Source organism: Pseudomonas sp. Irchel s3b6 (assembly GCF_900187415.1).
GTDB lineage: Bacteria > Pseudomonadota > Gammaproteobacteria > Pseudomonadales > Pseudomonadaceae > Aquipseudomonas.
The window spans coordinates 1-224249 of the sequence record NZ_FYDM01000009.1; the positions used below are offsets into that span (position 1 = coordinate 1).

Annotated in this window: 216 protein-coding genes, 1 other RNA gene and 1 riboswitch (1 of these 218 running past the window's edge); of the genes, 122 read left to right on the forward strand and 95 right to left on the reverse strand. The window is 61.1% G+C overall.

The window, feature by feature from the left end; translation table 11 throughout:
* The first annotated feature begins 215 nt into the window (after nt 1–215).
* Complete coding sequence (locus CKW07_RS15945; protein WP_095145802.1) at nt 216–2138, forward strand: acetyl-CoA hydrolase/transferase C-terminal domain-containing protein; 1923 nt, start codon at nt 216–218, stop codon at nt 2136–2138.
* A 94-nt stretch (nt 2139–2232) separates the two neighbouring features.
* Here CKW07_RS15945 and CKW07_RS15950 read toward each other — a convergent pair whose 3' ends face one another.
* Nucleotides 2233–2805 (reverse strand): xanthine phosphoribosyltransferase, encoded by a 573-nt coding sequence (locus CKW07_RS15950; protein WP_095081958.1) that lies wholly within the window; start codon nt 2803–2805, stop codon nt 2233–2235.
* A 211-nt stretch (nt 2806–3016) separates the two neighbouring features.
* Complete coding sequence (gene rep / locus CKW07_RS15955) at nt 3017–5026, reverse strand: DNA helicase Rep (protein WP_095145803.1); 2010 nt, start codon at nt 5024–5026, stop codon at nt 3017–3019.
* 265 nt (nt 5027–5291) lie between these two features.
* Here rep and CKW07_RS15960 point away from each other — a divergent pair, with 265 nt between their 5' ends.
* On the forward strand, nt 5292–6965 hold the full coding sequence (locus tag CKW07_RS15960; RefSeq protein ID WP_095145805.1) for a bifunctional diguanylate cyclase/phosphodiesterase: 1674 nt from the start codon (nt 5292–5294) through the stop codon (nt 6963–6965).
* Between the two features lie 60 nt (nt 6966–7025).
* On the opposite strand, the gene CKW07_RS15965 is transcribed toward CKW07_RS15960, so the two are convergent.
* Nucleotides 7026–8423 carry a NorM family multidrug efflux MATE transporter gene (locus CKW07_RS15965; RefSeq protein WP_095146164.1) on the reverse strand — a complete coding sequence of 466 codons (1398 nt, stop codon included), beginning with the start codon at nt 8421–8423 and terminating at the stop codon, nt 7026–7028.
* A gap of 158 nt (nt 8424–8581) precedes the next feature.
* On the opposite strand from CKW07_RS15965, the gene CKW07_RS15970 reads away from it, so the two are divergent.
* The gene (locus CKW07_RS15970) at nt 8582–9502 is read left to right on the forward strand and encodes a LysR substrate-binding domain-containing protein (protein ID WP_095145806.1); all 921 of its coding nucleotides are present in this window, start codon (nt 8582–8584) and stop codon (nt 9500–9502) included.
* A 13-nt stretch (nt 9503–9515) separates the two neighbouring features.
* On the opposite strand, the gene CKW07_RS15975 is transcribed toward CKW07_RS15970, so the two are convergent.
* Nucleotides 9516–11009, reverse strand: a complete 1494-nt coding sequence (locus CKW07_RS15975; protein WP_095145808.1) for a YifB family Mg chelatase-like AAA ATPase — start codon at nt 11007–11009, stop codon at nt 9516–9518.
* Between the two features lie 244 nt (nt 11010–11253).
* Nucleotides 11254–11514: an accessory factor UbiK family protein gene (locus CKW07_RS15980; protein ID WP_095081948.1), complete on the reverse strand. Its 261-nt coding sequence runs from the start codon at nt 11512–11514 to the stop codon at nt 11254–11256.
* Between the two features lie 415 nt (nt 11515–11929).
* Here CKW07_RS15980 and glnK point away from each other — a divergent pair, with 415 nt between their 5' ends.
* The 5 genes from glnK (at nt 11930) to CKW07_RS16005 (ending at nt 16039) form a co-directional block, all read left to right on the forward strand.
* A complete protein-coding gene (glnK, locus tag CKW07_RS15985; protein ID WP_002555808.1) occupies nt 11930–12268 on the forward strand; it encodes a P-II family nitrogen regulator in 339 nt (112 codons plus the stop codon).
* A gap of 34 nt (nt 12269–12302) precedes the next feature.
* On the forward strand, nt 12303–13640 hold the full coding sequence (locus tag CKW07_RS15990) for an ammonium transporter (RefSeq protein ID WP_095145810.1): 1338 nt from the start codon (nt 12303–12305) through the stop codon (nt 13638–13640).
* Between the two features lie 212 nt (nt 13641–13852).
* Entirely contained in the window at nt 13853–14278 is a 426-nt protein-coding gene (locus CKW07_RS15995; RefSeq protein ID WP_095145812.1) for a secondary thiamine-phosphate synthase enzyme YjbQ, read from the forward strand.
* A gap of 102 nt (nt 14279–14380) precedes the next feature.
* Nucleotides 14381–14707: a transcriptional regulator SutA gene (gene sutA, locus CKW07_RS16000; protein ID WP_095145814.1), complete on the forward strand. Its 327-nt coding sequence runs from the start codon at nt 14381–14383 to the stop codon at nt 14705–14707.
* A 291-nt stretch (nt 14708–14998) separates the two neighbouring features.
* Nucleotides 14999–16039 carry an RHS repeat-associated core domain-containing protein gene (locus tag CKW07_RS16005; protein WP_095145815.1) on the forward strand — a complete coding sequence of 347 codons (1041 nt, stop codon included), beginning with the start codon at nt 14999–15001 and terminating at the stop codon, nt 16037–16039.
* A 234-nt stretch (nt 16040–16273) separates the two neighbouring features.
* Here CKW07_RS16005 and CKW07_RS16010 read toward each other — a convergent pair whose 3' ends face one another.
* The 6 genes from CKW07_RS16010 to CKW07_RS16035 are packed head-to-tail and all read right to left on the reverse strand — an operon-like array spanning nt 16274 to nt 20896.
* A complete protein-coding gene (locus CKW07_RS16010) occupies nt 16274–16984 on the reverse strand; it encodes an HAD family hydrolase (protein ID WP_095145817.1) in 711 nt (236 codons plus the stop codon).
* Nucleotides 16981–17880, reverse strand: a complete 900-nt coding sequence (xerC, locus tag CKW07_RS16015; RefSeq protein ID WP_095145819.1) for a tyrosine recombinase XerC — start codon at nt 17878–17880, stop codon at nt 16981–16983. Before xerC ends, CKW07_RS16010 begins: the two co-directional genes overlap by 4 nt.
* 2 nt (nt 17881–17882) lie before the next feature.
* Nucleotides 17883–18602, reverse strand: a complete 720-nt coding sequence (locus CKW07_RS16020; RefSeq protein ID WP_095145821.1) for a DUF484 family protein — start codon at nt 18600–18602, stop codon at nt 17883–17885.
* Nucleotides 18603–18615: 13 nt separating this feature from the next.
* A complete protein-coding gene (dapF, locus tag CKW07_RS16025) occupies nt 18616–19446 on the reverse strand; it encodes a diaminopimelate epimerase (RefSeq protein ID WP_095145823.1) in 831 nt (276 codons plus the stop codon).
* 4 nt (nt 19447–19450) lie between these two features.
* On the reverse strand, nt 19451–20698 hold the full coding sequence (gene lysA / locus CKW07_RS16030; protein ID WP_095145825.1) for a diaminopimelate decarboxylase: 1248 nt from the start codon (nt 20696–20698) through the stop codon (nt 19451–19453).
* 9 nt (nt 20699–20707) lie between these two features.
* Nucleotides 20708–20896, reverse strand: a complete 189-nt coding sequence (locus tag CKW07_RS16035; protein WP_095145827.1) for a lipoprotein — start codon at nt 20894–20896, stop codon at nt 20708–20710.
* A 240-nt stretch (nt 20897–21136) separates the two neighbouring features.
* Between CKW07_RS16035 and cyaY the strand changes: the two genes are divergently transcribed.
* The 3 genes from cyaY to rnk all read left to right on the forward strand — a co-directional run bounded on the left by cyaY (nt 21137) and on the right by rnk (nt 22254).
* Nucleotides 21137–21469, forward strand: coding sequence for an iron donor protein CyaY (gene cyaY, locus CKW07_RS16040; protein ID WP_095081928.1), 333 nt, complete (start codon nt 21137–21139; stop codon nt 21467–21469).
* A gap of 4 nt (nt 21470–21473) precedes the next feature.
* Nucleotides 21474–21692 carry a DUF1289 domain-containing protein gene (locus CKW07_RS16045; RefSeq protein WP_095145828.1) on the forward strand — a complete coding sequence of 73 codons (219 nt, stop codon included), beginning with the start codon at nt 21474–21476 and terminating at the stop codon, nt 21690–21692.
* 151 nt (nt 21693–21843) lie between these two features.
* Complete coding sequence (gene rnk / locus CKW07_RS16050; RefSeq protein ID WP_095081924.1) at nt 21844–22254, forward strand: nucleoside diphosphate kinase regulator; 411 nt, start codon at nt 21844–21846, stop codon at nt 22252–22254.
* Between the two features lie 7 nt (nt 22255–22261).
* On the opposite strand, the gene CKW07_RS16055 is transcribed toward rnk, so the two are convergent.
* From CKW07_RS16055 to CKW07_RS16065, 3 genes are all read right to left on the reverse strand, one after another.
* Nucleotides 22262–25111, reverse strand: coding sequence for a class I adenylate cyclase (locus CKW07_RS16055; RefSeq protein WP_095145830.1), 2850 nt, complete (start codon nt 25109–25111; stop codon nt 22262–22264).
* Nucleotides 25112–25294: 183 nt separating this feature from the next.
* Nucleotides 25295–25540, reverse strand: coding sequence for a TIGR02647 family protein (locus CKW07_RS16060; RefSeq protein WP_095145831.1), 246 nt, complete (start codon nt 25538–25540; stop codon nt 25295–25297).
* A gap of 178 nt (nt 25541–25718) precedes the next feature.
* Entirely contained in the window at nt 25719–26018 is a 300-nt protein-coding gene (locus CKW07_RS16065) for a hypothetical protein (RefSeq protein ID WP_095145833.1), read from the reverse strand.
* A 126-nt stretch (nt 26019–26144) separates the two neighbouring features.
* Here CKW07_RS16065 and CKW07_RS16070 point away from each other — a divergent pair, with 126 nt between their 5' ends.
* Nucleotides 26145–26804 (forward strand): glutathione S-transferase family protein, encoded by a 660-nt coding sequence (locus CKW07_RS16070; protein WP_095145835.1) that lies wholly within the window; start codon nt 26145–26147, stop codon nt 26802–26804.
* A 66-nt stretch (nt 26805–26870) separates the two neighbouring features.
* On the opposite strand, the gene argH is transcribed toward CKW07_RS16070, so the two are convergent.
* Nucleotides 26871–28265 (reverse strand): argininosuccinate lyase, encoded by a 1395-nt coding sequence (argH, locus tag CKW07_RS16075; RefSeq protein ID WP_095145837.1) that lies wholly within the window; start codon nt 28263–28265, stop codon nt 26871–26873.
* A gap of 477 nt (nt 28266–28742) precedes the next feature.
* Here argH and CKW07_RS16080 point away from each other — a divergent pair, with 477 nt between their 5' ends.
* The 7 genes from CKW07_RS16080 (at nt 28743) to rsd (ending at nt 35137) form a co-directional block, all read left to right on the forward strand.
* Nucleotides 28743–29489, forward strand: a complete 747-nt coding sequence (locus CKW07_RS16080) for a LytTR family DNA-binding domain-containing protein (protein ID WP_095145838.1) — start codon at nt 28743–28745, stop codon at nt 29487–29489.
* Between the two features lie 137 nt (nt 29490–29626).
* Complete coding sequence (gene hemC / locus CKW07_RS16085; RefSeq protein WP_095145849.1) at nt 29627–30568, forward strand: hydroxymethylbilane synthase; 942 nt, start codon at nt 29627–29629, stop codon at nt 30566–30568.
* On the forward strand, nt 30565–31329 hold the full coding sequence (locus CKW07_RS16090) for a uroporphyrinogen-III synthase (protein WP_095145851.1): 765 nt from the start codon (nt 30565–30567) through the stop codon (nt 31327–31329). Before hemC ends, CKW07_RS16090 begins: the two co-directional genes overlap by 4 nt.
* A 16-nt stretch (nt 31330–31345) precedes the next feature.
* A complete protein-coding gene (locus CKW07_RS16095) occupies nt 31346–32485 on the forward strand; it encodes a uroporphyrinogen-III C-methyltransferase (RefSeq protein WP_095145853.1) in 1140 nt (379 codons plus the stop codon).
* Nucleotides 32482–33720: a heme biosynthesis protein HemY gene (locus CKW07_RS16100; protein ID WP_095145855.1), complete on the forward strand. Its 1239-nt coding sequence runs from the start codon at nt 32482–32484 to the stop codon at nt 33718–33720. The genes CKW07_RS16095 and CKW07_RS16100 overlap by 4 nt, the downstream gene beginning before the upstream one ends.
* 228 nt (nt 33721–33948) lie before the next feature.
* The gene (locus CKW07_RS16105) at nt 33949–34500 is read left to right on the forward strand and encodes a disulfide bond formation protein B (RefSeq protein ID WP_095145857.1); all 552 of its coding nucleotides are present in this window, start codon (nt 33949–33951) and stop codon (nt 34498–34500) included.
* A gap of 178 nt (nt 34501–34678) precedes the next feature.
* A complete protein-coding gene (gene rsd / locus CKW07_RS16110; RefSeq protein ID WP_095145859.1) occupies nt 34679–35137 on the forward strand; it encodes a sigma D regulator in 459 nt (152 codons plus the stop codon).
* A 66-nt stretch (nt 35138–35203) separates the two neighbouring features.
* Here the strand turns inward: rsd and CKW07_RS16115 are convergent, their stop codons facing one another.
* On the reverse strand, nt 35204–35869 hold the full coding sequence (locus CKW07_RS16115; protein ID WP_095145861.1) for an FKBP-type peptidyl-prolyl cis-trans isomerase: 666 nt from the start codon (nt 35867–35869) through the stop codon (nt 35204–35206).
* A gap of 192 nt (nt 35870–36061) precedes the next feature.
* Here CKW07_RS16115 and CKW07_RS16120 point away from each other — a divergent pair, with 192 nt between their 5' ends.
* The gene (locus tag CKW07_RS16120; RefSeq protein ID WP_095145862.1) at nt 36062–37021 is read left to right on the forward strand and encodes an AlgP family protein; all 960 of its coding nucleotides are present in this window, start codon (nt 36062–36064) and stop codon (nt 37019–37021) included.
* Here CKW07_RS16120 and CKW07_RS16125 read toward each other — a convergent pair.
* Nucleotides 37018–37482, reverse strand: coding sequence for a TIGR02444 family protein (locus tag CKW07_RS16125; RefSeq protein WP_095145864.1), 465 nt, complete (start codon nt 37480–37482; stop codon nt 37018–37020). The two genes, CKW07_RS16120 and CKW07_RS16125, sit on opposite strands and share 4 nt — an antisense overlap.
* A 50-nt stretch (nt 37483–37532) precedes the next feature.
* On the opposite strand from CKW07_RS16125, the gene CKW07_RS16130 reads away from it, so the two are divergent.
* From CKW07_RS16130 to CKW07_RS16150, 5 genes are all read left to right on the forward strand, one after another.
* On the forward strand, nt 37533–39443 hold the full coding sequence (locus tag CKW07_RS16130; RefSeq protein ID WP_095145866.1) for an ATP-binding cassette domain-containing protein: 1911 nt from the start codon (nt 37533–37535) through the stop codon (nt 39441–39443).
* Complete coding sequence (locus tag CKW07_RS16135; protein WP_095145868.1) at nt 39443–40024, forward strand: mechanosensitive ion channel family protein; 582 nt, start codon at nt 39443–39445, stop codon at nt 40022–40024. Before CKW07_RS16130 ends, CKW07_RS16135 begins: the two co-directional genes overlap by 1 nt.
* Before the next feature lie 115 nt (nt 40025–40139).
* A complete protein-coding gene (locus tag CKW07_RS16140) occupies nt 40140–40772 on the forward strand; it encodes a LysE family transporter (RefSeq protein WP_095145870.1) in 633 nt (210 codons plus the stop codon).
* A gap of 148 nt (nt 40773–40920) precedes the next feature.
* Nucleotides 40921–42819 carry an FTR1 family protein gene (locus tag CKW07_RS16145; protein WP_095145872.1) on the forward strand — a complete coding sequence of 633 codons (1899 nt, stop codon included), beginning with the start codon at nt 40921–40923 and terminating at the stop codon, nt 42817–42819.
* Between the two features lie 130 nt (nt 42820–42949).
* A complete protein-coding gene (locus CKW07_RS16150) occupies nt 42950–43405 on the forward strand; it encodes a YaiI/YqxD family protein (RefSeq protein WP_095145874.1) in 456 nt (151 codons plus the stop codon).
* Nucleotides 43406–43549: 144 nt separating this feature from the next.
* On the opposite strand, the gene elbB is transcribed toward CKW07_RS16150, so the two are convergent.
* Entirely contained in the window at nt 43550–44218 is a 669-nt protein-coding gene (elbB, locus tag CKW07_RS16155; RefSeq protein WP_095145876.1) for an isoprenoid biosynthesis glyoxalase ElbB, read from the reverse strand.
* 115 nt (nt 44219–44333) lie between these two features.
* Between elbB and CKW07_RS16160 the strand changes: the two genes are divergently transcribed.
* Nucleotides 44334–45569, forward strand: coding sequence for a sterol desaturase family protein (locus tag CKW07_RS16160; RefSeq protein ID WP_095145878.1), 1236 nt, complete (start codon nt 44334–44336; stop codon nt 45567–45569).
* Here CKW07_RS16160 and CKW07_RS16165 read toward each other — a convergent pair.
* On the reverse strand, nt 45550–46182 hold the full coding sequence (locus CKW07_RS16165) for a DedA family protein (RefSeq protein WP_095081876.1): 633 nt from the start codon (nt 46180–46182) through the stop codon (nt 45550–45552). The two genes, CKW07_RS16160 and CKW07_RS16165, sit on opposite strands and share 20 nt — an antisense overlap.
* 207 nt (nt 46183–46389) lie before the next feature.
* Here CKW07_RS16165 and hemB point away from each other — a divergent pair, with 207 nt between their 5' ends.
* Nucleotides 46390–47403, forward strand: coding sequence for a porphobilinogen synthase (gene hemB / locus CKW07_RS16170; protein ID WP_095145880.1), 1014 nt, complete (start codon nt 46390–46392; stop codon nt 47401–47403).
* 18 nt (nt 47404–47421) lie between these two features.
* Nucleotides 47422–49647: a polyphosphate kinase 1 gene (gene ppk1 / locus CKW07_RS16175; RefSeq protein WP_095145882.1), complete on the forward strand. Its 2226-nt coding sequence runs from the start codon at nt 47422–47424 to the stop codon at nt 49645–49647.
* Nucleotides 49648–49702: 55 nt separating this feature from the next.
* Here ppk1 and ppx read toward each other — a convergent pair whose 3' ends face one another.
* Nucleotides 49703–51205, reverse strand: coding sequence for an exopolyphosphatase (gene ppx, locus CKW07_RS16180; RefSeq protein ID WP_095145884.1), 1503 nt, complete (start codon nt 51203–51205; stop codon nt 49703–49705).
* A gap of 243 nt (nt 51206–51448) precedes the next feature.
* Between ppx and trxA the strand changes: the two genes are divergently transcribed.
* The 5 genes from trxA to CKW07_RS16205 all read left to right on the forward strand — a co-directional run bounded on the left by trxA (nt 51449) and on the right by CKW07_RS16205 (nt 56795).
* On the forward strand, nt 51449–51778 hold the full coding sequence (trxA, locus tag CKW07_RS16185) for a thioredoxin TrxA (protein ID WP_003206727.1): 330 nt from the start codon (nt 51449–51451) through the stop codon (nt 51776–51778).
* Nucleotides 51779–52025: 247 nt separating this feature from the next.
* Entirely contained in the window at nt 52026–53285 is a 1260-nt protein-coding gene (gene rho, locus CKW07_RS16190; RefSeq protein ID WP_095145886.1) for a transcription termination factor Rho, read from the forward strand.
* A 143-nt stretch (nt 53286–53428) separates the two neighbouring features.
* On the forward strand, nt 53429–54895 hold the full coding sequence (ubiD, locus tag CKW07_RS16195; RefSeq protein ID WP_095081871.1) for a 4-hydroxy-3-polyprenylbenzoate decarboxylase: 1467 nt from the start codon (nt 53429–53431) through the stop codon (nt 54893–54895).
* Nucleotides 54895–55863, forward strand: coding sequence for a CDP-6-deoxy-delta-3,4-glucoseen reductase (locus CKW07_RS16200; RefSeq protein ID WP_095145888.1), 969 nt, complete (start codon nt 54895–54897; stop codon nt 55861–55863). The genes ubiD and CKW07_RS16200 overlap by 1 nt, the downstream gene beginning before the upstream one ends.
* A gap of 263 nt (nt 55864–56126) precedes the next feature.
* Nucleotides 56127–56795, forward strand: coding sequence for a gamma-glutamylcyclotransferase (locus CKW07_RS16205; RefSeq protein WP_095145890.1), 669 nt, complete (start codon nt 56127–56129; stop codon nt 56793–56795).
* Here CKW07_RS16205 and glpT read toward each other — a convergent pair.
* The gene (glpT, locus tag CKW07_RS16210; protein WP_095145891.1) at nt 56771–58120 is read right to left on the reverse strand and encodes a glycerol-3-phosphate transporter; all 1350 of its coding nucleotides are present in this window, start codon (nt 58118–58120) and stop codon (nt 56771–56773) included. The two genes, CKW07_RS16205 and glpT, sit on opposite strands and share 25 nt — an antisense overlap.
* 326 nt (nt 58121–58446) lie before the next feature.
* Here glpT and CKW07_RS16215 point away from each other — a divergent pair, with 326 nt between their 5' ends.
* Nucleotides 58447–59061: an energy transducer TonB gene (locus CKW07_RS16215; RefSeq protein ID WP_095145893.1), complete on the forward strand. Its 615-nt coding sequence runs from the start codon at nt 58447–58449 to the stop codon at nt 59059–59061.
* Nucleotides 59062–59119: 58 nt separating this feature from the next.
* On the opposite strand, the gene CKW07_RS16220 is transcribed toward CKW07_RS16215, so the two are convergent.
* The gene (locus CKW07_RS16220; RefSeq protein WP_095145894.1) at nt 59120–60097 is read right to left on the reverse strand and encodes an NADPH:quinone oxidoreductase family protein; all 978 of its coding nucleotides are present in this window, start codon (nt 60095–60097) and stop codon (nt 59120–59122) included.
* Nucleotides 60098–60255: 158 nt separating this feature from the next.
* On the opposite strand from CKW07_RS16220, the gene CKW07_RS16225 reads away from it, so the two are divergent.
* On the forward strand, nt 60256–60663 hold the full coding sequence (locus tag CKW07_RS16225) for a flagellar basal body-associated protein FliL (RefSeq protein WP_095145896.1): 408 nt from the start codon (nt 60256–60258) through the stop codon (nt 60661–60663).
* Between the two features lie 46 nt (nt 60664–60709).
* Here the strand turns inward: CKW07_RS16225 and CKW07_RS16230 are convergent, their stop codons facing one another.
* Complete coding sequence (locus CKW07_RS16230) at nt 60710–61162, reverse strand: EVE domain-containing protein (RefSeq protein WP_095145898.1); 453 nt, start codon at nt 61160–61162, stop codon at nt 60710–60712.
* A 197-nt stretch (nt 61163–61359) separates the two neighbouring features.
* Between CKW07_RS16230 and CKW07_RS25475 the strand changes: the two genes are divergently transcribed.
* Nucleotides 61360–61506, forward strand: coding sequence for a hypothetical protein (locus CKW07_RS25475; protein WP_095145900.1), 147 nt, complete (start codon nt 61360–61362; stop codon nt 61504–61506).
* A 3-nt stretch (nt 61507–61509) separates the two neighbouring features.
* Here the strand turns inward: CKW07_RS25475 and CKW07_RS16240 are convergent, their stop codons facing one another.
* The 4 genes from CKW07_RS16240 to CKW07_RS16255 all read right to left on the reverse strand — a co-directional run bounded on the left by CKW07_RS16240 (nt 61510) and on the right by CKW07_RS16255 (nt 62968).
* On the reverse strand, nt 61510–62148 hold the full coding sequence (locus CKW07_RS16240) for a 5-formyltetrahydrofolate cyclo-ligase (RefSeq protein WP_095146165.1): 639 nt from the start codon (nt 62146–62148) through the stop codon (nt 61510–61512).
* Between the two features lie 87 nt (nt 62149–62235).
* Nucleotides 62236–62414: non-coding RNA, 6S RNA (gene ssrS / locus CKW07_RS16245), on the reverse strand.
* A 30-nt stretch (nt 62415–62444) separates the two neighbouring features.
* A complete protein-coding gene (locus tag CKW07_RS16250) occupies nt 62445–62762 on the reverse strand; it encodes a cell division protein ZapA (protein ID WP_095081860.1) in 318 nt (105 codons plus the stop codon).
* A complete protein-coding gene (locus CKW07_RS16255) occupies nt 62759–62968 on the reverse strand; it encodes a TIGR02449 family protein (RefSeq protein ID WP_007982902.1) in 210 nt (69 codons plus the stop codon). The genes CKW07_RS16250 and CKW07_RS16255 overlap by 4 nt, the downstream gene beginning before the upstream one ends.
* A gap of 127 nt (nt 62969–63095) precedes the next feature.
* Here CKW07_RS16255 and CKW07_RS16260 point away from each other — a divergent pair, with 127 nt between their 5' ends.
* The 8 genes from CKW07_RS16260 (at nt 63096) to gcvH (ending at nt 72090) form a co-directional block, all read left to right on the forward strand.
* Nucleotides 63096–63650, forward strand: a complete 555-nt coding sequence (locus CKW07_RS16260; protein ID WP_095145902.1) for a YecA family protein — start codon at nt 63096–63098, stop codon at nt 63648–63650.
* Between the two features lie 28 nt (nt 63651–63678).
* The gene (pepP, locus tag CKW07_RS16265; protein ID WP_095145904.1) at nt 63679–65013 is read left to right on the forward strand and encodes a Xaa-Pro aminopeptidase; all 1335 of its coding nucleotides are present in this window, start codon (nt 63679–63681) and stop codon (nt 65011–65013) included.
* On the forward strand, nt 65010–66197 hold the full coding sequence (gene ubiH / locus CKW07_RS16270) for a 2-octaprenyl-6-methoxyphenyl hydroxylase (protein WP_095145906.1): 1188 nt from the start codon (nt 65010–65012) through the stop codon (nt 66195–66197). Before pepP ends, ubiH begins: the two co-directional genes overlap by 4 nt.
* A 55-nt stretch (nt 66198–66252) precedes the next feature.
* Nucleotides 66253–67470: a 2-octaprenyl-3-methyl-6-methoxy-1,4-benzoquinol hydroxylase gene (locus CKW07_RS16275; RefSeq protein ID WP_176465330.1), complete on the forward strand. Its 1218-nt coding sequence runs from the start codon at nt 66253–66255 to the stop codon at nt 67468–67470.
* A gap of 131 nt (nt 67471–67601) precedes the next feature.
* Nucleotides 67602–68603 (forward strand): extracellular solute-binding protein, encoded by a 1002-nt coding sequence (locus CKW07_RS16280; protein WP_095145909.1) that lies wholly within the window; start codon nt 67602–67604, stop codon nt 68601–68603.
* A 199-nt stretch (nt 68604–68802) separates the two neighbouring features.
* Nucleotides 68803–70419, forward strand: a complete 1617-nt coding sequence (locus tag CKW07_RS16285; RefSeq protein ID WP_095145911.1) for an iron ABC transporter permease — start codon at nt 68803–68805, stop codon at nt 70417–70419.
* A gap of 155 nt (nt 70420–70574) precedes the next feature.
* Nucleotides 70575–71657: a glycine cleavage system aminomethyltransferase GcvT gene (gene gcvT / locus CKW07_RS16290; RefSeq protein ID WP_095145913.1), complete on the forward strand. Its 1083-nt coding sequence runs from the start codon at nt 70575–70577 to the stop codon at nt 71655–71657.
* Between the two features lie 49 nt (nt 71658–71706).
* The gene (gene gcvH / locus CKW07_RS16295) at nt 71707–72090 is read left to right on the forward strand and encodes a glycine cleavage system protein GcvH (protein WP_095145915.1); all 384 of its coding nucleotides are present in this window, start codon (nt 71707–71709) and stop codon (nt 72088–72090) included.
* Between the two features lie 112 nt (nt 72091–72202).
* On the opposite strand, the gene CKW07_RS16300 is transcribed toward gcvH, so the two are convergent.
* The 3 genes from CKW07_RS16300 to CKW07_RS16310 all read right to left on the reverse strand — a co-directional run bounded on the left by CKW07_RS16300 (nt 72203) and on the right by CKW07_RS16310 (nt 75310).
* The gene (locus CKW07_RS16300) at nt 72203–72904 is read right to left on the reverse strand and encodes a hypothetical protein (RefSeq protein WP_095145917.1); all 702 of its coding nucleotides are present in this window, start codon (nt 72902–72904) and stop codon (nt 72203–72205) included.
* Nucleotides 72905–73110: 206 nt separating this feature from the next.
* Complete coding sequence (locus CKW07_RS16305; RefSeq protein ID WP_095145919.1) at nt 73111–73797, reverse strand: hypothetical protein; 687 nt, start codon at nt 73795–73797, stop codon at nt 73111–73113.
* A 370-nt stretch (nt 73798–74167) separates the two neighbouring features.
* The gene (locus CKW07_RS16310) at nt 74168–75310 is read right to left on the reverse strand and encodes a DegT/DnrJ/EryC1/StrS aminotransferase family protein (RefSeq protein WP_095145921.1); all 1143 of its coding nucleotides are present in this window, start codon (nt 75308–75310) and stop codon (nt 74168–74170) included.
* Between the two features lie 154 nt (nt 75311–75464).
* On the opposite strand from CKW07_RS16310, the gene gcvP reads away from it, so the two are divergent.
* The gene (gcvP, locus tag CKW07_RS16315) at nt 75465–78338 is read left to right on the forward strand and encodes an aminomethyl-transferring glycine dehydrogenase (protein WP_095145923.1); all 2874 of its coding nucleotides are present in this window, start codon (nt 75465–75467) and stop codon (nt 78336–78338) included.
* 127 nt (nt 78339–78465) lie between these two features.
* Here the strand turns inward: gcvP and CKW07_RS16320 are convergent, their stop codons facing one another.
* From CKW07_RS16320 to CKW07_RS16340, 5 genes are all read right to left on the reverse strand, one after another.
* On the reverse strand, nt 78466–78783 hold the full coding sequence (locus CKW07_RS16320) for a DUF2388 domain-containing protein (RefSeq protein ID WP_095145925.1): 318 nt from the start codon (nt 78781–78783) through the stop codon (nt 78466–78468).
* 66 nt (nt 78784–78849) lie between these two features.
* Nucleotides 78850–79299 carry an NfeD family protein gene (locus CKW07_RS16325; RefSeq protein WP_095145927.1) on the reverse strand — a complete coding sequence of 150 codons (450 nt, stop codon included), beginning with the start codon at nt 79297–79299 and terminating at the stop codon, nt 78850–78852.
* 10 nt (nt 79300–79309) lie between these two features.
* Complete coding sequence (locus tag CKW07_RS16330) at nt 79310–80230, reverse strand: SPFH domain-containing protein (protein ID WP_095145929.1); 921 nt, start codon at nt 80228–80230, stop codon at nt 79310–79312.
* A gap of 70 nt (nt 80231–80300) precedes the next feature.
* Nucleotides 80301–82082, reverse strand: a complete 1782-nt coding sequence (locus CKW07_RS16335; RefSeq protein ID WP_095145931.1) for a GspE/PulE family protein — start codon at nt 82080–82082, stop codon at nt 80301–80303.
* Nucleotides 82083–82223: 141 nt separating this feature from the next.
* Nucleotides 82224–82562: a hypothetical protein gene (locus CKW07_RS16340; RefSeq protein ID WP_095081840.1), complete on the reverse strand. Its 339-nt coding sequence runs from the start codon at nt 82560–82562 to the stop codon at nt 82224–82226.
* Between the two features lie 125 nt (nt 82563–82687).
* Between CKW07_RS16340 and CKW07_RS16345 the strand changes: the two genes are divergently transcribed.
* Entirely contained in the window at nt 82688–83158 is a 471-nt protein-coding gene (locus CKW07_RS16345) for an Lrp/AsnC family transcriptional regulator (protein ID WP_095145933.1), read from the forward strand.
* Between the two features lie 52 nt (nt 83159–83210).
* On the opposite strand, the gene CKW07_RS16350 is transcribed toward CKW07_RS16345, so the two are convergent.
* Nucleotides 83211–84578 (reverse strand): inorganic triphosphatase, encoded by a 1368-nt coding sequence (locus CKW07_RS16350; protein WP_095145935.1) that lies wholly within the window; start codon nt 84576–84578, stop codon nt 83211–83213.
* Nucleotides 84579–84734: 156 nt separating this feature from the next.
* Here CKW07_RS16350 and argE point away from each other — a divergent pair, with 156 nt between their 5' ends.
* The 10 genes from argE to CKW07_RS16400 all read left to right on the forward strand — a co-directional run bounded on the left by argE (nt 84735) and on the right by CKW07_RS16400 (nt 95139).
* Nucleotides 84735–85883, forward strand: coding sequence for an acetylornithine deacetylase (gene argE / locus CKW07_RS16355; RefSeq protein ID WP_095145937.1), 1149 nt, complete (start codon nt 84735–84737; stop codon nt 85881–85883).
* A 134-nt stretch (nt 85884–86017) separates the two neighbouring features.
* Nucleotides 86018–87316 carry an amino-acid N-acetyltransferase gene (gene argA, locus CKW07_RS16360; protein WP_095145939.1) on the forward strand — a complete coding sequence of 433 codons (1299 nt, stop codon included), beginning with the start codon at nt 86018–86020 and terminating at the stop codon, nt 87314–87316.
* Between the two features lie 496 nt (nt 87317–87812).
* Nucleotides 87813–89186: an OprD family porin gene (locus CKW07_RS16365; RefSeq protein ID WP_095145941.1), complete on the forward strand. Its 1374-nt coding sequence runs from the start codon at nt 87813–87815 to the stop codon at nt 89184–89186.
* Nucleotides 89187–89469: 283 nt separating this feature from the next.
* Nucleotides 89470–90108 (forward strand): peroxiredoxin, encoded by a 639-nt coding sequence (locus CKW07_RS16370; RefSeq protein ID WP_095145943.1) that lies wholly within the window; start codon nt 89470–89472, stop codon nt 90106–90108.
* 356 nt (nt 90109–90464) lie between these two features.
* On the forward strand, nt 90465–91058 hold the full coding sequence (gene ssuE / locus CKW07_RS16375) for an NADPH-dependent FMN reductase (RefSeq protein WP_095145945.1): 594 nt from the start codon (nt 90465–90467) through the stop codon (nt 91056–91058).
* 91 nt (nt 91059–91149) lie between these two features.
* The gene (locus CKW07_RS16380; protein WP_095145947.1) at nt 91150–92115 is read left to right on the forward strand and encodes a sulfonate ABC transporter substrate-binding protein; all 966 of its coding nucleotides are present in this window, start codon (nt 91150–91152) and stop codon (nt 92113–92115) included.
* A 25-nt stretch (nt 92116–92140) separates the two neighbouring features.
* Nucleotides 92141–93289: an FMNH2-dependent alkanesulfonate monooxygenase gene (ssuD, locus tag CKW07_RS16385; protein WP_095145948.1), complete on the forward strand. Its 1149-nt coding sequence runs from the start codon at nt 92141–92143 to the stop codon at nt 93287–93289.
* 8 nt (nt 93290–93297) lie between these two features.
* Nucleotides 93298–94086 carry an aliphatic sulfonate ABC transporter permease SsuC gene (gene ssuC / locus CKW07_RS16390; RefSeq protein WP_095145949.1) on the forward strand — a complete coding sequence of 263 codons (789 nt, stop codon included), beginning with the start codon at nt 93298–93300 and terminating at the stop codon, nt 94084–94086.
* Complete coding sequence (ssuB, locus tag CKW07_RS16395; protein ID WP_095081826.1) at nt 94083–94889, forward strand: aliphatic sulfonates ABC transporter ATP-binding protein; 807 nt, start codon at nt 94083–94085, stop codon at nt 94887–94889. The genes ssuC and ssuB overlap by 4 nt, the downstream gene beginning before the upstream one ends.
* A gap of 34 nt (nt 94890–94923) precedes the next feature.
* Nucleotides 94924–95139, forward strand: coding sequence for a molybdopterin-binding protein (locus CKW07_RS16400; RefSeq protein WP_003213899.1), 216 nt, complete (start codon nt 94924–94926; stop codon nt 95137–95139).
* 197 nt (nt 95140–95336) lie between these two features.
* Here the strand turns inward: CKW07_RS16400 and CKW07_RS16405 are convergent, their stop codons facing one another.
* The 3 genes from CKW07_RS16405 to CKW07_RS16415 all read right to left on the reverse strand — a co-directional run bounded on the left by CKW07_RS16405 (nt 95337) and on the right by CKW07_RS16415 (nt 98399).
* Nucleotides 95337–95975 (reverse strand): TetR/AcrR family transcriptional regulator, encoded by a 639-nt coding sequence (locus CKW07_RS16405; RefSeq protein WP_095145951.1) that lies wholly within the window; start codon nt 95973–95975, stop codon nt 95337–95339.
* A 90-nt stretch (nt 95976–96065) separates the two neighbouring features.
* A complete protein-coding gene (locus CKW07_RS16410) occupies nt 96066–96818 on the reverse strand; it encodes a carbonic anhydrase (RefSeq protein WP_095145953.1) in 753 nt (250 codons plus the stop codon).
* Between the two features lie 204 nt (nt 96819–97022).
* Nucleotides 97023–98399 carry a glutamine synthetase family protein gene (locus CKW07_RS16415; protein ID WP_095081821.1) on the reverse strand — a complete coding sequence of 459 codons (1377 nt, stop codon included), beginning with the start codon at nt 98397–98399 and terminating at the stop codon, nt 97023–97025.
* Nucleotides 98400–98677: 278 nt separating this feature from the next.
* Here CKW07_RS16415 and CKW07_RS16420 point away from each other — a divergent pair, with 278 nt between their 5' ends.
* From CKW07_RS16420 to CKW07_RS16455, 8 genes are all read left to right on the forward strand, one after another.
* Nucleotides 98678–99469, forward strand: coding sequence for a gamma-glutamyl-gamma-aminobutyrate hydrolase family protein (locus tag CKW07_RS16420; RefSeq protein ID WP_095145955.1), 792 nt, complete (start codon nt 98678–98680; stop codon nt 99467–99469).
* Nucleotides 99470–99507: 38 nt separating this feature from the next.
* Nucleotides 99508–100866 carry a glutamine synthetase family protein gene (locus CKW07_RS16425; protein WP_095145956.1) on the forward strand — a complete coding sequence of 453 codons (1359 nt, stop codon included), beginning with the start codon at nt 99508–99510 and terminating at the stop codon, nt 100864–100866.
* 53 nt (nt 100867–100919) lie between these two features.
* Complete coding sequence (locus CKW07_RS16430) at nt 100920–102284, forward strand: aspartate aminotransferase family protein (RefSeq protein WP_095145957.1); 1365 nt, start codon at nt 100920–100922, stop codon at nt 102282–102284.
* Between the two features lie 172 nt (nt 102285–102456).
* Nucleotides 102457–103569 (forward strand): polyamine ABC transporter substrate-binding protein, encoded by a 1113-nt coding sequence (locus CKW07_RS16435; protein WP_095145959.1) that lies wholly within the window; start codon nt 102457–102459, stop codon nt 103567–103569.
* A 187-nt stretch (nt 103570–103756) separates the two neighbouring features.
* Nucleotides 103757–104851, forward strand: a complete 1095-nt coding sequence (locus CKW07_RS16440) for a polyamine ABC transporter substrate-binding protein (RefSeq protein ID WP_095145961.1) — start codon at nt 103757–103759, stop codon at nt 104849–104851.
* 74 nt (nt 104852–104925) lie between these two features.
* Entirely contained in the window at nt 104926–106068 is a 1143-nt protein-coding gene (locus tag CKW07_RS16445; RefSeq protein WP_095145963.1) for an ABC transporter ATP-binding protein, read from the forward strand.
* Nucleotides 106065–106985, forward strand: coding sequence for an ABC transporter permease subunit (locus CKW07_RS16450; protein ID WP_095145965.1), 921 nt, complete (start codon nt 106065–106067; stop codon nt 106983–106985). The genes CKW07_RS16445 and CKW07_RS16450 overlap by 4 nt, the downstream gene beginning before the upstream one ends.
* Nucleotides 106982–107872, forward strand: coding sequence for an ABC transporter permease subunit (locus CKW07_RS16455; RefSeq protein WP_095081811.1), 891 nt, complete (start codon nt 106982–106984; stop codon nt 107870–107872). The genes CKW07_RS16450 and CKW07_RS16455 overlap by 4 nt, the downstream gene beginning before the upstream one ends.
* 101 nt (nt 107873–107973) lie before the next feature.
* Here CKW07_RS16455 and CKW07_RS16460 read toward each other — a convergent pair whose 3' ends face one another.
* Together CKW07_RS16460 and CKW07_RS16465 are read right to left on the reverse strand one after the other, a co-directional pair.
* Nucleotides 107974–110385, reverse strand: a complete 2412-nt coding sequence (locus tag CKW07_RS16460; protein WP_095145967.1) for a penicillin acylase family protein — start codon at nt 110383–110385, stop codon at nt 107974–107976.
* Between the two features lie 103 nt (nt 110386–110488).
* Nucleotides 110489–111067: a DUF6436 domain-containing protein gene (locus CKW07_RS16465; protein WP_095145969.1), complete on the reverse strand. Its 579-nt coding sequence runs from the start codon at nt 111065–111067 to the stop codon at nt 110489–110491.
* A 109-nt stretch (nt 111068–111176) separates the two neighbouring features.
* Here CKW07_RS16465 and CKW07_RS16470 point away from each other — a divergent pair, with 109 nt between their 5' ends.
* Complete coding sequence (locus CKW07_RS16470; RefSeq protein WP_095145970.1) at nt 111177–112124, forward strand: alpha/beta hydrolase; 948 nt, start codon at nt 111177–111179, stop codon at nt 112122–112124.
* A gap of 44 nt (nt 112125–112168) precedes the next feature.
* Here the strand turns inward: CKW07_RS16470 and CKW07_RS16475 are convergent, their stop codons facing one another.
* Nucleotides 112169–112921 (reverse strand): DUF2059 domain-containing protein, encoded by a 753-nt coding sequence (locus tag CKW07_RS16475; RefSeq protein ID WP_095145971.1) that lies wholly within the window; start codon nt 112919–112921, stop codon nt 112169–112171.
* 132 nt (nt 112922–113053) lie between these two features.
* Between CKW07_RS16475 and CKW07_RS16480 the strand changes: the two genes are divergently transcribed.
* Nucleotides 113054–113686 (forward strand): 2OG-Fe(II) oxygenase, encoded by a 633-nt coding sequence (locus CKW07_RS16480; protein ID WP_095145972.1) that lies wholly within the window; start codon nt 113054–113056, stop codon nt 113684–113686.
* 2 nt (nt 113687–113688) lie between these two features.
* Nucleotides 113689–114174 carry a DUF523 domain-containing protein gene (locus CKW07_RS16485; RefSeq protein WP_095145979.1) on the forward strand — a complete coding sequence of 162 codons (486 nt, stop codon included), beginning with the start codon at nt 113689–113691 and terminating at the stop codon, nt 114172–114174.
* Between the two features lie 37 nt (nt 114175–114211).
* Here CKW07_RS16485 and CKW07_RS16490 read toward each other — a convergent pair whose 3' ends face one another.
* A complete protein-coding gene (locus CKW07_RS16490; RefSeq protein ID WP_095145981.1) occupies nt 114212–114985 on the reverse strand; it encodes a transporter substrate-binding domain-containing protein in 774 nt (257 codons plus the stop codon).
* 132 nt (nt 114986–115117) lie between these two features.
* On the opposite strand from CKW07_RS16490, the gene CKW07_RS16495 reads away from it, so the two are divergent.
* Nucleotides 115118–115555, forward strand: coding sequence for a DUF4399 domain-containing protein (locus CKW07_RS16495; RefSeq protein WP_095145983.1), 438 nt, complete (start codon nt 115118–115120; stop codon nt 115553–115555).
* Between the two features lie 101 nt (nt 115556–115656).
* Here CKW07_RS16495 and serA read toward each other — a convergent pair whose 3' ends face one another.
* Nucleotides 115657–116886 (reverse strand): phosphoglycerate dehydrogenase, encoded by a 1230-nt coding sequence (serA, locus tag CKW07_RS16500; RefSeq protein WP_095145984.1) that lies wholly within the window; start codon nt 116884–116886, stop codon nt 115657–115659.
* 204 nt (nt 116887–117090) lie between these two features.
* Here serA and CKW07_RS16510 point away from each other — a divergent pair, with 204 nt between their 5' ends.
* From CKW07_RS16510 to CKW07_RS16520, 3 genes are all read left to right on the forward strand, one after another.
* Nucleotides 117091–118485, forward strand: a complete 1395-nt coding sequence (locus CKW07_RS16510; RefSeq protein WP_095145988.1) for an FAD-binding oxidoreductase — start codon at nt 117091–117093, stop codon at nt 118483–118485.
* A gap of 40 nt (nt 118486–118525) precedes the next feature.
* A complete protein-coding gene (locus tag CKW07_RS16515; protein WP_095145990.1) occupies nt 118526–119191 on the forward strand; it encodes a fumarylacetoacetate hydrolase family protein in 666 nt (221 codons plus the stop codon).
* A gap of 197 nt (nt 119192–119388) precedes the next feature.
* Nucleotides 119389–120306, forward strand: a complete 918-nt coding sequence (locus CKW07_RS16520) for an SdiA-regulated domain-containing protein (RefSeq protein WP_095145991.1) — start codon at nt 119389–119391, stop codon at nt 120304–120306.
* A 62-nt stretch (nt 120307–120368) separates the two neighbouring features.
* On the opposite strand, the gene rpiA is transcribed toward CKW07_RS16520, so the two are convergent.
* A complete protein-coding gene (rpiA, locus tag CKW07_RS16525; protein WP_095145993.1) occupies nt 120369–121043 on the reverse strand; it encodes a ribose-5-phosphate isomerase RpiA in 675 nt (224 codons plus the stop codon).
* A 146-nt stretch (nt 121044–121189) separates the two neighbouring features.
* On the opposite strand from rpiA, the gene ilvA reads away from it, so the two are divergent.
* Together ilvA and CKW07_RS16535 are read left to right on the forward strand one after the other, a co-directional pair.
* Nucleotides 121190–122704 (forward strand): threonine ammonia-lyase, biosynthetic, encoded by a 1515-nt coding sequence (gene ilvA, locus CKW07_RS16530; RefSeq protein ID WP_095145994.1) that lies wholly within the window; start codon nt 121190–121192, stop codon nt 122702–122704.
* Nucleotides 122705–122743: 39 nt separating this feature from the next.
* Nucleotides 122744–123169, forward strand: a complete 426-nt coding sequence (locus CKW07_RS16535) for a DUF2269 domain-containing protein (RefSeq protein WP_095145996.1) — start codon at nt 122744–122746, stop codon at nt 123167–123169.
* 120 nt (nt 123170–123289) lie between these two features.
* Here CKW07_RS16535 and CKW07_RS16540 read toward each other — a convergent pair whose 3' ends face one another.
* Nucleotides 123290–123946 (reverse strand): HAD family phosphatase, encoded by a 657-nt coding sequence (locus CKW07_RS16540; protein ID WP_095145998.1) that lies wholly within the window; start codon nt 123944–123946, stop codon nt 123290–123292.
* A gap of 143 nt (nt 123947–124089) precedes the next feature.
* Between CKW07_RS16540 and CKW07_RS16545 the strand changes: the two genes are divergently transcribed.
* Together CKW07_RS16545 and ptsP are read left to right on the forward strand one after the other, a co-directional pair.
* A complete protein-coding gene (locus tag CKW07_RS16545; protein WP_095083604.1) occupies nt 124090–124569 on the forward strand; it encodes an RNA pyrophosphohydrolase in 480 nt (159 codons plus the stop codon).
* 22 nt (nt 124570–124591) lie between these two features.
* A complete protein-coding gene (gene ptsP, locus CKW07_RS16550; protein WP_095146000.1) occupies nt 124592–126871 on the forward strand; it encodes a phosphoenolpyruvate--protein phosphotransferase in 2280 nt (759 codons plus the stop codon).
* A gap of 62 nt (nt 126872–126933) precedes the next feature.
* On the opposite strand, the gene CKW07_RS16555 is transcribed toward ptsP, so the two are convergent.
* Nucleotides 126934–127680: an NRDE family protein gene (locus CKW07_RS16555; protein ID WP_095146002.1), complete on the reverse strand. Its 747-nt coding sequence runs from the start codon at nt 127678–127680 to the stop codon at nt 126934–126936.
* A 125-nt stretch (nt 127681–127805) separates the two neighbouring features.
* Here CKW07_RS16555 and CKW07_RS16560 point away from each other — a divergent pair, with 125 nt between their 5' ends.
* The 3 genes from CKW07_RS16560 to CKW07_RS16570 all read left to right on the forward strand — a co-directional run bounded on the left by CKW07_RS16560 (nt 127806) and on the right by CKW07_RS16570 (nt 130521).
* Nucleotides 127806–128588, forward strand: a complete 783-nt coding sequence (locus CKW07_RS16560; RefSeq protein ID WP_095146003.1) for a sulfite exporter TauE/SafE family protein — start codon at nt 127806–127808, stop codon at nt 128586–128588.
* 82 nt (nt 128589–128670) lie between these two features.
* The gene (gene lgt / locus CKW07_RS16565; protein ID WP_095146005.1) at nt 128671–129486 is read left to right on the forward strand and encodes a prolipoprotein diacylglyceryl transferase; all 816 of its coding nucleotides are present in this window, start codon (nt 128671–128673) and stop codon (nt 129484–129486) included.
* A 63-nt stretch (nt 129487–129549) separates the two neighbouring features.
* Nucleotides 129550–130521, forward strand: coding sequence for a thymidylate synthase (locus CKW07_RS16570; protein ID WP_095146007.1), 972 nt, complete (start codon nt 129550–129552; stop codon nt 130519–130521).
* Nucleotides 130522–130667: 146 nt separating this feature from the next.
* Here the strand turns inward: CKW07_RS16570 and cadR are convergent, their stop codons facing one another.
* The gene (gene cadR, locus CKW07_RS16575; protein WP_095083618.1) at nt 130668–131117 is read right to left on the reverse strand and encodes a Cd(II)/Pb(II)-responsive transcriptional regulator; all 450 of its coding nucleotides are present in this window, start codon (nt 131115–131117) and stop codon (nt 130668–130670) included.
* Between the two features lie 91 nt (nt 131118–131208).
* Between cadR and CKW07_RS16580 the strand changes: the two genes are divergently transcribed.
* The 8 genes from CKW07_RS16580 to CKW07_RS16615 all read left to right on the forward strand — a co-directional run bounded on the left by CKW07_RS16580 (nt 131209) and on the right by CKW07_RS16615 (nt 141111).
* The gene (locus CKW07_RS16580) at nt 131209–133479 is read left to right on the forward strand and encodes a heavy metal translocating P-type ATPase (protein ID WP_095146009.1); all 2271 of its coding nucleotides are present in this window, start codon (nt 131209–131211) and stop codon (nt 133477–133479) included.
* Between the two features lie 16 nt (nt 133480–133495).
* Nucleotides 133496–134359 carry a LysR family transcriptional regulator gene (locus CKW07_RS16585; protein ID WP_095146011.1) on the forward strand — a complete coding sequence of 288 codons (864 nt, stop codon included), beginning with the start codon at nt 133496–133498 and terminating at the stop codon, nt 134357–134359.
* Between the two features lie 326 nt (nt 134360–134685).
* On the forward strand, nt 134686–135762 hold the full coding sequence (locus tag CKW07_RS16590) for a putative 2-aminoethylphosphonate ABC transporter ATP-binding protein (RefSeq protein WP_095146013.1): 1077 nt from the start codon (nt 134686–134688) through the stop codon (nt 135760–135762).
* Nucleotides 135762–137486 carry a putative 2-aminoethylphosphonate ABC transporter permease subunit gene (locus CKW07_RS16595; RefSeq protein ID WP_095146015.1) on the forward strand — a complete coding sequence of 575 codons (1725 nt, stop codon included), beginning with the start codon at nt 135762–135764 and terminating at the stop codon, nt 137484–137486. The genes CKW07_RS16590 and CKW07_RS16595 overlap by 1 nt, the downstream gene beginning before the upstream one ends.
* A gap of 51 nt (nt 137487–137537) precedes the next feature.
* The gene (locus CKW07_RS16600) at nt 137538–138563 is read left to right on the forward strand and encodes a putative 2-aminoethylphosphonate ABC transporter substrate-binding protein (RefSeq protein ID WP_095083630.1); all 1026 of its coding nucleotides are present in this window, start codon (nt 137538–137540) and stop codon (nt 138561–138563) included.
* A 160-nt stretch (nt 138564–138723) separates the two neighbouring features.
* Nucleotides 138724–139884: a TIGR03364 family FAD-dependent oxidoreductase gene (locus tag CKW07_RS16605; RefSeq protein WP_256577058.1), complete on the forward strand. Its 1161-nt coding sequence runs from the start codon at nt 138724–138726 to the stop codon at nt 139882–139884.
* Complete coding sequence (locus CKW07_RS16610) at nt 139884–140441, forward strand: phosphonate degradation HD-domain oxygenase (RefSeq protein ID WP_095146017.1); 558 nt, start codon at nt 139884–139886, stop codon at nt 140439–140441. Before CKW07_RS16605 ends, CKW07_RS16610 begins: the two co-directional genes overlap by 1 nt.
* A 139-nt stretch (nt 140442–140580) precedes the next feature.
* A complete protein-coding gene (locus tag CKW07_RS16615; protein WP_095146019.1) occupies nt 140581–141111 on the forward strand; it encodes a hypothetical protein in 531 nt (176 codons plus the stop codon).
* A 48-nt stretch (nt 141112–141159) separates the two neighbouring features.
* Here the strand turns inward: CKW07_RS16615 and CKW07_RS16620 are convergent, their stop codons facing one another.
* Entirely contained in the window at nt 141160–142545 is a 1386-nt protein-coding gene (locus tag CKW07_RS16620) for a GTPase/DUF3482 domain-containing protein (RefSeq protein ID WP_095146021.1), read from the reverse strand.
* Complete coding sequence (locus CKW07_RS16625; RefSeq protein ID WP_095146023.1) at nt 142538–143917, reverse strand: DUF2868 domain-containing protein; 1380 nt, start codon at nt 143915–143917, stop codon at nt 142538–142540. The genes CKW07_RS16620 and CKW07_RS16625 overlap by 8 nt, the downstream gene beginning before the upstream one ends.
* An 85-nt stretch (nt 143918–144002) precedes the next feature.
* Between CKW07_RS16625 and CKW07_RS16630 the strand changes: the two genes are divergently transcribed.
* Complete coding sequence (locus CKW07_RS16630) at nt 144003–144515, forward strand: dihydrofolate reductase (protein WP_095146024.1); 513 nt, start codon at nt 144003–144005, stop codon at nt 144513–144515.
* 77 nt (nt 144516–144592) lie between these two features.
* Here the strand turns inward: CKW07_RS16630 and CKW07_RS16635 are convergent, their stop codons facing one another.
* Nucleotides 144593–145984, reverse strand: coding sequence for an L-cystine transporter (locus CKW07_RS16635; protein ID WP_095146026.1), 1392 nt, complete (start codon nt 145982–145984; stop codon nt 144593–144595).
* A gap of 240 nt (nt 145985–146224) precedes the next feature.
* Between CKW07_RS16635 and CKW07_RS16640 the strand changes: the two genes are divergently transcribed.
* Nucleotides 146225–147280, forward strand: coding sequence for a phosphorylcholine phosphatase (locus CKW07_RS16640; RefSeq protein ID WP_095146028.1), 1056 nt, complete (start codon nt 146225–146227; stop codon nt 147278–147280).
* Nucleotides 147281–147388: 108 nt separating this feature from the next.
* Here CKW07_RS16640 and ilvD read toward each other — a convergent pair whose 3' ends face one another.
* On the reverse strand, nt 147389–149230 hold the full coding sequence (gene ilvD / locus CKW07_RS16645; protein ID WP_095146029.1) for a dihydroxy-acid dehydratase: 1842 nt from the start codon (nt 149228–149230) through the stop codon (nt 147389–147391).
* 426 nt (nt 149231–149656) lie between these two features.
* Between ilvD and CKW07_RS16650 the strand changes: the two genes are divergently transcribed.
* Nucleotides 149657–150115, forward strand: coding sequence for a transposase (locus CKW07_RS16650; protein WP_095146031.1), 459 nt, complete (start codon nt 149657–149659; stop codon nt 150113–150115).
* 154 nt (nt 150116–150269) lie between these two features.
* Here CKW07_RS16650 and CKW07_RS16655 read toward each other — a convergent pair whose 3' ends face one another.
* A complete protein-coding gene (locus tag CKW07_RS16655; RefSeq protein ID WP_095146032.1) occupies nt 150270–151466 on the reverse strand; it encodes a class I SAM-dependent rRNA methyltransferase in 1197 nt (398 codons plus the stop codon).
* 147 nt (nt 151467–151613) lie between these two features.
* On the opposite strand from CKW07_RS16655, the gene CKW07_RS16660 reads away from it, so the two are divergent.
* The gene (locus CKW07_RS16660) at nt 151614–152483 is read left to right on the forward strand and encodes an HDOD domain-containing protein (protein WP_095081574.1); all 870 of its coding nucleotides are present in this window, start codon (nt 151614–151616) and stop codon (nt 152481–152483) included.
* A 30-nt stretch (nt 152484–152513) separates the two neighbouring features.
* Complete coding sequence (gene mutM / locus CKW07_RS16665) at nt 152514–153326, forward strand: bifunctional DNA-formamidopyrimidine glycosylase/DNA-(apurinic or apyrimidinic site) lyase (protein ID WP_095146034.1); 813 nt, start codon at nt 152514–152516, stop codon at nt 153324–153326.
* Nucleotides 153327–153375: 49 nt separating this feature from the next.
* On the opposite strand, the gene CKW07_RS16670 is transcribed toward mutM, so the two are convergent.
* The 5 genes from CKW07_RS16670 to CKW07_RS16690 all read right to left on the reverse strand — a co-directional run bounded on the left by CKW07_RS16670 (nt 153376) and on the right by CKW07_RS16690 (nt 158028).
* Nucleotides 153376–153627, reverse strand: a complete 252-nt coding sequence (locus CKW07_RS16670; RefSeq protein WP_003195146.1) for a YfhL family 4Fe-4S dicluster ferredoxin — start codon at nt 153625–153627, stop codon at nt 153376–153378.
* Between the two features lie 139 nt (nt 153628–153766).
* A complete protein-coding gene (gene coaD / locus CKW07_RS16675) occupies nt 153767–154246 on the reverse strand; it encodes a pantetheine-phosphate adenylyltransferase (protein ID WP_095146036.1) in 480 nt (159 codons plus the stop codon).
* A gap of 115 nt (nt 154247–154361) precedes the next feature.
* The gene (locus CKW07_RS16680) at nt 154362–155957 is read right to left on the reverse strand and encodes a GMC family oxidoreductase (protein ID WP_095146038.1); all 1596 of its coding nucleotides are present in this window, start codon (nt 155955–155957) and stop codon (nt 154362–154364) included.
* Nucleotides 155958–156025: 68 nt separating this feature from the next.
* Nucleotides 156026–156571 carry a twin-arginine translocation pathway signal protein gene (locus tag CKW07_RS16685; protein WP_095146040.1) on the reverse strand — a complete coding sequence of 182 codons (546 nt, stop codon included), beginning with the start codon at nt 156569–156571 and terminating at the stop codon, nt 156026–156028.
* Between the two features lie 26 nt (nt 156572–156597).
* The gene (locus CKW07_RS16690) at nt 156598–158028 is read right to left on the reverse strand and encodes a coniferyl aldehyde dehydrogenase (RefSeq protein WP_095146042.1); all 1431 of its coding nucleotides are present in this window, start codon (nt 158026–158028) and stop codon (nt 156598–156600) included.
* Between the two features lie 146 nt (nt 158029–158174).
* Here CKW07_RS16690 and CKW07_RS16695 point away from each other — a divergent pair, with 146 nt between their 5' ends.
* Nucleotides 158175–158846, forward strand: coding sequence for a TetR/AcrR family transcriptional regulator (locus tag CKW07_RS16695; RefSeq protein WP_095081587.1), 672 nt, complete (start codon nt 158175–158177; stop codon nt 158844–158846).
* A 33-nt stretch (nt 158847–158879) separates the two neighbouring features.
* Entirely contained in the window at nt 158880–159734 is an 855-nt protein-coding gene (locus CKW07_RS16700) for a sulfurtransferase (RefSeq protein WP_095146044.1), read from the forward strand.
* Nucleotides 159735–159814: 80 nt separating this feature from the next.
* On the opposite strand, the gene CKW07_RS16705 is transcribed toward CKW07_RS16700, so the two are convergent.
* From CKW07_RS16705 to CKW07_RS16720, 4 genes are read right to left on the reverse strand one after another with little or no spacing between them, the layout of a single operon-like run.
* On the reverse strand, nt 159815–160819 hold the full coding sequence (locus CKW07_RS16705) for a hydrolase (protein ID WP_095146046.1): 1005 nt from the start codon (nt 160817–160819) through the stop codon (nt 159815–159817).
* 56 nt (nt 160820–160875) lie between these two features.
* Nucleotides 160876–161493, reverse strand: coding sequence for a 16S rRNA (guanine(966)-N(2))-methyltransferase RsmD (gene rsmD / locus CKW07_RS16710; RefSeq protein ID WP_095146048.1), 618 nt, complete (start codon nt 161491–161493; stop codon nt 160876–160878).
* The gene (locus CKW07_RS16715) at nt 161493–162983 is read right to left on the reverse strand and encodes a pitrilysin family protein (RefSeq protein ID WP_095146050.1); all 1491 of its coding nucleotides are present in this window, start codon (nt 162981–162983) and stop codon (nt 161493–161495) included. Before CKW07_RS16715 ends, rsmD begins: the two co-directional genes overlap by 1 nt.
* Nucleotides 162976–164331 carry a pitrilysin family protein gene (locus CKW07_RS16720; protein WP_095146051.1) on the reverse strand — a complete coding sequence of 452 codons (1356 nt, stop codon included), beginning with the start codon at nt 164329–164331 and terminating at the stop codon, nt 162976–162978. The genes CKW07_RS16715 and CKW07_RS16720 overlap by 8 nt, the downstream gene beginning before the upstream one ends.
* Nucleotides 164332–164677: 346 nt before the next feature.
* Here CKW07_RS16720 and ftsY point away from each other — a divergent pair, with 346 nt between their 5' ends.
* The 4 genes from ftsY to rpoH all read left to right on the forward strand — a co-directional run bounded on the left by ftsY (nt 164678) and on the right by rpoH (nt 168942).
* Nucleotides 164678–166285, forward strand: a complete 1608-nt coding sequence (gene ftsY, locus CKW07_RS16730) for a signal recognition particle-docking protein FtsY (RefSeq protein WP_095146053.1) — start codon at nt 164678–164680, stop codon at nt 166283–166285.
* Nucleotides 166285–166956 (forward strand): cell division ATP-binding protein FtsE, encoded by a 672-nt coding sequence (ftsE, locus tag CKW07_RS16735; protein ID WP_007975383.1) that lies wholly within the window; start codon nt 166285–166287, stop codon nt 166954–166956. The genes ftsY and ftsE overlap by 1 nt, the downstream gene beginning before the upstream one ends.
* A complete protein-coding gene (ftsX, locus tag CKW07_RS16740; RefSeq protein ID WP_095146055.1) occupies nt 166953–167975 on the forward strand; it encodes a permease-like cell division protein FtsX in 1023 nt (340 codons plus the stop codon). The genes ftsE and ftsX overlap by 4 nt, the downstream gene beginning before the upstream one ends.
* Before the next feature lie 112 nt (nt 167976–168087).
* Entirely contained in the window at nt 168088–168942 is an 855-nt protein-coding gene (rpoH, locus tag CKW07_RS16745; RefSeq protein WP_095146057.1) for an RNA polymerase sigma factor RpoH, read from the forward strand.
* An 85-nt stretch (nt 168943–169027) separates the two neighbouring features.
* Here rpoH and mtgA read toward each other — a convergent pair whose 3' ends face one another.
* The gene (gene mtgA, locus CKW07_RS16750; protein WP_095146059.1) at nt 169028–169750 is read right to left on the reverse strand and encodes a monofunctional biosynthetic peptidoglycan transglycosylase; all 723 of its coding nucleotides are present in this window, start codon (nt 169748–169750) and stop codon (nt 169028–169030) included.
* Nucleotides 169751–169824: 74 nt separating this feature from the next.
* Between mtgA and CKW07_RS16755 the strand changes: the two genes are divergently transcribed.
* The 4 genes from CKW07_RS16755 (at nt 169825) to trmB (ending at nt 172208) form a co-directional block, all read left to right on the forward strand.
* Nucleotides 169825–170196, forward strand: coding sequence for a DUF423 domain-containing protein (locus tag CKW07_RS16755; RefSeq protein WP_095081545.1), 372 nt, complete (start codon nt 169825–169827; stop codon nt 170194–170196).
* Nucleotides 170197–170286: 90 nt separating this feature from the next.
* Nucleotides 170287–170487 carry a sulfur carrier protein ThiS gene (gene thiS / locus CKW07_RS16760; RefSeq protein ID WP_162184594.1) on the forward strand — a complete coding sequence of 67 codons (201 nt, stop codon included), beginning with the start codon at nt 170287–170289 and terminating at the stop codon, nt 170485–170487.
* Between the two features lie 191 nt (nt 170488–170678).
* Nucleotides 170679–171473, forward strand: a complete 795-nt coding sequence (locus CKW07_RS16765; RefSeq protein WP_095146061.1) for a thiazole synthase — start codon at nt 170679–170681, stop codon at nt 171471–171473.
* A gap of 9 nt (nt 171474–171482) precedes the next feature.
* A complete protein-coding gene (gene trmB / locus CKW07_RS16770; RefSeq protein ID WP_095146062.1) occupies nt 171483–172208 on the forward strand; it encodes a tRNA (guanosine(46)-N7)-methyltransferase TrmB in 726 nt (241 codons plus the stop codon).
* Nucleotides 172209–172326: 118 nt separating this feature from the next.
* On the opposite strand, the gene CKW07_RS16775 is transcribed toward trmB, so the two are convergent.
* The 10 genes from CKW07_RS16775 to CKW07_RS16820 all read right to left on the reverse strand — a co-directional run bounded on the left by CKW07_RS16775 (nt 172327) and on the right by CKW07_RS16820 (nt 179233).
* Nucleotides 172327–172650, reverse strand: a complete 324-nt coding sequence (locus CKW07_RS16775) for a DUF3392 domain-containing protein (protein WP_095081541.1) — start codon at nt 172648–172650, stop codon at nt 172327–172329.
* A gap of 9 nt (nt 172651–172659) precedes the next feature.
* Nucleotides 172660–173865 carry a radical SAM family heme chaperone HemW gene (gene hemW / locus CKW07_RS16780; protein ID WP_095146064.1) on the reverse strand — a complete coding sequence of 402 codons (1206 nt, stop codon included), beginning with the start codon at nt 173863–173865 and terminating at the stop codon, nt 172660–172662.
* Nucleotides 173862–174458 (reverse strand): RdgB/HAM1 family non-canonical purine NTP pyrophosphatase, encoded by a 597-nt coding sequence (gene rdgB, locus CKW07_RS16785; protein ID WP_095146066.1) that lies wholly within the window; start codon nt 174456–174458, stop codon nt 173862–173864. The genes hemW and rdgB overlap by 4 nt, the downstream gene beginning before the upstream one ends.
* Nucleotides 174455–174889 carry a DUF4426 domain-containing protein gene (locus CKW07_RS16790; RefSeq protein ID WP_095146068.1) on the reverse strand — a complete coding sequence of 145 codons (435 nt, stop codon included), beginning with the start codon at nt 174887–174889 and terminating at the stop codon, nt 174455–174457. Before CKW07_RS16790 ends, rdgB begins: the two co-directional genes overlap by 4 nt.
* Before the next feature lie 25 nt (nt 174890–174914).
* On the reverse strand, nt 174915–175535 hold the full coding sequence (gene metW / locus CKW07_RS16795; RefSeq protein WP_095081535.1) for a methionine biosynthesis protein MetW: 621 nt from the start codon (nt 175533–175535) through the stop codon (nt 174915–174917).
* Nucleotides 175536–175542: 7 nt separating this feature from the next.
* A complete protein-coding gene (locus CKW07_RS16800) occupies nt 175543–176682 on the reverse strand; it encodes a homoserine O-acetyltransferase (RefSeq protein ID WP_095146070.1) in 1140 nt (379 codons plus the stop codon).
* Nucleotides 176683–176779: 97 nt separating this feature from the next.
* Nucleotides 176780–177070 (reverse strand): DUF167 domain-containing protein, encoded by a 291-nt coding sequence (locus tag CKW07_RS16805; RefSeq protein WP_095146071.1) that lies wholly within the window; start codon nt 177068–177070, stop codon nt 176780–176782.
* Nucleotides 177070–177657 (reverse strand): YggT family protein, encoded by a 588-nt coding sequence (locus CKW07_RS16810; protein ID WP_095146073.1) that lies wholly within the window; start codon nt 177655–177657, stop codon nt 177070–177072. The genes CKW07_RS16805 and CKW07_RS16810 overlap by 1 nt, the downstream gene beginning before the upstream one ends.
* Nucleotides 177658–177681: 24 nt before the next feature.
* Nucleotides 177682–178500, reverse strand: coding sequence for a pyrroline-5-carboxylate reductase (gene proC, locus CKW07_RS16815; RefSeq protein WP_095146075.1), 819 nt, complete (start codon nt 178498–178500; stop codon nt 177682–177684).
* Between the two features lie 34 nt (nt 178501–178534).
* Nucleotides 178535–179233 carry a YggS family pyridoxal phosphate-dependent enzyme gene (locus CKW07_RS16820; RefSeq protein WP_095146077.1) on the reverse strand — a complete coding sequence of 233 codons (699 nt, stop codon included), beginning with the start codon at nt 179231–179233 and terminating at the stop codon, nt 178535–178537.
* Between the two features lie 56 nt (nt 179234–179289).
* Between CKW07_RS16820 and CKW07_RS16825 the strand changes: the two genes are divergently transcribed.
* Nucleotides 179290–180324: a type IV pilus twitching motility protein PilT gene (locus tag CKW07_RS16825; RefSeq protein ID WP_095146078.1), complete on the forward strand. Its 1035-nt coding sequence runs from the start codon at nt 179290–179292 to the stop codon at nt 180322–180324.
* Nucleotides 180325–180384: 60 nt separating this feature from the next.
* Here the strand turns inward: CKW07_RS16825 and CKW07_RS16830 are convergent, their stop codons facing one another.
* On the reverse strand, nt 180385–181002 hold the full coding sequence (locus CKW07_RS16830) for a C40 family peptidase (RefSeq protein WP_095146080.1): 618 nt from the start codon (nt 181000–181002) through the stop codon (nt 180385–180387).
* Nucleotides 181003–181251: 249 nt separating this feature from the next.
* On the opposite strand from CKW07_RS16830, the gene CKW07_RS16835 reads away from it, so the two are divergent.
* Nucleotides 181252–181671, forward strand: coding sequence for an NINE protein (locus tag CKW07_RS16835; RefSeq protein WP_095081518.1), 420 nt, complete (start codon nt 181252–181254; stop codon nt 181669–181671).
* A gap of 115 nt (nt 181672–181786) precedes the next feature.
* Here CKW07_RS16835 and CKW07_RS16840 read toward each other — a convergent pair whose 3' ends face one another.
* The 7 genes from CKW07_RS16840 to gshB all read right to left on the reverse strand — a co-directional run bounded on the left by CKW07_RS16840 (nt 181787) and on the right by gshB (nt 187916).
* On the reverse strand, nt 181787–183058 hold the full coding sequence (locus CKW07_RS16840; protein WP_095146082.1) for a dihydroorotase: 1272 nt from the start codon (nt 183056–183058) through the stop codon (nt 181787–181789).
* Nucleotides 183055–184059, reverse strand: a complete 1005-nt coding sequence (locus CKW07_RS16845; RefSeq protein ID WP_095146083.1) for an aspartate carbamoyltransferase catalytic subunit — start codon at nt 184057–184059, stop codon at nt 183055–183057. Before CKW07_RS16845 ends, CKW07_RS16840 begins: the two co-directional genes overlap by 4 nt.
* A 26-nt stretch (nt 184060–184085) precedes the next feature.
* Complete coding sequence (pyrR, locus tag CKW07_RS16850; protein WP_095146085.1) at nt 184086–184589, reverse strand: bifunctional pyr operon transcriptional regulator/uracil phosphoribosyltransferase PyrR; 504 nt, start codon at nt 184587–184589, stop codon at nt 184086–184088.
* Nucleotides 184590–184670: 81 nt separating this feature from the next.
* A complete protein-coding gene (ruvX, locus tag CKW07_RS16855) occupies nt 184671–185108 on the reverse strand; it encodes a Holliday junction resolvase RuvX (protein WP_095146087.1) in 438 nt (145 codons plus the stop codon).
* Nucleotides 185108–185677, reverse strand: a complete 570-nt coding sequence (locus CKW07_RS16860) for a YqgE/AlgH family protein (protein ID WP_095146089.1) — start codon at nt 185675–185677, stop codon at nt 185108–185110. Before CKW07_RS16860 ends, ruvX begins: the two co-directional genes overlap by 1 nt.
* Before the next feature lie 100 nt (nt 185678–185777).
* Nucleotides 185778–186677, reverse strand: a complete 900-nt coding sequence (locus CKW07_RS16865) for an energy transducer TonB (protein WP_095146091.1) — start codon at nt 186675–186677, stop codon at nt 185778–185780.
* 267 nt (nt 186678–186944) lie between these two features.
* Nucleotides 186945–187916 (reverse strand): glutathione synthase, encoded by a 972-nt coding sequence (gene gshB / locus CKW07_RS16870; RefSeq protein WP_095146093.1) that lies wholly within the window; start codon nt 187914–187916, stop codon nt 186945–186947.
* 262 nt (nt 187917–188178) lie between these two features.
* Here gshB and pilG point away from each other — a divergent pair, with 262 nt between their 5' ends.
* The 9 genes from pilG to CKW07_RS16915 all read left to right on the forward strand — a co-directional run bounded on the left by pilG (nt 188179) and on the right by CKW07_RS16915 (nt 199934).
* On the forward strand, nt 188179–188583 hold the full coding sequence (gene pilG, locus CKW07_RS16875) for a twitching motility response regulator PilG (RefSeq protein WP_095081507.1): 405 nt from the start codon (nt 188179–188181) through the stop codon (nt 188581–188583).
* Between the two features lie 58 nt (nt 188584–188641).
* The gene (gene pilH, locus CKW07_RS16880) at nt 188642–189007 is read left to right on the forward strand and encodes a twitching motility response regulator PilH (RefSeq protein ID WP_095081505.1); all 366 of its coding nucleotides are present in this window, start codon (nt 188642–188644) and stop codon (nt 189005–189007) included.
* Nucleotides 189008–189017: 10 nt separating this feature from the next.
* A complete protein-coding gene (locus tag CKW07_RS16885) occupies nt 189018–189557 on the forward strand; it encodes a chemotaxis protein CheW (protein ID WP_095146095.1) in 540 nt (179 codons plus the stop codon).
* A 56-nt stretch (nt 189558–189613) separates the two neighbouring features.
* Nucleotides 189614–191674 (forward strand): methyl-accepting chemotaxis protein, encoded by a 2061-nt coding sequence (locus tag CKW07_RS16890; protein ID WP_095146096.1) that lies wholly within the window; start codon nt 189614–189616, stop codon nt 191672–191674.
* 38 nt (nt 191675–191712) lie between these two features.
* Nucleotides 191713–197646: an Hpt domain-containing protein gene (locus CKW07_RS16895; RefSeq protein ID WP_095146098.1), complete on the forward strand. Its 5934-nt coding sequence runs from the start codon at nt 191713–191715 to the stop codon at nt 197644–197646.
* Entirely contained in the window at nt 197639–198097 is a 459-nt protein-coding gene (locus CKW07_RS16900; RefSeq protein WP_095146100.1) for a chemotaxis protein CheW, read from the forward strand. Before CKW07_RS16895 ends, CKW07_RS16900 begins: the two co-directional genes overlap by 8 nt.
* A gap of 69 nt (nt 198098–198166) precedes the next feature.
* A complete protein-coding gene (locus CKW07_RS16905) occupies nt 198167–198766 on the forward strand; it encodes a nucleotidyltransferase domain-containing protein (RefSeq protein ID WP_095146167.1) in 600 nt (199 codons plus the stop codon).
* On the forward strand, nt 198759–199181 hold the full coding sequence (locus CKW07_RS16910; RefSeq protein WP_095146102.1) for a hypothetical protein: 423 nt from the start codon (nt 198759–198761) through the stop codon (nt 199179–199181). Before CKW07_RS16905 ends, CKW07_RS16910 begins: the two co-directional genes overlap by 8 nt.
* 135 nt (nt 199182–199316) lie before the next feature.
* Entirely contained in the window at nt 199317–199934 is a 618-nt protein-coding gene (locus tag CKW07_RS16915; protein ID WP_095146104.1) for a hemolysin III family protein, read from the forward strand.
* Here the strand turns inward: CKW07_RS16915 and CKW07_RS16920 are convergent.
* Nucleotides 199922–200854 (reverse strand): LysR family transcriptional regulator, encoded by a 933-nt coding sequence (locus tag CKW07_RS16920; protein WP_095146105.1) that lies wholly within the window; start codon nt 200852–200854, stop codon nt 199922–199924. The two genes, CKW07_RS16915 and CKW07_RS16920, sit on opposite strands and share 13 nt — an antisense overlap.
* Nucleotides 200855–200961: 107 nt before the next feature.
* Here CKW07_RS16920 and CKW07_RS16925 point away from each other — a divergent pair, with 107 nt between their 5' ends.
* Genes CKW07_RS16925 through CKW07_RS16935 form a run of 3 tightly spaced genes read left to right on the forward strand, consistent with a single transcriptional unit; the run spans nt 200962 to nt 203514 of the window.
* Entirely contained in the window at nt 200962–202203 is a 1242-nt protein-coding gene (locus tag CKW07_RS16925) for a D-amino acid dehydrogenase (RefSeq protein ID WP_095146107.1), read from the forward strand.
* 28 nt (nt 202204–202231) lie between these two features.
* Nucleotides 202232–202582, forward strand: a complete 351-nt coding sequence (locus CKW07_RS16930) for a RidA family protein (protein WP_095146109.1) — start codon at nt 202232–202234, stop codon at nt 202580–202582.
* A 29-nt stretch (nt 202583–202611) separates the two neighbouring features.
* The gene (locus CKW07_RS16935; RefSeq protein WP_095081489.1) at nt 202612–203514 is read left to right on the forward strand and encodes a transporter substrate-binding domain-containing protein; all 903 of its coding nucleotides are present in this window, start codon (nt 202612–202614) and stop codon (nt 203512–203514) included.
* Between the two features lie 72 nt (nt 203515–203586).
* On the opposite strand, the gene CKW07_RS16940 is transcribed toward CKW07_RS16935, so the two are convergent.
* Together CKW07_RS16940 and CKW07_RS16945 are read right to left on the reverse strand one after the other, a co-directional pair.
* Nucleotides 203587–204306, reverse strand: a complete 720-nt coding sequence (locus tag CKW07_RS16940; RefSeq protein WP_095146111.1) for a 16S rRNA (uracil(1498)-N(3))-methyltransferase — start codon at nt 204304–204306, stop codon at nt 203587–203589.
* 208 nt (nt 204307–204514) lie between these two features.
* Nucleotides 204515–205921: an adenosylmethionine--8-amino-7-oxononanoate transaminase gene (locus tag CKW07_RS16945; RefSeq protein WP_095146112.1), complete on the reverse strand. Its 1407-nt coding sequence runs from the start codon at nt 205919–205921 to the stop codon at nt 204515–204517.
* A 300-nt stretch (nt 205922–206221) separates the two neighbouring features.
* Here CKW07_RS16945 and CKW07_RS16950 point away from each other — a divergent pair, with 300 nt between their 5' ends.
* Nucleotides 206222–206773, forward strand: a complete 552-nt coding sequence (locus tag CKW07_RS16950) for a cytochrome b (protein ID WP_095146114.1) — start codon at nt 206222–206224, stop codon at nt 206771–206773.
* Nucleotides 206774–206804: 31 nt separating this feature from the next.
* The gene (locus CKW07_RS16955; RefSeq protein WP_095146116.1) at nt 206805–207401 is read left to right on the forward strand and encodes a YceI family protein; all 597 of its coding nucleotides are present in this window, start codon (nt 206805–206807) and stop codon (nt 207399–207401) included.
* 68 nt (nt 207402–207469) lie between these two features.
* Here the strand turns inward: CKW07_RS16955 and CKW07_RS16960 are convergent, their stop codons facing one another.
* The 5 genes from CKW07_RS16960 to ahcY form a co-directional block, all read right to left on the reverse strand.
* Complete coding sequence (locus CKW07_RS16960) at nt 207470–209323, reverse strand: DEAD/DEAH box helicase (protein WP_095146118.1); 1854 nt, start codon at nt 209321–209323, stop codon at nt 207470–207472.
* A gap of 227 nt (nt 209324–209550) precedes the next feature.
* Nucleotides 209551–210366 carry an ABC transporter substrate-binding protein gene (locus CKW07_RS16965; protein WP_095146120.1) on the reverse strand — a complete coding sequence of 272 codons (816 nt, stop codon included), beginning with the start codon at nt 210364–210366 and terminating at the stop codon, nt 209551–209553.
* A gap of 33 nt (nt 210367–210399) precedes the next feature.
* Entirely contained in the window at nt 210400–211494 is a 1095-nt protein-coding gene (locus CKW07_RS16970; RefSeq protein ID WP_095146122.1) for a hypothetical protein, read from the reverse strand.
* A gap of 86 nt (nt 211495–211580) precedes the next feature.
* Nucleotides 211581–212426 (reverse strand): methylenetetrahydrofolate reductase [NAD(P)H], encoded by an 846-nt coding sequence (metF, locus tag CKW07_RS16975; RefSeq protein ID WP_095081480.1) that lies wholly within the window; start codon nt 212424–212426, stop codon nt 211581–211583.
* A 182-nt stretch (nt 212427–212608) separates the two neighbouring features.
* Nucleotides 212609–214018: an adenosylhomocysteinase gene (gene ahcY, locus CKW07_RS16980; protein ID WP_095146124.1), complete on the reverse strand. Its 1410-nt coding sequence runs from the start codon at nt 214016–214018 to the stop codon at nt 212609–212611.
* Nucleotides 214019–214040: 22 nt separating this feature from the next.
* Nucleotides 214041–214143: riboswitch (S-adenosyl-L-homocysteine riboswitch) on the reverse strand.
* Nucleotides 214144–214334: 191 nt separating this feature from the next.
* Here ahcY and CKW07_RS16985 point away from each other — a divergent pair.
* Entirely contained in the window at nt 214335–214739 is a 405-nt protein-coding gene (locus CKW07_RS16985) for an acyl-CoA thioesterase (RefSeq protein WP_095146126.1), read from the forward strand.
* A gap of 75 nt (nt 214740–214814) precedes the next feature.
* On the opposite strand, the gene CKW07_RS16990 is transcribed toward CKW07_RS16985, so the two are convergent.
* Entirely contained in the window at nt 214815–215984 is a 1170-nt protein-coding gene (locus CKW07_RS16990) for an MFS transporter (protein WP_095146128.1), read from the reverse strand.
* 195 nt (nt 215985–216179) lie between these two features.
* On the opposite strand from CKW07_RS16990, the gene CKW07_RS16995 reads away from it, so the two are divergent.
* Together CKW07_RS16995 and CKW07_RS17000 are read left to right on the forward strand one after the other, a co-directional pair.
* Nucleotides 216180–217013, forward strand: coding sequence for an EamA family transporter (locus tag CKW07_RS16995; protein ID WP_095146130.1), 834 nt, complete (start codon nt 216180–216182; stop codon nt 217011–217013).
* A gap of 35 nt (nt 217014–217048) precedes the next feature.
* Nucleotides 217049–217432: an MAPEG family protein gene (locus CKW07_RS17000; protein ID WP_095146132.1), complete on the forward strand. Its 384-nt coding sequence runs from the start codon at nt 217049–217051 to the stop codon at nt 217430–217432.
* Between the two features lie 75 nt (nt 217433–217507).
* Here CKW07_RS17000 and CKW07_RS17005 read toward each other — a convergent pair whose 3' ends face one another.
* Nucleotides 217508–218680 carry a murein transglycosylase A gene (locus CKW07_RS17005; RefSeq protein WP_095146134.1) on the reverse strand — a complete coding sequence of 391 codons (1173 nt, stop codon included), beginning with the start codon at nt 218678–218680 and terminating at the stop codon, nt 217508–217510.
* A 127-nt stretch (nt 218681–218807) separates the two neighbouring features.
* Here CKW07_RS17005 and CKW07_RS17010 point away from each other — a divergent pair, with 127 nt between their 5' ends.
* Nucleotides 218808–219257 carry a cytochrome c gene (locus tag CKW07_RS17010; RefSeq protein WP_095146136.1) on the forward strand — a complete coding sequence of 150 codons (450 nt, stop codon included), beginning with the start codon at nt 218808–218810 and terminating at the stop codon, nt 219255–219257.
* Between the two features lie 78 nt (nt 219258–219335).
* Here the strand turns inward: CKW07_RS17010 and CKW07_RS17015 are convergent, their stop codons facing one another.
* The 4 genes from CKW07_RS17015 to CKW07_RS17030 form a co-directional block, all read right to left on the reverse strand.
* A complete protein-coding gene (locus CKW07_RS17015) occupies nt 219336–219731 on the reverse strand; it encodes a DUF1090 domain-containing protein (protein ID WP_095081471.1) in 396 nt (131 codons plus the stop codon).
* Nucleotides 219732–219830: 99 nt separating this feature from the next.
* On the reverse strand, nt 219831–221513 hold the full coding sequence (gene ligB / locus CKW07_RS17020) for an NAD-dependent DNA ligase LigB (RefSeq protein WP_095146137.1): 1683 nt from the start codon (nt 221511–221513) through the stop codon (nt 219831–219833).
* A gap of 157 nt (nt 221514–221670) precedes the next feature.
* Nucleotides 221671–222861: a methionine adenosyltransferase gene (gene metK / locus CKW07_RS17025; protein WP_095146139.1), complete on the reverse strand. Its 1191-nt coding sequence runs from the start codon at nt 222859–222861 to the stop codon at nt 221671–221673.
* Nucleotides 222862–222880: 19 nt separating this feature from the next.
* Nucleotides 222881–223876 (reverse strand): metalloregulator ArsR/SmtB family transcription factor, encoded by a 996-nt coding sequence (locus CKW07_RS17030; protein ID WP_095081467.1) that lies wholly within the window; start codon nt 223874–223876, stop codon nt 222881–222883.
* A 273-nt stretch (nt 223877–224149) separates the two neighbouring features.
* On the opposite strand from CKW07_RS17030, the gene tkt reads away from it, so the two are divergent.
* Nucleotides 224150–224249, forward strand: the 5' end (the start) of a protein-coding gene (tkt, locus tag CKW07_RS17035) for a transketolase (protein ID WP_095146141.1). The gene runs 1898 nt beyond the window's last position; only the first 100 of its 1998 coding nucleotides appear in the window; it begins with the start codon at nt 224150–224152; the stop codon falls past the right edge of the window.

Here is a 224249-nt window from a genome sequence, read left to right on the forward strand (position 1 = left end):
CGTCAGGCGCGACTCTCATCGTGGCGCTGGGGCATGCCCCAAACAGACGCCGGATAGATTTATGCAAGCCAACCACTTCACCCGTTTATCAGTATTGCAAAAATGGGGGTGACCATAGATTTTTGTGCCCGCGATTTGATCAGGAGGCTGGTCATCGCGGGCCAGACCCGGCAAGCTCGAACGATCTCAACTCATGGATAGGTCGGGAGGCTCTGATGGTGCTGTCCGTTTCAATCGAACAGGCAGTCGATGATGTGCTCGCGCGGTTGCCTGCGCACATTCACCTCGGCCTGCCTCTGGGGCTGGGCAAGCCCAACCGCTTCGTCAATGCGCTTTATCAACGCATTGCCCAACTGCCCGAACGGCAGCTGACGGTCTATACCGCATTGAGCCTGGGGCGCCCGTCATTGGGCGACGGGTTGCAGCGGCGTTTCCTGGAACCTTTCGTTGAGCGAGTGTTTGGCGATTATCCCGAGCTGGATTACCTCGCCGACCTGCATCGCGACTCGCTGCCACCCAACATTCACATCGAGCAGTTTTTCTTGCAGCCCGGCAGCTTGTTGCACAGTGCGCCGGCGCAGCAAGACTATGTCAGCAGCAACTACAGCCATGCCGCCCGGGACATCAATGCGGCGGGCTTGAACTTGGTGGCGCAACTGGTGGCGCATGATCCGCGGCAGCCGGCTCGTCTGAGCCTGAGCTGCAACCCGGACATCACCCTTGATCTGCTGCCGATGATCGCCAGGCGCCGGGCCGCAGGAGAAACCATCTTGCTGGTGGGCCAGGTGCACAGCGATCTGCCGTACATGCCCGGCGACTCGGAATTGGGGCGCGAGGCGTTTGACCTGTTGCTCGACGAAGTGGAGGGCAGTACGCTGTTCTCCACGCCGAACATGCCAGTGGGCTTGCAGGATCACTGCATTGGCCTGCACGCCAGCACCCTGGTGCGCGACGGAGGCACCCTGCAGATCGGCATCGGTTCCATGGGGGATGCCCTGACGGCTGCGTTGTTGGCGCGCCAGGCAGACAACGACGGTTATCGCGCGCTGCTGACGGACCTCGATGTCCACTACTGGGCGCCGCTGATCAGTCGTGAAGGCGGTGTGGAGCCGTTTGCCAAGGGGCTTTACGGTTGCAGCGAGATGTTCGTCAACGGCCTGCTCGCGTTGTCCGACGCCGGGATCGTACGGCGCAAGGTTTATCCGAGCGTCGCCCTGCAACAGCAAGCCAACGCCGGCACCCTCGACGAATCGTCACAGCAGGGCGGCGTCTCGGTGCACGGTGGTTTCTTCCTCGGGCCGCGCAGTTTCTATCAGCGGCTGCGTGATTTGCCCCACAGCAAACTCACCGAGTTCAACATGACCGCCATCAGTTACATCAACGAGTTGTATGGTCACGAGGCGCTCAAGCGCTTGCAGCGTGTGGATGCGCGCTTCATCAACAGTGCCTTCACCGTAACGCTGATGGGGGCTGGAGTGGCCGATCAACTGGAGGATGGGCGGGTGTTGAGTGGCGTGGGCGGGCAGTACAACTTTGTTGCCCAGGGCCATGCACTGGAGGGGGCGCGCTCGATTCTGATCCTGCGCAGCTGGCGCGAGGCGGCTGGCGAGGTCAGCTCCAATATTGTCTGGGAATACGGCCACTGCACCATCCCGCGGCATTTGCGCGATATCGTGATCACCGAGTACGGCATCGCCGACCTGCGGGGTAAAACCGATGCCAAGGTGATCGAGGCGCTGTTGAATATCAGCGACTCGCGCTTCCAGCTGGGCCTGATCGAGCAGGCGCAGAAGGTCGGCAAGCTGCCAAAGGATTTCAGCCTTGAGCCGCGCTTCACCGACAACACCCCGCAGCGCCTGCAGGTGATTGCAGCGCGACACCCGCGATTGTTTCCGGAGTATCCGCTGGGCAGTGATTTCACAAGCGAGGAGCGGGACTTGTTGCGGGCGCTGAACTGGCTCAAGAGCAAGTTCAAGCTGACCGAGATACTCGAGTTGGGCAAGGCTGCGCTGGACGCACCGGAGCCGTCGCAGTATCCGGCTCACCTTGCGCGGATGCAACTGGCCAAGCCTGAGGGGCTGAAGGAGGATTTGTATCAGCGATTGTTGCTGGCGGGGCTGAAGGCTACTGTGCAGTAACCGCCAACACAAAACACCTGTGGGAGTGAGCCTGCTCGCTCCCACAGGTGCTGCTTTGTACTTGCGGCTTGACGCTCAGGGCTTGCAGCTGCCCTTATTCGATAAAAGTCACGACGCCGCCCGCCAGGGATTTGACCCGGGCCAGGGATTCGACGCGGTAGCCTTGCGAGTCCAGTTCGGCGCGGCCGCCCTGGAACGACTTCTCGATCACGATCCCCAGGCCTGCCACGGTGGCGCCGGCCTGCTTGATGATCGAGATCAACGCTTGCGAGGCCTTACCGTTGGCCAGGAAGTCGTCGATGATCAGCACGCGGTCGCTGCTGGTCAGGTGGCGCGGGGAGATCGCCACGGTGCTTTCGGTCTGCTTGGTGAACGAGTACACGGTCGCCGACAGCAGGTTTTCAGTCAGGGTCAGGGACTGGTGCTTGCGGGCGAAGATCACCGGAACGCCCAGGTTCAGGCCGGTCATGATCGCCGGGGCAATGCCCGAGGCTTCGATGGTAACGATCTTGGTGATGCCCGAGTCCTTGAACAGCGCAGCGAATTCGTCGCCGATCAGCTTCATCAGGGCCGGGTCGATCTGGTGGTTCAGAAAGGCGTCGACTTTCAGGACCTGGTCGGAAAGCACGATGCCTTCTTCGCGAATTTTCTTGTGCAGTGCTTCCATGAAGCTTCCTCTGATGGCGCTCCAGGCACTGTGAAAACTACTGCGCTCGGTAATCCTGCGTTAAAAACAGGCTCGGAATGCTCATTTACAGCCAGTAAAGTCGAGTGCGACTCCAACCGTTCCTCGCCTGTTTTTGCCTTGTCTTACCTTCGCTCGCTACGTTTTCACAGCGCCTGGCCATGCCTATGTTCAGTTAAAAAAGTAGTCAATTCTAGCGCTTTAACATCGCGCGTATATCCGCCAATGCGCTATTGCCACGCACGGCTTTCACTTCGGTCGGGGTATCGTCATTGCCTTCCCAGGCCAGGTCGTCCGGCGGCAGCTCATCGAGAAAACGGCTCGGGGAGCAGTCGATGATCTCGCCGTACTGCTTGCGCTTGGCGGCAAAGGTAAAGGCCAGGGTCTGGCGCGCGCGGGTGATCCCGACATAGGCCAGGCGGCGTTCTTCCTCGATGGTGTCGGCTTCGATGCTGGAGCGGTGGGGAAGGATTTCCTCTTCCATGCCCATGATGAACACGTAGGGGAATTCCAGGCCCTTGGAGGCATGCAGGGTCATCATCTGCACGCCCTCGGCGCCGTCTTCCTCTTCCTGCTGACGCTCGAGCATGTCGCGCAGCACCAATTTGCCGATCGCGTCTTCGACGGTCATTTCACCGTCTTCATCTTTCTCCAGGGTATTTTTCAACGCCTCGATCAGGAACCAGACGTTACCCATGCGGTAGTCGGCAGCCTTGTCGCTGGAGCTGTTGGTGCGCAGCCAGTTTTCATAGTCGATGTCCATGACCATGCTGCGCAGGGCCGAGATCGGGTCTTCGCCGGCGCACTGCTCGCGCACCTTGTCCATGAAGCGCTTGAAGCGCGCCAGGCGGTCGGTGAAGCGGCTGTCCAGGTGTTCGCCCAGGCCGATTTCGTCGGTGGCGGCGTACATCGAGACCTTGCGTTCGGTGGCGTAGTTGCCGAGCTTTTCCAGGGTGGTCGAGCCGATTTCCCGGCGCGGGACGTTGATCACCCGCAGGAAAGCGTTGTCGTCATCCGGGTTCACGATCAGACGGAAGTAGGCCATCAGGTCTTTGACTTCCTGGCGCCCGAAGAAGCTGTTGCCGCCCGACAGGCGATAGGGCACCTGGTGGTGTTGCAGCTTCAATTCGATCAGCTTGGCCTGGTAGTTGCCGCGATAGAGGATTGCGAAATCGCTGTACGGGCGGTCGGTGCGCAAGTGCAGGCTGAGGATTTCCACGGCCACGCGCTCGGCTTCGGCGTCTTCGTTGCGGCAGCGGATGACGCGGATTTCGTCACCATGGCCCATCTCGCTCCACAGTTGCTTTTCAAACTCGTGGGGGTTGTTCGAGATCAGCACGTTGGCGCAGCGCAGGATGCGGCTGGTGGAGCGGTAGTTCTGCTCCAGCATCACCACTTTCAAGGACGGGTAGTCGTCCTTGAGCAGCATCAGGTTTTCCGGGCGGGCGCCACGCCAGGCGTAGATCGACTGGTCGTCGTCACCGACCACGGTGAACTGGTTGCGCGTGCCGATCAGCAGTTTCACCAGCAAATACTGGCTGGCGTTGGTGTCCTGGTATTCGTCCACCAGCAGGTAGCGGACTTTGTTCTGCCACTTATCGAGGATGTCGGCGTGTTCCTGGAACAGCTTGACCGGCAGCAGGATCAGGTCGTCGAAGTCCACCGCGTTGAACGCCTTGAGCGTGCGCTGGTAGTGGGTGTAGACGATGGCGGCGGTTTGTTCCTTGGGATTGCGGGCGTTTTCCAGCGCCTCGGGCGGCAGGATCAGGTCGTTCTTCCAGGCGCCGATCATGTTCTTGATCTCGTCGACGCCGTCGTCGCCCGAGTATTCCTTCTGCATGATGTCGGTCATCAGGGCTTTGACGTCGGTCTCGTCGAAAATCGAGAAACCGGGCTTGTAGCCCAGGCGCACATGCTCCTTGCGGATGATGTTCAGTCCCAGGTTGTGGAAGGTGCAGACCGTCAGGCCGCGCCCTTCGCCACCCTTGAGCAACGTGCCGACCCGTTCCTTCATCTCGCGCGCGGCCTTGTTGGTAAAGGTCATGGCGACGATGTACTGCGCACGAATGCCGCAGCTCTGGATCAGGTGGGCAATTTTGCGGGTGATCACGCTGGTCTTGCCGGAGCCTGCACCGGCGAGCACCAAAAGAGGGCCGCCGACGTAGCTCACGGCTTCTTGCTGCCGGGGATTGAGTCGGGACATGACGGAAAAAGGGGTCGATTACGAAAAGGGCGGGCATTTTAACAGGATGCACGGATTCTGCCGCCTCTCTCCGACTTGTGACGTACCACGCGATCTAAATTTGCCGGTTTTGTTACTTTCGCGCAGGATGCGTGCTGAATTTGCGTCTAATGTTCGATTTAGAGCGGTACAACACAGTGTTTGATAATCAATACCATTTGCTCCTGATTATCTGCGCGTCATAATGCCCGCCGCCAACATCTTTTGCAGAGTCTAGGGAGCTAGCTTGTCTACGCCTGTCGAACCCTTGCGTTTGCTGCTACTGGCACCAGAGCCAGCGTGGGCAGCGTTGTTGCGCGAGTGTCTGGTTCCCATGGGGAGCTCGGCTGTGCTGATCAGTGCACCGACCTGGGAGTCGGTGAGCAGCCTATTCACCGAAAGCCACAGCGCGGTGCTGCTGACGGTTCCATCTCTGCAACCGGAGCCGGGCCGGTGCAGCCTGCCGACGGTATTGTTGCTTGAACATGAACCGTCCCCGCCACCGGTTGGTGTCAGTGACTGGCTGGTGCGCGATGTCCTGGATGCCGATACCTTGCGTCGCTGCTTGCGCCACGTGCGTGAGCGCGGGGTGCTGGAAAGCACCCTGCAGCGTCTTGCCGAGCAGGACCCGCTGACCGGTATCGCCAACCGCCAGGGGTTTCAGACCCTGCTGGCGGCACGCCTGGCGGAAAACGAAGGCCGTGGCCTGGCGTTGGGGCACCTGGACCTCGATAATTTTCGTCATGCCAACGATGCCCTTGGCCATCAGGCCGGTGACCGGTTGATCCTGCAGGTGGTCTCGCGGCTCAAGAGCCAGCTTGAGGCTGGCGATCAACTGGCGCGCCTGGGCAGCGATGAATTTGCCTTGCTCATCGACACCCGTCGCGCGCCACAACGCGCCGAATGGATGGCCGAGCGCATTACCGAAGCCTTGTCCGAGCCCTACTGGGTGGACGGTGAAAGCCTGTTGATCGGCTCCAGCCTGGGGATTGCCCATGCCCGGGCCCAGGCCGGTGCCGACCCACTGATGTGGCACGCACACATTGCGATGCAGCAGGCCAAGAGTACCCAGGGCTGTACCTTTCATATCTTCAACGAACGTATCAACCGCAACGCCCGCAGCATGGCTGACCTGGAAAGCGAATTGCGCCGCGCCTTGCGTCGCGATGAGCTGGAGTTGCACTACCAGCCGCGATTGAACCTGGATGACGGGCAGATTGTCGGCCTCGAAGCCCTGGTGCGCTGGCGGCATGCCGAGCGCGGCTTGTTGCCGCCGAGCGAGTTCGTGCCGTTGGCCGAGCAGAGTGGCTTGATCGTGCCATTGGGGTACTGGGTCATTTCCCGGGCCCTGCGTGACATGCAGGCGCTGCGTGAACGCGGCTTGCCAGCGTTGCACATGGCGGTGAATCTGTCGTTTCGCCAGTTCCAGGACAGTCAGTTGCTGTCGACCTTGAGCCGGCTGATCGCCGAGCGCGGCGTCGAAGCGCAGTGGCTGGAGTTCGAACTGACCGAGACCGCGGTGATGCGCCGCAGTGACCTGGTCAAGCAGACCATGGACGCGCTGGGACGGCTGGGTGTGCGCTTTTCCCTGGATGACTTCGGCACCGGGTTCTCATCGTTCGTGCACCTCAACAGCCTGCCGATTACCTTGCTGAAGATCGACAAGAGCTTTGTCGGCGGCATGGAACAGCGCGAAGAGAATCGCAAGCTGGTCCACGCCATGATCAACCTGGCGCACAACCTCCATCTGGAAGTGGTCGCCGAGGGTGTTGAAACCCCGGAACAGTTGGAATTGTTGCAGGGGTTTGGTTGCGACCAGGTGCAGGGTTACCTGATCAGCAAGCCGCTGCCGTTGGCGGAGCTGGTGGAGTACCTGACCTTCGGCTGCAGCCAGCAGGCGATCATGGACGTGGTGGGCTGACCACGAGCCAATGTGGGAGAGAGCCGGGCGGCGTTCCGACTGCTCGCTCCCACTGAGATCTCAGTCTGTCTGGACGTTCCGGAAATTCTGCTCTGGCGTTGGCTCCAGGCGAATCATCCGCTTCATTTTCCACTCAAACGCCAGCGTCAGGCTCACCGCCGCACAGGCCAGCCCCGAGGCAAGCCCCCACCAGACGCCCGTCGGCCCCCAGTCGAGGTGGAAGGCCATCCACCAGGCGGCGGGTGCACCGATCAGCCAGTAGCAACCCAGGCCCACCAGGAAGGTGGTCTTGGCGTCTTTCAGGCCGCGTATGCAACCCATGGCGATAGTCTGTACACCATCGAACAGCTCGAACCAGGCCGCGACGGCCAACAGGCTCACCGCGAGGGCGATCACCTCGGCGAACGCCGGGTCGTCATGGTCCAGAAACAGCCCGACCAACTGGTTGGGCAGCAGCCAGAACACCATGGCAAAGCCGAGCATCGCCAACGCACCAAATCCGATCCCGACCCGCCCAGCCAGGCGCGCATCGAGCAATTGCCCGGCACCGTAGTGTTGGCCGATGCGCATCGTGATCGCATAAGACAGCCCGGCCGGCACCATGAACGCCACCGAGACGATTTGCAGGGCGATCTGATGCGCGCCCAATTGCGTGCTGCCCATGGTGCCCATGCACAACGCGGCGAACGCAAACAACCCGACTTCTACCGCGTAGGTGCCGCCGATAGGCAGGCCCAGTCGCCATAGCTCTCGCAGATATTGGCGATTGGGGCGTGACAGGCCCTTGCGCAACGGGTATGCGTCATATGCCGGGTGCCGACGGATATGCCAGGCCAGGCCCAGCGCCATGCAGTTGGCAACGATGGCCGTGACCAGGCCGATGCCCATCAGGCCCATTTTCGGTAGGCCGAACATGCCGGTGATCAGCGCGTAGTTGAGCAGGAAGTTGGCCACGGTGCCGGCCACGCTGATGACCATCACTGGCGTGGCCCGGCCGATCGCGCTGGTGAACCCGCGCAGTGCCATGAAGCTCAGGTAGCCGGGCAGGGCGAACGGCAGAAGTAGCAGGAACTGCCCGGCCATGTGTACGTTGGTTTCCGTCTGCCCGAACAGCAGCAATACCGGCTTGAGGTTCCACAGCAGCACGCCTGCCACCAGCGCCATCAACCACGCGAGCCAGAGTCCGGCCTGGGTCAGCCGTGCAGCGCCCTCGATGTCGCCGGCGCCCTGACGGATCGCCACCAGGGTACCGACCGCGGCGATCACACCGATGCAGAAAATCGACACGAACGAATAGGTCGCCGCGCCCAGGCCGCCACCGGCCAACGCCTCCGGGCTGAGCCTGGCCATCATCAGGGTGTCGGTGAGGATCATCAGCATGTGTGCCAACTGCGAGGCGATCAACGGCCCCGCCAGCCGCAGGATAGCCCAGAGTTCGGTCCTTGCTGGATGCTGCATGATCATCACGCTCGTTTCGTCAGAAAATGTGGGAGCGGCTGATTCTCGGCGCTTCCAGGTGTTTGCACAAAGGGATAAAAACGATCGCTGGCATGATTAAAACTCATGCTTGAGAGATTCTGCTAGGGTTGGCCCATTGCGCTGCAGGAGCTCTATCGATGTCTCGTCGTCTTCCACCGCTGTATGCCCTTCGCGCATTCGAAGCCGCCGCGCGACACAGCTCGTTCACCCGCGCCGCCGAAGAATTGTCGATCACCCAAAGTGCCGTCAGCCGACATATACGCACGCTGGAAGATCACTTTGCCTGCCGGTTGTTTCAACGCAGCGGACGTCATCTGCAATTGACCGAGGCTGCGCGCTTGCTGTTGCCGGGGATACGCGAAGGTTTTGGTGCATTGGAGCGGGCCTGCAATACCTTGCGCGCCGAAGACGACATCTTGCGCATGAAAGCCCCTTCGACCCTGACCATGCGCTGGCTGCTGGCGCGCCTGAGTCGCTTTCGGCATCTACAGCCGGGTAATGAGGTGCAGTTGACCAGCGCCTGGATGGATGTCGACTCGGTGGACTTCAATCACGAACCTTTCGACTGTGCGGTGTTGCTGAGCAATGGGCATTTTCCGCCGGATTGGGAAGCCAGTTATCTGTTCCCGGAATTGTTGATCCCGGTGGGCGCGCCGAATCTGTTGAACGATCAGCCCTGGGACGTCGAGCGCCTGGCCAGCACCGAATTGCTCCACCCGACCCCGGATCGTCGCGACTGGCGCAGTTGGCTGGAGCGCATGGGCCTGTCCGAGCAGGTGTCGCTCAAGGGCGGGCAGGTGTTCGACACCCTGGAGCTGGGGATGATTGCCGCCGCCCGTGGGTATGGCGTATCGATGGGTGACTTGCTGATGGTGGCCGAAGACGTGGCTCAAGGGCGCTTGAGCCTGCCGTGGCCGACCGCCGTTGCCAGCGGCCTGAATTACTATCTGGTCTGGCCGAAAACCCGTCCGGGAGGCGAGCGTTTGCGTCGTCTGAGTGACTTCCTGCAGGGTGAGGTACAGGCCATGGAACTGCCGGACGTCCAGCGCCTGGACTGAACCGACGCACCGTTCACTGGCTCGAAGGTCGATATTGCAGCGCCTCGGCCAAGTGGTCGCGCTGGATGTGTTCCACCTGTTCAAGGTCCGCCAGGGTGCGCGAGACCTTGAGCAAGCGATGGGCCGCCCTGAGGGACAGGGTCAGCCGTTCGCAGGCGCTTTCCAGCCAGTGTTCGTCAGCCTTGGATAGTCTGCAGTGCTGACGCAGGCCGGGCAGATCGAGAAAGGCGTTCGCGCAACCCTGGCGCTTGTGCTGGCGCTCCCGGGCGTGGGCGACACGCTCGGCGGCGCTGGCGGTGTTGTCGCCGGGTTGGGCGGCGGGATTGAGCGCGGTGGCTTCGCGAGCGACGGTCAGGTGCAGGTCGATACGATCAAGCAGGGGGCCGGAGAGTTTGTTGCGGTAGCGCTGGACCATGTCCGGCGTGCAGGAGCAGCGGCCACTGGGGTCGCCCAGGTAGCCACAGGGGCAGGGGTTCATGGCCGCCACTAACTGGAAGCGGGCCGGGAAACGCACGCGATCCCGGGCACGCGAGATCACAATGTGGCCGGATTCCAGCGGTTCGCGCAACACCTCCAATACCTTGCGGTCGAATTCTGGAAGCTCATCGAGGAACAGCACGCCGTGATGGGCCAGGGTGATTTCGCCGGGCTGTGGTTTCGAACCGCCGCCGACCAGCGCCGGGCCTGAAGCAGAGTGATGGGGTTGTCTGAAGGGCCGTTGCGGCCAATGACTCAATGGCACGCAGCTGGCGACCGATTGAATCGCCGCCACTTCCAGTGCTTCGCTCTCTGTCAGGGGGGGCAACAGCCCAGGCAAACGACTCGCCAACAAGGTTTTTCCCGTGCCCGGTGGCCCGCTGAACAGCAGGTTGTGCGCCCCCGCGGCAGCAATCAGCAGCGCCCGCTTGGCCGCAATCTGGCCCTGTACTTCATTCAGATCGGGATAGGGCTTGCTGGCATGGAGCAAACCATCGGAGGTATAGGGTTCGACGGGCGTGTGACCATTGAAATGCGCGACCGCTTCCAGTAGGTGATTCACCGCAATCACCTTCAATCCGGAGGCCAGGCAAGCCTCCTCGGCATTCGCCCACGGCACCACCAGCGCGCGTCCGGCCTGGCGCGCCGCGAGGGCCGCCGGCAGTACTCCGCGAACTGCCCGCACCTCACCGGAAAGTGCCAGCTCTCCCAGGCACTCCACATCATCGAGGGTCAACGTCGGTACTTGCACGCTGGCCGACAGGATTCCCAAGGCAATTGCCAGGTCGAACCGCCCGCCATCCTTCGGCAAATCAGCGGGGGCGAGGTTCAGCGTGATGCGCCGCGCCGGAAACTGCAGCCCTGAATTGATGATCGCACTGCGCACCCGGTCCTTGCTTTCCTTCACCGCCGCTTCAGGCAAACCGACCATCGTCAGCGACGGCAAGCCGTTGGCCAGGTGGACTTCGACGGTAACGGCAGGCGCCTCGACGCCCACCTGGGCGCGACTGTGGACGATAGACAGAGACATGGTCATTCCTTGAGCGAGAGAAGGCCGCTTCCTGCGGTAGTTCAAGGGTAGTTGCGTAGAGGTGTTTTAGCGCCGCGCAAGGGCGGGCAAACGTTCGCAGAATGTTGCAGACGGGGGGCATTTGTAGGCGCGAGCGCGCTCGTGATGAACGCAAGAGCGTCGCGTTTATTCAGAAAGCACGCGTAATCGTTGACGCCCAGCGCGAGCGCTCGAGCATCGAGCGGCTACCCCTACTGTAAGGGGGTCATTCGGCGGGCGGGTTGAGCTTCGCTTCCAGTTCCGCCACTTTTGCCTCAAGGCTCTCCAGCCGCGCCCGGGTGCGCGCCAGGACGACCATCTGGCTGTCGAACTCTTCCCGGCTCACCAGGTCCAGTTTGCTGAAGCCGCTTTGCAGCAGGGCTTTGAACTGGCTTTCGATTTCGCTTTTCGGCAGCGGGGTTTCGCCGCTGAACAGGCGGGAGGCGTGGCCGCTCAGGGCGTCGAGGAGGTCTTTGGGCGCGAGCATGGTAAGGGTCCTTAAAACTGATGGCTGGCAGTGTATCACGCAGCGTCTATGGTCATTTGTGCGCACCGGGTCGCACGGTTTTCGCGCACATGGCCGCCCGTCGGCGCACTGTTTTCGTGCGTATCGATGAGGGGAAATCAGGGCAAGCGCTCGCGGTCGCGGGCAAGGGATTGAAATCAGTGACTTTTCAGGAGATGGCAAGCTTTCTGCTAAGACTTGAGTAACCCATGCACTGATGCAGTCGCTGTGACGAATGCAGTGCGGCAGGCGGAGCGGGGAGTTTCGTCAGGAGCGGTTAACTGGCGTCAGTCGGGCAGGTAGGGCCGACGGTGCGTTACAAAGCCAGGCACTGCGCTTAGACTTGAGACGGGTTTGTTTTCCTGGGGCAAGTCCACCAATTCGGGAGAGAGTTTTCATGAAGCTAGTCACTGCCATCATCAAGCCGTTCAAACTGGATGACGTGCGCGAGTCGTTGTCCGAGATCGGCGTGCAGGGCATTACCGTCACTGAGGTCAAAGGCTTCGGTCGGCAGAAGGGTCACACCGAGCTGTATCGTGGCGCGGAGTACGTGGTCGATTTCCTGCCCAAGGTGAAGATCGATGTCGCCATCGACGACAAGGATCTTGATCGGGTTATCGAGGCGATAACCAAGGCGGCCAACACTGGCAAGATTGGTGACGGCAAGATCTTCGTGGTCAATCTGGAACAGGCTATTCGCATCCGTACCGGCGAAACCGATACCGACGCAATCTAAGCCGCCAAACCCCAACGCCCCAGGAGAAAACAATATGACTCTGCGTAAAATCGCAGGGCTAGGAGCCCTGTTGTCCTTCGTAATGCCCAGCCTGGTCATGGCGGCAGACGAAGTGGCGGCCCCGGTCCTCAACGCCGGCGACACCGCCTGGATGTTGACCGCTACTGCCCTTGTGCTTTTCATGACCATTCCAGGCCTCGCGTTGTTCTACGGCGGCATGGTGCGCTCCAAAAACATTCTTTCCGTGATGATGCAGTGCTTCGCCATTACCGGTCTGATCAGCATCCTGTGGGTCATTTATGGCTACAGCATTGCGTTCGACACCACCGGCATGGAGCAGGGCGTCGTCAATCTCAACTCGTTCGTCGGCGGCATGGGCAAGGCGTTCCTCGCCGGTGTCACGCCAGCGAGCGTGACAGGGCCGGCGGCACTGTTCCCTGAGGCGGTGTTCATCACCTTCCAGATGACGTTCGCCATCATCACTCCTGCGCTGATCGTCGGCGCCTTTGCCGAGCGGATGAAGTTCTCCGCCATGCTGATCTTCATGGGCGTGTGGTTCACCCTGGTCTATGCACCGATTGCCCACATGGTCTGGTCGGGCAACGGCGGCCTGATGTGGGACTGGGGCGTGCTGGATTTCGCGGGCGGCACCGTGGTGCACATCAACGCCGGTATTGCCGGTCTGGTGGCGTGCCTGGTACTGGGTAAGCGCAAAGGTTTCCCGACCACCCCCATGGCTCCGCACAACCTGGGCTACACCCTGATGGGCGCTGCGATGCTGTGGGTGGGCTGGTTCGGCTTCAACGCCGGCTCCGCCCTGGCGGCCAACGGCACCGCCGGCATGGCGATGCTGGTCACTCAGATCGCGACTGCCGCTGCAGCCCTGGGCTGGATGCTGGCTGAATGGCTGACCCACGGCAAACCCAGCGCTCTGGGTATCGCCTCGGGTGTCGTCGCAGGCCTGGTGGCCATTACACCCGCTGCTGGCACCGTGGGCCCGATGGGTGCCCTGGTGATCGGTCTTGCAGCCGGCGTGGTGTGCTTCTTCTGCGCCACGACCCTGAAACGCAAAATGGGTTATGACGACTCCCTCGACGCCTTTGGCGTGCACGGTATCGGCGGTATCCTCGGCGCCATTCTTACCGGCGTATTCGCAGCCCCTTCGCTGGGTGGCTTCGGCACCGTGACCGACATCGCCGCACAAGTCTGGATTCAGTGCAAAGGCGTGGGCTTCACGGTGATCTACACCGCCATCGCGACCTTCATCATTCTCAAGGTGCTGGATGCGGTCATGGGGCTGCGGATTACCGAAGAGGAAGAAGCCGTTGGCCTCGATCTGGCACAACACAACGAGCGTGGCTACAACTTGTAAGCCAGCGCAAAGAAATCGCCCGGCTTGCCGGGCTTTTTTTTGCCTGGCGTTTGACCGTGAGAAGCGGGCTGAAAGGTTTTTTCAGGCGTGTTTTTTAGCCTTTGCGCCGAACGATTTTGTAGGGTCGATGGCTTACAGCATTGCAGGAATATTAGGGTCTTTGTTTTTTCCCAGAGCGCGCTAGAATGCGCCCCGAACGTGCGGAGAACTGTATGTGGCAACAGACTCTGATTACCCTGCGGGCAAGGCCTCGGGGCTTTCATCTGGTAACGGACGAGTTGCTCGCCGGCCTGCCTGAACTCAGGGCATGTCGGGTGGGTCTGTTGCATTTGTGGCTGCAGCATACCTCGGCGTCGTTGACCATCAACGAGAACGCCGATCCGGCGGTACGTCGTGACTTCGAACGGTTTTTCAACCGGCTGATCCCACAAGGCGCAGCCGGCTATGAGCATAACGACGAAGGCCTGGACGACCTCCCGGCGCACTTCAAGGCCAGTTTGCTAGGCTGTCAGTTGAGTTTGCCGATCACGGCGGGCCGGTTGGCGTTAGGTAGCTGGCAAGGTGTTTATCTGGGCGAGCACCGTGATCAAGGCGGTGCTCGCAAAGTCCTCGCCACCGTGCACGGTGAAGGGGCATAAACCGCTGGTTACCAGCGGGTGTTGAATTTTTTCTGGCAGTCGTCGACAGACGACGAAGCTGGGCTATAACTAATCTGCTTTTCGCAAGTCATGAGGTAGAACATGAGCGACGATGATCTGGAAAACGACGACCTCGAAGTAGGCGACGAAGACGAGACCGAAGAAGGCCTTGAAGCAGCAGCCGAAGACGTTGCTGACGACGATGGCGGTGATGACACTCCGGTCCCGGCAGCCAAGGGCAAGGCCAAGGCTGCTGTGTCGGTAGACGAACTGCCGAGCGTTGAAGCCAAGAACAAAGAGCGTGATGCCCTGGCGCGCGCGATGGAAGAGTTCCTGGCCAAAGGTGGCAAGGTTCAGGAAGTAGAGGCCAACGTGGTGGCTGATCCACCAAAGAAGCCCGATAACAAGTACGGCAGCCGTCCTATCTAAGGGCTTGCCTGTGCTTGCTGAAAAAGCCCGCCGTCGCTGCGGGCTTTTTCATGGGTGAAACAAAGGCCCTGACACAGTCACGATTAAGTTTCTTGCTGTTTTGGCTCGAACGACTAGTCTCACTGGCGGTTAGTTCGTTAATCAAAAATAGCCGGAAACAGGCGCTCAAATAATTTTAATAGATAAACGAATTAACCAGACAGGACACTAGCAGTTCTGATAGTAGGCAAAGACTGAAAAAGGATAGATGCTGAAGACTCGGCTTTTTCGACCTTGCACGGAGCTCAGTCAATGCCTACCTCCACTCGCGAAACCCTCTTGGCTCGCTACCACTACGATCCGCTTGATCGCTTGGTCGATAGCACCCCCTTTGAACAATCTGCCATCCAGCGCTATTACTGCAAAACCCGCCTGGCTACCGAAACACAAGGCGGTGTGCAATGCAGCATCGTGCAGCACGACAACCAACTGTTGGCGCAGCAGCAGCGCGAGAACGGCAAGGTGTCCGCCACGCTGCTGGCGACTGATCAACAACGTTCGGTATTGAATGTACTCGACGCAAACCAGTCCCATCCTCTCGCCTACTCGCCCTACGGTCATCGTCCGATTGAGAATGGCTTGCTCAGTTTGCTGGGGTTTAACGGCGAACGGCCGGACCCGGTGACCGGGAATTATCATTTGGGCAATGGGTATCGGCAGTTCAATCCGGTGTTGATGCGGTTTAACAGCCCGGACAGTTGGAGTCCGTTTGGGGAGGGTGGGGTAAATGCGTATGCGTATTGTGGCGGGGATCCGATTAATAGAGCGGATCCAAATGGGCATTCGTTTATGGGGCTTATTTTAGTTTTGGGGGGGGTTGGCAGTATAGCTGGAGGCTCCGTACTATTGTCTAAAGAAGACCCCTCAGTGCTATCTTTTGTTGCTGGCCTTGCGCTGGTCGGTTTCGGTACATTCCTAACAGTAGGAGGGGGAGTGGACATGATGATCTCTTCTAGCTCTTCAGCACGATCGCGTAATTCAATGCCGACGCGTGATTCAATTTCAACGTATAATTCAACGCCAAGGAATTTTTCATCTTCAAATAATGTTTCACTTACAGTGCCTTCTTCAACTCAGCCTCGCTATAATCCCGCCAAAATTAGTACTGGCCAACAGAGACCGCAGTTGCATAGAAGAGCTTTACATACTGATTTTTTTGCTCCGCCAAAAAACCACATAGTCTCATTTAATGATTCTTTAAGTTATTCGGAGAATTATGGTTCAGTCTTTCAACGAACTTTCGCTCCTAGCTATCCATCTACCAATGCGGAAACCATTCGTTTTGGTAACTGAAAACACCTGAAACAAAGGTGAACCAAAGCAAACAAAAGGGGACGCCCATTAGCTCTGGCTGTACCCGCCTCATAGCAAGCAGGCTTGCTCCAACATTTGATCTATGGTGAACACGAACCCTGTATTCACCCGAGATCTTTTAATGAAGTGGCTACCCTCGCCGCCCCTGTGATCGCCCCCTAAGCTTTCACAGGGGGCAGCGGGGGTAGCCATTTCATTAGGAGGGCAGCACTTTCAGGGCTGTTGCCGGATGTTCCAGCGTGCCAACAACGCCGGCAATTCGGTCAGGCAACGAATCTCGGCATCCGGCGCCTGGCTGGCCTCCCAGGGCTTGCCTGCCGGGTTGAACCAGATCGCCCTCAACCCCGCCTGCTGCGCACCGGCAATGTCATCACCCGGGTGGTCGCCGATATGCACGGCGGTTGCAGCGGTTGCACCTCCCCGTTTCAGGGCTTCGTGGAACAGCCGTGCATCGGGCTTGGCGATGCCGATGTCCTCGGCGCACAAGGCAAACTTGAAATAGTCCGCCAGCCCCAACCGGCGTACGTCGGCGTTGCCGTTGGTGACGACCCCCAAGGCATAGTGGTTGGCCAGGATCTCCAGCGTTGGTTGCACCTCGGGAAAAATCTTCAGCTGATGCCGCGCCTGCAGGAACACCTCGAAGCCTTGATCAGCCATCTCAATGGCTCGTTCGTGGGTGTAGCCGGCTTCCTCCAGGGCGTGGAACAGTACCCGTCGGCGCAGGGCGCTGATGCGATGCTTGAGCTGGGGTTCGCTGCTCAGCACGCGCTCGCGAATGGCCCACAAGTGGTCCACCGGCAAGGCGCCCAGGCTGGGGGCATGCTCTGTCAGCCATTGGCGCAGTACGGCTTCCGCGCTGACGATGACCGGGGCGGTGTCCCACAGGGTGTCGTCGAGGTCGAAGGTGATCAGTTGGAGGGTCATTGCTCATCGCCTTTGATGCGTTTGGCCCGTGGATGGGCGCTGTCGTAGACCGAGGCCAGGTGCTGGAAGTCCAGGTGGGTGTAGATCTGCGTGGTCTTGATGTCCGAGTGACCGAGCAGCTCCTGCACGGCGCGCAGGTCCTGGGAAGATTCCAGCAAATGGCTGGCGAAGGAGTGTCGCAGCATATGCGGGTGCAGGTTTTGTCCCAGCTCGCGCTCGCCGGCGGCCTTGACCCGAGCCTGGACCGCCCGAGCGCCAATACGCCGGCCTTTCTGGCTGACGAACACCGCATCGTCTACCGGGTTGGCCAGTTCGCGCAGCGGCAGCCATAGCGCCAGGGCTTCGCGGGCCTTCCTGCCGATGGGCAGTACCCGGGTCTTGCTGCCCTTGCCGAGCACTTGCACCAGGCCATCCGCCAGATCCAGCTGATCGAGATTGAGTCCGGTCAGCTCCGACAGGCGCAAGCCGGAGGAGTAGAGCAGCTCCAGGATGGCTTGATCGCGGCGGGCCATGAAGTCGTCTTCAACGGCGCCATCGAGCAGTTGCAGGGTGCGGTCGGTGTCGAGGGTCTTCGGCAGTCGGCGTTCACCCTTGGGGGGCGCCAGGCCGTTGGCCGGGTCGTGGTCGCACAGGCCTTCGCGGATCAGGTACTGGTAGAGGCCGCGTACCGCCGAGAGCAGGCGAGCCAGGCTGCGCGATGACTGACCTTGCGAGTGCAGGCGCGCGATCAGGTGTCGCAGGCGCTGGATGTCCAGGCTGGCCCAATCGCCGATGCCTTGTTTGTTGCAGTGCGCCAGGACCTTGTTCAGGTCGCGGCGATAGGCTTCAAGGGTATGGGGCGACACCTGACGCTCACTGCGCAGGTGCTCGCAGTAGGCGTCCAGTTGTCGTTCCATGATCAGCGTACCGAGCGCAGGGTGGTGTTGACCCGTGGCAGCACGCGACCCATGACTTCAGCGATGTAGCCGAGGAACAGCGTACCCACCGAGCTCTTGTAGTGCTGCGGATCACGGCTGGCGATGGCCAGCACGCCCTGCACGCCGCTGAGGGTAACCACGGCGGTAGAGCCGATTTGCTTGCGTTGCTCTTCGCCAAACAGGAAGTCCAGTTCGTGCTCACGCAGGCTGCCACTGACGCTTTTGTCTTCCGAGAGCAGGCCGCCGATGGCTTTCTGGGCCTCGGCCGCGGTCACCGAGCGCCCAACCGGCAACGGCTCTTCGCTGAACAGGATCAGGCTGACAAAGGGTACCTGGAAGTCCTGGCGCAGACTGTCTTCGACGCTGATGACCACGTCATCCAGGCTACTGGCGTCCATCAGGGCAAGGATCAGGCGGCGGGTCTTGTCGAACAGTCGATCGTTGTCGCGGGCGACATCCATCAATTGCGAGAGGCGGTGGCGCATCTCGATGTTGCGTTCGCGCAGGATCTTCAGTTGCCGCTCGACCAGCGAGACGGTATCGCCGCGCTGGTGCGGAATGCGCAAGACCGAAAGCAGGTCATCGTGTTCGACGAAGAAATCCGGATGAGCCTCCAGGTACGCGGCAATCGCCGCCGCCTCCAGGCTTTCGGAAGGGGATTCGTCGGGCTGTGGGGCTGGAACCTGAGGCTGATCAGTCATGGATTTGGCTCACTCAAAGACGCACTTGTCCTTCATATACGCGTACTGCCGGACCGGTCATCATCACCGGTTGGCCCAGGCCTGCCCACTCAATGGACAAGCGCCCGCCGGGCAGGTCGATCAATAGCGGCGAATCCATCCACCCCTGGCTGATCGCGGCCACTGCTGCCGCACAGGCACCGGTACCGCAGGCCTGGGTTTCCCCGGCACCGCGTTCCCAGACGCGCAATTGCGCCCGGTTGCGGTCGATGACCTGGAGAAAGCCGACGTTGACCCGGGCCGGGAAGCGCGGGTGATGTTCGATTTTCGGTCCCAGCTCATGCACCGGCGCGTTGTTGATGTCGTTCACGCGCAATACGGCATGGGGGTTGCCCATGGAAACGGCGGCCAGTTCGACGGTCTGGCCGTCGACCTCGACCTTGTAGCTTGTCGCTTGCGCGTCGGCCTGGAACGGGATCTCGGCCGGCACCAGGCGCGGGGCGCCCATGTTGACGCTGATCTGACCGTCGTTGCGGATATCGAGTTCGATGATGCCGCTCTTGGTCTCGACACGAATCTGCCGTTTGGCCGTCAGGCGCTTGTCCAGCACAAAGCGCGCGAAGCAGCGCGCGCCGTTGCCGCATTGCTCGACTTCCGAGCCATCGGAATTGAAGATCCTGTAACGGAAGTCCACGTCCGGGTTGCTCGGTGCCTCGACGATCAGCAGCTGGTCGAAACCGACACCCGTGTGCCGGTCGCCCCATTGCTTGGCGTGCTTGGGCAGGATGTGCGCGTGCTGGCTGACCAGGTCGAGGACCATGAAGTCATTGCCCAGGCCGTGCATCTTGGTAAAACGCAGCAGCATGGGATTACTCCGGCAGCAGGCTTTCGCCAGCAAACAACTCGGCTACCGTCTCGCGGCGACGCACTTCAACTGCCTGGTCGCCATCTACCAGCACTTCGGCGCAACGGCCGCGCGTGTTGTAGTTGGAGCTCATGACAAACCCGTAGGCACCGGCCGAATGCACGGCCAGCAGGTCGCCTTCTTCAAGCGCCAGCTGACGGTCCTTGGCCAGGAAATCGCCGGTTTCGCAGATCGGGCCGACGATGTCGTAGGCACGGGCCGCCGTCTCGCGAGGGCGCACGGCGGTGACGTCCATCCAGGCCTGGTACAGGGCCGGGCGGATCAGGTCGTTCATGGCCGCGTCGACAATGGCGAAGTCTTTGTGTTCGGTGTGCTTGAGGTACTCGACCTGGGTCAGCAGTACGCCAGCGTTGGCGACAATGAAGCGGCCCGGCTCGAACACCAATGCCAGGTCGCGACCGTCGAGACGCTCGCGTACGGCCTTGATGTAGTCGGCAGCCAAAGGCGGCTCTTCGTCGCGATAACGCACGCCCAGGCCACCACCGAGGTCGATGTGGCGCAGGTAGATACCGCAATCGCTCAGGCGATCGACCAGCGCCAGCAGGCGGTCGAGGGCATCAATGAATGGCGGCAGGGTGGTCAGCTGCGAGCCGATGTGGCAATCGACGCCGATCACTTCCAGGTTCGGCAGTTGCGCGGCGCGCACGTAGACGTCTTCGGCATCAGCGATGGCGATGCCGAACTTGTTCTCTTTCAAACCGGTGGAAATGTACGGGTGGGTACCGGCATCGACATCCGGATTCACGCGCAGCGAAACCGGTGCGCGAACACCCAGTTCGGCGGCGACTACTTGCAGGCGCTCCAGTTCGTCGGTGGATTCGACGTTGAAGCAGTGCACGCCGACTTCCAGGGCGCGACGCATGTCGTCGCGGGTCTTGCCGACGCCGGAGAACACAATCTTGTCCGCCGAACCGCCTGCGGCCAGCACGCGCTCCAGCTCTCCACGGGAGACGATGTCGAAACCGGCGCCCAGGCGCGCCAGGACATTCAGTACACCCAGGTTGGAGTTGGCCTTGACCGCGAAGCAGACCAGGTGCTGCGTGCCCGCCAGCGCATCGGCGTAGGCCAGGTACTGGGCTTCGATGTGCGCGCGGGAGTAAACGTAGGTAGGCGTGCCAAAACGCTCGGCGATGGCGGACAAGGCAACACCTTCCGCGAACAGCTCCCCGTCACGGTAGTTAAAAGCGTCCATGATGTTCCCTTAGTAGGTGCTGGTGCTGTTCGTGGTGTCGTGCTGGTGCGCTTTGGACTGCGACGACTTCGCCTGCTCTTCAGGGGACTGGCTGTCATCGGGCAGATACAGCGGACCTTTTTGACCACAGGCCGATAACAAGCAGGTAAAAGCGACGAGCGAAGCGAGCGCAGCAAGGGAAGAGATCAGGCGCTTCATGGCGAAATCCTTGAAAATGCGTTAATTGCGCCGGAGTATACCGGCCACCCGGCAGCTTGCCTATGCGACGGGCCACCCGTCCGGCGGGGCTTTGCCAGAGGCGTCTAATCTATTGGCAGGTGGTGCCCGGGTTTTCCCCTCATTGCGTTCGGCGCTTGGTCGGTATCCTTTGCAATCACCCGGGCGCGCCCGTATCTTGCGGCGCTTGAGCGTAAGTAGACACTTTTTGAGGTTGCCGCAATGAGTTTGACTGAAGCCCGTTTCCACGATCTGGTCGATGCTACCCAGCAGACGCTGGAGGATGTTTTCGACGAGAGTGGCCTGGATGTAGATCTGGAAAGCTCGGCCGGTGTACTCACCGTCAAGTTCGAAGGCGGCAGCCAGTTGATTTTCAGTCGTCAGGAACCCTTGCGTCAGCTGTGGCTGGCGGCAGTCTCCGGTGGCTTCCACTTCGACTACGACGAAGAAAGCGAGCGCTGGATGTGCGACAAGTCTGAAGAGCAGCTGGGTGAAATGCTTGAGCGCATCGTCTGGGAGCAAGCCGGCACCAAGCTCGATTTCGAAGGCCTGTGATTCCGTGACCCAGCCCGTCCCCGTTCGCCCACCCAAGCCGCTGTACAGCAACGTCAGCGGGGCGGTGCCGTCGCCGTGCTCCGGCGTTTGCCGGCTGGATGAGCACAAGGTTTGCCTGGGCTGTTTTCGTCATGTCGAAGACATTCGCGAGTGGCGTTCAGCCGACGACGAGCGCCGCCGGGTGATTTGTGCTGAGGCGGCTCGGCGCAAATCCTCACTCTGACCAGGCATTGGGCCTGGTGTCCATGGCTTGTATATTTTTTGAGCTGTGATAGTGTCCGGTTACGCCTCAACCCATCGAGGCGCGTGAAAACCCCGTCTATTTTTGGCGGGGTTTTGCTTTTTTGTGCAGAAGAAAGGAGTCTGCCTGAATCATGACCGCACCTTCCATCATCCTTACCCGCCTTGACGTGCAACGTCTGGAGCGGTTGATCGAGACCCTGGACGATTCGTTGCCGGGCGTTATCGCGCTGCAAACCGAACTGGATCGCGCCGACACCCTGGTCGGTCACGATGAAGTGCCTGCCGATGTCGTGACCATGAACTCGCGCGTTCATTGCCGTGAAGAAAGCAGTGGCAAGGACTATCACCTGACCCTGGTTTATCCCAAGGATGCCAATGCCGACGAAGGCCGGATTTCCATTCTTGCACCGGTCGGCAGCGCCCTGTTGGGCCTGCGGGTGGGGCAGCACATCGACTGGCCGGCACCGGGTGGCAAGACCCTGAAGCTGACCCTGCTGGAAGTCGAGTCGCAGCCGGCCAATGGCGGTGATTTCCCGGTCTGACGTTTCCTCAGGCCTGTCCGAGCGCCTTGTTCAAAGCGCGCTCCAGGTCTGCCTTGTAGCGCAGGTAAAGATTGCTTGAGCCCTGGTCATCGCCGAGTACACCCAACAGGTCCAGGTCGGTGATGTAGCAACGATAGCGTTGGGTCTCTCGGCGTTGCCCGACAATCTCCTGCGCCACCACGGCATAGAGTTGGTCGCCGTGTTCCAGTTCGCTGAACTCCCGCTGATTGCAATACAGAGTGACCTGCACCTTCCCGGGAGCGGCTTTGCCGATGATCGCCTGGACATCATAGAAGGCTTTGTCCACGGGTGTCCGGGGCGCTGGCCGTGGTTCGACCCGGCGTGCCCGTCCGCTGCCTGATGGCAACAGTTGGCAGTACACCACCTCCAGCGGGGCCATCGGTTGCGCGGTGTCCATGGGCAGTAACGCCTCACGGCGATACAGGATCGACTGCAGGAAGCGTTGCAGTGGCACCAACAGGCTTTGCTCATCGTGATAGGGCTGGCGCTGTTGCCACAGGGCGTTGAACTCATCCAGCACGTAGAGTTCGGCGTCGGTGTCGAGGGTGCGGTAGAACACCTGAATGCAGCCGGGCTGACCCATGGGCAGGATCAGTGCCAGGTCCTGGTCTTCCAGTGCCATCGGGTCAAGGTGCAACGGGCTGTAGTCGGTCCGCTCCTTGCCCAGGTAATCCAGCAGCGTCGACAGGTTGTTCAGCGCCACGTGGCGGACCTGGCCGGGCACCAGTTCCAGCACGTGGTAATGCTGCTGGACCTGGATCAGGTAGCGATGATTGAGGTGGCTGAGTAACAGATTCTGCGCAGTATCGAGGATGTCTTCCACGCGCCGGGCGATGAACTGCGCGCGGTTGTGACAGAAGCAATGCACCCGCAGTTGTGGTTGCCGAGGGCCGCTGGGCAGGGCGTTGAGGTAGTCTCGCAGGCAGTCGAGCAGGGCGTGAGCACCGTCGTAGCGGTTGACCAACACTTCGTTCCAGCTGTTGAGCGTGACCTGATCGAGGGTCAGCACCAGGTTTTCGCGCACGCCCGCATAGCTCAGTGAGTCGGTGCGTTCAGTGGTCATCAGAATGTTCAGGTCGCGGTGATGCTTGAGCGGGTCGATGCCCACATTCACCAGGATCAGCACTTCACTCGGCACGCTGGCGCGCAGCAGTTGCTCTTCGCTGACGTCGGTCAGCGGCAGGGTGATGGTCTGCTGCACGCTGCCCAGCAGATTGAACAGTTCGAATTCACTCAGGTCGCTGCTGCCGGGGTGCAACGCCAGGCGGGTGCTGCTGTCGATCACGCCATTGCGGTGGCACCAGGTCAGCAATTCCAGCAGTTCGCGACAGCGTTTGATCGGCGCGAAATGCTCCCACTCCAGGTTGCTCAGGTTGCCGTTGTACAGGCCCCAATGGGTCTGTCCGGGCTCTTTTTTGTTCGCGGACTGGACCAGCGTCAGGGTGTCTTCGGCCAGGTCAGGGGCGATGCCCGGGTTGATGAACTCAATCTTGTCGGCCTTGCGTTCGAAGGCGGCATACAGCCTGCGGCCCAGGACATTGAGGTCGCGTTTGTTGATCAGGCTGACACTCTGTTCGGTGCGGGCGAACTGGGTCAGGAAGCGGTAGCTGTAGTTGAGTTCGTTCACCAGTGCGCGGCGCTCGGCGGCTACCTGGCGGACCTTCCATTGGCTGCGACTGTCGAGCATCGCCAGCTGTCGGTGATCCCAGCCCCATTCGTGGGCGAGTTTCTCCAGCAACAGGCGCTGCCAGCTGCTGTTGCGTTGGCCATTATTGCCGGTGAGCTTGCGGTTGACCTTGAGGTACAGGGCACGCCGGACCAGCTCAAGGCGCTCCGGCTCGCCGCGGGACGCGAGGTATTCCTCGATTCGGCGATAGACCACGATGTACGGGTCCAGCTCATCCAGGTCCAGGCGATTGGCGAACACCGCCTGCTTGAAGCGCAGGCTCAGGCATTCGACGTGTGGGTGTTCGCTGGCGTAGACCTCGGTCAGCAGCAATTTGAGTACTGACTTGTAGGGCGACTCGATGCCTTTGAACAACTGCCAGAGGCCGGCACCGATGAACTCGCCGGGCGGAATATGCGCCAGATGGCCAAGGTCGAGGACTTCATCGGCACGGATAAAACGCTTGGACAGCAGGGTGTGGGTGTACAGGTCGTAACCGGCTTCTTCGTACACTGGCACCAGCCACCAGATGGGCGTGCGCCCGGCCAGCCAGATCGCGGTGCGGTAGAACTCGTCCAGCAACAGATAGTGCTGGGTGGTGCCACAGTCTTCGGAGCTGAGTGGCTTGTCCCGTTCACCGCGCACGAAGCGCTGTGGGTCGATCAGAAAGAAATGCGCTTCGGCGCCTTGGCTGGCGGCCCAGGCTTCCAGTAATTGGCACTTTTTACCCAGCTCCGCGAGTTCGCTTTCGCTCAGGTCCGAGGCGTGGCAGACCCACAGGTCCATGTCGCTCTGATCCGCCTGGGCCAGTGTGCCGAGGCTGCCCATCAGGAACAGGCCGTGAATGGGGCGTGGCGGGTTGCCGTGCCGGGCCTTGTAAGAGAAGGAACGGGTCAGGCGTTGCGCTTCGGCGAGGACTGGAGCGTCAGGCTCGTAATTCGACAAACCCGCGGGCGTGCTGCCGGAAACGTAGCCGGGTAACAGGGGATGATTGACGTGGAAAAACAGCGGCAACAGCGTCAGCACCGTTTGCTGGCGCGGCGTCAGCCCTTCCATGGCGCGGGCCAGGCGGCCGTCATTGAGTTTCAGGAAGCGCGCGCGTAATTGGCTGAGAACCTTGCGGTCGATTCCCTCGTCCAGATCGGGGCGAATTTCATGGGTGCGGGTCATGTCAGCTCAAACCGGCTCGCAGTGAACGAACGTGGGGAAGTCTCAGGTCGAGGGCCAGTTTACAGCCTCGCGCCCATGACTTTTAAGCTGATTGTTGGTTTCTGGCGTCAAATTACTATCGACGGGCGACAGCTTGCCCGCGGAAATCCCGTAGAGGGGTTTCCGTGGGCGATACAGAGGGGGTTATGCGGTTTCTTCGACGGACAGGATGGTCAGCAGGCTTTGCACGTGCTGCGCGGCATCACGACCCAGGCTGGTCAGGTAACCGCCATCGGGTTGGTCGATCAGTTCTTTTTCGAACAGGCGTTGTGCCGCGGCAATGGCTTTCGGGGCTGCGGTCTGATGAATTTTCAAACCTTCCTGGGAACTGTCCAGGTTGAAGAGTGCAAGGATTTCCAGTTCGGCAACCAACTCAGGGGTAAGCGACATAGGGACTCCAGACTTTCTAGGAATTGGGACGATAGCGTCCCTAAGGTGAACGCACTCGGCCGGCATGTCCAGTGCTCGCAGCAGGCTTTTTGGTCCCGGGCAGGATTGGCGATGTAAAACCCTGTGGGGAGGGGAGAGAGCCCCCTTCCCGTTGCAGCTCGCCCGTAAAAGGGGTTGCTTACTTCTTTTCTGGCGGCAACTCGGGCAGGGCGCGCAGTGCGGCTTCATACCATTGTGTGTCGAACGCGCGGTCTTCTTCGAGGATTGCGTCGATTTCAACGGCCAGCACGTGGGCCATCAGGTTGAGGATTTCTTCACGCTCGTAACCCACCAGGGTCAACTTGTTGAAGGTCGCCTTGGCCGCTGGCGGGTTGTCGCTCTCGATCTGGTTTTCGATCGCTTCGATCAGGGTGGTTTCGGCGAACGCTTCTTCGTCGTTGTCGTCGTTGTCGTGGGTGCCGGGGGTTGGCTCGCTCATGGCAGGCTCCTGTAGGAAAGGTGGTCAGTTTACCTGCATTCAACGCCGTGATGCTGCTGGCGAGAGTGGCCCAGACGTTCTATAACACACCCTCGCCAACCCCCTGAGCGGCCTGGAGGCTTCGTGATGCTCAAGCTTTATGGATTTGCAGTCAGCAACTACTACAACATGGTCAAACACGCGCTGATGGAGAAAGGGGTGCCTTTCGAGGAAGTGCCATTCTACGCCGGCCAAAGCCCCGAGGCACTGGCTATCAGCCCTCGCGGAAAGGTCCCGGTGCTGGGTGTCGAGCAAGGTTTTGTCAACGAAACCGGTGTGATCCTGCAATACATCGAAGACACCCAGACAGGCACGCCACTGCTGCCCAAGACGCCATTCGAGCGTGCTCAGGTGCTGGCACTGGCCAAGGAAATCGAGCTGTATATCGAGCTGCCGGCGCGGACCTGTTTTGCTGAAGCGTTTTTCGGCATGCAGGTGCCGGAAGCGATCAAGGAGAAAGCCAAGGCCGAGCTGTTGCTGGGGTTTGCGTCCCTGGGGCGTCACGGCAAGTTTGCACCGTACGTGGCGGGCGATAGTCTGAGCGTGGCGGATCTGTACTTCCTGTACAGCGTCAGCCTGGCGTGCGCGGTCGGCAAGAAGCTCTTCGATCTGGATCTGTTGGCGGAACTGCCGGCGGCCAGGGCATTGCTGGAGCGGTTGGAGCAGGCACCCATTGCCAGGCGTATTGCGGCCGACAAGGATGAGGCAATGCCAGCGTTTCTGGCGATGATCGCGTCCAGGCAGTAGGTATGTAGTGTTTCTCATCCCTGCATTCGCGGGCAACTGGCTGTTGCCCGCGATGCATTCAACGGTTTAGCGGGAGGCTAACAGCGCCTGGCCGCGAATCACCGCCGCCTTGACCTGGGCCGGTGCCGTGCCGCCGATGTGGTTGCGGGCATTGACCGAACCTTCCAGCGTCAGCACGGCAAACACGTCCTGCTCGATCTGGTCGCTGAACTGACGCAGCTCTTGCAGGCTCATCTCCGCCAGGTCCTTGCCGCTTTCCACACCGTACTTCACGGCGTGGCCGACGATTTCGTGGCAGTCACGGAACGGCAGGCCGCGGCGAACCAGGTAGTCCGCCAGGTCAGTGGCGGTGGAGAAACCGCGCAGGGCCGCTTCACGCATGATGGCGTGCTTTGGCTTAATGGCCGGGATCATGTCGGCAAATGCCCGCAGCGAGTCGCGCAAGGTGTCGGCGGCGTCGAACAGCGGTTCCTTGTCTTCCTGGTTGTCCTTGTTGTAGGCCAGCGGCTGGCCTTTCATCAGGGTCAGCAGGCCCATCAGCGCGCCGAAGACCCGGCCGCTTTTGCCGCGAACCAGTTCCGGAACGTCAGGGTTTTTCTTTTGCGGCATGATCGAGCTGCCGGTGCAGAAACGGTCAGGCAAATCGATGAACTGGAACTGAGCACTGGTCCACAGCACCAGCTCTTCGGAGAAGCGCGACAGGTGCATCATCGCGATGCTGGCGGCCGAGCAGAATTCAATGGCGAAATCGCGATCAGACACGTTGTCCAGCGAGTTGCCGCCCACGGCGTCGAAGCCCAGCAGTTGCGCGGTCAGCTCGCGATCGATCGGGTAGGTGGTGCCGGCCAGCGCGGCGCTGCCCAATGGCATGCGGTTGGTACGCTTGCGGCAGTCGACCAGGCGCTCGTAGTCGCGGCTGAGCATTTCGAACCAGGCCAGCATGTGATGACCGAAGGTCACCGGCTGTGCGGTTTGCAGGTGGGTGAAGCCCGGCATGATGCTGTCGGATTCGCGCTCTGCCTGTTCCAGCAGGCCTTTTTGCAGGCGAGTGATTTCACCCAGGATCAGGTCGATCTCGTCGCGCAGCCACAGGCGGATATCGGTGGCCACCTGGTCGTTACGGCTACGACCGGTGTGCAGCTTCTTGCCGGTGACGCCGATGCGGTCGGTCAGGCGCGCTTCGATGTTCATGTGCACGTCTTCAAGGTCGATGCGCCAGTCGAAGGTACCGGCCTCGATCTCGCCCTGAATGATGGTCAGGCCATCGATGATGCTGTCGCGCTCGGCATCGGTCAGCACGCCGACCTTGGCCAGCATGGTGGCGTGGGCGATAGAGCCCATGATGTCGTGGCGATACAGGCGCTGGTCGAAAGTGACGGAGGCGGTGAAGCGGGCGACGAAGGCGTCGACGGGTTCACTGAAGCGGCCGCCCCAGGACTGATTGGTCTTGTCAGTGCTCATGAATTCGCTCGTGATCGGCTGAAGGAAGATGGCGTAAAAACCTGCCGTGGATAATAACAGGGTTGCCAATCGAGTCGGTGTCGCTGGTCGATACGTTTTTGCTGTTTACAAGGCCATACTCCAGGGCTGTCCCTGCGTTTACGCAACGATATTTGTCAAATGAGCACTTTTGGCGCAGCGAGCGTCTACAGTTGGACGTTAGGGGCTGCGCAAATGTCCAATCAAGGCGTGATACGGTCAGCCTCGACGCCGACTACAAAAGAGCGGAGTGTTCATATTGGATATCAGCTTTGCTTACGGTGACGCCTCGCCAGGCCAGTCTTCGCAGGCAGCGGTGCCGGTACCGATAAATATTGCAGTCCGACGTGCGGCACTTTTTCGCCCTCGCGCTAGTCTTAGCGTGGATCGCGGTGACGGACGTCACTTCACCTGTCTACGCTATCCTTGTGCGAGACTCACGCAGGAAGCCAGTGCAATATGAATGTCCTGATCGTTGATGACGAACCCCTAGCCCGCGAGCGCCTGAGCCGTATGGTCGGCGAACTCGATGGGTACAATGTCCTGGAGCCCAGCGCCACCAATGGCGATGAGGCGTTGACCCTGATCGACAGCCTGAAACCCGATATCGTGCTGATCGATATCCGTATGCCCGGCCTGGATGGTTTACAGGTCGCCGCACGGTTGTGTGAGCGTGAAACCCCGCCCGCCGTGGTGTTTTGTGCGGCCCAGGATGAATTTGCCATAGAGGCCTTGCAGGCCAGTTCCGTGGGCTATCTGGTCAAGCCGGTACGTGCCGAACTGCTGCACGAGGCCTTGAAAAAGGCCGAACGCCCCAATCGTGTACAGCTCGCCGCCCTGACCCGGCCGGCGGCCGAAAGCGGCAGCGGTCCACGCAGCCATATCAGCGCCCGCACCCGCAAAGGCATTGAACTGATTCCATTGGCCCAGGTGGTCTACTTCATTGCCGACCACAAGTACGTGACCTTGCGCCACGAAGGTGGCGAAGTCCTGCTGGATGAGCCGTTGAAAGCCCTCGAGGACGAATTCGGCGACCGATTCGTGCGGATCCATCGCAATGCATTGGTGGCTCGCGAGCGCATCGAGCGCCTGCAGCGCACACCGCTGGGGCACTTCCAGTTGTTTCTCAAAGGTCTGAACGGAGATGCACTGATTGTCAGCAGGCGTCACGTCGCGGGTGTGCGCAAGATGATGCAACAGCTCTAGTAGGCTGTTCGCTACGGACTCAACGCCCCTTTGCCGGGCAGGTGAGGCCAGGGAGGCCACGCTGTTTCTGATACAAGTCAAAGCGGATTTGGCTGAGCTGTTATTATCCGTCATATCTATTCAGTACGGATTGATCCATGTCTCCTCGCGAAATTCGCATCGCTACCCGCAAAAGTGCCCTGGCCTTGTGGCAGGCCGAATACGTCAAGGCTCGTCTGGAGCAGGCCCATCCGGGTCTGGTCGTGACGCTGGTGCCCATGGTCAGCCGTGGCGACAAGCTGCTTGACTCCCCGCTTTCGAAAATCGGTGGCAAGGGCCTGTTCGTCAAAGAACTGGAAACCGCGTTGCTGGAAAACGAAGCCGACATCGCCGTGCACTCCATGAAAGACGTGCCCATGGACTTCCCGCAAGGCCTGGGCCTGTTCTGTATCTGTGAGCGCGAAGACCCGCGCGATGCCTTTGTGTCCAACACCTACTCCAGCCTTGATGCGCTGCCTCAGGGCAGTGTGGTCGGCACTTCCAGCCTGCGCCGCCAGGCGCAACTGCTGAGCCGTCGCCCGGACCTGCAAATCCGCTTCCTGCGTGGCAACGTCAACACCCGCCTGGCCAAGCTGGATGCCGGTGAGTACGACGCGATCATCCTCGCGGCGGCCGGTTTGATTCGCCTGGGTTTCGAGGATCGCATCAGCTCCTCGATCAGCGTCGACGACAGCCTGCCGGCAGGTGGCCAGGGGGCGGTCGGTATCGAATGCCGCAGCGCCGACAACGAAATTCACGCATTGCTGGCACCGCTGCATCATCAGGACACCGCCACGCGGGTCACGGCCGAGCGCGCGCTGAACAAGCATCTCAATGGCGGCTGCCAGGTACCGATCGCCTGTTATGCGGTGCTGGAAGGTGATCAGCTCTGGTTGCGTGGCCTGGTGGGTGATCCGAGCGGCGGCCTGCTGCTCAGTGCCCAGGCGCGTGCGCCGCGCAGCGACGCCGAGGCCTTGGGTGTGCAAGTGGCCGAAGACCTTCTGCGCCAGGGCGCCGACACGATTCTGAAGGCGGTCTACGGCGAGGCAGGTCACGAGTGACTGGGTGGCGCTTGCTGCTGACGCGACCACTGGACGACTCGGCGGCACTGGCGGTTTTTTTGGCCGAACAGGGGGTTTTCAGCAGCTGCTTGCCGCTTTTGGAAATAGAGCCGATCCCTGACTCTGAGACCATGCGCGAGGTGATCCAGGGGCTGGATCGCTACTGCGCGGTGATCGTGGTCAGCAAGCCGGCCGCCCGGATCGGCATGGGTCTGGTCGAGCGGTATGGGTCGCAATCGCCGGGTTTGAAGTGGTTCAGTGTGGGCGCGGCAACGGCGCAGATCCTCCAGGAGCACGGGCTGGATGTCAGCTTCCCGGAATGCGGCGATGACAGCGAAGCCTTGCTTGGGCTGGCACCGTTGCGCGAGGCTATCGCGCGGCCCGACGCGCGCGTGTTGATCCTGCGTGGCGAGGGTGGGCGTGAGCTGCTGGCTGAGCGCTTGCGCGAGCAAGGTGCTAGTGTCGAGTATCTGGAGGTGTACCGCCGCGGCTTGCCGCAGTATGCCGAGGACGCCTTGCCTGAGCGGATTGAAGCGGAACGCTTGAACGGCCTGGTGGTCAGCAGTGGACAGGGGTTTGAGCACCTGCGCCAGTTGGCCGGCAATGCCTGGCCTGAGTTGGCGCGGTTGCCCTTGTTTGTGCCAAGCCCTCGGGTCGCCGAGATGGCGCTGGCGGCAGGCGCCCAAACAGTTGTGGATTGTCGTGGTGCCAGTGCCACGGCTTTGCTAGCGGCGTTGCGGGAAACCCGCCCCGCTTTCTGATGCAAAGGATGGATACGTGAGCGAAACAGCCTTGCCTAAAGATGACGTCCAGCCTGTGCTCGATGCGCCGGTTGAAACTGTAAGCAACCCTGAACCGCGCCGGGGCAACGGGCTGGCGATTTTTGCACTGCTGGTCGGTGCCGCCGGTGTTGCCGTCGGCGGCTGGGGTATCTGGCAGATGCGCACCCTGCAGGCCAGCACCCAGCAGCAGTTGGGACAATTGCAGGCGCTGGGCGATCAGGCGCAAAGCCTCAAGCTCAATGAACAGCGTCTGACGGCGCGGCTTGAGCAATTGCCGGCAGCCGAAGAACTGGAGGAGCGCCGACGTCTGGTGGCCCAGTTGCAGGGCGATCAGCAGCGCTTGAACCAGCGGTTGGAAACTGTCCTGGGTGCCAGCCGCAAGGACTGGCGTCTGGCCGAAGCCGAGCACTTGTTGCGTCTGGCCAGCCTGCGCCTTTCGGCGCTGCAAGACATCAGCAGCGCCCAGGCCCTGGTGCAAGGCGCCGACGAAATTCTGCGCGAGCAGAATGACCCTGGCGCCTTCGCTGCCCGCGAGCAAATTGCCAAGACGCTGGCGGCATTGCGCAGCACTGAACAACCGGACCGTACCGGGCTGTTCCTGCAGCTAGGCGCCTTGCGCGATCAAGTGGCCGAACTCACTGAGCTGGCTCCCGAGTTTCATGCGCGTGGCGACTCCCTGCAAAGGCTGACCGCCGATGGTGATGGTGCCAGTCGCTGGGCGCAATGGTGGGAGCAGATTTCGCGCTACATCCGCATTGACTTCGATGCCGATAAAAACATCCGCCCACTGCTTGCCGGGCAGAGCCTGACGCAGGTACGCCTGGCCCTGAGCCTGGCACTCGAGCAGGCTCAATGGGCTGCGCTCAATGGCCAGGCGCCGGTGTATACCCAGGCGCTGGATGAGGCGCGGGATGTACTCCAGGGCAGCTTCAACCAGGACAACCCGCAAAGCAAAGTCATGCTTGAGCAATTGGCCGAGTTGAGCAAGCAACCGGTCACTGTGGTGACGCCCGACCTGGCGATGACCTTGAGTGTGGTGCAGGGCTATCTGGAACGACGTAACGTCAATGCCGAGGAGTCGGTCAAGCCTGCCGTCAAGGTGGGCGCTGGCACCACACCGGAGACCAGTCCATGAAGCGACTCTATGTGATTGTGTTTCTGGTCATCGCCGCTGCTGGTGCATTGGGGCTGGCGATTGCCCAGCACTCGGGTTACGTGTTGATCGCCTACAAGACCTTCCGCTATGAATCGAGCCTATGGGCGACGCTGCTGCTGGTGGCCGTGATCTGGTTGGTGTTGTGGGGGATCAAGGCCTTGATCGAGCTGGTCGCGGTCTCCAGCGGGGTGGTCAACCCATGGTCGAACCGCAATCGCAGCCGCCGGGTTCAGGTCGCAATCGAGCACGGCCAGCTGGATCTTGCGGAAGGTCGTTGGGCCAGTGCCCAGCGTCACCTGCAGCGTGCCGCCGAAGCTGAACGCCAACCGCTGCTCTACTACCTGGGTGCGGCCCGTGCGGCGAATGAGCAAGGGCACTACGACGAATGCGACAGCCTGTTGGAGCGTGCGCTGGAGCGCCAGCCGCAGGCCGAGTTGGCGATTGCCTTGAGTCATGCACAATTGCAGACCGACCGAGGCGATACCGACGGTGCACTGACCACGCTTTCGGCCATGCGCGAACGGCATCCCCACAGTGTCCAGGTGCTGCGTCAGTTGCAGCGTTTGTATCAGCAGCGTGGTGACTGGTCCTCGGTGATTCGCCTGTTGCCGGAACTGCGCAAGGACAAGGCGCTGCCAGCCAGCGAGCTGGCTGAGCTGGAGCGTCGGGCCTGGGGTGAAAACCTGACGCTGGCGGCCCGCCAGGAAGAGGGCGAGGCGGTGGGTCTGCAGTCGCTCAATCGCGCCTGGCAACAACTGACGTCCGCTCAGCGCCAGGAGCCGCAACTGGTATTGGCTTACGCCGAACAGTTGCGTCAGCTCGGTGCGGAAGTCGAGGCTGAAGAGGTCCTGCGTACAGCGCTCAAGCGTCAATACGACAGCCACCTTGCGCGGTTGTACGGGTTGCTGCGTGGCAGTGACCCGACGCGTCAACTGCAAACCGCCGAGGGCTGGTTGAAGGCCCATCCCAATGACCCGAGCTTGCTGTTGACCCTGGGGCGCTTGTGCTTGCAAGCCAGTCTGTGGGGCAAGGCGCGGGATTATCTGGAGAGCAGTCTCAGGCTTCAGCGCAATCCTGAAGCCTGTGCCGAGCTTGCTCGCTTGCTCGCCCAACTGGGCGATACCGAGCGTAGCAATCAGTTGTTTCAGGAGGGTTTGGGTCTGCTGGACGAGCGTCTGTTGGCTTCACCGTTACCAGTGCCGACACGCGCTTAAGCTCACGGCTTGTAGGCTCTTCCGTGGGGGGGAGCCTGCTGTTGGTAACGCCGGATACTCATCTGAAAGGCTTGGCGTAGGCATCATCCTACAGGTGACTACGCTCGGTCCCGTCTCTTCTGTCGGGAATTCCTTACGGTTGCGGCGAAGTCTCTCCACTGGCCCGTCTTGTAAGACTCCAGCGCTTTCCTCTACCGTAAATACCGGTCTCTTTTTTACGGATAAGCCATGTTCCTGGCCTGCTCTCGCTCCCTGTTTTTCATGGCTTTTATTGCGGGTGCCGTGGCGTTGGGTGTGTCGTATTATCTGGAGTACACCATCGGGCTCAAGCTCTGCGGCCTGTGCATGTTGCAGCGTTTTTTCCTGATGCTGTTCACCGTCGTATGCATGGTCGCTTCACTGCATGGCCCGCAACGGGCGGGCTGCTTTCTGTACTGGCTGTTGAGCCTGGCCTGGGCCGTTGCTGGCATGGCCCTCGCCTGGCGACAGGTGATGTTGCAAAGCGATCCGGTACAACAGTTGGTGGCCTGCCATCCTGGCGCGCAGGAGGAACCCGCAAACCTGCCGTTGCTGTGCCTCCTGAAACGGGCGTTTGATGGCACGGAAGTCTGTGCGCAAATTTCCTGGTCGCTGCTTGATCTGAGCATCCCCGAGTGGAGCCTGCTGTTCTTTGTGGCGGTCATGATTCTCGCGGGCTATCAGATCCTGCGACTCGTCTGGTACGCCATTGAGCGACCGTCCAGCGGCGAGTCGTCGCACCGGGGGGCGGGAGGCGATTAAACACTTGTATGAACTTTGTCTCCTGCGTACCTTGAAGCCAGTGGCGTGCGAGCATAATCTGGCCCGCACGTATCATTGGATTTATGTTGCTCGATGGTGCTTTGCCTGGCCGGATCCTTAGGCTTCACGTCTTTCGGCGAGTGCGGGCGACATTACCCATAAGGGAAGAGAGATCACCATGCTCGAAAGTTGTCAGAATGCTCAGGAACGCTGGGGTGGAGTGCATCTGCTGATCGATCGTTGGTTGCAGGAGCGTCACGAACTGGTTCGAGCCTATGATGCTCTCGGCGCCAAGCCTGAGGCTCTGGGCGAAAACCGAAAGCCGTTGCAGGAGTTCTGTGGTGTCCTGGTCGACTACGTGTCTGCCGGTCATTTCGAGATCTATGAGCAACTCACCGGTGAGGCCAAGGCGTTTGGTGACAAGCGCGGGCTGGAACTGGCCGATACGATTTACCCGCGCATCGACGTCATCACGGAAAAGCTGCTGGCGTTCAACGACCTGTGCGATGCCGGCAAGTGCGTTGCCGAGAAGTTCAAGGAGCTGGGTGGTTTGCTGCATGAGCGCTTCGAACTTGAAGACTGCCTGATCGAAGTGCTGCACACGGCTCACAAGGAAGAAGTGCCCGCGCAGGCCTGAGCCTCGATCGCGAGCAAACTGCAAAACGGTGCGCCTTGCGCACCGTTTTTCGTTTGGGCAGTTTGTTCAGCCTGTTGCCCCGAGCAGTTCCACTTCAAACACCAGCGGCGTGAACGGTGCGATCAGGTCACCCGCGCCGTCGGCACCGTAGGCCTGTGCCGACGGGATTACCAGGCGCCATTTTGCCCCGACCGGCATTTGCTGCAATGCGCTGCGCCAGCCGTTGATCACGCTGTCGAGGCTGAACCATTGGGCCTGATCATTCCGATCGAACACCGTGCCGTCGGGCAGGCTGCCGATGTAGCGAACCTGTACCTTGCCACTGGGTCCGGCCTTGGTCCCGTTACCTGCAACCAGCTCGGTCAGCAGGATGCCATCGGCCAGTTCCCGGACGCCGGGCCTGGCTTTTTCAGTGGTCAAGAAACGGCGCTCTTTTTCCAGGGCTATCTCGCTTTGTGGCAGCGCGGGCTGCTCGGCAATCTGTGCTTCGTGCTCGGCCAGGATCTGTTCGATTCGCTCATCCTTGAGCGCCAGCGGCTTGCCCTGGTAGGCCTGTTGCAGGCCTTCTACCAGTGCTTGAATCTGCAACTTCGGAACCTCTTGGCGCAAGCGCTCGCCCAGGCTGGCACCGAGGCTGTAGGCAAGATCGTGGGCGTCATTATTCGGGTTTTTGTCAGTGGCATACACCGTCGAAAATACCACGCACAAGGGCAACAACAGGTAACGCGACATGGGCGCTCTCCAGTCTGGAATGCGGTGGATTATGCCAGCGAGAATGGCATGGCCGGTGAACTGCTTTGAGAGGCGTGCAGAACATTTTCAGTTTGGTGCAACGCACGGCCATCGATACTGTCAACATGCCCTAGCGGCGGTAGCAGCAGAGGTCTAGTATGAGCCGCACCCACGTCAGCCAGGAGGTAAACCATGTCGGCCAATAAGAAGCCTGTAAATACTCCGTTGCACTTACTCCAGAATCTCACGGGCAGCCTGCTCGAGCATTTGGAAAATGCTTGCTCCCAAGCCTTGGCTGATGCTGAAAAACTGCTCGCCAAACTGGAAAAGCAGCGCGGAAAAGCACAGGAAAAACTGCACAAATCTCGCACCAAATTGCAGGACGCTGCCGCGGCCGGCAAAGCCAAGGCACAGGCCAAGGCCAAAGGTGCGGTACAAGAACTTGAAGAACTGCTCGACGCACTCAAGGATCGTCAGTCCGAGACGCGCAACTACATTCTGCAACTCAAGCGCGACGCCCAGGAAAGCCTGAAACTGGCCCAGGGTGTTGGTCGTGTGAAGGAAGCTGTTGGCAAGGTGCTGACCCAGCGTTCGGCCAAGCCTGCCGCTGCCGCGACGGCCACAAAAAAACCAGCGGCCAAACCGGCTGCTGCCAAGGCGCCCGTGAAAGCCGCCGCCAAACCTGTTGCCAAGGCACCTGCCAAGACAGCCGCCAAGCCAGCCGCGAAAAAACCGGTTGCCGCCAGCGCCGCGAAACCGGCTGCGGCCAGACCCGCCGCCAAGCCTGTTGCTAAAACAGCCGCCGCCAAGCCGGCTGCCAAACCTGCAGCGGCTAAACCTGCTGCCGCTAAAGTCGCCGCCAAGCCAGTCGCCAAAGCGCCCGTCAAGGCGGCCGCCAGACCCGCAGCCAAGCCTGCGACCACTGCTAAACCTGCCGCCGCCAGCGCCGCCAAACCGGTTGCGAAACCTGTTGCAGCGAGACCGGCTGCGAAGCCTGCGGTGAAAAAGCCTGTCGCGGCCAAGCCTGCTGCTGCCAAACCCGCTGCCACACCAGTGGCTGCGAAACCTGCGGCACCTACCCCGGCGGTGAGCACTCCGGCAGCTTCGCCAGCACCGGCAGCTGCAATCAGCACCCCGACCAGCGCTTCCTAAGCATCGGTCATCGCGACGCGCAGCTGATGCAGCGCGTCGCGGCTCAGGTTGGCGGTGCTTGCCGCCAATCCTTCCTGCCACGCGGCCAAGTCGTTCGCTTGACCCGTCGGCCACTCCCGCGCCGACTGTTCCAGTCGCAACAGCAATTGCCGCTCGGCCTCCAACTCCAGTGCCTTGACTTGCGCTCGCAGGATGCCGAGTTGTGCGTCCGAAGCCGCAGCGGCTTTCCACTGCAGGCGTAGCTGTCGTAGTGGCTGCACGACCTGTGAGTCCCAGGGCCCAGCCAGTTGCATGAGCTGTTGCAGGCGTTGCGGGTTGCACGCCACGCCGCGTTCGCCGAGCCAGCAGGCGCAGAGCAGCAGGCACACGTTGGCGCCCGCCGCTTGCAGCGCCAGGCAGGCTTCTTCTACACCCGGGCGGGCGTAAGTGCTGAGGGAAAAGCTCCACAGGTCAGAGGACATAGTGCTACTCGCGCCAGTTGCGAGCGAAGCTGGTAGACTCCGCCGCCATTATGATTCGACTTCAGAACCTGACTTTACAGCGTGGCCCGCAACGTCTGCTAGAAGACGCCGAGCTGACCCTGCACGCCGGCCACAAAGCCGGCCTGATCGGTGCCAACGGCGCCGGCAAATCCAGCCTGTTTGCCCTGTTGCGGGGTGAACTGCACCCGGACTCGGGTGACTGCTTCCTGCCGGCCGATTGGCGTATTGCCCACATGCGCCAGGAGGTCGACACGCTCGAACGCCTGGCGGTCGACTACGTGCTCGATGGCGACCTGCGCCTGCGTGAGGTGCAACGCGACCTCGCCGCGGCCGAAGCGGCCCATGACGGTGCCGCCCAGGCGCGCCTGCATTCGGAGCTCGACAGCGCCGATGGCTATACGGCCGACGCTCGCGCCCGCAAGCTGCTCGCGGGGTTGGGGTTCACGAATGAACAGATGGATCGTCAGGTCGGAGATTTCTCCGGTGGCTGGCGGATGCGTCTGAACCTGGCACAGGCATTGATGTGTCCGTCGGACCTGTTGCTGCTCGACGAGCCGACCAACCACTTGGACCTCGATGCCATTATCTGGCTGGAAGAGTGGCTCAAGAGCTACCCGGGGACCTTGCTGCTGATTTCCCACGACCGGGATTTCCTCGATGCCGTGGTCGATCACGTGGCTCACGTCGATCAACGCAAGATTACGCTGTACCGCGGTGGCTACTCGGCGTTCGAGCGGGCCCGTGCCGAGCGTCTGGCCCAGCAGCAACAGGCCTACGAGAAGCAGCAGGCGCAACGTGCGCACATGGAAAGCTACATCGCCCGCTTCAAGGCCCAGGCCACCAAGGCCCGCCAGGCCCAGAGCCGGATCAAGGCGCTGGAGCGGATGGAAGAGCTGTCCGCCGCCCACGTCGATTCGCCGTTCGATTTCGTCTTCCGTGAGTCGACGAAGATTTCCAGCCCGCTGATCGACCTGTCCGACGCCCGTCTGGGCTATGGCGAGAAAACCGTGCTGGAGAAGGTCAAGCTGCAACTGACCCCGGGTGCGCGGATCGGCCTGCTCGGTCCTAACGGTGCGGGCAAATCGACCCTGATCAAAAACCTCTCCGGTGAGCTGGAGCCTTTGGCCGGCCGCTTGACCCGTGGCGAGAACACGGTGGTGGGCTACTTTGCCCAGCATCAGCTGGACTCGCTGGATTCGAAAGCCAGCCCGTTGCTGCATTTGCAGCGCCTGGCACCGACCGAGCGTGAACAGACCCTGCGCGACTTCCTTGGTGGATTCGATTTCCGCGGTGCACGGATCGATGAGCCGGTGCTGAATTTCTCGGGGGGCGAAAAGGCTCGCCTGGCTCTGGCGTTGATCGCCTGGGACCGCCCGAACCTGTTGCTGCTCGACGAACCGACCAACCACCTGGACCTGGAAATGCGCCTGGCGCTGACCATGGCCCTGCAAGAGTTCAGTGGCGCGGTACTGGTGGTTTCCCACGACCGTCACTTGCTCAAAAGCACCACCGATAACTTCTTCCTGGTGGCCGATGGCAAGGTCGAAGAGTTCGACGGCGACCTGGAAGACTACGCCCGTTGGCTGGTCGAGTACCGTCAGCGCAACGCGCCGGTGAGCACCACGCCGGTCAATCCGGACAAGACCGACAAGAAAGCCCAGCGCCAGGCCGCTGCCGCGTTGCGTCAGCAACTGGCACCGCACAAGCGCGAGGCCGACAAGTTGGAAACCGAGTTGGGCAAGCTGCACGAGAAGCTGGCGAAGGTTGATGCCAGCCTGGGCGACAGCGATGTTTACGAACCGGCGCGCAAGAACGAACTGCGTGATCTGCTGGCCGAGCAAGCGAAGCTGAAGGTCCGGGAAGCCGAGCTGGAAGAGGCCTGGATGGAATCTCTGGAACTGCTGGAGAACATGCAGGCGGAGCTGGAGGCGCTGTCCTGATGGAGGCCTTCAAGCTGCCGCTGCCGGCGGTGTGGGTCGATCCGATCTGGCTCGGCGTGCAGATTCTGCTGATCCTGTTGGCGGGTTACCTGACCCAACGCTTCGTGGCCAAGGGCCTGACCCGCCTGGGCGAGCGCTATCCGTTCCCGCCGCAGTTGCTGATGCCGCTGCGAGGTGGTCTGCGCTGGCTGATCATGGGCAGTGCACTGATCTTTGTGCTGGAGCGCCTGGGCGTTTCCGCTACGGTACTGTGGACAGCGTTGTCCGGCTTTGTGGCGGTGGCCGCCGTGGCGTTCTTCGCCATGTGGAGCGTGCTGTCCAACCTGCTATGCGCGATCCTGATCTTCACGGTCGGCCCGTTCCGGCTTGGCGACGTGGTCGAGTTGGTGGACACCACCGACAAGCCCGGCGTCAAAGGTCGGGTTGTGGCGATCAACCTGCTGTACACCACGCTGATCGAGGCCGAAGAACTGGGTACCGGCAGCGCCATGGTGCAAGTGCCGAACAGCCTGTTCTTCCAGCGCTCGGTTCGACGCTGGCGCGGCAGCGACGTCTTGCCTTCCAGCGGCTTTGAAAAATAACCGGGTGGGCGACAACGCTGGTCGGCAGCGGTCATTTCCTGCAAAAAATCGATAGTCATTCGCTGGCCGGCGCATTAGCTTAGACGCCTAACACGAGTCTGAGTCGAGGTGTGCAATGGTGCTTGAGACATGGCTGGCGTTTTTTGCCGCCTGCTGGGTGATCAGTCTTTCCCCGGGTGCCGGCGCCATTGCGTCGATGTCCTGCGGCCTGCAGTACGGTTTTTGGCGTGGCTACTGGAACGCCCTTGGCCTGCAATTGGGGCTGGCGATGCAGATTGCGATTGTCGCCGCCGGCGTCGGTGCGATCCTCGCTGCTTCGTCCACGGCGTTCTACGCGATCAAATGGTTCGGCGTGGCCTACCTGATCTACCTGGCGGTCAAGCAATGGCGTGCGCTGCCCAGCGACCTGAGTGATGACGCCGCCATCCGCCCGATCGGCAAGCCACTGGCCTTGGTGTTCCGCGGCTTCCTGGTCAACGTCAGCAACCCCAAGGCGCTGGTGTTCATGCTGGCCGTGCTGCCGCAGTTCATTGACCCCCACGCACCGCTGGTGGCGCAGTACCTGATCCTGGGCGTGACCATGATCTGCGTCGACCTGATCGTCATGGCCGGCTACACGGGCCTGGCCTCCAAGGTCCTGCGTCTGCTGCGCACTCCCAAGCAACAGCGCCGGATGAACCGCGCGTTCGCCGGTTTGTTTGTCGGTGCAGCCGGTTTGCTGGCAACCATTCGCAAGGCCGCGGTGTAAGCCGTCAGCGGTTAATCAAGGCGACCTGATCAGGTCGCCTTTTTTGTTTGTGCGCACTGAAATCCTGAACGTAAAGACGACAAAGCTTGAGCGAAGGGCATTGAGAGTGAACAATGTGTAACTTCGTATTTCCATTTGAGACTCATTCATGACTGCGCCGTCCCGTTTTCTGGCCTGGTTGGTCTTCCCGTTGTTTGCACTGTGCAGTTCCAACCTGCTGGCCGACACCGTGGAAGGCGCCCCTCAAGCCCTGCATGTACTCGACTACGTGGGTGCGGATTACCCGGCTACGGTAGCGGCGGGCAAGGTGATCGATGCGGCCGAGTACCAGGAGCAGGTTGAGTTTTTAAAGGCGCTGCAAGGCTTTGTCACGTCGCTGCCGGCCAAGCCGCAGAAGGCTGAGCTGGAGCAGGGCGTATCGGCCCTGCGCAAGGCTGTCGACGAACGCCAGGACGGTGCGAGCGTCGCCCGTCAGGCACGACAGCTGGGGGCGAAACTGGCAGTGGCCTACGAGGTCAGCCAGGCACCGATCATTACCCCGGACCCTGCGCGGGGCGCGCCGCTGTACGCACAGCACTGCTCGGTGTGCCATGGCGACAGCGGCGCTGGTGATGGCCCTGCAGGCGTTGGCCTGGAGCCTGCGCCCGCGAACCTGCGTGATAGCGCACGCCAGGACCGCCTGAGCCTCTACGCGATCTACAGCACCCTTGGGCAGGGCGTTGAGGGCACGGACATGCCGTCGTTCGCTGATCAGCTCGACGAGCGGCAGCGTTGGGACCTGGCCACCTACATCGCCAGTTTCAGTGCCGACCCGGCAGCGGCAAAGAGCGAGAAGACCTACAACCTCGCCGACCTGGCACGCCAGACGCCGGCCGAGGTGCTGGCGGCCGAAGGTCCCGAGGCGGCGGCAACCTTCCGTGCGCAGCGTGCCCAGCCACCGCAGGTCAAGCGAGGGCCGGCGCAACTGCTCGATTACACCGCCGCGACACTGGACAAGAGCATCGCCGCGTATCGAGCCGGTGAGCACGATCAGGCCTACGACCTGTCGGTGGCCGCGTATCTGGAAGGCTTCGAACTGGTTGAGAGCTCCCTCGACAACGTTGACGCGGTGGTGCGCAAAGACACTGAAAAATCCCTGATGGCCTACCGTCAGGCGTTGCAGGACGGTTTACCGGTCGAGCAGGCTGAACAGCGACTGGACGTGGCCAAGGCGAAACTGAAGGAGTCCGCCGGCCTGTTGGGCAGCGATGGTCTCAGCTGGTCCCTGAGTTACATCTCGGGTCTGTTGATTCTGCTGCGCGAAGGCCTGGAAGCGATCTTGGTGCTGGCGGCGATCCTTGCGTTCCTGCGCAATACCGGTCAGCAATCGGCGGTGCGCAGTGTCAACGTCGGATGGGGGCTGGCGCTGCTGGCCGGCCTGGGTACCTGGGCGCTCGCGGCGTACGTGATCGACGTTAGCGGTTCCCAGCGAGAGCTGCTGGAAGGTGCGACGGCGCTGTTTGCCAGCGTCATGGTGCTGTGGCTTGGGGTATGGATGCACGACCGGCGCCATGCGGCAGCCTGGCAGGATTACATCAAGAGCAGCCTGGTGGGCGGCGGTGGGCGATTCGGGTTTGCGATCCTGGCGTTCTTCTCGGTGTACCGTGAGCTGTTCGAAGTGATCCTGTTCTACGAAACCCTGTGGCTGCAAGCCGGTCCGGCGGGTCATCAGGCGGTACTGGCGGGCGGCGCGACGGCACTGGTGCTGCTGGTGGGTCTGGCCTGGGTGATTTTGCGCGGTTCGGCGAAACTGCCTCTGGCCCTGTTCTTCAGCATCAACGCAGGCTTGCTGTGCGCATTGTCGGTAGTGTTCGCCGGGCATGGGGTGAAAGCCTTGCAGGAAGCCGGGATCTTTGGCACACGGCCGGTGCCGTTCTTTGATTTCGACTGGCTGGGGATTCATGCCGACGCCTACTCGCTGAGTGCGCAGGTGGTGGCGATCCTGGCGATCATCGTGCTGTACAGTCGCAGTCGCATGGCCGAGAAGCGCCGGGTGCCAGCCGCTTGACCCTGTTCGCTGCGCTCATTTACGGACGCGCAGCGCCACCCGACCCACTCCCATAAGGTTGACGCCAAACCTGTGGGGGTGGGTTCGCTCCGGGCGGTGATCCGACGGTGCTTCTAAAAGAGGAAATGTAATGCGCGTATGGATCGATGCCGACGCCTGTCCGAGGGCCGCGAAGGACCTGGTGGTGAAGTTCGCCCTCAAGCGTCAGTTCGAGGTGGTGCTGGTGGCCGGTCAACCACAGATCAAGCCGGGCCTGGCCCTGGTGAAACTGATCGTGGTGCCCAGCGGTCCGGATGCGGCCGACGATTACCTGGTGGAGCATGCGGTACCGGGTGAGCTGGTGATCTGCAGCGATGTGCCGCTGGCCGACCGTCTGGTGAAGAAGGGGGTCGCGGCGCTGGACCCTCGGGGCAAGGAGTTCGACATGCAGAACATGGGCGATCGCCTGGCGGTGCGTAACCTGTTCACCGATTTGCGTGAACAGGGCCAGGCGGGTGGCGGTCCCGCGCCGTTTGGCGAGCGTGACAAGCAGGCGTTTGCCAATGCGCTGGACCGGATACTGACGCGGTTGTCCCGCAAGCCCTGAGACGTACACCTTCCTGTGGCGAGGGCGCTTGCTCTCGCTGGGTTGCGGAGCGACCCCAAGGCCATCTGATTCGGTTTGTCAGGTAGATCAGGTTTGATCATTCCCACGCAGCGCGTGGGGAGCGATCAGGGCCGTCAGCCAGTGTCACGCATCGTTTTCGTGGGTCAACTCCAGTACCCGGTCAACCAGCTTGTTGATCCCCGAAGCCGCTTCACTGATCGACTGCGCCAGCATGTAGGCGGGGGTGCTGACCAGTTTGCGCGCCTTGTCCTCAACGATCTCGGTCACGGCACAGTCCGCGTGGATAGCGCCCATCTTGTCCATGGCAGCGGCGGTGTCGGCGTCGTTGCCGATGGTGCAGGTCACGCCCGGGCCATAGATCTTCGCGGCCAGGGCTGGTGAGATGCAGATCAGGCCAACCGGCTTGCCCGCTTCGGCAAAGGCTTCAGTCAGGGCCAGAACGTCCGGTTGAACGGTGCAGGCGGCGCCTTCGACGGCAAAGTTGGACAGGTTCTTGGCGGCGCCAAAACCACCAGGCACGATCAGGGCGTCGAAGTCTTCGACATTCGCTTCGCGGATGTCCTTGATGTTCCCCCGGGCAATGCGTGCCGACTCCACCAGCACGTTGCGCGACTCGGGCATCTCTTCGCCCGTCAGGTGGTTGACCACATGCATTTGCGCGATGTCAGGGGCAAAGCACTGGACCTGCGCGCCACGCTGGCCGAGGCGCAGCAGGGTAATCACGCTTTCATGGATCTCGGCGCCGTCATAGACGCCACAGCCGGAAAGTATCACTGCAACTTTTTTGCTCATGGGTTCTTCTCCAGATACATGGCGTTAAATGTCCACTAATTTGTCACGCGTTGCCATAGGGGAGTCTGGCGGTTGCGCCTAATCTTTTGACAATCCATTGCGCGCGGGCCGGGTCATGAATTTCGTTTTGTATGCCGTGCCGTTTTTCTTTGTGCTGATCGCCATCGAGTTGTTGGCGGACCGCTGGCGCGGGGTGAGCAATTACCGGGTGGCGGATGCCATCAACAGCCTCAGCGCGGGTGTGTTGTCGACCACCACGGGGCTGCTGACCAAGGGTGTCGGGCTGGTGACGTACGCATTCGCCCTCAAGCACCTGGCGCTGTTCGAGTTGCCGGCCGAGCGCCTGTGGGTGTGGGTGCTTGCCTTTGTGCTCTATGATTTTTGCTATTACTGGCTGCACCGCATGGGTCATGAACGCAACATCCTGTGGGCGGCGCACTCGGTGCACCATCAAAGCGAGGACTACAACCTCTCCACCGCGCTGCGCCAGACCAGTACCGGCTTTCTGTTGGGCTGGATTTTCTACCTGCCGATGGCCGTGCTCGGCGTACCGCTGCTGGTGTTTGTCAGTGTCGCGGCGTTGAACCTGCTCTATCAGTTCTGGGTGCACACCAAACACATTCCCAAGCTGGGCTGGTTCGAATGGTGCTTCGTGACGCCGTCCAATCATCGGGCCCACCATGCGCAGAACGCTCTTTATATGGATCGCAACTACGGTGGGGTGTTCATCATCTGGGACCGTCTGTTCGGTACGTTTCAGGACGAGGACGACAACGAGCCGGTGATTTTCGGCGTGACCACGCCTCTGGCGAGTTGGAACCCGTTATGGGCGAATGTGCAGTTCTATGCACAGCTGTGGGCGGATGCACGTCGCGCCCAGAGAGGCTGGGACAAACTGCGAATCTGGTTCATGCGCACGGGTTGGCGCCCGGCGGACGTGGCGGCGAAGTACCCCATGAACAAGCCGGACCTGAGCCGGTTCCGCAAATTCGAAGTGCCGTTGGACGGCCGTCTGCAAGGGTATGTCGCGGTGCAGTTTTGCCTGTACATCGCGCTGGGCAGTTACCTGATGAGCCTGGAGCACGACCTGCCGACGGCCGCCCTGGTAGTGGGCTGGGGAGCGGTGGCATGGGGTCTTTTTGTGCTGGGGGCGATGTTGGAGAATCGCCCGCAAGCGTTCAGGCTGGAGGTGTTGCGGCTGGCGTCGAACCTGCCGCTGGCGGGGCTGGCACCGCTGGTCGGGCTATGGCCGGCCAGCACGGCAGGCTGGGTTGGCCTGCTCGGTTACAGCGTGCTCAGCGGGATCGGCCTCTACTGCTGCGCAAGCCGCATCACTCGGCTGGCGTCGTAGGTTCGCCAGCCTTGGCCTTTTCGGCCTTCAAGGCTTGTTCGTCGGCATAAATCTTCTTGGCCAGGCGAGCGTTCTTGAAGCGCCGACGCAGCCACAGGATGAGACCCAGCACCAGCAGCGCGCCCAGTACCCACAGCTCGTACTTCTTGACGCTGCCCAGCATGCCCTCGAGCACGGCGCCGAAGTGATAGGCGGCCGCTGCCAGCGCGGTGGCCCAGATGGCGGCACCGATACCGTTGAGCAGCAGGTAGCGGCCTGGCGGATAACCCGAAAGGCCAATGGCCACGGGCATGACCGTGCGCAAACCGTAGACGAAGCGAAAGCTCAGCACCCAGATGTCCGGATGCTTGCGAATGTGCTCCAGCGCCCGGTCGCCCATCAATTGCCAGCGTGGCTTGCGTGCCAGCAATTTGCGGCCGTGCTTGCGCCCCAGGAAGTACCACAGTTGATCGCCGGCATAGCTGCCGAGGAAGGCCACGACCACCACGATGTTGATGTCCATGTACCCACGGAACGCAAGGAAGCCGGCGAGCACCAGAATGGTTTCGCCTTCGAAGAACGTGCCGAGAAAGAGGGCAAAGTAGCCAAAATCATTCAGGAATTGTTGGAGCATTGTCTGGGTGCTGGCGAAATGAACGCGCAGCCTAACCCTTCAGGCCCATGGAGGAAAGTATCCAAATGTGTCTCGACGTGAACATTTCCTACAAGGACAATGGATGCGACTACCAGTCGCGGGGGTGCACATAACTGTAATCTGTTGGTCATAATGGATGCTTATAACTGTCACGCTCGCCTGCCAATGCGGGCTCAGGAGTCTGTCGTGAGCTTTACCCCCGCCAACCGTTTGTTTCCTGCAACTCGCCTGCGTCGCAATCGTCGTGACGAGTTTTCGCGTCGTCTGGTACGTGAAAACGTCCTGACCACCAATGACCTGATTCTGCCGGTATTTGTGCTGGACGGTGAGAACCGTCGCGAAGCGGTGGCCTCGATGCCTGGCGTCGAGCGCCTGACCATCGACCTGTTGCTGGAAGAGGCGGCCGGTTGGGTCGAGCTGGGTATTCCGGCCGTCGCCCTGTTTCCGGTGACGCCGCCCGAACTCAAGTCCCTCGACGCGGCGCAAGCCTGGAGCCCGGACGGTATAGCCCAGCGCGCCACGCGTGCCCTGCGTGCACGTTTCCCGGAGCTGGGGGTGATCACCGACGTCGCGCTGGACCCGTTCACCACTCACGGCCAGGACGGTATTCTGGATGAAGAAGGCTATGTGCAGAACGACATCACCGTCGATGCACTGGTCAAGCAAGCCCTGTCCCATGCCGCTGCCGGTGCCCAGGTGGTCGCCCCGTCAGACATGATGGACGGCCGCATCCAGGCAATCCGTGAAGCGCTGGAGCTGGCAGGTCATGTCAACGTGCGAATCATGGCCTACTCGGCCAAGTACGCCAGTGCCTACTACGGCCCGTTCCGCGATGCCGTCGGTTCGGCGCTGAACCTGGGCAAGGCGAACAAGGCGTCCTATCAAATGGACCCGGCCAACGGCAACGAAGCGTTGCACGAAGTGGCTAGCGACTTGTCAGAAGGTGCGGATATGGTCATGGTCAAGCCAGGCATGCCATACCTGGACATTCTTTACCGGGTAAAAGAAGAATTCAAAGTGCCGACCTTTGTCTATCAGGTCAGCGGTGAATACGCCATGCACATGGCGGCTATCCAGAATGGCTGGTTGAGCGAAGGGGTTATTCTTGAGTCCCTGACCGCTTTTAAACGTGCCGGTGCTGATGGCATCCTCACTTACTTTGCCGTACGTGCCGCCCAATTGTTACGAGAGCAAAAATAGCCCTCCCAGGAACATTCGATGAATACCGAAGGCCTCACTGAAGTTGCCGTAAAAGAAGCTCAACCCGTGGTCGAGCCAGTCGTCGAACCCCCGCTGGAGATGGAGCCTGCTCCGCCCGCGGTGGTGGTCGACGTGGCACCCGTGGTACCGGCGATCGCTATTCCCGGTCTGGATGACAGCAGCCTGTACATCCATCGCGAGCTGTCGCAACTGCAGTTCAACATCCGCGTGCTGGAACAGGCGCTGGACGAGTCCTATCCATTGCTGGAGCGGCTGAAGTTCCTGTTGATCTTCTCCAGCAACCTGGACGAGTTCTTCGAGATTCGTGTGGCCGGGCTGAAAAAACAGATCACCTTCGCCCGTGAACAAGCGGGTGCCGATGGCCTGCAACCGCATCAGGCACTGGCACGCATCAGCGATCTGGTGCATGGCCAGGTTGATCGCCAGTACGCGATCCTAAACGACATCCTGTTGCCGGAGCTGGAAAAGCACCAGGTGCGCTTCATTCGTCGGCGTCACTGGACCACCAAGATCAAGACCTGGGTGCGCCGCTATTTCCGTGACGAGATTGCCCCGATCATTACCCCGATCGGTCTCGACCCGACGCACCCGTTCCCGTTGCTGGTGAACAAAAGCCTGAACTTCATCGTCGAGCTTGAAGGTATCGATGCCTTCGGTCGCGATTCCGGCCTGGCGATCATCCCGGCGCCACGCCTGCTGCCACGCGTCATCAAGGTGCCGGAAGAAGTCGGCGGCACGGGGGACAACTATGTGTTCCTGTCGTCGATGATCCACGCGCACGCCGATGACCTGTTCCAGGGCATGAAGGTCAAGGGCTGCTACCAGTTCCGCCTGACCCGGAACGCCGACCTGGCGGTGGACACCGAAGACGTCGAAGACCTGGCGCGCGCCCTGCGCGGCGAACTGTTCTCCCGTCGTTACGGGGACGCGGTGCGCCTGGAAGTGGCCGACACCTGTCCGAAACAGCTGTCCGACTACCTGCTCAAGCAGTTCAACCTGAGCGAGACCGAGTTGTATCAGGTCAATGGCCCGGTCAACCTGACGCGCCTGTTCAGCATCACCGGGCTGGATAGCCATCCGGAGCTGCAATACACGCCGTTTACCCCACAGATCCCGAAACTGCTGCAAAACAGCGAAAACGTTTTCAGCGTGGTCAGCAAGCAGGACATCTTGCTGCTGCACCCGTTCGAGTCGTTCACGCCGGTGGTCGACCTGCTGCGTCAGGCCGCGAAAGACCCCCATGTGCTGGCGGTCCGTCAGACCCTGTACCGCAGCGGCGCGAACTCGGAGATCGTCGATGCACTGGTCGACGCAGCGCGTAACGGTAAGGAAGTCACCGCGGTGATCGAATTGCGCGCCCGGTTTGACGAAGAGTCCAACCTGCAACTGGCCAGCCGTCTGCAAGCGGCAGGTGCCGTGGTGATCTATGGCGTGGTTGGCTTCAAGACCCATGCCAAGATGATGCTGATCCTGCGTCGCGAGGCCGGCGAGATTGTGCGTTACGCGCACCTGGGTACCGGCAACTACCACGCCGGCAACGCCCGCCTGTACACCGACTACAGCCTGCTGACCTCCGACGACGCCCTGTGCGAAGACGTTGGCAAACTGTTCAGTCAGTTGATCGGCATGGGCAAGACCCTGCGCATGAAAAAGCTGTTGCATGCGCCCTTTACCCTGAAAAAGGGCATGCTCGACATGATTGCCCGCGAAACCCAGTTCGCCGTCGAGGGCAAGCCGGCGCACATCATTGCCAAGTTCAACTCGCTGACCGATCCGAAGATCATTCGCGCGCTGTACAAGGCCAGCCAGTCAGGGGTGCGTATCGACCTGGTGGTGCGTGGCATGTGCTGCCTGCGCCCAGGCATCGCCGGGGTTTCGCACAATATTCATGTGCGCTCGATCATCGGTCGCTTCCTGGAACACACGCGGGTCTTCTACTTCCTCAACGGCGGCGAAGAGCAGATGTTCCTGTCCAGTGCCGACTGGATGGAGCGCAACCTCGACAAGCGCGTCGAGACCTGTTTCCCGGTGGAAGGCAAGAAGCTGATCACGCGGGTCAAGAAAGAGCTGGAGCTGTATCTGACCGATAACACCCACAGCTGGAGCCTGCAGTCGGACGGTCGTTACGTGCGCAACACGCCGACCGGCAACCAGAACCCACGCAGCGCCCAGGCGACCCTGCTGGAGCGATTGGGCAGTCCGATTCTGACCGTCAGCAACTAACGCGCTGGCATCGGGCAAAAAAAATGGCGATCCGTGTGGATCGCCATTTTTGTTTTCAGCGAACGTTCAACACCACGCCCACCCGGGTCAGCCACTCCGCCTCCAGGGCGAAGTCGGCCTGGGTCAGCTGGTTTTCGTCCAGCCAGTGCTCCGGGAACTGCACATCCAGGTTGTCGCCGTTGGCATGCAGCGTGACCTGCGGCATCGCCTGGGTACCACGGATGTGATGAAACAGAATCGCAAAGCGCAAGAGCACGCACAGGCGAATCAGCTTGATGCCGTCATCACCGAACTCGGCGAATTTGTCCTTGGGGATGTTACGGCGGTGGCCGCGCACCAGCAGTGCCAGCATCAGCTGGTCTTCACGGGAGAAGCCGGCGAGGTCGGAGTGCTCGATCAGGTAGGCACCGTGCTTGTGGTACTGGTAGTGAGCGATGTCCAGCCCGACTTCATGGACCTTGGCCGCCCAGCCCAGCAATTCGCGCCAGACACCGTCGTCCAGGCCCCAGTCCGCTGCAACCTGGTCGAACGCATGCAGGGCCTTGCGCTCGACGCGTGCGGCTTGCTCCAGGTCGGCATGGTAGCGCTCCATGAGCGAGCCCAGGGTGCGTTCACGGACGTCTTCATGGTGATGACGGCCCAGCAGGTCGTAGAGCACGCCTTCGCGCAGGGCGCCTTCGCAGTGGTCCATGCGTTGCAGCTCAAGCGCGTCGAAAATCGCTTCGAGAATCGCCAGGCCGGCGGGGAAGATGGCACGACGGTCAGGCTTGATGCCTTCAAAGTCGATTTTCTCGGCGTCGCCGAGTTTGAACAACTTGCGCTTGAGCCAGGCCAGCCCTTCGGCGTTGACCTCGCCGGTGCCATGGCCGCCCGCTTTCAGTGCCAGGCCAATGGCGCGGATAGTGCCCGAGGAGCCGATGGCTTCATCCCAGGTCAGGCGGTGCAGGGCGTGTTCGATGCTCATGATCTCCAGCCGTGCCGCGGTGTACGCCTGGGCGTAGCGGGCCGGGGTGATCTTGCCGTCCTTGAAATAGCGCTGGGTGTAGCTCACGCAGCCCATTTGCAGGCTTTCGCGCAGCAGCGGCTCAAAGCGCTGGCCGATGATGAACTCGGTGCTGCCACCGCCAATGTCGGCCACCAGGCGTTTGCCCGGGGTGTCGGCGAGCGTGTGGGAGACGCCCAGGTAGATCAGGCGTGCTTCTTCACGGCCGGAGATGACTTCTACCGGGTGGCCGAGGATTTCTTCGGCCCGGCGGATGAACTCGCCACGGTTGCGCGCTTCGCGCAGGGCGTTGGTGCCCACGATCCGCACGGCGCCCTGAGGCATACCGTTGATCAGTTGGGCAAAGCGTTTCAGGCAATCGAGCCCGCGCTGCATGGACTCTTCGCTGAGCTGGCGCTCTTCGTCGATCCCGGCAGCCAGTTGAACCTTCTCGCCAAGCCTCTCGAGAATCCGGATTTCATTGTGGTGAGCTTTGGCTACAACCATATGAAAGCTGTTGGAGCCCAGGTCGATAGCGGCGATCAGGGACAGATTCTTGGCTTGGGATTGGGGCATGGTGTGGGGGTCTCGGTCGATAACCCGCCCATCGTGCCACGATCAACCGCCGCCGCCAACGCGCAGCGCTGAATGCCTTGATCCAGACAACGTCTGTGACGAGGGGCGCGCGCCATCACTTGACTTGAGCTATACCCAAAGTCATGGGCCACCATAGCGAGACTCAATCATCTGCGGCTTCCTGAACGAGGGAAGGGCAGCTATGATGGGCCACGTTTTTTTGCTTACAACCTGGAGACTTCCATGAGCAGCGATCTTATCAAACACGTTAGCGACGCTAGCTTCGAAGCTGACGTACTCAAGGCCGAAGGTGCTGTACTGGTCGACTACTGGGCTGAGTGGTGCGGTCCATGCAAGATGATCGCTCCGGTCCTGGACGAAATCGCTGAGACCTACAAAGGCAAGCTGACCGTTGCCAAGCTGAACATCGACGAGAACCAGGAAACCCCGGCCAAGCACGGCGTGCGTGGTATCCCGACGCTGATGCTGTTCAAGAACGGCAACGTCGAAGCCACCAAGGTCGGTGCGCTGTCGAAGTCGCAACTGGCTGCCTTCCTCGACGCCAACATCTAAGCGTCGTTGCAAGTGTCACCCAAAAAGCCCCGCAAATTGCGGGGCTTTTTCGTTATTCAGGGCTAGACGCTCCTAAACTCAGGTGTTACATTCGGTCCCGCACCGGTTCCTCCAGTGCCCCCTGCAAGCCGTCGCCGACGCTCTCCTTTTCGAATAAGTACGCGATCCTGTCGCCTTCTCCGCGGCGCGGCCTCATTAAGCCGAAAGCTTAATTTCCCCCCTCCATAAATGATTACGTCATTCCTATATGAATCTGACTGAACTCAAGCAAAAGCCGATTACCGAACTGCTCGAATTGGCCGAACAGATGGGCATAGAAAATATGGCCCGTTCGCGCAAGCAGGACGTGATTTTCTCCTTGCTCAAAAAGCACGCGAAAAGCGGCGAGGAAATCTCCGGTGATGGCGTGCTGGAGATCCTCCAGGACGGCTTCGGCTTCCTGCGCTCCTCGGACGCTTCCTACCTGGCCGGCCCGGACGATATCTACGTCTCGCCAAGCCAGATCCGTCGCTTCAACTTGCGCACCGGTGACACCATCGTTGGCAAGATCCGCCCGCCGAAAGAAGGCGAGCGTTACTTCGCACTGCTCAAGGTCGACACGATCAACTACGATCGTCCCGAGAACGCGAAGAACAAGATTCTCTTCGAGAACCTGACCCCGCTGTTCCCGACCGTGCGCATGAAGATGGAAGCCGGCAACGGTTCCACCGAAGACTTGACCGGTCGTGTCATCGACCTGTGCGCACCTATCGGCAAAGGCCAGCGTGGTCTGATCGTTGCACCGCCAAAGGCCGGTAAAACGATCATGCTGCAGAACATCGCAGCCAATATCACCCGTAACAACCCGGAAGTTCATCTGATCGTGCTGTTGATCGACGAGCGTCCTGAAGAAGTGACGGAAATGCAGCGCACCGTGCGCGGCGAAGTGGTTGCCTCGACGTTCGACGAGCCACCAACCCGTCACGTGCAGGTTGCCGAAATGGTGATCGAGAAGGCCAAGCGCCTGGTTGAGCACAAGAAAGACGTGGTCATCCTGCTCGACTCCATCACTCGTCTGGCACGTGCCTACAACACCGTGATCCCAAGCTCCGGCAAGGTACTGACCGGTGGTGTCGATGCTCACGCCCTGGAGAAACCAAAGCGTTTCTTCGGTGCTGCACGGAACATCGAAGAAGGCGGCTCGCTGACCATCATCGCCACCGCGCTGGTTGAAACCGGCTCGAAGATGGACGAAGTGATCTACGAGGAATTCAAGGGCACCGGCAACATGGAACTGCCGCTGGATCGCCGTATCGCTGAAAAACGCGTCTTCCCGGCCATCAACATCAACCGTTCCGGCACCCGCCGTGAAGAGTTGCTGACGGCTGACGACGAGTTGCAGCGCATGTGGATCCTGCGCAAACTCCTGCATCCTATGGATGAAGTGGCGGCCATCGAGTTCCTGGTCGACAAGCTGAAACAGACCAAGACCAACGATGAGTTCTTCCTGTCGATGAAACGCAAGTAAATCGACAAGGCTCAACAAAAAGCCGGGGAAACCCGGCTTTTTGTTATCTGATTATTGATGAACTGGCAGTTCAGTGTTCTGAACCCCGGGGTTCGGCGCTAAACTGCCAGCCCCGAACGCCACGGCCAATACGAGGCTCACGCATGCAGTATCGCGACTTGCGCGACTTTATCAGCGGTCTGGAACAGCGCGGCGAACTCAAGCGCATCCAGGTTCCGGTGTCCCCAGTGCTGGAAATGACCGAGGTCTGCGACCGCACCTTGCGGGCCAAAGGCCCGGCGCTGCTGTTCGAGAACCCAACCGGCTATGACATCCCGGTGCTTGGCAACCTGTTCGGCACGCCAGAACGCGTGGCCCTGGGCATGGGGGCCGAAGCGGTTAGCGAGCTGCGCGAGATTGGCAAGCTGCTGGCCTTCCTCAAGGAACCCGAGCCGCCCAAGGGCCTGAAAGACGCCTGGTCCAAGCTGCCGATCTTCCGCAAGATCATCTCGATGGCGCCCAAGGTCGTCAAAGACGCGGTCTGCCAGGAGGTGGTCATCGAAGGCGACGACGTCGACCTGGCGATGCTGCCGGTGCAAACCTGCTGGCCGGGCGATGTCGGCCCGCTGATCACCTGGGGCCTGACGGTGACCAAGGGGCCGAACAAGGACCGGCAGAACCTCGGCATTTATCGTCAGCAGGTGATTGGCCGCAACAAGGTCATCATGCGCTGGTTGAGTCACCGTGGTGGCGCACTGGACTACCGCGAGTGGTGCGAGAAGCACCCGGGCCAGCCGTTCCCGGTGTCCGTGGCCCTGGGCGCTGACCCGGCAACCATTCTGGGGGCCGTGACGCCCGTGCCGGACAGCCTGTCCGAGTACGCCTTCGCCGGCCTCTTGCGCGGCAACCGCACCGAGCTGGTGAAGTGCCGTGGCAACGACCTGCAAGTACCGGCCACTGCCGAGATCATCCTGGAAGGCGTGATCCATCCGGGCGAGATGGCCGACGAAGGCCCTTACGGGGACCACACCGGCTATTACAACGAAGTCGACAGCTTCCCGGTGTTCACCGTCGAGCGCATCACCCATCGCATCAAGCCGATCTACCACAGCACCTACACCGGCCGTCCACCAGATGAACCGGCGATCCTCGGTGTGGCATTGAACGAAGTGTTCGTGCCGATCCTGCAAAAGCAGTTCCCGGAGATCACCGACTTCTACCTGCCGCCCGAGGGCTGCTCGTACCGCATGGCCATCGTGACCATGAAGAAGCAGTACCCGGGGCACGCGAAGCGAGTAATGCTGGGTGTCTGGTCGTTTTTACGACAGTTCATGTACACCAAGTTCGTTATCGTCACAGACGACGATATCAACGCCCGCGACTGGAACGACGTGATCTGGGCCATCACCACGCGCATGGACCCCAAGCGCGACACGGTGATGATCGATAACACGCCAATCGACTACCTCGACTTCGCCTCGCCGATTTCCGGTCTGGGGTCGAAGATGGGGCTCGATGCCACGCATAAGTGGCCTGGTGAAACCACTCGCGAGTGGGGCCGGGTAATCGTCAAGGATGAGGCGGTGACACGCCGGATCGATGCCATTTGGAATCAATTAGGAATAGATTGATGCGTGTAACCTTGCAGCCGTCAGGAGCAGTGCTAGAGATACTGCCCGGCGAGCGGATTCTCGATGGGGCGCGGCGCCTGGGCTATGAATGCCCGCAAAGCTGCCGTAACGGTAATTGTCACGTCTGTGCGGCGCTGCTGGTCGAAGGTCGGGTCGAGCAGTCCGGCGATGTACGCGACCACGGCGAGTTCTACACTTGCATTGCAGAGCCGCTGGAAGACTGCATCGTATTGTGGGATGGCGTCCTTGCGCTGGGAGAGTTGCCGGTGCGCACCTTGTCGTGTCAGGTCATTGAGTGCAAGGACGTTGGCGGGGACACCTGGCGGGTTCGCCTGCGGGCACCGGCCGGCAAACCGCCGCGCTATCACGCCGGCCAGTACCTGATGATCGAGCGTGAGAATGGCGAGAAATCGGCCTTTTCCCTAGCCTCGGCTCCCCATTCCGGTCGCGACCTGGAGATTCATGTACTGGCGCGCGAAGCCAGCGCACTGCGTCTGATCGAGCAATTGCAGCGCAATCGCATGGCGCGGGTCCAGTTACCGTTCGGTGACACCCACCTGGCGGAGCTGCCGGAGGGGCCGCTGGTATTGATCGCCGCAGGCACCGGTATGGGGCAGATCCACAGCCTGCTCGAGCATTGCCGGGCCAAAGGTTTCAAGTATCCGGTTCATCTGTATTGGGGCGTGCGCCGTCCTGAAGATTTTTACCAGATGGAACACTGGGATGAATGGATGAAACTGCCCAACCTGTTTCTGCATCAGGTTGTCAGCGACCTGTGCGGCTGGGAAGGGCGCTGCGGCATGTTGCACGAGGCGGTCTGCCAGGATTTCCCTGATCTCAAGGCCCTGCATGTCTACGCCAGCGGCTCGCCCGCGATGGTCTACGGCACGCTGGATGCACTGGTCGACGCCGGGATGGACGCCCATCAAATGCGCGCCGATGTATTTGCATATGCGCCGCGATCTTGATCCGCGCTCTTGAGCCACGATCTTGATCCACGCTCTTGAGCCGCATTCGTTAATCGAAACGCCTTTGTTATAACTCTCTCTATATATATCCCTTCGGTATTTATCCAGTTGGATAAATACCGATCGGCTATATGTCATTCAGACACCCCCTTCAGAACCATGCCATGGCACTTAAGTTGCCTTGAAACAAATGTGCCTTATTGTTACGCCGGTGCGTTCTATTGAGTAATTGTTTACCCGCGGGGAGCTGAACGCTATTCGCCATGACAGCCATTGAATCTGCTTTCTTGAATCTGGCTTACCCTCCGCGGCTCGATCTGGGGCCGCAACTGACGCACGAGCAATTGCTTCACTCCATGCAAAGCACCCTGGCCCGACACAAGGGCGGACCGGTGTGGTTGTTCGCCTACGGCTCATTGATCTGGCGCCCGGAATGCACGGCGGTCGAGCGGGTGCGCGCACGTGTGCATGGCTACCATCGCGGCTTGTACCTGTGGTCCCACGAACACCGTGGCACGCCGGAGTTGCCGGGCCTGGTGTTTGGCCTGGATCGGGGCGGTTCATGCAGTGGCTTTGCCTACCGTCTGCCCGAAGAGCAGCTGGAGGCTTCGCTCTATGCCCTTTGGCAGCGCGAAATGCCAGTCCCCTCCTATCGCCCGCACTGGCTCACCTGCCGGTTGGCGGATGGCGGCAAGGTTCAGGCATTGGGATTTGTGTTGGAGCGACACTTGCCCAGTTATGCCGGCAACTTGCCGGATCATGTACTGAGCCAGGTGTTCGAAAACGCTTGCGGGCGCTACGGCACCACTCGCGATTATGTCGAGCAGACCGCCAGCGCCCTGCGTAGCCACGCCATGCCAGATCGGAATCTGGAGGCGCGGCTCAAGCGTTGTGGGTCATCGAAGGATCAAGCGATCGCTTCACGGCCCTGACTGGCCACTTGTTTGTGCCACAGGGTCGGCGCGAGGAACGCCATGGCCAGCAGGCATGCGCCGATCAGCAGCACGAAACCGCCATCCCAGCCGAAGTGGTCCACGGTGTAGCCCATGGCGGCACTGGCCGCGACCGAGCCGCCCAGGTAGCCAAACAGACCGGTGAAGCCTGCCGCCGTGCCAGCGGCTTTCTTCGGCGCGAGTTCCAGCGCCTGCAGGCCGATCAGCATCACCGGGCCGTAGATCAGGAAGCCGATCGACACCAGTGCGATCATGTCGACTGTCGGGTTGCCGGCCGGGTTCAGCCAGTAAACCAGGGTGGCGACCGTCACCAGCGCCATGAACACCATGCCGGTCAGGCCGCGATTGCCACGGAACACCTTGTCCGACAGCCAGCCGCAGAGCAGGGTGCCCGGGATACCGGCCCACTCGTAGAGGAAGTACGCCCATGACGTCTTGTCGACGGTGAAGTGCTTGGCTTCCTTGAGGTAGGTCGGTGCCCAGTCCAGTACGCCGTAGCGCAGCAGGTAGACGAATACGTTGGCCAGGGCGATGTACCACAGCATTTTGTTGCGCAGCACGTACTTGACGAAGATGTCCTTGGCGCTGAATTCTTCTTCGTGGCTGGCATCGTAGCCGTGCGGGTAGTCGTTCTTGTACTTCTCGATCGGCGGCAGGCCCACCGACTGCGGGGTGTCGCGCATCACGATAAAGGCGAACACCGCGACCAGCAGCGCCACGGCGGCAGGTACGTAGAACGCCGCATGCCAGTCGTTGAACAGGCCCATGCCGATCAGGAACAGCGGGCCAATCAGGCCGCCGCCGACGTTGTGCGCGACGTTCCATACCGACACCACGCCACCGCGTTCCTTCTGCGACCACCAGTGCACCATGGTCCGCCCGCTCGGCGGCCAGCCCATGCCCTGGGCCCAGCCGTTGATGAACAGCAGGATGAACATCATGGTCACACTGGACGTCGCCCAGGGTGCGAAACCGAATACGAACATCACTCCGGCCGACACCAGCAGGCCAAATGGCAGGAAGTAACGTGGGTTGGAGCGGTCGGACACCAGGCCCATCAGGAACTTCGACAGGCCATAGGAAATCGCGATCGCCGACATCGCCAGACCCAGCTGACCGCGGGTATAGCCTTCTTCAATCAGGTAGGGCATGGCCAGGGAGAAGTTCTTGCGCAGCAGGTAGTAACCCGCATACCCAATGAATATCCCGGCGAAGATTTGCCAGCGTAGGCGCCGGTACGTGCTGTCTACGTCTTCTTCAGGCAATGGCGCCTGATGTGCGGCAGGGCGAAAGAAAGCAAACATTCAAGAGCTCCAGAATTCTTGTTTTGACTGCGGATGCGAATGTTACAGTTTCGTTACCGAAAATAGCACTGCTTCTCATCTGTTAAAAAGGCGTAAATGAACAAAGTCGCACATTCTTTTATGAACATGTCGCTCAGATATAAGTAGGCGACGGCGTAGGGCGTTTTACTTCGGCTGATATCAACGAGATCTACGCATAAAGAAGGGCGACGTTTTGGGAGGTTTCCCGCGTCTGGATCGGAAGTGGGGGGATGGGGTTGCCGGAGCGTGAGTTTTAACCTTTAGCGCGGGTGCCAAACCTGGTACATCGATCGTGGAGGGGCGTCATGCGCTGGCTTGGTCTGGTTTTACTGTTGTGTGTCGCAGGTGATGGGGTGGCCGGGGCTCTGTACCTGGTCCCGGATTACAATCCCAAGCCGAAGTACCCCAGGGAACTTCAACGGGCGGGAATTTCCGGCGAAGTGCAAATTGGCTTGACCATCCTCGCCGATGGCTCGGTCAGCCAGGTGAGGGTGCTGGAAAGCACCCATCCGGGTTTTGCCGAGGCAGCCAAGGCGGTTATCAGTCAGTGGCGCTTCAAGTCCTGGGCCGTCGATGCCGACACCCAGGCTGAAGTGGAGGTGATCGCGCCGATGCGTTTCAGTCTGGATCTGGATTTGCCTTTGGACGTTAACCAGTGGTTGAGTCGATTGCTGTGTCGGGAAATCACTCAATACACGGTCAATACGCCACGTTCGAGTTGGGTGGACACGACACCCTTTCATTACACCCGAGGGTATCTGTCAAACGTGTTTCACCGAGGGCAGTTACCCGAAACCGAGCGACTGGCGTTGATAGCCACGCTCAACGCCAGCGTGCCGGACATTGTTGATCGCTGCCGCGAGAATCCATCGCTCAAGTACAAACGAGTGGTCCCTGCAGAAATTCGCAAGTTGTTATAGAGGAAGGGGCGAGAGCGACCTGAACACCCTCTGCCGGTATTCAGGCCGTGGGTGCGATCTAGCGGACCTGTACCACCACCTTCCCGACCGCCTTGCGCTGGCCTAGATCGTTGATGGCTTGCGCAGCATTGCTGAGCGGATACACCTGGGACACCAGTGGCTTCAACTTGCCTTCGGCAAACCAGTTGAACAACTGCTGGAAGTTCGCCGCGTTGTCGTGTGGCTGGCGCTGGGCGAACGAGCCCCAGAACACCCCCACCACGGCTGCGCCTTTGAGCAGGGCCAGGTTCACGGGCAGTTCCGGGATGCGGCCGCTGGCAAAGCCCACCACCAGCAGGCGACCGTTCCAGGCGATGGCGCGAACCGCCTGGTCGAACAGGTCGCCGCCGACCGGGTCGTAGATCACGTCGGCACCCTGGCCATCGGTCAGGCGCTTTATTTCGTCCTTGAGGCTGTTTTCGCTGTAGTTGATCAGCTCATCGGCACCGGCGGCCTTGGCCACGGCAAGTTTCTCGGCGCTGCTCGCCGCGGCGATGACCCGGGCGCCCATGGCCTTGCCGATTTCCACGGCGGCCAGGCCCACGCCACCGGACGCGCCCAGCACCAGCAAGGTTTCCCCGGGTTGCAACTGGCCACGCTGTTTCAGGGCATGCATCGAGGTGCCGTAGGTCATGCTGAAGGCTGCGGCGGTGTTGAAGTCCATGGATGGCGGGATCGGCAACACGTTGTAGCCCGGCACTGCCACCTGCTCGGCAAAGCTGCCCCAGCCGGTCAGCGCCATGACCCGGTCGCCTACCTTGAGGTGGCTGACCTTTTCGCCGACCGCGCTGACCACACCTGCCGCCTCACCGCCCGGGGAAAACGGGAAGGGCGGCTTGAACTGGTACTTGCCCTCGATGATCAGCGTGTCCGGGAAGTTGACCCCGGCGGCGTGCACGTCCAGCAGGATTTCGTTCTTCTTGGCGACAGGACTGGCGACTTCTTCCAGCACCAGCGATTCGGCGGGGCCGAAGGCTTTGCACAGCACGGCTTTCATCAGGGCTATTCCTTTGGGAGTGATGGCCGATAAGTGTAGGTGTGTGAGTCAAGCGGTCAACGAGCATGCCCCGCCCTGATAGCCAGCCATAAGCTTTGCGCTTGGGCTTGTAGGGGCGGGTCGCTATGCTGGGCCGCAAACCGGATAAGGAGCGAATTGTGAGAGCGTGGATCATGTTGTTGCTGGCCCTGTCTCTGCCTGTGGCAGCGATGGCCGAAGAAGCCAAAGAGGGCGAGGCGCCGAAAGTCAGCTACATCAGCCTGAGCCCGCCGTTCGTGGGTAACTACGGCCTGGATGGCACGCCCAGGCTCAAGGTCTACAAGGCCGACGTGGCACTGCGGGTGACGGGTGATGAAGCGGCCAAGGCAGTGAAGGCCAACGAACCGTTGATCCGCAACCAATTGGTCGCGCTGTTCGCTCAGCAAACCACCGAGACCATGAACAATGTCGAAGCCAAAGAGAAGCTGCGCCAGGAAGCCTTGAAGCAGACCCAGCAGGTGATGAGCGACGAAACCGGTAAACCGGTGGTCGAGGATCTGCTGTTCAACAACCTGATTATTCAGTAAGGCGTGCTGCTTGCCGGCGACTGCCTGTGTGCAATCGCCGCATGGCTTACGAACGCAGCGCCAACACTGCCGCCCACTGCTCGGCTGTCACGGGCATCACCGACAGCCGTGAGCCTTTCTGTACCAGTGGCATGTCGGCCAGTGCGGTTTGTTGTTTGAGGTGGTCGAGTTTGAGCACGCGGGGAAACGTCTCGACGTGCGTGACATTGATCGCGCTCCAGGCGTTTTTTTCGGGCGTGGCTTTTGGGTCGTGGTAATGGCTTTCAGGCTCAAGCGCCGTCGGGTCCGGATAGGCGGCTTCGACAATCCGGCCGATCCCGGCAATCCCGGGTTCGGGGCAGCTGGAGTGGTAAAAGAAAAACTCGTCGCCAACCGCCATGGCCCGCAGGAAGTTGCGTGCCTGGTAGTTGCGAACGCCGTCCCAGCGGGCTTCGCCGAGCTTTTCAAGACCTTTGATCGAGAGCTCGTCGGGCTCGGATTTCATCAGCCAATAGGCCATCTTTTATGCTCCGAAAAGGGCGCTGGGAAAGTCGTTCGGCCATTTTATGACAAACCGACAGTCGGTTGGCGCCAGCGTTTGCGTGTCGCTGCACGTTACCGCAGAATGCCGGACTTTTAAGCAAGACGCGGCAAGCACGGCCTGTAACGGACACCGCTGCTGACATCGTGTGTGATATGCCTTGAGGGGGGCAATCGATGAAACGCAAACCGGATTTACTATGGGTTTTGGTGATTGTGTTCGGTTTGGGCGTCGTGACCACCGGTTACGCGCAGAGCCTATGGGCGAACAAGACCGATGCACCGATCGAAGTCGCGCAACAGGTACAACTCTTCAAGCGCTGATGCTCAACTAACAGGTGTCGCTGCCTTCGGTGGCGCCTGGTCTGCAAAATACCATCGTCTGTCAGTCACTGTTGCCTGCAAGGGTACATCCCAGCTCGCTTGAGCCAGTTTTTCGACTTTCTGGCATTCATGGGCCAGCCCCAGCAGGGTCGGCTTGCGCCAATTCTTGCGGCGCGCCAGATAGGCCAGGCTGCGGTCATAGAAGCCACCGCCCATCCCCAGCCGTCCACCGCTTTCGTCAAAACCGACCAACGGCAACAACACCAGATCCAGCGCCCAGACCTTGCGTTGCCGGGCCGGGTTGATCCGAGGCTCGGGGATGCGGAAGCGGTTGGGCCGCAGCTTTTCGCCGGGACGAACACGCTGGAAAACCATTTTGGTTCGCGGCCAGGCGCTGAGCACCGGCAGGTAGGTCGCCTTGCCCCGGCGTTGTGCTTCGCGCAGCAGCAAGCGCGGATCGATTTCACCGTCGGTGGGCAGGTACAGGGAAATATGTCTGGCTCGACGAAACAGTGGTTGTTGCGCCAACTGCTGATATAGCCCGCGGGCGGCCTGGCGTTGCTCACTGCGCGACAGGGCGCGGCGGGCCGTGCGCAGCATGCGTCGAAGTTGCGGGCGGGAAAGCGGCGCAGGTTCGGTCATCGTCATGGGCTGTTCGAGTGTCGAGGGCACCAGGACGGTGACGTCGTAAAAAGCCGATGTTGGCAATAACCAGCATCGGCTTGAATCAGGCTCCCCGGATGAACCGCTGTCAACTTGGCCCTTGAACCCGAAAGTTCAAGGTGGAAGATGCAGTAGGCTTTAAGGCTTTCCGTCTAGCGGACATGCACACCAGCCCAACGTGCAACCTCCAGGGTAGTGCGAATCGGCTCAGGGACATCGTCAACTGGCAAGAACCCCAGGGAGTGGCGCGAGTATACCGCAACCACCCTCAGGAATCAGCCTTTGCTGACATCCGTATCGCTGGACAGCGCCAGGTCCACGCGATCGAGCAGGTCGCGCACTTGCTCGCGGGTCGAGGCGCTGGCCTGCACGTCCGGTCGCTCCTGGCTGTGCAGCAGGTCGTGAGTGATGTTCAGCGCGGCCATCACGGCAATGCGGTCGGCCCCGATGACTTTGCCGCTGCTGCGGATTTCGCGCATCTTGCCGTCCAGGTAACGGGCGGCGCTCACCAGATTGCTGCGCTCTTCCTGGGGGCAAATGATCGAGTATTCTTTGTCGAGGATCTGCACGGTGACGCTATTGCTTGAACTCATGAGTCTTGCTCCAGGGCCTTGAGGCGCGAAATCATCGATTCGACCTTACGCCGGGCGATTTCATTTTTTTCAATGAGGTGCGCGCGTTCCTCGCGCCAGGTTTTTTCCTGAGCTAGTAAGAGTCCGTTTTGACTCTTAAGTTGCTCGACTCGAGTAATTAGCAGTTCGAGTCTGGCCATCAGCGCTTGCAGGTCGGTGTCTTCCATACGTGTTCCACAGGATTTGTCTGATGGGCGGTAACTGGCGGTCAGCCTTTAATAGTCTTGGCGTGTCTGTCGATGTAGGATACAGGGCTTCATTCTAGACATAGCGCCGCTTGGCGCCTAGCTGCCCATGCCCATTCAGAATTCTCCGTATCAAGCCTTCGCCACCCTGCTGAGTTCCAGCGGTCATCCCGTCTCGCCCGCCGAACTGCACGGCCTGTTGCTCGGTCGCAGCTGCGCCGGCGCCGGCTTCGAAGTGGACGGCTGGCTGGTCGATGCCGCCGAACTGCTCGAAGGTGAACCACAAGACAACGTTCGCAACGCCCTGATCGGCCTGCAGGAGATGGTCAAGGGCGAGCTGACCGGCGACGACATGACCGTCGTTCTGCTGCTGCCGTCCGACGACGCGCCGCTCACCGAGCGCGCGGCCGCACTGGGCCAGTGGTGCCAGGGCTTCCTCAGCGGGTTTGGCCTGAACTGCCGTGACAGCAGCGCGCTGAGCACCGAAGCCAGCGAAGTGTTGCAGGACCTGGCGGCCATCGCTCAGGTGCAAGACGCCCTGGAAGAGTCCGACGACGGCGAAAGCGACTACATGGAAGTCATGGAGTACCTGCGGGTTGCCCCATTGCTGCTGTTCACCGAGACCAGCAAGGCGGCACCCGCTGCCAAGCCTTCTCTGCACTGATCCGCCTGCAAGGGACCTCCACCTGCCCATGATCCATATCCCGAAATCGGAATACACCCGTCGCCGCAAGGCGCTGATGGCGCAGATGGAACCCAACAGTATCGCAATCCTGCCGGCCGCCGCCGTGGCGATCCGCAATCGCGACGTCGAGCACGTCTACCGGCAGGACAGCGACTTTCAATACCTCAGCGGTTTTCCCGAGCCTCAGGCCGTCATCGTCCTGATGCCTGGCCGGGAACATGGTGAATACATTCTGTTCTGCCGCGAACGCAACGCCGAGCGCGAACTGTGGGACGGCCTGCGGGCCGGACAGGAAGGCGCCATCCGTGAGTACGGTGCCGACGATGCCTTCCCGATTACCGACATCGACGACATCCTGCCGGGCCTGATCGAAGGCCGTGACCGGGTGTATTCGGCCATGGGTAGCAACCCGGAGTTCGACCGGCACCTGATGGACTGGATCAACGTGATCCGCTCTAAAGCGCACCTGGGTGCCCAGCCGCCGAACGAATTCGTTGCCCTGGATCATCTGCTGCACGACATGCGCCTGTATAAATCGGCGGCAGAAGTGAAGGTGATGCGCGAAGCCGCGCGGATTTCCGTGCAGGCGCATATCCGTGCGATGCAGGCCAGCCGTGCCGGTTTGTACGAGTTCAGCCTGGAAGCGGAGCTCGACTACGAATTCCGCAAGGGCGGGGCGAAAATGCCGGCCTATGGCTCGATCGTCGCCAGCGGGCGCAACACCTGCATCCTGCATTACCAGAGCAATGACGCACTGCTCAAGGACGGGGATCTGGTGCTGATCGACGCCGGTTGCGAGATCGACTGCTACGCCAGCGATATCACCCGCACCTGGCCGGTCAACGGCAAGTTTTCAGCAGAGCAGAAAGCGATCTACGAGCTGGTGCTGGCATCGCAGGAAGCCGCATTCGCCCAGATTGCACCGAACAAACACTGGAACCAGGCGCACGAGGCGACGGTTCAAGTGATTACGGCCGGCCTGGTGCGGCTCGGTCTGTTGCACGGCGATGTCGACGAGTTGATCGCCAGCGAAGCCTACAAGGCGTTTTACATGCATCGCGCCGGCCATTGGCTGGGCATGGATGTCCATGATGTTGGCGAGTACAAGGTCGGCGGTGAATGGCGGGTGCTGGAAGTCGGCATGGCCTTGACCGTCGAACCGGGCATCTACATTGCCCCGAACAACCTGAACGTGGCGAAGAAATGGCGCGGCATTGGCGTGCGCATCGAGGATGACGTGGTGGTAACCAGACAAGGCTGTGAAATCCTGACCCGGGGTGTGCCGAAAACGGTCGCCGAGATCGAGGCCCTGATGGCCGCGGCACGGACCCAAGCCGCATGAGCCGCGTCAATCTGGCAATCATTGGTGGCGGCCTGGTCGGTGCCAGCCTGGCGCTGGCCTTGCAGGCCGGGGCCAAGAGCCGTGGCTGGAAGATCGTGCTGATCGAACCCTTCGCGCCCGGCGACAGTTACCAGCCCAGCTATGACGCACGTTCGTCGGCGTTGTCGTTTGGCGCCCGGCAGATTTATCAACGGCTGGGCCTGTGGCAGGAAATTTCCCGTCGCGCCGAGCCGATCAAGCAAATCCATGTCTCCGACCGCGGACGTTTTTCGACCGCGCGGCTGTCGGCCATGGAAGAGGGCGTTCCGGCTCTCGGTTACGTGGTGGAAAACGCCTGGCTGGGTCAATGCCTCTGGCAAGGTCTGGACAAGGACGTGATCAGCTGGCGCTGCCCAGCCGAAGTCACGCGCATGGAACCGCTGGAAGACGGCTATCGCCTGACCCTCAACGATGAAACCTGCCTTGAATGCGACCTCGCGGTATTGGCCGATGGCGGCCGTTCGGGGCTGCGTGAGCAACTGGGGATCGGCGTCAAGAAACGCCCGTATAACCAGAGTGCGTTGATTGCCAACATCACCCCGAGCGAAGCGCACAACGGCATGGCCTTCGAACGCTTCACCGATGACGGCCCGATGGCCCTGTTGCCGCTGCCGGAAAACCGCTGCGCGCTAGTCTGGACCCGTCAGGGCATGGACGCGCAGCGCTTGGCCGACCTGGATGAGCGCAGTTTCCTTAGCGAACTGCAGGGTGTGTTCGGCTATCGCCTGGGCTCGTTGAAACAGGTGGGTGCCCGGCATCTGTATCCCTTGTCGCTGATCGAGGCCGAAGAGCAGGTGCGTCCGCATCTGGCTGTGCTGGGCAATGCCGCCCACAGCCTGCACCCGATTGCCGGCCAAGGGTTCAACCTGTCGTTGCGCGATGCCCAGGCGCTGGCTGAAGCCTTGCTCGCCAACCCGGGCTCCCCGGGCGATTTCGCTACGTTGCAGGCCTATCGCGAACGCCAGCGGCTGGACCAGAACCTGACCGTGGGTTTCTCCGATCAGGTGACCCGCTTGTTCGGCAGCACTCAGCCGCTGGTGTCCCTGGGCCGTAACATCGGCCTGCTGGGCCTGGACCTGTTGCCGCCGGCCAAACGCTGGTTCGCCCGGCAGGCCATGGGCCTGGGAACACGTTCCGATGTTTAAGAAAACCCTTTACGTGCGGCTCAAGCCGCAAGCGAGACAGGCTTAAAGCATGGACATGCGCGCAGATCTGCTGATTGTCGGGGCCGGAATGGTCGGGAGTGCCTTGGCGCTGGCGTTACAGAACAGCGGGCTGGAAGTCCTGCTGCTCGATGGCAGCCCCCTGAGCGTCAAGCCATTCGATGCGCAGTCGCCGTTCGAGCCGCGGGTGAGCGCCTTGTCGGCTGCCAGCCAGCGGATCCTTGAGCGTCTGGGCGTGTGGGAAGGCGTCGTCAAACGCCGCTGCAGCCCTTACTCGGACATGCAGGTCTGGGACGGCAGTGGCACCGGGCAGATCCATTTCTCGGCCGCCAGCGTTCATGCCCAAGCCCTGGGGCATATCGTCGAGAATCGGGTGGTTCAGGATGCGTTGCTCGAGCGCCTGCACGACTGCGACCTGGGCCTGCTGGCCAATGCCCGTCTGGAGCAGATGCGCCGTTCCGGTGATGACTGGCTGCTGACCCTGGCCGACGGTCGCACGCTGCGCGCTCCGCTGGTGATCGCGGCGGATGGCGCCAACTCGGCGGTGCGTCGCCTGACCGGCGTCGCGACCCGGGAGTGGGATTACCTGCATCATGCCATCGTTACCAGCGTTCGCAGTTCGTTGCCGCACCAGATGACGGCATGGCAACGCTTTACCGATCACGGTCCGCTGGCGTTCCTGCCCCTGGAGCGTGATGGACAACAGGATTGGTGCTCGATCGTCTGGTCGACCACCCCGGACGAAGCCGAGCGCTTGATGGCGCTGGATGACCAAGGCTTCTGCCGCGAGCTGGAGCGTGCCTTCGAGGGCCGCCTGGGTACGGTGCTGAGTGCCGACCCGCGCCTCTGTGTGCCGTTGCGTCAGCGCCACGCCAAACGCTATGTGGCCGAGGGCCTGGCCCTGATCGGCGATGCGGCCCACACCATCCACCCGCTGGCCGGGCAAGGCGTCAACCTGGGCTTCCTCGATGCGGCGGTGCTGGCTGAGGTGTTGTTGCAAGCGGCCAGCCGTGGCGAGCGCCTGGCGGATGTTAAAGTCCTCAGTCGCTATGAGCGTCGGCGCATGCCCCACAATTTGGCGCTGATGGCGGCGATGGAAGGGTTCGAGCGCTTGTTCCAGGCCGACCCGCTGCCGCTGCGCTGGTTGCGCAATACTGGCTTGAAAGTGGTCGACCAGATGCCCGAAGCCAAGGCGCTGTTCGTGCGCCAGGCGCTGGGGTTGAGCGGTGACCTGCCGGAGCTGGCCAAGGCCTGAGGCGGCGGAACATTCATCACGACACGTCTGTCGCGCAACATTTGGTAACGCCTGCGCAGAGGGATCGGTTGAGAAGGCAAATGTGAGTCCTTATCATTTCGACTCACTTCAAATATCGAGAGACCGCTCCCATGTTGGCACCGAAGCGTCTACTGACAGCCATTGCCCTGACCCTGATTGGTACTGCGGCGCAGGCCGCCGACGAGGTAGTGGTCTACTCCTCGCGTATCGATGAGCTGATCAAGCCCGTCTTCGATGCCTACACCGAGAAAACCGGTGTGAAGGTGAAGTTCATCACCGACAAGGAAGCGCCACTGATGCAGCGCATCAAGGCCGAAGGTGAAAACGCCACCGCCGACCTGCTGCTGACCGTCGATGCTGGCAACCTGTGGCAGGCCGAGCAAATGGGCATCCTGCAGCCATTTACCTCCAAGGTCATCGACGCCAACATCCCGCTGCAATACCGCGCCGCGTCCCATGCCTGGACCGGTTTGAGCCTGCGCGCCCGTACCCTGGCCTACTCCACCGAGCGGGTAAAACCTTCGGAAATGACCACCTACGAAGCGCTGGCGGACAAGCAGTGGGAAGGCCGTCTGTGCCTGCGCACCGCGAAGAAGGTCTACAACCAGTCGTTGACCGCCACCCTGATCGAAACCCATGGCGCGGCCAAGACCGAAGAAATCATCAAGGGCTGGGTCAACAACCTCGCTACGGACGTATTCTCCGATGACACCGCCGTGCTGGAAGCCATCGCCGCCGGGCAGTGTGACGTCGGAATCGTCAACACTTACTACTACGGTCGTCTGCACAAGCAGAAGCCAGCCCTGCCGGTCAAACTGTTCTGGCCGAACCAGGCCGACCGTGGTGTCCACGTGAACCTGTCGGGCATCGGCCTGACCAAGTATGCGCCGCACCCGGAAGCCGCCAAGGCCCTGGTGGAGTGGATGACCACGCCTGAAGCGCAAAAGATCTTCGCCGACGTCAACCAGGAATTCCCGGCCAACCCGAGCGTGAAGCCATCGGCGGAAGTCGAAGCCTGGGGCAAGTTCATCCCCGATACCTTGCCGGTTGAAGTGGCTGGTCTGCGCCAGGCCGAAGCCATTCGTTTGATGGACCGCGCTGGCTGGAACTGAGTCACCCGGTATACTGCGCGTGTGGCGAGGGGGCTTGCTCCCGCATGGGGGTGAAGCGCCCCCGAATTGATCGTTCCTACGCGCAACAAAGGAACGTCGCCCCGGATGCTTCGCATCCAACCCTTTCAAGCGTGACGCCGAGCGTCACCGGCCATGTGCCCACGCAGAGCGTGGGCACAATCATTTGAGAGACAGTTTTTTGGCCCATCCCGCCCAACGCCGCTGGTACCCCCTGGTCTTCGCCATCGCCGCGTTGGTCCTGCTACCGCTGAGCGTGTTGCTGCTGTCGTGGCAAACCGTCGACCTGCAAATCTGGTCCCACCTGTGGGACACCCAGATGCCACGGTTGCTGGGCAACACCCTGACCCTGATCCTCGGCGTCGGCGTGGGTGTCACGCTGCTGGGGGTGAGCCTGGCGTGGCTGACCAGCCTGTGCGAGTTTCCCGGACGCCGCTGGCTGGATTGGGCGCTGATGCTGCCGTTTGCGATCCCGGCCTACGTACTGGCGTTCGTCTTTGTCGGCTTGCTGGATTTTTCCGGACCGGTGCAAACCCTGCTGCGGGAATGGTTTGGCAGTGGCTTGCGGCTGCCACGGGTGCGTTCCACCGGTGGCGTGATCCTGGTGCTGGTGCTGGTGTTCTATCCCTATGTCTACCTGTTGGCGCGCACGGCGTTCCTGGCCCAGGGCAAGGGCCTGATGGAAGCGGCGCGGGTGTTGGGCCAATCGCCGTGGCAGGCGTTCTGGCGCGTGGCCCTGCCCATGGCGCGCCCGGCCATCGGCGCGGGCGTGGCCCTGGCCTTGATGGAGACGCTGGCGGACTTCGGTGCGGTATCGGTGTTCAACTTCGACACTTTCACCACTGCGATCTACAAGACCTGGTACGGCTTCTTCAGCCTGTCGAGCGCGGCGCAACTGGCCAGCCTGTTGCTGTTGGTGGTGATGGTGCTGTTGTATGGCGAGCGCCGTGCCCGGGGGGCTGCGCGGGCCACCAATGAGCGTCCGCGAGGTCAGGCGCTCTATCACCTGCGCGGGCTCAAGGCGCTGGCCGCGACCACCTGGTGCGGCCTGGTGTTTGCCTGTGCGTTCGTGATTCCGCTGCTGCAACTGTTGGCGTGGTTTTGGCAGCGCGGTCGTTTCGACCTCGACGAACGGTATGCCGGGCTAATCCTGCACACCTTGTACCTGGGGGCCATGGCCGCGCTGATCACGGTCTGCGTGGCGTTGTTGCTGGCGTTTGCCCGGCGCCTGGCGCCGACCCGGACGATTCGCTCCGGGATCAGCGTGGCCAACATCGGCTACGCCTTGCCCGGTTCGGTGCTGGCGGTCTCGATCATGCTTGCGTTCAGTTACCTGGACCGCGAACTGGTGGTGCCGCTGTCGGGCTGGCTGGGCGGTGCAGGCAAGCCGCTGCTGCTCGGCAGCCTGTCGGCGCTGCTACTGGCCTATCTGGTGCGGTTCATTGCAGTGGCTTACGGGCCGCTGGAAAACAGCCTGGCACGGATCCGGCCGTCGCTGCCTGAAGCGGCCCGCAGTCTGGGGGTCAGCGGACCGCGACTGTTTTTCAAAGTGTATCTGCCGTTGCTGCTGCCGGGCACCTTGAGTGCAGCGTTGCTGGTGTTTGTCGATGTGCTCAAGGAAATGCCTGCTACCTTGCTGATGCGCCCGTTTGGCTGGGACACGCTGGCGGTACGGGTCTTTGAAATGACCAGTGAAGGCGAGTGGGCACGGGCTTCATTGCCGGCCTTGACCCTGATTCTGGTGGGCCTGTTACCGGTCATCGGCTTGATCCGTCGCTCGGCTCATCGCATCGGTTAGGTGCCAGTCCTACACCTTGCGGCTACAATGCGCGGCATTCGGTGCGGATCGTCCTTCAGACCGGGTAACTGAAACTGGCTGAAAGCCTTATATTTCAAGGCTTTCACTCACGCAGTGCCTGTCCGCACCTTCGCCAAGCCCGGAAGGAGAAACCCATGGGACAGCGTACGCCTCTGTATGACCTTCATCTCGCACTCGGCGCGAAGATGGTCGATTTTGGCGGTTGGGATATGCCACTGCATTACGGCTCGCAGGTCGAGGAACACCATCAGGTGCGCCGCGATTGCGGGGTTTTCGATGTATCCCATATGACCGTGATCGATGTCAGCGGCCCCCAGGCCAAGGCCTGGCTCCAGCATTTGCTGGCCAATGATGTCGAACGCCTGCACAGCAATGGCCGTGCCTTGTACAGCACCATGCTCAATGAGCGCGGCGGGGTGGTCGACGACATGATCGTCTATCGCCTGGAAGACACTTATCGCCTGGTGGTGAACGCCGCCACCCGCGATCAGGACCTGGCCTGGATGCACGCCCAGCTCGGCGACTTTCACGTGCAACTGCACGAGCGCAGCGAACTGGCGATGTTGGCGATTCAAGGCCCGCACGCCCGGCAAAAGATCGCCGAACTGGTGACCCAGTCGCGTGGCGCTCTGATCCAGCAACTCAAACCCTTCGAAGGCCAGTGCGACGGTGACTGGTTCATTGCCCGTACCGGCTACACCGGCGAAGATGGCCTGGAGATAGCCCTGCCGGCCGATCAGGCCCCTGCATTCTTCAACGACCTGGTGGGTGCCGGTATCTCGCCGATTGGCCTCGGTGCCCGTGACACACTGCGTCTTGAGGCCGGCATGAACCTGTACGGTCAGGACATTCACCAGGATGTTTCACCGCTGGCCTCCAACATGGCCTGGAGCATCGCCTGGGAGCCGACCACTCGTCAGTTCATCGGTCGCGCCGCGCTGGAAGCCGAACAGGCCGCTGGTGTGCAGCAAAAACTGGTGGGTCTGGTGCTCGAAGAGCGTGGGGTTTTGCGTGCGCATCAGGTGGTTCGTATCGCCGATGTTGGCGAAGGGGAGATCACCAGTGGTAGTTTCTCTCCTACGCTGAGCAAATCGATCGCCCTGGCGCGGGTGCCGATGGCAACTGCCGACCGGGCAGAAGTGGAAATCCGTGGCAAGTGGTACCCGGTCCGGGTGGTCAAACCGACCTTCGTGCGTCATGGCAAAACCTTGATCTAACCTTTTCTGGCGGGCAACGACCGCTGACATTTTTTTGAGGACACAGAACATGAGCGATATCCCAACCGACCTGCGTTATGCCGAAAGTCACGAATGGGCCCGCCTGGATGAGGATGGCGGCGTGAAAGTGGGGATTTCAGACCATGCTCAGGAAGCCTTGGGTGATGTCGTGTTCGTCGAGTTGCCGGAAATCGGCAAAGTGTTCGCCGCCGGCGATGCTGCGGGTGTAGTCGAGTCGGTCAAGGCCGCTTCGGATATCTACTCGCCCGTCTCCGGTACAGTCATTGCCATTAACGAAGCGTTGGCCGATAACCCGGAACTGGTCAACAGCGCACCCTATGACAGCTGGTTCTTCAAGCTCGAGCCAAGTGATACCACTGAGCTGGACAAGTTGCTCGACCCCACTGCCTACAAGAGCGCTATCGGCGAGTAATCACCGCCGTCAGCGAATTCTCTGCAAGAGCGCCGCGTATCCCTGGCCAGGGAACGCGGTGTTTTTCGTTCAATGCCATGCATAAGGCATCTGTAGCCTGGTGCTGGCAGGCCTAACGTTTTCTTCCGATGGCCAGAACGTTGTTCACCCTGGCATTCAGGGCCATGACCTCATCTGCTGTCAGACGCGCTGCCGGTTCACCAGGAACCCAGGCGCCACTGTTGTTGAAAGTGATTGTTTGGGATTCCCCATCGTTTACGGTTGCGACGTAAACGTTGGAAAGACCACCTGGGATTAACGAACCGTTAGCCTGGGGCGCGCCAAACCATAGCTGGAACTCGTTTTTCGGCGTCATGGTCGCTGTACCAATACCCATGCCTCCTGAACAATTCACCCAGAGGCTCCGCCCAGTGGAGTCCAGTAATATTTCCCGTGGATTGGCTGGGAGCTGGTTGATAATTGAGACGACCCCCGATGTACTGCCATTCGTTGCGGGACTGAACACGCCATACTTATTCAATGTTGTTGTTTGGCCGGTATAAATAGGCAGGTTTTTCCCCCCTGACGTGAAGTTGATATCCCCCTCTTGAAGTGGAGTGTTTGTAAAATTTACCATGTAGGAGGTGTTAGTCATGTCAAAGATATTTTTGTATTGATAGCTGGGTTGGCCGAGTGTGGCGAATGGAAGTTTTGAAAGCCATATGACGGTGAAGCTATCGTTTACCTTTTTTGCCAGATAGAGGCTGTAGTTATTGTTTTTTTGTGCGACCAGTTGATCTTCTTCTATATAAATCACGATCTGTTGATTGCTCATGGCCGATCTCCCATTCATCCTGTGGGTGATTTCATGCCGCGTTCCGAATACACCAGGCCTGGTTCGACTTCGGCTTCGTCAGTCTCAACAAAAAACCCTGTAGATCCTCGATGTACAGGGTTTTTAGGGGGCCACGAAACACCCGGACTCTAAAGACGGTCAACGACATGCACAGTCTTCATACTCCATTGCGCAGGCGAGGCTGGTTATGCGGCCTTGATCCCGAGCCTGGCGTGAAGTGCCGCCACTTCCTTGTCACTGAGACGGTCGGCGGGCTCACCCGGAACCCAGACACCGGCGTTGGTATAGGTGATGATCACTGTTTGCCCATCGACCATGGACACGACGGTCGAGTAAGACACGTTTTGGGCAATGAGTGAGCCGGTTTCCTGAAGATTGCCAAACCACAGTTGGTATTCACTTTTTGGTGTCAGGGTTGCGGTGCCAATGTTCATGCCGCTCTGCCGGTTCACCCAGAGATTATTGCCTTTGGCATCCAGCAAAATTTCATGTGGATTGGCCTGCAACTGGTTGCTGATCAAGATATCGGATGCCTTGGCATCATTTTTCGGCGGTGAGAATGTACCGTTTGCATCCAGTATGGTTGACTGCCCTGTGCTGATGGCTCGGTTTTTCCCACCGGACGTGAAGGTGACATTGCCGGTTGTCACCGGGTCGTTCGTGTAGTTGACCATGAAGGACGGAGTCGTGATGTCGAACGTGTTTTTGTATTGATAACTGGGGTTGTTGACGGTGGCGACGGGACCTTTCGATTGCCAGATGACAGTGAAGTCATTATTTACTTTCTTTGCAAGATAGAAACTATAGTTGTTGTTTTTTTGCGCTTTCAGCTGTTCTTCTTCGATGTATGCAATTATTTGCTGGCTGCTCATGTTGAACTCCATTTCGATAGATTTTAAACGTGGGTTTTGGGTGGCTGTTTAGTGGCTTTTCGTTGCCGCTGCCCAGCCATGAACAAACATAGCATGCGGAATTTTCACCTATAGAATTATTGGCTATTGCCACTTTTTATCTATCGCGATTGCTTTTTGATAAAGGCCGGGTGTGTTGATTAGTGTTTACTTATCACATGTTTGCCAGTGTTAATGGGGCTCGCTGTGCGGGAGAGTTTAGTTTTTGGCGCAAAGTGATAAGCGCCGTACTCTCTATTTATAACTATTGGTAACTGTGCCTATCGCTGCAACAAAAAAACGCCCAATGCAGGGCATGGGCGTTTCTGGTTTCAAGTTTTTCAGGGCAGGATCATGTGTCCTGTAAAACAGCTTTTACCGCAGCCACCGAACGCTCGACATCGTCGTTGCTCATGGTGGAAAACATCGGCAGTGAAACGATCAGCCGACCGACGCGCTCGGCCACCGGAAACATGCCTTCCTTGAAACCGCGTTCGCGGTACAGGCTCAGCAGGTGGATCGGCGGGTAGTGGTAACCGATGCCAATGCCCAGTGCCTGCATCTGCTCCATGAACGTGGCGCGGGCCGGTTTGCCATCCTTGCGTTCCGGTAGCACCAGCTGGAACAGATGCCAGTTGCTTTGGGTGAAGTCAGCAGGTGGTAGCTGCGCGCCGTACCGGGCCTCGAAATCGCTGCCAAAGCAGTCAAAGTAGTACCTGGCCAGCTCACGACGGTGGGTAGTGATGGTGTCAATGTGGGCGAACTGGCCCAGTCCGATGGCTGCCGCGACATCGGTCATGTTGAACTTGCCGCCCAGTACATCCACGTCCAGTCCATCGAAGCCGTTGCGGGTCACGCCTTGCAGGCGATACTTCTCCGCCAGTCGCACTTCATCCGCGTTGTTCAGCACCAGGCAACCGCCCTCCGAGCAGGTGACGTTCTTGTTGGCCTGGAAGCTGAACGACACAAAGTCGCCCGTGGCGCCAATGCGCTGGCCGTTCCAGCTTGAGCCCAATGCCTGGGCGGCATCTTCGACGACGCGCAGACCATGTTTCCTGGCGATCCCGTACAAACGCTCCATGTCCAGCGGCAACCCGGCCAGGTAAACCGGAATGATGGCCCGGGTGCGCGGGGTAATGGCCGCTTCGAGCCTGTCCAGATCAATATTGCGGGTGATTGGGTCGATGTCGGCAAACACCGGGGTGGCGCCTACTTCGAGGATGACATTGGCGGTGGCTACCCAGGATATGGGCGTGGTGATCACTTCGTCACCGGCACCGATCCCGGCGATGCGCAGGGCGATCTCCATGGTGCAGGTGCCCGAGTTGAACGTGCGCACCGGGCGCCCGCCAAAAAACTCCGACAATTGGGCTTCGAAGGCCTGAACCCTGGGACCGCTGGTAATCCAGCCAGAGCGCAGTACATCACCGACGGCGCTGATGGTGGCTTCATCGATGACAGGTTTGGAAAAGGGCAGAAAAGGCAGTTGGCTCATGAAGATCTGTGGATCCGAGTGACGAACGGTAGTGAAACGCGTGGCCCATGATGAGCCGCGAGCGGTAAAGACGCCATGCCCCGCGCGCAGGGAGAGCTATGCTGCTTTGATCGTATCGCATCGACGCAGAGCGCCAATCAAGAGAGAGCCCGTCATGTCCCAGTTGCCCACTTTGAGCCAGTTACGCGACCCCAATGTCTTTCTGCGACGCCACCTTGGGCCGGACACCGCCGAACAGCAGGCGATGCTCGACAGCCTGGGGCTTGGTAGCCGGATCGAGCTGATCGAGCAGACCGTACCGCCGGGTATTCTCCTGAATCGCGAACTGGAGTTGCCGCCAGCGCTGGATGAAGAGGCCGCGCTGGCAAAACTGCGCGGCTATGCCGATCAGAACCAGGTCTGGACCAGCCTGATCGGCATGGGCTACCACGGCACCCTGACGCCCGCGGTAATCTTGCGCAACGTGCTGGAAAATCCGGGCTGGTACACCGCCTACACCCCGTACCAACCGGAGATCGCCCAAGGGCGACTCGAAGCCCTGCTCAATTTCCAGCAGTTGACTATCGACCTGACGGGGCTGGAGCTGGCCAACGCATCGTTGCTCGATGAAGCCACGGCGGCGGCCGAGGCCATGGCACTGGCCAAGCGCGTGGCCAAGTCGAAAAGCAATCTGTTCTTCGTCGACGAACACTGCCATCCGCAGACCATCTCCGTGGTGCGGACCCGAGCTGAAGGCTTTGGCTTCGAACTGATCGTCGACTCGGTGGATAACCTCAAGCAGCACCAGGTATTCGGTGCGCTGCTGCAGTACCCCGATACCCACGGCGAGATCCGTGACCTGCGCCCCTTGATCGATCACCTGCACGCTCAGCAGGCATTGGCCTGCGTGGCGGCTGACTTGTTGAGCCTGCTGTTGCTGACGCCGCCGGGTGAAATGGGCGCGGACGTGGTGTTCGGCTCGTCCCAGCGGTTTGGCGTGCCAATGGGCTATGGCGGTCCGCACGCGGCGTTCTTTGCCAGCCGTGATGAGTACAAGCGGGCGATCCCCGGGCGGATTATCGGCGTCTCGAAAGACGCCCGTGGCAACGTTGCGCTACGCATGGCCCTGCAAACTCGTGAACAACACATTCGCCGCGAGAAAGCCAACTCGAACATCTGCACCGCACAGGTGCTGTTGGCCAATATCGCCAGTTTCTACGCGGTCTACCATGGCCCGCAGGGGCTCAAGCGCATCGCGCAGCGGGTCCATCGGCTCACCTGCATCCTCGCTGCGGGACTTGAGCGCAAAGGTGTAAGCCGGCTCAACCCGCAGTTCTTCGACACCCTGACCCTGGAGGTCGGTGGCAGCCAGACCGCAATCATCGAAAGCGCCAAGGCCGCGCAGATCAACCTGCGCATTCTCGGGCGCGGGCAGATCGGCTTGAGCCTCGACGAGCAGTGTGATGAAAACACCGTGGCGAAGTTGTTCGATGTGTTCCTCGGGGCTGATCATGGGCTGGAGGTGGCCGAGCTGGATAGCGAGCCGCTGCCGTCCGGGATTCCCCAGGGGTTGATGCGCACGACGCCGTATTTGCGTCATCCGGTGTTCAACGCCCATCACAGCGAAACCGAGATGCTGCGTTACCTCAAACAGCTGGAGAACAAGGATCTGGCGCTCAACCAGTCGATGATCCCGCTGGGCTCCTGCACCATGAAACTCAACGCCACCAGCGAAATGATCCCCATCACCTGGCCCGAATTCGCCAACCTGCATCCCTTTGCACCCAAGGAGCAGGCGTTGGGCTACGGGTTGCTGATCGAGGAGTTGGAGCGTTGGTTGTGTGCGATCACCGGTTTCGACGCGATCTGCATGCAGCCCAACTCTGGCGCCCAGGGTGAATACGCCGGGTTGCTGGCGATCCGCAAGTACCATGAAAGTCGTCAACAAGGTTCGCGGGATATCTGTCTGATCCCGGCTTCAGCCCACGGCACCAACCCGGCGTCGGCGCAGATGGCCGGCATGCAGGTGGTGATTGTCGATTGCGACGAGGCGGGCAACGTCGACCTCGAGGACTTGAAAGCCAAGGCGATGGAGGCCGGCGACAAGCTTGCCTGCCTGATGGCCACGTACCCCTCGACCCATGGCGTATACGAAGAAGGCATCAGCGAAATCTGCGAAGTGATCCACAGCCATGGCGGCCAGGTGTACATGGATGGCGCCAATCTCAATGCCCAGGTGGGGCTGGCGCGTCCGGCGGACATCGGCGCCGACGTTTCCCACATGAATCTGCACAAGACCTTCTGCATTCCTCACGGGGGCGGGGGGCCGGGCATGGGACCGATCGGTGTCCGCGCGCACCTGGCGCCCTTCGTGGCCAATCACCCGGTGGTGCCGATCGAAGGGCCGGATCCGCAAAATAGTGCGGTAAGTGCCGCGCCCTGGGGCAGTGCGAGCATTCTGCCGATCAGCTGGATGTACATCGCAATGATGGGCCCGCAACTGGCCGATGCCAGCGAAGTGGCGATTCTTTCGGCCAACTACCTGGCAGAACACTTGTCCGGGGCGTTCCCGGTACTCTTCAGCGGACGTAACGGGCGGGTAGCCCATGAATGCATCCTCGACCTGCGACCGCTCAAGACGCTGACCGGGATCAGTGAAGAAGACGTGGCCAAGCGCTTGATGGATTACGGCTTCCACGCGCCGACCATGTCCTTTCCGGTGCCGGGCACCTTGATGGTCGAACCCACCGAGAGCGAATCCAAGGCGGAACTGGATCGCTTTATCGGTGCGATGCTGAGCATTCGGGCGGAAATCTCCGAGGTGCAGAACGGCAACTGGTCCGCCGAAGACAACCCGCTCAAACGTGCGCCCCATACCCTGGCGGACCTCATCGGTGTCTGGGATCGGCCCTACAGTATCGAACAGGCAGTGACCCCGGATGCGCACACCAGGGCCCACAAGTATTGGCCGACGGTGAACCGGGTGGACAACGTCTACGGCGATCGCAATCTGTTCTGTGCCTGTGTGCCGGTGGATGAGTACCGCTGAATGGCACGGGGTGCCGAACACGTACCCTGTGGCGAGCGAGCAAGCGCCCTCGCCATGGTCTGAAGTCGATTTCAGCGGATGAAAAAATGCCGCTCATGTGAGCGGCATTCTGTATTGCATCAATGAATCACTGCTGTGCGACGGCGCTCTTCGCCAGGATCGCGTTGGCCAACTCCATGTCGGTGGCCTTCAGGCCCGGGTTGTCGGCGCGCACTTTCTGCATCGCGGACTCCAGGAACGGCCCGCGAATGTTGCCGTCACTGGCGACAAAGCTACCGGCATCGTCCTGGGCGGCGACGATCATCTTGTGATCCTTGAAGGTCAGGTAGGTGGACGCAGTGGTCGCACCGGAGGAAATGACTTCCTGCCAGAAGCTATCAGCCATTGCAGACCCTGCAGACAGGGATAGCAAGGCGAGGGTGGCAGTGGCCAGTTTGAAACGCATGGGGTGACTCCAGTTTGGGTTAACTGGCGGCTTTGATTGCAGTTACCCCAAACGAGTTCCGTGCCTTCAATCGGCGTGTTCAACCTTGAGCATCACCCCCTCCAGACCCACCACCCGAACCCTTGTGCCTGCGGGTGAATCAGGCCCCTTGGCCATCCAGACACCATCCGCCACCTTGATCTTGCCGCGGCCGTCGACGATCGCCTCATGCACCACAAAGACGTTGCCGACCAACTCCTGGCCGCGCAGGTTGAGGTGGGGTTGATCGCTGACCCGAACCACACTGTGCTGGCGGCGCCACCAGTACAGGGCGGTCAGGATCGACAGCATGCCGAACAGCAGGAACTGCAATTCCCAGGACAGCTGGGGCATGACAAAGGTCAACACACCCACTGCCGCTGCGGCGAGCCCGATCCACAGCAGGTAACCGCCGGCACCGAACACTTCCAGGATCAGCAGGAGCGTGCCCAGCGCCAGCCAGTCCCAATACGACAGGTGTTGTAGAAATGCCCACATAACGCGTGCCTCAGGCTTTTTTGCTGTCGAACGTGGCTTTGACGATCTCGCCGATACCACCTACCGCGCCAATCACCTGGCTGGCTTCGAGTGGCATCAGGATCACTTTGCTGTTGTTGGCCGAGGCCAGTTGGCCCAGGGCATCGATGTACTTCTGTGCGACGAAGTAGTTCACCGCCTGCACGTTGCCGGTGGCAATCGCTTCGGACACCACCCGGGTCGCCTTGGCTTCCGCTTCGGCCTGACGCTCACGGGCCTCGGACTCCAGGAACGCCGCCTGACGGCTGCCTTCGGCTTCGAGGATCTGCGCCTGCTTCTTGCCCTCGGCGGTCAGGATGGCCGAGGCTCGCAGGCCTTCGGCTTCGAGGATTTGCGCGCGCTTGATCCGCTCGGCTTTCATCTGCCCGGACATTGCCGCCATCAGGTCGGCGGGCGGGCTGATGTCCTTGATCTCGATCCGGGTAATCTTGATACCCCACGGTGCGGTGGCTTCGTCGACCGTGCGCAGCAGTCGTTCGTTGATGGCGTCACGCTGACTGAGCATCGCATCCAGCTCCATCGAGCCGAGCACGGTACGGATGTTGGTTTGCAGCAGGTTGCGTACCGCGTGTTCGAGGTTGTTCACCTCATAGGCGGCCTGCGCGGTATTGACCACCTGGAAGAAGCACACGGCATCGATCTGCACCGTGGCGTTGTCGGCGGTGATGACTTCCTGCGGCGGGATGTCCAGCACGCTCTCCATCATGTTGATCTTGCGCCCGATGCGGTCCATCACCGGGATGATGACGTTCAGGCCGGGGTTGAGGGTGGTGGTATAGCGGCCGAATCGTTCGACCGTCCATTGAAAGCCCTGGGGCACGACCTTGAAGCCCATGAGCAGGATGGCGACCACCAGGGCGAGGAACAGCAAAAGTACACTACCGATCTGCATGAAAAGTCCTTGTTCAAGTCAATGAAGGGGTAGGCCTGAGTGTAGCGGCGTGATGGCCAGTTGGGACCTATTACTTCTGTTCACTTTGTTGCGTTACCCGCAGCACTTCTTCAACCGTCGTCAGCCCCGCCGCCACTTTCTGCGCACCGGACAGCCGCAGGCTGCGCATGCCGTCCTGATACGCCTGGCGACGGATGGCCAGCAGGTCGGTGTCCGGGGTGACCAGGGCTTTGAGGGCGTCGGTCAGTGGCATGATTTCGTAGACCCCGGCGCGGCCGCGATAGCCGGTGTCGCGGCATTCCAGGCAGCCGACGGCGCGCTGGGCGTTGCTGGGCAAGGGCGCTTGCCAGGGGCGCGTCAGGGTGTGCCAGTCGTCTTCGGTGAGGCTCAAGGGGGCTTTGCAGTGCGGGCATAAGGTTCGTACCAGGCGCTGGGCCATGACCCCGAGCACGGTGGCCTTGATCAGGTAGTGCGGTATGCCCAGCTCCAGCAGGCGACTGATGGCGCCCGGGGCGTCATTGGTGTGCAGGGTCGAGAGCACCAGGTGACCGGTGAGTGCCGCCTGTATGGCCATTTCAGCGGTTTCCAGGTCACGGATCTCGCCAATCATGATGATGTCCGGATCCTGCCGCATCAGGGCGCGCACGCCGCTGGCAAAGGTCAGGTCAATGTTGTGCTGGACCTGCATCTGATTGAACGCAGGTTCCACCATCTCGATCGGGTCCTCGATGGTGCACAGGTTGACCTCTGGCGTCGCGAGTTTCTTCAGGGTGGTGTAGAGCGTGGTGGTCTTGCCTGAGCCGGTGGGGCCGGTGACCAGAATGATGCCGTTGGGCTGGCGAGTCATGTCCTGCCAGCGGCGCAGGTCGTCGACGGAAAACCCCAGTTGGTCGAAATCCTTGAGCAGCACCTGTGGGTCGAAGATCCGCATGACCAGCTTTTCCCCGAAGGCGGTGGGCAGTGTCGACAGCCGCAGTTCCACTTCACCGCCGTCCGGGGTCCTGGTCTTGACCCGGCCGTCCTGGGGTTTGCGTTTCTCGGCGACATTCATTCGCCCCAGGCTTTTCAGGCGGCTGACCATGGCCACGGTGACCTGTGGCGGGAACTGATAGACGTTATGCAGTACGCCGTCGATGCGAAAGCGCACGGTGCCTTGCTCGCGCCGGGGTTCGATGTGGATATCGCTGGCGCGCTGGCCGAACGCATATTGGAACAGCCAGTCGACGATGTTGACGATGTGCGCATCGTTGGCGTCCGGCTCCTGGTCGCTGGCGCCGAGCTTGAGCAGCTGTTCGAAGTTGCCCAGGCTGTTGGCCTGCTGGTCGGCGTGGCTGGCGCCACTGACCGATTTGGCCAGGCGATAAAATTCCACGCAATAGCGCTGGATGTCGGTCGGGCTCGCCACCACGCGTTTGATCGGGCGCTGCAGCACGTGGACCAGGTCGGCTTCCCAACCACGTACGTAAGGCTGCGCGCTGGCGACCACCACGGCGTCGCGGTCGATGGCGACGGCCAGAATCTTGTGGCGTTGGGCAAAGGCGTAGGACATGAGCGGGGTGATGTGCGCGACGTTGATTTTCAGCGGGTCGATGCGCAGGTACGGCTGGCCGGCCTGCTGCGACAGCCACAGGGTCAGGCTTTCCAGATCCAGGCGCTTGCCGGGGCGGTGCAGGTCGTCGAAGTGTTGGCTGGCGAGAAATTCCAGCGGGTGCAGCTGGCTGTTGGCGGCGTTGCGTCGAGTGGCGAGCGCCTGTTCGGCGGTGTCCTGGCTGATGAAACCCTGGGCGACCAGGTCGCGCAGCAGGTCATTGAGATCCAGCCAGCGATCCTGAGTGGCGAGTTGAACGGACATCCGGACTCCTTAGAGAAACGATCCTGCACCTGTGGTGTAGAGGGGTGCGTCTCTGACCACGGATTGCCAAGAATAGTCCCCGTCGGTACCGACCGTTCGGCCGCTGCCCAAACAAGCATTGCGGGATTTTACCGGCGTGTTTCAGCCCGCCGCCTGCACGGGCTGCGCCCAGTGTGTGTCGGCCGCTTGCAGGTCTACCGAGCACACACTGATCAGGTTACGCAGTTTTTCCGCGATCACCTGGGCGCGGTGCCAGCTCAAGCCATCCATGACGATATCGAGTGCCAGCAGGTCGTCCCGGCGCTCTACGTTGACCGCTTGTGGCACCAGGAACTGCAGCGCAAACAGGTTCAATGCCCGGCACAGCAGGTCCGGTTCGGCTTCGGCGAGCAATTGGTAGTGCACGCGGCAGTGGGCGTTGTTGACGTTCCAGACGTCGGCACGGGGGGAGCAAGGGCTGACGGCTTCGAGCGGGGGCATGGTTTTTCTCCAGATCAATGGAGAAATTTTTACATTCGGTGCTGGGTATTTCTTATCTATGATGGGCGTTATTGCTGATTTATAGAATTGTTCGATTCGCCTGTCACTGATCTTGAGGGTTTTTTATGCATAGCGAGCTGGATACGTACGACCGCAAGATTCTGGCACTGCTGCAAGAGGACGCTTCGCTGTCCAGCGCGCAGATTGCCGAGCAGGTCGGGCTATCGCAATCGCCGTGCTGGCGGCGCATCCAGCGGATGAAGGACGAGGGTGTGATTCGCGGGCAGGTGACCTTGCTCGACCGCAAGAAAATCGGCCTCAACACGCAGATCTTCGCCGAGGTCAAACTCAACGCCCACGGGCGTTCGAACTTCACCGAATTCACCGATGCGATACGCGGTTTTCCGGAAGTGCTGGAGTGTTATGTGCTGATGGGGGCGGTGGATTTTCTGCTGCGGATCGTGACGGCGGACATCGAGGCCTATGAGCGCTTCTTCTTCGAGAAGCTGTCGATGGTGCCGGGGATTCAGGAGGTCAACTCGATCGTGGCCTTGTCCGAAATCAAGTCCACGACGAGTCTGCCGGTGATGCGTTGATTGCTTTTGTGGCGAGGGAGCTGGCTCCCTCGCCACAGGTGGTGCTGATTGATTACAGACGCAACAAGGTCTTCCACGCGCGGTTCTGGTACACCGCGATCGCCTGCTGCTTGCGGGCATCGAGGACCTCGTCGGTGATCGACTCGTTGGCCAGGTGAGCCAGCTTGTTCAATTCACCGTACAGGCGGTCCATTTCCGGGATGTCCAGCACGCCACGGGCGTGGTGCAGCCAGGCCTGGATGCGCTCGATGCGTGGCAGTTGCTCGGCCAGGTCTTCTGGCTGTTGCTGGTAGCGTTGCAGTTGCAGCGAGGTGGCTTCTTCGCCCAGCAGGCGTGGCAGCCAGTTGCCCAGTTGCGCGGCGCCCTGGCGATTGCCACGGGTGTTGCGGTCGGCCGTCCAGGTGCGGGCCAGCAACCAGCGCGAGGCGTTCAGCGAGAACTGGCCCCAGCGTGGGTCTTCGAGCTCTTCGAGGAATTGTTCCGGCGCGGCCTTGCGCACGTCTTCATCGTCCATACCGGCTTGAACCAGCGGACGCCAGTCTTCGAGCAGGGCATCCAGTGCGACGCGCAAGTCGTGGGTCGACTGGCGCGGTGCCGCCTGGCCGAGGCTGGCGATCAACGCGCGCAGTTCGGCGAGGTGCTCCACCCAGTCCAGCAGCAGGCGCCAGTGGCCATTGAAGCGATATTGCTCGGCCAGGCGCTGGCTGCTGCCCAGCAAGTGCCAGCTCAGGGCGGCGAAGGCGTCGTCCAGTGGCATCTCGAAACTCAGTTCCGGCGCCGGCAAGCTCAGCGAGTAGCTGTTGGCATCAAACAGGCGATAACCGCGTTCGGCCTTGCTGATGTCACACGGCATCAGCGCCAGGGTCGCGGCCAGTTCGGCGGCCAGTTCCAGCAACGCCGCCGGCTCGCCTTCGCGCAGTTCCAGTTCCAGCTCGCAGATTTCTTCCTTCTGCTTGCCCGCCACCACGTGGCCCAGGTCCAGAGCGGCTTCGATCACGACTTTGGCCTTGCCACGGCCCCATGCAATTTCAGCGTATTCGCGCACGAAATCGGTGGTGAAGATCGGCTTGAGGGTCTTTTTGTCCAGTTCGGCCAGTTCTTCAGGCCAGCATTCGCCGTCAAGTTTCTTCACGTCGAGCTTGGCTTTGGGCAGGTTCCAGTTGTGCTCGTTCCGCTCGGACAGGCCGGCGACACTCTGGCCGCGGGTCTTGAGGGTCTGAATCACGTCTTCGCCGTCACGGCGCAGGCGCAGGGCAACCTTGGCCAGGGCCAGGTCACGCTCTGGCGTGTCGAAGTACTGGTTCATCAACTCACGGCGTTCCCAGCCACTTTTGTTGCGTTTCTTCAGTAATGGATGCTCGCGCAGGGCAGCGAGGGTTTCGCGGCTGACGCGGAGTTTGATTTCGGTTTCTTTCTGCATGGCCGGAAAATCCAGGATCGGGAGCGCAGCCGGGGGAATGTGTGGCTGCCAAGGCCGTGCAGTGTACAGCACTCACCCGGCCTACGCGCCGCGACGGTTTATTCCTGTCACCGGATGGTTCTATGATGGACTTCACTTCGGGAGTTGGAGTCAGCGATGCCTTTGCCGTCCATGAAAGACCAGTTCGCTGCACTGATCGCCACGCCGTCCGTCAGTTGCACCCAAGCCCATCTGGACCAATCCAACCGTCCGGTCATCGATCTGCTGGCCACTTGGCTCGGTGACCTGGGTTTTGCCTGTGAGATCCAGCAGGTCAGCCCCGGCAAATTCAACTTGCTCGCCAGCTTCGGCTCCGGCCCGGGCGGCCTGGTGCTGGCCGGGCACAGCGACACCGTGCCATTCGATGGCGCCCTGTGGCAGACCGACCCGCTGAAACTGACCGAAGTCGACGGGCGCTGGGTCGGCCTGGGCAGCTGCGACATGAAGGGCTTTTTCGCCCTCGCCATCGAAGCCGTGCTGCCCTTGCTGGATAAACCGTTCAAACAACCGCTGATGATTCTCGCCACCTGTGACGAGGAAAGCTCGATGTCCGGTGCCCGGGCCCTGGCGGCGGCCGGCAGGCCGTTGGGCAGGGCGGCGGTGATCGGCGAGCCGACGGGGCTCAAGCCGATCCGCCTGCACAAGGGCGTGATGATGGAGCGTATCGACATCCTTGGCCAAAGCGGCCATTCCTCTGATCCCCGACTGGGCCACAGCGCACTGGAGGCCATGCATGATGCGATGGGTGAATTGCGTGGACTGCGGTTGCTCTGGCAACGCGAGTTCAATAACCCGCAATTCGGCGTGCCACAACCGACGCTGAACTTCGGCTGTATCCACGGCGGCGACAACCCGAACCGGATCTGCGGTCAGTGCTCGCTGGAGTTCGACCTGCGGCCGTTGCCGGGCATGGACCCGCAGGCGTTGCGTGCGGCGATCCGGCAGAAGCTTGAGCCGATTGCCGAGCGCCACCAGGTGAAGATCGACTATGCGCCGCTGTTCCCTGAAGTGCCGCCATTCGAGCAGCCCGAAGACAGCGAATTGGTGCGGGTGGCCGAACGATTGACCGGCCACAGTGCCGAAGCAGTGGCGTTCGGCACCGAAGCGCCTTATCTTCAGCGCCTTGGCTGCGAAACCGTGGTGCTGGGCCCGGGCGATATCGCCTGCGCTCACCAGCCGGGAGAATTCCTTGAAATGTCACGTTTGCAGCCTACCGTGCATCTATTACGTCAACTGATCGAACATTACTGCCTGGTCCCGGCTTAAATCCCGGGGCAATCCACCCGTATTCATGAGGAGAGCGCGCGTGTCGCCAAGCCTGTTCCGACGATAACCATCAGCCCGCTGTGCGTCTTGCTTCGTCTTTTTTTCGGCTGCTATTTATTACAGGTGCAGGTGTTATGCCCGATTACGTCAACTGGCTTCGTCACGCGTCCCCTTACATCAACGCTCACCGCGATTGCACGTTCGTCGTCATGCTGCCCGGCGACGGCGTCGAACACCCGAACTTTGGCAACATCGTCCACGACCTGGTGCTGCTGCACAGCCTGGGGGTGCGGCTGGTGCTGGTCCACGGTTCGCGCCCGCAAATCGAAACCCGTCTCGCCGCGCGCGGCCTGACCCCGCACTATCACCACGGGATGCGCATCACCGATGCCGCCACCCTGGAGTGCGTGATCGATGCGGTGGGTCAACTGCGGATTGCCATCGAAGCCCGCCTGTCGATGGACATGGCGTCCTCACCGATGCAGGGTTCGCGCCTGCGGGTGGCCAGCGGCAATCTGGTCACGGCACGGCCGATTGGCGTGCTGGAAGGCGTCGACTATCACCACACCGGCGAAGTGCGCCGGGTCGACCGCAAGGGCATCAACCGCCTGCTGGACGAGCGCTCCATCGTACTGCTGTCGCCGTTGGGTTACTCGCCCACCGGGGAAATCTTCAACCTGGCCTGCGAAGACGTCGCCACCCGCGCCGCCATCGACCTAGGGGCGGATAAGTTGCTGTTGTTTGGCGCCGAGATGGGCCTGATCGACGAAAATGGACGTCTGGTCCGCGAACTGCGTCCGCAACAGGTGCCGGCCCACTTGCAGCGCCTGGGTGCCAATTATCAGGCCGAACTGCTGGATGCCGCCGCCGAAGCCTGCCGGGGCGGTGTTGGCCGTAGCCACATTGTCAGTTATGCCGAAGACGGCGCGTTGCTGACCGAACTGTTCACCCGTGACGGCGGCGGTACGCTGGTGGCCCAGGAGCAATTCGAACTGCTGCGCGAGGCGGCCATCGAAGACGTTGGCGGTTTGCTGGATCTGATCAGTCCTCTGGAAGAACAGGGGATTCTGGTGCGCCGTTCACGCGAAGTGCTGGAGCGCGAAATCGAGCAGTTCAGCGTGGTCGAGCGTGAAGGGATGATCATTGCCTGTGCGGCGCTGTACCAGATCGCCGACTCGGACGCCGGTGAACTGGCCTGCCTGGCCGTGAACCCGGAATACCGTCATGGTCGTCGCGGCGATGAACTGTTGGAACGGATCGAAAGCCGGGCTCGCGCCCAGGGGCTTAAAACCCTGTTTGTCCTCACCACGCGCACCGCGCACTGGTTCCGCGAGCGCGGCTTTGTGCCGAGCAGCGTAGAGCGCCTGCCATCGGCGCGGGCCTCGCTGTACAACTACCAGCGCAATTCGAAGATCTTCGAAAAAGCCCTCTGAACGGATCGCTGCAGCCTTCGCCTTTGCCTCAAAGGTGAGGGCTGGCGGCGTTCGTTCGTCTGGATGTCAGAAAAGTCCGAATCGATACACAAACTGTAACAATTGCCCCGGAAGATGCGCGCTCGGCAAACGGGCGTCGCTTTTTTGATCGGCCTTGACGAATATCAATGACAGATTTCATCAAACGATCTAAAAAAACATAAATAAATACCATTTAGGAATTAGTTGGATTGCCGATACCCTGCATCCGGTTTGCTTGAGATGGATTTGTATATTTCCGAATCGCATGAAAAACTAAGAAATAATTCTTTTTAGGTTTATGGAAAACTCATTAACCTGAACGGACCCAATGAGTGCGGTTAGACTATGGTCGTAGACACACCTTGTTACGATTGACTTGGCAGTCACGGTCTGGCGCTAATCGCGCAGCTGTGGATCCGGGGCGTTAGACCCTGGACCAAAGAAACACAAAAATTAGAAACGAGAGGAGTGAAACATGAACAAGTCCACCTTGGCCCTGGCAGTGGCCGTAGGGGTTGTCGCGCAGCAGGCAGGCGCCGCTGGTTTTATCGAAGACAGCAAGGCCACCCTGGGTCTGCGCAACTTCTACATCAACACCGATAACCGCGATAACAACACCAAGGCTGCCGGCGCACAGAACAAGCAGGAAGAATGGGGCCAAGGCTTCGATCTGCGCTTCACCTCGGGTTACACCCAAGGCACCGTTGGTTTTGGTCTTGATGCCATTGGCCTGCTGGGCGTGAAACTGGATTCCGGTGGTGGCACCAACGGCGCGACCGCTACCTCGTACGGCGGTACTGTGTTCCCGAGCAAGTCCAACGGTGAAGCCGTTGATAACTTCTCGAGCCTGGGCCTGACGGCCAAAGCCAAGATTTCCCAGACCGAACTTAAGCTCGGCACCCTGCAGCCAAAACTGCCGGTGATCGTGACCAACGACGGTCGCCTGCTGCCGCAAACCTTCCAGGGCGGCCAGATCGCCACCAACGACATCAAGGACCTGACCCTGATCGGTGGCCAGATCGAGCACGCCAAAGGCCGTAACTCCAGCAACAACGAAGAGTTGTCCATCGCGGGCGCCAACAGCCCTACCGCTTCGGGTCGCGACAGCAACAAGTTCATCTACGGCGGCGGTGACTACAAGATCACCAAGGACCTGACTGCGCAGTACTACTACGGCAATCTGGAAGACTTCTACAAGCAGCACTTCCTGGGCCTGGTACACAACTGGTCAATCGGTCCGGGCGTGTTGAAGACGGACTTGCGTTACTTCAACAGTGGCGATGACGGTGCCAACGGCCACGATCCGGCCTACTACACCACCGGTGACTACGGCACGGGTATCACCAAGGGCAAGGTTGACAACAACCTGTTCAGCGGCCTGTTCCTGTACAGCGTTTCCGGCCACACCTTCGGTGGCGGTTACCAGGTCAGCAACGGCGACAGCGATTTCCCTTGGCTGAACCAGGGTGATGGCTCGTCGGCTTACCTGACCACTGACTCGCAAATCTCCAAGTTCGCCCGTGCCGGAGAGCGTACCTGGCAAGCTCGCTACACCTATGACTTCGCCAAACTGGGTGCACCAGGCCTGACCGCCGGTGTGGTCTACCTGCGTGGTGACAATATCGACACCTCGGGTAAGGTGGGTACCACCACGCCACAGACCAAAGTCAACGCCACTGGCGCGAGCGAGTGGGAACGTGACCTGACTGTGGCGTACGTGATTCCTCAAGGCCCGTTGAAGAACCTGGGCCTGACCTGGAAGAACGCGATGTGGCGCAACGACATCCCGGGTCAGCGCGACCAGGATGAAAACCGCCTGATCGTCAGCTACTCGATTCCGCTGTTGTAACAGCGCGCTTCGCCAGCTGTAAAAAAGCCCCGCCAGGCGTGAGCCTGGCGGGGCTTTTGTGTTTCAGAAAGGTCTACCCCCGTAGACCCTCCCTTACTTCCCTCTCTACAGCAACTCAGGCCTTCTCGAACCTGGGGCGCAGCGTGGCCGTTGTGCGCGGGTGCGTCCAATGAAGAGATTTTTAATATCTCCTAATGATCTAAATAAATCATTATTTATTCTTTTTAATGTAGAGGAGCGACGGGCACAGTAGGCTCATCACGCACTGACCAGGAGCAGCACCATGAGCCTCAGACTGGGCGACATCGCCCCCGATTTCGAACAGGATTCCAGCGCCGGTACCATTCGTTTCCACGAGTGGCTAGGCGACAGCTGGGGCGTGCTGTTTTCCCATCCGGCGGACTTCACCCCGGTGTGCACCACGGAGCTGGGGTTTACCGCCAGGCTCAAGGAAGACTTCGCCCAGCGTGGGGTCAAGGCGATTGCGTTGTCGGTCGACCCGGTGGACTCGCACCACCGATGGATTGAAGACATCAACGAAACCCAGGACACCCAGGTCAATTTCCCGATCCTGGCCGATGCCGACCGCAAGGTGTCTGACCTCTACGACCTGATCCATCCGAATGCCAACGACACCCTGACCGTGCGTTCGCTGTTCGTCATCGATCCGAGCAAAAAGGTCCGGCTGACCATCACCTATCCGGCCAGTACTGGACGCAACTTCCACGAGATCCTGCGGGTGATCGACTCTCTGCAACTCACCGACCACTACAAGGTGGCCACACCGGCGAACTGGCAGGACGGTGACGAGGTGGTGATCGTGCCGTCGCTCAAGGATGAAGACGAAATCAAGAGACGCTTCCCCAAAGGCTACCGCGCCGTGAAGCCATACCTGCGCCTGACGCCACAGCCCAACCGGTAGTTCATTTGCGGGATGCGGTCTTGATCGCATGACTTGTTCTCACCACACAGGACAGCACCGTACACCGTGGCGAGCGCTCTGCATGTGCGTACGCACACATGGTTCGGGCTTACCCGCGATGGCGACGTTCAAGGCACCACAGGATTCAGAGCAAACCCGATTCACAAAGCAGGGGTTTTCAGGCCGTTTCGACGGCCTTTTTTTTGGTCTGCGGAAAGTCTGTCACAATATTCTTTTATGGAATAAACAAATGAATAAATATGATTTATCGATATATAAATCAGCTGTTAAGGTCACCTCAATCAAAGCGAGATCGCAAGCCGCGAATCGTCCATAACACGCAAGGAATCAACCCGATGCTGGTCGTCTCACTCGGAGGAAGTCCCAGCCAACGCTCCCGTTCCGGGGTGCTGCTGGATCGCTCCCAACGCTGGTTGCAACAACAAGGAGTGGAAGTGGTGAGTTATCAGGTACGGGACTTCCCGGCCGAAGACTTGCTGCACGCCCGCTTCGATAGCCCGAAGGTGATCGACCTGCTGCAACAGATTGAAAACGCCGATGGCCTGTTGATTGCCACGCCGGTCTACAAGGCGTCTTTCTCCGGCGCGCTGAAAACCCTGCTGGACCTGTTGCCCGAGCGTGCCCTGAGCCACAAGGTCGTATTGCCGATGGCTACCGGTGGCAGCATTGCCCACATGCTGGCGGTGGATTACGCGCTCAAGCCAGTGCTGTCGGCGCTCAAGGCGCAGGAGATGCTCCACGGCATCTTCGCCGAAGACAGTCAGATCGCATACGGCCAGGGCAACGCCCAGGCGCAGCTGACACCGGCACTGGAGCAGCGTCTGCATGAAGCGCTGGAGCAGTTTTTCAGCGCCATGGCTCGCCGACCGAAGCCGCTGGATCCGAGCCTGCTCAATGATCGTCTGTTAAGTGCTCGCTGGAGCATCTAAGCCTTACCCGAAAGTAGAAGTACTGGCCTTACTCGCCCGCTAACGGGCAAGCAGGTGCAGCCATAACCCCCACTGCAAAAAGGAGAGCGCCATGCGCCCTGTCATTTTGCGTCGCGGTCTGGTCGCTCTGTTTGCTGCGGCTGTGTCCTTCGGCGCCATTACTCAAGCCCAGGCCGAGACCTTACGAATCGGCTATCAGAAGTACGGCACCCTGGTGCTGCTCAAAGCCCGCGGCACTCTGGAAAAAAGCCTCGCCGCCCAAGGCGTCGACGTGCAATGGACGGAGTTTCCCGGTGGCCCGCAGTTGCTTGAGGGCTTGAACGTCGGCTCCATCGATTTCGGCGTGACCGGCGAAACGCCACCGGTGTTCGCCCAGGCCGCCGGCGCGGATCTGCTCTACGTCGCCTACGAACCGCCCGCGCCCCACAGTGAAGCGATCCTGGTGCCCAAGGACTCTCCGATCACGTCGGTGCAGGATCTCAAGGGCAAGAAAGTCGTGCTCAACAAAGGCTCCAACGTGCACTACCTGCTGGTGCGCGCCCTGGAAGACGCCGGCCTCAAGTACACCGACATCCAGACCGTCTTCCTGCCACCGGCCGATGCCCGCGCCGCTTTCGAGCGCGGCAGCGTCGATGCCTGGGTGATCTGGGACCCGTACCAGGCGGCTGCCGAACAGCAACTGCAAGCACGCACCCTGCGCGATGGCCAAGGCATCGTCGACAACCACCAGTTCTATCTGGCGACCAGGTCCTACGCCGAGCAGCACCCGGTCGTGATCAAGACCCTGGTGGAGCAGGTTCGTGCCGTCGGTGAGTGGTCCAAGGCCAACCCTGAGGACGTGACCAGGCAGGTTTCGCCACTGATCGGCTTGCCGGCGGACATCACCCTGACTTCCATGAAGCGCCAGGGCTTTGGCGCGCACTTCCTTACCCCGGACGTCGTCGCGGCGCAGCAGAAGATCGCCGACAGCTTCTACCAGCTCAAGTTGATCCCCAAGCCCTTGAGCATCAAAGACGTGATCTGGACACCACCGGCGACTGTTGCCAACGCGCAGTAATTCCAATTCCCAAGGAGACCACTCCATGAGCCTCAATATTTTCTGGTTCCTGCCCACCCATGGCGACGGCCATTACCTTGGCACCGCCGAAGGCGCTCGCGCCGTCGATCACGGGTACCTGCAGCAAGTCGCCCAGGCGGCGGATCGCCTGGGCTTTGGCGGGGTGCTGATTCCCACCGGGCGTTCCTGCGAAGACTCCTGGCTGGTGGCAGCCTCGCTGATCCCCGTCACCCAGCGCCTGAAGTTTCTGGTCGCACTGCGCCCCGGGATCATTTCCCCGACGGTGGCGGCGCGTCAGGCCGCGACCCTGGATCGGTTGTCCGGTGGCCGGGCGCTGTTCAACCTGGTGACGGGGGGCGACCCGGAAGAGTTGGCCGGTGATGGCTTGTTCCTCAGTCACGAGGAACGTTATCAGGCGTCGGTGGAATTCACCCGGATCTGGCGTCGAGTGCTGGAGGGCGAGACGGTGGACTATGACGGTCAGCACATCAGCGTGAAGGGCGCGAAACTGCTCTATCCGCCGATCCAGCAGCCACGTCCGCCGCTGTATTTCGGTGGCTCCTCAGAGGCGGCCCAGGATCTGGCCGCCGAACAGGTCGAGATGGTCCTGACCTGGGGCGAGCCGCCGGCTGCGGTGGCCGAGAAAATCCAGCAGGTCCGGGACAAGGCCGCGAAGCTGGGGCGCACCGTGCGCTTTGGGATTCGCCTGCACGTGATTGTGCGTGAAACCACTGCCGAAGCCTGGCAAGCGGCGGATCGCCTGATCTCCCACCTGGACGACGACACCATTGCCCGGGCTCAAGCTTCATTGGCACGCTTTGATTCGGTGGGCCAGCAGCGCATGGCGGCCTTGCATGGCGGCAGTCGCGACAACCTGGAAGTCAGCCCGAACCTGTGGGCCGGCGTGGGCCTGGTGCGTGGGGGGGCGGGGACGGCGCTGGTCGGCGACGGTCCGACCGTGGCGGCACGGGTCAAGGAGTATGCGGCGCTGGGCATCGATACCTTCATTTTCTCCGGTTACCCCCATCTGGAAGAGTCGTACCGGGTGGCTGAATTGTTGTTCCCGCACCTGGACGTTGAGCGCCCGGAGCTGCCAAAAAGCGGTGGCTACGTCAGCCCGTTTGGTGAAATGGTGGCTAACGACATTCTTCCCAAAGCCGTGTCCCAGAGCTGAGGCGCGCCATGAAGAGGGGAACCTTTATCCACAGCCTCGCACCTTGGGCACTGCCGGTGTTGCTGTTGGCGATATGGCAGTTGTCGGTGTCGGCGGGCTGGCTGTCGACGCGGATACTGCCGGCGCCCAGCGCGGTCATCGAGGCGGGTGTAGGCCTGGTGCGCAGTGGCGACATCTGGAAACACCTGGCGATCAGCGGCTGGCGTGCCAGCATCGGTTTTCTGATCGGTGGTGGCCTTGGCTTGGCGCTGGGGTTCATCACCGGGCTGTCGAAGTGGGGCGAACGCCTGCTCGACAGTTCGGTACAGATGATCCGCAACGTGCCGCACCTGGCGCTGATTCCACTGGTGATCCTGTGGTTCGGCATTGATGAGTCGGCGAAGATTTTCCTGGTGGCCCTGGGCACCTTGTTCCCGATCTACCTCAACACCTACCACGGCATCCGCAATGTCGACCCGGCCCTGGTGGAGATGGCGCGTAGTTATGGCTTGAGTGGTTTCAGCCTGTTCCGCCAGGTGATTCTGCCGGGCGCGCTGCCATCGATCCTGGTGGGGGTGCGGTTTGCCCTGGGCCTCATGTGGTTGACGCTGATCGTTGCTGAAACCATCTCCGCCAGCTCCGGTATCGGTTACCTGGCGATGAACGCCCGGGAGTTCCTGCAGACCGATGTGGTGGTGCTGGCGATTGTTTTGTACGCGGTGCTTGGCAAGCTGGCCGACCTCGCCGCCCGTGGGCTGGAGCGCGTGTGGTTGCGTTGGTATCCGGCCTATCAAGTAGCCAAGGGAGGTGCGGCATGACGGCTCAACAACCACCGCGCCTGCTGCGCGGGATTCCACTGGCGGTGCGCAAGCTGCAAAAAACCTTTGGTGCGCGGCACGTGCTGCGGGACATCGACGTGCACATTCCGGCCGGTCAATTCGTCGCGGTGGTGGGGCGTAGCGGCTGCGGTAAAAGCACATTGCTGCGCTTGCTCGCCGGCCTCGATCAACCGACGGATGGCGAGCTGTTGGCCGGATCCGCGGCGCTCAGCCAGGCGCGGGAAGACACTCGCCTGATGTTTCAGGAAGCGCGTCTGCTGCCCTGGAAGAAAGTGATCGACAACGTTGGCCTCGGCCTCAAGGGCGACTGGCGCCAGAAAGCGCTGGACGCTCTGGACGCCGTAGGGCTGGCGGATCGCGCCAACGAATGGCCGGCGGCGTTGTCCGGCGGGCAAAAGCAACGGGTGGCCCTGGCCCGGGCGCTGATCCACCAGCCGCGCTTGCTGTTGCTGGATGAACCGCTGGGCGCCCTGGATGCCCTGACCCGCATTGAAATGCAGCAACTGATCGAGCGGCTCTGGCAGCAGCACGGCTTCACCGTGTTGCTGGTGACCCATGACGTCAGTGAAGCGGTGGCGATTGCCGACCGGGTGCTGCTGATTGAAGAGGGCGAGATTGGCCTGGACCTGCACGTCGACTTGCCGCGCCCTCGGGCTCGTGGCTCCCATCGGCTGGCGGCGCTGGAAACCGAAGTCCTCAACCGTGTGCTGTCACTGCCTGGTCAGCCACCGGAACCTGAACCTGTTTCACCCTTGCCCACGCAATTGCGCTGGGCTCAATAACTGCAGTTTTATCCCAACGACAGGAATCCACATCATGACGATCAAGGCCATCAACGTTCGCAACCAGTTCAAAGGCACCATCAAGGAGATCGTCGAAGGCGACGTGCTCTCGGAAATCGATGTACAGACAGCCTCCGGCATCGTCACCTCGGTGATCACCACGCGCTCGGTCAAAGAGCTGGAGTTGGTGATCGGCAGTGAAGTCATCGCCTTCGTGAAATCCACCGAGGTGTCGATCGCCAAGTTGTAAGCGCGTGCGCCACGAGCAACCCCGAAGGGTGTGAGCCCTTCGGGGTTGTGTGCGTGTGAGTCAGTGTGGTGGTGAGCCCTTCACGGGCAAGCCCGTTGCCGCCTTTGAGCGGCGTCGCGCACAGGCCTGACATTTACTGGGGGCCCAATGTGGGAGCGGGCTTGCCCGCGAAGAGTGCAGTGAAGCCAGCACAGAAATCAGGCTGGAACTACACGCTTTGGCAAATACGGCGGCAGATACAACCCAAGGTACGCATCGAACACCCGCATCCCTTCCTCGGCCATGCGCGGGGTGATCTGCCCGTGCTGCTGCACCGAGCGTGCGTAAACACGGTCGCCCAGTTCCATGGCCAGGGCAAACACGTCGACGTCCCTAGGCAATGCCGGCAGCTCGAAGTGGTGGTCGAAGAGTTTGTGCATCAGGTCCCCCAGTTCGATGTCGTGCTGACGGTCGGCCTGGGTGACCTCTGTCAGGCCATGCTGGGCGAGGATCAGTTGGCGGGCGGCGGCATCTTCGCTGTAGATCGCGAGCATGCGCTGTTCCACCAGCCGCGACAGGTCACGCCAGCCACTGAGGGTGTCATGGTCGATAGGCGCTTGCAGGCAGGCGCGGAACGCGGCGTGGACGTCGGCCGTCAGGGCTTCGAGCAGGGCCGGGACGCTGGCGAAGAAATGGTAGACGGAGGAGGGCGGGATCTCCGCACGCTCGGCGACACTGTAGATCGACAAACTGGCCACGCCCTCGGCGGCCAGCAGTGTGCGGGCTGCATCGAGTATCGAGTCGATTCGCGCCTGGCTGCGTGCGCGGGGTTTGCGTGAGGTGGCGAGGCGGGTCATTGAGGTCTCCTGCGGGGCAGGGGGCATTGTACGAGGCGACTCGCCCCTTGTCTGTACAGGCCCACTGCGCCGCTTGGCCGCCAGGGTGACTTAGCCGTCGACCTGCACGCTCCGACCGTTCAAGGGTTGGACCGGACGTGCGTTCATCGGGTACAGCGCCTGGAAAGCCTCCAGTTGCGCCCGGGATATCTGCACCGCAGTGGTCAGCACATTCCAGCGCACGCCTTCAGTACAGGGTGGGGTAGTCAGAGAACCCATGTAGGAATAGGCGTTGTGGGTGGCGGGCAATAAATCGGCAATGTTCAGTGTCTCCAGGGTCGCCGTGCCACCCGCGTCTTTTGGCATGGCTGCCAGGATCGGCTCCAGCGTTGGGTTATGTGCGCCCTCTTCAAACAGCAAGGCCACAACGGCCAGTTCGCCTGCGGTGTTGCGATGAACCAGATGCGCACTCAGAGGATAGGAGCGGCCCTGGATCTTTTCCTCACTGGGCGTATGGAAGTGCAATTGCACGAGCGAATAGGCACCGGAGGTCAGGGTGATACCGCCTGAGTCCGTCGGCGATACCTGGATCGTATGACCGTTGTTCAGCACGGCGGCTGTGCTTGGGCGATAAGTGAAGGCCGGGGGCTCGACTCCAGCCTTCACCGCGTCATGAATATCGATTGGCGACTGTTCTTTACCGGACGTGCAGAGTCTGAATTCGCTCTTCAGTTCGCTCCAGCTTTCCGGGCCGGTGGGTGCGGTGTAGCCCCATTCGGCAGTGTCGGCGGTGTTGGCCCAGGCGTTGGTACACAAACCGGCGGCGATCAGGGTCATGGCTGTGCCTAGCAGTTGTTTTGTCATGCTTGTTGTTCTCGCAGGTAGGAAACCGGTCAAATTCCGGAACTCTGAAGTGTGAACTGGCGGGTAGGCAATCGATGTAATCTGGGCCTGACAGTTCCGTAAGACAAATCACCGAGAATGATTGCAAGAATAAACAATGGATGGCGGGCACAAAAAAACGCCGCCAGCTGCAAGGCTGGCGGCGTTTTTTTTACTGCAGGCCGCTTACACGGTATGCAGGTACCAGTTGTACTCGAGGTCGGAGATGGAGTGTTCGAACTCCTCCAGCTCGCTCTCTTTACAGGCCACGAAGATATCGATGTATTTCGGATCGATGTACTTGGCCATGACTTCGCTGTCGTCCAGCTCACGCAGTGCATCGCGCAGGTTGTTCGGCAGGCTTTGCTCGTTCTGCTCGTAGCTGTTGCCTTCGACCGGAGCGCCCGGCTCGATCTTGTTCACCAGGCCGTGGTGCACACCCGCCAGGACCGAAGCCATCAGCAGGTACGGGTTGGCATCGGCGCCGGCCACACGATGTTCGATGCGCACGGCATCGGAGGAGCCGGTCGGTACGCGGATCGCTACGGTACGGTTGTCCAGGCCCCAGCATGGCGAGTTCGGCACGTAGAACTGTGCACCGAAACGACGGTAGGAGTTGACGTTCGGGCAGAGGAAAGCCATCTGCGCCGGTAGGGTCTCGAGCACACCGCCGATCGCGTGACGCAGTGCGGCGTTCTGCTCGGGATCCTCACTGGCAAAAATATTCTTGCCGTCTTTATCAAGGATCGAGATGTGGACGTGCAGACCGTTACCCGCCTGGCCTGGGTAAGGCTTGGCCATGAAGGTGGTGTCCATCTCATGGTCGTAGGCGATGTTTTTGATCAGACGCTTGAGCAGTACCGCGTAGTCGCAGGCCTTGATCGGGTCGGCAACGTGGTGCAGGTTCACTTCGAACTGCGCCGGAGCACTTTCCTTGACGATGGCATCGGCCGGGATGCCTTGCTCTTTCGCACCTTCCAGAATGTCCTGGAGGCAGTCGACGTATTCGTCGAGGTCGTCGATCAGGTAGACCTGTGTCGAGTGCGGGCGTTTGCCGGAAACCGGCGAGCGAGGTGGTTGCGGGCGACCGTTCACGTTCTCCTGGTCGATCAGGTAGAACTCCAGTTCGAAGGCGGCGCAGATGGTCAGGCCCATTTCGTCGAACTTGCGCACTACATTGGCCAGCACTTCACGCGGGTCGGCGAAGAATGGCTCACCTTCGAGTTCGTGCATGGTCATCAACAGTTGCGCGGTAGGGCGCTTCTGCCAAGGCTCATTGCACAGGGTGTCAGGGATTGGATAGCAGATTCGGTCAGCATCGCCGATGTCCAGGCCCAGGCCGGTGCTTTCCACCGTCGAGCCATTGATATCCAGAGCAAATAGAGAGGCCGGCAGGTTGATGCCTTTCTCGTAAACCTTGTGGAGGCTGGTGCGTTCGATGCGCTTGCCGCGCACCACACCATTCATATCCGCAATCAGAAGGTCAACGTACAGAACCTCAGGATGTTCCTTAAGGAACGCGTTCGCTTCGTTAAGCTGAACGGCACGCGGGGGTACCGACATGATGCAACACCTTTGTTGTTAAAAATATCAATCATTGATCTTTTCAGATTCCAGTCAACCCCAACGGCATGCCGAAGTCAAGCGAGGCCTTAATTGCCCTAAAAAAGCGCTCGAATGGCATTTTTGGGGCGGTTTGGGGCGTTTTTATGCCTTTCACTTCTTTGGTAACAGCTTGTTTGAGCGGGCCGTGTTGTATTTTTTACGGGGGTGTTGTGTAAAAAAATGAACAAGGCTAAGCTCGAATCAAACCCATAACAGCAATAATACCGGGGTGCTTCATGTCTCGCCTGCCGTTAATCGGCGTCACCGCCTGCTCCAGGCAGATCGGTCTGCATGCTTATCACATCAGTGGCGACAAGTACGTTCGTGCAGTGGCCACGGCAGCCAGAGGCTTGCCGGTAATTGTGCCGCTGCTGCCGGAGCTGCTGTCCCCGTCCGATATTCTGGACGGTCTGGATGGCATCCTGTTTACCGGTTCACCTTCCAATGTAGAACCTTTTCACTATAGCGGGCCTGCGAGTGCGCCGGGAACCGCCCATGATCCTGCACGCGATGCCACCACCCTGCCGCTGATTCGCGCCGCGGTGGCTGCTGGCATCCCGGTACTGGGGATCTGTCGTGGCTTTCAGGAAATGAACGTCGCATTCGGTGGCAGCCTGCACCAGAGCGTCCACGAGGCCGGTCCCTTCATGGATCACCGTGAAGACGACAGCCTGCCACTGGAAGGGCAATACGCCCCCAGCCACCCGATGCACATCCAGCCCGGTGGCGTGCTGGCGGGCCTGGGCCTGCCGAGCGTGATTTCAGTCAATTCGATTCATGGTCAGGGCGTTGAACGTCTGGCGCCGGGCCTGCATATCGAGGCGTTGGCGCCCGACGGATTGATCGAGGCGCTGTCTGTCAAGGACGCAGAGATCGAGGGAGACCAGGCTTTTGCTTTGGGGGTGCAATGGCACCCCGAATGGCAGGTAAGCTCCAACCCTCACTACCTTGCCATCTTCCAGGCATTTGGCGATGCCTGTCGCAAGCGGGCAATACAACGCGACGCGGACGCGTCAAACAACGCCTGACTCTTAATGAGGTCAGGAAACCCAGCCCAGAGGCATTTATGAGTAACAACCTCGACCAGCTCACCGATTGGTTGAAAGACCACAAGATCACAGAAGTCGAATGCATGATTGGCGATTTGACGGGGATCACCCGTGGCAAGATTTCGCCAACCAACAAGTTCATTGCCGAAAAAGGCATGCGCCTGCCCGAGAGTGTGCTGCTGCAAACAGTGACGGGCGACTATGTCGAAGACGACATCTATTACGAACTGCTCGACCCGGCCGACATCGACATGATCTGCCGTCCGGACGAAAACGCCGTATTTCTCGTGCCGTGGGCCATCGAACCGACCGCCCAGGTGATTCACGATACCTACGACAAGCAAGGCAACCCGATCGAGCTGTCACCGCGCAACGTGCTCAAGAAGGTACTCAAGCTCTATTCCGACAAGGGCTGGCAGCCAATCGTGGCGCCGGAAATGGAGTTTTACCTGACCAAGCGCAGTGACGACCCGGACTATCCACTGCAACCGCCCATTGGCCGTTCCGGGCGTCCGGAGATCGGTCGCCAGTCGTTCTCCATTGAAGCGGCCAACGAATTCGACCCGTTGTTCGAAGACGTCTACGACTGGTGTGAACTGCAAGAGCTGGACCTGGACACCCTGATCCACGAAGACGGCACGGCGCAGATGGAAATCAACTTCCGTCACGGTGACGCGCTGTCCCTGGCCGACCAGATCCTGGTGTTCAAGCGCACCATGCGTGAGGCGGCGCTCAAGCACGACGTGGCGGCGACCTTCATGGCCAAGCCCATGACCGGCGAGCCCGGCAGTGCCATGCACCTGCACCAGAGCATCATCGACCTCGAGACCGGCAAGAACGTCTTCTCCAATGAAGACGGGACCATGAGCCAACTGTTCCTGCATCACATTGGTGGCCTGCAGAAGTTCATCCCTGAGCTGCTGCCGCTGTTCGCGCCCAACGTCAACTCGTTCCGCCGCTTCCTGCCGGACACCTCCGCGCCGGTAAACGTGGAGTGGGGTGAAGAGAACCGTACCGTGGGCCTGCGGGTGCCGGATGCCGGCCCGCAAAACCGTCGGGTGGAAAACCGTCTGCCGGGCGCCGACGCCAACCCGTACCTGGCGATTGCCGCGAGCCTGCTCTGCGGCTACATCGGCATGGTCGAAGGCATCAACCCAAGTGCACCGGTGGTTGGACGGGGTTACGAGCGGCGCAACCTGCGTCTGCCGCTGACCATCGAAGACGCACTGGAGCGCATGGAAAACAGCGCCACTATCGAGAAATACCTGGGCAATAAATTCATCACTGGCTACGTCGCGGTCAAGCGGGCCGAGCATGAAAACTTCAAGCGCGTGATCAGTTCGTGGGAACGGGAGTTCCTGTTGTTCGCCGTCTGATACGCCGGGTGCGGCCCTCAAAAGCCGCACTCTCACCTCACTAGGAGAGCTTTATGACCAGCCACAACCCGCAAACCCGTGAATGGCAAATTCTGAGCAACGATCACCACCTGGCGCCGTTCAGCGATTTCAAGCAGCTTAAAGAGAAAGGCCCGCGCATCATCACCCACGCCAAGGGCGTTTACCTGTGGGACAGCGAAGGCAACAAGATCCTCGACGGCATGGCCGGCCTGTGGTGCGTGGCCATCGGTTACGGTCGCGACGAGCTGGCCGATGCCGCCAGCAAGCAGATGCGTGAGCTGCCGTACTACAACCTGTTCTTCCAGACCGCTCACCCGCCGGTGCTGGAACTGGCCAAGGCCATCGCCGACATCGCACCAGAAGGCATGAACCACGTGTTCTTCACCGGTTCCGGTTCCGAAGGCAACGACACCATGCTGCGCATGGTTCGCCATTACTGGGCGATCAAGGGCCAGCCGAACAAGAAGGTCATCATCAGCCGTAAAAACGGTTACCACGGTTCGACCGTGGCCGGCGCCAGCCTGGGCGGCATGACCTATATGCACGAACAGGGCGACTTGCCGATCCCGGGCATCGTGCACATCCCGCAACCGTACTGGTTCGGTGAAGGCGGCGACATGACACCGGATGAGTTCGGTATCTGGGCGGCCAACCAGCTGGAAGCAAAGATTCTCGAAGTCGGCGTCGACAACGTTGGCGCCTTCATCGCCGAGCCGATCCAGGGTGCCGGCGGCGTGATCGTTCCGCCAGAAAGCTACTGGCCGCGCATCAAGGAAATCCTCGCCAAGTACGACATCCTGTTCGTCGCCGACGAAGTGATCTGTGGTTTCGGCCGTACCGGTGAGTGGTTCGGTAGCGATTTCTACGACCTCAAGCCCGACATGATGACCATCGCCAAGGGCCTGACCTCCGGCTACATCCCGATGGGTGGCCTGATCGTGCGCGATGAAGTGGTCGAGGTGCTGAACGAAGGCGGCGACTTCAACCACGGCTTCACTTACTCCGGCCACCCGGTTGCCGCGGCAGTGGCACTGGAGAACATCCGCATTCTGCGCGAAGAGAAAATTATCGAGCGCGTTCATGCAGAAACGGCACCGTATTTGCAAAAGCGTCTACGGGAACTGAACGATCACCCGTTGGTGGGCGAAGTCCGTGGCGTCGGCTTGCTGGGTGCCATTGAACTGGTTCAGGACAAGGCCACGCGCAAGCGTTACGAGGGCAAGGGCGTAGGCATGATTTGCCGGCAGTTCTGCTTCGACAACGGTCTGATCATGCGCGCAGTAGGGGACACCATGATCATCTCGCCGCCACTGGTGATTACACCGGCGGAAATCGACGAGCTGGTGACCAAGGCGCGTCAGTGCCTGGACTTGACCCTGAGTGCATTGCAACGCTAAGTGCTAGGCTCTGAGCGAAGGGGAATACAGGCCCTTTCGCTCAGGGAGATCAGAAAGCTTGGCCTTTCCTTGAAAGACCGCCACTGAACTTGCCAGACTAGCCATAGTTCCAGTTGCCCGGGTTCGGCCGCGGAACAAGTGGTTCAAAAAAGAACAATTTGGAGCATTACGCATGAAGGCACTAGGTAAAAAGCTCGGTGGCAAGACACTGCTCGCCATGTCCCTGCTGGGGCTAATGGCTGGCGCGGTCCAGGCTGATGACAAGGTACTGCACGTATACAACTGGTCTGACTACATCGCACCGGACACCGTCAAGAAGTTCGAAGACGAGTCGGGCATCAAAGTTGTCTATGACGTCTTCGACAGCAACGAAACCCTGGAAGCCAAGTTGCTGGCAGGCAAGTCCGGCTACGACATCGTCGTACCCTCGAACAACTTCCTGGCCAAGCAAATCAAGGCCGGCGTCTACCAGAAGCTGGACAAGTCCAAGCTGCCTAACTGGAAGAACCTGAACCCTGAGCTGCTCAAGGCCGTCTCGGTCAGCGACCCGGGCAATGAACATGCCTTCCCGTACATGTGGGGCTCGATCGGCATCGGTTTCAACGCCGACAAGGTCAAGGCCGCTCTGGGTGCCGATGCACCGACCAACTCCTGGGACCTGCTGTTCAAGCCGGAAAACGCGGCCAAGCTGAAATCCTGTGGCATCAGTTTCCTCGACTCGCCCACCGAGATGATCCCGGTGGCGCTGCACTACCTGGGCTATCCGACCGACAGCCAGGACAAGAAACAACTGGCCGAAGCCGAAGCGCTGTTCCTGAAGATCCGTCCTTCGGTGGGCTACTTCCACTCGTCCAAGTACATCTCCGACCTGGCCAACGGCAACATCTGCGTGGCCGTGGGTTACTCGGGTGACATCTACCAGGCCAAGGCCCGCGCGGCTGAAGCCGGTGACAAGGTCAAGGTCAGCTACAACATTCCGAAAGAAGGTGCAGGCAGCTTCTATGACATGGTCGCCATCCCCAAGGATGCCGAGAACGTCGAGGGCGCCTACAAGTTCATGACCTTCCTGATGAAGCCGGAAATCATGGCTGAAATCACCAACGCCGTACGTTTCCCGAACGGTAACGCGGCAGCCACGGCACTGGTCGACAAAGACATCACCAGCGACCCGGGTGTTTATCCTCCGGCGGATGTTCTGGCCAAGCTGTATGCGATTGCCGACTTGCCGGCCGCTACCCAGCGGATCCTGACCCGTAGCTGGACCAAGATCAAATCCGGTAAATAAGCCGGTTTGAAGCACTGTCCTGTTGCCGTCGTCGTGCTGACGGCGGCATCAGGAACAATTAAATGACAGAAAGTTTTGCTGGATCGGTTTATCGAGGGTAAGTTGCGCGCCGGTTTTGTTGCCAGGCAGCCATGGCTGTCATGTAACGCTGGGCAACTTGGGCCCAACTATTTAAGAGGACCACCACTTGCCTATTTCTTTGTTTCGCAAAGCCATGCTGGTTGGCGCCGGCCTGACACTCGCCGTCAGTGTGCAAGCCGCACCCACCGTGCATATTTATAACTGGTCGGACTACATCGGCGAAAACACCCTGGCGGACTTCGAAAAAGCCACGGGCATCAAGCCGGTGTATGACGTGTTTGATTCCAATGAAACCCTGGAAGGCAAGTTGCTGGCCGGGCGTACCGGTTATGACGTGGTCGTGCCGTCCAACCACTTCCTGGGCAAACAGATCAAGGCCGGGGCATTCCAGAAGCTCGACAAGTCGCAGCTGCCCAACTACGCCAACCTTGATCCGGTGCTGCTCAAGCGCCTCGAACAAAACGACCCGGGCAACCTGTATGCCGTGCCGTATCTGTGGGGCACCAACGGCATCGGTTACAGCGTCGACAAGGTCAAGGCCGTACTGGGCGTCGACAAGATCGACTCCTGGGGCGTGCTGTTCGAACCGGAAAACATCAAGAAGCTGCAAAGCTGTGGCGTAGCCTTCCTGGATTCCGCCGATGAAATGATGCCGACGGTCCTCAACTACATGGGCCTGAATGCCAACAGCACCAACCCTGAGGATTACAAGAAGGCGGAAGCCAAGCTGCTCGCGGTACGGCCTTACGTGACTTACTTCCATTCCTCCAAATACATTGCAGACCTGGCCAACGGCGACATTTGCGTGGCGATCGGTTTCTCCGGCGACATCTTCCAGGCCAAGGCGCGTGCAGCCGAAGCTGGCAAGGGCGTGAACATCGCGTACTCGATTCCGAAAGAAGGCGGCGCGTTGTGGTTCGACATGCTGGCGATTCCCAAGGACTCGTCCAACGTCAAGCAAGCCAATGCGTTCATCAACTACTTGCTCAAGCCTGAGGTGATTGCCCAGGTCAGCGATTATGTCGGCTATGCCAACCCGAACCCTGCGTCGGACAAGCTGATGGATCAGTCGATTCGCGAAGACGAGTCGGTGTATCCACCACAAGTGGTCCTCGACAAGACCTACGTGTCGATCGAGCTGCCACCGAACATTCAACGCTTGATGACCCGCAGCTGGACCAAGGTCAAGTCGGGTAAATAGTGACAAAGGCTCAACCTATCCAAGGTTTCGCCCGTATTGGGCGAACTGCACTCTTTTTGTTGGGAGTTTCGTAAATGGCAGTTGCCTCCGGCGCCTATAAGAAAGCCCTCGAGGGCGACCAGACACCTAAGCAGGTGCTGGTCAAAATCGACCGGGTCACGAAGAAGTTCGACGAGACGATTGCCGTGGACGATGTGTCCCTGGAAATCAAGAAAGGCGAGATCTTCGCCCTGCTCGGCGGTTCGGGATCGGGCAAATCGACCTTGCTGCGCATGCTCGCAGGGTTCGAACGGCCTACGGAGGGACGCATTTTCCTCGACGGCGTGGACATCACGGACATGCCGCCGTACGAGCGCCCGATCAACATGATGTTCCAGTCCTACGCCCTGTTCCCGCACATGACGGTAGCGCAGAACATTGCCTTCGGCCTCAAGCAGGACAAGATCCCGACGGCCGAGGTCGACGCCCGAGTGGCCGAGATGCTCAAGCTGGTGCAGATGAGCCAGTACGCCAAACGTAAGCCGCACCAGCTCTCCGGTGGTCAGCGCCAGCGTGTGGCCCTGGCCCGATCCCTGGCCAAGCGCCCGAAGCTGTTGCTGCTCGACGAACCGATGGGTGCGCTGGACAAGAAACTGCGCTCGCAGATGCAGTTGGAGCTGGTGGAAATCATCGAGCGCGTGGGCGTGACCTGCGTCATGGTGACCCACGATCAGGAAGAGGCCATGACCATGGCCGAGCGCATCGCGATCATGCACCTGGGCTGGATCGCCCAGATCGGCAGCCCGATCGACATCTACGAAACCCCGACCAGCCGCCTGGTCTGCGAGTTCATCGGCAACGTCAACATCTTCGAAGGTGAAGTGGTGGACGACGCCGAGGGCCATGCGCTGATCACCTGCAAGGACCTGGATCGCAACATCTACGTGGGGCACGGCATCAGCACCTCGGTGCAGGACAAGTCGGTGACCTACGCGATTCGCCCGGAAAAACTGCTGGTCACCGCAGAAATGCCGACCTGCGAACACAACTGGTCGAGCGGTAAGGTGCATGACATTGCCTACCTGGGCGGCCACTCGGTGTTCTACGTCGAGCTGCCGAGCGGCAAGCTGGTGCAGTCGTTCGTGGCCAACGCCGAACGTCGCGGGCAGCGTCCGACCTGGGGCGACCAGGTCTACGTCTGGTGGGAAGATGACAGCGGCGTGGTACTGCGCTCATGAACATGCGAAAGCTCAAGCGTCGACTCAGTCGAATAATTCCCGGTGGCCGTCAGCTGGTCATCGGGGTTCCGTTCCTCTGGCTGTTCCTGTTCTTCATGTTGCCGTTCTTCATCGTGTTGAAGATCAGCTTCGCCGAAGCGGACGTGGCCATTCCACCGTACACCGAGATCTACAGCTTCGTTGAGCAGAAGCTGCAGCTGCTGCTCAACCTCGGCAACTACGTGATGCTCAGCGAGGATGAGCTGTACATCGCCGCTTACCTCGGCTCGTTGAAGATGGCGCTGATCAGCACCATCCTCTGTTTGCTGATCGGCTACCCGATGGCCTATGCCATTGCCAGTGCGCGCAAGGAAATGCAGACCGTGCTGGTGCTGCTGATCATGATGCCGACCTGGACCGCGATCCTGATCCGCGTGTACGCGTGGATGGGCATCCTCAGCAACAACGGGCTGCTCAATGGCTTCCTGATGACCATGGGCTGGATCGACGAACCGCTGCAGATCCTCAATACCAACCTGGCGGTCTATATCGGCGTGGTCTATTCCTACCTGCCGTTCATGATCCTGCCGCTCTACGCCAACCTGGTGAAGCACGACACCAGCTTGCTGGAAGCCGCGTCCGACTTGGGTTCGAGCACCTTCAACAGCTTTTGGAAGATCACCGTGCCGCTGTCGAAAAACGGCATCATTGCCGGCTGCATGCTGGTGTTCATCCCGGTGGTGGGTGAGTTCGTGATCCCGGAACTGCTGGGCGGTCCGGAAACCCTGATGATCGGTAAAGTGCTGTGGCAAGAGTTCTTCAACAACCGTGACTGGCCGGTGGCGTCTGCCTTGGCTGTGGTGATGCTGGCAATCCTGATTGTGCCGATCATTCTGTTCAACCGCAGTCAGGCCAAGGAAATGGAGGGTAGAGAATGAAGCGCTTTCGTTTCTCCAGCCTGATGCTGGTGCTGGGCCTGTTGTTCATCTACCTGCCGATGCTGATCTTGGTGATCTACTCGTTCAACGCCTCGAAACTGGTAACGGTCTGGGGCGGCTGGTCGATCAAGTGGTACGTCGGCCTGCTGGACAACTCCCAGCTGATGGGTTCGGTGGTGCGCTCGCTGGAAATCGCCTGCTACACCGCGATTGCAGCGGTTGCCCTGGGCACCCTGGCGGCCTTCGTGCTGACCCGGATTACCCACTTCAAGGGCCGCACGCTGTTCGGTGGCCTGGTGACCGCGCCGCTGGTAATGCCGGAAGTGATCACCGGTCTGTCGCTGCTGCTGCTGTTCGTGGCCATGGCGCAGATGATCGGCTGGCCGCAGGAGCGTGGCATCGTCACCATCTGGATCGCCCACACCACGTTCTGCGCCGCCTATGTGGCGGTGGTGGTGTCGGCGCGGTTGCGCGAGCTGGACCTGTCCATCGAAGAGGCGGCCATGGATCTGGGTGCGAAGCCGTGGAAGGTGTTCTTCCTGATCACCATCCCGATGATCGCGCCGTCGCTGGCGGCGGGCGGCATGATGTCCTTTGCGTTGTCCCTGGATGACCTGGTGCTCGCCAGCTTCGTCTCCGGCCCAGGTTCCACCACCCTGCCGATGGAAGTGTTCTCGGCGGTGCGCCTGGGCGTGAAGCCCGAGATCAACGCCGTGGCCAGCCTGATCCTGCTGGCGGTATCGATCGTGACCTTCCTGGTCTGGTTCTTCAGCCGTCGCGCCGAAGAAAACCGCAAGCGTGCAATTCAGCAAGCCATCGAGGAAAGTGCCGCCGATTCCTGGAAACAACCGGACGTGCGCCGGGCCCAGGCACCGGAAGCGGCTTAAGCCCGCTGTACAAAAAACCTCGCTCCCGGCATCGGGAGCGAGGTTTTTTTATGCCTTCGGTCTGGCGTATCCGATGTCATGGGATTGCAGGTTTTCAGTCGCTACTGCGCGCCCCGCGCCGGCAGCAGTTTCAAGGTGCTGCGGGTATTGGCGGTCACTTCTTCTTCGCTGAAGTGCGCTTGATGGTAGATACCTTCGACATAGGCTTCGGCCTGGTCGGCGTAGTGCGGGTCGAACGGCACGCCGCTCTGGCCGACCGGGTTGATGGTCAGGCCGTGGGCGGGGTCGGCGAAATCGATGATGCGTCGGGTCGACGGGCCGTAGGTCACGAGCCACGGCGCGGGGCCGATCTTGGCCGAGAGGTTGTTCGGCACCTCATGGGTGCCGGGAGCCTCGAACGGGCCGACGTCGAAGATGCGCTCCAGGGGCTTTTGCGTGCCCAGCGGATGGTTATGGGTCAGGGTATGGGCCTTGCCCCATTGCCATTGGGAGGCATCCGGGCCGAGGGTGGTTTTCAGGTGCGCCAGGCTGGCATTCCAGGCGGCCTTGACCACGTCGGCACGGGTTTCCCTGACCGGTGTGGCGCGGTTGTCCCACCACGGCGAATCCGCGTTCGCCGCCAACCGTGGCAGCGCGGCATCGATCACCCGGGTCGAGAGCAGGGTGCCGAAAAAGCTGTCGCCGAGTTCGTCATGCAGTGCGCCGTCGGCCAGGTTGAACAGGAACTGGTTGAACAGCGTGGCGCTGATGGACTCCAGCGGGTAGTCGCCTTTCCACAGTGCCAGTTGTTCCACCCATTTGCGCTCCTGCGGGTCGCTGACCACGTCACGCAATACCGGCAACAGCGGTGCCAGGAGGCGAGGGCCGTAGCCAGTGGTGGTGCCCAGTTGCAGTTTCTGGGTGGCGTCGATGTCCCACTTCAGGTTCTTGTCGCTGAGCTGAAGGTTGAGCTGCTGGCCACGGTCGGCCAGGTTGTAGTAACCAGGAATCTCCATGCCTGTCGGCGAGACCGGCTGGAAGTTGGCCGAGACGATGTAGCCGCGCGCCGGGTTTTCTTCCTGCGGGTTGGCGCTGAACGGGTAGAAGCCTTCTTTGTCGGCCTGGTGGGTGCTGCCGTCGAGGATGAAGCCTGGCTTGACCCCGGCCGGACGCTTGGGCAGTTGTGCCGCGGCCCACCAACCGATATCGCCCTTGGCGTTGGCCCAGACGATATTCAGCCCGGGTGCCTGCACCTTGGCGGACGCGGCGCGGGCCTTGGCCAGGGTGTCGGCGCGATTGAGCTGGTAGAAGCCTTCGAGGATCGGGTTCTGGGTGTCGAGGAACGCCCACCACATGGCGATCGGGGTCTTGCCGGCGTTGGCGCCGAGCACGTCGTTGATGATCGGCCCGTGGGGCGACTGACGCAGGGTGAAGTTGACCGGCGCCTGGCCCTTCACGGCAATCTGCTGCTCGGTCGTGACTAGGTCGACCCACTTGTCGCGGTACCAGACCTGATTGGGATTGTCCGGGTTGACCTTCTCGGCGATCAGGTCGAGGTCATCGTTCTGGAACATCGTCAGGCTCCAGCCGAAGTCCAGGTTGTGACCCAGGAATGCGAAGGGCACCAGTGCCTGATGGTGGCCGTAGAGTTCCAGGCCCGGTGCCGACAGCTGGGCTTCGTACCACACCGCCGGCGCCGAGAAGCGAATGTGCGGGTCGCCGGCCAGCAAGGGCTTGCCACTCTTGGTGTGGTTGCCGGCAATCACCCAGGCGTTGCTGCCTTCGAATTGCGGCAGGCCGTTGTCGGCCAGCGCTTGCTCGCTCAGGCGGGCAATGGCGTTGAGGTCTTGCCAGTCACTGGCGCTGAGGGCTGGAGCATTGGGGGTGTGCTGCTGAGCCAGCACGCCCTTGGGCTGCCAGTCGAGGTCGAAGATATTCAGGTAGTCGTGGCCCAACTGATCACGCACGTAGGTCATTACCGGTTCGGTGCGAAAGGCCGCGGCAAAGCTGTAGGCCATGTAGCCGGCGACGCTGACGCTGTCCTGTGCGGTGAACGGCCGCTTGCGGATGCCCAGCACGTCGAACTCCACCGGTGCGGCGTGAGTGTCCTGATACTGGTTGATCCCGTCCAGGTAGGCTTGCAGGGCCTTCCACGCCGGGGATTGCTTGTCGAGCGCGGCCACATAGCTGTCGGCGCGCTCACGGATGCGCAGGCTGCGAAATAGCTTGTCGGTGTCGAGCAGCTTGGGACCCAGTACTTCGGCCAGTTCGCCCCGGGACAGGCGGCGCATGGCTTCCATCTGGAACAGTCGGTCCTGGGCCTGCACATAGCCGAGGGTGCGGTACAGGTCGAGTTCGCTTTCGGCGCGAATGTGCGGCACGCCGCGCTCGTCGTAACGCACCGTCACCGACCCTTCCAGATGCTGCAACTGCACCAGGCCCTGGCGCGAAGGCTGTTTGCTGTACACGTACCAGCCAGCGCCGACGATGAGGGCCGCAAGCAGTACAGCCAGTAGGGTCAGGACGCGTTTCATGGGAACTCCTTGTTCTTTTTATGGGTGCCGCCAGCCAGGGCGATCACATTTAGCACAGACCTTGTGCGTCGGGCATCACCTACCTTGAAAAGTCCTGAATGCCCTACTGCGGTTCACTGGCCCACGGGCAATAGCAGCCCACCGCCAGGGTGTGGGTGGCGCTGACGGGACGGTCTTCGCTGAGGGCTTGCAGGATGGGTTCGATAAAGCTGTTGCTCGAGTTGCACGTCAGGCCTTCGCTGTAAGGCCCGAAGTACGCCAGTTTGCCGCTGCGATCCCAGATCGCCACCGCCGGGCTGGCGGGGATCTGTTCCGAGCCTGGGAGGATTTCCAGGGTTTTCAGGCCGCTCAGGGTGCCGGGCAACTGCCCCTGGCTGCCGGGTTTCTGGACCGCGTAGAACTGCACGCCTTGGGGGGCGTAGTGCGTCAGCAGCTCGGCCAGGTGCTGTTGATTGCCGACGTTGCATGGGCACGCCGGGTCCCAGAAGTGCACGACGCGAATCGCGCCGGGGCCGGCCAGGTGCTCGGGAAGACGCAAGGGGTCGCCGGAAAACACCGCCGTGTGCGAGCTGAATGCCCGCAGGTAGCGCCCCTGAAACCAGTCGTACGCCGCCCACAGCACGCCGGCGCATATCAGGGCGAGCAGGGCGGCAAGCAATGTCGTGCGGGAGTGCGGGCGCATACGAAACCATCCTTGAAGGTGGCGTAGCTTGCCATGCTTGCCACGACAGATGAATATCGCAGGCCCATAAAGTCTGTTTCGCGCTCCGCGCTTTGCCTGGAAACCCGCCATGCCTGCCACCTTCGATCCCGATCACCTGCGCGCCAGCCTGCGGCCCCTGGCACAGGCGCAGCCGCTGTCGGTGGAGGCCCGGGCCTACCGGAATTTCTACGGGCTGGATTTCCCGGGGCGCACGCTGCGCACGGGGCTTGGCCGTTTCGAGGTGGACGGTTATGAACTGGTCAGCCAGCTCTGGTGGCCCGAGGGGGCGAAGGCGACGCTGTTTCTGTTTCACGGCTTCTACGATCACACCGGGCTGTACCGGCATGTGATCGAGTGGGCACTGGATCAGGGTTTTGCCGTGATCGCTTGCGACTTGCCGGGGCACGGTTTGTCCAGCGGCGAGCGTGCCAGCATCCGGGATTTCGCCGAGTACCAGGACACGCTGCAAGGGGTGTTCGCCGAGGCGCGATCCGTTGGCCTGCCACAGCCGTGGCATCTGTGTGGGCAGAGTACCGGCGGGGCGATCGTGATTGATCATGTGCTCAATCAGGGTGCGAACAGTCCGGCCCAGGGCCAGGTGATTCTGCTGTCACCCCTGGTGCGGCCACGGGCCTGGGGCTGGTCGCAGTTCAGTTATTACCTGCTCAAGCCGTTCGTCAAAGGCATCGCCCGACGTTTCAGCGAGAACTCCAACGACCCGACGTTCTTGCCCTTTCTGCAGGCCGACCCGCTGCAGCCACAACGCTTGCCGACCGCCTGGGTCGGGGCGCTGGCGAGCTGGATCAAGCGCATCGAAGCGGCCCCACGCAGCAGTCGTACGCCGTTGATCGTGCAGGGGCAGTCAGACATGACGGTGGATTGGCAGCACAACCTTGAGGTACTGGCAGGCAAGTTCGAACGCCCGCAGGTGTTGAAACTGCCCGAGGCCCGCCATCATCTGGCGAACGAAACCCAGGCGTTGCGCCAGGAGTATTTCGGGTTTTTGACCAAGCGGATGAAGGGCTGGAATCGTTAGCGCCTGTTGCGATTCGCCGAAAGCGATCGTCCAGGCACCGAAGATTACGGGTTGAGGCTCGAGGTACTCTGGCCCACTGCCAACCCCGCGCGAATCGCCGCCAGTGCCGCCTGGTAGTAAGCCTTGCCTTGTGGCGACTCGGCGAACGTGGCGAATTCTTCAAGCTCCGGATCGGACAGGTCGCGATACACGTAGAGCAAGGTGTTGTTCAGATCGCTGCCAATCTGTTCCATCAAGCGCTGGCGCTGGCCGTTCAACATGCCTTGGGCCTGGCCGCCGCCGAGCAGGCCGGGAATCATCTGGCTCAGGCTGTCCGCCGCCACGCCGGCGATTGCCAGGCTGACTTCGGCACCGGCTTCGCGCGCGGGCAGGGCCTGGGCCAAGTGCCCGATGATCAACTGGCGAGTGTCGCTGGCTTCCATTTTCGGCAGGCCCTTGGCGTTTTTCGCCAACTGGTCGCGGCGGGTCGCGAGCAACTCGGCGGCGATGATCTTGCGCCCCAGGGGTGACTGGAAGAAGGCTAGTGCCGGTTTCGGATCCGGGAGGTTTTTACGCAGTTGCGCTTCGGCGCGGCGATCCATGGCCTGCGGCGCAAAGCGTTGATTGCTGTTATTGACCAGCGCTTGGAATACCGCTGGCGGCAAACTATTTTGGTAGCGCTGCTGGGCGGCGGTCAGGGCATCGTTAAAATGCGCTCGCTGCTCTGGCCAACCGGCGACCTTGTATAACTGGTCGTGGCCGTCTGCCCAAGCGGGAAAAGTGCAGAGCATCAACAGTGAAAAAAGCAAACGGCGCATAAGGACTCCTGTCGGCAGGCGACTATTCTCCGGGGCCAGACACAGGTTGTCGAGAATTCGTATCAGGATCGTCTGCTTATCCGACGATCCTCCGCTATGCGGTGCTGTCGGATTTGCTGGCGCAGGAATACTATGCGCGCCATGCACATACCCTCTGATCACCCGCTGCTGTTACGTATCGTTGACGACCTGGCTGCACGCGGCTGGTCGCAGCAGGCTATTTTCTTGCCTCAGGGTCTGACCACCGAGCTGGCGGCTGAATGCCGCAAGCGTGCGGCCGAGGGTGAACTGGCGCCGGCGGCGGTAGGGCGCGGGCCGTTCTCGGAGATTCGCGAAGGTATCCGTGGCGATCACATTCAGTGGCTGGAGCCCGGGCAAGCCGAGGCCTGCGACCGCTATCTGGGTTTGATGGACAGCCTGCGCGAGGCATTGAACCGCGGCTTGTTTCTGGGCCTTGAGGATTTCGAAAGCCATTTCGCCCTGTACCCGCCCGGGGCGTTCTACCTCAAGCATGTCGACCGTTTTCGCGACGACGACCGGCGCATGGTCTCGGCGGTGATCTACCTCAACGATGCCTGGTTGCCGGAACATGGCGGTCAGTTGCGGATGTACCTGGAGGAGGACGCCGAGCATGATGTGGTGCCCACGGGTGGCTGTCTGGTGGTATTCCTGTCAGGCGAAGTGCCCCATGAAGTCCTGCCCGCGACCCGCGAACGCCTGTCATTGACCGGCTGGTTTCGCCGGCGGGGCAACGAGCCGTTCTGATCATGCAAAAAATCCTTGTGAGCCGTTGTTTGCTGGGGCACCGCGTCCGTTACGACGGTGGCGCCAGCGGGCCGTTCAATCAGCTGGAGCAGTGGATCGCCGAAGGTCGGGTGATCGCCTTGTGCCCGGAAGTCGCCGGCGGCTTGCCGACGCCTCGGGCAGCGGCGGAGATTCCCGGCGGCCAGGGTGTCCAGGTGCTTGAGGGTACGGCCCGGGTAATCACGACTGAGGGCGAGGACGTCAGTGATGCGTTCCTGTCGGGCGCGCGCCAGGCACTGGAATTGGTGCAACAGCACGGCATCCGCATCGCCGTGCTCAAGGCCAACAGCCCGTCCTGCGGTAACCTGCTGACCTATGACGGGACCTTCAGCGGGGTCAAGGTCAGCGGCGAGGGGGTCACCGCAGCCTTGTTGACCCGTCATGGCGTGCGGGTGTTCAGTGAGTTGCAACTGGCCGAGGCAGCAATCGCGTTGTCTGCGCTGGACTGACATCAAGCGCATAACCTGTGGCGAGGATCTCGAGCTCTTACAGTTTTGGCGGCTGGCTCGCGTCCATGCCGAACCACTTTTCCGACAGTTTCATCAACCGGCCGTCTGCCTTGAGCCGTTGCAACGCTCGGTCGATGCCGGCCTGGAAGGCCGGGTTACCCTTTTGAAACGGAATCGCCAGGCTCAGGGTCGGACCGACCCTGGCCCCTTCCTTGACGGGCAAGCGGCTGTCGCGAATGGCGTAGGGAATCAACAGGCGATCACTGATGGCCGCGTCGAGCTGTTTGTCCGCCACGTCCTTGAGCGGTTGTTGTGCGTCGGGGTAGCTGCGCAGGTCAATGCCCTCGACGCTGCGCGCCTGATCGACGAACTGACTGCCTTGCGCAACGCCCAGGGCCTGTCCCTTGAGCGCCAGCAATGAGCCGAGCGGGCGCTGTTCTTCCTGGCGAACGATCAATTGTGCACTCGAATAGCTATAAGGTTCGCTGAAGTCGAAACGATCCTTGAGCTCCGGGGTCAGTGCTATGTGATTGATCGCGACGTCGTACTTGCCGCTTTCAACGCCCGGCAGCAGGTCGGTGGAATCGGTGACGACGAAATCGGCGCGCACATCCAGCTCGCTGGCCAGCAGTTGGCCGAGTTCGACTTCGAAACCGGTCAGCTTGCCGTCTTCCTTGAAGTTGAACGGTGGCGTATTGGCTTCAAGTGCAATGCGCAGTTCGCCGCGGTCATTGACTTCATCGATCAGTTCGGCGTGAGCCAAAGGGCTCAGAAGGGGTAGCAACATGATCAGGCCAGGCAGAAAACGCATGGTCACTCCTTGAATTATTTATAGGCGACGCGCTGTTGCGGCTCGCTTTGCTATGGTGTTGAGGTCCTTCGACAACGAATTGCTACGAAGTTGTCCCATTCGTAGAGATTAAGCGGAAAAATGGAGAAAAGAATGAAAACCTTTTTGTCTCGTGCAGCCCTGGCGGGTTTGATGCTCAGTGCTTCGATGCTGGCCAGTGCGGCGGATATCCCACGCACCCAGGCACCGCAGGACGCGCAAGTATTTATCGTCACCCCGGTCAACGGCGATACCGTGGCCAAGACCTTTAAAGTCAAGTTCGGTGTCAGTGACATTTCCCTGGCTCCGGCGGGTGATCAAACCCCTCACACCGGGCACCACCATTTGCTGATCGACGTCGACAAGCTGCCGGCCGAGAACCTGCCGATTCCGGCGGACGCCCAGCACATCCACTTCGGCAAGGCCCAGACCGAAACCGAAGTGACCCTGGCGCCTGGCAAGCACACCTTGCAACTGGAGTTGGGGGACAAGAACCACATGCCGTTCGACCCGCCGATCCTTTCGGAAAAAATCACCGTCACGGTGGAATGAAAAAAGGGAGCCCCGATGGGGGGGCTCCCTTTTTCATAACGGCAAGCTGTAAGCCTCAGGTTAAAGCAAAGGCGAACTCGACTTGCCGCTTGCAGCTGCTCTTAGAACAGCACCCGGCTACGGATGGTGCCTTTGATGTGCTGCAGCTTCTCTTGCGCCAGGTCCGAGTACTCGGCATCGACGTCGATCACGACGTAGCCGACTTTCTCGTTGGTCTGCAGGAACTGACCGGAAATGTTGATACCGTTTTCGGCGAAGACCTTGTTGATCTCGCTCATCACACCCGGGATGTTCTCGTGGATGTGCAGCAAACGGTGCTTGCCAGGGTGAGCCGGCAGGGCCACTTCCGGGAAGTTGACCGAGGACACCGACGTACCATTGTCGCTGTACTTGACCAGCTTCTCGGCTACTTCCAGGCCGATGTTGGCCTGCGCTTCAGCGGTAGAACCGCCGATGTGCGGGGTCAGGATCACATTGTCCAGGCCACGCAGCGGGCTTTCGAACTCTTCGTCGTTGGAGCGTGGCTCCACCGGGAATACGTCGATGGCCGCGCCGATCAGGTGCTTGTCCTTGATCGCGTCCGCCAGGGCGTCCAGCTCGACCACGGTGCCGCGAGCGGCGTTGATCAGGATCCCGCCCTTCTTGATGGCGCGGATTTCCTTCTCGCCGACCATCCACTGGGTAGCCGCGGTTTCCGGTACGTGCAGGGTCACGATGTCAGACATGCCCAGCAACTCGTGCAGGTTGCCGACCTGGGTGGCGTTACCCAGTGGCAGCTTGGTCACGGTGTCGTAGAAGTACACCTGCATACCGAGGCCTTCGGCCAGGACCGACAGTTGGGTACCGATCGAGCCGTAACCGACGATGCCCAGCTTCTTGCCCCGGATTTCGAAGGAGTTGGCCGCGCTCTTGATCCAGCCGCCACGGTGGCAGGAAGCGTTTTTCTCCGGGATGCCGCGCAGCAGCAGGATCGCTTCGGCCAGCACCAGCTCGGCGACGGAGCGGGTGTTGGAGTACGGAGCGTTGAACACCGCGATACCACGCTCGCGGGCAGCGCTGAGGTCGACCTGGTTGGTGCCGATGCAGAAACAGCCCACAGCGACCAGTTTCTTCGCGTGATCGAAGATTTCTTCGGTCAGTTGAGTGCGAGAGCGAATACCGATGAAGTGCGCATCGGCGATCTTTTCCTTGAGCTGGGCTTCCGGCAGAGAACCTGTGAGGTACTCAATGCTGGTGTAGCCCGCCGCCTTGAGGACGTCGACAGCCGATTGGTGGACGCCTTCGAGAAGAAGGAACTTGATCTTGCTCTTATCGAGAGAAGTCTTGCTCATCTGCGTAAACCTGTATCCCGGAGATAAATGGCAGGAAATGGTCAACAGATGCTGACCCGGACGGCAGGAAAGCCGTCGCCGCAGAACAGCCTTTGGGCACTACCCTGCGGGGTCGGTATGCTAGCATATGCACCCCGCTAAACACTCATTCCTGCGACGTGAAGCGTTCTCAGGATGACCATGAATTGTTCGAGAGTTCTGTCGATGACCAATCCTGCCCTGATTGATGAGCTGAAGACCCTGGTTGAGCCTGGCAAGGTGTTGACCGATGCCGACTCCCTGAATGCTTACGGTAAGGATTGGACCAAGCATTTCGCCCCGGCCCCGATGGCCATCGTGTTTCCCAAGACCACGGAGCAGGTCCAGGCCATTGTGCGCTGGGCCAATGAGCACAAGGTCGCACTGGTGCCGTCCGGCGGGCGTACCGGGCTTTCCGCTGCGGCGGTGGCTGCCAATGGCGAAGTGGTCGTGTCCTTCGACTACATGAACCAGATCCTCGACGTGAACCTGACCGATCGCACGGCTGTTTGTCAGCCGGGTGTGGTCACAGAGCATTTGCAGAACGTGGCCGAAGAAAAAGGCCTGTACTACCCGGTGGATTTCGCGTCTGCGGGCTCCAGCCAAATTGGCGGCAATATCGGCACCAATGCCGGTGGTATCAAGGTCATTCGCTACGGCATGACCCGTAACTGGGTGGCCGGCATGAAAGTGGTCACCGGCAAGGGCGACCTGCTGGAACTGAACCGCGACCTGATCAAGAACGCGACCGGCTACGACATGCGTCAGCTGTTCATCGGTGCCGAAGGCACCCTCGGTTTTGTGGTCGAAGCGACCATGCGCCTGGATCGCGCACCGAAAAACCTCACTGCCATGGTGCTCGGCACCGCCGACTTCGACTCGATCATGCCGGTGCTGCACGCGTTCCAGAGCAAGCTCGACCTGACCGCCTTCGAATTCTTCTCCGACAAGGCCCTGGCCAAAGTCCTGGCGCGTGGCGACGTGCCTGCCCCTTTCGAGTCCGATTGCCCGTTCTACGCGCTGCTGGAATTCGAAGCGACCACTGAGGAAGTGGCCAACCACGCCCTGGAAACCTTCGAACACTGCGTCGAGGAAGGCTGGGTGCTGGACGGCGTGATGAGCCAGAGCGAATCGCAACTGCAAAACCTGTGGAAGCTGCGCGAGTACATCTCCGAGACCATTTCCCACTGGACACCGTACAAGAACGACATTTCGGTCACCGTGTCGAAAGTGCCGGCATTCCTGAAGGAAATCGACGCGATTGTCGGTGAACACTACCCGGACTTCGAAATCGTCTGGTTCGGCCACATCGGCGATGGCAACCTGCACCTGAACATCCTCAAGCCGGATAACCTGAGCAAGGACGAGTTCTTCGCCAAGTGCGCAACGGTGAACAAGTGGGTGTTCGAAACCGTCGAGAAGTACAACGGTTCGATTTCCGCCGAGCACGGCGTGGGCATGACCAAGCGCGATTACTTGACCTACAGCCGCTCCCCGGTCGAGATCGAGTACATGAAGGCCGTCAAGGCGGTGTTCGACCCGAATGGCATCATGAACCCGGGCAAGATCTTCGCTGTTTGAAGGGGTCGTACCTGAAGAATCACTAAGGCAGGAGTCGGTAATGAGCTATCAGCACCAATATGTCGACGGTACACGTATTCATTTCCCGGTCGGGAAAGTGGTGTGTATCGGGCGCAATTACGCCGAGCACGCCAAGGAACTGGACAACCCGGTGCCGACCGAGCCGTTGCTGTTCATCAAGCCAGGCAGCTGCGTGGTGCCGTTGGACGGTGGTTTTGCCATTCCGGTCGATCGCGGTTCGGTGCACTACGAAGCGGAAATCGCGGTGCTGATCGGCAAGCCGCTGTCGACCCGGCCGAGTCGTGAGGAGGTGCTGGATGCAATTTCCGGGTTTGCCCCCGCGCTGGACCTGACCCTGCGTGACAAGCAGGCCGAGCTCAAGTCCAAGGGCCTGCCATGGGAAATCGCCAAGTGTTTCGATGGTGCCTGTGTACTGGCGCCGTTCGTGGTCAGCAGCACCTTTGCCGACCTGAGCGACATTGGCATCCGCCTGACCATTAATGGCGAAGTTCGCCAGGATGGCAACAGCAGCGCCATGCTCAACCCGATCGTGCCGATGATCCAGCACATGGCCGGCTGCTTCTCGCTGCAGGCCGGTGACGTGATCCTGACCGGCACGCCGGTGGGCGTGGGCCCGCTGAATGTCGGTGACGAACTGGTGCTGGAGCTTCCAGGCGCCGGTAGCTTTACCAGCAGCGTTCGCTGAACCACGGTCGCCAGCTGCGCCGCCTCCCTTTGGAGCTGGCGCTGCCTGCGATCTATTGACCTGGCTGTTTGCTGCGTCCTTTCCTGAAAACGACCCCTGCGCGCCGTCCGGTTGTGGCTGCAACCCCATGGCCATTAAGCTTGAATTCATCAAGGCGTGATATTTCATCCTCCCGATTCGTTTTTTGAGCAGCCTGAATGCGCCGACTAGCCCGCCCCAAATCCCTTGCCTTGATTATGTTGATCGCCGCCGTGCTGGCATTGGGTGTGCTGGGTCAGTACTACCGCCTTTACGAGCGTACCTGGTTCAACCTGCAGGCCTGGTTGCACCCGCTCAGTGAACAGTCCATGGCGCTCAATGACTACCAGGTGGTGATCGAGGCGAAGGTGATCGACGGGCTGGACGATGATGTTTCGGCACTGACCTTTGATCCGGTGCGTAAAAGCCTGTTCACCGTGACCAATCAGAATTCCGAGCTGATCGAGATGTCCCTCGATGGGCAAATCCTGCGCCGCGTGGCGCTGGTGGGGTTTGGCGACCCGGAGGCGGTGGAGTTCATCAGTGCCGACACCTATGTGATCAGCGATGAGCGTCAGCAGCGCCTGATCAAGATTCACCTGGAGGACGGCACGACGTTCCTTGATGCCGCCGATGCCGAGCAGATGACCCTGGGCGTGCACATGACCCGGAACAAGGGGTTTGAAGGCCTGGCCTACGACTCCAAGGGCAAGCGCCTGTTTGTCGCCAAGGAACGCGACCCGATGCTGATCTATGAAGTGCAGGGCTTTCCGCACTTCGATCCAGAAAAGTCCTATGCCGTTCACGTGGTCAACAACCCCAAGCGCGATGCCGGGATGTTTGTGCGTGACCTCTCGAGCCTGCAATACGACGAGCGCAGCGGCCACTTGCTGGCGCTGTCGGATGAGTCGCGGCTAATTCTGGAGCTGGATATCGACGGTCGGCCGTTGAGCACGATGTCGCTGAGCAAGGGGCGTCAGGGCTTGCAAAAGACCGTGCCGCAAGCGGAGGGGATCGCCATGGATGACGATGGCACCCTGTATCTGGTGAGTGAGCCGAATCTGTTTTACGTGTTCAAGAAGCCCGCGCAGAACTGACAAACACCCCAAAACACCGGTGGGAGCGGGCTTGCTCGCTCCCACACTGATTTGCGTTGGATTTACTCAGCGCGCAGGGTTTTCACGCCTTCGCTGGTACCCAGCAGCAACAGATCCGCCGGACGCGCCGCGAACAGGCCGTTGGTGACCACGCCGACGATGGCGTTGATCTGTGTCTCGAGCTCCACCGGGTTGGTGATCTGCATGTTGAACACATCGAGGATGATGTTGCCGTTGTCGGTCAACACGCCTTCACGGTAGACCGGGTCGCCGCCCAGCTTCACCAGCTCGCGGGCTACGTGGCTGCGGGCCATTGGAATCACTTCGACCGGCAGCGGGAAGTTGCCCAGTACCGGCACCAGCTTGCTGGCATCGGCGATGCAGATGAAGGTCTTGGCCACGGCCGCCACGATCTTCTCGCGGGTCAGGGCCGCGCCACCGCCCTTGATCAGGTTCAGGTGCTCGTCGCTTTCATCGGCGCCGTCGACGTAGAACTCCAGGTCGCTGACGGTGTTCAGCTCGTACACCGGGATCCCGTGGCCCTTGAGGCGCGCGGCGGTGGCTTCGGAGCTGGCGACGGCGCCATCGAATGCACCCTTGTGCAGGGCCAGCGCATCGATGAAGCAATTGGCGGTGGAGCCGGTGCCGACCCCGACGATGCTCTTGTCGTCGAGTTTAGGAAGGATGAAATCGACCGCGGCCTGCGCCACTGCCTGTTTGAGTTGATCCTGGGTCATGCGGGCTCCGAGGTGCCATAAGGGAGGACAGAAGGCCGGCATTATAGCGCCATGCCGGGCCAAAACCTCTGGATTCGTGTGGTCGTGCGGCCAAAAGCCGGGTTAGACTCTTTGGCCCTGCCCAACTCGCCCAGTGATGCTTTCCGATGCTCGAACAGTACGTCAAAAAGATCCTCACCTCGCGCGTTTATGACGTTGCCGTAGAAACCCCATTGCAGACTGCTCGCCAGCTCTCCGAGCGGCTGGGCAACACGATCTGGCTCAAGCGCGAAGACTTGCAGCCGGTGTTCTCGTTCAAGATTCGCGGCGCTTATAACAAGCTGACCCAGTTGAGCGATGAAGAGCGAGCGCGTGGCGTGGTCACCGCGTCGGCGGGCAACCATGCCCAGGGCCTGGCCCTGGCGGCCAAGGTGCTGGGTGTGAAGGCGACCATCGTCATGCCCAAGACCACCCCGGAGATCAAGGTCGAAGGCGTGCGCTCGCGCGGCGGCAAAGTGGTGTTGCACGGGGATTCCTTCCCGGAGGCCCTGGCTTTTTCGCTGAAGCTGGTCGATGAAAAGGGCTACGTCTACATCCACCCTTACGACGATCCGCACACCATCGCCGGGCAGGGCACGGTGGCGATGGAAATTCTGCGCCAGCACCCGGGGCCGCTGGATGCGATCTTCGTTCCCGTCGGTGGTGGTGGCCTGATCGCCGGGATTGCCGCCTACGTGAAGTACTTGCGCCCGGACATCAAGATCATCGGCGTCGAGCCGGATGACTCCAATTGCCTGCAAGCGGCCATGGCCGCCGGTGAGCGGGTGGTGTTGCCGACCGTGGGCCTCTTTGCCGATGGCGTGGCGGTTGCCCAGATCGGCCAGCACACGTTCGATATCTGCAAAGACTACGTCGATGAAGTCATTACCGTCAGCACCGACGAGATCTGCGCGGCGATCAAGGACATCTACGACGACACCCGTTCGATCACCGAGCCTGCCGGTGCCCTGGGTGTGGCCGGGATCAAGAAGTACGTCGAGTTGCGGGGCGTTACTGGGCAGACCCTGGTGGCCATCGACTCCGGTGCCAACGTCAACTTCGACCGTTTGCGCCATGTGGCCGAGCGCGCCGAGCTGGGGGAAGGCCGCGAAGCGATCATCGCCGTGACCATTCCAGAGAAGCCGGGCAGCTTCAAGGCGTTCTGCGAGGCCATCGGTAAACGCCAGATCACCGAGTTCAACTACCGCTACAACACCGGCAGCGAAGCGCACATTTTCGTCGGCGTGCAGACGCACCCGGAAAGCGATCCGCGCAGCGCGCTGCTTGCCAGCCTGACCGAGCAGGGCTTCCCGGTACTCGACCTGACGGACAACGAGCTGGCCAAGTTGCACATCCGGCACATGGTGGGCGGTCGCGCGGCCCATGTGGTCGATGAAGTGGTGCTGCGCTTCGAGTTTCCAGAGCGTCCGGGGGCGCTGTTCAACTTCCTCAGCAAGCTCGGCGGGCGCTGGAACATCTCGATGTTCCATTACCGTAACCACGGTGCGGCGGACGGGCGTGTGGTCGCCGGCTTGCAGGTCCCCCATGACGAGCGTCATCTGGTGCCGGCGGCGCTGGCAGAAATCGGTTATCCCTACTGGGATGAAAGCGACAACCCGGCCTATCAGTTGTTTCTTGGCTGAACGGCTACGTTGATGGGCAGAACATAAGGAAATCGGACAATGGAAACGTTAACGGCCCTGAAGGCTGCGCACATGGTCGCGACGGTCGTGCTGCTGGCGTGCGCGCTGGGCCTGGGGATCTGGGTCTGGCGTACCCGGCGTAACGGCGACGCAACGGCGGGAAGCCGTACGTTGCAACGGCCACGGGTGTTCGTCTGGCTGTTGATGGGGCTGGCCTTGCTGAGCATGCCATTCACCGGCTGGTGGATGGTGCACTTGATCGGCTGGCCGCTGGGACAGACCTGGCTGCTGGCCTCCAGTGTGCTCTACACCGTGGCGGCGCTGGCCTGGTTCTGGTTGCTGGTGCGGCTGAACAAGCTGCGCAAGGCGCCGGGTAGCGTGGGCAGGTTTACCTTTGCGCTGGCGCTGGTCAGCTTCGTCTGCTTGATCGCTATTGCCGGGCTGATGGGCGCCAAGCCAGTGTAGGAGCGAGCGCGCTCGCGAAAAACTCAAGGTCGTTGCGGGGGGGCAGGCGCCCCGCATAATCGTTAACGACCATCGCGAGCGCTCGAGCGTCGACCGGCTGCTCCTACAGGGGTGGCGTTGTCAGTCGCGCAGAGTGATCACCGGCCAGCCACGCTTCTCGGCCTCGGCCCGCAGGTTCGGGTCCGGGTCCACGGCAACCGGGTTGGCCACTTCCTCCAGCAACGCCAGATCGTTCATCGAGTCGCTATAGAAGTAGCTGTCTTCCAGCGTCAATCCGGTCTCCTCCAGCCAGCGATTCAGGCGTGTCACCTTGCCTTCACGGAAGCAGGGTACATCGGTACTGCGCCCGGTGTAGCGACCGTCCTGCATCTCGCATTCGGTGGCGATCAGGGTTTCGACCCCCAGGCGCTCGGCAATAGGCCCGGTGATGAACCGGTTGGTGGCGGTGATGATCACCAGCTTGTCACCGGCGGCGCGGTGTTTGGCCAACAACTCGATGGCCTTGGGCAACATGATCGGTTCGATGCAATCGCGCATGTAGTCGCGATGCCATTCCTGCAACTGGTGCATCTCAGTGTGGCCGAGGATTTCCAGGCAGAAGTTCAGGTAGGCGGCGTTATCCAGCTTGCCGGCCAGGTAGTCCTGATAGAACGCGTCGTTGCGTGTCTTGTAGGCGATGGCGTCGAGCAAGCCCCGTTCGCACAGGTAGTCGCCCCATGCGTGGTCGCTGTCGCCGCCCAAAAGCGTGTTGTCCAGGTCGAATAAAGCCAGGCGCATTGCAGTTACCCGCTGAAAAGTCTGTAAAAAGGCGACAAGAATACGGTCTTTTCACAAGAGTGCACATAAGGTAGGAAGCTTCGTTGCCGCCTTAACAAGCTTTGTGGAACAATGCGGCGACATGCGTTTGCGAGGTTGTTGCCGTGATCGACCCCGATGGTTTCCGCCCCAATGTCGGGATCATTCTGACGAATGATGCCGGCCAGGTGCTTTGGGCTCGCCGTATCAATCAAGATGCCTGGCAGTTTCCCCAGGGAGGTATCAATCCCCAGGAGACGCCGGAAGACGCCTTGTATCGCGAGTTGAACGAAGAAGTGGGTCTGGAGCGCGAAGATGTTGAAATTCTCGCCTGTACTCGCGGCTGGTTGCGCTATCGTTTGCCGCAACGTCTGGTCAGGACCCACAGCCAACCGCTGTGCATCGGCCAGAAACAGAAATGGTTTCTCCTGCGCCTGGTCTCCAACGAGCAGCGGGTGCGGATGGATTTGACCGGTAAACCGGAATTCGATGGCTGGCGCTGGGTCAGTTATTGGTATCCGTTGGGCCAGGTGGTGACATTCAAGCGCGAGGTGTATCGCCGCGCTCTCAAAGAGCTTGCCCCGCGCCTTTTAACGCGCGACTGACGACGGAGTTCGACCCCGAGCCATGCTCAATACGCTGCGCAAGATCGTCCAGGAAGTTAACTCCGCCAAGGATCTCAAGGCGGCGTTGGGGATTATTGTGTTGCGCGTCAAAGAGGCCATGGGCAGCCAGGTCTGCTCGGTCTACTTGCTGGACCCCGAGACCAACCGTTTCGTGCTGATGGCCACCGAGGGCTTGAACAAGCGCTCGATCGGCAAGGTCAGCATGGCGCCCAACGAAGGTCTGGTCGGCCTGGTCGGCACGCGTGAAGAACCCCTTAACCTCGAGAACGCCGCGGGCCACCCGCGCTATCGCTACTTCGCCGAAACCGGCGAGGAGCGTTATGCCTCGTTCCTCGGTGCGCCGATCATTCACCACCGCCGCGTCGTGGGCGTGTTGGTCATCCAGCAAAAAGAGCGACGTCAGTTCGACGAAGGCGAGGAAGCCTTCCTCGTGACCATGAGCGCCCAGCTCGCGGGCGTTATCGCCCATGCCGAGGCCACCGGTTCGATCCGTGGCCTGGGCCGTCAGGGCAAGGGTATTCAGGAAGCAAAGTTCGTCGGTGTACCCGGCTCGCCGGGTGCGGCGGTCGGTACCGCGGTGGTCATGCTGCCACCGGCTGACCTGGACGTGGTACCCGACAAGGCCATCAGCGACATCGATGCTGAGCTCAAGTTGTTCAAGACCGCCATCGAAGGCGTGCGCGCCGACATGCGTGCGTTGTCCGCCAAGCTCGCCACGCAATTGCGCCCCGAAGAGCGCGCCTTGTTCGACGTCTACCTGATGATGCTCGACGATGCCTCGCTGGGCAGCGAAGTCACCACCGTGATCAAGACCGGCCAGTGGGCCCAGGGCGCGCTGCGCCAGGTGGTCACCGATCACGTCAACCGTTTCGAATTGATGGACGACGCCTACCTGCGTGAGCGGGCCTCGGACGTCAAGGACCTGGGGCGTCGCCTGCTTGCCTATTTGCAGGAAGAGCGCCAGCAGACCCTGGTCTACCCCGACAACACCATCCTGATCAGCGAGGAACTGACGCCGGCCATGCTCGGCGAGGTGCCGGAAGGCAAGCTGGTGGGGTTGGTCTCGGTATTGGGTTCCGGCAACTCCCACGTGGCGATCCTGGCGCGTGCCATGGGCATCCCGACGGTGATGGGCCTGGTCGACTTGCCGTACTCCAAGGTCGACGGCATCCAGATGATCGTCGACGGCTACCACGGCGAGGTCTACACCAACCCCAGCGACGTGCTGCGCAAGCAGTTCGCCGACGTGGTCGAGGAAGAGAAGCAACTGGCCCTGGGCCTGGATGCGCTGCGCGACCTGCCGTGCGTGACGGTCGACGGGCACCGCATGCCGTTGTGGGTGAACACCGGTCTGCTGGCGGATGTGGCGCGGGCGCAAAAGCGCGGCGCCGAAGGGGTGGGTCTGTACCGCACCGAAGTGCCGTTCATGATCAATCAGCGTTTCCCGAGTGAAAAGGAGCAGCTGGCGATTTATCGCGAGCAACTCGCCGCCTTCCACCCGCAACCGGTGACCATGCGCAGCCTGGACATCGGCGGCGACAAGGCACTGTCGTATTTTCCGATCAAGGAAGACAACCCCTTCCTTGGCTGGCGCGGAATCCGCGTCACCCTCGACCACCCGGAAATCTTCCTGGTACAAACCCGCGCGATGCTCAAGGCCAGCGAAGGCCTGGATAACCTGCGCATCCTGCTGCCGATGATTTCCGGTATCCATGAACTGGAAGAAGCCCTGCACCTGATCCACCGGGCCTGGGGTGAAGTGCGCGACGAAGGCACCGATGTGCCGATGCCGCCAGTGGGCGTGATGATCGAAATCCCGGCGGCGGTCTACCAGACCAAGGAACTGGCGCGGCAGGTGGACTTCCTGTCGGTCGGCTCCAATGACCTGACCCAGTACCTGCTGGCCGTGGATCGGAACAACCCGCGGGTAGCCGACCTCTACGACTATCTGCACCCGGCCGTGCTGCAGGCCCTGCAAGCCGTGGTGCGCGACGCCCATGCCGAAGGCAAGCCGGTGAGTATCTGCGGCGAGATGGCGGGCGACCCGGCCGCCGCGGTGCTGTTGATGGCGATGGGCTTCGACAGCCTGTCGATGAACGCCACCAACCTGCCGAAGGTGAAGTGGATGCTGCGCCAGATCAACCTCAGTTGGGCCAAGGATCTGCTGGCCGAACTGATGACCATCGACAACCCGCAAGTGATCCACAGCTCGCTGCAACTGGCGCTGAAGAATCTCGGGTTGGCGCGAATGATCAATCCGGCGGCGATCAAGACTCTCTGAAGTCCTGACAGCTTCTTCGTGGGCAAGCGGAGCGCCGCTTGCCCGCGATGGGGCGCAACAATCTAGACCCTGATCTCAACCTCCCCCAAATGCCCGCCATACGGCCCGAAACTGCGCTCGACCATCCACCGTGAACCATCGGCCTGGACAATCAGCGCGGTACTCGCCCGGGTGCCATACGTGGGGCTGACGATAAACACGCTGGACAACAGGCTTTCGGTCGCCAGGCCCACGCCGGTGTCCGGCAAGTCGGCTAACGGCGCGATTTGCGAGTCAGCCAGCAGTGCCAACAGTGCCTGTGGTTGGTGGTCGTCGAGCACCTCGGTCAGGGCTGCCCTGGCCTTGAGCAGCTTGGGCCAGGGCGTATCCAGCCCGGCATTCGACAGTCCATAGACTCCGGCTTCCAACCGGGTCGGTGCGGTCTGCAGGGCATTGAAGTGCCACAGTTCATGCAGGTTGCCGACCAGCAGGTTGAACCCGGCATATTCCACGGATCTGCCGACAACGTCGGCCAAATAGTCGGCAATCGGCATTTCGCCCGTGAGAAACCGTGCCACCAGTTCACCCCGCGAGCGGCGGGCCGCAGGTTGGTGCGGGTTGCGGATATTGGTCAACGCGGCGAAGCGCCCATCGGCACCGACTCCCAGCCAGGTGCCACCGGCCTCCAGGTCACGGCCGGCGTACACCTGCGGGGCTTCGGGCCATTGCGCCAGCGGCAGGCTGGGGCGGGCATAGAACTCGTCACGGTTGGCCGCGACGACCAGGGGCGTGGGGTGATCCGGGCGCCAGGCGAAAACAATCAGGCACATAAGGTGGTCCTTGTGCGTTTTTCACTCACTTTACGCAGACATCGCTCATCGATCCATCGCCTTGCACAGTGGAGCCTTGGCCCATGCATCCGTTACCATGCGGCACTTATTTTGGGGGTGCAGTCATGGAATTTCTGCTCTATCTGGTGTTGGGCGCCTGTGCAGGCGTGTTGGCCGGGCTGTTTGGCGTGGGTGGCGGGATCATTATCGTCCCGGTGCTGGTATTCAGTTTCACCTTGCAGGGCTTCGATGCGGCGGTGCTGACCCACCTGGCCGTCGGCACCTCGCTGGCAACGATCATCTTTACCTCGATCAACGCCGTGCGTGAGCACCAGCGCAAAGGCGCGGTGCGCTGGCCGATCTTTCTCTGGATGACCTTGGGGATTCTCCTGGGTGCCGGGTTCGGGGCGCTGACCGCCGAAGCGATCTCAGGCCCCAACTTGCAGAAAATCATTGGTGTGTTCGCCCTGGTGATCGCGGTGCAGATGGCCTTGGAGCTCAAGCCCAAGGCCAGTCGAACCGTTCCCGGCAAGGTCGGCCTGACCCTGGCCGGCAGCGTGATTGGCTGGGCGTCGGCGATTTTCGGCATTGGTGGCGGCTCGCTGACCGTGCCGTTCCTGACCTGGCGCAGCGTGCCGATGCAGCAAGCAGTGGCCACTTCATCGGCCTGCGGCCTGCCGATCGCGTTGGCCAGTGCATTGAGTTTCATGATTCTGGGCTGGCATGACCCCCTGTTACCCGCTCATAGTCTGGGGTTCATTTATCTGCCGGCGCTGCTGGGCATTGCCCTGACCAGCATGCTGTTCGCCCGCTTCGGTGCGCGACTGGCCCACCGGCTGTCGCCGCGGTTGCTGAAAAGACTGTTTGCCGTTTTGCTGTTGTGCGTGGGGCTGAGCTTCCTGCTCTGACGCGCGGCGCAATCCTGGCTTAATCCTGGCGTGACACGGTCGCGCCAGGAATTTTAAGTTTCAACTCTAACGAGGAGTCGCAATGCTGCCTTACCCGCAGATTGACCCGGTGGCCCTGGCCATTGGCCCGCTGAAAATCCACTGGTACGGCCTGATGTACCTGGTCGGCATTGGTGGTGCCTGGCTGCTGGCGTCGCGCAGGTTGAACCGCTTCGACCCGACCTGGACCAAGGAAAAGCTCTCCGACATGGTCTTCTGGATGTCGATGGGCGTGATTCTCGGTGGCCGTCTGGGTTATGTGCTGTTTTACGACCTGAACGCTTACCTGGCCAATCCGACGCTGATTTTCGAAGTGTGGAAGGGCGGCATGTCGTTCCATGGCGGGTTTATCGGCGTGATGCTGGCGGCGTTGTGGTTCGGTAAGAAGAACGGCAAGTCGTTCTTCCAACTGATGGACTTCGTCGCGCCCATGGTGCCGATTGGCCTGGGGGCCGGGCGTATCGGCAACTTCATCAACGCCGAATTGTGGGGCAAGGCGACCGACGTGCCGTGGGCCATGGTCTTCCCGGCATTCAGCGACCCGTCGCAGTTGCCGCGCCACCCGTCGCAGCTGTACCAGTTCGCGCTGGAAGGCGTGGCACTGTTCGTCATTCTCTGGTTGTTCTCGCGCAAGCCGCGGCCGACCATGGCGGTATCCGGGATGTTTGCGCTGTTCTATGGCATCTTCCGTTTCATCGTCGAATTCGTCCGCGTGCCGGACGCGCAACTGGGCTATCTGGCCTGGAACTGGCTGACCATGGGTCAGGTGCTGTGCGTACCGATGATCGTCGGCGGGCTGTTCCTGATCTGGCTGGCTTATCACCGCGCCCCGGCCGCTCCGGTTGCCCCGGCAGCCTGATTCGCCGCGCTCTACATTCGAACCCCGGAGCGTTTGCCCCGGGTTCAAGGACACAGGTAATACATGAAGCAATATCTCGATCTGGTCGCCCACGTCATCAAGAACGGCACCAAGCAAGCCAACCGCACCGGCGTGAACACCATCAGCTTTCCCGGTGCGATGCTGCGTTATGACCTCAAGGAAGGTTTCCCGGCGATCACCACCCGCAAGATGGCCTTCAAGTCCGCCATCGGCGAGATGTGCGGCTTCCTGCGTGGGGTGAACAACGCCGCCGAATTCCGCGCCCTGGGCTGCAAGGTCTGGGACCAGAACGCCAACGAAAACGCCCAGTGGCTGGCCAACCCCTTCCGCCAGGGCGAAGACGACCTGGGCGAGATCTACGGTGTGCAATGGCGCAAGTGGCCGGCGTACAAGCAGATCCCGCTGAGCAACCCGGCGGCCATCGAGCAGACCCTGAACCAGGGCTACCGGCAGATCGCCGAGGGCGAGGAAGACGGCCAGGCCTACGTGGTGCTGTACAAGGCCATCGACCAGGTTCGCCAGTGCGTCGACACCATCATCAAGGACCCGGGCAGCCGCCGCATCCTGTTCCACGGCTGGAACTGCGCCCAGCTCGATGAAATGGCCCTGCCGCCGTGCCACTTGCTGTACCAGTTCCACCCGAATGTCGAGACGAAGGAGATTTCCCTGACCCTCTACATTCGCTCCAACGACCTGGGCCTGGGCACGCCGTTCAACCTCACCGAAGGCGCCGCGCTGCTGAGCCTGATCGGTCGCCTGACCGGCTACACGCCGCGCTGGTTCACCTATTTCATCGGTGACGCCCACGTCTACGAAAACCACCTGGACATGCTCAACGAACAGCTCACGCGCGAGCCGTTCCCGATGCCGAAACTGGTGATTTCAGACCGCGTGCCGGAGTTCGCCAAGACCGGTGTGTACCAGCCGGAATGGCTGGAGTTGATCGAGCCAAGCGATTTCTCGCTGGAAGGCTATGAGCACCACGCGCCAATGACCGCGCCGATGGCGGTTTAACGCCTCACGTAGCCCCTGTAGGAGCGAGCTTGCTCGCGATGGACGTGAACGATGACGCGCACTGTCTGGAAGTATGCGTCGTCCTTGAGTTCATCGCGTGCACTTGAGCGTCGACCGGCTGCTCCTACAGGGGGTATGTGGTGTTCTCAATGGCCGTGACTGCGGCCCACATGGGAATGCTCAACCTCCGCCGCCGCCACCCCGCCGCTGACTTCCAGCCGCTGCAATATCCCGCACTGCTCGATATCCGGCTCTTCGCTGCAGCGTTGGCGCAGGTCGAGCAGTTGCGCCTGCAGGGCCAGCAATCCGTCGATCCGCGCCTTGACGTGATGGATGTGCTCGTCGATCAGCGCATTCACGCTTTCGCACTGGTCCTGCGGACTGTCGCGCAAGGCCAGCAGGCTGCGAATTTCTTCGAGGGTCATGTCCAGGGTGCGGCAGTTGCGGATGAACGTCAGGCGCTCGGCGTGGGCCTGGGTGTAGACGCGGTAGTTGCCGTCGCTGCGGGCCGGCTCCGGCAGCAGGTTTTCGCGCTCGTAGTAGCGAATGGTTTCGACAGCGCAGTCGGTCAGTTTTGCCAGTTCCCCGATCTTCATCGCAACAATCTCCAAAAAGGGTGCTTGACCCTATAGTGGCTACAGGGTCTTTACTTGGCAACAGGCACCTTAATGGAATGGACGCGACCTTATGAGCGATTCCCTGCACACCCACAAACCCGGCGCTGAGCACGAGCACAGCCACGGGGCAAAACTTCAGCCTGTGAAAAAACACGATCACGCCAGCCATGGTGGTTCCTGCTGTTCTAGTACGGCGGCACCTGCGGTGGTGAAAATCAGTGGGGCGCCCACTGACGGCGCGCGCCTGAGTCGTTTCCGCATCGAGGCCATGGACTGCCCGACCGAGCAGACGCTGATCCAGAACAAGCTGGGCAAGCTCGAAGGTGTGCAGCAACTGGAATTCAACCTGATCAACCGCGTGCTGGGCGTGACCCATGACCTGCCGGGCACGAAACCGATCATCGACGCCATCAAGGCCATCGGCATGGTGGCCGAGCCGATCGAGGAGGGCGCAGATGCCGATGACAACCGTCCGGCCCCGGTGAAAAAGCACTGGTGGCCGCTGGCGGTGTCGGGCGTCGGTGCCCTGGCCGCGGAAGTGATTCACTTCACCAGCGCCGCGCCGACTTGGGTGGTGGCGATTGTCGCGCTGGTTTCCATCCTCTGCGGTGGTCTGGGCACCTATAAAAAGGGCTGGATTGCCCTGAAGAACCTCAACCTGAACATCAATGCACTGATGAGTATCGCGGTGACCGGTGCCGTGCTGATCGGGCAGTGGCCGGAAGCGGCGATGGTGATGTTCCTGTTCACCGTGGCCGAGCTGATCGAAGCCAAATCCCTCGACCGCGCGCGCAATGCCATCAGCGGGCTGATGCAGATGACCCCGGAAAAGGTCACTGTGCGACAAGAGGACGGCAGCTGGGTCGAACGCGAAGCCAAGCAGGTCGATCTGGGTGCGCTGGTGCGGGTGCGTCCCGGCGAGCGCATTGGCCTGGACGGCGAAGTCACGTCTGGCAGCTCGACGATTGACCAGGCGCCGATCACCGGTGAAAGCCTGCCCGTCGAAAAAACCGTCGGCGACAAGGTCTTCGCTGGCACCATCAACCAGTCCGGCTCCCTGGAATTCACCGTCACCGCCGCCGCCAACAACTCGACCCTGGCGCGGATCATTCATGCCGTGGAAGAGGCCCAGGGCGCGCGGGCGCCGACCCAGCGTTTCGTCGACAGCTTCTCGAAAATCTACACGCCAGTGGTGTTCGTCTTCGCCCTCGGCGTGGCGCTGATCCCGCCGTTGTTCATGGGGGCGGCGTGGTTCGAGTGGATCTACCGCGCGTTGGTGCTGCTGGTGGTCGCGTGCCCTTGTGCGCTGGTGATTTCCACCCCGGTGACCATCGTCAGCGGCCTGGCGGCCGCGGCGCGCAAAGGTATTCTGATCAAAGGCGGCGTGTACCTGGAGGGCGGCTACAAGCTGGATTACCTGGCACTCGACAAGACCGGCACCCTGACTCATGGCAAGCCGGTGCAGACCGATTACCTGTCTCTGGACCCCACGGTCGATGCCAGTGCGCTGGTCCTTGCCGCCAGCCTGGCCAGGCGTTCGGACCACCCTGTGTCGCTGGCCATCGCCAATGAAGCTGTGGATAAACAACGGTCGCTGTTGCCTGTGGATAACTTCGAGGCACTGACCGGGCGGGGTGTGCGTGGCGAAATCGACGGTCAGCTCTACCACCTGGGCAACCACCGTCTGGTGGAGGAGTTGGGCCTGTGCTCGCCAGCCCTGGAAGAAAAACTCTTCGCCCTGGAAAAGCAGGGCAAGACCGTGGTGCTGTTGCTCGACACTTCTGGCCCGCTGGCGCTGTTCGCCGTGGCCGATACGGTCAAGGACACCAGTCGCGAAGCGATCCGGCAGCTCCATGCGCTGGGGGTGAAAACCCTGATGCTCACCGGTGACAACCCGCACACCGCGCAGGCCATTGCGGCTCAGGTGGGCATCGACCAGGCACAGGGCGACTTGCTGCCGACCGATAAGCTCAAGGCCATTGAAGCCTTGTACGCCCAGGGACATCGTGTCGGCATGGTCGGGGACGGCATCAACGATGCGCCGGCGCTGGCCCGGGCCGAGATCGGGTTTGCCATGGCCGCGGCCGGCACCGATACCGCGATTGAAACCGCTGACGTGGCGTTGATGGACGACGATCTGCGCAAGATTCCGGCGTTTATCCGGCTGTCGCGCCAGACCTCGAGCATCCTCACGCAAAATATCGCGTTGGCCCTGGTCATCAAGGCGATCTTTCTTGGGGTAACCTTCTTCGGCCTCGCCACCATGTGGATGGCGGTGTTTGCCGACATGGGCGTGGCCTTGTTGGTGGTGTTCAATGGTCTGCGCCTGCTGCGCAAGTAAATGAAGAGAGGGTGATGTGCTGAGTGCCGAGCTGAAGGCGTTTTACATGGTCGCGCGTCTGGGCAGTATTACCCTGGCGGCGAAAAAGCTCGGCCTGAGCCAACCGACGGTCACCACCCAGATCCGCCATCTGGAAAGCCAGTATTCGGTGGAACTGTTCTACCGCGGTGGTCGCCGGCTGACCGTCAGTGACGAAGGCTCGCGCCTGCTGCCGATGGTCAAGGCCCTGTTGCAGCAGGAGGCGGATATCGAGTTTTTCCTGCGCAACAGCGGCCAGGTCCAGGGCGCCCTGCGCATTGCCGCCACCGCGCCGTATTACATCCTCGACCTGGTGAAGACGTTCCGCGAGCGCTTGCCGCAGGTGGAGGTCTCGATGGAAATCGGCAACTCCCAGCAGGTACTGGAAGCCCTCGAGGACTATCGGGTCGACCTCGCGGCCTCGTCGCAATTGCTCGAAGACCCGCGGTTGATCCGCCGGGTACTCGGCACCGACCCCTTGGTGCTGGCGGTGCATCGCAACCACCCGTTGGCGGGCCATGATCATGTCCCCTTGAGTGCGCTGGTCGGTCACACCTTGTTGATGCGCGAAAACGGTTCGACCACCCGGCGCCTGACCGAGGAGTTGCTGGCCAGCGCCGGGGTGAGTTTCGGCCCGTTGCTGGAAATCGGCAGCCGTGAATCGATCCGTGAAGCGGTACTGCGCAACATCGGCATCAGCATCATCGCCCGCCAGGAAGTGCCCCATGACCCGCAACTGCAGGTGCTGACCATCGAAAACGCCCCGCAGATCCCGGAATACCTGTACTGCCTCAAAGAGCGCAAGAATGCCCGCTTGCCCGCTGCGTTCCTGGGGTTGGCGCAGGAAATGGCCCCGGCCTGATGATCGTTCTCACCTTGTGGCGAGGGAGTGCGAACCGGCCGACGGGGGCAAGCCCTAATGGCCTTGGTAGGAGCGAGCGTGCTCGCGATGGACGTTAACAATAACGCGTGTTTTCTGATTAACCGCGTTGCTCTTGGGTTCATCGCGAGCACGCTCGCTCCTACAAAAAATGCGATTTCACCTCCTTAACTGACTGGCATTAGGGCAAGCCCGCTCGCCATAACCCAAATCCTCCAATACCACTATCGGCAGTTTTTGCCTCACTGCCACATGAACTACGCATTCGCTCCCTAGGATGGCCTGCATCTGCTTGATGAGGTCCGTCCATGAATCACTCGAACGCAATTGCCCAGGCTGTCCCCGGCATCCCGATGAAGGTGCGCAGCATTGAAAAGCGTTTCGGCGCTTTCATCGCGCTGGATAACGTTTCGCTGGATGTCCAGGCTGGTGAGCTGGTGTGCCTGCTCGGGCCGTCGGGTTGCGGCAAGACCACCTTGCTGCGCTGCATCGCCGGCCTGGAGCGCCAGGATCATGGCCAGTTGTACCTCGGTGAGCGCGACGTGTCCTTGCTGGCACCCCAGGCTCGGGACTACGGGATTCTGTTCCAGTCCTACGCCTTGTTCCCCAACCTGACTGTCGAAGCCAACATTGCCTACGGCCTGGCCGGCAGTGGCCGTGAGGAAGTGCGCAAGCGGGTGGCGCAGATGCTGGAGCTGGTGGGCCTGATCGGCAGTGAGAAAAAATACCCCGGTCAATTGTCCGGCGGTCAGCAGCAGCGCGTGGCACTGGCCCGCGCCTTGGCGCCGGCGCCATCGTTGTTGCTGCTGGACGAGCCAATGTCGGCGCTCGATGCCCGGGTGCGCGAGCACCTGTGCACCGAGTTGCGCCAGCTGCAACGCAATCTCGGCATCACCACCCTGATGGTCACCCACAATCAGGACGAGGCCATGCTGATGGCCGACCGCATTGCCGTGATGAACAACGGCAAGGTCGAGCAGTACGCTACCCCCCAGGAAATCTACAATCGTCCGGCCACCCCTTTCGTGGCCGAGTTCGTCGGCCAGGGCAACTGGTTGCCGTTCCAGCGCAACAGCGACAGCCATGCGCAGGTCGGCGGGATGAATGTGCGCCTGGCCGACAACGCCAGCAAGGCCGCGTCGGGACGGCTGTTCTGCCGCCCGGAAGCCATCAGCATCAACCCGCTGGTGCATGAGGAAAATCTGTTTCCGGCCAGGGTTCGCGAAATCACCTTCCTGGGCAATCGCTGCCGGATGAGTTTCGAACTCAATCATCTGCCCGGCCATGCGCTGCTGGCCGAGCTGGCGCCCGAGGCCATGCCGCGCCTCGGCGCGCAGGACATCATGGTCGCCCTGCCGCCGCGCAGCCTGCAGGTGTTTGCCTGATGAGCGCGCAGATTGCCCTGCCGATACCGCGCAAGCAGGTTCGGCAGACCTCCCGCGCCGAGATCGGTGACCGGGTGTTCGTGGTCGGTGGCAAGCTGTTGCTGCTGTGCCTGCTCAGCGTCGCGGTATTGATGCCGCTGCTGGCCATCTTCTGGCGCGGTTTCAGCAACGATGCCGGGCAGGGCGGTGGCCTGGTGGCCGCCCGCGAACTGCTGACCAGCGCCAATTTTCACTGGTTGCTGGGCAACAGCCTGAAAGTGTCCCTCAGCGTGGCGTCCATCGTCGTGCCGCTGGCCTACCTGTTTGCCTACGCTCTGCAACGCACGCTGATTCCCGGCAAGGCAATCTGGCGGGGCCTGTCGCTGCTGCCACTGATGGCGCCGTCGATGCTGCCCGGTATCGCACTGGTCTATCTGTTCGGCAACCAGGGCCTGTTGCGCGGGCTGCTGTCGGAAAACATCTACGGCTTCTGGGGCATCGTCCTGGGTGAAGTGATCTACACCTTTCCCCACGCCTTGATGATCCTGCTGTCGGCATTGTCCCTGGCCGATGCGCGCCTGTTCGATGCCGCCTCGAGCATGGGCGCCAGTCCGGCCAAGGCGTTTCGCAGCATCACCTGGCCGGCGACCCGGCAAGCGGTGTTCGCCGCATTCTGCCTGGTGTTCACCCTGACCATTACCGACTTCGGGGTGCCGGTTGTAGTCGGTGGCGACTATCAAGTGCTGGCGCTGGAAGCCTACAAGGCCGTGGTCGGTCAGCAACAATTCGGGCGCGGAGCCTTGATCGGCATGGTGCTGCTGTTGCCGGCACTGCTCAGCTTCGCGGTTGACGCCTGGTTGCGTCGTCGCCATGGCGACTCCATGAGCGGCCGGGCGCAAGTCTTCCTGCCGGCGCCGTCACGTCTGCGGGATGGCTGCTACCTGACCATCGTGCTGCTGGTCTGCGCCGCGCTGCTGCTGGTGTTCGGCATGGCGGTGTACTCGTCGCTGGTAAAGTTCTGGCCGTATAACCTGTCGCTGTCGTTCAAGCACTACCAGTTCGGCGACACCGCCGGTGGCGGCTGGCTGGCCTATGGCAACAGCGTGAAGATGGCCCTGTGCACGGCGTTGATCGGCAGCGTGTTGATCTTCACCGGCGCCTACCTGATGGAAAAAACCCGTGGCCAGCGCGGCCTGAACCTGGCGCTGCGCATGCTCAGCTTCGTACCGATGGCGGTACCCGGCCTGGTCCTGGGCCTGGGCTACGTGTTCTTCTTCAACCTTAGCGGCAACCCGCTGCACGTGCTCTACGGAACCATGACCCTGCTGGTGGTGTGCACCATTGCCCACTACCTGACCACCGCGCAAATGACCGCGACCACCGCGCTGCGCCAGCTCGACGCGGAGTTCGAGGCCGCCGCGCTGTCGCTCAAGGCACCGCTGTACCGCCACTACCTGCGCGTCACGGTGCCGATCTGTCTGCCGGCGCTGCTGGACATCGTGCGCTACCTGTTCGTCTCGGCCATGACCACCGTCTCGGCGGCGATCTTCCTCTACAGCCCCGACACCATCCTGGCGGCGGTGGCGGTGCTGAACATGGACGATGCCGGGAATGTCGGCGGCGCTGCCGCGATGTCGACCCTGATCCTGTTCACCTCGGCGGGCGTGTCCTTGCTCCTGGCTTGGGCTTCGCGCGGTTTGCTGCGTCGCTCCCAGGCCTGGCGGCAGACCGCGCCCGGCAACTGATCGCCCTCACACAAGTAACCCCTCTGATCCGCACTCAAAAGGAACCGCACCATGTTCAAGCCCTTGGCTCTAGCCGCTGCTGTCCTCACTGCTTTCAGCATGAACGCCTTCGCCGCGAAAACCGAACTGACGGTGTACACCGCCCTGGAGGCCGAGCAGCTGAAAACCTACAAGCAGGCGTTCGAGGCGGCCAACCCGGACGTCGAGATCAAGTGGGTGCGCGATTCCACCGGCATCATCACGGCCAAGCTGCTGGCCGAAAAAGCCCGTCCGCAGGCCGACGCAGTCTGGGGCCTGGCGGCGTCGAGCCTGGCGATCCTTGACCAGCAGGGCATGCTGCAAAGCTACGCACCGAAGGACCTGGGCAAGATCGGTGGCAACTACCGCGATGCCGCCAACCCACCCGCCTGGGTGGGCATGGACGTGTGGGCCGCGACCATTTGCTTCAATACCGTCGAGGCCGAGAAGCAAGGGTTGACCAAGCCGGTGAGCTGGCAGGACCTGACCAAGCCGGAATACAAAGGCAAGATCGTCATGCCGAACCCGGCTTCGTCCGGCACTGGTTTCCTCGATGTCAGCGCCTGGCTGCAAACCTTCGGCGAGAAGCAGGGCTGGCAGTACATGGACGACCTGCACCAGAACATCGGCCAGTACGTTCACTCCGGCTCCAAGCCGTGCAAGCTGGCCGCGGCGGGTGAGTTCCCGATCGGTATTTCCTTTGAATACCCGGCCGTGCAGCTCAAGCGTCAGGGCGCGCCACTGGACATTGTCCTGCCGAAAGAAGGCCTGGGCTGGGAAATCGAGGCCACCGCCGTGATCAAGGGCACCCCTCATGAAGAGGCGGCGAAGAAACTCGCCGACTTCTCCGCCAGCCCTGCCGCGATGGAGCTGTACAAGGAAAACTTCGCGGTGCTGGCGCAGCCGGGTATCGCCAAGCCACAGACCGAACTGCCGGCCGACTACGAGCAGCGCCTGATCAAGAACGACTTCGCCTGGGCCTCGAAAAATCGTGACGAGATCCTCAGCGAATGGCGCAAGCGTTATGACGGCAAGTCCGAGAAAGTCGCTGCCAAATAGCTGATGCAAATCCCTGTGGCGAGGGAGCTTGCTCCCGCTCGGCCGCGCAGCGGTCGCAAAACCGATGAATGCATTCCTCCTGAAGGGCTTCGTTAGCTGGTTTTTGGACTGCTTTGCAGTCCAGCGGGAGCAAGCTCCCTCGCCACGGGGGATCTCAGTCGTGCTCAAGCTTTTTCAGGACATGAACATGGAAAATCACAGCGACATTCTGATCGTCGGCGCCGGAATCCTGGGTCTGTCTCATGCTTATGCGGCGGCCCGCCGCGGTTTGAAGGTCAGGGTCTTCGAACGCAGCGCCACGCCTTTGGGCGCCTCGGTGCGCAATTTTGGCCAGGCTCTGGTCACGGGCCAGCCGCCTGGCCAGATGCTCGAGCTGGCCAAGGCCAGTCGCGAGATCTGGGGCCGATGGGCACAGCTTGCCGGTTTGCCGCTCAAGCGCAACGGTTCGTACCTGTTCGCTCGAACCGAAGCCGAGGAACACTTGCTGGAAGCATTCTGTGAGGGGCGCGCCGTCGAGCACGGTTACCGTGTCGAACTGCTGCGCGGTACCGCGTTGCGCAACCTGTACGGCGGCCGGTTCAGTCACCACCGCGCAGCCTTGCATGGCCTGGATGACCAGCAGCTGTACTCGCGCGAAGCGATCCCGGCCTTGATCGACTACCTGCGTCGCGACCTTGGCGTGGCGTTCCACTTCTCGACCCTGGTGCGCGATGTCGAACCCGGTCGTGTACGCAGCACGGCGGGCAGCTTCACCGGCGAGCAGATCATCGTCTGCTCCGGCCATGACTATCAGACCCTGCTGGCCGATTCGATCGCCGCGCTCAAGCCGCAAATCTGCCGCCTGCAGATGCTCCGTGCCCGGCCGCAGGCCAACCTTGACCTGCAACACGCCTTGCTCACCGGATTGAGTTGCGTGCACTACGGCGCCTTCGCCGACTTGCCGCAAGCGCAGGCGGTGCGGGCGCAGATCCTGCGTGAAACACCCCACCTGCATGAACAGGGTATTCACCTGTTGATCAGCCCGACACCCCATGGCGAACTGATCATCGGCGATTCCCACCACTATGGCAGCGACCCGTCACCGTTCAATGCCGAGCAGGTGGACGACTGGATGATCGAGCTGGCCGAGCAGACGCTGGGTTGCAAGGTGCAAGTGGTCGAACGCTGGCAGGGCGTCTATGGCGCTCAAGGGCCGGCACCCTTTTCGTTTTTGCAGGCGGCGCCCGGCGTGCATGCGGCATTGATGCACACCGGCGTGGGCATGAGTGTCGGGCCGGCAATGGCCGAACGTAATCTCGGAACGCTATTGGGGGAGCACTGATGGGCCGCAATGAGCAGGTGATTGCCGAGGTGTTCGGCTTGTACGAGCGCTTGGGTGCCAGTGACTACATCGGCGAGCCAGTGTCACAGATCGAGCACATGTCCCAGGCGGCGGAGCTGGCCATGGCCGAGGGGTTCGACGATGAAGTAATACTGGCGGCGTTCTTCCACGACATCGGGCACCTCTGCGCCGAGAATGCGGAGAACATGGGGGGCTTCGGGGTGGTCAGCCATGAACGCCTCGGCGCCGACTACCTGCGTTGCCTGGGTTTTGGCGAGCGCATGGCGCGACTGGTCGAGTATCACGTCCAGGCCAAGCGCTACCTGACGCTGACCGAGCCGGGGTACTACGAGCGCCTGAGCGAAGCCAGCCGTCGTACGCTGGAGTATCAGGGTGGGGTGATGACGCCCGCCGAAGCCGAAGCGTTCAAGCAAGACCCGCTGTGCGCCGTCAGCTTGCGCATGCGTCAGTGGGATGAGCAGGCGAAGGAGATGCGAGTGCCGGTGATCGATCTCGAGATTTTGAAGGCGAAGGCGTTTGCAGTGTTAGCGGCCTGACATTCATTTGGAACATGAGATGGGAAGATTGGAGGTCAGAGGCTGTAGTTGATTCCTACGGGAGTTGGCGACGAAGCTGGCAGGCTTTTCGCGTGGGGCCGCCTAGCTTTGTTGACCCTTTTACGTAAGAGAAACAGCCATGCGTTACTTGAAAATTACCGCTCAGGATCGCAGCGGAAATCATCGTGCAGACACGGTCCTTTTGCATTTCTTCGAATCTGTGGAGAGTGGTGACGACGAACTGATCCACAAGGCCTATGCGCTGGATATCACGGCCGATGGCAAGGCTGACTTTCTGGTTGGCGACGTCAATAACGACGGTAAGGAGGACACCAGGGATGAACACCTGTTAAAGAAATTCGCAGACGCCTACTTGCAACTGAACTGGTTTAATCCGGGCGATACCTGGGCACGTTACTTGAAGATATTCGTCGAGGACTTCGCCCAGGACGGCTCCCCCGATACCGTGCGCCTGCATTTCCACCAAGGGATGGGCAAGCCGACGGATGAAACCATCGTCTATACCGCCTCGGCTTACGACACTAATCATGATGGCAAACTGGATTCGCTGATTCACTTCGACATGAACAACGACGGCAACATTGGTGCAGTGGATCGGCGACTGGTCACGCTGCTGAGCAATGCCTATTTAAAGTTCAACTGGAAGTAGCAGGGCGCAGGCGACACGTGGGAGCAGGCCGGCATAGGCGTTCGAGACTCAAGCCTCGATCACCTTCTGCGCCAACACCTCGATCTGCTCCTGGCGTTCCGCCTGGCTCAACTTTGCATGGGGATTGAGCGACGACCATTGCGGATGCGCCCGGGCCTTGGTCAAGGCTTCGGGTAACTTGCCCTCACGCCAGCTTTTATCCTGCGGCGTATCTACCTTGATGCTGTCCATCGCCGCATGCCCACGCCGGTTCAACGCCTGCAGCAATTGCCGCTGACGCAACGCCAGCAGGCGCAGCACGCTGTCATCGACGGTCAACTCACGTTGCCCTTTGATCTTGCCCAGCAAACGACTGCCATAACTGCGCGCGGTTTGCAGGGCGCCGCCGGCAATCGCGCCAGCCAATGCCGCTGCGCCGAGGGTCAGGCCGCCGACCAGCAAGTCCACACCGGCACCGGCCGCCGCCCCCGCCGCGATCCCGCCGCCGACCCGCACCCCCAGTTGCTTGAGGGTTTCGGGGTTGAACAGGTCATCGCCCCAGCGGCCATCCAGCAATGGCAGGTCGCTGGTGGCGGCGTCCTGTGGGCGGAAAGCGTAGAGCTTGAGCAGTGCCTCGACGCAGCGTTGTTCGCGCTGACGCACGGCTTTGCGCAGTTCGCTGATGGCCTGCTGTTCTTGTTCGGCCTCACTGGCCACGCTGCGCCGGCAGGCCGCGCAGTCGATCAGCAGTTCAGCGATCAGGCGTGCCGCACTGTGTCGGCGGGCTTCACGTTGTGCCTGCTGGTCGGCAATCAGACGCTCAAGCTGGCCGCGAGCGCTTTCCAGCAACAACGCCAGGCTTTCATACAGCCGGCGCTCGCCATCCTCGGGGGGAGCCACGCTGTCGAAGCGCACCAGCGCATGCAGGCCCAGGCGGGCCAACGCTTCGCGCCAGTCCGGCTCGCGGTGATTGGCGCTGCTGACGAAGTTCAGCACCGGCAGCAGCGGTTTGCCGCAGCTGGCCAGCACTTCCAGTTCGTCACGGTACTTGGCCAGCACCGGCTCGCGGGCATCGATCACATACAGCCCGGCATCGGAGGCCAGCAACTGACGCAGGACCTTGGCTTCCTGTTCAAAGCGTTGCCGCGCCTCGCTGCCCTCCAGGAACCGCGCCAGCCGCGCCGGGCCGTCGAGACGTTCGCCGGGGCGCTCCAGCTGTTCCAGGTAGTCGAGCAGGGCGATGGCGTCTTCCAACCCCGGTGTGTCATAGAGTTCGAGCAAGGCTTCGCCATCCACCGATAACCGGGCGCCTTCGACGTGGCGGGTGGTGCTGGGGCGATGGGACACCTCACCGAACCCGACATCCCGGGTCAGGGTACGCAGCAAGGAGGTTTTGCCGACATTGGTGTGGCCAACCACGGCGAGCTTCAAGGCTCTGTTTTTAGCCTCAGTCATGACCCGACTCCAGCCAGTTTATCGGCGCGCACTCGGCGACGGGCAATTGCAACTGTTGTAGCGCTTCATGCCAGTCACCCAGGCGTTCGGCGTCCAGTGCCTGGCCCGCCGGGGCTTGCAGCAACCAGACACGGGTGGCGCTGGCGCAGCGGGCAAGTTCAGCGATCAGCGCCAGGCTGCCACGGTCCGGCGAGCGGCGGGGGTCACAGGCGATGGCCAGGCGCGCCGGTGGGAAACGGGTCAGTTGTTCCAGGAGCTTATGTCGCGACTCGCGGCTGTCGAGAATGCCGGCGTCTTTGACGTTGCCGGGCAGTTGCGGTGGCCACGGGCGCTGGTCGTCCAGTTCGATGGCGACCAGCAGCGCACCGTCGCTGTCCAGGGCGCTGGCGCCACCATTGACCGGATGCAGCTGTTCAGGCGCGGCATCGTTGACCCCGAGGCGTTCGCTGCTCGGCATCAAGCGTTCGCGCAGTTGTGCGTAGCCAGGCAGGCTCAGGTCCAGGTGCAGACCTGCGCGTGCACTTGTCCAGCGCCACAGGCAGAACAGTGCCAGCAGCAGCCGCGGCACCACGCCGTACACCAGCACCACGCCGACCAGCCAGCCCGCCCAGGCGTGCCGGGCACTTTCAATGTTCAGGGCGGCATCGCCGCTGGCGCGGATCATCTCCACGGTCGGTACGCTGAACCCCAACAGCGCGGGCAGGGCGCCGAGGGCCTGGGTCATGGCGACGAACGTCTCGCCACTGAGGATGGTGGTCTCCCAGACGAACCCGTAGCGCCGGGTTGCCATCAGGGTGAGCGCGATGACCAGGGCGCTGAGCATCGCCACCAGCCACAGGCCGTTGACCAGCATGCCGAGCACCCAGCGATTGAGCTTGCGGCGTTGCAGCAACAGCAGCAGGGCGGGAGCCAGGTGTACGGTCTTGGCGTCGCGGGCCAGTTTTTCGCTGAGCCACAGCCAAAGGCGTCCGAGGGTGGCACCGTAGTCACCGGCCAGGACCAGGCCGAGGGCCCAGCTCAATAGCAGCATCAGGTTCAGCCCGAGCAGGCTGCCCAGGGCCCAGAATACGTTGACGGGAGTCTGGCCATCGCCCAGCGCGGCAAACGCCAGGCCGGCACCGCTGATGACCGCCAGCGCGGCCAGCACGATCAGCGCCAGCCGCGCCCCTTGCAGCCAGTGATGCAGGGCGCCGGTCAGGCCATCGCGTTCGGCCAGCCTGAGTGCCCGGGCCGCAAGGCGGGTCGACAGTTCGCCACCGGCGCTGCGGGCCAGGCGGCTGGCTTCGGTGTCCTCCAGAGCACCGGCGTGCTCCTCGCGCAAGCGCACGGCTTCCGTCAGCCAGAGTGTTTGCAGGGGTGTCAGTTCAGTCACGCGTCATCCCGTCGCTTAAGTGAGTGGTGAGCATAACCGCTGTGGCGCTTATCGGGGAAAGCGAGGCTCTGGTATCCTCCTCGCCATGAAAAAAACACTCCCCCTCAGCCTGATCGCAGCCCTCGGTGAAAACCGTGTGATCGGCGTCGACAACAGCATGCCCTGGCACTTGCCGGGGGATTTCAAATACTTCAAGGCCACCACGCTGGGCAAGCCGATCATCATGGGGCGCAAGACCTGGGATTCTCTCGGTCGTCCGCTGCCGGGCCGGTTGAATCTCGTGGTCAGTCGTCAGGCCGATCTGTACCTGGAAGGCGCGGAAGTCTATCCGTCGCTGGAAGCCGCCGTGGAGCGGGCACAAGCGTGGGCGCTGGAGCAGGGCGTCGATGAGCTGATGCTGATTGGCGGTGCGCAGTTGTATGCGCAAGGTTTGGCACAAGCCGATCGGTTGTACCTGACCCGCGTGGCATTGAGCCCCGAGGGTGATGCGTGGTTTCCGGAGTTTGACGTGAAGCAGTGGAAACTGGTGTCGGACACGCCGAATCCGGCTGAAGGTGACAAACCGGCGTATAGCTTTGAGGTGTGGGAAAGAAGCTGAAAGCTTCAAGCCACAAGCTGCAAGTAAAAGCCGATTGAGACCGTTCCCACGCGGGAGCGTGGGAACGATCTGTTGGCTTAAGCGTGCGCCAGCTCCTCATGCTCATCCGCATGCAGCACTTCTTTATCCGTCTGCTGCATGATCTGGCTGGTGATTGCGCCAGCGGTCATCGAGCCACTGACGTTCAGCGCCGTACGGCCCATGTCGATCAGCGGTTCAACCGAGATCAGCAACGCCACCAGTGACACCGGCAAGCCCATGGCCGGCAGCACGATCAGCGCCGCGAAGGTGGCGCCACCCCCGACACCGGCAACGCCGGCCGAACTCAGGGTCACAATCGCTACCAGGGTTGCGATCCACAGCGGGTCCAGCGGGTTGATGCCCACGGTCGGCGCGACCATCACCGCCAACATCGCCGGATACAGGCCGGCACAGCCGTTCTGGCCAATGGTTGCGCCAAACGAAGCGGCGAAGCTGGCGATCGACTGCGGAATGCCCAGGCGGCGGGTTTGCGCCTCGATGCTCAGCGGAATGCTCGCCGCACTGGAGCGGCTGGTGAAGGCGAAGGTCAGCACCGGCCAGACTTTGCGGAAGAAGCGCAGCGGGTTGATCCCGGCCAGCGCGACCAACAGCCCGTGAACCACAAACATCAGGCCCAGGCCGATGTACGACACCACCACGAAGCTGCCCAGTTTGATGATGTCCTGCAGGTTGGAACCGGCGACCACCTTGGTCATCAGCGCCAATACACCGTAAGGGGTCAGCTTCATCACCAGGCGGACCAGACGCATCACCCAGGCTTGCAGGGTGTCGATGGCGTTGATCACTTTCTGACCTTTTTCCACGTCATCCTTGAGCAGTTGCAGCGCGGCAACCCCCAGGAAGGCGGCGAAAATCACCACGCTGATGATCGAGGTCGGCTTGGCCCGGGCCAGGTCGGCGAACGGGTTCTGCGGAATGAACGACAGCAGCAACTGCGGGATGTTCAGGTCCGCGACCTTGCCCGCGTAGTCGGTCTGGATGGCTTGCAGGCGGGCCATTTCCTGAGTGCCGGCCACCAGGCCTTCGGCGGTCAGGCCGAACAGGTTGGTCAGGCCGATGCCGATCAACGCTGCAATGGCGGTGGTGAACAGCAGGGTGCCGATGGTCAGGAAGCTGATCTTGCCCAGCGATGCCGCGTTGTGCAGGCGCGCTACGGCACTGAGGATCGAGGCAAACACCAACGGAATCACGATCATCTGCAGCAACTGCACGTAACCGTTGCCCACCAGATCGAACCAGCCGATCGAGGCTTTGAGTACCGGGTTGCCGGCACCGTAAATCGTGTGCAGGGCAACCCCGAACACCACGCCCATCACCAGGGCGAGCAGGACTTTCTTGGCCAGGCTCCAGGTGGTGTGGCGGGTTTGTGCCAGGCCGAACAGCAAGGCGAGGAACACCAGCAGATTGAGGATCAGCGGCAGATTCATTGAGACTCCAAAAAGACTTGTGCCAATCGCAGTGCGGGGCGATTGCGAACCGGCAAGCCTAACAGCTTGAAATCTAATGAATTAATATCAAAAACGCATGGTGACTGTCGTTTTTGGAATAAGGGCGTGACGCTGTGGGTTATGCCGATGACGGAATCAGCATGCAAGCGGTCGTGCCCAGACGAGGAGCGTCACACTAATTTGTTAGCGTCGATGGCTTTCATTCAGGGAGAAATGCACATGAAAGTCGCCGCGAACCTGTTAGCCGTCGCCATGTGCCTGGGCCTTGCCGGCCAGGTGTCTGCCACCGATCTCAAGCATTGGCCCGAGGCACAGGCCAGGCAACTGGACGCGATGATCGCGGCCAACGCCAACAAGGGTAACTACGCGGTGTTCGACATGGACAACACCAGTTACCGTTACGACCTTGAAGAGTCGCTGTTGCCGTTCATGGAAAACAAGGGCCTGATCACCCGCGAGAAACTCGATCCCTCCCTGAAACTGATCCCGTTCAAGGACACGGCCGACCACAAGGAAAGCCTGTTCAGCTACTACTACCGTCTGTGCGAACTCGACGACATGGTCTGCTATCCGTGGGTCGCCCAGGTGTTCTCCGGCTTCACCCTCAAGGAACTCAAGGGCTACGTCGATGAGCTGATGACGTCCGGCAAGCCGGTACCGAGCACTTACTATGAAGGCGACGTGGTCAAGACGATTGAGGTCAACCCGCCGAAAATCTTCACCGGCCAGAAAGAGCTGTACAACAAGCTGATGGACAACGGCATCGAGGTGTACGTCATGACCGCCGCCTCGGAAGAGCTGGTGCGCATGGTCGCCTCCGATCCGAAGTACGGCTACAACGTCAAACCGCAAAACGTGATCGGCGTGACGATGATGCTCAAGGACCGCAAGAGCGGCGAACTGACCACGGCGCGCAAGCAAATCACCGCCGGCAAGTATGAGGAGAAGGCCAACCTGGGCCTCGAACTGACCCCTTACCTGTGGACCCCGGCTACCTGGATGGCTGGCAAGCAGGCGGCCATCCTGACCTACATCGACGAATGGAAAAAACCGGTGCTGGTGGGCGGCGATACACCGACCAGTGACGGCTACATGCTGTTCCACGGCGTCGACACGAGCAAGGGTGGCATCCACTTGTGGGTCAACCGCAAGGACAAATACATGGCCCAGATCAACGGCATGATGGCGAAAAACGCGGCAGCCCAGGCCAAGGAAGGTTTGCCGGTGACAGCGGACAAGAACTGGGTGATCGTCAAACCGGAAGACATCCAGTAAGCACTGCGATGATCGTTCCCACGCGGGAGCGTGGGAACGATCAAAGTATTTCGATAAGGCAAAAAAATCCCCCGCACTTGGCGGGGGATTTTTGTTTGCGACTGACGATTACAGCCCGTCGAGCATCGCCTTGTTGCGCACCGCACCCTTGTCGGCACTGGTGGCCAACAGGGCATAGGCTTTCAGTGCGGTGGTCACTTTACGCGGGCGCACTTCAACCGGTTTCCAGCCTTTCTTGTCCTGCTCGGCACGGCGTGCGGCCAGTTCCTCGTCGCTGACCAACAGGTTGATCGAGCGGTTCGGGATGTCGATCAATACCTTGTCACCGTCCTGCACCAGGCCGATGGCACCGCCGGCAGCGGCTTCCGGTGAAGCGTGGCCGATGGACAGGCCCGAAGTACCGCCAGAGAAACGGCCGTCGGTGAGCAAGGCGCAGGCTTTGCCCAAGCCTTTGGATTTCAGGTAGGACGTCGGGTAGAGCATTTCCTGCATGCCCGGGCCGCCTTTCGGGCCTTCGTAGCGAATGATCACGATGTCGCCGGCCTTTACTTCGTCGGCGAGGATGCCGCGTACGGCGCTGTCCTGGCTTTCGAAGATCTTCGCGTTGCCTTCGAACACATGGATCGACTCGTCGACACCCGCGGTCTTCACCACACAGCCGTCCAGGGCGATGTTGCCATACAGCACGGCCAGGCCACCTTCTTGCGAATAGGCGTGCTCGAAGCTGCGGATACAGCCGTTTTCACGGTCGTCGTCCAGGGTTTCCCAGCGGGTCGACTGGCTGAACGCGGTCTGGGTCGGGATGCCCGCAGGACCGGCCTTGAAGAAGTGATGCACGGCTTCGTCGGTGGTCTGGGTGATGTCCCACTTGGCGATGGCTTCTTCCATGCTGCGGCTGTGCACGGTCGGCAGGTCGGTGTGCAGCAGGCCGCCACGGGCCAGCGAACCGAGGATGCTGAAGATGCCGCCGGCGCGGTGGACGTCTTCCATGTGGTACTTCTGGATGTTCGGCGCGACTTTGCACAGTTGCGGAACGTGACGCGAAAGGCGGTCGATGTCCTTCAGGTCGAAGTCGATCTCGGCTTCCTGGGCGGCGGCCAGCAGGTGCAGGATGGTGTTGGTCGAACCGCCCATGGCGATGTCGAGCATCATGGCGTTCTCGAACGCCTTGAAGTTGGCGATGTTGCGCGGCAGGACCGATTCGTCGTTTTCGCCGTAGTAGCGCTTGCACAGTTCGACGATGGTACGGCCGGCCTGCAGGAACAGCTGCTCGCGATCGCTGTGGGTGGCCAGTGTCGAGCCGTTGCCCGGCAGGGCCAGGCCCAGTGCTTCGGTCAGGCAGTTCATCGAGTTGGCGGTGAACATGCCGGAGCAGGAACCGCAGGTCGGGCAGGCGCTGCGCTCGTACTCAGCGACCTTCTCGTCAGAAGCGCTGGAGTCGGCGGCGATGACCATGGCGTCGACCAGGTCCAGGCCGTGGGAGGCGAGCTTGGTCTTGCCGGCTTCCATCGGACCGCCGGAGACGAAAATCACCGGGATGTTCAGGCGCAGGGCCGCCATCAGCATGCCGGGGGTGATCTTGTCGCAGTTGGAGATGCAGACAATGGCGTCGGCGCAGTGGGCGTTGACCATGTATTCGACGGAGTCGGCGATGATCTCGCGGCTCGGCAGCGAATAGAGCATGCCGTCATGGCCCATGGCGATGCCGTCATCGACCGCGATGGTGTTGAATTCCTTGGCTACGCCGCCAGCACGCTCGATCTCGCGGGCAACCAGCTGGCCCAGGTCCTTGAGGTGGACGTGGCCCGGTACGAATTGGGTGAACGAGTTGGCAATGGCGATGATCGGCTTTTTGAAGTCGTCATCTTTCATCCCCGTGGCGCGCCACAGGGCGCGAGCACCGGCCATGTTGCGACCGTGGGTGGATGTTTTCGAGCGGTAATCAGGCATGGAGCACTCCGGGCGGCAAATCAGGTATCAAATGGGGAGTGAGCTTCTATTGACCTCGGGAACACCCGGAAATGGCCGTGTGTCCGAAAGCTGCCGATGACTGTGCGGGATCGCCGCGCGCCTCAGCCTGAGCTCATAAACCCGCCGGGGGATGACTGGCGATGAATCGTTCGATTCTACACCGCTGGAGGCTGGAGGGAATGCCGGCGAGCACGAGCGGGCGGCATATACCATTGTAGGAGCGAGCGCGCTCGCGAAAAACGCCAACGATGACGCGTTGTGACTGATAGATCACGGTGCCAGATGTTTTTTCGCGAGCACGCTCGCTCCTACAGGGGGAACCGACACATCCGGACCCATTGCCACAACGACAACCCTCTTCTTCCAGCTTACCGTTTCTCTTCCGTCACCGAGGAGGACAATGGAATGTCCGATACGCCACATGCCCATCACTTACGTGCCGGCCGTTATTCAGAATCCGGCCGCATCTACTTGCTCACGGCCGTCTCCCATCAACGACAACCGATCTTCAATGATTGGCGAATGGGTCGCCTGGTGGTGAGTCAACTCCGAAAAGCTCAAGAAACCGGCGCTGCCGACTCATTGGCCTGGGTAGTCATGCCAGATCACCTTCACTGGCTGGTTGAGTTACGCAACGGTGATTTGCCGAAATTAATGCAAGTGACGAAATCTCGCTGTGCACGGCTCATCAATCAACAACGAGGCTGTTATGCACCTGTATGGCAAAAGGGATACTTCGATCGGGCCCTGCGTCGCGAGGATGACCTCAAGGTGATGGCCCGCTACATCATTGCCAATCCATTGCGAGCAGGACTGGTTACAAGTCTCGGCGACTATCCGCTGTGGGATGCCATCTGGCTCTGAAACATTCCCAGGCAAATACGGCTCGCTGTAGGAGCGAGCTCGCTCGCGAAGAACGTCAACGATAATGCAGCGCTTCTGGAAGCCCGCGTCGCCGATGCGCTTTTCGCGAGCAAACGGAGCGCCGCCCGGCTCGCTCCTACAGTGAATCTAGCCGTCAGCTGTTAGGCAACAACCGGCAGGTAATGCTCTTGATATAGCGGGTTTCGGCGATGGCCGGGTGTACCGGGTGGTCCGGGCCCTGGCTGCCACGCTCAAGCAGCTGGATGTTGCGGTCCAGATGGCGGGCGCTGGTCAGCAGGATGTTCTGCAGGTCGTCTTCGGGCAGGTGCATCGAGCACGAAGCGCTGACCAGGATGCCGTCCTTGGTGAGCAGGCGCATGGCTTGCTCGTTCAGGCGGCGGTAGGCGCCTTCACCGTTCTTCATGTCTTTCTTGCGTTTGATGAACGCCGGCGGGTCGGCCACGATCACGTCGAAACGCTCTTCGCTGGCTTTCAATTCCTTGAGGGCTTCGAACACGTCGCCTTCGATGCAGGTCATCTTGTCGGCAAAGCCGTTCAGCGCGGCGTTGCGCTCGACGCCGTCGAGGGCGAAGGCCGATGCGTCGACGCAGAACACTTCACTGGCGCCGAATGCGGCAGCTTGCACGCCCCAGCCGCCGATGTAGCTGTACAGGTCCAGTACGCGTTTGCCTTTGGCATACGGTGCCAGGCGCGCGCGGTTCATGCGGTGGTCGTAGAACCAGCCGGTTTTCTGTCCCTGGATGACCGGCGCTTCGAACTTCACGCCGTTCTCTTCCAGGGCTACCCACTCCGGCACCAGGCCGAACACGGTGTCGACGTAGCGCTCGAGGCCTTCGGCGTCGCGTGCCGCGGAGTCATTCTTGAACAGGATGCCGCTCGGCTTGAGCACTTGGGTCAGCGCGGCGATCACGTCTTCTTTATGGGCTTCCATGGTCGCCGAAGCGATCTGTACCACCAGGATGTCGCCGAAACGATCGACTACCAGGCCCGGCAACAGGTCGGAATCGCCGTAGACCAGGCGGTAGAACGGCTTGTCGAACAGGCGGTCACGCAGCGACAGGGCCACGTTGATGCGGTGTACCAGCAGCGACTTGTCGAGCGGCAGCTTGATGTCGCGCGACAGCAGGCGCGCACAGATCAGGTTGTTCGGGCTCATGGCGACGATGCCCAGGGGCTTGCCACCGGCAGCTTCCAGTATCGCTTGATCGCCCGCCTTGAAGCCGTGCAGTGGGGTGGCGGCTACGTCGATTTCGTTACTGTAGACCCACAGGTGACCGGCGCGCAGGCGACGGTCGGCGTTGGCTTTGAGGCGCAAGCTTGGCAGGGACATGACGTCGCTCCAGGTGAAAAAAAGAGCGGGATTATAGCGCTAGATGGGGGCTTGCAGCGCGGTTGTTTATAGGCGTTGCGTCGGACAGATCGCCCATGTGGCGGTTTTTTTCCGCTAGAATCGATCACTTGCCCAGAGTGAGTACTTATGTCCCAAGAGCTATCTTCCGAACAGATCCAGCAGGCCCTGCAAGGCATCAGCGTACCGCCTCAACCGCAAATCATGGTGGATTTGCAGATGGAGCAGTACATGCCCGACCCGGACCTGGAAGTGATCGCGAAGCTGATCTCCCAGGACCCCGGCCTCTCTGGCGCCTTGCTGAAAATCGTCAACTCGCCGTACTTCGGCTTGAGCAACAAGATCGCGTCGATCCAGCGTGCGGTAAACCTGCTGGGCAGCCGTTCGGTGATCAACATGATCAACGCGCAGTCGATCAAGGGCGAGATGAATGACGACACCATCGTCACCCTCAACCGGTTCTGGGACACCGCCCAGGATGTGGCGATGACCAGCTTGAGCCTGGCCAAGCGCATTGGCTCGCAGGCGGTGGACGAAGCCTACGCCCTGGGGCTGTTCCACGATTGCGGCGTGCCGCTGATGCTCAAGCGCTTCCCCAACTACATGTCGGTGCTGGAAGAGGCCTATGCCAGCGCGAGCGCCGAGTGCCGAGTGGTGGACACGGAAAACCGTGCGTTCAACACCAACCACGCCGTGGTCGGCTACTACACCGCGAAGTCCTGGCGCTTGCCGGAGCACGTGACCCACGCCATCGCCAATCACCACAATGCGCTGGCGATCTTCAGCGATGAGACGTCGCGCAACAGCCAGTTGAAGAACCTGCTGGCAATCCTGAAAATGGCTGAACACATTTGCGCGTCGTACCGGGTACTGGGCAGCCAGGTCGAAGATCATGAGTGGGACAGCATCGGGCATCTGGTGCTCGACTATGTCGGCCTCTCGGACTACGACTTCGAAAACCTCAAGCAGACGATTCGCGAACTCGGCGCTCACCACTGAGTGTCGGACCTTTCCTGAGCCGAGTACGCCATGCCCGAATTGCCAGAAGTCGAAACCACCCGCCGCGGTATTGCGCCCTACCTTGAAGGCCAGCGTGTCAGCCGCGTGATTGTGCGCGAGCGGCGCCTGCGCTGGCCGATCCCGGAGGACCTCGATGTACGCCTTTCCGGGCAGCGCATCGTGGGGGTGGACCGCCGTGCCAAGTATTTGCTGATCAATGCCGAAGTCGGCACCTTGATCAGTCACTTGGGCATGTCGGGTAATCTGCGCCTGGTGGAGATCGGGCTGCCAGCGGCCAAGCATGAGCATGTGGACATAGAGCTGGAGTCTGGCCTGGCCCTGCGCTACACCGACCCGCGACGCTTTGGCGCGATGCTCTGGAGTCTCGACCCGCTGCATCATGAATTGCTGATTCGCCTCGGGCCCGAGCCTTTGACCGACCTGTTCGACGGTGAGCGGTTGTTTCAGCTGTCGCGCGCACGCTCCATGGCGGTCAAGCCCTTCATCATGGACAACGCCGTGGTGGTGGGGGTTGGCAATATTTATGCGACCGAAGCGCTGTTTGCCGCCGGGATCGATCCGCGCCGCGAGGCCAAGGGGATTTCCCGGGCGCGCTATCTGAAGCTGGCGATTGAGATCAAACGCATTCTGGCCGCGGCCATCGAGCGTGGTGGCACCACCTTGCGTGACTTCGTTGGCGGTGACGGCCAGCCGGGCTACTTCCAGCAGGAACTGTTCGTCTACGGTCGGGGCGGCGAAGGCTGCAAGGTGTGCGGGACAGAGCTTCGAGAAGTGAAGCTGGGGCAGCGCGCGAGTGTGTTTTGCCCACGGTGCCAGCGCTGACAGCAGGGCGTGATAACCCGCAAGTGCGCCCTTTCGGGCGCGATATGGCTCAAGCCTTACCGGTAATTTTTCGGTATTTCTCCATCAACTGCTCTTCAGTTTCCGGATGGGCTTCGTCCAGCGGAATGCAGTCTACCGGGCAAACCTGCTGGCATTGTGGTTCGTCATAGTGGCCGACGCACTGGGTGCACAGGTTTGGGTCGATCACGTAGATCTCTTCGCCCTGGGAGATGGCGGCGTTCGGGCACTCGGGTTCGCAGACGTCGCAGTTGATGCAATCGTCGGTGATGATCAGGGACATTGGGGGCTCCTGCCGGGGGCTGTCGGCCCAGGCATCTGAAAACTAATGCACACAATTGTGCCGCATTGACGAGCGCAGTGCACGCGGGGGCGATGGAGGGCAAAAAACGTCCGGGTCGGGCGCGGACGTTTTTCGGTCGTTATTTCTTGAAACGCTGGGTCAGGGCGTCGGCCACGATAGGGTGGACGAACTTGGTGATATCGCCGCCCAGGGCTGCAATTTCACGGACCAGCGTCGAAGAAATAAACGAATAACGCTCGGAGGGCGTGAGGAACAGGCTTTCGACATCCGGGGCCAACTGGCGGTTCATGTTGGCCAGCTGGAACTCGTATTCGAAGTCCGACACGGCGCGCAAACCACGCAGGAACACGTTGGCATTCTGCTCTTTGGCGAAGTGCGCCAACAGCGTCGAAAAGCCGACGACTTCGACGTTCGGCAGATGCTTGGTGACCTCGCGAGCCAGTTCCACGCGCTGTTCCAGGGGGAACAGCGGGTTTTTCTTCGGGCTGGCGGCGACGGCGATGATCACGTGGTCGAACAGGCGCGAGGCGCGTTCGACCAGATCGCCATGGCCCTTGGTAATAGGGTCGAAGGTACCTGGGTACAACACTCGGTTCATCGCGTCGTCCTGGCGGGAATCCGTTGGGGAGTCGGATGGTATCGCAGCATTCCCGGTCGGCCAAGCCACCTTTGCGGTAAGAAAGCACTATAGACGCTGCGAATAATCGATTTTTTCATGCGCTTTTCAAACGCTCCGCCAGTGCGCTGGCCAATTGTGCGGTCAGCCCATAGACCGACAATTGTGGGTTGGCACCAATGCTGGTGGGGAACAGCGAGCCGTCGTGAATCGACAGGTTGCTCAGTTGATGGTGACGGCCAAGGCTGTCGGTGACGGCGTTTTTCGGGTTTTCACCCATGGCGCAGCCGCCCATCACATGGGCGCTGCCCAGGCGGGTGCGGTACAGCTCAAGGCTCAGGCCGTCGATCATGGTGCGGGCTTCGGCCAGGGTTTTCACGTAGCGCGCGTCGGCGTGCATGGGCATGACGGCCTTTGCGCCCCCAGCGAACTGGATCTCGGCCATGCTGTGAAACGCCCGGCGCAGGCCGTCCCAGGCATAGTCCGACACCTGGTAGTCGAGCACGGGTGTGTTATCGCCACGCAATTCGACGCTGCCGCCAGTGCTGTCGGGGTGAAAACCGTCGCGCATCAGCGCCAGCATCGCGTGAGTGTGCGGCAACTGGTGCATGTGTTCGGCGCTTTCGGTACCAAAGCCACCGAGCAGGGTCGCCGCCAATGCGGGGTGCAACGGTGGTACTTCCAGCTTGTAGGACATCTTGCCGGTGGTGCCGTCCTGCCACTGGAAATGGTCGGAGTAAATCGACTGCGGCGCGCCGTAGAACGGGTTGATCACGTTATCGAACAGCCCGGCGGACATGTTCACCGGGTGCAGGAAGGTGCGTTTTCCCAGGCATTCATGTGGGTCTGGCGCCCTGGAACGCAGGAGCAACGCCGGGCTGTTGATGCCGCCGCCGGCCAGCACGTAGTGGCGCGCCTTGACGGTGATGGTGCGTCCGGTCGGGGCCACGCAACGTTCGTCCATTGCTACGCACTGCAGGCTGGTGACCTTGTCGTCCTTGATCAACAGTTGCTCGGCGCGAGCCAGGTAAAGCAGTTCGCCGCCTTTTTCCAGCGTGGCGGGGATGGTGGTGACGATCATCGATTGCTTGGCATTGGTCGGGCAGCCCAGGCCGCAATAGCCCAGGTTCCAGCAGCCACGCACGTTGCGCGGGATCACGTGCCAGCTGTAGCCCAGTTGTTCACAGCCTTTCTTGATCACATCGTTGTTGGCGTTGGGTGGCACCAGCCACGGGGCGACGCCGAGGCGCTGCTCCATTTTCTCGAACCAGGGTGCCATCTCGGCCGGGCTGTGGCCTTTGACGTCATGCTCTTTGGCCCAGTGTTCCAGGGTCGGCTCGGGGGTGCGAAAACTCGAGGTCCAGTTGATCAGTGTCGTGCCGCCCACCGCGCGCCCCTGAAGGATGGTGATCGCGCCGTCCTTGCTCATGCGGCCGATGCCTTCCTGGTAGAGGTTGGTGTAGGCCTGGTCTTCCAGCATCTTGAAGTCACTGCTGGTCTTGAGCGGGCCTTCTTCAATCAGCAGCACCTTGTAACCGGCGGCGCTGAGGATTTCGGCGGTGGTGCCGCCGCCCGCACCGCTGCCGATGATGGCAATGTCGGCTTCCAGCGTCAGGTCATTGGCCAGTTGCGAGCCATTGTAGGTTTTCCAGCCGCGGGCCATGCCTTCGCGGAACGGGTCGGGTACGGGCATCTGGGACTCTCTTTTTATTTTAAGTAGTGTAGTGAGGCAGGCAGCCTCATCACAGGCGAACCACGGTCTTAAACGGTGGGCGGGCCGGGATAGCCGCAATGAGCCCATGATTCGGCGCGGCTGTACCAGGCCATCATCACCAGTTGCAGGATCGAGCTGTGACCCATGCGCAACAGGCTCAATGAGCTGTTTTCCCAGCGTTGCAGGAAGCGGCGGATGTCATCGCCGCTGGCGTTCTCCCAGGCGCCCCAGATTCCGGTCAAGGGCCCGCGGGTGACGGGCATGGCGAGCACGTCGAACAACTGCTGGGTCAGCTTGAGCATTTCTGGTGACAAATGGTTGAGGCTGTCATCCAGCGATTTCAGGGTGCCTTCGAGGGCCGCAGGCATTTTCTCGGGCGCGATGGCACCGTCGAGCATCACCGGGAGCAGGGCCCGCAGAAACGGCAGGTCGCTGCTGCGCAGTACCGCAAAGCCGCTGGCCGGGGTGCTGGCCGAGCAACCGCTGAGGCTGGCGCCCAGGCCCGCAGTGGCGAGGAAGGCGGTAGCGCCAAGGCTGAATTTGAGCAGGCCGCGCCGTGACAGCGCGGGGGAATCGGACAGACTGGGGTTCATTATTGTTATTACCCGGCAATGAAATGTCAGCGGATGAACAGCTTCTGAATCAGCTTCTGGATGGATTTGCCGTAAGGCGGGTAAATCAGTTTCGCCGCGTTGAAGCGCTGCTTGATCAAGACACCCTTGGCCTTGCTGAAGGTCAGGAAGCCTTCATGACCATGGTAGTGGCCCATGCCTGACGCGCCGATACCGCCAAACGGCATGTCGTCCTGGGCCACATGCAGCAGGGTGTCGTTCAGGCACACACCGCCGGAATGGGTGTGCTGGAGGACGCGGTTCTGTGCGGCCTTGTCGTAGCCGAAATAGTAGAGCGCCAGCGGACGCGGCCGTTGGTTGATGTAGGCGAAGGCGTCATCCAGCGTTTTGTAGGGCACGATCGGCAGCACCGGGCCAAAGATCTCGTCCTGCATCACGGTCATGTCGTCGCTGACATTAAGCAGCAGGCTGTGGCCCATGCGCCGCCCCTGGTCCTGCTCGAACATCGGGACCAGCAACGCGCCTTTGCTGGTGGCGTCGCTGAGGTAGCCGTGCAGCCGCGCCAGTTGGCGGTCATTGATGATGGCGGTGTAGTCGGGGTTGTCCGCGAGGGTCGGGTAAAACCCGCGAACCGCCTGGCGATAGGCTTCGACAAAGGAGCCGACCCGTTCTTCAGGCACCAGCACATAGTCGGGCGCAACGCAGGTTTGTCCGGCGTTGAGGGTCTTGCCGAACGCAATACGCTCGGCGGCGTCCTTGAGCGGTACGTCGTGGGACACGATGGCCGGGGATTTGCCGCCCAGTTCCAGGGTGACGGGTGTCAGGTGTTCGGCCGCGGCCCGCATCACGTGTTTGCCGATGCTGGTGGCCCCGGTAAACAACAGATGGTCGAACGGCAGGCGGGAGAAGGCGATGCCCATGTCCGCTTCACCCAGGACCACGCACACCAGGTCTTCGGGGAACACTTTGGCCAGCAAGGTCTTGAGCAGGGCGCCTGTGGCGGGCGTGGACTCGCTGAGCTTGAGCATCACCCGGTTGCCGGCCGACAGGGCGCCGACCAGCGGCCCGATGGCCAGGTACAGCGGATAGTTCCACGGTACGATGATCCCGATCACCCCCAGTGGCTGATAGACCACCTTGGCCTTGGCCGGCTGAAACGCGGCACCGACCTTGCGCGGGGAGGCTTTCATCCAGCCTTTGAGGTGTTTGCTGGCGTAGTGGATGCAGTGCAGGCTCGGCATCAGTTCGGCGAGCAGGGTTTCATCCGCGCTGCGGTTGCTGAAATCCTGGCTGATCGCCTCGATCAGGGCCTGGCGTTCGTCACTCAACAGGTCGCGCAGGGCTTTGAGCCACTGCTGGCGCTGAGCCGCTGGCGGCATCGGGTTGGCCGCGTATGCCTGACGCTGGGCGGTAAACAGGTCGTTAAGCTCGCTCAAGGCCTGCTGGGCGTTTTGCAGGTAGGCAATGTCGGCGGTCATGGTGGCTCCGATTATTGTTAGACTGGAGAAGTTTTTAGAGTCTATGCTCTAAAATGTCAAATGACTACCTCGGGAAGCGATGATTTATCCGTCGACGGATAGGTCGTAAGATGCCCATCAACGCACTTTGAATTAAAGCCCAAGCCATGGCCCCACGGATAAAAACCAGCGAGCGCATCGTGCAGAACAGCCTTGAGCTGTTCAATCAGCAGGGCGAACGCAGCGTCAGCACCAACCATATTGCCGCGCACATGGAGATTTCTCCGGGCAACCTGTACTACCACTTCCCCAACAAGCAGGCGATCATCGCCGTGTTATTCAGTGAGTACGAGGCGCTGGTCGAAAGCTTCCTGCGCCCGCCCCAGGGCCGTGCGGCCACGGTTGCGGACAAGCGCTTCTATTTGCAGGCGTTGCTGGCGGCCATGTGGCGGTACCGGTTCCTGCACCGTGACCTGGAACACCTGCTCGACAACGATGCCGAGCTGGCAGCCCGCTACCGGCGCTTCTCCCAGCGCTGCCTGATCCAGGGCACGGCGATCTACGCAGGCTTTGTCGAAGCCGGGATCCTGCGCATGGACAAGGTGCAGATCGAATCCCTGACGCTCAATGCCTGGATCATCCTGACCTCCTGGGTGCGCTTTTTGTGCACGACCCGGGAAAATTCCAGCCACCTGAGCGAGCAAGCCATCAAGCGTGGCGTTTATCAGGTCCTGGTGCTGGAAGCCGGGTTTGTCACCGAGCAGGCCCGCGAAGAGGTCAGTGCTTTATTCGAGGAGTTTTACGTGCCATTGGCCCAGGCCCTCGAAGAAGTGCAGTAGCATCGAACTCAGACTTACTCACAGGAGCTCGCCATGTTCATCGCGCAACTGATCAGCCCTACTGCCCTGGAACAGAAAAAAGACCAGGCCGGGCTGGTGATACTGGATTGTCGTTTTGCCCTCGAAGACCCGGATTACGGCCAGCGCAGCTATGCCGAAGGGCATATCGCCGGTGCCGTGTTCGCCGATCTGGAGCGCGACCTCAGTGGCCCGGTGATCAAGGGCGTGACCGGCCGCCACCCGTTGCCTGCGGCGCAGTCGCTGATCGAGCGCCTGCAAGCCTGGGGCATCAGCAATGACAGTGAAGTGGTGCTGTATGACGACGGCCCCGGCGCCTTTGCCGCGCGGGCCTGGTGGTTGCTGGCGTGGCTGGGCAAGCGCGACGGCGTGTTCATCCTGGATGGCGGCCTCAAGGCCTGGCACATCGCGGGCCTGCCGCTGAGCCTGGATGCGCCGACCAGGATCCGTGGCACTTTCCAAGGCGTGCCGGACACGACCTTGCTGCTCAGTGCCGAGAAACTGCAACAGCGCCTCGGGCAACCTGCCCTGACGTTGCTCGACGCCCGTGGGCTGCCGCGTTTTCGTGGCGAGGTCGAGCCCATCGACCCGGTTGCCGGGCATATTCCGGGGGCTCAATGTGCGGCGTTCACCGACAACCTGGGCGCGGATGGGCGCTTCCTGCCTGCCGACCAACTCAAGCAGCGCTTTGCCGAAAAGCTGGGTGACCGCTCGCCCACCGAATTGGTGGCGTACTGCGGTTCCGGGGTGACGGCCTGCCACAACCTGTTCGCCTTGTGCCTGGCCGGCTACCCGCTGGGGGCACTGTATGCTGGTTCGTGGAGCGAGTGGATCACGGACCCCGCGCGCGCGATTGCCACCGGCGACTGAGACGTCAGACCGGCCACTGTCCGAGGTCGATTCAGTTTCGGCCAGGGGCCGGTAGCCAGAAATGGATCGGCTCGCCCGGATTAACCTTGTCCGCGAGCCGATTGAACCAGCCAATCGGGAATGCGTCGCTCCAGGTAGTAACCGGGCGTGCGCAGCGTGCCATCGACAAAGCCGACATGCCCACCCTTGGTCTGCAGTTCAAATTGCGTGCAGGCCGACAGTTCGCTGGACACCGGCAAGCTGTAGGGAAAGACAAACGGATCGTCAGCCGCCTGGATGATCAGCGTCGGCGTGCGGATTTCACCGAGGAAATAGCGGCTGGAGGCACGGCGGTAGTAGTCGTGCGCGTCTTCGAAGCCATGCAGCGGCGCGGTCACTCGGCCATCGAAATCCCAGAAGGTGCGCATGTTGTCCAGCGAGCCCAGTTGGGCCAGTGTCGCCAGGCCCTCGTGACGGCCGTCGAGGAGGAACTGTCGCTCTTTGATCTTGATGTAGGCCAGCATCTCGCGCATGAAGTGCGCTTGGTAGACCTTGGAAAAGCCCTGGCCGATACGGTCTGCGCACTGGTCCAGGCGAAACGGCACCGAGACTGCCACGGCGCCCTGTAACTGGCTGTCACTGCCGGTTTCGCCCAGATGCTTGAGCAGCACGTTGCCCCCCAGTGAGTAGCCGACCGCGTACAGCGGCGCTAACGGGCGTGTCGCGCGCAGGTGATTGATCGCCGCCGCGAGGTCTTCGCTGACACCGGAGTGATAGCTGCGTGGCAACCGGTTCGGTTCGCCCGAACAGCCACGCCAGTTCAGCGCGACGCTGGCCCAGCCCCGGGCGGACAAGGCTTTTTGCAGGCCGGCGACGTAGGGTGAGTTCGACGACCCGGTCAGCCCATGCAGCACCAGCACCAAGGGCGTTTCAGCGCTGTGCGGTCCGTGCCAGTCGAGATCCAGGAAATCGCCGTCATCCAGCCACAGGCGTTCGCGTTGTCGGTCCAGGTGCGTGGTTTTACGCCACAGCGGCCCCCACAAGGTTTGCAGGTGCGGGTTGCCGAGGCCGAAGGCGGGGGTGAAGCGGTTTGGCGGTGTAGGCACGGTTGTACTCGATGCAGCGGTGCGCAACCTGTGCGCACCGGTTTCAAGCCGGTCGGTTAACCGGCGATCTCTGCCAGACGATGCCACAACGCGTAGTAGACCCGCCCGGATTTTTGCTCGCGGTGCAGGCGCCAGGCTCCCGGCAGGCCGAGCGTCGAAGGCGCGTTTTCGCTTTCCGTGTAGATCCACGCATTGTCGGCCAGCCATTGCCGCTCTTCCAGCAGGGTACACACGGCGGGTAGCAGGTTCTGGTTGAACGGCGGGTCCAGGAACACCAGGTCGTAGGCACTGGCCGGTTGGGTTTCCAGGTAGCGCAGGGCGTCGGCGGTTTGCACCTGGCCGACGGTGCAGCGCAGGGTGCCCAAATGCTCTTTCAGGCTGGAAACCGCCAGGCTGCTGGCATCCAGTGCCTGGCCCATGGCTGCGCCACGGGACAGGGCTTCGAGAAACAGCGCGCCGCTGCCGGCGAACGGGTCAAGCACCTTGGCCCCGGCCACGTAGGGCGCGAGCCAGTTGAACAGGGTTTCGCGCACGCGGTCTGGCGTCGGGCGCAAGCCCGGGGCGTCCGGGAAGCTCAGGCGACGGCTGCGCCACTCGCCGCCGATGATGCGCAATTGGTTCACGCCGTTGTGGACGTTGTGAGCGGGTTTCTTGGGACGCGATGGACTGGCCATTAATGCTCCGGAACCCCGAGCGGCTGCTCGGAAGGTTTGTCAGTAGGGGCCGGTAACGGCTTTTGCGGCACGGTAGGGCCAACGGTGACGATGACCATTTTATCCATGCTCAGGTGTTTATTCATGGCGGCGGTGACCTGTTCGACGGTCAGGTTCTGCGACTGCCGCATGAAATCCTCAAGGTAGGTCAGCGGCAAGTCGTAGAAGCCCATGGCACCCAGTTGGCCGACAATATCGGCGTTGCTGGCAGTGGACAGCGGGAAGCTACCGGCCAGTTCACGCTTGGCATCGTCGAGCTCTTTCGGGGTCGGACCCGTTTTAAGGTAGTCGGTCATGACGTCCTGTACCAGCTTGAGCGTGCCTTCGCTCATTTCGGCGCGGGTTTGCAGGTTGATCATGAACGGACCGCGGGCCTGCATCGGCGAGAAGCCCGAGTAGACGCCATAGGTCAGGCCGCGTTTTTCACGGACTTCGCTCATCAGCCGGGTGCCAAAACCACCGCCACCCAGAATCTGGTTGCCCATGGAGACGGCCGCGTAGTCCGGATCGTCACGGTCGATGCCCAATTGGGCGAGCATCAGGTTGGTCTGCTTGGACGGAAACTCGACGCGGCTGGTGCCGGGCTTGGGCTCCACTGGTTGCTCGATCTTGGCCAGCGCCGGGCCTTTGGGCAGGGCGGCGGAGACCTGGGCGGCAATCGCTTGCGCCTCGCTGCGCGACAGGTCGCCGACCAGCGCGATCACCACGTTGCCCGCTGCATAGGCTTTGGCGTGGAAGGCTTTGAGTTGTGCCAGGGTAATTTGAGGAATGCTCAGCGCATTGCCGTCGCTGGAGTGGGCATACGGATGCTGGCCGTACAGACGACGCATCAGTTCCAGGCTCGCCACTTTTGCCGAGTTCTGCTTCTGGTATTCGAAGCCCGCGAGCATCTGGTTCTTGATCCGTGCCAGCGAGTCGGCCGGGAGCGTCGGTTTGCCCACCACTTCAGCGAACAGCTTGAGGGCGGGTTCGCGTTTGTCTACCGCGCTCAGGCTGCGCAGCGAGGCAACCGCCATGTCCTTGTAGGCACCATTGCCAAAGTCGGCACCCAGGCCTTCGAAACCCTCGGCGATCTGGCTGACATCCTTGCCGGCAACGCCTTCGTTGAGCATGGCGTTGGTCAGCATCGCCAGCCCTGGCTTGTCGCCGTCCTGGCTGCTGCCGGCGGCGAAAATCAGGCGCATGTCGAACATTGGCAGTTCGGGGGCGGCCACGAACAGTACTTTTGCACCCTCGGCGGTGGTCCAGGTCTGAACGTCCAGCGTGCGATGGCTCGGCGCCTTGCCGTTGAGTTCCGCCAGCGATTGCAGCTTCTGGCTGGACTTGGCCTTGTCGAAGGCTTCGCTGGCCAAGGACTCATCGGTCCTGGAGAAATAGAAGGCGGCAGAGCCGATCAGGGCGACGGCGATCAGGCCGATCAGCGCCCGGCGCGTTGGTTTACGCTCACTCATGAGTCGTCTCCTGTGGCAGAACATGGGCGACGCTGAGACGTTCGCGGGTGAAATAGAGTCGGGCAGCTTTCTGGATGTCTTGCGGGGTCACGCTTTCCAGTTCGGCGAGTTCGCTGTCCATCAGTTTCCAGGACAGGCCGACGGTCTCCAGTTGGCCGATGGCGGTGGCCTGGCTGGTAATCGAGTCTCGCTCGTAGACCAGGCCGGCAATCACTTGGGCCCGCACGCGCTCCAGCTCTTCAGCGGACGGCTCCGTGGTCTTGAGCTGCTCCAGCAGTTTCCACAGGCCGGCTTCAGCCTGGGCCATGGTTTTGTGTTTCTGGGTGTTGGGGGTCGCCGACAGGGTGAAGAGGCTGTCGCCGCGGGTATAGGCGTCATAGCTCGACGAGCCACCCGACACCAGTTCTTCGCCGCGTTCCAGTTGGGTCGGGATGCGCCCACTGTAGCCGCCATCCAGCAGGGCCGCGATCAGTCGCAGGGCGTTCACCGAGCGTTTGTCTTCGGTGGTGGCGATGCTTGGCACGTTGAAGCCCAGCATCAGGGCCGGCAGTTGGGTCTGCACTTTCAGGGTAATCAAACGCTCGCCGGGCTCGGCCAGCTCTCGCGGAATCTTGGCCGGTGGCACGTCGCGCTTGGCGATCGGCCCGAAGTAGCGCTGTGCCAAGGCTTTGACTTCGTCCGGGGTCACGTCGCCGACCACCACCAGTGTGGCGTTGTTCGGTGCGTACCAGGATTCATACCAGTGGCGCAGCTCTTCAACCTTCATGCGGTCCAGGTCGGCCATCCAGCCGATGGTCGGCGTGTGGTAGCCGCTGGCCGGGAAGGCCATGGCCTTGAAGCGCTCGAAGGCCTTGGACATCGGCTTGTCGTCGGTGCGCAGGCGACGTTCTTCCTTGATCACTTCGATCTCGCGGCTGAACTCGTCGGCCGGCAGGCGCAGGGTGGCCATGCGGTCGGCCTCCAGTTCAAACGCCACGCCCAGGCGATCACGGGCCAGCACCTGGTAGTACGCGGTGTAGTCATCGCTGGTGAAGGCGTTTTCTTCGGCGCCCAGGTCGCGCAGGATCAACGATGCTTCGCCGGGGCCGACTTTCTCGCTGCCCTTGAACATCATGTGTTCCAGTGCGTGGGACAAGCCGGTCTGGCCGGGGGTTTCGTAGCTGGAGCCGACCTTGTACCAGACCTGGGAAACCACCACCGGGGCCCGGTGGTCTTCGCGCACGACGACCTTGAGGCCGTTGTCGAGGGTGAATTCGTGGGTCGGTTGAGGGTCGGCAGCCAAAGCCGAAAGGGGCAGACAAACTGTGCTGAGCAGCAGGCCTGCGGCGCGGCGGGCTAGAGCATTCATTCGTTTTTAAACCTGTTGGGCTGCCCGCTTGGTCTTAGCGTCGGCGGGCTAGAGGGTGCTAGGATACTGATCCGATTTAACGGCGGCCACGCCTATCAGGCCTTTGATCGGTCGGTAGGTTGTATGGGTTTATGGAAGAAGCTTTGGGTTTATCAGCTAAACTCTGCGTTTTCGCCGACGATGCCGCTGCAGTCCTTCGTGTTAGTCGACCTTTGAGGTGCCGTTGGGCACTTCGACAAAATGTTGCGCGTGAACAAGCTGGGTCAAACGCAGTCTGTTCTGCATCGAATATTCAATTGCCGAGGCGCCACATTGGCGCGTCGCTACCGTGAGATAGCCGTCCTCCATGTTTGGTTCCAACGACGACAAGAAGAACCCAGCTGCGGCTGGCGAGAAGAAAAGCCTGTTCGGATGGCTGCGCAAAAAGCCGCAGGAACCCGTCGTCGAACAGCCACAGGCGCTTCCCGAGGTTGCGCCCGAGCCGGTTGTCAACGCCGCGCCGGTTGCCGAAGCACCGGCTCCCGTGGTGGTACCGCCGGTCGAGCCGGTACTGCAGCCGGTCGTCGAACCGCAACCTGAGGTGGTGATCAAACTGCCGCCTGTCGCCGAAGTCGCGCATAAGCCATGGTTGACCCTGCCCGTACCGGAAGAGCCGGTTGCGTTGGTCGAAGACGAGCAAGCGCCCCATGTCACGCCACCGATTCCCGCGCCGACCGTGGTCCAGCAAGCCGTAGAACTGTTGGTGGGCGAGCCGAAGTCGCTGGTCGAACCGACGCTCGAGCCGCTGGAAGTTGAAGAGCCTGACCTGCCACAGCCGATCATCGCCGCGTTTGTGGCGCCAGAGCCTGTGCCAACCCCGGCTCCAGCTCCAATCCCGGTTGTAACCCCAACCCCGATCACTGTCGTGCCAACTCCGGCCCCAGTGACCTCGCCGGCCCCGATCGCCGCCGAGCCTGCACCAATGCCGGTTGCAGCGGTCGCCGCGGAACAGGAAGCGCCTCAACCTGCGCGCACTGAAGAGGCCAAGGCCGGCTTTTTTGCCCGCCTCAAGCAAGGTTTGTCAAAAACCAGCGCCAGCATCGGCGAGGGCATGGCCAGCCTGTTCCTGGGCAAAAAGATCATCGATGACGAGCTGCTCGAAGACATCGAGACCCGCTTGCTGACCGCTGACGTGGGGGTCGAGGCGACCTCGGTGATCATCCAGCGGCTGACCCAGAAGGTTGCGCGCAAGGAGCTGGCCGATGCCGACGCTCTGTACAAATCCCTCCAGGCCGAGCTGGCTGAGATGCTCAAGCCGGTCGAGCAGCCGCTGAAGATCGTGGCGCAGAACAAGCCGTTCGTGATTCTGGTGGTTGGCGTCAATGGCGCCGGCAAGACCACCACCATCGGCAAACTGGCGAAGAAGCTGCAACTCGAAGGCAAGAAAGTCATGCTCGCGGCGGGCGACACCTTCCGTGCCGCGGCAGTCGAGCAGTTGCAGGTCTGGGGCGAGCGCAACAAGATCCCGGTGATCGCCCAGCACACAGGCGCCGACTCGGCTTCGGTGATCTTCGATGCCGTGCAGGCCGCCAAGGCGCGCAACATTGATGTCTTGATCGCCGACACCGCCGGTCGCCTGCACACCAAAGACAACCTGATGGAAGAGCTGAAGAAGGTTCGCCGGGTGATCGGCAAGCTCGACGCCGACGCACCGCACGAGGTGTTGCTGGTGCTCGACGCCGGTACCGGCCAGAACGCCATCAACCAGGCTAAGCAATTCAACCAGACGGTCGAGCTGACAGGCCTGGCCCTGACCAAGCTCGATGGCACGGCCAAGGGTGGGGTGATTTTCGCCCTGGCCAAGCAGTTTGGCCTGCCGATTCGCTACATTGGTGTCGGTGAAGGCATCGACGATTTGCGTACCTTTGAAGCAGAACCCTTTGTCCAGGCACTGTTTGCCGAGCGGGAGCGTTAATGATTCGTTTCGAACAGGTCGGTAAGCGCTACCCGAACGGTCACGTCGGCTTGCATGAGCTGAGCTTTCGAGTCCGTCGTGGCGAGTTTTTGTTTGTAACCGGTCACTCCGGGGCCGGTAAAAGTACCCTGTTGCGACTGTTGCTCGCCATGGAGCGCCCAACCTCAGGCAAGCTGCTGCTGGCCGGGCAGGACCTGTCGACCATCAGCAACGCGCAAATCCCGTTCCTGCGTCGGCAGATCGGCGTGGTGTTCCAGAACCACCAGTTGCTGTTCGACCGCACGGTGTTCAACAACGTCGCCTTGCCGTTGCAGATCCTGGGCTTGTCCAAGGCGGAGATCGCCAAGCGCGTGGACTCGGCCCTGGAGCGTGTGGCGTTGTCGGACAAGACCGACCTGTACCCGGGTGACCTGTCTACCGGTCAGCAACAGCGTGTCGGCATCGCCCGCGCCATCGTCCATCGCCCGGCCCTGCTGCTGGCGGATGAACCGACCGGTAACCTCGATCCGCGGCTGGCGGCGGAAATCATGGGTGTCTTTGAAGACATCAACCGTCTGGGCACCAGCGTATTGATCGCCAGTCACGACCTGGCGCTGATTGCCCGCATGCGTCATCGCATGCTGACCTTGCAACGTGGCCGATTGATCGGCGACGGGGAGGCCGCGGTATGAGTGCTACCCGTAGTCCGAAGGTTTCCGAGCGAGTGGCCCCGAAGGCCGCCGATCCGCAACCGCAAAAGAATAACCGCGATGAAGACGATGGCCCGGATTTCAAGACCTTGCTGCATGCCTGGATTGAAAGCCATCGCGCCAGCCTGCTCGACAGCCTGCGTCGCCTGGGCAAGCAGCCGATTGGCAGCTTCTTCACCTGCCTGGTGATGGCGGTTGCCCTGAGTTTGCCGATGGGTCTGTCACTTTTGCTGAATAACGTCGAGCGCCTGGGCGGCTCCTGGCAGCGTGCGGCGCAGATCTCGCTGTACCTGCAACTCGACGCCAGCGCCAGCGAAGGCGAGCAACTGCGCGAGCAGATCAATGCCCTGCCAGGCGTGGCCGAGGCCGAGTACATCGGTCGCGAGCAGGCGCTGGAAGAGTTCCAGCAGCAGTCGGGACTGGGTGAAGCGCTCAAGGAGCTGCCGGAAAACCCGCTGCCTGGCGTGGTGCTGGTGACGCCGAAGGAGGTCGACAAAGCGGCGCTTGAAGCATTAAGACAAAGACTTTCCGAGTTGCCGAAGGTACAGCAGGCGCAACTTGATCTAGTCTGGGTCGAGCGTTTGGCGGCGATACTCAAGCTGGGCGAGCGGTTTGTCTTCGGTCTGACCGTGTTGCTGGTTTCTGCATTACTTTTGGTGATAGGCAATACCATTCGTCTTCATATTGAAAACCGCCGCACCGAGATAGAAGTGATTAAACTGGTCGGCGGCACTGACAGCTATGTGCGTAGGCCCTTTCTGTATATGGGGGCGCTGTATGGCTTCGGCGCGGGGATCCTTTCCTGGGGTGTCCTGGCATTCGGCCTCAACTGGCTGAATGACGCGGTAACAGGGTTGGCTGGCCTGTACGGCAGTAATTTCGCACTGGCCGGGGTGCCGGCAGCCGATGGTCTGTCTCTCTTGCTAGGTGCGGTGTTGTTGGGGTATATCGGTGCGTGGATTGCGGTGGCACGCCATTTGAGAGAGCTTGCCCCGAAGTAGTGTCTTTTTGCTTGTATGTCCTTTCAGCGTGTAGGGGAACTTGTCCTTCGGTTTCCGGTCAATTTTCGCAGTGCTGAACTGCACGAGTTATGTGAGTCGGAGGTTTTTTCGTATGACCACTTCTTTGCAACCTGCTTATGCTCTGGTCCCAGGCGCGAACCTGGAGGCTTATGTGCACACGGTGAACAGCATTCCATTGCTGACACCGGAGCAGGAGCGTGAACTGGCCGAGAGTCTCTACTATGAGCAGGATTTGGGGGCGGCTCGGCAGATGGTGCTCGCCCACCTGCGTTTTGTTGTACATATTGCCCGCAGCTATTCCGGCTACGGCCTGGCCCAGGCTGACCTGATCCAGGAAGGCAACGTTGGCCTGATGAAGGCGGTCAAGCGCTTCAACCCGGAGATGGGTGTGCGCCTGGTGTCTTTTGCCGTGCACTGGATCAAGGCGGAGATCCACGAATTCATCCTGCGCAACTGGCGCATCGTGAAAGTCGCAACCACCAAGGCCCAGCGCAAACTGTTCTTCAACCTGCGCAGCCAGAAAAAACGCCTGGCATGGCTGAACAACGATGAAGTCCATCGCGTGGCTGAAAGCCTCGGCGTGGAGCCGCGGGAAGTGCGCGAGATGGAAAGCCGGCTGACCGGCCACGACATGGCGTTTGACCCGGCTGCCGAAGCGGATGACGACAGCGCATTCCAGTCGCCGGCCAACTATCTGGAAGACCATCGGTACGACCCGGCGCGTCAACTGGAAGATGCCGACTGGAGCGACAACTCCACCAGCAACCTGCATGAGGCACTGGACGTGCTGGACGACCGCAGCCGCGACATTCTCTACCAGCGCTGGCTGGCCGAAGAGAAAGCCACGCTGCACGACCTGGCGCAGAAGTACAACGTGTCGGCCGAGCGTATCCGTCAGCTTGAAAAGAGCGCGATGAACAAGCTCAAGCTGTCGATTGCCGCGTAACTTTCTTGCTGGCAATAAAAAACGCCCTGATCACTGATCGGGGCGTTTTCGTTTGTGGTACCTGATCGTAATCGGCAGAAAGGACTTATTGAGACCACGGTGCCCGGCGCGAATCGTTGAGCCCCAGCAGGTAACTGTCCCCACCCAGTTGACTCATCTGTCGCCGAATCCAGCCGGCACGGCGTGCGACATAACTGCTTGGATGGCTGGCGCTCCAGACCCGTGGGTTGGGCAGTACCGCAGCCAGCAGGCTGGCTTGCTGGCGGCTCAGTGAGCGGGCGCTGACGCCAAAGTGATGCCGTGCGGCAGCTTCGGCGCCAAACACGCCCTCATCCCATTCCACGCTGTTGAGGTACACCTCGAGAATCCGCTGCTTGGGCCAGAAGATTTCGATCAGCGCGGTAAACCAGGCTTCCAGGCCCTTGCGCAGCCAGCTGCGACCCGACCACAGGAACAGGTTCTTGGACACTTGCTGGCTCAGGGTACTGGCGCCGCGGATCGAACCACCGCGTTCGTTGTGGGCAAAGGCGGCCTGTATGGCGCCAAAGTCAAAGCCCCAGTGCTCGGGAAACTTCTGGTCTTCGCCGGCCATGACCGCGACCTTCAGGTCGTCGGAGATGTTGTCCCACGGCTCCCAGTCACGTTGCAGGTCAATGGGTTCGCCGTCGAACCAGGATTCGATCTTGCGCTCGACCATCAGTGTGGTCCCCGGTGGCGGGACAAAACGGAACACCAGCACCAGCAATACGCTGCCGCCCACGAACCAGAGCAGGACTTTCGTGAAGCGTTGGAGAAATATACGCAGCATAGAGATGGCTTGGCCGAACCCGTCGAGCCGGCCATTATACAGACCCTGCCCGATGAATCTGACTGGAGTTCCTCATGCTGCGTGGCTTTTTGATGCTGGCTGCTTTCTTCGGTTTTACCGGCGTCGCCCTGGGCGCATTTGCCGCCCATGGCCTCAAGGGCCGCCTGAGCAGCGAATACCTGGCAATCTTTCATACCGGCGTCACCTATCAGTTGGTACACACCCTGGCGTTGCTGGGTGTCGCACTGCTGGCCACGCAGATTCCCGGACGGTTGATCACGTGGGCGGGTGTCTCGTTTGCCCTCGGAATCCTGTTGTTTTCCGGCAGCCTGTACCTGCTGACGCTTACGGGTGTCGGCAAGCTGGGCATCGTCACGCCCTTCGGTGGCCTGGCCTTCCTGGCTGGCTGGGTTTGCCTGGGGCTTGCCGCCTGGCGCCTGGGCTGACTTGCGAGTCCATTTCAAGACGAATGGCTTGGGTCGGCCTGACTGATCGGGCTAGAATGCTGGCCCCTAAAAATGATGGCGGCATCCGGCATGCGCATTCAGTTGAACGGCGAATCCCTTGAACTGCCCGACGGTGAAACCGTTGCGGCCCTGCTGACCCGTCTGGACCTGACCGGACGCCGGGTGGCGGTCGAACTCAACCTGGATATCGTCCCGCGCAGTCAGCATGCAGACACCGCGTTGAACGACGGCGACAACGTCGAAGTGGTGCACGCCATCGGCGGCGGCTAGCCGCCAAACACTGTGAAAACTGCTGCGCTCGGAAATACTGCGTTAAAAACAGGCTCGGAATGCTCATTTACAACCCGTAAACTCCGCTTCCTCGCCTGTTTTTGCCTTGTCTTTCCTTCGCTCGCGACGTTTTCACAGCGTTTGGTTTATAAGGAATTCTGCAAGTACCTCACCCCTATAGAGGATTTCCCATGAGCATCGTTCGCAGCGACAAGCCTTTCGTCCTGGCCGGTCGTACTTACCAGTCGCGTTTGCTGGTCGGTACCGGCAAGTACCGTGACATGGAAGAAACCCGCCTGGCCATCGAAGCCTCGGGTGCCGAGATCGTCACCTTCGCCGTGCGCCGCACCAACCTTGGCCAGATCGAGGGCGAGCCGAACCTGCTCGAAGTGCTGTCGCCGGATCGCTACACCTTCCTGCCGAACACCGCCGGTTGCTACGACGCCATCGAAGCCGTGCGCACCTGCCGCCTGGCCCGTGAGCTGCTCGATGGCCATAACCTGGTGAAGCTGGAAGTGCTGGCTGACCAGAAAACCCTGTTCCCCAACGTGATCGAAACCCTCAAGGCCGCCGAAACGCTGGTCAAGGAAGGCTTCGACGTGATGGTTTACACCAGTGATGATCCGATCATCGCCCGTCAACTGGCGGAAATCGGCTGTATCGCGGTGATGCCGCTGGCCGGTCTGATCGGCTCCGGTCTGGGGATCTGCAACCCGTACAACCTGCAGATCATCCTGGAAGAAGCCAAGATTCCGGTGCTGGTGGATGCTGGTGTCGGTACTGCTTCCGACGCCACCATCGCCATGGAACTGGGTTGTGATGCCGTGCTGATGAACTCGGCCATTGCCCACGCCCAGCAGCCGGTCATGATGGCGCAAGCCATGAAACACGCCATTGTGGCAGGTCGCCTGGCCTACCTCGCCGGGCGTATGCCAAAAAAACTCTATGCCAGCGCCTCCTCGCCGCTGGATGGTCTGATCAAGTAAGAGCCATTGATGACTGAATCGAACGACACGCCAATCCAGACGGAAGAAGGCGAAGAGCGCCAACACCGCCGTATCAAGAGTTTCGTGATGCGCGCCGGGCGCATGACCGAAGGCCAGCAAAAAGGCCTGGAGCAGGGCACGCCGCTGTTCGTCCTGCCACTGGCCGATGCGCCGGTGGATTTTGACCAGGTGTTCGGTCGCTCGGCACCGCGCTCGCTGGAAATCGGCTTCGGCATGGGCCATTCGCTGCTGGAAATGGCCGCGGCTTCGCCGGACCAGGACTTCATTGGCGTTGAAGTACACCGTCCGGGTGTCGGCGCGCTGCTCAATGGCGTGCTGACACAAGGCCTGACCAACCTGCGGGTCTACGATTGCGATGCGATCGAAGTGCTCAACCGTTGCGTGGCCGACAACAGCCTGGATCGCCTGATGCTGTTTTTCCCGGACCCGTGGCACAAGAGCCGTCACCACAAGCGCCGTATCGTTCAGGCGTCGTTCGCTGAGCTGGTGCGCAGCAAGTTGAAGGTTGGCGGTGTGCTGCACATGGCCACTGACTGGGAACCGTACGCTGAGTACATGCTGGAAGTGATGAACGTCGCGCCGGGGTATCGCAACCTGGCCGAAGACGGCAAATGCGTACCGCGCCCGGCCGAACGCCCGATCACCAAGTTCGAACGCCGTGGCGAACGGCTTGGGCACGGGGTGTGGGATCTGAAGTTCGAAAAACAGTCGTAGGAGCGAGCTTGCTCGCGAAAAACTACAAAGCAGCGCGGGGCTTCAGATGCCCCGCGTTTTCGTTAACAATCATCGCGAGCAAGCTCGCTCCTACAGTGGATTTGTATAGGGCGCAGGGTCAGCGGCGGTCGGCTACGACGCCGATCAACACCAATACCACCAACAACACCGGTGCCAGGCTGTAGTTGTTGAACTGACTCAAGCCCTTGACGATCAAGGGCGTGGCGTAGATCAGGGCTGCACCGCTGCCGATCACGCACAGCAGGGCCATCATCGGCACGCGCAAGGCGCCCGCGATGTTGCCCAGGCGTTGCTCGACCCAGCCTTTGAAGTCCGCGCCAAACAGCACCAGCAAACACCCCACCAATGCCAGAGCGATTTCTGACAGATTTCCGCGACTCCAGCGAGATACGGTGGCGAGCAGGTCGAGTACCAAATCCATTCGATTTCCTTATGTCAGAAAGTTCTGCAACAAGTCATTGAGGAACAGTTGTCCGCGCATCGTCGCCGCCAGACGTGACGGTTCGACCTGCAACAAGCCACTTTGTTCGGCCTCTCGCCGGCCTTCGGCAAGGCTTTCCAGGGTCAGCCCGGTGCGCTCCGGATACAGTCGCGCCTCCACACCCTCGGTCAGGCGCAGGGCGTTCATCAGGAACTCGAACGGCAACTCGTCATTGGTCAGGGCTTTCTCGCCCGCCTGGAAGCTCTTGGCCGGGTTGAGGTAGTCCTTGGGCAGGCGAGTCTTCCAGGTGCGCACGATGCGCCCGTCCGGATGGCTGAGCTTGCCGTGGGCGCCGGCACCGATGCCGATGAAGTCGCCGAAACTCCAGTAGTTGAGGTTATGCCGCGCCGCGCGACCGGATTGGGCGTAGGCCGAGACTTCGTACTGCGCATAACCGTGTTCGGCTAACAGCGCCTGGCCAGCCTCCTGAATGTCCCACAGGGTGTCGTCTTCCGGCAGCGTCGGCGGCTGGTTCCAGAACACCGTGTTCGGCTCCAGTGTCAGCTGATACCAGGACAGGTGGGTCGGGTTCAGGGCGATGGCCTGGCGCAGGTCGCCCAGGGCGTCCTCCAGGGACTGGTCGGGCAAGCCGTGCATCAAGTCCAGGTTGAAGTTGTCGAACCCGGCCTGACGGGCCATGCCGGCGGCACGCACCGCTTCGTCGCCGTTGTGGATTCGTCCCAGGGCCTTGAGTTTCTCTTGCTGGAAACTCTGGATGCCAATCGACAAGCGATTGATGCCCAGCGCTCGATAGGCGACGAACTTCTCTTGTTCGAAGGTGCCCGGGTTGGCTTCCAGGGTGATTTCGATGTCGCTGGCGAACGGGATGCGTTGCTCCACGCCTTTGAGCAGTCGGCCCAGCGCCTGGGCACTGAACAGGCTGGGCGTGCCGCCGCCGAAGAAGATCGAGCTCAGTTCGCGGCCATACACGGCATGCAGGTCCTGGTCGAGGTCGGCCAGCAGGGCGTCGACATACTCTTCTTCCGGCAGCACTACGCTTGCGGTGTGGGAGTTGAAGTCGCAATAAGGGCATTTGCGTACGCACCACGGGATGTGGATGTACAGCGCCAGGGGCGGCAGTGTTGGCAGCGCGGCCCGAGACGAGGGTGCGGCGCCGCCGAAGATCAGCGGCGACGCGGTGGGGTCGTGGGTCATTTCAGGCTCAGGCGTTGGCGCAGCAATTCCATTGCGCGGGCGCGGTGGCTGAGCTGGTTCTTCTCGGTCGGGCCCAGTTCGGCGCTGGAGCAGTCGCGCTCCGGGACCCAGAACAGCGGGTCGTAGCCAAAGCCGTGTTCGCCGCTGGCCTGGGTCAGGATGCGCCCGTGCCACAGGCCTTCGCAGAGAATCGGCAGCGGGTCATCGGCGTGACGCACCAGCGCCAACACACAGACGAACTGCGCGCCGCGCTCGGTTTCAGGCACATCCTTGAGCGCATCGAGCAGCTTGGCATTGTTGGCCGCATCGCCCTGGCCGTCGGCATAGCGCGCCGAGTAGATGCCCGGCGCACCACCGAGGAAGTCCACCGCCAGCCCCGAATCGTCGGCCAGCGCCGGCAAGCCGGAAATACGTGCCGCGTTACGGGCCTTGAGGATGGCATTCTCGACGAACGACAGGCCGGTCTCTTCAGGCTCGACGCTGCTGAACTCGCCGATCGAGCGCAGGTGCACCGAGTCGCCGAGCATGGCCTGGAGTTCCTTGAGTTTGCCGGCGTTGTGGCTGGCCAGTACGAGTTGCGTGAAGTTGATCATTGGCCAGGGAAGAGCTCTTGGTTGAAATTGATGGTGTTGATTTTGTCGCCGGTCTGCACCTTGATGTCAAAGGTGCGGGTTTCCTGCTGGTCCACCGGGTACTGAGCGATGTAGTAGACCGCGCCTTGTTCGGTGATCTGCTTGAACTTCAGCGTCACGCTCTGGCTGGTCAGGTCTTTCACGGTGCCGGTGACGTTGGCGATCATCGGCTTGCCGTCCTTGATCACCGAGACGTTGATCACACCCTGGTTCTTGCTGCGGACCAGTTCGGCGCCTTTGGCGATGTCGGGTGTCAGGTAGGTGGAGTTGAAGGTGTTGTAGTGCACCGTCACGTCACCGAAGGTTTCCTGGCGCTCGCCTTTGATGACGTCGGCTGCCATGGCGCTGACGCTCAGGCAGGCTGTAACTAGAAAAAGAGCTAGACGCCCCATGATCGTTCTCCTCGAAATGTCCGGATTAAACCGCTACCTGGTGATCCTGCAGGCCAGGACTGCTGACGCGGTAGATGCCAATCTCACCTAATAGATTAGGCCATAGCTTACTGGCCCACCCGTGGCGGTGTTGTTGATCGACGGCAAGCCGATCGATAACGCGGGCTTCCCGTTCGCGACACAGGGCTTCAAAGTCTTCGAACGTGCAGAAGTGGATGTTCGGCGTGTTGTACCAGGTGTACGGTAAAAACTCCGAAACCGGCATCCGGCCCTTGCTCGCCAGGTACCAGCGGCAGCGCCAGTGACCGAAGTTGGGGAAGGTGATGATGCACTGGCGGCCGACCCGCAGCATCTCGTCGAGGATCTTGTCCGGGTAATGCACGGCTTGCAGGGCCTGGGTCATGACCACGATGTCGAAACTGTTGCTGGCAAAGTTGCCCAGGCCCTTGTCCAGGTCCTGTTCGATGACGTTGATGCCCTTGGCGATGCACTCGGCAATGTTGTCCGGGTCGTTTTCCAGGCCGTAGCCGGTGACTTGCTTGTGGTCGCGCAGCCAGGTCAGCAGCTCGCCATCACCGCAACCGAGGTCGAGCACGCGGCTGCCGGCGGGGATCCATTCCTGGATGATTTCCAGATCAGCTCTCATGGCTTTCTCACACCGTAATTCGGTTCATGTAGTTACTGAACGCCTGCAAGTAGCGCGGGATCGGAATCAGGAAGGCGTCGTGGCCTTGCGGAGCGTCGATTTCTAGGTAGCAAACGTCTTTCCTGGCCGCCATCAGCGCGTCCACCAGTTCCCGCGAGCGGGCCGGGGAGAAGCGCCAGTCGGTGGTGAAGGACATCACGCAGAAGCTGGCCTTGGCCCCGGCGAAGGTTTTCGCCAGGTTATCGTCGAAGTTCGCCGCCGGATCGAAGTAATCCAGTGCCTTGGTCATCAACAGGTAGGTATTGGCGTCGAAACGCCCGGAGAACTCTTCGCCCTGATAACGCAGGTAGCTTTCGACCTGGAACTCGACACTGTGAAAGTCGTAGTTGAGCTTTTCGCTCTTGAGGCCGCGGCCGAATTTCTCGCCCATGGAGTCGTCGGACAGGTAGGTGATATGCCCGACCATCCGCGCCAGCATCAACCCGCGCTTAGGGATCACCCCGGCTTCCTGGAAGGAGCCGCCGTGGAATTCGGGGTCCGTGAGGATCGCCTGGCGCGCCACTTCGTTGAAGGCGATGTTTTGCGCCGACAATTTGGGGGCCGAGGCAATCGCCAGGCAGTGGCGGATGCGATCGGGGTAGGTGATGCTCCATTGCATCGCCTGCATGCCGCCCAGGCTGCCACCGATGACGGCAGCCCATTGCGTGATGCCGATGCGGTCCGCCAGGCGCGCCTGACTGTGGACCCAGTCTTCCACGGTCAGCACCGGGAAGTCGGCACCGAATGGCTTGCCGGTGTCCGGGTTGGTGCTGCTCGGGCCGGTGGAGCCGTTGCAGCCGCCAAGGTTGTTCAGGCTGACAACGAAGAACCTGTTGGTGTCGATCGGCTTGCCGGGGCCTATGCAGCTGTCCCACCAACCGGGCTTGCGGTCGTCAGGGCTGTGGAAACCCGCGGCGTGATGATGGCCGGACAGGGCGTGACAGATCAGCACGGCGTTGCTCGCCGTGGCGTTCAGCGTGCCGTAGGTTTCATAGATCAGGTCATAGGCTGGCAAGGAGCGGCCGCAGGCAAGGGCCAGGGGCTCACTGAAGTGCGCCACCTGGGGCGTCACCAGGCCAACGGAATCGGCGGGAAAGGCAGTTGGCATCGACCCTGCTCTCGTTGAAATGAGGCGTAAGTCTAAAGACCGCTGCCCCTGGCAGCAAGCGACGACCACTCGTTCCCACGCGCGAGCGCGGGAATCATCAGGGTGGTGTCAGCCCCGGTAAATCCGGCAGCCTCTTCGGCGAGCAGATCCGCACCCGTTTCTGCCGGTTCAGCTCCCCGCTGATCAAGCTGACCTGGCTCTTGGATACCCCAAACGCCTTGGCCAGAAACGCCATCAGGTAGGCGTTGGCCTTGCCTTCGACCGGCGGGGCGGTGAGGCGGATCTTCAGGCGATCACCATGCAGCCCGGCGAAATCATCGCTACGGGCCGCAGGTTGCAGGTGGCACTCAAGGATCAGGTCATCGCCGTCCCAGCGAAAGTAGCTCATCAGATCAGCCCGAGCAGCCCCTGCGGCATGAGGGCATAGTACGCAAGGCGTGGGATCAGCCAGCTTTGCAGCAACTGGATCACGATAAACGCGAAGATCGGCGAGATGTCGAGACCGCCCAGGTTCGGCACGAGGCGACGGAACGGGGCGAGTACCGGCTCAGTAATCTGCATGACCAGCTCTGCGCCCGGATTGTGGCTCCCCGGGGCGACCCAGGACAGAATCACACTGATGATCATCGCGTAGAACAGAATATTCAAAAACAGCGAGAAAATGGCGATCAGTGCCCAAGGCACTAAAAACAACCAGTCGATCTGGAAGCCCTTGAGCAGCAGGATGACCGCTATCAGCACCATCTGCACGATCAGCGCGAGTACAAGTGACGACATGTCGAGCCCGAACATGCTCGGGATTACCCGGCGTAGGGGCTTGAGCAGCGGTTGAGTGGCTTTCACGGCGAACTGGCAGAGCGGGTTGTAAAAATTCGCCCGAACCAATTGCAGGATGAAGCGCAACATCACGATCAACAGGTACAGGCTGCCCAAGGTTTTAATTACGAAAATGGCAGCATCATTGAGTCCAAGCATTATTGATTCCTTTGTAAGAGCTGATTAGCGACCCAGTTGTTCGGCCATTTCGGCCGAGCGGTGTGCCGCAGCATCCAGTGCGCTTTCGACCAGCGCTTCGAAACCGCCGGCCTGGAAGGTTTTGATCGCCGCTTCCGTGGTGCCCGCAGGCGAAGTCACGCGACGGCGCAGTTCGGCGGCGTCGACGTCACTGGCAACCGCCATGTGGGCGGCACCCAGCGCGGTCTGCAAGGTCAGTCGGGCGGCGGTTTCCCGTGGCAGGCCCAGTTTCTCGCCGGCCGCGGTCATGGCTTCGATCAGCAGGAAGAAATACGCCGGGCCGCTGCCGGATACGGCGGTGACCGCGTCCAGTTGCTGCTCTTCGTCGAGCCACAAGGCGATGCCGACCGCCGACAGCAGCTCTTCGGCTTGCTGGCGTTGCTCGGCGCTCACTTCGCCCGTGGCGTACAAACCACTCACGCCCTGGCGCAACAGCGCCGGGGTGTTGGGCATGCACCGCACGATCGGCTGGGCGCCGAGCCAGCGGGTCATGCTGGCGCAGGTGATCCCGGCCGCAATCGACACCACCAACTGATTCGGCGCAAGGCTTGGGCGCAGGGCTTCACACACGGCTTTCATGGCCTGGGGCTTGACCGCCAGCACCACCACGTCAGCACCCTGGACGGCGTCAGCGTTGTCGGCAAATACGTCGATGCCGTGCTCGGCATTCACCCGTGCACGGGTTTCGGCGCCGGGATCGCTGGCGCGGATCCGGGCGGCATCCAGACCTTTGGCGCGCAGGCCGCCAATCAGGCTGGCGGCCATGTTGCCGGCACCAATAAAGGCAATACGAGTCTTGCTCATGACAGGTCCTTATAGAGAGGTGAGTCAGCCACGGTCATGGCTGGCCATAATCGCGGGCACCAAACAGGGCCGTACCGATGCGGACCCAGGTAGCGCCCTGGGCAATGGCCGACTCCAGGTCGTGGCTCATGCCCATGGACAGTGTATCGAGTGGCAGATTGAGGCGTTCTTGCAGGCTTGTGTTCAGTTCGCGAACGGCGGCAAAGGCTGCGTCCTGCTCGGCGCGAGCGTCGGTTGGCTCCGGGATCGCCATCAAGCCACGCAATCTCAGACGAGGCAGGGCGCTGATGGCGCTGGCCAGCTGCGGCAAGTCGGCGGGAGTGCAGCCAGACTTGCTGGCCTCGCCGCTGACGTTGACCTGAATACAGATGTTCAGGGGCGGCAGGTCGGCAGGACGTTGTTCGGACAGGCGTTGTGCAATTTTCAAACGATCCACGGAATGCACCCAAGCGAAGTTCTCGGCGATAGCGCGCGTCTTGTTCGATTGAATGGGGCCGATGAAGTGCCAGGACAAGGGCAGGTCAGTCAAATCCTGCTGCTTGCCCAGGGCTTCCTGCAGATAATTCTCGCCAAAGTCCCGCACGCCGGCGGCGAAGGCTTCGCGCACCGCCTCGCTGGGCTTGGTCTTGCTGACGGCCAGCAGCCGGACACTGTGTTCGACGCGGTGTGCGGCCTGTTCCGCCGCGCGGATGCGCGCAGCTACCTGTGAAATATTGTCTGCTATCGTGGACATTCAAGGGACGCCGGCAGTCTGAGGTTCGCGGCATTCTACTGGAATTGAGGAGTTCAATGGATATCACGGAACTGCTGGCGTTCACTGTCAGGCAGGGCGCATCGGACTTGCATCTGTCGACCGGGTTGCCTCCGATGATCCGGGTGGATGGCGATGTGCGGCGCATCAACCTGCCGGCCCAGGATGCAAGGCAGGTCAATGAGCTGATCCGCGCCATCATGAGTCAACAGCAGCAGGCCGAGTTCGAGCAGGTGCTGGAGACCGATTTTGCCTTTGAGGCATTGGGTGTGGCGCGTTTTCGGGTCAATGCCTTCCATCAGCATCGCGGGCCCGGTGCGGTATTTCGCAGCATCCCGGCAAAAGTGCCGAGCCTGGACGAGCTTGACATGGGGGATGTGTTTCGCCGTATTGCCGAGCTGCCACGGGGATTGGTGCTGGTCACCGGGCCTACGGGGTCCGGCAAGTCGACCACCCTGGCCGCGATGATCGATCACCTGAACAGTCACCGGCATCAGCACATCCTGACCATCGAGGACCCGATCGAATTCGTCCACGAGCCGCGCAAATGCCTGATCAATCAGCGTGAGGTCCATCGTGATACCCGCAGTTTCAGTGCGGCGCTGCGCTCAGCCCTGCGTGAAGACCCGGACGTGATCCTGGTGGGCGAGATGCGTGACCCGGAAACCATTCGCCTGGCACTCACGGCTGCCGAAACCGGACACCTGGTGTTTGGCACGTTGCACACCACCTCGGCCGCCAAGACCATCGACCGGGTCGTGGATGTGTTTCCGGGCGCGGAGAAGGCCATGGTCCGCTCGATGCTCGCCGAGTCGTTGCAGGCGGTGATTTCCCAGGCGCTGATCAAGAAGGTCGGGGGTGGCCGGGTGGCGGCTCATGAAATCATGCTTGGTACCTCGGCGATCCGTAACCTGATCCGTGAAGACAAGGTGGCGCAGATGTACTCGTCGATTCAGACCAGCGGATCGTTGGGGATGCAGACCCTGGACATGGGCCTGAAGTCGCTGGTGAACAAAGGCCTGATCAGCCGCGAGCATGCGCGGGAAAAGGCGCGGTCACCGGAAGGTTTTTGAGAGGGGGGCAAACCAGTGGCGAGGGAGCAGGCTCCCTCGCCACGCTGATTCTGCGTTCAATCAGCGCTGGGCGATGCGCATGGTGTTCGGCTCTTTCGGCAGAACCCGCTTGGCAACCACGTAGTGGCTGTTCCAGTACGGTTTGTTCAAGGTGTCGATGGACACCGACTTGCCGCGACGTGGCGCATGGATGAAGCGGTCGTTGCCCAGGTAGATGGCAACGTGGTTCACCCGGCGGCTCTTGAGCTTGAAGAAAATCAGGTCGCCGGGTTTCAGGTCCTTGCGCTCGACTTTCAACCCGTGACCGCTGGCCATGGCATTGGAGGTGCGTGGCAGATCGATCTCGGCGACGTCATTGAAGGCGTATTTCACCAGGCCGCTGCAATCAAAGCCTTTACTTGGGCTGCTGCCGCCCCAACGATAAGGCGTACCGAGCACGTTCACCGCGCGGCTCAATACATCGCTGCTCTGCTTGGGCGCCATGGGCGGAACCATGTTGGCCTTGCTCAGTTGAGTCGGGCTTTTTACCGAGTGTTTGTTTTTGCTGGTAGCGGCAGAAACATGAGATTTAGGGGTGTAACCATTAACGTTCGGAAGACGTTGCTCACGATTGGTGGCGTGGGCGGCCAGTGGCAGTAATAGGCAAATGGTTAGCCATGTCTTGAAAAATGGACGCATTAGGCAGGGCTCGTATAAGTTAGCGCGCAACTTTATAACAGCTTTTTTGTCCGTTCCGAGGCCGCTGGTCGATTCAATCTGGCGGTCAAACGCGGTAAAGACGCGGCAAACTGACGCAATTGTCGGACAGAAGTCAGGTGTTACAAGGCCTGGACGGAAGTGACGGTAGCATTTGCCATGCGTCGGGCGCCTGTAAAAAAGTCACAAAGAATTCAAGAATATTTATCTATCGCGTGGTTCGAGGTCTTTATGAACACCTATCAACAGCCTGCAATGCATCAAGATACGCACAGCAAGGTCATCGGTTACCTGCTGTGGATTTTCGGATTCACCGGCGCCCATCGCTTCTATTACGGCAAGCCCGTGACCGGGACGATCTGGTTTTTCACCTTCGGCTTGCTGGGGATTGGCTGGCTGATCGACTTGTTCCTGATCCCGGCCATGGATCGCGAAGCGGATCTGCGTTTTACCGCAGGGCCGATCGAATACAACGTTGCCTGGATTCTGCTGACATTTCTCGGCGTGTTCGGTTTGCACCGGATGTATCAGGGGAAATGGATCAGCGGATTGCTGTACCTGTTGACGGGTGGTTTGTTCTTGATTGGGGTGCTGTACGACTTCTGGACGTTGAATGACCAGGTTTCGATTCGCAACGCGCAGAGTCGTTAAGCAGGTGGAGTAGGAGCGAGCGTGCTGATGGACGTTAACGATAACGCGTGTTTTCTGATTAAACGCGTTGCGCTTGAGTTCATCGCGAGCACGCTCGCTCCTACACTTTGCCCCCTCAAGCCTGGTGGCTGATCCGGCCGTCCACCAAGGTATAGCGCACCACACCCGGCAGACTGTGGCCGACAAACGGGCAGTTTTCACCCTTCGACAGCCAGTTCTCGCCCGCTACGGTAGACGCAGCAGGGTCAAACACCACCAGGTCCGCCTGAGCACCCACCGCCAGCTTGCCCGCGGGCAGGCGCAGGGCCTCGGCCGGACCGGCGCTCAAGCGGGCGAGCAGGGTCGGCAGGTCGAGCAAGCCGTCTTCCACCAGGGTCAAGGCCAGCGGCAACAGCAGCTCAACACTGCTGATGCCTGGCTCGGTCGCACCGAACGGCGCCAGCTTGGCATCACGCTCGTGGGGTTGGTGATGGCTGGAGATCGCTTGCACCACCCCGGACTTCACTGCAGCACGCAGGCCATCGCGGTCAGCGCGGGTGCGCAGCGGCGGTTGCACGTGATACAGGCTGTTGAAGTCGATCAGCGCCTCATCGGTGAGGATCAACTGATACAGCGCCACGTCGGCCGTCACCTTCAACCCTCGGGCCTGCGCCTGGGCAATCAGGGCCACACCGCGAGCGCTGGTGAGCTGGCTGAAGTGCGCACGCACGCCGGTCTGCTCCACCAGCAACAGGTCACGGGCCAGGGCCACGGTTTCAGCGGTTTCCGGAATCCCCGGCAAACCGAGGAAGCTGGCGGTCGGGCCTTCGTGAGCCAGGCCGCCTTCGGCCAGGTCATGATCCTGAGAGTGGAAGATCACCGTCAGGTCGAAGGTGGCCGCGTACTCCAGCGCCCGGCACAGGGTGCGGGTGTTGCGGAAACTGTCCAGGCCGTTGCCGAACGCCACGCAGCCGGCATCGCGCAGGGCAATGAGTTCTGCAAGCTGTTCGCCATCCAGGCCTTTGCTCAATGCGCCAATCGGGAACACCTTGGCGTTGCCGGCCTCGCGGGCGCGGTCGAGGATCAGTTCGGCCACGGCCGAGGTGTCCAGCACCGGCTTGGTCCGTGGTGGGCAGCACAGGCTGGTGACACCGCCAGCCGCCGCGGCACGGGTTTCACTGGCAATCGTGCCTTTGCGGCTGTAGCCCGGTTCACGCAGGGCGACGTTCAGGTCGACCAGGCCGGGGGCGACCACCAGGCCTTGAGCCTCGATGGTTTGAGCCGCGACGAAACCGGCAGGCGCGGCGCCAATGGCGACGATCTTGCAGGCTTCGACGTGGATATCGCTGACTTGATCCAGGCCACTGCTTGGATCGATGACGCGGGCGCCGAGAATGCTGAGCTTCACTGGGCGTTCTCCTGCTCGAATTGGCGCTGGGCAGTTTGCCCGCTCATGGCCATGGACAATACGGCCATACGAATGGCGATCCCGTAGGTCACCTGATTGAGAATCACCGAGTGCGGACCATCGGCCACCGCCGACTCAATCTCCACCCCGCGGTTGATCGGTCCCGGGTGCATGACGATGCAATCCGGTTTGGCCCCGGCCAGGCGTGCAGTGGTCAGGCCGAACAGACGGTAGAACTCGCCTTCGCTCGGTAGCAGGCCACCGGTCATGCGTTCACGCTGCAGGCGCAGCATGATCACCACGTCGACGTCTTTCAGGCCTTCGGTCATGTCGGTGTAGACCTTCACACCGTATTGCTCGATGCCGATCGGCAGCAGGGTTTTTGGCGCGATCACGCGGATGTCCGGGCAACCGAGGGTTTTCAGGGCCAGCATGTTCGAACGAGCAACCCGCGAATGCAGGATGTCGCCGACGATGGCCACCGAGAGGTTTTCGAAGCTGCCTTTGTGCCGACGGATGGTGAGCATGTCGAGCATGCCCTGGGTCGGGTGGGCGTGACGGCCGTCACCACCGTTGATGATCGCCACTTGTGGGCAGACATGCTCGGCGATGAAGTGCGCGGCGCCGGAGTCGCCGTGCCGCACGACGAACATGTCGGCGGCCATGGCTTCCAGGTTGCGCAGGGTGTCGAGCAGGGTTTCGCCCTTGCTCGCCGACGAGGTCGACACGTTCAGGGTGATCACGTCCGCCGACAGCCGCTGGGCCGCCAGTTCGAAGGTGGTACGGGTGCGGGTGGAGTTTTCGAAGAACACGTTGCATACGGTCTTGCCGCGCAGCAACGGGACCTTCTTCACCGCCCGGGCGCCGACTTCAAGGAACGAGTCGGCGGTGTCGAGGATTTCCGTCAACAGCTCACGGCGCAGGCCGTCGAGCGAGAGGAAGTGGCGCAGCTGGCCCTGATCATTGAGCTGCAGCGGGCGCTTGGTGTCTGGAGGCGTCATCGCAATGGACTCTTTAAAAGGGCGAATTAAAGGGCGAGGTCTTGCAGTTCAAGCTTGAGTTCCGGTCCCGACAGCTTGACCCGCTCATGGGGCGGCAGGGGCAGCGTGGCGCCGACAACATCCGGGCTGATGGGCAGCTCACCGGCGTCCAGGTCCAGCAGGCAGACCAGGGTGACGCTGGCCGGGCGGCCGTAATCGAAGAGTTCGTTCAGGGCGGCGCGGATGGTTCGGCCGCTCATCAGCACGTCATCGATCAGCACCAGGTGCTGGCCCTCGATCTCGAACGGCAGCTCGGACGGGCGCACTTGTGGGTGCAGGCCGTTCTGGCTGAAGTCGTCACGGTAGAAGGAAACATCCAGGGTGCCCAATGGCGAATCGCTGCCAAGCGCTTCGAGCAAGGCTTGAGCGACCCACACGCCACCGGTGCGAATACCGATGTAGCGCGGTTCGCTGATGCTGCGATGTTCAAGGTGGGCCTTGAGGTCGATCGCCATCTGGCTGATCAGTTCGGCGGGATTGGGCAGGCTCATGGTTGCTCCTTCTTGGGCCCGGGCCGGTACAGGCTGAATGTGGCCCGGGTTGTAGCTAAGAGAGACGCTTGTCGCGGCTCTTCAGGATTCGAACAATGCGGTGTTTTCGTCGAGCCAGCCTTGCAGCAGCAGCGCGGCGGCGATGGCGTCGACGGGGTTGTCGCGGTAGCTGCCTTTTTGTCCGCCGCGCGCCAGGCGTTCGCCCTTGGCTTCGAAGGTGGTCAGGCGTTCATCGTGGGTATAAAAGGGCAGGTTGTAGCGGCCATTGAGGCGGCGGGCGAATTTCTCGGCGCGTGCGCACATGTCGCTGGGCGTACCGTCCATGTTCAGCGGCAGGCCGACCACTACGGCGTCGGGTTTCCATTCCTTGATCAGGGCTTCGACCTGATTCCAGTCCGGAATGCCGTTCTGTGCCTTCAAGGTGCACAGCTCGCGGGCCTGGCCGGTAATGACCTGGCCAACGGCAACGCCGATCTGCTTGGTGCCGTAGTCAAAACCGAGGATCAGACGCAGGGCCATCAGGCGTGTCCCGCCTGGCTGATCAGCAGGCTGAGGTTGACGCCCAGGTGCTTGGCCGCCGCTTCCAGGCGCAGTTCGCTGCTGGTATTGAACAGGATGTCGGCATCGAACGGGCAGGTCAGCCAGGCATTGTCGGCCAGCTCGGCCTCCAGCTGACCGGCTTCCCAGCCTGCGTAGCCGAGGGCGATCAGGCTTTTAGCTGGGCCAACGCCGTCAGCGATGGCAAACAGCACATCCTGGGACGTCGACAACGCCAGGCCGTCGAGTTCGACGGTGGCCTGGTACGTCTGGCCGATGGGGTGCAGGACAAAACCGCGATCGGTCTGCACCGGTCCGCCGGTGAAAATCGGTACGTGCTGGCACAGTACGGAGGGTTCGATGTTCGGGCGCAATTGCTCAAGGACGTCCGCCAGGGTCAGGTCCTGTGGACGGTTGATGATCAGGCCCATGGCACCATTGGCCGTGTGCTCGACGATGTAGGTCAAGGTGTGCGCAAAGTTCGGGTCGGCCATGTGTGGCATGGCGATCAGGAAGTGATGCTTGAGGTAGCTGGGGCTGACGTTCTTCATGTGCGCTAGTGTGGCGTTGGAGGGGCAAACTGACAAGCTGGGGATGCGCAGGAAATGCCCAAATCCCGGCAATGACACCGATCCGATGTGAGGGCAGTGTTCAATTACTCGACAACCGGTCTCCACGGGCAAACTTCCACGTGCGGATGATTTCCAGTCGGTCGATGTCCGACAGATCGCCGGTAAAGGGGGCAAAGGGCGCCGCCAGGCGAACGATGCGCTGCGCCGCCTGATCGAGCAGCGGCTGGCCGGAGGACTCCAGCACCAGCACTTCGTACAGCGAGCCGTCGCGATTGATCGAAACCATCAGGCGCAGATTGCCGTAGATCTGCTTGCGGCGTGCTTCGTCCGGGTAGTTCAGGTTGCCGATGCGTTCGACTTTCTTGCGCCATTCGTCCTTATACCAGGCACCCTTGTCGCGCATGGTGGACGCGGCATTGAGGCGGTGGATGCGCGGGCGCTTGGCGTAGAGCTGTTGTTCGTTGGCCAGTTCCGCTTCCAGGCTGGCGATGTCGCTGGACAGCTGCGCGCTGTCGAACGTCGGCGTCACGACCTTGGGGGACGGAGCGGTCTTGATTTCTTCTTTTTTGGTCGGCGCCTTTTTCGGTGCGGGCGCAACCGTGGTTACCGCCGCCTTGGGAGCGGCCTCCGGCACTTGAGGCTTGGGCACGGGCGGTGGCGTGACTTTTTGCACCTTGTTGTCCTGGAAGGGCGCGACCTCGGTGGTCTTGGGAATGGCCTTTTTATCCAGGGTGCCGCTGCCTTGCTGATTCTCCTGGGCCAGGAAATCGGCTTTTTGCGGTTTGGTTTCGCTTTTGAAGGTGGCGAGGGTGATTTTCAGGGTTTTGCTGACCTGCTGGGGCTCGACCAGGGTGAAGCCAACACCGAGCAGCAAGGCCAGGTGAATCAACGCCGCGAGAAACAGGGTAAATCCAAGGCGATCGGCCGGGCGCACGCCGCGGTGGGCGAGTTCGGGGGGCAGATCGGATGGAAGGGTCATGGCGAGTGGCCTGTGTGGTTGGTTCTGTTAGTCAACTTCGGCGCCAGCGGCCCATGTCCTGCGTTGCTGTTCCTCGCCATAGCGGGCTATGACTCGTCATAGCGCCTTGGCTCTGGGCTGCGGGCATCCGAATTTGAGCTAACAAACTAACCGTACAGGCCACTAGAAAACCAACATCGCGTGTTTCACAGGCTGCGCATGATAACGCAATGTTGGTTTTAAGCTTCAAGCTTCAAGTTTCAGGCGACAAGCGTTACGCCACGCGCCTCAAGCTTGCCGCTTGTGGCTGGCAGCTTGCAGCTTCTTCTCTATGGCGGCCATCAGCATCTCGCCGATGTTGGTGCCAAACGCATTGTCGATCTCGCGAATGCAGGTCGGGCTGGTGACGTTGATTTCGGTCAGGTGCTCGCCAATCACGTCGAGGCCGACGAACAGCAAGCCCTTTTCACGCAGGGTCGGGCCGACTTGTGCGGCGATCCAGCGATCCTTGTCGCTCAGCGGGCGGGCTTCGCCACGGCCGCCAGCGGCCAGGTTGCCCCGGGTCTCGCCGGCAGCGGGAATCCGCGCCAGGCAGTAATCCACAGGCTCGCCGTCAATCATCAGGATGCGCTTGTCGCCGTCCTTGATCGCCGGCAGGTAGGCCTGGCCCATGATCTGCTGAGTGCCCATCGCGGTCAGGGTCTCAAGGATCACTGACAGGTTCGGGTCGCCCGCGCGATGACGGAAGATCGAGGTGCCGCCCATGCCATCCAGCGGCTTGAGGATCACATCGCCATGCTGGGCGGCGAATTCGCGTAGCACGTCGGCGCGACGGCTGACCACGGTCGGCGGCGTGCACTGCGGGAACAGCGTGGCGAACAGTTTTTCATTGCAGTCGCGCAGGCTCTGCGGCTTGTTGACCACCAGCACGCCCGCCCGCTCGGCTTGCTCGAGCAGGTAGGTGGAGTACACGAACTCCATGTCGAACGGCGGATCCTTGCGCATCAGGATTACGTCCAGATCGCTCAGCAGCGCATCGGTCTCGGCTTCCAGCTCAAACCATTTTTCCGGGTTGGCGAAGACTTTCAGCGGGCGCATGCGCGCGCGGGCTTCGCCTTCGCCTTGGTACAGGTCGCGCTGCTCCATGTAGAACAGCTCCCAGCCACGGGCCTGGGCCGCCAGCAGCATGGCCAGCGAACTGTCCTTCTTGTAGGCAATGTTGGCGATTGGGTCCATGACAATCCCGACGCGAACGCTCATGGGTTTTTCCTCGAAAATGGGGTGGCCCCTGATCTGGGGTAGAAAACGGGGTTCAAAATGGCATGAAAAAGTGGCGTCAGAGTGGCGCTGAGTGTGTTCCCGGTCAAGGAAAAACCACCACGCTGGCCGGCCGATAGATTGGAGTGGGAGACTGTGCTAAAAAGACTGGCATGTCGCGCTGGCCCTTGAACATCAAGGGTTTCGGACCACCGGTCACCGGCTAACGTACAAACTGATTCGCAAAGGCGATGGTAGAGCAACTATGGCACAGCATCCCAACGCCCTGAAGGTCATGGTGATCGACGATTCGAAGACGATTCGCCGCACCGCTGAAACATTGCTGCGCAATGCCGGTTGCGAGGTGATCACCGCCATTGACGGTTTCGATGCCCTGGCCAAGATTGCCGATCACCATCCCGGGATCATTTTTGTCGACATCATGATGCCTCGCCTGGATGGCTATCAGACCTGCGCTTTAATCAAGAACAACAGTGCGTTCAAATCCACGCCAGTGATTATGCTGTCGTCCAAGGACGGTTTGTTTGACAAGGCCAAGGGGCGGATTGTCGGTTCCGATCAGTTTTTGACCAAACCCTTCAGCAAGGAAGAACTGCTGAGCGCGATCCAGGCCCATGTACCGGGGTTTGCCGCCGATTTGCCGCAGTAGGACACGCACAGTGACGCTCGGCCAACGGGCCCTGCGCCGATAAAAAATGGGGAAGACCATGGCACGTATTCTGATCGTCGATGATTCGCCGACTGAAATGTACAAACTGACCGGCATGCTGGAAAAGCACGGTCACGAAGTGTTGAAAGCGGAAAATGGCGCCGACGGCGTGGCGCTGGCCCGTCAGGAAAAACCCGACGCGGTGCTGATGGACATCGTCATGCCCGGCCTCAACGGGTTCCAGGCGACCCGCCAACTGACCAAGGACCCGGAAACCGGGCACATCCCGGTGATCATCATCACCACCAAGGATCAGGAGACCGACAAGGTCTGGGGCACCCGCCAGGGCGCCAGGGATTACCTGACCAAGCCGGTGGACGAAGACACCCTGATCAAGACGCTGAACGCCGTACTGGCGGACTGACGGCTGAGCCATGGCCGAGTCGCTGACTGCCTTCGAATTGCTGCTGCAGATCGACCAACGCTGTCGCCTGCTGGCGGCTGACCTGCCGTCCCAACCCACCCGCAACCACGGCTGGAGCGGGATCGGCTTTCGTCTGGGCGAGCGCTGGTACGTGGCTCCCATGGGGGAAGTCAGCGAGGTGTTGCATGAACCACGCTTTACCCAGTTGCCCGGGGTCAAGTCGTGGGTCAAGGGCGTGGCCAACCTGCGCGGGCGCTTGTTGCCGTTGATGGACCTGTGCGGGTTCTTCGGTGAGGAGTTGTCGGCACAGCGCAAGCAGCGGCGGGTGCTGGTGGTGGAATACAACGAGGTGTTCGTCGGGTTGCTCGTCGACGAGGTGCTGGGCATGCAGCATTTCGATCAGGCCCGGTTCGAGCCGGTTTCACCGGGTACACAAGAGGGGCCGGCAGGGATGTTCATCAAAGGCCGGTTCGAGCGCGAGCAACGCTGGCAGGTCTTCAGCCCGTTCGCCCTGGCGCAGTCACCACGATTCATGGACGTGGCCCTGTGATCCGAGCGGGTGTGCTGGCAGGTTTCACAAGGGCGTGGGTCAACAGGCGAAGATCGATGATAAATCCAAACACAGGCACCTCTACCGAAGGGTCGCGCAGTCGCTCGCAAATCATTGCGCTGTTCATCGCGTTGATTGTGTTCATCGTGCTGTTGTTCGCCAACTTCGCCTACCTCAACACGCAGGCCTCCTACGACAAGCAATACATCGGCCATGCCGGCGAACTGCGGGTGCTGTCCCAGCGCATCGCCAAGAATGCCACGGAAGCCGCCGCGGGCAAGGCCGCCGCGTTCAAGCTGCTCAGTGATGCGCGCAACGACTTTGCCCGACGCTGGGGGTACTTGAAGAAAGGCGACCCGAGCACCGGCCTGCCGCCAGCGCCGGCGGCGGTACGCCCGCAAATGCGCGCCGTGCAGCTGGACTGGGAACGCCTGCTGAAGAATACCGACGCGATCCTCTCCAGCGAACAGACCGTGCTCTCGCTGCACCAGGTGGCCGCGACCCTGGCCGAAACCGTGCCGCAGTTGCAGGTCGAATACGAGAAAGTGGTCGAGATCCTTCTGCAACGCGGTGCACCGGCCGCCCAGGTGGCCATGGCCCAGCGCCAGTCGTTGCTCGCCGAACGCATCCTCGGCGCGGTCAACACGGTGCTGGCCGGCGATGAAAATGCCCAGCAGGCGGCCGATGTGTTCGGGCGCGATGCCGCGCGCTTCGGGCAGGTGCTCAATGGCATGCTCCAGGGCAACCCGGCACTCAAAGTCAGCCAGGTCGAAGACCACGATGCCCGGGCGCGCCTGACCGAAATCTCCGAACTGTTCGAGTTCGTTTCCGGCTCCGTCGATGAAATCCTCGAAACCTCACCGGAGCTGTTCAAGGTCCGGGAGTCGGCGGGCAACATTTTCAGCCTGTCGCAGACCTTGCTCGATGAAGCCTCGCACCTGGCCAGCGGCTTTGAGAACCTGGTCGGCGGGCGCTCCACCGATACCATCGGCGGCTACGTTCTTGGCCTGTTGGCCTTGATGTCGATCATCCTGATCGGCCTGGTGATGGTTCGCGAAACCAACCGCCAGTTGCGCGAAACCGCCGAGAAGAACGAGCGCAACCAGAACGCGATCATGCGCCTGCTCGACGAGATCGAAGACCTGGCCGACGGCGACCTGACGGTGACGGCCTCGGTGACCGAAGACTTCACGGGCACCATTGCCGACTCGATCAACTACTCGGTCGATCAGTTGCGCGACCTGGTGGCGACCATCAACCTGACGGCGGGCCAGGTAGCCGCCGCGGTGCAGGAAACCCAGGCCACGGCGATGCACCTGGCCCAGGCTTCGGAGCATCAGGCGCAGCAGATCAGCGAAGCCTCGACCGCGATCAACGACATGGCCCAGTCCATCGACCAAGTGTCGGCCAACGCCGCCGAGTCCTCGGCGGTGGCCGAGCGCTCGGTGGAAATTGCCAACAAGGGCAACGAGGTGGTGCATAACACCATCCACGGCATGGACAACATTCGTGAACAGATCCAGGACACGGCCAAGCGCATCAAGCGCCTGGGCGAGTCGTCCCAGGAAATCGGTGACATTGTCAGCCTGATCGACGACATCGCCGACCAGACCAACATTCTTGCGCTCAACGCGGCGATCCAGGCCTCCATGGCCGGCGATGCCGGGCGCGGTTTTGCGGTGGTGGCCGACGAAGTCCAGCGGCTGGCCGAACGCTCCTCGGCGGCCACCCGGCAGATCGAAACCCTGGTACGGGCGATTCAGGCCGATACCAACGAAGCGGTGATTTCCATGGAGCAGACCACCACCGAGGTGGTGCGTGGCGCGCGTCTGGCGCAGGATGCCGGAGTGGCCCTGGAAGAAATCGAAGGCGTTTCCAAGACCCTCGCGGCGTTGATCCAGAGTATTTCCAACGCGGCACAGCAGCAGACGACTTCGGCAGGACAGATTTCCTTGACGATGAACGTGATCCAGCAGATCACCACGCAAACGTCGTCGGGCTCCACGGCCACCGCCGAAAGCATTGGCAACCTGGCAAAAATGGCCAGTCAGTTACGGCGCTCGGTGTCCGGTTTTACCTTACCTGCGCAGCCTGCGCGCAGCACTGACAACGCCTGAACAAGGCCTGTCGGGAACGAACTTTGAGTGGAGTGGTTATGGGTGATCGGCACGACTATGTGGCCCTCGAGTGGGTCAAGGGCGAAATTGCCGAAACGCTGAAGCAGGCCTACTTTGCCCTCGACAATCTGGTCGAGGACCCGCAGGCCATGCACGCGCTCGAAGAGTGCCTGACAGGCATACATCAGGTTCACGGCAGTTTGCAGATGGTCGAGTTCTACGGCGCGGCCTTGCTCGCCGAGGAAATGGAACAGCTTGCCGCCGCCTTGCTGCGAGGCAGCGTGAGCCATCGTCAGGAAGCCATTCGCCTGCTGCAACAGGCCCTTGGCCAGCTGCCGATCTACCTGGATCGCGTACACAGTGCCCGCCGTGATTTGCCGTTGGTGGTATTGCCACTGATCAACGACCTGCGCAGCGCCCGTGGCGAAAGCCTGTTATCGGAAACCAGCCTGTTCAGTCCGCAACTGCAGGATCTGCCGGCGCTGGATGATGCGCAGCTGGCGCTGCTGGCGCCCGTGGACTTGCCGAACGTCCTGCGCAAGGTGCGGCAAATGCTGCAGATGGGCCTGGTCGGTTTGCTGCGCGAACAGGACGATGGGACCAATCTTGGTTACCTGGCCAAGGTCTTCAGCCGTCTTGAGGCGCTGTGCGGCGATGCTCCGCTCAGCCCCCTGTGGCAAGTGGCTTCGGCCCTGGTCGAAGGCATGATCGACGGGCGCATCGGCAACAGCCCGGCGCTGCGCAGTTTGTTCAAGGAGGCCGACAAGGAACTCAAGCGCCTGTTTGAGCAAGGGATGCCGGGCATCAATCAGCCCGCCCCGCCTGAACTGCTCAAGAGCTTGCTGTTTTATATCGCCAAGGCGCAGTACCCCAGCGCACAGATGCAAACCCTGAAAGATCGTTATGGGCTCGATGAAGCCTTGCCTGACAGTGCCGTGGTCGATGAAGAGCGCGCACGCCTGGCCGGGCCTGACCGTGACGCCATGCGCTCGGTGCTGGCCGCGCTGTGCGAGGAACTGGTGCGGGTCAAGGAGCGCCTGGACCTGTTCGTGCGCAGCGACCGTCAGCACACCTCGGACCTCGACAGCTTGTTGGCCCCGTTGCGGCAAATCGCCGACACCCTGGCGGTGCTCGGCTTCGGTCAGCCGCGCAAGGTCATCATTGATCAACTGGCGGTGGTCCAGAGTCTGGCGCAGGGCCAGCGCGAACCGAACGACGCGATCCTGATGGACGTCGCCGGTGCCTTGCTCTATGTCGAGGCGACCCTGGCCGGCATGGTGGGCATTGTCGAGGAAAGCCGTGAAGAGAGCCGCTTGCCGACCACCGACCTGACCCAGATTCACCAGATCGTCATCAAGGAAGCCCGGCTCTGCCTGCAGCAGGCCAAGGACATGATCGTCGACTACATCGACGCCGAGTGGGACCGGCAGCTGTTACAACCGCTGCCGGCCTTGCTGACCCAGGTCCGGGGGGCGCTGGCGATGATCCCGCTGAGCCGTGGGGCGAGCCTGCTCGAAGCCTGCAACAGCTACATTCGCGAGCACCTGTTGGTGGATCAGGCCCCGCCGCACTGGCAGCAGCTCGACAGCCTGGCCGATGCCATCACCAGCATCGAGTATTACCTGGAACGCTTGAACGAAGACCCGCAAACCCTCGGTGAGCCGTTGCTCGATGTGGCCGAGCAAAGCCTGGCGGCGCTCGGCTATGTGCCCTGCGATGTTCATGTGCCGGTGCTCGATGAGGTACTCGACTCCGACGACCCGCACCTGATGGCGGATCTGCAGGCGCTGTCCGATCCTCAGACCGTGCAGTCGCTGGCCGACGTGCTGGCGAGCCCGGTGTCGGCCGTCAATCCGCCGGCCCTGATAACGCCGGGCAGTCTGCTGCCGCCGCCGAGCGACGAAGCGCCGGTGGATGACGAGCTGCGGGAAGTGTTCCTCGAGGAGACCGACGAGGTGCTGGACATCCTGCGCGAGTACTTGCCGCGCTGGTCGTCCAACCCCGACAGTACCTCGGCGCTGAGCGAATTGCGGCGCGCGTTCCACACCTTGAAAGGCAGTGGGCGCATGGTTCGCGCACTGGTGCTGGGTGAACTGGCCTGGGCCGTGGAAAACCTGCTCAATCGGGTGCTGGAACACAGTGTCGAACCCGGTCCACAGGTGCGGGACCTGTTGCGTGACGTGCTGCAACTGCTGCCGGAACTGGTGGCCGAGTTCGCCGGCAATGCCCAGCGCCAGCGTGACGATGTCGACCGCCTGGCCGCCCGTGCCCACGGCCTGGCCAGGGGGGCAGGGGCCTCGGAGCCGCTTGTTCGGGCGGGTGCCACCGCGGCCGATCCGCAGTTGCTGGAGATCTTTCGCAACGAAGCGCAAAGCCACCTCGCCAGTCTCAACCGCTTTCTCGACCAGGCCGCGGAACATGTGCCTCTGCAGGCCAGCGACGAATTGCAGCGCGCGTTGCACACCCTCAAGGGCAGCGCATCGATGGCCGGCGTACTGCCGATTGCCGAGCTGGCGGCGCCACTGGATCAGTTGGCCCGCGAGTACAAGGCGCACCTGATTGCACTGGACCTGGATGAGGTCGAGTTGCTGCTGGAGGCCGAGGGGCTGTTGCGCCAGGGTTTGAAGCAGTTGAAAAACGACCCGCTGCAGGCCATTCAAGGTGCCCAAGGGGTGATCGAACGCGCCCGGGCACTGCTTGCCGAACGCCTGGAAGCCGTACTCAACTCCCCGAACACGGGCCTGCGGATCAAGCGTGATCCGCAGCTGATCAATAATTTCCTGGCCCAGGGCATGGACATCCTGCTGGATGCCGAAAGCCTGTTGAAACGCTGGCAGCAGCATCCTGGCGAACGACAGGAACTCAGCGCGTTGCTGGATGAGCTGACCACGCTGGGAGAGGGCGCCCATCTGGCCGATCTGCACCCGGTGGATGAGCTGTGCGAAGCCTTGCTCGACCTTTACGGCGCGGTGGAAGAAAGCAGCCTTGCCGTCAGCGAGCGGTTTTTCTTCGAGGCGCAAAGTGCTCACGAAGCCTTGATCAACATGCTCGACGAACTGGCCGCCGGCCAGGAGGTCAGCCATCAGCCTGCGCGGGTGCGCGCCCTGCGTGATTTGCTCGGTGAAGGTCTTGATCCTTCTGCCCTGGGCCTGATCCGTAGCGAGGGCGGCCGCACTCTGAGCATTACCGAGCTGGGTAGCGCCACGTCCGGACTGGAACAGGACCCGACCGCGACGCTCGATACCGATGATGAAATGGTGTCGATCTTCCTCGAAGAGGCGGTGGATATTCTGGAAAGCGCCGGGCAAGCCTTGCAGCGCTGGCTGGCTGACCCGGAGAACGGCGCGCCCTTGTCGTCGTTGCAACGCGACTTGCATACCCTCAAGGGGGGGGCGCGGATGGCCGAGGTCGGGCCGGTCGGTGACCTGGCCCATGAGCTGGAAAGCCTGTACGAGGGGCTGGTGGATCGGCGTTTCAGCTACAGCGCCGAGCTGGCGCTGTTGTTGCAGCGCAGCCACGACCGCCTGGAACAACTGCTGGAGCAACTGCTGGAGCAACTGCACGAGCAGCAACCACTGGGTGATTGCGCTGCGCTGATCAAGGCTATTGAGCAGTGGCGCCAACGCCAACACTGCGTTGGCCCCGCCGAACCGGACGAGCCTGCGCTCGCACAGGATGCGGCGAATCACGATCCGGAATTGCTGGAAATCTTCCTCGAGGAAGGGTTCGACATCATCGACAGTTCCGGTGCGGCGCTGACGCGTTGGCAGGCGGACCCGCAAAACCGTCAGGAAATGGAAACCCTGCTGCGCGACCTGCACACCCTCAAGGGCGGTGCGCGGATGGTCGAAATTGCCCCGATTGGCGACCTGGCCCATGAGCTCGAATTTTTATACGAAGGCCTGTCGACCGGCCTGCTGCAGGCCACTGCCGAGCTGTTCGGGTTGTTGCAGCGCAGTCATGATCGACTGGCACAGATGCTCGACGCCACCCGTGCCGGTCAGCCGGTGCAGCCGGCCGATAGCCTGATCGAGGCCATCAAGGGCTTCAGTCACCCGATCGCGGGCGAGCACTCGGCGAAGGGGGTCGAGGCGGTGCCGGTGAGCAAGCCCGAGCCGCCCATGCCGCAACCGGAGACCGGCGCCGACATGGTCAAGGTGTCCGCCGAGCTGCTCGACGACCTGGTGAACCTGGCCGGGGAGACCTCGATCTTTCGCGGGCGTATCGAACAGCAAGTCAACGATGCCCGAGTGACGTTGAGCGAGATTGAAACCACCCTCGAGCGCATGCGCGATCAACTGCGACGCCTGGATACCGAAACCCAGGGGCGGATTCTCAGTCGGCAGCAGGTCGAGGCCGAGCGGCTGGGCTACGAAGAGTTCGATCCGCTGGAAATGGACCGCCACTCGCAGTTGCAGCAACTGTCGCGGGCGTTGTTCGAGTCCGCCTCCGACTTGCTCGACCTCAAGGAAACCCTCGAGCGGCGCAACCAAGACGCCGAGAACCTGCTGCAGCAGCAGGGGCGGATCAACACCGAGCTGCAGGAAGGCCTGATGCGCACGCGCATGGTGCCGTTCGAGCGCATGCTGCCACGCCTCAAGCGCATCGTGCGGCAGGTCTCCAGCGAGTTGGGCAAGGACGTCGAGTTCGTCGTCGGCAATGCGGAGGGCGAGATGGACCGCAATGTCCTGGAGCGCATGGCAGCACCGCTGGAGCACATGCTGCGCAACGCCGTCGACCATGGCCTGGAGTCCGCCGAGGTGCGCCGCGCCGCCGGCAAGCCCGAGAAAGGCCTGATTACCCTGGACCTGTCCCGTGAGGGCGGGGACATTATTTTCGATATCCGTGACGACGGTGCCGGCGTGCCGCTGGACGCCGTTCGACGCAAGGCGATCAAGCGGGGCCTGCTCGCCCCCGAGAGCGACATCAGCGACCGTGATGTGTTGCAGTTCATTCTGCAGCCCGGGTTTTCCACGGCCGAGAAAATCACCCAGATCTCCGGGCGTGGTGTCGGCATGGACGTGGTCCACGAGGAGGTGCGGCAACTGGGTGGTTCGATGAGCATCGACTCGACCGCTGGCAAAGGTGTGCATTTTCGCATTCGCCTGCCGTTCACGGTCTCGGTCAACCGGGCCTTGATGGTGCAGTGTGCCGAGGATCAGTACGCCATCCCGTTGAACACCATCGAAGGCATCGTGCGCGTGCTGCCCAACGAACTGGATGCTTACTACCAGCTTGATCCACCGCAGTATGAGTACGCGGGGCAGCGTTACGAGCTGTGTTATCTGGGCGAATTGCTGAAAACCAGTGTCCGCCCGAAACTCCTGGGCCAGAGCCTGCCGTTGCCGGTGCTGCTGGTGCAGTGCAACGAGCGGCATATCGCGGTGCAGGTCGACGCGACGGCGGGGACCCGGGAGATTGTGGTCAAAAGTCTCGGTCCGCAGTTCGCCGCAGTGCAGGGTTTGTCCGGTGCGACCATTCTCGGCGATGGCCGGGTGGTGCTGATTCTCGACCTGTTGGCACCGCTGCGGGCGATGCAGGCGCACGTACCGGCCCAGCAACGGCGGCCGCCATCCAGCGCTGAGACAGAGACCCAGCGTTCGATGCTGGTGCTGGTGGTCGATGACTCGGTCACCGTGCGCAAGGTCACCAGCCGGTTGCTGGAACGCCACGGCATGAACGTACTGACCGCCAAGGACGGGGTGGACGCCATGCTGGTGCTGGAAGAGCACATGCCCGACCTGATGCTGCTGGACATCGAAATGCCGCGCATGGACGGCTTCGAAGTGGCCATGCAAGTGCGCAACGACCCGCGCTTGCAGCACCTGCCGATCATCATGATCACTTCTCGCACCGGTCAGAAGCACCGCGACCGGGCGATGGCCATCGGCGTCAATGATTACCTCGGCAAGCCGTACCAGGAATCGGTGTTGCTCGAAAGCATCGCCTTGTGGAGCAAAACCCATGCTTGAACACCGCTCCAGCCATCTCATCGGGCTGTTGCTGCCCTTGGCCGATCGCACGTTGATCCTGCCCAACGTCGCGGTGGCCGAGCTGATCGACTACCAACCCGGCGCCTTCGACCTCGACTCACCGCCCTGGTACCTGGGGCAGGTGAACTGGCGCGACCGCAAGATCCCGCTGCTGAGCTTCGAATCGGCCTGCGGCCAGAAAACCGTCATCGGCGAGCGCGCGCGCATCGTCGTCCTCAACACCCTGAGCGGCCGGCCGAACCTCAAGTTCATTGCCTTGCTGGTTCAAGGCATCCCGCGCTCGTACAAGCTCGACAGCCAGTTGAGCTACGTCGACGTGCCGCTCTGCAGCCTGGAAAAGGCGGCAGTGCAAGTCGCTGACCAGGTGGCGAAGGTCCCGGACCTGCTGGCGCTGGAAGAGCTGTTGGTGGGGGCGGGGTTGGCCCTTTAATCAGGCTTGGCTTGATAGGTCTCAAAAAGGGACCTATCGTTCTCTTTTTGGGACTCATTGGTGATTGCTTTGCAAACGCTATCGCTCAGTAATGCGCTATTTACCGTGACTCAGCAAAAAGTGCTGGGATTGCTCTACGGCAAACCGGATCAAAGCTTTTATGCCAATGAAATTGCTCGTTGGGCCCAAGTGGGTAAAGGCAGCTTGATGCGAGAGTTGGGGCGCTTGCAGTCGGTAGGTGTATTGAGCATGACCCGTCAGGGTAATCAGACCCATTACCAGGCTAATCCGCAGTGCCCGATCTATCCGGAGCTGTTGGGTATTGTGCGAAAAACCTTTGGTATTGCCGAGCCACTGCGTCTTGTCTTGGCGCCATTCGCGGATCAATTGGTTTGGGCATTCGTCTACGGATCCATTGCCAAGGATCAGGCAAACGCATCCAGTGACATAGACCTGATGCTGATCGGGGAAGGCCTGCACTACAGTGAAGTGATGGAGCGACTGATGCCCATGGAGGAACAACTTGGCCGTCCGCTCAATCCGACGCTCTACACCCCTGAAGACTGGGCCGGGAAACTGGCATCGGGCAACAGCTTCGTACAACGGGTAGCGCAACAGGAAAAGATCAACCTGATAGGTGAAAACCCTTTGGAGGCCAAGGATGGGTAGCAATGAGAGTCTGGAAAACCTGCTGCATAGTGGAGCACTGAAAAGCGAGCCACCTGACCGAAAGGAGTGTGAAGGGTTAATGCGCTCCGCGACAGATCGCTTGAGGGATGCGAGTAGTCCACAACTCTCATTTGCCAGCCGGTTTGACCTGGCCTACAACGCGGCCCATGCCATTGCGCTCACTGCGTTGCGTTTGCATGGCTATCGCTCGGACAAGCGCTATCTTGTCTTTCAGTGCCTGATTCATACCGCTGGATTGAGCAAGCTTCAGGTTCGATTATTTGCCTTGTGCCACGAACGCAGAAATCTGGCGGAGTACGAGGGATACATGGATGACGATGAGTCGCTGCTTGCGCAATTGCTGGGCGGTACGCAAGAAATGCTGACCCGTATCGAGAAAGCCCTCGCAGGTTGAGTGCCATGAGTCTGCGTCGGTTGAATAGGTGAGCACTTGTTTGTTTCATGCTGCGTACTTTGGAAATAATGCACTTTCAGTGTTGTCAGCCTTTAGCCTTGCACGCCGTCGTTGTGACTTTGAGGTGAGAGGCACATGTACCACGGGGAAAGATTCAACGCCTGGAGCCATTTGTTCGGGGCGGTTGCGGCGTTTATCGGGGCGGTCTGGCTGCTGGTGATTGCCAGCGTCGACGGCAGTCCCTGGAAGATCGTCAGCGTGACGATCTACGGGGTGACCCTGCTTGTGCTGTACAGCGTTTCGACGGTCTATCACAGCGTGCGCGGGCGGGCGAAGCGGATCATGCAGAAGGTCGACCACCTGTCGATCTACCTGCTGATTGCCGGCAGTTACACGCCATTCTGCCTGGTGACCCTGCGCGGGCCCTGGGGCTGGACGTTGTTCGGGATCGTCTGGGGGTTGGCGGTGATCGGCATGCTGCAAGAGATCAAGCCGCGTTCCGAGGCGCGGATCCTGTCGATCGTGATCTACGCCGTGATGGGCTGGATCGTGCTGGTGGCGGTCAAGCCGTTGATCGCCGCCCTGGGTGCCGCCGGCTTCGCCTGGCTGGCGGCGGGTGGGGTGTTTTATACGGTGGGCATTATCTTCTTTGCCCTCGACAGCCGGCTGCGCCATGCCCACGGTATCTGGCACCTGTTTGTCATCGCCGGCAGCGTGCTGCATTTCGTGGCGATTCTGTTTTATGTGATCTGACTTGGCGGTGAGTGACCGACCAGGCGATTCAACTGCTCCTGCGCGCGCTGGCTGAAGATTGTCAGCAAATCGCTGAGGGTATGGGGCGGAGGTTCATCGGCGCGGGTCACGGCATACAAGGTGATCGGCAGCGGTGGTGCCATCGGGCGGATGGCGGTTGTGCTCGGCGCAGCACCCAGCGCGGTGAACGGGTCGATCACGGCCAGCCCGGCACCGGATTCGACCATGGCCCTGGCCAGTGAGTATGTCTGCACGGCGATGCTGACGCGCGGGGGCGGCTCGACGGCTTTCAGGTAACTGTCGAGCCGTGCGGACAGCGGGTCGGCGCTCGACAGCCCGATCAACGGCGCACCGGCCAGGGCCATCAGCGGCAGCGGCTTGCCCTCATCTTCGCTCGGCCAGTAACCGGCCGGCGCCAACGCCACCAGCACCCCACAGGCCAGCGCCTGGGCCTTGAGCCCCGGGTGGTCGGGCAGTTGCAGGGTCAGGGCGACATCGATTTCGCGCATCAACAGGTTCTGCACCAGTTCGCGGCTGTGGGCGCTGGACAACTCGCAGACGATGTCCGGGTAGTGCCGGGTCCAGGCATGGATCGCCGGTGGCAGCAGCGACAGGGCCAGCGCCGGTGTCGCGCCAATCCGCAGGCTGTGGCCTGGCTCGCGGCGCAGGCTCTGGGCCAAGCGCCGCACCCCTTGCAGGCTTTCCGTGACCTTGTCGACCTCGCGCTCCAGTTCCAGGGCTTCGGGGGTCGCCTGTAACTTGCCGCGCACCCTTAGAAACAGCGGGAACCCCAACTGCTGCTCGGCGTGCTGCAGCACCTTGGTTACCGCAGGCTGGGAGACGTGCAGCAATTGCGCGGCACCGCTGACCGTGCCGGTCTGGCGGATGGCCTGGAAAATCTCGATGTGGCGAAGGCGCATGACAAGTCCATAACCTTTGTTTATGGGATTGGCATCTTTATTCATTGTTCGACGCCTGTCACCTGGCTCTAACCTCGGGCTCGTCTGAATAACGCTTAAGGACTGACATGGCTCAGCGAGTGTGCATCATCGGTGGTGGCGTCATTGGCCTGGCAACGGCTTACGCGCTGGTTCGCGAGGGCGTAGCGGTGACCCTGGTCGAGGCCCGCGAGTCGTTGGGCAGCGAAACCAGTTTCGCCAACGGCGGCCAGTTGTCCTATCGCTACGTGGCGCCGCTGGCGGATGCCGGTGTGCCCTTGCAGGCCATCGGCTGGATGCTGCGTGGCGACTCCCCGCTGAAGCTGCGCCCGCGTTTCGACCCGGCGCAATGGCGCTGGATGGCGTCCTTCCTGGGGGCCTGCCGGTCCTCGGTCAACCGCGCTAACGCTGCCCATCTGTTGCGCCTGGCGCTGTTGAGCCAGTCCACCCTGCAAACCTGGCGCGACGAGGATTCATTGGGCGGTTTCAACTGGCGGCGCAACGGCAAACTGGTGACCTTTCGCCAGGCCGCAAGCTTCGACCATGGTCGCGGCAGTCTTGCCGATCCGCAGCAACAGCAGGTGCTGTCGCAAGCCGAGTGCGCGCGCCTTGACCCCGCCCTGGCCGATGCACCGTTTGTGGGAGCGATTTACACCCCGGATGAAGAAGTCGGCGATTGCCATGGCTTTTGCCTGCAATTGGCGGCACGCTTGCAGGCTTCCGGTCGCTGCGAGTTTCGACTGGGGCAGGCCGTGACCGGGATTCGCCATGCCAGTGGCGCGGTGACCGCCATCGAACTGGGCGGCGAGGTGTTGCCGGTGGATCAGTTGGTGATCGCTGCCGGCCATCGCAGCCCGCATCTGGCGCTGCCCGGCTTGAATCTGCCGTTGTACCCGCTCAAGGGGTATAGCCTGACCGTGCCGATCGGCGCCGAACACCGCGCGCCGGACCTGAGCATCACCGACTACGACCGCAAGATTGTCTACGCCCGTATCGGCGAGCAGTTGCGGGTGGCGGCAATGGTCGACATCGTCGGTTTCGACCCGGCGCTGGACCCCAAGCGACTGGCCCTGATCAAGCGCCAGGCGCGTGACACCTTTCCCGATGCCGGGGCTTACGACTCGGCTGTCGAATGGGCCGGCATGCGCCCGGCCACCCCCAGTGGCGTACCGCTGTTGGGCGCCACGGCGTATCGCAATCTGTGGCTCAACCTCGGCCATGGCGCGCTGGGATTCACCCTGGCCTGCGGCAGTGCCCGGCTGCTCAGCGAGCTGATCGGCCAGCGCCGCCCCTCCATCGACCTGCAGGGCTTCACACCGCGTGCGGCCTGAACGCTTACCTACTGAGAAGGAACGTCAGATGACCATCACCCGCCTCCACACCAACCCACGTCTGTCCGGCGCCGTAACCTTTGGCGACCTGGTCTTTCTCTCAGGCCAGGTGCCTGGCGATGCCAGCGATGCCACCGGGCAGACCCGCGAAGTGCTGGAGAAGATTGATGCATTGCTGGCCGAAGCGGGCAGCGACAAGGATCATCTGCTCAGTGCGACCATTTACCTGAAAAACATCGAGCAGGATTTTGCGGCCATGAATGAAGTCTGGTCGGCCTGGTTGTCGCCGAGCCAGGCACCGAGCCGCACCACCTTGCAGGCCGAACTGGCTCGCCCGCAGGTCTTGGTGGAAATTACCGTCATCGCGGCTCGTCGATAAACACCTCTTACCCACAACGGAGAATAACAATGCAAAAAATCACGTTGATTGCCTGCACCCTGGGCCTGTTGCTCGGCACTCAAGCCCAGGCGAACGAAGCGCCGTTGACCGGCACCCTGGGCAAGATCGCCAGTGCCAACAGCATCACCCTGGGCTACCGCGATGCGTCGGTGCCATTCTCCTACGTGGGGGATCACTCGGGCCAGCCCATGGGCTACTCGGTGGACCTGGCGAGCAAGATTGTCGAGCGTATCCAGCAGAAACTGGCGTTGCCCGAACTCAAGGTGAAGTACAACCTGGTGACCTCGCAAACCCGAATCCCGTTGGTGCAGAACGGCACCGTGGACCTGGAGTGCGGGTCGACCGGGGTGACGGCTGAGCGGCAGAAGCAGGTGGCGTTTTCCTACGGGTTTATCTACGTCAAAGGCCAGTTGCTGACCGCCAACGATAGCGGCATCAAGAGCTTCGCCGATCTACGCGGCAAGAATGTGGTGACCACCGCTGGCACCACCAACGAGCGCTTCCTGAAAAGCTACAACGTCGACCACAAGATTGACATGTTCGTGATCAGCGCCAAGGACCACGGCGAAGCCTTCCAGATGCTGCAATCGGGTCGGGCGGCAGCGTTTTACATGGACGACGCGTTGCTCTACGGCGAGCGCGCCAAGGCCCGCGATCCGCACAAGTGGGTGGTGGTCGGGGAAGAGCAGTCGCGGGAAATCTACAGCTGCATGGTGCGCAAGGACGATCCGCAGTTCCTCGCACTGGTCAACGGGACGCTGGCCGACCTCTACAGCTCGGGTGAAATCAACGGGATCTACCAGCGCTGGTTCGAGCAGCCGATCCCGCCCAAAGGCCTGAACCTTGAATTCCCGATGACCAGCGAACTCAAGGCCATCATCGCCAAGCCGGTGAGTGATCCGGTGCAGTAACCTCAGCGCAGATCGTTCCCGTGCTCCTGCGTGGGAACGATCAACGAGTGGGAACGATCAAACCTTGGGTTTCTAGAAATCCCCCCACAACTGCTGGGCCACCGCCAGCGCCACCACCGGCGCGGTCTCGGTGCGCAACACCCGTGGACCGAGGCGAGCGGAATGGAAGCCCGCGCCTTGGGCCTGTTCGACTTCAGCCTCCGTCAAGCCGCCTTCCGGGCCGATCAGGAAGGCCAGGGTCGCGGGTTTTGCATGGCTCACCAGCGGCTCGGCCACCGGGTGCAGTACCAGCTTGAGCTCGGCTTCGGTGTGTTTGAGCCAGTCGGCCAACAGTACAGGTGGATGAATCACCGGCACTCGTGAGCGACCGCATTGCTCACAGGCACTGATCGCCACCTGACGCCAGTGTTGCAGGCGTTTGTCGGCGCGTTCGTCCTTGAGCCGGACTTCGCAGCGATCACTGAAGATCGGGGTGATTTCGTTCACGCCCAACTCGGTGGCTTTCTGTATCGCCCAGTCCATGCGCTCGCCACGGGACAGGCCCTGGCCCAGATGAATCTGCAGGGGCGACTCGATTTGCCCGGCGAAGCTTTCCGTCAACGCTACCCGTACACGCTTCTTGCCGACTTCCGCCAGGGTGCCGCGAAATTCCTGGCCAGAACCGTCGAACACTTGCAGGGCATCGCCTTCGGCCATGCGCAGCACGCGGCTGATGTAATGCGCCTGGGCCTCGGGCAATTCATGTTCGCCGAGGCTCAAGGGGGCGTCGATAAAGAAGCGGGACAGTCTCATTTCTGTTCTCTGTAAAAAGTCGGATGTAGCTTGACACTGATTTGCGGGAACGGTTTTTTGTGGCGAGGGAGCTTGCTCCCGCTCGGCTGCGAAGCAGCCGTAACCCGGCGGATGCGTTTTAACCGGTGAAACACGGTTGCAGGTTTTGGGGCCGTTTTGCGCCCCAGCGGGAGCAAGCTCCCTCGCCACAGTGGGTCATCGATAGGGCTTAACCCGGATCACGGAACCCCGGGTGGAAGTCCTTCGGCACGGCCACGCTGATGCTGTCGCGGGTGGCGATGTCGATGCCTTCGCTGGCGACTTCGGCGAGGAAGTCGATCTGCTCGGGGGTGATCACATAGGGCGGCAGGAAATACACCACGCTGCCCAACGGGCGCAACAGCGCACCGCGCTCCAGCGCATGCTGGAACACTTTCAGGCCACGGCGTTCCTGCCATGGGTAGGCGGTCTTGCTGGCCTTGTCCTGGACCATCTCGATGGCCAGTACCATGCCGGTCTGGCGCACCTCCGAGACGTTAGGGTGGTCCACCAGGTGCGCGGTGGACGAGGCCATGCGCTGGGCCAGGGCCTTGTTGTTCTCGATGACGTTGTCGTGCTCGAAGATATCCAGGGTCGCCAGCGCGGCCGCACAGGCCAGCGGGTTGCCGGTGTAGCTGTGGGAGTGCAGGAAGGCGCGCAGGGTCGGGTAGTCGTCGTAGAAGGCGCTGTAGACGTCGTCGGTGGTGATGCAGGCCGCCAGCGGCAGATAGCCGCCGGTCAGGGCCTTGGACAGGCACAGGAAGTCTGGACGGATACCGGCCTGCTCACAGGCGAACATCGTGCCGGTACGGCCGAAACCAACGGCGATTTCGTCGAGGATCAGGTGTACGCCGTAACGGTCGCAGGCTTCGCGCAGCAGTTTCAGGTACACCGGGTGATACATGCGCATGCCGCCCGCGCCCTGGATCAGCGGTTCGATAATCACTGCCGCGACCGTGTCATGGTTTTCCGCCAGGGTCTGCTCCATCGCGGCAAACAGGTTGCGCGAGTGTTCCTCCCAGCTCATGCCCTCGGGGCGCAGGTAGCAGTCGGGGCTTGGCACCTTGATGGTGTCCAGCAGCAGGGCCTTGTAGGTTTCGGTGAACAGCGGCACGTCGCCCACCGACATCGCGGCCATGGTCTCGCCGTGGTAGCTGTTGGTCAGGGTGACGAAGCGCTTTTTGTTCGACAGGCCGCGGTTGAGCCAGTAGTGGAAGCTCATTTTCAACGCGACTTCGATGCACGACGAACCGTTATCGGCGTAGAAGCACCGGGTCAGGCCTTCCGGAGTCATTTTCACCAGGCGCTCGGACAACTCGATCACCGGCTGATGGCTGAAACCGGCAAGGATCACATGTTCCAGTTGATCCACCTGGTCCTTGATTCGCTGGTTGATCCGCGGGTTGGCATGGCCGAAGACGTTGACCCACCAGGAGCTGACCGCATCGAGATAACGTTTGCCTTCGAAGTCTTCGAGCCACACGCCTTCGCCGCGCTTGATCGGGATCAGCGGCAGTTGTTCGTGGTCTTTCATCTGGGTGCAGGGATGCCACAGGACCGCGAGATCGCGCTGCATCCACTGATTATTCAGGCCCATTTTCATTCTCCTCGAGACGGCTCGCTTGTTTCGCGGGCAAACAGTCGCGCAAGCCTATGCAATGAAAGGGATGCGGACAACCTATTGTGGCTTTTTCACGTGTTTGCATTGACGAGTCGGCGGCGTCCGGGGGCACGCCTGGTGTGCCGGGGAGAGAAGCTTGCCACGGCGTTAATCTTTCCTTAACCATCCTGTTGCAGGCTCTTGATCGTATTTCTCGATATTTCAAAGCGAAATTTTCGGCTTTAAATCGATAGATAACTCGATAGTCTTGGTCGCAGTTCTTACAGGATTTGGGCAATGCAGCTACGTAACTCTTTTTCCCGATATGGTTGGGTCAGTATTTTTCTGCACTGGAGCGTGGCGCTGGTCGTTGTCGGCCTGTTTGCGCTGGGCTTGTGGATGGTCGGGCTGGATTACTACAGCACCTGGCGCAAAGACGCGCCCGACTTGCACAAAAGCATCGGCCTGGTGCTCTTCGCGGTCATGGTATTGCGGGGGCTCTGGCGCTTTCTCAGCCCGCCACCGCCGATTCTGGCCAGCTACGACCGCATGACTCGCCTCGGCGCCAAGCTGGGTCACGGGTTTCTGTACCTGGGCCTGTTCGGCGTGATGATTACCGGCTACCTGATTTCCACCGCAGACGGTGTCGGGATTCCGGTGTTTGGCCTGTTCGAAGTCCCTGCCTTGATTTCCGGTCTACCGGACCAGGCAGACATAGCGGGTGTGATTCACTTTTATCTGGCCTGGGCGCTGGTCATTTTTTCCGGCCTCCATGCATTGGCTGCATTGAAGCACCACTTTTTCGATCGTGATGTGACGCTGACCCGGATGCTGGGTCGCAAAGCCTGATGTTCAACCTCGACTCCAAGGAATAGAAAGCATGTTGAAAAAGACTCTCGCCGCTCTGGCAATTGGTACTGCAGTATTGTCGGCAGGTCAGGTGATGGCCGCGGACTATGTGATCGACAAGGAAGGCCAGCACGCCTTCGTTGATTTCAAGATCAGCCACCTGGGTTACAGCTACATCACCGGTACTTTCAAGGACCTGGATGGCAAGTTCAGCTTCGACGCGGCCAAGCCGGAAGACAGCAAGATCGAAGTCAACGTACGCACTGGCAGTGTGTTCACCAACCATGCCGAGCGTGACAAGCACATCACTAGCAAAGACTTCCTGGATGCGGGCCAGTTTGCTGATGCCAAGTTCGTCTCCACCAGCGTCAAGTCCACTGGCAAGAACGCAGAGGGTAAAGAAACCGCTGACGTGACAGGCGACCTGACCCTGCTGGGCGTGACCAAGCCGGTGGTGGTCAAGGCCACCTTCCTGGGCGAAGGCAAGGATCCATGGGGCGGCTACCGTGCGGGCTTCGAAGGTACCACCCACATCAAGCGTAGCGATTTCGGCAAGCAGAAAAATCTGGGCCCGGCTTCCGACGCGGTTGAGTTGTACATCACGTTTGAAGGCGTGAAAGCGAAGTAATTTTCGCAGCTACAACAAAAACGCCCCGGATCGCAAGATCCGGGGCGTTTTTCATGGTGCTTGAAAAATCAGCGGTTGCGGGTCAGCAACGCTGGTTTTTCGCCGCGTGGACGGCTTGGCAGTTGATCGAGCTGCTCAGGTGTCGGGAAGCGATCGCTCTTGGACTCCTTGTGAATGATCTTCGGTGCCGGGCCGCCGCGCGGGTTTTGTACCGCCGGTTCCTGGCGCGCCTGATCGTCACGGGCCGGACGACGGGTGCGCGAGTCTTCGCGGCGGGCCTGGCCGTCACGAGGAGCACCGCTACGCGGGCCGCTGCGTTTGGCCGGCGGAGTTCCGGTGGTGCCGCCGCTGCTGTTGCGCGGACCGTTCTGACGGCCTTGCGGTTGACCCGTACGCGGAGCGCCTGCGCCTGCACCTTGTGCCGGAGCGCCTGGACGACGGCCGCGGCCCTGGTTTTTCGGTTGCTGAGGCACGTAGTCGACACGGTTACCGAAGTTGTCGATATCGTCGTCAAGGAACTCGTCCGGTGCGCGATCAGCGGCGGCGCGTGGAGCGGGGCGCTGCTGTTCACGGGCTGGAGTGCCTTCGCGCGGCTTCTGCGCAGGGCGCTCGCCACGGGTGGCGGCCGTTTTTTCCTTGCCACCCTTGTCCTTGCCCTTGTCCTTGCGACCGCCACCACCGCCGTTCGGACCGTCGCCGCGAGGGCCACGTGGGTTGCGCGGGTTACGCACATCCGGACGCTCGCGTACTTCAGGCTTTTCCGCTTCTACGGTACTGGCGTCAAAACCCATCAGGTCGCCATCGGCGATTTTCTGCTTGGTCATGCGCTCGATGCTTTTCAGCAGTTTTTCTTCGTCCGGTGCTACCAGCGAGATGGCCTCGCCCGAACGGCCGGCACGGCCGGTACGGCCGATACGGTGCACGTAGTCTTCGTCGACGTTCGGCAGTTCGAAGTTGACCACGTGTGGCAACTGGTCGATGTCCAGGCCGCGTGCGGCGATGTCGGTGGCCACCAGGATGCGCACTTCGCCGGCCTTGAAGTCAGCCAGGGCTTTGGTACGGGCATTCTGGCTCTTGTTGCCGTGGATCGCCACGGCGCTCAGGCCGTGCTTGTCCAGGTACTCGGCCAGGCGGTTGGCGCCGTGCTTGGTGCGGGTGAAGACCAGTACCTGTTCCCAGGCGCCCGCGGTAATCAGGTGCGCCAGCAGCGAACGCTTGTGGCTGGCAGGCAAGCGGAAGACCCGTTGCTCGATGCGCTCGACCGTGGTGTTCGGCGGCGTGACTTCGATGCGCTCAGGGTTGTGCAGCAGCTTGCCGGCAAGGTCGGTGATGTCCTTGGAGAACGTCGCCGAGAACAGCAGGTTCTGGCGTTTGGCCGGCAGGCGGGCGAGGACCTTCTTCACGTCATGGACAAAGCCCATGTCGAGCATGCGGTCGGCTTCGTCCAGTACCAGGATTTCCACGTGGGACAGGTCGACGCTGCCTTGGCCGGCCAGGTCGAGCAAGCGACCCGGGCAGGCAACCAGCACGTCAACGCCACGGGCCATGGCCTGAACCTGCGGGTTCATGCCAACGCCGCCGAAGATGCAGGCGCTGACGAACTTGAGGTCGCGGGCATAGAGCTTGAAGCTGTCATGCACCTGGGCGGCGAGTTCGCGAGTCGGGGTCAGGACCAGTACGCGCGGTTGGCGCGGGCCGTGACGCTGGGATTTGTCCGGGTGACCGTTGGGAAACAGGCGTTCCAGAATCGGCAGGGCGAAACCGCCGGTCTTGCCTGTGCCTGTCTGTGCCGCGACCATCAGGTCGCGACCTTGCAACACGGCGGGAATGGCCCGCTGTTGCACCGGAGTAGGCTGGGTGTAGCCGGCGGCTTCGATGGCGCTGACTAAAGCCTCGGAGAGACCGAGGGAAGCAAAGGACATGAGTAATCCTGTTTTTAGTTAGGGCTTGGCCCAATGGGATAGTCTTGCCTGGCGCGAGTGGCGTTTGAGAGAAGCGCAATCGCGTCCGGTCCTGCTGGGGCCTGAAGGCTCAACTTCGAGTGCTCGCGCGGGCTGGAAAGCTGCGCTGTAGCGATGTCGAGAGGCCTTAAACAGTCCCGAGCGTCCGGGCGTAAGCCTGGCGGGAAGGCCGGAGTATAACAGAGCAATCAGTGTGCGCTGCTTTCCTGCTGCTCAACGGTTTTTTCATTGCCCGCTTGCGGCGTCGCCAACTGGGCCGCGGAGGCGGGTGCTGCGCCATAGCGCGCGCTGAGCTGGGCGTAGGCCGGTTCGCGCTTGAAGCGCTTGAGTTCGGCGCCGAAGCGTTGCACTAGCAGGTCCATGCCGGCATTGCGGCGTACGGCCAGGAACTGGCTTTCTTGACTGATGACGGTCGGGCTTTCGCTGATCTGATCGCGCAGGTTCAGGCTGTCGAGCAGGGTCTGGCCCACTCGGCGGTCGGTGATCAGCAGGTCGATGCGCCCGCGCGCCAGCTTGCCGAAGTTGGCTTCATGGGTCGGCGCCGGTTCGCGGGTGAACAACGTCGATTCACGAAAGTCCTGGCTGTACAGGTAGCCGGGGGAGGTGCCGATGGTCAGGCCGCGCAGGTCTTCCAGGGTGCGGAAGGGGTGAGGGCGGGCATTGGCGTAGAACATCACGAATTCGACTTGCGACAGCGGCTCGCTGGGGTAGAGCAACGTGGCGTCGCGCTCATTGCTGTGGAAAATGTCCAGCGCACCGTCGGCCAGCCCTTGGTCGAGCATTTGCAGGCAGCGTTTCCAGGGCAGGAACTGCCATTGCACTTCGATTCCCAGGCGCTGGAAGACAATCGCCGTGGTTTCGTAATCCAGTCCGCGGGCCTGGCCGTTTTCTTCGTAAACGTAGGGAGCCCAGGGCTCGGTGACGATGCGCAATTTTTCCGCCCGGGCGGTAAGGCTCAGGCAAGCAAAAAGTACAGCTGTCAGCAGTTGGGCAATGACGGGCATCGTTTGAGATTACGACGAGAGGTAGTGAAATAGCTAGCCTGAGGCAGAGTCGCCTTTTGTCTGCATCAGATGTAGGTAAATGGCGTTTCTTCGTTGGCCGAGCACCAGTCGATTGATCGGGTGGTTGAACCAGCGTTCCAGTTGGTGGCTCTGAAGCGGTCGTTTCAAGCGCTTTTCGAGGTTGTCACGGGCCTTTTCCCACCAGACGGGCGTGCATGCCTGATCAAACGGATTGGGGTGACGGTAGCAGCCGTAGAGGATTTCGCGCATGAATTGGCGCTGTTGCCGGGGCAAGGCCAGGGTAATGATTTTGTAGGCCAGGCGCTGCAATGTGGGCGGGCGAGGCAGGGTGGCCGTCACCAGGCCGGTTTCATCCAGGGCGAAAGCGCTGGTGGGGTCATCCCCGTGCTTGTCCAGCCAGGCCTTGATCTTGGCGCGAAACAGTTCCTTGCGGCTCCAGTAGTGATGGATCAGGTCGGTGCATTCGCGCACGTTCCGGGTGCGGTAGGCGGCCACCGATAGGCAGAACTCTTCAAGGGTATAGGCGCCCTGGGCCAGGGGATACAACTCGTCCATCAAGGCGATCGAGTGATCGAGGACATCGGCATCCGTACGCTCAAGTCCGATCACGCCGGAGTTCAGCAAGGGCATCTGGTCGTCTGCCAGTTGTCGTTGCTGCAGCAGCGGGGCCAGGGCCTGGTAAAGCCGGGTTTGCCGGTTGGCGCCATAAGGCATGCCCAGCGCGTTGCACAGCAGCGTGCCGGGCTCAATGCGTCGGAACAGCTCCAATGGCGAGCAATGGAAAAACGTGTCGGTGTCGATCAGCAGTGCCCGCTCGGATTCGCGCAGCACCTGTTGCATGACCACATGCTTGGCGCGGAAGTGATAGCCGTGAGGAGCAATCCAGCGTTGACGGGTGCTTTCGTCCAGCTCGCGGATACGCACTGGCAAGTCACGATAGGGCGCGGGGTTATCAGTGAACACCTGGATGTCGAGTGCTTCGCCCGGCGTTTTTCGCAGCCCCGCCAAGGCGCTGGCGATGCTGAAGACCGCTTCCTGGTGGTAGGTGCTTGCCCCGTAAACCAGATAGATCAGTTGGGGGGTGGGGGCTGGATGAGGTATCGACATCTACTACGTTTTACCCTGGTGATATGACAAATAAAAAAAAGGCCCTGGTTTTCGCCAGAGCCTTGTTCCTGAAGACGATGCCGGTGTCAGCGCGGCAGCTTCAGGTTGTTCCAGACAGCTAGGCTAGGCTCAGCCTGGTTCAGGGTATAGAAATGCAGCCCTGGTGCGCCGCCCTGCAACAAACGTTCACACATTTGCGTGATCACCTGTTCACCGAAACCCTGAATGCTCTGGGTGTCGTCGCCGTAGGCTTCCAGTTGCTTGCGGATCCAGCGCGGGATTTCCGCACCGCAGGCGTCGGAGAAGCGTGCCAGCTTACTGTAGTTGGTGATCGGCATGATGCCCGGCACGATCGGGATGTCCACGCCCATGGCCCGTACACGCTCGACGAAATAGAAGTAGCTGTCGGCGTTGAAGAAGTACTGGGTGATCGCACTGTCGGCGCCAGCGTTGGCCTTGCGCACGAAGTTGGTGAGATCGTCTTCGAAGTTGCGTGCTTGCGGATGCATTTCCGGGTAGGCGGCGACTTCGATGTGGAAATGATTGCCGGTCTCTTCACGAATGAATTCAACCAGGTCATTGGCGTGGCGCATTTCGCCGCTGGCCATGCCCATGCCCGAAGGCAAGTCGCCGCGCAGGGCGACGATGCGCTTGATGCCGGCAGCCTTGTACTCGCTCAGCAGGCCGCGCAGGTCGGCTTTGCTGTCACCCACGCAGGACAAGTGCGGCGCGGCAGGGATTTTGACTTCGCTTTCAAGCTGCAGCACGGTGTTGAGGGTGCGATCACGGGTCGAACCGCCAGCGCCATAGGTGCAGGAGAAAAAGTCGGGGTTGTAGCCGGCCAGCTGACGGGCAGTGGCGATGAGCTTTTCATGCCCAGCATCGGTCTTGGTCGGGAAGAACTCGAAGCTGTAGCGACGATCTTGGGACATCAGGAGTGCCTCCCAGCAGCAAGCTGCAAGCTACAAGCTGCAAGAGGGCAGAGCGCCGAGTCTTGCGCAAGAAGCTTGCAGCTCACGGCTGCATGATAGCGATGAAGAAGCAAGCCACAGGCTTCAAGTCGCAAGTAAACGATGCTCTTACTTGAAGCTTGAAGCTTGAAACTTGCAGCTGCTTAGTAGCGATAAGCGTGCGGCTTGAACGGGCCTTCGACGGTCACGCCAATGTACTCGGCCTGTTGCTTGGTCAGTTGAGTGACCACGCCACCGAAGCCGCGGACCATTTCCAGGGCCACTTCTTCGTCGAGTTTCTTCGGCAGTACTTCAACGGTCAGGCGCTCGGCTTTCTGGGCTGGCGACAGGTCGGCGTACTTCTGGCCGAACAGGAAGATCTGGGCCAGTACCTGGTTGGCGAACGAACCGTCCATGATGCGGCTTGGGTGGCCAGTGGCGTTGCCCAGGTTAACCAGGCGGCCTTCGGCCAGCAGGATCAGGTAGTCGTCGTTCTGTGGGTCGAAATCGCCAGCGCCGGTACGGTGGATCTTGTGAACCTGCGGCTTCACTTCTTCCCATGCCCAGTTCTTGCGCATGAAAGCGGTGTCGATTTCGTTGTCGAAGTGGCCGATGTTGCAGACAACAGCACGCTTCTTCAGAGCCTTGAGCATGTTGGCATCGCAGACGTTGACGTTACCGGTGGTGGTCACGATCAGGTCGATCTTGCCCAGCAGCGCTTTGTCGATGCTCGCTTCGGTACCGGTGTTGATGCCGTCGATGAACGGCGAAACCAGTTCGAAACCGTCCATGCAGGCTTGCATGGCGCAGATCGGGTCGACTTCGGAGACCTTGACGATCATGCCTTCCTGACGCAGGGACTGAGCGGAACCCTTGCCCACGTCACCGTAACCGATGACCAGCGCTTGCTTGCCGGACAGCAGGTGGTCGGTGCCGCGCTTGATGGCGTCGTTCAGGCTGTGACGGCAGCCGTACTTGTTGTCGTTCTTGCTCTTGGTCACCGAGTCGTTGACGTTGATGGCCGGGATTTTCAGCTCGCCCTTGGCCAGCATGTCCAACAGGCGGTGTACGCCAGTGGTGGTTTCTTCGGTCACGCCGTGTACACGGTCCAGGACAGCCGGATACTTCTTGTGCAGCAGCTCGGTCAGGTCGCCGCCGTCGTCGAGGATCATGTTGGCGTCCCATGGCGCGCCATCCTTGAGGATGGTTTGCTCCAGGCACCACTCGTACTCTTGCTCAGTCTCGCCTTTCCAGGCGAAAACCGGGATGCCGGCAGCGGCGATGGCGGCTGCAGCCTGGTCCTGGGTCGAGAAAATGTTGCAGGACGACCAGCGTACTTCGGCACCGAGGGCAACCAGGGTTTCGATCAGCACTGCGGTCTGAATGGTCATGTGGATGCAGCCAAGGATTTTCGAGCCCTTGAGCGGTTGCTCGGCGGAATACTTGTTGCGCAGACCCATCAGGGCTGGCATTTCGGATTCGGCGATGATGGTTTCGCGACGACCCCAGGCAGCCAGGGACATGTCGGCGACTTTGTAGTCGTTAAAATCTGCAGGCGTGTTGACAGCGCTCATGAAGAGCCTCCATTCGTAAGTATGCGAATGGGCGCCGTTGTGCGTTTAAAGTCTGGCTACTCGAAGCCAGGCAACGCCCCATCCGAGCCTGACAGGTCGAACCTGCTGCAGCGCCCCTCGGACAGGTGGCGGGAAAACGGTAGCAATCGAAGATGACCGTTTTGAAACGGAGGCGATTATAGCTTTCTTTGAGCTGCAAGTGGCAAGCCGCAAGCGGTAAGTAAGAGCGGATCGGCTTTTACTTGCAGCTTGTCGCTTGAAACTTGAAGCTGGGGGGTAAACCTTGTGTCCATCCCCCTCGGAGCCCCGCCCCCCCATGAATTTCCACACCCGCAAATGGGTAAAACCCGAAGACCTCAACCCCAACGGCACACTGTTCGGCGGCAGCCTGTTGCGCTGGATCGATGAAGAAGCGGCGATCTATGCCATCGTTCAGCTGGGCAACCAGCGCGTAGTGACCAAGTACATTTCCGAAATCAACTTCGTCAGCGCCTCGCGCCAGGGCGACATCATCGAACTGGGCATCACCGCCACCGAATTCGGTCGTACCTCGATCACCCTGACGTGTGAAGTACGCAACAAGATCACCCGCAAAAGCATCCTCACCGTGGAGAAGATGGTCTTCGTCAATCTGGGTGAAGACGGCCTGCCCGCACCGCACGGCCGCACCGAGATCAAGTACGTCAAGGACCAGTTCCAGAATGACGCCGCGGTCGAATGATGGCGGTCGTTGGGGCGAGGGAGCTTGCTCCCTCGCCACGGAGTTTGGCGTCGTTGCACGGACCCAGCGAAAGTCTCAGCCGGGGACCGTTTCCGTCGCAGCGCGGCGACGTTGCAGGTAGATAAAGAACAGTGCCGTCAGCACGGTCAAACCGCTGACCAGTGCGCCGGTCCACGGCAAGTCGGCCAGGTTGGCACCGCTGGCCACCACCAGCCCGCCGATCCAGGCACCTGCCGCGTTACCGAGGTTGAAGGCGCTCTGGTTCAGGGTCGAGCCCAGGTTCGGCGCTTCATGGGCCTGGTCGATGATCAGCAGTTGCAGGATCGGGCACAGCGCAAAGGCAAAGACCCCCCACAGCACCAAGGTAATGGCCGCCGGAATGACCGAATGGCTGGTCTGGCTGAAGGCGGCCAATACAATGACCACCGCCAGGGCCATGCCCACCAGTGAAGGCAGCAAGCGGCTGTCTGCCAGGCGCCCGCCGAGCATGCTGCCAGCGGTCAGGCCGACACCGAACAGCAACAGCATGACGGTGACGCCATGGGGGCTGACACCGGTGATGTCCTGCAGAATCGGCGCGATATAGGTAAAAACGCTGAACAGGCTGGTGGACGCCAGCACGCTCATGCCCAGCGCCAGCAGCACGTTGGCCTTGCCCAGCACTTTGAATTCACTGGCCAGGTTGGCCTTGTCCATGGCAATTGCCTTGGGCAACCAGAGCCATTGGGCGATGGCGGCAATCACGCCGATCACCGAGACTGCCCAGAAGGTCGAGCGCCAGCCAGCGTACTGCCCCAGTGCCGTGCCCAGCGGCACACCGAGCACGTTGGCCAGGGTCAGGCCGGTGAACATCATCGCGATCGCCTGGGCCCGCTTGTTGGGGGCCACCAGCCCGGCGGCCACCACCGAACCGATGCCGAAGAACGCGCCATGACACAGTGCGGTGATCACCCGGGCCGCCATCAGCGTGCTGTAGTTCGGCGCCAGGGCGCAGAGGATGTTGCCGAGGATGAACATCAGCGTCATGCCCAGCAGTGTGGCTTTGCGCGGCATGTTGGCGGTACCGACCGCGAGGATCGGTGCACCGAACACCACGCCCAGGGCATAGCCGGTGATCAGCAGCCCGGCATCGGGAATGCTGACACCCAAGTCGCGGGCGACATCGGGCAGCAAGCCCATGATGACGAATTCAGTGGTGCCGATGCCGAAGGCGGCAACAGCCAAAGCAAGCAAGGCCAGTGGCATGCGCAAGGTCTCTGTCGTTAGTCTTGACGCTCTGATCAGGCAAACGCATGCCGGCCCCCCGATTCGGTGTCGAGCCGGGCAGCAGCGGAATTTTTTTGGAATAAGTTATGTGCGCAAGTGAGTGCAGCGTGGTCGGTTGCAGTATAAACAGCTGCTGATCTATGGCGAATCAATTCTCTCGAGCAAGGAGGCGACGTGCTGGCGACGGTTCTGGTTCTGGTGGCGGCGCTGTTGCACGCGGCCTGGAACACTCTGATCAAGTTCAGTGCTGAGCGACTATTGGTGGTGGCCTGCATGGACAGCGTGGCGATGCTCTTCGTCGCGCTGATGTTGCCATTCGTGAACCTGCCACCCCTGGCGATCTGGCCGTGGATCCTGGCCTCGGCGGCGTTCGAGCTGCTCTATCGCTATTTACTGATCCAGGCCTACCGGGTGGGCGACCTGGGGTTGGTCTACCCGTTGATGCGCGGGTTGTCGCCGTTGGTGGTGCTGGCACTGACGCTGATCTTCGCCGGTGAAGTGCTGACCACTCAACAAATCCTCGGGATTCTGTTGATCCCGTTCGGCATGCTCTGCCTGCTGTGGCAGGGCGGTGGCGGCGAGCGGTTACCTTGGTCGATGCTGCCGGTGGTGGTGTCGATCGGGCTGTGCATCGGCTGCTACACCTTCATCGATGGCCAGGCGCTACGGCGCTGGTCGCATCCACTGGATTATCTGGTGTGGGTCACGTTGCTCAGTGCCTGGCCGTTCCCGCTGCTGGCGCTGGTGCGCAAGCGTCCTGCGTTTATGCTGTTCTGGCGCGAGCAATGGCGGTTGGGGCTGGCGGTCGGATTCTGCGTGTTGTTCAGCTACGCTCTGGTGCTGTGGGCCATGCAGTTGGGGTCGATTGCCGAGGCGGCGGCACTGCGCGAGATCAGTGTGATCCTGGTGGTGCTGTTCGGTATGCGTTACCTGAAAGAACCGTTTGGCAGGCCACGGCTGTTGGCCTGTGGGCTGGTGCTGATGGGTATGCTCGTGATGAAGTTCTGAGTGAACGATCATAAAACTTAAAAAAGGAACCCTTAATGACTGTTGCTCTGTGGTGCATTTTGATCGCGATTTTCCTGCCGTACCTGTGCATTGGCATCGCCAAGGTCGGTGGCGGGTACCGGCTTCGGGACAATCACGACCCGCGGTCCTTCCTGGAAACCCTGGACGGCTTCGCCAAACGGGCTCACTCGGCCCAGCTCAACAGCTTTGAAGTCACGCCGGCATTTGCCGCTGCGGTCATCGTCGCTCATCTGGCCGGCAACGCGGAACTGGTGACCATCAACGTGCTGTCGGTGCTGTTCATCACCAGTCGCCTGCTGTACATCATTTGCTACCTGGCGGACTGGTCGATCCTGCGTTCGCTGGTGTGGTTTGTCGGCATGGGGCTGATTATCAGTTTCTTCTTCGTCTCGATCTAAAGCAGCGCGGGTGTTGTTGCCGTCGCTGCCGCAGCCTGTGTCTTCGAACGCAGGCGGCGGCAGGATGTCGGCTACTTACTTGGTGTCAGTCACTTGCGGCAGTTGCGGCAACGCCACGCCTTTTGGCCACAGCATCCAGATCTGACCCTGCTGTTTCATGTCGCCGGCCAGTTGCCCGGCGGCATCGCCCGTGCCCCAGAACAGGTCGGCCCGCACTTCGCCGGTAATCGCGCCGCCGGTATCCTGTGCGGCGACTGGCCGCACCAGCGGGGTGCCGTCTGGTCGGGTGGTGGATAGCCACAACAGGCTGCCCAGCGGGATTACCTTGCGATCCACCGCCACGCTGTAACCCGATGTCAGCGGCACATTCAGCGAGCCGCGCGGGCCTTCGTTGCTCTCCGGGTTGCGGGTGAAGAACACGTAGCTCGGGTTGCTGCCCAGCAGTTCGGGGATGCGTGTCGGGTGGGCCTTGGCCCAGGCGCTGATGGCGCCCATGGTCACGTCTTCTTTTTTCAGCTCGGCCTGATCCACCAGCCAACGGCCGATAGGCCGGTACGGATGACCGTTCTGGTCGGCATAGGCAATGCGCAGTTGGCGGCCATCTTCGAGCTGAATGCGACCCGAGCCCTGGATCTGCAGGAACTGCAGGTCCATCGGATCGGTCAACCAGGCCAGTGTTGGCGCCTTGACGCCTTGGGCGCCGATGGTGGCGGCATCGTCGTAGGGCTTGAGTACTCGCCCTTCCAGCCGGCCCCGCAGGCGCTTGCCCTTGAGTTCCGGGTAAATGCTGTCCAGGGAGACGATGATCATGTCCTCCGGTATGCCGTAAACCGGCACATTGGCCACCGACGTTTGCGTCAGGCTGCCTGGGTACACGGGTTCGTAGTAGCCGGTGATCAAGCCGTTGGCATTGCCGCCCGAGGAACGCAGGCCATAGACCTGCAGGTGCTCCTTGAGAAAGGAGCGAATTGTCTCGGCGTTTTGCGGCACGTTGGCGGCTGCCGCGCAGGTCGCCCCCCAGACCGGGTCGGCCTTCAAGCGGGTGCAGGCGCTGCGCCATGAGCCGAAACCGGCCAGCAGGTCGTTATCGGACACCGCTGGCAAGGCGTCCCAGGTCGCGCTGGAGTAGGTAGCGATGGCGTGGGTTTGTGGCTTGGTATGATCGCCACCGTTGCAACCGGCAAGCAGGGCGATCATCGGGAAGGTCCAGAGCAGGCTTTTGCGCCAGGCCTTGTAACGGGTGTTCATGCGGTGCTTCCTGTGACGGATTCCGGAGCGCTCAAGCGCTCGGGCAACCCTTATTGTTAATAGGGCTATTGGTCTTTGCGAATGAGGCGAGGATACTGGCCACCGATTTCCGTGACCTTGAGCCACCATGACTCTTAAAAGACTTTCTGTTGTATTGCTGGCCTGCCTGACGCTGTCCGCCTGTGGCGGTGTCGATCCGAAATCGCCGCTGGGCCAGCGCAAGGCAATCTTCAAGCAAATGCTCAAGACCGGCGAAGACCTGGGTGGCATGCTGCGTGGTCGCATCCCGTTCGACGGGCCTAAATTTGCCGAGGGTGCCGTGAAGCTTGATGCGTTGTCCCGTGAGCCGTGGAAGCATTTCCCACAGGTTCGCGAAGAAGATCACACCAGCGCCAAGGATGAGGTCTGGCAAAAACAGGCACGTTTCCAGGACATGGCCCGCGCGCTTGAGGCCGCCACCAGTGAGTTGGTGATCGCCAGCCAGGTGCAGCCCTACAAGGCCAGTAACCTGGGCCCTGCGGTGCAGAAAGTCGAAGACGCCTGCAGTGCCTGCCATAAAGAGTTTCGTGATCACTGAGTCCAGAGTCTTCGCAGGTTGACGGTTCACGCTGATCTGCAGGCGCTGGCAAGCCAGCTCCTGTACGTGTGATTCGAATTACTTGTCCAGTTCTTCCAGCGCCTGCTGCAGTTCCTTGCGGGATTCGGCGAGTTTATCTTTGCGTTTGTTGATCTTCTCTGGATCGCCTTTTTTCATGGCCTTGTCGAGATCGGCCTGGCGTTGGCTGACTTCATGCTTGGCGTCCAGCACCTTGTTTTCGCGCTCTTTCTTCAGCGAAGCATCGGTGCAGTGCGCGGTTACTTCGCTCAGGGCTTTTTCCAGACCGGCCAGTTGTTCGGCATTGCCCTGGGCCTTGGCCTGTTCAATCTGGGTGCTGATGGACTGGCGCTTGGCTGCGCAGCCAGTGAGTTCCGGCGTTTGCTCGGTAGCCATCAGGGGCGTGACGATGGCGCTGCACAGGGCGAGCAGGGCAATCGGTGCAAGAAATTTCATAAAGGCTCCGTTTAAGAACGTGTTCAAGTCGGCGAGCAGATGGTCGGTTGGAGCGCATCAATACCCGGTGGGTTCAACCGTTGCCGGACATCCGGGACTCTAAAACCCGTCGATGCCGGCAGCGCGTAATTGTTCGCTCAGGGCCTGTACCTGCGGGTCGCGAAAAAAGGCGCTCAATTGCGCCGCGCGCCCTGGGCCGATTCCGGTTTCGGCCTGCCATTGTCCGGTGTCTCGTTGTGCCAGGGACTGCCATGAGCCGGTAAGGCTTGCGTTGCCCGCCGGCGGCATGCCCAAGGCTTTCAGCCAGCGTGAAAAGGGCTGTTGTCGGGCGTGTTGAAAACTGTCTGCCAGGCGGGCACCACTGCGCTCGCCGAAACCATCAATGGTAGCAAGCTCTTGAGCTTCAAGGGTCAACCAATCAAGTAACCCTTTGATACGGCCGGCATCGATCAGCTTTTCCCAAGTGCCGGCTCCCATATGCTGCAGCGCCAGGCCGTGCTTGCCACTGAGCCAGGTCAAGCGTGCGCGAAACTGGCTTTCGCATCCGGGTGTCGGTTGCCAGCAGCTGAGGTGGTGAAAGTCTTCAGGGTGTGGCGCCAGCACTTCGGGCCGCTCGGTGCTGCGCAATACGACGTTGTCGAGCCGGGGGATGGTCAGGCCGGCAAGGCTGATGGCGACGTGATCGCCGGGACGGATATCCAGGTGTCGCCAGCGTTGCAGCGAGCTGACGCTGACCCGTTTGACCTGTCGATCATCGAGGGTGATCGGCATCAGCTCCAGTACCGGGGTGATGCGCCCGGTGCGACCGACCGAGAAGTGGACCTTGCGCACCTGCGCCAACGCTTGAGCAAAGGGGTATTTCCAGGCGATGACCCAGTACGGCGATTTTGCTTGCCAGCGTTCGGCAGGCGGTCGCGACTGCTGGCGCAGAACGATGCCGTCACTGGCGAAGGGTAGAGGTGTGCGGTACCAATGGTCACGCCAATGTTCGGCATCGGCGAAAGTCTTGATCGGCTGGGAGTAGGGTCTCGTGGTGGCGAAGCCCAGCTCGGTCAGCGCTGTCGCACGGGCTGGCAGGTTGCTCGGGCCTTGGGGCCAGTCCCAGGTGAACAGTCCGACCTTGTTGGCCTCCTCAAGGCTCAGTGTCTTGCGGGCCATCAGTCCGGCCACGTTGCCACGGGCGTTGAGGCTGCCCGCGGTGGCTTGTACATGATCGGTCAGGCGCCAGTAGAGTTCGCCTTGCACGACCAGATCGACAGGTTGCGTCAGTTGCAGGGGGATTGCATTGATCTTGCGTGCCGGGGTAGTCCAGTCCTGGCCGTTGATACCGTCGCCGCGACTGATTGCCTGTGCAAGTTGCCCCTTGCGATAAACCAGTGTGACTGCAACACCATCGACTTTGGGTTGAACCCATACGTCATCGCGGGAGGCGAGCCAGTCCTGGACCGCCTGGCCATCGCTCAATTTATCCAGGCCGGTATGGGGGATGGGGTGGAGCACCGTTCCGCGAGCCGTGCTCAGTGGATTGACCGGTGCCGTGCCCGGGTTGAAGCAGGAGCGCCAGCTGTCGAGGCGGGCGCGGGACTGGTCGTAGAGCTCATCGGCAACCAGTGAGCGCCCTTGTCGATGGTAGTTGTCATCCCAGTCGCTGATCTGCTGTTGCAGGGCGTTGATTTCCGCGTGGGCACGCTTGGCCGGCCAGTCGGGGCAGGGGCTTGCGTTGGCGTTCAGGCAAACAGTGGTCAGCCATGCGCCGATCAACAACAGGTGCACAGGTCGCATCATGAGCATCCTTGCTCTGGGGAGGATGCTTGAAGGCTAGATCAGCCATTGCGCGGGCGTGCTCGGGAGCTTTGCCGCGTGTGTCCGGGCCAGTCATGCGCCCATGAAAAAACCCCGCAGGGCGAACCGTGCGGGGCTTTTGCTGTAGCCGGGAGGCTTACAGACCGGCGGCGGAACGCAGGGCGTCGGCGCGGTCGGTTTTTTCCCAGGTGAAGGTGGTGAAGGTGTCTTCGCCCACGGTCTTGGTTTCCGGAGTACGACCGAAGTGGCCGTAAGCAGCGGTTTCCTGGTACATCGGGTGCAGCAGGTCGAGCATGGTGGTGATCGCGTATGGACGCAGGTCGAACACTTCACGGACCAGTTTGATGATCTTGTCATCGCTGATCTTGCCGGTGCCGAAGGTGTTCAACGAGATCGAGGTCGGCTGAGCGACGCCGATGGCGTAGGAAACCTGAATCTCGCAACGCTCGGCCAGGCCGGCCGCCACGATGTTCTTGGCCACATAGCGACCCGCGTAGGCGGCCGAACGGTCAACCTTCGATGGATCCTTGCCGGAGAACGCACCGCCACCGTGACGGGCCATGCCGCCGTAGGTGTCAACGATGATCTTGCGGCCGGTCAGGCCGCAGTCGCCCACCGGGCCACCAATGATGAACTGGCCGGTTGGGTTGATGTGGAACTGGGTGTCCTTGTGCAGCAGTTCGGCAGGCAGTACGTGCTTGACGATCAGCTCCATCACGCCTTCGCGCAGGTCCTTGTACGACACTTCCGGGTTGTGCTGGGTCGACAGGACAACGGCGTCGATACCCACCACCTTGCCGTTTTCGTAGCGGCAGGTGACCTGGGACTTGGCGTCCGGACGCAGCCAAGGCAGCAGGCCGGATTTACGGGCTTCGGCCTGGCGCTGCACCAGTTGGTGCGAGAAGGTGATCGGGGCTGGCATCAGCACGTCGGTTTCGTTGCTGGCGTAGCCGAACATCAGGCCCTGGTCGCCGGCACCCTGATCTTCAGGCTTGGCGCGGTCGACGCCCTGGTTGATGTCAGGGGATTGCTTGCCGATGATGTTCATCACGCCGCAGGTCGCACCGTCGAAACCGACGTCGGAGCTGTTGTAGCCGATGTCGGTGATGACGTCACGAACGATCTGCTCCAGGTCAACCCAGGCCGAGGTGGTGACTTCGCCGGCGATGATCGCCACGCCCGTTTTCACCAGAGTCTCGCACGCCACACGGGCGAACTTGTCTTCAGCAATGATGGCGTCCAGCACCGCATCAGAAATCTGGTCGGCGATTTTGTCCGGATGCCCTTCAGACACGGACTCGGAGGTGAAAAGGGAGTATTCGCTCATCTCGATGTTTTCCTGATATTTACCGATGGTGAGTGTCGCCAGCCGGCCGCTGAAAATGGCGGACCTGAATCTGGAAACCATTACGTAAGCCTACATAGAGGCTTTCCCCGGGAACGAGTCCCGCAGCGGTGGCCCAACGGGCCAGATCGTCCTGTTCAAACCCCAACCAAAGATCACCGCAGGCCTCCCTGGCCCAACTTTGGTTGTGACTGCATAACTCTGTCACTAACAGGCTACCGCCTGGTTGCAGCAAGCCGGCCATCTGCTTGAGCGCATCGGCTGGCGCGGCGAAATGGTGCAGGACCATGTTCAGTACAACGCAATCGGCCGCCAGACTCACGCCATTTAATGCATCGGCCAATTGAAGGCTGACATTTGTCAGCGTTTCACGCTCGCAGACCTGACGCGCCAACTCGAGCATGGCCGGGCTGTTGTCGAGGGCCGTGACCTGGGTGAAGCGTCGTGCAAGCTCCGGCAGAAAGCTGCCGTCGCCAGGGCCGACTTCGATGGCGGTGGCCGCTTCGTTGAAGCTCAGCTTGTCGAGCAATGCCAGTACGCTCTCGCGGTACTGCGGCAGGCCGGCGATCAAGTCTTGCTGGGCGCGAAATTTTTCCGCAACCCGTGAGAAAAAGTCCTGGCTGGCGGCAGCCCGCTGCCCATGGACCTGACTGATCCGCGATTGCACATCGCCGGGCAGGGTCAGGTTGTCCACTTCTTCAAGCAAGGCAGCGTGCAGCTTGCCTCCGAGCAATTCGGTGTGGGGCAGGGCGCGACGGTAGAAAATTGCGTTGCCTTCACGGCGGGTTGCCACCAGGTCGGCCTGGGCCAGCACCTTGAGGTGGTGGCTCATGCCCGATTGGCCGGTTGCAAAGATCTGCGCCAGTTCCAGTACGCCAAACGAGTCGTTGGCCAGGGCGCGCAATACATTCAGCCGCAACGGATCGCCGCCGGCCTTGCACAGGGCCGCCAGCTCGTCGCAATCGTCATGGCGAATGGAAGGCACGCGTAAATTCATAAGGCTGGCAGTCTAGTCACGCGTCGAAAGCACCGCAAGGGCAATATCAAAAAGTTTTGATATTGCTCGATAGATGGCACTTCCCAGGCCGGACCTTACTCTACAAACGAAACGCGGAAAGGTTTCACCTGACCAATACGCAGATATCCACAGGAAAAACCTGCCAGATCGACTATCTGTCATTGCCCCGAGGCCGTCCGCTGAGGGAAAATGCTCGCCTTTTTTCCGTTCCGTTTTATTCACTCTCGATTCAGAATCCGCAGGAGATCAGCGATGCCCAGCCGTCGTGAGCGTGCCAACGCCATTCGTGCACTCAGCATGGATGCCGTGCAAAAAGCCAACAGCGGCCATCCCGGTGCCCCTATGGGTATGG

Excerpts from the sequence above, each read along its gene's own strand:
- CKW07_RS15945 (WP_095145802.1), top strand. The coding sequence starts at position 216 with ATGGTGCTGTCCGTTTCAATCGAACAGGCAGTCGATGATGTGCTCGCG.
- CKW07_RS15950 (WP_095081958.1), bottom strand. The coding sequence starts at position 2,805 with ATGGAAGCACTGCACAAGAAAATTCGCGAAGAAGGCATCGTGCTTTCC.
- rep (WP_095145803.1), bottom strand. The coding sequence starts at position 5,026 with ATGTCCCGACTCAATCCCCGGCAGCAAGAAGCCGTGAGCTACGTCGGC.
- CKW07_RS15965 (WP_095146164.1), bottom strand. The coding sequence starts at position 8,423 with ATGCAGCATCCAGCAAGGACCGAACTCTGGGCTATCCTGCGGCTGGCG.
- CKW07_RS15970 (WP_095145806.1), top strand. The coding sequence starts at position 8,582 with ATGTCTCGTCGTCTTCCACCGCTGTATGCCCTTCGCGCATTCGAAGCC.
- CKW07_RS15975 (WP_095145808.1), bottom strand. The coding sequence starts at position 11,009 with ATGTCTCTGTCTATCGTCCACAGTCGCGCCCAGGTGGGCGTCGAGGCG.
- CKW07_RS15980 (WP_095081948.1), bottom strand. The coding sequence starts at position 11,514 with ATGCTCGCGCCCAAAGACCTCCTCGACGCCCTGAGCGGCCACGCCTCC.
- glnK (WP_002555808.1), top strand. The coding sequence starts at position 11,930 with ATGAAGCTAGTCACTGCCATCATCAAGCCGTTCAAACTGGATGACGTG.
- CKW07_RS15990 (WP_095145810.1), top strand. The coding sequence starts at position 12,303 with ATGACTCTGCGTAAAATCGCAGGGCTAGGAGCCCTGTTGTCCTTCGTA.
- CKW07_RS15995 (WP_095145812.1), top strand. The coding sequence starts at position 13,853 with ATGTGGCAACAGACTCTGATTACCCTGCGGGCAAGGCCTCGGGGCTTT.
- sutA (WP_095145814.1), top strand. The coding sequence starts at position 14,381 with ATGAGCGACGATGATCTGGAAAACGACGACCTCGAAGTAGGCGACGAA.
- CKW07_RS16005 (WP_095145815.1), top strand. The coding sequence starts at position 14,999 with ATGCCTACCTCCACTCGCGAAACCCTCTTGGCTCGCTACCACTACGAT.
- CKW07_RS16010 (WP_095145817.1), bottom strand. The coding sequence starts at position 16,984 with ATGACCCTCCAACTGATCACCTTCGACCTCGACGACACCCTGTGGGAC.
- xerC (WP_095145819.1), bottom strand. The coding sequence starts at position 17,880 with ATGGAACGACAACTGGACGCCTACTGCGAGCACCTGCGCAGTGAGCGT.
- CKW07_RS16020 (WP_095145821.1), bottom strand. The coding sequence starts at position 18,602 with ATGACTGATCAGCCTCAGGTTCCAGCCCCACAGCCCGACGAATCCCCT.
- dapF (WP_095145823.1), bottom strand. The coding sequence starts at position 19,446 with ATGCTGCTGCGTTTTACCAAGATGCACGGCCTGGGCAATGACTTCATG.
- lysA (WP_095145825.1), bottom strand. The coding sequence starts at position 20,698 with ATGGACGCTTTTAACTACCGTGACGGGGAGCTGTTCGCGGAAGGTGTT.
- CKW07_RS16035 (WP_095145827.1), bottom strand. The coding sequence starts at position 20,896 with ATGAAGCGCCTGATCTCTTCCCTTGCTGCGCTCGCTTCGCTCGTCGCT.
- cyaY (WP_095081928.1), top strand. The coding sequence starts at position 21,137 with ATGAGTTTGACTGAAGCCCGTTTCCACGATCTGGTCGATGCTACCCAG.
- rnk (WP_095081924.1), top strand. The coding sequence starts at position 21,844 with ATGACCGCACCTTCCATCATCCTTACCCGCCTTGACGTGCAACGTCTG.
- CKW07_RS16055 (WP_095145830.1), bottom strand. The coding sequence starts at position 25,111 with ATGACCCGCACCCATGAAATTCGCCCCGATCTGGACGAGGGAATCGAC.
- CKW07_RS16060 (WP_095145831.1), bottom strand. The coding sequence starts at position 25,540 with ATGTCGCTTACCCCTGAGTTGGTTGCCGAACTGGAAATCCTTGCACTC.
- CKW07_RS16065 (WP_095145833.1), bottom strand. The coding sequence starts at position 26,018 with ATGAGCGAGCCAACCCCCGGCACCCACGACAACGACGACAACGACGAA.
- CKW07_RS16070 (WP_095145835.1), top strand. The coding sequence starts at position 26,145 with ATGCTCAAGCTTTATGGATTTGCAGTCAGCAACTACTACAACATGGTC.
- argH (WP_095145837.1), bottom strand. The coding sequence starts at position 28,265 with ATGAGCACTGACAAGACCAATCAGTCCTGGGGCGGCCGCTTCAGTGAA.
- CKW07_RS16080 (WP_095145838.1), top strand. The coding sequence starts at position 28,743 with ATGAATGTCCTGATCGTTGATGACGAACCCCTAGCCCGCGAGCGCCTG.
- hemC (WP_095145849.1), top strand. The coding sequence starts at position 29,627 with ATGTCTCCTCGCGAAATTCGCATCGCTACCCGCAAAAGTGCCCTGGCC.
- CKW07_RS16100 (WP_095145855.1), top strand. The coding sequence starts at position 32,482 with ATGAAGCGACTCTATGTGATTGTGTTTCTGGTCATCGCCGCTGCTGGT.
- CKW07_RS16105 (WP_095145857.1), top strand. The coding sequence starts at position 33,949 with ATGTTCCTGGCCTGCTCTCGCTCCCTGTTTTTCATGGCTTTTATTGCG.
- rsd (WP_095145859.1), top strand. The coding sequence starts at position 34,679 with ATGCTCGAAAGTTGTCAGAATGCTCAGGAACGCTGGGGTGGAGTGCAT.
- CKW07_RS16115 (WP_095145861.1), bottom strand. The coding sequence starts at position 35,869 with ATGTCGCGTTACCTGTTGTTGCCCTTGTGCGTGGTATTTTCGACGGTG.
- CKW07_RS16120 (WP_095145862.1), top strand. The coding sequence starts at position 36,062 with ATGTCGGCCAATAAGAAGCCTGTAAATACTCCGTTGCACTTACTCCAG.
- CKW07_RS16125 (WP_095145864.1), bottom strand. The coding sequence starts at position 37,482 with ATGTCCTCTGACCTGTGGAGCTTTTCCCTCAGCACTTACGCCCGCCCG.
- CKW07_RS16130 (WP_095145866.1), top strand. The coding sequence starts at position 37,533 with ATGATTCGACTTCAGAACCTGACTTTACAGCGTGGCCCGCAACGTCTG.
- CKW07_RS16135 (WP_095145868.1), top strand. The coding sequence starts at position 39,443 with ATGGAGGCCTTCAAGCTGCCGCTGCCGGCGGTGTGGGTCGATCCGATC.
- CKW07_RS16140 (WP_095145870.1), top strand. The coding sequence starts at position 40,140 with ATGGTGCTTGAGACATGGCTGGCGTTTTTTGCCGCCTGCTGGGTGATC.
- CKW07_RS16145 (WP_095145872.1), top strand. The coding sequence starts at position 40,921 with ATGACTGCGCCGTCCCGTTTTCTGGCCTGGTTGGTCTTCCCGTTGTTT.
- CKW07_RS16150 (WP_095145874.1), top strand. The coding sequence starts at position 42,950 with ATGCGCGTATGGATCGATGCCGACGCCTGTCCGAGGGCCGCGAAGGAC.
- elbB (WP_095145876.1), bottom strand. The coding sequence starts at position 44,218 with ATGAGCAAAAAAGTTGCAGTGATACTTTCCGGCTGTGGCGTCTATGAC.
- CKW07_RS16160 (WP_095145878.1), top strand. The coding sequence starts at position 44,334 with ATGAATTTCGTTTTGTATGCCGTGCCGTTTTTCTTTGTGCTGATCGCC.
- CKW07_RS16165 (WP_095081876.1), bottom strand. The coding sequence starts at position 46,182 with ATGCTCCAACAATTCCTGAATGATTTTGGCTACTTTGCCCTCTTTCTC.
- ppk1 (WP_095145882.1), top strand. The coding sequence starts at position 47,422 with ATGAATACCGAAGGCCTCACTGAAGTTGCCGTAAAAGAAGCTCAACCC.
- ppx (WP_095145884.1), bottom strand. The coding sequence starts at position 51,205 with ATGCCCCAATCCCAAGCCAAGAATCTGTCCCTGATCGCCGCTATCGAC.
- trxA (WP_003206727.1), top strand. The coding sequence starts at position 51,449 with ATGAGCAGCGATCTTATCAAACACGTTAGCGACGCTAGCTTCGAAGCT.
- rho (WP_095145886.1), top strand. The coding sequence starts at position 52,026 with ATGAATCTGACTGAACTCAAGCAAAAGCCGATTACCGAACTGCTCGAA.
- ubiD (WP_095081871.1), top strand. The coding sequence starts at position 53,429 with ATGCAGTATCGCGACTTGCGCGACTTTATCAGCGGTCTGGAACAGCGC.
- CKW07_RS16200 (WP_095145888.1), top strand. The coding sequence starts at position 54,895 with ATGCGTGTAACCTTGCAGCCGTCAGGAGCAGTGCTAGAGATACTGCCC.
- CKW07_RS16205 (WP_095145890.1), top strand. The coding sequence starts at position 56,127 with ATGACAGCCATTGAATCTGCTTTCTTGAATCTGGCTTACCCTCCGCGG.
- glpT (WP_095145891.1), bottom strand. The coding sequence starts at position 58,120 with ATGTTTGCTTTCTTTCGCCCTGCCGCACATCAGGCGCCATTGCCTGAA.
- CKW07_RS16215 (WP_095145893.1), top strand. The coding sequence starts at position 58,447 with ATGCGCTGGCTTGGTCTGGTTTTACTGTTGTGTGTCGCAGGTGATGGG.
- CKW07_RS16220 (WP_095145894.1), bottom strand. The coding sequence starts at position 60,097 with ATGAAAGCCGTGCTGTGCAAAGCCTTCGGCCCCGCCGAATCGCTGGTG.
- CKW07_RS16230 (WP_095145898.1), bottom strand. The coding sequence starts at position 61,162 with ATGGCCTATTGGCTGATGAAATCCGAGCCCGACGAGCTCTCGATCAAA.
- CKW07_RS25475 (WP_095145900.1), top strand. The coding sequence starts at position 61,360 with ATGAAACGCAAACCGGATTTACTATGGGTTTTGGTGATTGTGTTCGGT.
- CKW07_RS16240 (WP_095146165.1), bottom strand. The coding sequence starts at position 62,148 with ATGACCGAACCTGCGCCGCTTTCCCGCCCGCAACTTCGACGCATGCTG.
- CKW07_RS16250 (WP_095081860.1), bottom strand. The coding sequence starts at position 62,762 with ATGAGTTCAAGCAATAGCGTCACCGTGCAGATCCTCGACAAAGAATAC.
- CKW07_RS16255 (WP_007982902.1), bottom strand. The coding sequence starts at position 62,968 with ATGGAAGACACCGACCTGCAAGCGCTGATGGCCAGACTCGAACTGCTA.
- CKW07_RS16260 (WP_095145902.1), top strand. The coding sequence starts at position 63,096 with ATGCCCATTCAGAATTCTCCGTATCAAGCCTTCGCCACCCTGCTGAGT.
- pepP (WP_095145904.1), top strand. The coding sequence starts at position 63,679 with ATGATCCATATCCCGAAATCGGAATACACCCGTCGCCGCAAGGCGCTG.
- ubiH (WP_095145906.1), top strand. The coding sequence starts at position 65,010 with ATGAGCCGCGTCAATCTGGCAATCATTGGTGGCGGCCTGGTCGGTGCC.
- CKW07_RS16275 (WP_176465330.1), top strand. The coding sequence starts at position 66,253 with ATGCGCGCAGATCTGCTGATTGTCGGGGCCGGAATGGTCGGGAGTGCC.
- CKW07_RS16280 (WP_095145909.1), top strand. The coding sequence starts at position 67,602 with ATGTTGGCACCGAAGCGTCTACTGACAGCCATTGCCCTGACCCTGATT.
- gcvT (WP_095145913.1), top strand. The coding sequence starts at position 70,575 with ATGGGACAGCGTACGCCTCTGTATGACCTTCATCTCGCACTCGGCGCG.
- gcvH (WP_095145915.1), top strand. The coding sequence starts at position 71,707 with ATGAGCGATATCCCAACCGACCTGCGTTATGCCGAAAGTCACGAATGG.
- CKW07_RS16300 (WP_095145917.1), bottom strand. The coding sequence starts at position 72,904 with ATGAGCAATCAACAGATCGTGATTTATATAGAAGAAGATCAACTGGTC.
- CKW07_RS16305 (WP_095145919.1), bottom strand. The coding sequence starts at position 73,797 with ATGAGCAGCCAGCAAATAATTGCATACATCGAAGAAGAACAGCTGAAA.
- CKW07_RS16310 (WP_095145921.1), bottom strand. The coding sequence starts at position 75,310 with ATGAGCCAACTGCCTTTTCTGCCCTTTTCCAAACCTGTCATCGATGAA.
- gcvP (WP_095145923.1), top strand. The coding sequence starts at position 75,465 with ATGTCCCAGTTGCCCACTTTGAGCCAGTTACGCGACCCCAATGTCTTT.
- CKW07_RS16320 (WP_095145925.1), bottom strand. The coding sequence starts at position 78,783 with ATGCGTTTCAAACTGGCCACTGCCACCCTCGCCTTGCTATCCCTGTCT.
- CKW07_RS16325 (WP_095145927.1), bottom strand. The coding sequence starts at position 79,299 with ATGTGGGCATTTCTACAACACCTGTCGTATTGGGACTGGCTGGCGCTG.
- CKW07_RS16330 (WP_095145929.1), bottom strand. The coding sequence starts at position 80,230 with ATGCAGATCGGTAGTGTACTTTTGCTGTTCCTCGCCCTGGTGGTCGCC.
- CKW07_RS16335 (WP_095145931.1), bottom strand. The coding sequence starts at position 82,082 with ATGTCCGTTCAACTCGCCACTCAGGATCGCTGGCTGGATCTCAATGAC.
- CKW07_RS16340 (WP_095081840.1), bottom strand. The coding sequence starts at position 82,562 with ATGCCCCCGCTCGAAGCCGTCAGCCCTTGCTCCCCCCGTGCCGACGTC.
- CKW07_RS16345 (WP_095145933.1), top strand. The coding sequence starts at position 82,688 with ATGCATAGCGAGCTGGATACGTACGACCGCAAGATTCTGGCACTGCTG.
- CKW07_RS16350 (WP_095145935.1), bottom strand. The coding sequence starts at position 84,578 with ATGCAGAAAGAAACCGAAATCAAACTCCGCGTCAGCCGCGAAACCCTC.
- argE (WP_095145937.1), top strand. The coding sequence starts at position 84,735 with ATGCCTTTGCCGTCCATGAAAGACCAGTTCGCTGCACTGATCGCCACG.
- argA (WP_095145939.1), top strand. The coding sequence starts at position 86,018 with ATGCCCGATTACGTCAACTGGCTTCGTCACGCGTCCCCTTACATCAAC.
- CKW07_RS16365 (WP_095145941.1), top strand. The coding sequence starts at position 87,813 with ATGAACAAGTCCACCTTGGCCCTGGCAGTGGCCGTAGGGGTTGTCGCG.
- CKW07_RS16370 (WP_095145943.1), top strand. The coding sequence starts at position 89,470 with ATGAGCCTCAGACTGGGCGACATCGCCCCCGATTTCGAACAGGATTCC.
- ssuE (WP_095145945.1), top strand. The coding sequence starts at position 90,465 with ATGCTGGTCGTCTCACTCGGAGGAAGTCCCAGCCAACGCTCCCGTTCC.
- CKW07_RS16380 (WP_095145947.1), top strand. The coding sequence starts at position 91,150 with ATGCGCCCTGTCATTTTGCGTCGCGGTCTGGTCGCTCTGTTTGCTGCG.
- ssuD (WP_095145948.1), top strand. The coding sequence starts at position 92,141 with ATGAGCCTCAATATTTTCTGGTTCCTGCCCACCCATGGCGACGGCCAT.
- ssuC (WP_095145949.1), top strand. The coding sequence starts at position 93,298 with ATGAAGAGGGGAACCTTTATCCACAGCCTCGCACCTTGGGCACTGCCG.
- ssuB (WP_095081826.1), top strand. The coding sequence starts at position 94,083 with ATGACGGCTCAACAACCACCGCGCCTGCTGCGCGGGATTCCACTGGCG.
- CKW07_RS16400 (WP_003213899.1), top strand. The coding sequence starts at position 94,924 with ATGACGATCAAGGCCATCAACGTTCGCAACCAGTTCAAAGGCACCATC.
- CKW07_RS16405 (WP_095145951.1), bottom strand. The coding sequence starts at position 95,975 with ATGACCCGCCTCGCCACCTCACGCAAACCCCGCGCACGCAGCCAGGCG.
- CKW07_RS16410 (WP_095145953.1), bottom strand. The coding sequence starts at position 96,818 with ATGACAAAACAACTGCTAGGCACAGCCATGACCCTGATCGCCGCCGGT.
- CKW07_RS16415 (WP_095081821.1), bottom strand. The coding sequence starts at position 98,399 with ATGTCGGTACCCCCGCGTGCCGTTCAGCTTAACGAAGCGAACGCGTTC.
- CKW07_RS16420 (WP_095145955.1), top strand. The coding sequence starts at position 98,678 with ATGTCTCGCCTGCCGTTAATCGGCGTCACCGCCTGCTCCAGGCAGATC.
- CKW07_RS16425 (WP_095145956.1), top strand. The coding sequence starts at position 99,508 with ATGAGTAACAACCTCGACCAGCTCACCGATTGGTTGAAAGACCACAAG.
- CKW07_RS16430 (WP_095145957.1), top strand. The coding sequence starts at position 100,920 with ATGACCAGCCACAACCCGCAAACCCGTGAATGGCAAATTCTGAGCAAC.
- CKW07_RS16435 (WP_095145959.1), top strand. The coding sequence starts at position 102,457 with ATGAAGGCACTAGGTAAAAAGCTCGGTGGCAAGACACTGCTCGCCATG.
- CKW07_RS16445 (WP_095145963.1), top strand. The coding sequence starts at position 104,926 with ATGGCAGTTGCCTCCGGCGCCTATAAGAAAGCCCTCGAGGGCGACCAG.
- CKW07_RS16450 (WP_095145965.1), top strand. The coding sequence starts at position 106,065 with ATGAACATGCGAAAGCTCAAGCGTCGACTCAGTCGAATAATTCCCGGT.
- CKW07_RS16455 (WP_095081811.1), top strand. The coding sequence starts at position 106,982 with ATGAAGCGCTTTCGTTTCTCCAGCCTGATGCTGGTGCTGGGCCTGTTG.
- CKW07_RS16460 (WP_095145967.1), bottom strand. The coding sequence starts at position 110,385 with ATGAAACGCGTCCTGACCCTACTGGCTGTACTGCTTGCGGCCCTCATC.
- CKW07_RS16465 (WP_095145969.1), bottom strand. The coding sequence starts at position 111,067 with ATGCGCCCGCACTCCCGCACGACATTGCTTGCCGCCCTGCTCGCCCTG.
- CKW07_RS16470 (WP_095145970.1), top strand. The coding sequence starts at position 111,177 with ATGCCTGCCACCTTCGATCCCGATCACCTGCGCGCCAGCCTGCGGCCC.
- CKW07_RS16475 (WP_095145971.1), bottom strand. The coding sequence starts at position 112,921 with ATGCGCCGTTTGCTTTTTTCACTGTTGATGCTCTGCACTTTTCCCGCT.
- CKW07_RS16480 (WP_095145972.1), top strand. The coding sequence starts at position 113,054 with ATGCGCGCCATGCACATACCCTCTGATCACCCGCTGCTGTTACGTATC.
- CKW07_RS16485 (WP_095145979.1), top strand. The coding sequence starts at position 113,689 with ATGCAAAAAATCCTTGTGAGCCGTTGTTTGCTGGGGCACCGCGTCCGT.
- CKW07_RS16490 (WP_095145981.1), bottom strand. The coding sequence starts at position 114,985 with ATGCGTTTTCTGCCTGGCCTGATCATGTTGCTACCCCTTCTGAGCCCT.
- CKW07_RS16495 (WP_095145983.1), top strand. The coding sequence starts at position 115,118 with ATGAAAACCTTTTTGTCTCGTGCAGCCCTGGCGGGTTTGATGCTCAGT.
- serA (WP_095145984.1), bottom strand. The coding sequence starts at position 116,886 with ATGAGCAAGACTTCTCTCGATAAGAGCAAGATCAAGTTCCTTCTTCTC.
- CKW07_RS16510 (WP_095145988.1), top strand. The coding sequence starts at position 117,091 with ATGACCAATCCTGCCCTGATTGATGAGCTGAAGACCCTGGTTGAGCCT.
- CKW07_RS16515 (WP_095145990.1), top strand. The coding sequence starts at position 118,526 with ATGAGCTATCAGCACCAATATGTCGACGGTACACGTATTCATTTCCCG.
- CKW07_RS16520 (WP_095145991.1), top strand. The coding sequence starts at position 119,389 with ATGCGCCGACTAGCCCGCCCCAAATCCCTTGCCTTGATTATGTTGATC.
- rpiA (WP_095145993.1), bottom strand. The coding sequence starts at position 121,043 with ATGACCCAGGATCAACTCAAACAGGCAGTGGCGCAGGCCGCGGTCGAT.
- ilvA (WP_095145994.1), top strand. The coding sequence starts at position 121,190 with ATGCTCGAACAGTACGTCAAAAAGATCCTCACCTCGCGCGTTTATGAC.
- CKW07_RS16535 (WP_095145996.1), top strand. The coding sequence starts at position 122,744 with ATGGAAACGTTAACGGCCCTGAAGGCTGCGCACATGGTCGCGACGGTC.
- CKW07_RS16540 (WP_095145998.1), bottom strand. The coding sequence starts at position 123,946 with ATGCGCCTGGCTTTATTCGACCTGGACAACACGCTTTTGGGCGGCGAC.
- ptsP (WP_095146000.1), top strand. The coding sequence starts at position 124,592 with ATGCTCAATACGCTGCGCAAGATCGTCCAGGAAGTTAACTCCGCCAAG.
- CKW07_RS16555 (WP_095146002.1), bottom strand. The coding sequence starts at position 127,680 with ATGTGCCTGATTGTTTTCGCCTGGCGCCCGGATCACCCCACGCCCCTG.
- CKW07_RS16560 (WP_095146003.1), top strand. The coding sequence starts at position 127,806 with ATGGAATTTCTGCTCTATCTGGTGTTGGGCGCCTGTGCAGGCGTGTTG.
- lgt (WP_095146005.1), top strand. The coding sequence starts at position 128,671 with ATGCTGCCTTACCCGCAGATTGACCCGGTGGCCCTGGCCATTGGCCCG.
- CKW07_RS16570 (WP_095146007.1), top strand. The coding sequence starts at position 129,550 with ATGAAGCAATATCTCGATCTGGTCGCCCACGTCATCAAGAACGGCACC.
- cadR (WP_095083618.1), bottom strand. The coding sequence starts at position 131,117 with ATGAAGATCGGGGAACTGGCAAAACTGACCGACTGCGCTGTCGAAACC.
- CKW07_RS16580 (WP_095146009.1), top strand. The coding sequence starts at position 131,209 with ATGAGCGATTCCCTGCACACCCACAAACCCGGCGCTGAGCACGAGCAC.
- CKW07_RS16590 (WP_095146013.1), top strand. The coding sequence starts at position 134,686 with ATGAATCACTCGAACGCAATTGCCCAGGCTGTCCCCGGCATCCCGATG.
- CKW07_RS16595 (WP_095146015.1), top strand. The coding sequence starts at position 135,762 with ATGAGCGCGCAGATTGCCCTGCCGATACCGCGCAAGCAGGTTCGGCAG.
- CKW07_RS16600 (WP_095083630.1), top strand. The coding sequence starts at position 137,538 with ATGTTCAAGCCCTTGGCTCTAGCCGCTGCTGTCCTCACTGCTTTCAGC.
- CKW07_RS16610 (WP_095146017.1), top strand. The coding sequence starts at position 139,884 with ATGGGCCGCAATGAGCAGGTGATTGCCGAGGTGTTCGGCTTGTACGAG.
- CKW07_RS16615 (WP_095146019.1), top strand. The coding sequence starts at position 140,581 with ATGCGTTACTTGAAAATTACCGCTCAGGATCGCAGCGGAAATCATCGT.
- CKW07_RS16620 (WP_095146021.1), bottom strand. The coding sequence starts at position 142,545 with ATGACTGAGGCTAAAAACAGAGCCTTGAAGCTCGCCGTGGTTGGCCAC.
- CKW07_RS16630 (WP_095146024.1), top strand. The coding sequence starts at position 144,003 with ATGAAAAAAACACTCCCCCTCAGCCTGATCGCAGCCCTCGGTGAAAAC.
- CKW07_RS16635 (WP_095146026.1), bottom strand. The coding sequence starts at position 145,984 with ATGAATCTGCCGCTGATCCTCAATCTGCTGGTGTTCCTCGCCTTGCTG.
- CKW07_RS16640 (WP_095146028.1), top strand. The coding sequence starts at position 146,225 with ATGAAAGTCGCCGCGAACCTGTTAGCCGTCGCCATGTGCCTGGGCCTT.
- ilvD (WP_095146029.1), bottom strand. The coding sequence starts at position 149,230 with ATGCCTGATTACCGCTCGAAAACATCCACCCACGGTCGCAACATGGCC.
- CKW07_RS16650 (WP_095146031.1), top strand. The coding sequence starts at position 149,657 with ATGTCCGATACGCCACATGCCCATCACTTACGTGCCGGCCGTTATTCA.
- CKW07_RS16655 (WP_095146032.1), bottom strand. The coding sequence starts at position 151,466 with ATGTCCCTGCCAAGCTTGCGCCTCAAAGCCAACGCCGACCGTCGCCTG.
- CKW07_RS16660 (WP_095081574.1), top strand. The coding sequence starts at position 151,614 with ATGTCCCAAGAGCTATCTTCCGAACAGATCCAGCAGGCCCTGCAAGGC.
- mutM (WP_095146034.1), top strand. The coding sequence starts at position 152,514 with ATGCCCGAATTGCCAGAAGTCGAAACCACCCGCCGCGGTATTGCGCCC.
- CKW07_RS16670 (WP_003195146.1), bottom strand. The coding sequence starts at position 153,627 with ATGTCCCTGATCATCACCGACGATTGCATCAACTGCGACGTCTGCGAA.
- coaD (WP_095146036.1), bottom strand. The coding sequence starts at position 154,246 with ATGAACCGAGTGTTGTACCCAGGTACCTTCGACCCTATTACCAAGGGC.
- CKW07_RS16680 (WP_095146038.1), bottom strand. The coding sequence starts at position 155,957 with ATGCCCGTACCCGACCCGTTCCGCGAAGGCATGGCCCGCGGCTGGAAA.
- CKW07_RS16685 (WP_095146040.1), bottom strand. The coding sequence starts at position 156,571 with ATGAACCCCAGTCTGTCCGATTCCCCCGCGCTGTCACGGCGCGGCCTG.
- CKW07_RS16690 (WP_095146042.1), bottom strand. The coding sequence starts at position 158,028 with ATGACCGCCGACATTGCCTACCTGCAAAACGCCCAGCAGGCCTTGAGC.
- CKW07_RS16695 (WP_095081587.1), top strand. The coding sequence starts at position 158,175 with ATGGCCCCACGGATAAAAACCAGCGAGCGCATCGTGCAGAACAGCCTT.
- CKW07_RS16700 (WP_095146044.1), top strand. The coding sequence starts at position 158,880 with ATGTTCATCGCGCAACTGATCAGCCCTACTGCCCTGGAACAGAAAAAA.
- rsmD (WP_095146048.1), bottom strand. The coding sequence starts at position 161,493 with ATGGCCAGTCCATCGCGTCCCAAGAAACCCGCTCACAACGTCCACAAC.
- CKW07_RS16715 (WP_095146050.1), bottom strand. The coding sequence starts at position 162,983 with ATGAGTGAGCGTAAACCAACGCGCCGGGCGCTGATCGGCCTGATCGCC.
- CKW07_RS16720 (WP_095146051.1), bottom strand. The coding sequence starts at position 164,331 with ATGAATGCTCTAGCCCGCCGCGCCGCAGGCCTGCTGCTCAGCACAGTT.
- ftsY (WP_095146053.1), top strand. The coding sequence starts at position 164,678 with ATGTTTGGTTCCAACGACGACAAGAAGAACCCAGCTGCGGCTGGCGAG.
- ftsE (WP_007975383.1), top strand. The coding sequence starts at position 166,285 with ATGATTCGTTTCGAACAGGTCGGTAAGCGCTACCCGAACGGTCACGTC.
- ftsX (WP_095146055.1), top strand. The coding sequence starts at position 166,953 with ATGAGTGCTACCCGTAGTCCGAAGGTTTCCGAGCGAGTGGCCCCGAAG.
- rpoH (WP_095146057.1), top strand. The coding sequence starts at position 168,088 with ATGACCACTTCTTTGCAACCTGCTTATGCTCTGGTCCCAGGCGCGAAC.
- mtgA (WP_095146059.1), bottom strand. The coding sequence starts at position 169,750 with ATGCTGCGTATATTTCTCCAACGCTTCACGAAAGTCCTGCTCTGGTTC.
- CKW07_RS16755 (WP_095081545.1), top strand. The coding sequence starts at position 169,825 with ATGCTGCGTGGCTTTTTGATGCTGGCTGCTTTCTTCGGTTTTACCGGC.
- thiS (WP_162184594.1), top strand. The coding sequence starts at position 170,287 with ATGCGCATTCAGTTGAACGGCGAATCCCTTGAACTGCCCGACGGTGAA.
- CKW07_RS16765 (WP_095146061.1), top strand. The coding sequence starts at position 170,679 with ATGAGCATCGTTCGCAGCGACAAGCCTTTCGTCCTGGCCGGTCGTACT.
- trmB (WP_095146062.1), top strand. The coding sequence starts at position 171,483 with ATGACTGAATCGAACGACACGCCAATCCAGACGGAAGAAGGCGAAGAG.
- CKW07_RS16775 (WP_095081541.1), bottom strand. The coding sequence starts at position 172,650 with ATGGATTTGGTACTCGACCTGCTCGCCACCGTATCTCGCTGGAGTCGC.
- hemW (WP_095146064.1), bottom strand. The coding sequence starts at position 173,865 with ATGACCCACGACCCCACCGCGTCGCCGCTGATCTTCGGCGGCGCCGCA.
- rdgB (WP_095146066.1), bottom strand. The coding sequence starts at position 174,458 with ATGATCAACTTCACGCAACTCGTACTGGCCAGCCACAACGCCGGCAAA.
- CKW07_RS16790 (WP_095146068.1), bottom strand. The coding sequence starts at position 174,889 with ATGGGGCGTCTAGCTCTTTTTCTAGTTACAGCCTGCCTGAGCGTCAGC.
- metW (WP_095081535.1), bottom strand. The coding sequence starts at position 175,535 with ATGAGAGCTGATCTGGAAATCATCCAGGAATGGATCCCCGCCGGCAGC.
- CKW07_RS16800 (WP_095146070.1), bottom strand. The coding sequence starts at position 176,682 with ATGCCAACTGCCTTTCCCGCCGATTCCGTTGGCCTGGTGACGCCCCAG.
- CKW07_RS16805 (WP_095146071.1), bottom strand. The coding sequence starts at position 177,070 with ATGAGCTACTTTCGCTGGGACGGCGATGACCTGATCCTTGAGTGCCAC.
- CKW07_RS16810 (WP_095146073.1), bottom strand. The coding sequence starts at position 177,657 with ATGCTTGGACTCAATGATGCTGCCATTTTCGTAATTAAAACCTTGGGC.
- proC (WP_095146075.1), bottom strand. The coding sequence starts at position 178,500 with ATGAGCAAGACTCGTATTGCCTTTATTGGTGCCGGCAACATGGCCGCC.
- CKW07_RS16820 (WP_095146077.1), bottom strand. The coding sequence starts at position 179,233 with ATGTCCACGATAGCAGACAATATTTCACAGGTAGCTGCGCGCATCCGC.
- CKW07_RS16825 (WP_095146078.1), top strand. The coding sequence starts at position 179,290 with ATGGATATCACGGAACTGCTGGCGTTCACTGTCAGGCAGGGCGCATCG.
- CKW07_RS16830 (WP_095146080.1), bottom strand. The coding sequence starts at position 181,002 with ATGCGTCCATTTTTCAAGACATGGCTAACCATTTGCCTATTACTGCCA.
- CKW07_RS16835 (WP_095081518.1), top strand. The coding sequence starts at position 181,252 with ATGAACACCTATCAACAGCCTGCAATGCATCAAGATACGCACAGCAAG.
- CKW07_RS16845 (WP_095146083.1), bottom strand. The coding sequence starts at position 184,059 with ATGACGCCTCCAGACACCAAGCGCCCGCTGCAGCTCAATGATCAGGGC.
- pyrR (WP_095146085.1), bottom strand. The coding sequence starts at position 184,589 with ATGAGCCTGCCCAATCCCGCCGAACTGATCAGCCAGATGGCGATCGAC.
- ruvX (WP_095146087.1), bottom strand. The coding sequence starts at position 185,108 with ATGGCCCTGCGTCTGATCCTCGGTTTTGACTACGGCACCAAGCAGATC.
- CKW07_RS16860 (WP_095146089.1), bottom strand. The coding sequence starts at position 185,677 with ATGAAGAACGTCAGCCCCAGCTACCTCAAGCATCACTTCCTGATCGCC.
- CKW07_RS16865 (WP_095146091.1), bottom strand. The coding sequence starts at position 186,677 with ATGACCCTTCCATCCGATCTGCCCCCCGAACTCGCCCACCGCGGCGTG.
- gshB (WP_095146093.1), bottom strand. The coding sequence starts at position 187,916 with ATGAGCGTTCGCGTCGGGATTGTCATGGACCCAATCGCCAACATTGCC.
- pilG (WP_095081507.1), top strand. The coding sequence starts at position 188,179 with ATGGCACAGCATCCCAACGCCCTGAAGGTCATGGTGATCGACGATTCG.
- pilH (WP_095081505.1), top strand. The coding sequence starts at position 188,642 with ATGGCACGTATTCTGATCGTCGATGATTCGCCGACTGAAATGTACAAA.
- CKW07_RS16885 (WP_095146095.1), top strand. The coding sequence starts at position 189,018 with ATGGCCGAGTCGCTGACTGCCTTCGAATTGCTGCTGCAGATCGACCAA.
- CKW07_RS16890 (WP_095146096.1), top strand. The coding sequence starts at position 189,614 with ATGATAAATCCAAACACAGGCACCTCTACCGAAGGGTCGCGCAGTCGC.
- CKW07_RS16895 (WP_095146098.1), top strand. The coding sequence starts at position 191,713 with ATGGGTGATCGGCACGACTATGTGGCCCTCGAGTGGGTCAAGGGCGAA.
- CKW07_RS16900 (WP_095146100.1), top strand. The coding sequence starts at position 197,639 with ATGCTTGAACACCGCTCCAGCCATCTCATCGGGCTGTTGCTGCCCTTG.
- CKW07_RS16910 (WP_095146102.1), top strand. The coding sequence starts at position 198,759 with ATGGGTAGCAATGAGAGTCTGGAAAACCTGCTGCATAGTGGAGCACTG.
- CKW07_RS16915 (WP_095146104.1), top strand. The coding sequence starts at position 199,317 with ATGTACCACGGGGAAAGATTCAACGCCTGGAGCCATTTGTTCGGGGCG.
- CKW07_RS16920 (WP_095146105.1), bottom strand. The coding sequence starts at position 200,854 with ATGCGCCTTCGCCACATCGAGATTTTCCAGGCCATCCGCCAGACCGGC.
- CKW07_RS16925 (WP_095146107.1), top strand. The coding sequence starts at position 200,962 with ATGGCTCAGCGAGTGTGCATCATCGGTGGTGGCGTCATTGGCCTGGCA.
- CKW07_RS16930 (WP_095146109.1), top strand. The coding sequence starts at position 202,232 with ATGACCATCACCCGCCTCCACACCAACCCACGTCTGTCCGGCGCCGTA.
- CKW07_RS16935 (WP_095081489.1), top strand. The coding sequence starts at position 202,612 with ATGCAAAAAATCACGTTGATTGCCTGCACCCTGGGCCTGTTGCTCGGC.
- CKW07_RS16940 (WP_095146111.1), bottom strand. The coding sequence starts at position 204,306 with ATGAGACTGTCCCGCTTCTTTATCGACGCCCCCTTGAGCCTCGGCGAA.
- CKW07_RS16945 (WP_095146112.1), bottom strand. The coding sequence starts at position 205,921 with ATGGGCCTGAATAATCAGTGGATGCAGCGCGATCTCGCGGTCCTGTGG.
- CKW07_RS16950 (WP_095146114.1), top strand. The coding sequence starts at position 206,222 with ATGCAGCTACGTAACTCTTTTTCCCGATATGGTTGGGTCAGTATTTTT.
- CKW07_RS16955 (WP_095146116.1), top strand. The coding sequence starts at position 206,805 with ATGTTGAAAAAGACTCTCGCCGCTCTGGCAATTGGTACTGCAGTATTG.
- CKW07_RS16960 (WP_095146118.1), bottom strand. The coding sequence starts at position 209,323 with ATGTCCTTTGCTTCCCTCGGTCTCTCCGAGGCTTTAGTCAGCGCCATC.
- CKW07_RS16965 (WP_095146120.1), bottom strand. The coding sequence starts at position 210,366 with ATGCCCGTCATTGCCCAACTGCTGACAGCTGTACTTTTTGCTTGCCTG.
- CKW07_RS16970 (WP_095146122.1), bottom strand. The coding sequence starts at position 211,494 with ATGTCGATACCTCATCCAGCCCCCACCCCCCAACTGATCTATCTGGTT.
- metF (WP_095081480.1), bottom strand. The coding sequence starts at position 212,426 with ATGTCCCAAGATCGTCGCTACAGCTTCGAGTTCTTCCCGACCAAGACC.
- ahcY (WP_095146124.1), bottom strand. The coding sequence starts at position 214,018 with ATGAGCGCTGTCAACACGCCTGCAGATTTTAACGACTACAAAGTCGCC.
- CKW07_RS16985 (WP_095146126.1), top strand. The coding sequence starts at position 214,335 with ATGAATTTCCACACCCGCAAATGGGTAAAACCCGAAGACCTCAACCCC.
- CKW07_RS16990 (WP_095146128.1), bottom strand. The coding sequence starts at position 215,984 with ATGCCACTGGCCTTGCTTGCTTTGGCTGTTGCCGCCTTCGGCATCGGC.
- CKW07_RS17000 (WP_095146132.1), top strand. The coding sequence starts at position 217,049 with ATGACTGTTGCTCTGTGGTGCATTTTGATCGCGATTTTCCTGCCGTAC.
- CKW07_RS17005 (WP_095146134.1), bottom strand. The coding sequence starts at position 218,680 with ATGAACACCCGTTACAAGGCCTGGCGCAAAAGCCTGCTCTGGACCTTC.
- CKW07_RS17010 (WP_095146136.1), top strand. The coding sequence starts at position 218,808 with ATGACTCTTAAAAGACTTTCTGTTGTATTGCTGGCCTGCCTGACGCTG.
- CKW07_RS17015 (WP_095081471.1), bottom strand. The coding sequence starts at position 219,731 with ATGAAATTTCTTGCACCGATTGCCCTGCTCGCCCTGTGCAGCGCCATC.
- ligB (WP_095146137.1), bottom strand. The coding sequence starts at position 221,513 with ATGCGACCTGTGCACCTGTTGTTGATCGGCGCATGGCTGACCACTGTT.
- metK (WP_095146139.1), bottom strand. The coding sequence starts at position 222,861 with ATGAGCGAATACTCCCTTTTCACCTCCGAGTCCGTGTCTGAAGGGCAT.
- CKW07_RS17030 (WP_095081467.1), bottom strand. The coding sequence starts at position 223,876 with ATGAATTTACGCGTGCCTTCCATTCGCCATGACGATTGCGACGAGCTG.